174 protein-coding genes and 2 tRNA genes (2 of these 176 running past the window's edge) are annotated in these 230,686 nt (G+C 60.7%); 77 read left to right on the top strand and 99 right to left on the bottom strand.

The window, feature by feature from the left end; translation table 11 throughout:
- Positions 1 to 366: the final stretch of a glycoside hydrolase family 97 protein gene (locus tag ABD903_RS09650; RefSeq protein WP_345223665.1), read on the top strand. The gene continues 1,770 nt to the left of window position 1, outside the view; only the last 366 of its 2,136 coding nucleotides appear in the window; the start codon falls outside the window, past its left edge; it ends in the stop codon at positions 364 to 366.
- A gap of 162 nt (positions 367 to 528) precedes the next feature.
- On the opposite strand, the gene ABD903_RS09655 is transcribed toward ABD903_RS09650, so the two are convergent.
- Genes ABD903_RS09655 through ABD903_RS09665 form a run of 3 tightly spaced genes read right to left on the bottom strand, consistent with a single transcriptional unit; the run spans position 529 to position 2,362 of the window.
- Complete coding sequence (locus ABD903_RS09655; protein WP_345223667.1) at positions 529 to 1,398, bottom strand: DUF2911 domain-containing protein; 870 nt, start codon at positions 1,396 to 1,398, stop codon at positions 529 to 531.
- A gap of 22 nt (positions 1,399 to 1,420) precedes the next feature.
- Positions 1,421 to 1,969 carry a T9SS type A sorting domain-containing protein gene (locus tag ABD903_RS09660; protein ID WP_345223669.1) on the bottom strand — a complete coding sequence of 183 codons (549 nt, stop codon included), beginning with the start codon at positions 1,967 to 1,969 and terminating at the stop codon, positions 1,421 to 1,423.
- Positions 1,970 to 2,020: 51 nt separating this feature from the next.
- Positions 2,021 to 2,362: a hypothetical protein gene (locus ABD903_RS09665; RefSeq protein ID WP_345223671.1), complete on the bottom strand. Its 342-nt coding sequence runs from the start codon at positions 2,360 to 2,362 to the stop codon at positions 2,021 to 2,023.
- Between the two features lie 440 nt (positions 2,363 to 2,802).
- Here ABD903_RS09665 and ABD903_RS09670 point away from each other — a divergent pair, with 440 nt between their 5' ends.
- Together ABD903_RS09670 and lysA are read left to right on the top strand one after the other, a co-directional pair.
- The gene (locus ABD903_RS09670) at positions 2,803 to 4,134 is read left to right on the top strand and encodes an aspartate kinase (protein WP_345223673.1); all 1,332 of its coding nucleotides are present in this window, start codon (positions 2,803 to 2,805) and stop codon (positions 4,132 to 4,134) included.
- Positions 4,135 to 4,171: 37 nt separating this feature from the next.
- Positions 4,172 to 5,314: a diaminopimelate decarboxylase gene (lysA, locus tag ABD903_RS09675; protein WP_345223674.1), complete on the top strand. Its 1,143-nt coding sequence runs from the start codon at positions 4,172 to 4,174 to the stop codon at positions 5,312 to 5,314.
- Between the two features lie 173 nt (positions 5,315 to 5,487).
- Here the strand turns inward: lysA and ABD903_RS09680 are convergent, their stop codons facing one another.
- Positions 5,488 to 7,143: a glycosyltransferase family 39 protein gene (locus ABD903_RS09680; protein WP_345223676.1), complete on the bottom strand. Its 1,656-nt coding sequence runs from the start codon at positions 7,141 to 7,143 to the stop codon at positions 5,488 to 5,490.
- A 76-nt stretch (positions 7,144 to 7,219) separates the two neighbouring features.
- Positions 7,220 to 7,888, bottom strand: coding sequence for a hypothetical protein (locus tag ABD903_RS09685; protein ID WP_345223678.1), 669 nt, complete (start codon positions 7,886 to 7,888; stop codon positions 7,220 to 7,222).
- A 208-nt stretch (positions 7,889 to 8,096) separates the two neighbouring features.
- Between ABD903_RS09685 and ABD903_RS09690 the strand changes: the two genes are divergently transcribed.
- Together ABD903_RS09690 and ABD903_RS09695 are read left to right on the top strand one after the other, a co-directional pair.
- Complete coding sequence (locus ABD903_RS09690; RefSeq protein WP_345223680.1) at positions 8,097 to 9,590, top strand: SDR family oxidoreductase; 1,494 nt, start codon at positions 8,097 to 8,099, stop codon at positions 9,588 to 9,590.
- A gap of 510 nt (positions 9,591 to 10,100) precedes the next feature.
- Complete coding sequence (locus ABD903_RS09695) at positions 10,101 to 11,951, top strand: prolipoprotein diacylglyceryl transferase family protein (RefSeq protein ID WP_345223682.1); 1,851 nt, start codon at positions 10,101 to 10,103, stop codon at positions 11,949 to 11,951.
- 141 nt (positions 11,952 to 12,092) lie between these two features.
- Here ABD903_RS09695 and ABD903_RS09700 read toward each other — a convergent pair whose 3' ends face one another.
- The 5 genes from ABD903_RS09700 to ABD903_RS09720 form a co-directional block, all read right to left on the bottom strand.
- On the bottom strand, positions 12,093 to 12,317 hold the full coding sequence (locus ABD903_RS09700; protein WP_345223683.1) for a DUF2905 domain-containing protein: 225 nt from the start codon (positions 12,315 to 12,317) through the stop codon (positions 12,093 to 12,095).
- 118 nt (positions 12,318 to 12,435) lie between these two features.
- Positions 12,436 to 13,560 (bottom strand): transglutaminase domain-containing protein, encoded by a 1,125-nt coding sequence (locus ABD903_RS09705; RefSeq protein ID WP_345223685.1) that lies wholly within the window; start codon positions 13,558 to 13,560, stop codon positions 12,436 to 12,438.
- Between the two features lie 79 nt (positions 13,561 to 13,639).
- Complete coding sequence (locus tag ABD903_RS09710) at positions 13,640 to 14,632, bottom strand: hypothetical protein (protein ID WP_345223687.1); 993 nt, start codon at positions 14,630 to 14,632, stop codon at positions 13,640 to 13,642.
- A complete protein-coding gene (locus tag ABD903_RS09715; protein ID WP_345223689.1) occupies positions 14,611 to 15,516 on the bottom strand; it encodes a hypothetical protein in 906 nt (301 codons plus the stop codon). Before ABD903_RS09715 ends, ABD903_RS09710 begins: the two co-directional genes overlap by 22 nt.
- A 101-nt stretch (positions 15,517 to 15,617) precedes the next feature.
- Positions 15,618 to 18,164 carry a type IA DNA topoisomerase gene (locus ABD903_RS09720; protein ID WP_345223691.1) on the bottom strand — a complete coding sequence of 849 codons (2,547 nt, stop codon included), beginning with the start codon at positions 18,162 to 18,164 and terminating at the stop codon, positions 15,618 to 15,620.
- Between the two features lie 272 nt (positions 18,165 to 18,436).
- Between ABD903_RS09720 and ABD903_RS09725 the strand changes: the two genes are divergently transcribed.
- On the top strand, positions 18,437 to 19,234 hold the full coding sequence (locus ABD903_RS09725) for an alpha/beta fold hydrolase (protein WP_345223693.1): 798 nt from the start codon (positions 18,437 to 18,439) through the stop codon (positions 19,232 to 19,234).
- Positions 19,235 to 19,240: 6 nt separating this feature from the next.
- Here the strand turns inward: ABD903_RS09725 and ABD903_RS09730 are convergent, their stop codons facing one another.
- From ABD903_RS09730 to ABD903_RS09750, 5 genes are all read right to left on the bottom strand, one after another.
- On the bottom strand, positions 19,241 to 19,804 hold the full coding sequence (locus ABD903_RS09730; RefSeq protein WP_345223695.1) for a hypothetical protein: 564 nt from the start codon (positions 19,802 to 19,804) through the stop codon (positions 19,241 to 19,243).
- Positions 19,805 to 20,153: 349 nt separating this feature from the next.
- Positions 20,154 to 20,873: a carbonic anhydrase gene (locus ABD903_RS09735; protein WP_345223700.1), complete on the bottom strand. Its 720-nt coding sequence runs from the start codon at positions 20,871 to 20,873 to the stop codon at positions 20,154 to 20,156.
- A gap of 50 nt (positions 20,874 to 20,923) precedes the next feature.
- Positions 20,924 to 22,543: a SulP family inorganic anion transporter gene (locus tag ABD903_RS09740; RefSeq protein WP_345223703.1), complete on the bottom strand. Its 1,620-nt coding sequence runs from the start codon at positions 22,541 to 22,543 to the stop codon at positions 20,924 to 20,926.
- Between the two features lie 140 nt (positions 22,544 to 22,683).
- On the bottom strand, positions 22,684 to 24,072 hold the full coding sequence (locus ABD903_RS09745) for a sensor histidine kinase (RefSeq protein WP_345223705.1): 1,389 nt from the start codon (positions 24,070 to 24,072) through the stop codon (positions 22,684 to 22,686).
- A 95-nt stretch (positions 24,073 to 24,167) separates the two neighbouring features.
- Positions 24,168 to 24,845, bottom strand: a complete 678-nt coding sequence (locus ABD903_RS09750) for a response regulator transcription factor (RefSeq protein WP_345223707.1) — start codon at positions 24,843 to 24,845, stop codon at positions 24,168 to 24,170.
- Between the two features lie 284 nt (positions 24,846 to 25,129).
- Here ABD903_RS09750 and ABD903_RS09755 point away from each other — a divergent pair, with 284 nt between their 5' ends.
- The 19 genes from ABD903_RS09755 to ABD903_RS09845 all read left to right on the top strand — a co-directional run bounded on the left by ABD903_RS09755 (position 25,130) and on the right by ABD903_RS09845 (position 51,140).
- Positions 25,130 to 25,909, top strand: coding sequence for a polysaccharide biosynthesis/export family protein (locus ABD903_RS09755; protein WP_345223709.1), 780 nt, complete (start codon positions 25,130 to 25,132; stop codon positions 25,907 to 25,909).
- 62 nt (positions 25,910 to 25,971) lie between these two features.
- A complete protein-coding gene (locus ABD903_RS09760) occupies positions 25,972 to 28,356 on the top strand; it encodes a polysaccharide biosynthesis tyrosine autokinase (RefSeq protein ID WP_345223711.1) in 2,385 nt (794 codons plus the stop codon).
- 37 nt (positions 28,357 to 28,393) lie between these two features.
- Complete coding sequence (locus tag ABD903_RS09765) at positions 28,394 to 29,974, top strand: lipopolysaccharide biosynthesis protein (RefSeq protein WP_345223713.1); 1,581 nt, start codon at positions 28,394 to 28,396, stop codon at positions 29,972 to 29,974.
- Complete coding sequence (locus tag ABD903_RS09770) at positions 29,971 to 31,254, top strand: O-antigen ligase family protein (RefSeq protein WP_345223715.1); 1,284 nt, start codon at positions 29,971 to 29,973, stop codon at positions 31,252 to 31,254. Before ABD903_RS09765 ends, ABD903_RS09770 begins: the two co-directional genes overlap by 4 nt.
- A 28-nt stretch (positions 31,255 to 31,282) precedes the next feature.
- Positions 31,283 to 32,494 (top strand): glycosyltransferase family 4 protein, encoded by a 1,212-nt coding sequence (locus ABD903_RS09775; RefSeq protein WP_345223717.1) that lies wholly within the window; start codon positions 31,283 to 31,285, stop codon positions 32,492 to 32,494.
- An 11-nt stretch (positions 32,495 to 32,505) separates the two neighbouring features.
- On the top strand, positions 32,506 to 33,189 hold the full coding sequence (locus tag ABD903_RS09780) for an acyltransferase (protein ID WP_345223719.1): 684 nt from the start codon (positions 32,506 to 32,508) through the stop codon (positions 33,187 to 33,189).
- 110 nt (positions 33,190 to 33,299) lie between these two features.
- Entirely contained in the window at positions 33,300 to 34,340 is a 1,041-nt protein-coding gene (locus ABD903_RS09785; RefSeq protein WP_345223721.1) for a nucleotide-diphospho-sugar transferase, read from the top strand.
- Positions 34,337 to 35,635: a glycosyltransferase family 4 protein gene (locus ABD903_RS09790; RefSeq protein ID WP_345223724.1), complete on the top strand. Its 1,299-nt coding sequence runs from the start codon at positions 34,337 to 34,339 to the stop codon at positions 35,633 to 35,635. Before ABD903_RS09785 ends, ABD903_RS09790 begins: the two co-directional genes overlap by 4 nt.
- A 41-nt stretch (positions 35,636 to 35,676) precedes the next feature.
- Positions 35,677 to 36,519, top strand: coding sequence for a glycosyltransferase family 2 protein (locus ABD903_RS09795; protein ID WP_345223727.1), 843 nt, complete (start codon positions 35,677 to 35,679; stop codon positions 36,517 to 36,519).
- A gap of 142 nt (positions 36,520 to 36,661) precedes the next feature.
- Positions 36,662 to 37,495 (top strand): O-fucosyltransferase family protein, encoded by an 834-nt coding sequence (locus tag ABD903_RS09800; RefSeq protein WP_345223729.1) that lies wholly within the window; start codon positions 36,662 to 36,664, stop codon positions 37,493 to 37,495.
- Between the two features lie 17 nt (positions 37,496 to 37,512).
- Positions 37,513 to 38,706, top strand: a complete 1,194-nt coding sequence (locus ABD903_RS09805; RefSeq protein WP_345223731.1) for a right-handed parallel beta-helix repeat-containing protein — start codon at positions 37,513 to 37,515, stop codon at positions 38,704 to 38,706.
- A 965-nt stretch (positions 38,707 to 39,671) separates the two neighbouring features.
- Entirely contained in the window at positions 39,672 to 42,449 is a 2,778-nt protein-coding gene (locus tag ABD903_RS09810; RefSeq protein WP_345223733.1) for an Ig-like domain-containing protein, read from the top strand.
- A 216-nt stretch (positions 42,450 to 42,665) separates the two neighbouring features.
- Positions 42,666 to 43,778 (top strand): GDP-mannose 4,6-dehydratase, encoded by a 1,113-nt coding sequence (gmd, locus tag ABD903_RS09815; protein ID WP_345223735.1) that lies wholly within the window; start codon positions 42,666 to 42,668, stop codon positions 43,776 to 43,778.
- Positions 43,779 to 43,879: 101 nt separating this feature from the next.
- Positions 43,880 to 44,824 (top strand): GDP-L-fucose synthase family protein, encoded by a 945-nt coding sequence (locus tag ABD903_RS09820; RefSeq protein ID WP_345223737.1) that lies wholly within the window; start codon positions 43,880 to 43,882, stop codon positions 44,822 to 44,824.
- 51 nt (positions 44,825 to 44,875) lie between these two features.
- Positions 44,876 to 46,123: a glycosyltransferase family 61 protein gene (locus ABD903_RS09825; RefSeq protein WP_345223739.1), complete on the top strand. Its 1,248-nt coding sequence runs from the start codon at positions 44,876 to 44,878 to the stop codon at positions 46,121 to 46,123.
- Positions 46,124 to 46,214: 91 nt separating this feature from the next.
- On the top strand, positions 46,215 to 47,240 hold the full coding sequence (locus ABD903_RS09830; RefSeq protein WP_345223741.1) for a glycosyltransferase family 2 protein: 1,026 nt from the start codon (positions 46,215 to 46,217) through the stop codon (positions 47,238 to 47,240).
- A gap of 142 nt (positions 47,241 to 47,382) precedes the next feature.
- On the top strand, positions 47,383 to 48,696 hold the full coding sequence (locus tag ABD903_RS09835) for an NAD(P)H-dependent oxidoreductase (protein WP_345223742.1): 1,314 nt from the start codon (positions 47,383 to 47,385) through the stop codon (positions 48,694 to 48,696).
- Positions 48,697 to 48,735: 39 nt separating this feature from the next.
- Positions 48,736 to 49,854, top strand: a complete 1,119-nt coding sequence (locus tag ABD903_RS09840; RefSeq protein WP_345223744.1) for an NAD-dependent epimerase/dehydratase family protein — start codon at positions 48,736 to 48,738, stop codon at positions 49,852 to 49,854.
- Positions 49,851 to 51,140, top strand: a complete 1,290-nt coding sequence (locus ABD903_RS09845) for a UDP-glucose dehydrogenase family protein (protein ID WP_345223746.1) — start codon at positions 49,851 to 49,853, stop codon at positions 51,138 to 51,140. The genes ABD903_RS09840 and ABD903_RS09845 overlap by 4 nt, the downstream gene beginning before the upstream one ends.
- 92 nt (positions 51,141 to 51,232) lie before the next feature.
- On the opposite strand, the gene rfbC is transcribed toward ABD903_RS09845, so the two are convergent.
- The 14 genes from rfbC to ABD903_RS09915 form a co-directional block, all read right to left on the bottom strand.
- Positions 51,233 to 51,775, bottom strand: coding sequence for a dTDP-4-dehydrorhamnose 3,5-epimerase (gene rfbC, locus ABD903_RS09850; RefSeq protein WP_345223748.1), 543 nt, complete (start codon positions 51,773 to 51,775; stop codon positions 51,233 to 51,235).
- 96 nt (positions 51,776 to 51,871) lie between these two features.
- Positions 51,872 to 52,762 carry a glucose-1-phosphate cytidylyltransferase gene (gene rfbF, locus ABD903_RS09855; RefSeq protein WP_345223750.1) on the bottom strand — a complete coding sequence of 297 codons (891 nt, stop codon included), beginning with the start codon at positions 52,760 to 52,762 and terminating at the stop codon, positions 51,872 to 51,874.
- 196 nt (positions 52,763 to 52,958) lie between these two features.
- On the bottom strand, positions 52,959 to 53,714 hold the full coding sequence (locus tag ABD903_RS09860; RefSeq protein WP_345223751.1) for a WecB/TagA/CpsF family glycosyltransferase: 756 nt from the start codon (positions 53,712 to 53,714) through the stop codon (positions 52,959 to 52,961).
- Positions 53,715 to 53,940: 226 nt separating this feature from the next.
- Positions 53,941 to 55,338, bottom strand: a complete 1,398-nt coding sequence (locus ABD903_RS09865) for an undecaprenyl-phosphate glucose phosphotransferase (protein ID WP_345223754.1) — start codon at positions 55,336 to 55,338, stop codon at positions 53,941 to 53,943.
- Between the two features lie 294 nt (positions 55,339 to 55,632).
- Complete coding sequence (gene preA / locus ABD903_RS09870) at positions 55,633 to 57,042, bottom strand: NAD-dependent dihydropyrimidine dehydrogenase subunit PreA (RefSeq protein WP_345223755.1); 1,410 nt, start codon at positions 57,040 to 57,042, stop codon at positions 55,633 to 55,635.
- Positions 57,043 to 57,044: 2 nt separating this feature from the next.
- Positions 57,045 to 58,376, bottom strand: a complete 1,332-nt coding sequence (locus tag ABD903_RS09875; protein WP_345223757.1) for an FAD-dependent oxidoreductase — start codon at positions 58,374 to 58,376, stop codon at positions 57,045 to 57,047.
- A gap of 105 nt (positions 58,377 to 58,481) precedes the next feature.
- The gene (locus ABD903_RS09880) at positions 58,482 to 58,709 is read right to left on the bottom strand and encodes a hypothetical protein (RefSeq protein ID WP_345223759.1); all 228 of its coding nucleotides are present in this window, start codon (positions 58,707 to 58,709) and stop codon (positions 58,482 to 58,484) included.
- A gap of 90 nt (positions 58,710 to 58,799) precedes the next feature.
- Positions 58,800 to 59,666: a nitrilase-related carbon-nitrogen hydrolase gene (locus tag ABD903_RS09885; protein ID WP_345223761.1), complete on the bottom strand. Its 867-nt coding sequence runs from the start codon at positions 59,664 to 59,666 to the stop codon at positions 58,800 to 58,802.
- A 248-nt stretch (positions 59,667 to 59,914) separates the two neighbouring features.
- Positions 59,915 to 61,291, bottom strand: a complete 1,377-nt coding sequence (gene hydA, locus ABD903_RS09890) for a dihydropyrimidinase (RefSeq protein WP_345223763.1) — start codon at positions 61,289 to 61,291, stop codon at positions 59,915 to 59,917.
- A 158-nt stretch (positions 61,292 to 61,449) separates the two neighbouring features.
- Positions 61,450 to 63,237 carry an NCS1 family nucleobase:cation symporter-1 gene (locus tag ABD903_RS09895; RefSeq protein WP_345223765.1) on the bottom strand — a complete coding sequence of 596 codons (1,788 nt, stop codon included), beginning with the start codon at positions 63,235 to 63,237 and terminating at the stop codon, positions 61,450 to 61,452.
- 42 nt (positions 63,238 to 63,279) lie between these two features.
- Entirely contained in the window at positions 63,280 to 64,632 is a 1,353-nt protein-coding gene (locus tag ABD903_RS09900; RefSeq protein WP_345223767.1) for an aminotransferase class III-fold pyridoxal phosphate-dependent enzyme, read from the bottom strand.
- A 189-nt stretch (positions 64,633 to 64,821) separates the two neighbouring features.
- A complete protein-coding gene (locus ABD903_RS09905; RefSeq protein WP_345223769.1) occupies positions 64,822 to 66,294 on the bottom strand; it encodes a CoA-acylating methylmalonate-semialdehyde dehydrogenase in 1,473 nt (490 codons plus the stop codon).
- Positions 66,295 to 66,513: 219 nt separating this feature from the next.
- The gene (locus tag ABD903_RS09910; RefSeq protein WP_345223771.1) at positions 66,514 to 66,969 is read right to left on the bottom strand and encodes a DUF2141 domain-containing protein; all 456 of its coding nucleotides are present in this window, start codon (positions 66,967 to 66,969) and stop codon (positions 66,514 to 66,516) included.
- 629 nt (positions 66,970 to 67,598) lie between these two features.
- Complete coding sequence (locus ABD903_RS09915) at positions 67,599 to 68,798, bottom strand: XdhC family protein (protein ID WP_345223772.1); 1,200 nt, start codon at positions 68,796 to 68,798, stop codon at positions 67,599 to 67,601.
- 396 nt (positions 68,799 to 69,194) lie between these two features.
- Between ABD903_RS09915 and ABD903_RS09920 the strand changes: the two genes are divergently transcribed.
- The 4 genes from ABD903_RS09920 (at position 69,195) to ABD903_RS09935 (ending at position 73,543) form a co-directional block, all read left to right on the top strand.
- A complete protein-coding gene (locus ABD903_RS09920) occupies positions 69,195 to 70,040 on the top strand; it encodes a class I SAM-dependent methyltransferase (RefSeq protein ID WP_345223773.1) in 846 nt (281 codons plus the stop codon).
- A gap of 119 nt (positions 70,041 to 70,159) precedes the next feature.
- Entirely contained in the window at positions 70,160 to 71,863 is a 1,704-nt protein-coding gene (locus tag ABD903_RS09925) for a tetratricopeptide repeat protein (RefSeq protein ID WP_345223775.1), read from the top strand.
- 298 nt (positions 71,864 to 72,161) lie between these two features.
- The gene (locus ABD903_RS09930) at positions 72,162 to 72,785 is read left to right on the top strand and encodes a cupin domain-containing protein (RefSeq protein ID WP_345223776.1); all 624 of its coding nucleotides are present in this window, start codon (positions 72,162 to 72,164) and stop codon (positions 72,783 to 72,785) included.
- 242 nt (positions 72,786 to 73,027) lie between these two features.
- A complete protein-coding gene (locus ABD903_RS09935; protein WP_345223778.1) occupies positions 73,028 to 73,543 on the top strand; it encodes a hypothetical protein in 516 nt (171 codons plus the stop codon).
- A gap of 186 nt (positions 73,544 to 73,729) precedes the next feature.
- Here ABD903_RS09935 and ABD903_RS09940 read toward each other — a convergent pair whose 3' ends face one another.
- The 8 genes from ABD903_RS09940 to ABD903_RS09975 form a co-directional block, all read right to left on the bottom strand.
- Positions 73,730 to 75,961 carry a xanthine dehydrogenase family protein molybdopterin-binding subunit gene (locus tag ABD903_RS09940; protein ID WP_345223780.1) on the bottom strand — a complete coding sequence of 744 codons (2,232 nt, stop codon included), beginning with the start codon at positions 75,959 to 75,961 and terminating at the stop codon, positions 73,730 to 73,732.
- Complete coding sequence (locus tag ABD903_RS09945; protein ID WP_345223782.1) at positions 75,958 to 76,977, bottom strand: FAD binding domain-containing protein; 1,020 nt, start codon at positions 76,975 to 76,977, stop codon at positions 75,958 to 75,960. The genes ABD903_RS09940 and ABD903_RS09945 overlap by 4 nt, the downstream gene beginning before the upstream one ends.
- 89 nt (positions 76,978 to 77,066) lie before the next feature.
- Positions 77,067 to 77,597: a (2Fe-2S)-binding protein gene (locus ABD903_RS09950; protein WP_345223784.1), complete on the bottom strand. Its 531-nt coding sequence runs from the start codon at positions 77,595 to 77,597 to the stop codon at positions 77,067 to 77,069.
- Positions 77,598 to 77,768: 171 nt separating this feature from the next.
- A complete protein-coding gene (locus tag ABD903_RS09955) occupies positions 77,769 to 80,318 on the bottom strand; it encodes an FdhF/YdeP family oxidoreductase (protein ID WP_345223785.1) in 2,550 nt (849 codons plus the stop codon).
- 44 nt (positions 80,319 to 80,362) lie between these two features.
- The gene (locus ABD903_RS09960; protein WP_345223787.1) at positions 80,363 to 80,689 is read right to left on the bottom strand and encodes a DUF7009 family protein; all 327 of its coding nucleotides are present in this window, start codon (positions 80,687 to 80,689) and stop codon (positions 80,363 to 80,365) included.
- A gap of 180 nt (positions 80,690 to 80,869) precedes the next feature.
- The gene (gene fdhD / locus ABD903_RS09965) at positions 80,870 to 81,748 is read right to left on the bottom strand and encodes a formate dehydrogenase accessory sulfurtransferase FdhD (RefSeq protein WP_345223789.1); all 879 of its coding nucleotides are present in this window, start codon (positions 81,746 to 81,748) and stop codon (positions 80,870 to 80,872) included.
- 63 nt (positions 81,749 to 81,811) lie between these two features.
- The gene (locus tag ABD903_RS09970; RefSeq protein ID WP_345223791.1) at positions 81,812 to 81,958 is read right to left on the bottom strand and encodes an MFS transporter small subunit; all 147 of its coding nucleotides are present in this window, start codon (positions 81,956 to 81,958) and stop codon (positions 81,812 to 81,814) included.
- A gap of 30 nt (positions 81,959 to 81,988) precedes the next feature.
- Positions 81,989 to 83,413 (bottom strand): L-lactate MFS transporter, encoded by a 1,425-nt coding sequence (locus tag ABD903_RS09975; protein ID WP_345223793.1) that lies wholly within the window; start codon positions 83,411 to 83,413, stop codon positions 81,989 to 81,991.
- A 265-nt stretch (positions 83,414 to 83,678) separates the two neighbouring features.
- Here ABD903_RS09975 and moeB point away from each other — a divergent pair, with 265 nt between their 5' ends.
- From moeB to ABD903_RS09995, 4 genes are all read left to right on the top strand, one after another.
- The gene (gene moeB, locus ABD903_RS09980) at positions 83,679 to 84,761 is read left to right on the top strand and encodes a molybdopterin-synthase adenylyltransferase MoeB (RefSeq protein ID WP_345223794.1); all 1,083 of its coding nucleotides are present in this window, start codon (positions 83,679 to 83,681) and stop codon (positions 84,759 to 84,761) included.
- Between the two features lie 34 nt (positions 84,762 to 84,795).
- Complete coding sequence (locus tag ABD903_RS09985; protein ID WP_345223796.1) at positions 84,796 to 85,959, top strand: putative sulfate/molybdate transporter; 1,164 nt, start codon at positions 84,796 to 84,798, stop codon at positions 85,957 to 85,959.
- Positions 85,960 to 86,344: 385 nt separating this feature from the next.
- A complete protein-coding gene (locus ABD903_RS09990; RefSeq protein WP_345223797.1) occupies positions 86,345 to 86,872 on the top strand; it encodes an Ig-like domain-containing domain in 528 nt (175 codons plus the stop codon).
- A gap of 13 nt (positions 86,873 to 86,885) precedes the next feature.
- Positions 86,886 to 89,906, top strand: coding sequence for an FG-GAP-like repeat-containing protein (locus ABD903_RS09995; protein WP_345223798.1), 3,021 nt, complete (start codon positions 86,886 to 86,888; stop codon positions 89,904 to 89,906).
- A gap of 30 nt (positions 89,907 to 89,936) precedes the next feature.
- On the opposite strand, the gene ABD903_RS10000 is transcribed toward ABD903_RS09995, so the two are convergent.
- Both ABD903_RS10000 and moaA read right to left on the bottom strand, forming a co-directional pair.
- On the bottom strand, positions 89,937 to 90,731 hold the full coding sequence (locus tag ABD903_RS10000; protein WP_345223800.1) for an alpha/beta hydrolase: 795 nt from the start codon (positions 90,729 to 90,731) through the stop codon (positions 89,937 to 89,939).
- Between the two features lie 502 nt (positions 90,732 to 91,233).
- Complete coding sequence (moaA, locus tag ABD903_RS10005; RefSeq protein ID WP_345224179.1) at positions 91,234 to 92,220, bottom strand: GTP 3',8-cyclase MoaA; 987 nt, start codon at positions 92,218 to 92,220, stop codon at positions 91,234 to 91,236.
- Positions 92,221 to 92,362: 142 nt separating this feature from the next.
- On the opposite strand from moaA, the gene moaD reads away from it, so the two are divergent.
- Positions 92,363 to 92,605 (top strand): molybdopterin converting factor subunit 1, encoded by a 243-nt coding sequence (gene moaD / locus ABD903_RS10010; protein WP_345223801.1) that lies wholly within the window; start codon positions 92,363 to 92,365, stop codon positions 92,603 to 92,605.
- Positions 92,606 to 92,712: 107 nt separating this feature from the next.
- Positions 92,713 to 93,129, top strand: coding sequence for a molybdenum cofactor biosynthesis protein MoaE (locus tag ABD903_RS10015; protein WP_345223802.1), 417 nt, complete (start codon positions 92,713 to 92,715; stop codon positions 93,127 to 93,129).
- 134 nt (positions 93,130 to 93,263) lie between these two features.
- Here ABD903_RS10015 and ABD903_RS10020 read toward each other — a convergent pair whose 3' ends face one another.
- Together ABD903_RS10020 and moaC are read right to left on the bottom strand one after the other, a co-directional pair.
- Entirely contained in the window at positions 93,264 to 94,448 is a 1,185-nt protein-coding gene (locus tag ABD903_RS10020) for an NTP transferase domain-containing protein (protein ID WP_345223804.1), read from the bottom strand.
- Positions 94,441 to 94,938 (bottom strand): cyclic pyranopterin monophosphate synthase MoaC, encoded by a 498-nt coding sequence (gene moaC, locus ABD903_RS10025; protein ID WP_345223805.1) that lies wholly within the window; start codon positions 94,936 to 94,938, stop codon positions 94,441 to 94,443. The genes ABD903_RS10020 and moaC overlap by 8 nt, the downstream gene beginning before the upstream one ends.
- 182 nt (positions 94,939 to 95,120) lie before the next feature.
- Here moaC and ABD903_RS10030 point away from each other — a divergent pair, with 182 nt between their 5' ends.
- Positions 95,121 to 96,338, top strand: coding sequence for a molybdopterin molybdotransferase MoeA (locus ABD903_RS10030; protein WP_345223808.1), 1,218 nt, complete (start codon positions 95,121 to 95,123; stop codon positions 96,336 to 96,338).
- Between the two features lie 347 nt (positions 96,339 to 96,685).
- Here the strand turns inward: ABD903_RS10030 and dinB are convergent, their stop codons facing one another.
- The 6 genes from dinB to ABD903_RS10060 form a co-directional block, all read right to left on the bottom strand.
- Positions 96,686 to 97,768, bottom strand: a complete 1,083-nt coding sequence (gene dinB / locus ABD903_RS10035) for a DNA polymerase IV (RefSeq protein WP_345223810.1) — start codon at positions 97,766 to 97,768, stop codon at positions 96,686 to 96,688.
- 173 nt (positions 97,769 to 97,941) lie between these two features.
- Positions 97,942 to 98,835, bottom strand: coding sequence for an N-acetylglucosamine kinase (locus tag ABD903_RS10040; protein ID WP_345223811.1), 894 nt, complete (start codon positions 98,833 to 98,835; stop codon positions 97,942 to 97,944).
- 145 nt (positions 98,836 to 98,980) lie between these two features.
- Positions 98,981 to 101,794 (bottom strand): MGH1-like glycoside hydrolase domain-containing protein, encoded by a 2,814-nt coding sequence (locus tag ABD903_RS10045; RefSeq protein ID WP_345223813.1) that lies wholly within the window; start codon positions 101,792 to 101,794, stop codon positions 98,981 to 98,983.
- Positions 101,795 to 102,047: 253 nt separating this feature from the next.
- Complete coding sequence (locus ABD903_RS10050) at positions 102,048 to 102,599, bottom strand: efflux RND transporter periplasmic adaptor subunit (protein WP_345223814.1); 552 nt, start codon at positions 102,597 to 102,599, stop codon at positions 102,048 to 102,050.
- 296 nt (positions 102,600 to 102,895) lie between these two features.
- A complete protein-coding gene (locus tag ABD903_RS10055) occupies positions 102,896 to 103,273 on the bottom strand; it encodes a cupredoxin domain-containing protein (protein ID WP_345223815.1) in 378 nt (125 codons plus the stop codon).
- 12 nt (positions 103,274 to 103,285) lie between these two features.
- Positions 103,286 to 105,772, bottom strand: a complete 2,487-nt coding sequence (locus ABD903_RS10060; protein WP_345223816.1) for a heavy metal translocating P-type ATPase — start codon at positions 105,770 to 105,772, stop codon at positions 103,286 to 103,288.
- A 404-nt stretch (positions 105,773 to 106,176) separates the two neighbouring features.
- Here ABD903_RS10060 and ABD903_RS10065 point away from each other — a divergent pair, with 404 nt between their 5' ends.
- From ABD903_RS10065 to ABD903_RS10105, 9 genes are all read left to right on the top strand, one after another.
- The gene (locus ABD903_RS10065; protein WP_345223818.1) at positions 106,177 to 106,647 is read left to right on the top strand and encodes a hypothetical protein; all 471 of its coding nucleotides are present in this window, start codon (positions 106,177 to 106,179) and stop codon (positions 106,645 to 106,647) included.
- 256 nt (positions 106,648 to 106,903) lie between these two features.
- Positions 106,904 to 107,839, top strand: coding sequence for a heavy metal-binding domain-containing protein (locus ABD903_RS10070; RefSeq protein ID WP_345223820.1), 936 nt, complete (start codon positions 106,904 to 106,906; stop codon positions 107,837 to 107,839).
- Positions 107,840 to 107,862: 23 nt separating this feature from the next.
- Complete coding sequence (locus ABD903_RS10075) at positions 107,863 to 108,681, top strand: DUF305 domain-containing protein (protein WP_345223822.1); 819 nt, start codon at positions 107,863 to 107,865, stop codon at positions 108,679 to 108,681.
- A 98-nt stretch (positions 108,682 to 108,779) separates the two neighbouring features.
- The gene (locus ABD903_RS10080; protein WP_345223825.1) at positions 108,780 to 110,021 is read left to right on the top strand and encodes a TolC family protein; all 1,242 of its coding nucleotides are present in this window, start codon (positions 108,780 to 108,782) and stop codon (positions 110,019 to 110,021) included.
- A gap of 2 nt (positions 110,022 to 110,023) precedes the next feature.
- Positions 110,024 to 110,617 carry a hypothetical protein gene (locus ABD903_RS10085; protein WP_345223827.1) on the top strand — a complete coding sequence of 198 codons (594 nt, stop codon included), beginning with the start codon at positions 110,024 to 110,026 and terminating at the stop codon, positions 110,615 to 110,617.
- Complete coding sequence (locus ABD903_RS10090) at positions 110,601 to 111,749, top strand: efflux RND transporter periplasmic adaptor subunit (RefSeq protein ID WP_345223829.1); 1,149 nt, start codon at positions 110,601 to 110,603, stop codon at positions 111,747 to 111,749. Before ABD903_RS10085 ends, ABD903_RS10090 begins: the two co-directional genes overlap by 17 nt.
- Before the next feature lie 4 nt (positions 111,750 to 111,753).
- The gene (locus ABD903_RS10095) at positions 111,754 to 112,500 is read left to right on the top strand and encodes an acetolactate decarboxylase (RefSeq protein ID WP_345223831.1); all 747 of its coding nucleotides are present in this window, start codon (positions 111,754 to 111,756) and stop codon (positions 112,498 to 112,500) included.
- A gap of 27 nt (positions 112,501 to 112,527) precedes the next feature.
- Entirely contained in the window at positions 112,528 to 115,746 is a 3,219-nt protein-coding gene (locus ABD903_RS10100) for an efflux RND transporter permease subunit (RefSeq protein WP_345223832.1), read from the top strand.
- A gap of 158 nt (positions 115,747 to 115,904) precedes the next feature.
- Positions 115,905 to 116,111 carry a heavy-metal-associated domain-containing protein gene (locus tag ABD903_RS10105; protein WP_345223835.1) on the top strand — a complete coding sequence of 69 codons (207 nt, stop codon included), beginning with the start codon at positions 115,905 to 115,907 and terminating at the stop codon, positions 116,109 to 116,111.
- A 259-nt stretch (positions 116,112 to 116,370) separates the two neighbouring features.
- Here the strand turns inward: ABD903_RS10105 and ABD903_RS10110 are convergent, their stop codons facing one another.
- On the bottom strand, positions 116,371 to 117,396 hold the full coding sequence (locus ABD903_RS10110; protein ID WP_345223836.1) for a DUF1259 domain-containing protein: 1,026 nt from the start codon (positions 117,394 to 117,396) through the stop codon (positions 116,371 to 116,373).
- A gap of 209 nt (positions 117,397 to 117,605) precedes the next feature.
- Here ABD903_RS10110 and ABD903_RS10115 point away from each other — a divergent pair, with 209 nt between their 5' ends.
- The 6 genes from ABD903_RS10115 (at position 117,606) to ABD903_RS10140 (ending at position 126,653) form a co-directional block, all read left to right on the top strand.
- Positions 117,606 to 119,780, top strand: coding sequence for a bifunctional alpha,alpha-trehalose-phosphate synthase (UDP-forming)/trehalose-phosphatase (locus tag ABD903_RS10115; RefSeq protein WP_345223839.1), 2,175 nt, complete (start codon positions 117,606 to 117,608; stop codon positions 119,778 to 119,780).
- An 81-nt stretch (positions 119,781 to 119,861) separates the two neighbouring features.
- On the top strand, positions 119,862 to 120,788 hold the full coding sequence (locus tag ABD903_RS10120; RefSeq protein ID WP_345223841.1) for a mechanosensitive ion channel family protein: 927 nt from the start codon (positions 119,862 to 119,864) through the stop codon (positions 120,786 to 120,788).
- A 53-nt stretch (positions 120,789 to 120,841) separates the two neighbouring features.
- On the top strand, positions 120,842 to 122,188 hold the full coding sequence (locus ABD903_RS10125) for a DUF2254 domain-containing protein (RefSeq protein ID WP_345223842.1): 1,347 nt from the start codon (positions 120,842 to 120,844) through the stop codon (positions 122,186 to 122,188).
- 81 nt (positions 122,189 to 122,269) lie between these two features.
- Positions 122,270 to 122,566, top strand: a complete 297-nt coding sequence (locus ABD903_RS10130) for a DUF202 domain-containing protein (RefSeq protein WP_345223844.1) — start codon at positions 122,270 to 122,272, stop codon at positions 122,564 to 122,566.
- A 368-nt stretch (positions 122,567 to 122,934) separates the two neighbouring features.
- Positions 122,935 to 125,496, top strand: a complete 2,562-nt coding sequence (locus tag ABD903_RS10135) for a DUF5916 domain-containing protein (RefSeq protein WP_345223846.1) — start codon at positions 122,935 to 122,937, stop codon at positions 125,494 to 125,496.
- A gap of 320 nt (positions 125,497 to 125,816) precedes the next feature.
- Positions 125,817 to 126,653 carry a universal stress protein gene (locus ABD903_RS10140; protein WP_345223848.1) on the top strand — a complete coding sequence of 279 codons (837 nt, stop codon included), beginning with the start codon at positions 125,817 to 125,819 and terminating at the stop codon, positions 126,651 to 126,653.
- A 121-nt stretch (positions 126,654 to 126,774) separates the two neighbouring features.
- On the opposite strand, the gene ABD903_RS10145 is transcribed toward ABD903_RS10140, so the two are convergent.
- The 10 genes from ABD903_RS10145 to uxuA form a co-directional block, all read right to left on the bottom strand.
- Complete coding sequence (locus ABD903_RS10145; protein WP_345223850.1) at positions 126,775 to 129,447, bottom strand: glycosyl hydrolase 115 family protein; 2,673 nt, start codon at positions 129,445 to 129,447, stop codon at positions 126,775 to 126,777.
- 384 nt (positions 129,448 to 129,831) lie between these two features.
- On the bottom strand, positions 129,832 to 130,935 hold the full coding sequence (locus ABD903_RS10150; protein ID WP_345223851.1) for an endo-1,4-beta-xylanase: 1,104 nt from the start codon (positions 130,933 to 130,935) through the stop codon (positions 129,832 to 129,834).
- 291 nt (positions 130,936 to 131,226) lie between these two features.
- A complete protein-coding gene (locus ABD903_RS10155; RefSeq protein WP_345223853.1) occupies positions 131,227 to 133,110 on the bottom strand; it encodes an endo-1,4-beta-xylanase in 1,884 nt (627 codons plus the stop codon).
- An 88-nt stretch (positions 133,111 to 133,198) separates the two neighbouring features.
- Positions 133,199 to 135,400: a glycoside hydrolase family 3 N-terminal domain-containing protein gene (locus ABD903_RS10160; RefSeq protein ID WP_345223855.1), complete on the bottom strand. Its 2,202-nt coding sequence runs from the start codon at positions 135,398 to 135,400 to the stop codon at positions 133,199 to 133,201.
- A 355-nt stretch (positions 135,401 to 135,755) separates the two neighbouring features.
- A complete protein-coding gene (locus ABD903_RS10165; RefSeq protein WP_345223856.1) occupies positions 135,756 to 137,702 on the bottom strand; it encodes a sialate O-acetylesterase in 1,947 nt (648 codons plus the stop codon).
- A gap of 93 nt (positions 137,703 to 137,795) precedes the next feature.
- Complete coding sequence (locus tag ABD903_RS10170; protein ID WP_345223858.1) at positions 137,796 to 139,541, bottom strand: RagB/SusD family nutrient uptake outer membrane protein; 1,746 nt, start codon at positions 139,539 to 139,541, stop codon at positions 137,796 to 137,798.
- 121 nt (positions 139,542 to 139,662) lie between these two features.
- Positions 139,663 to 142,803: a SusC/RagA family TonB-linked outer membrane protein gene (locus tag ABD903_RS10175; protein ID WP_345223860.1), complete on the bottom strand. Its 3,141-nt coding sequence runs from the start codon at positions 142,801 to 142,803 to the stop codon at positions 139,663 to 139,665.
- 66 nt (positions 142,804 to 142,869) lie between these two features.
- Positions 142,870 to 143,685 (bottom strand): SDR family NAD(P)-dependent oxidoreductase, encoded by an 816-nt coding sequence (locus ABD903_RS10180; RefSeq protein WP_345223862.1) that lies wholly within the window; start codon positions 143,683 to 143,685, stop codon positions 142,870 to 142,872.
- 20 nt (positions 143,686 to 143,705) lie between these two features.
- A complete protein-coding gene (locus tag ABD903_RS10185; protein ID WP_345223864.1) occupies positions 143,706 to 145,826 on the bottom strand; it encodes an alpha-glucuronidase family glycosyl hydrolase in 2,121 nt (706 codons plus the stop codon).
- Positions 145,827 to 145,859: 33 nt separating this feature from the next.
- On the bottom strand, positions 145,860 to 147,104 hold the full coding sequence (gene uxuA / locus ABD903_RS10190) for a mannonate dehydratase (RefSeq protein WP_345223866.1): 1,245 nt from the start codon (positions 147,102 to 147,104) through the stop codon (positions 145,860 to 145,862).
- A gap of 338 nt (positions 147,105 to 147,442) precedes the next feature.
- On the opposite strand from uxuA, the gene ABD903_RS10195 reads away from it, so the two are divergent.
- Positions 147,443 to 148,621 (top strand): LacI family DNA-binding transcriptional regulator, encoded by a 1,179-nt coding sequence (locus ABD903_RS10195; protein WP_345223868.1) that lies wholly within the window; start codon positions 147,443 to 147,445, stop codon positions 148,619 to 148,621.
- Between the two features lie 53 nt (positions 148,622 to 148,674).
- Here the strand turns inward: ABD903_RS10195 and ABD903_RS10200 are convergent, their stop codons facing one another.
- The 3 genes from ABD903_RS10200 to ABD903_RS10210 all read right to left on the bottom strand — a co-directional run bounded on the left by ABD903_RS10200 (position 148,675) and on the right by ABD903_RS10210 (position 150,772).
- Complete coding sequence (locus ABD903_RS10200; protein WP_345223869.1) at positions 148,675 to 149,076, bottom strand: hypothetical protein; 402 nt, start codon at positions 149,074 to 149,076, stop codon at positions 148,675 to 148,677.
- Positions 149,077 to 149,324: 248 nt separating this feature from the next.
- The gene (locus ABD903_RS10205) at positions 149,325 to 150,416 is read right to left on the bottom strand and encodes a BamA/TamA family outer membrane protein (protein WP_345223871.1); all 1,092 of its coding nucleotides are present in this window, start codon (positions 150,414 to 150,416) and stop codon (positions 149,325 to 149,327) included.
- Entirely contained in the window at positions 150,413 to 150,772 is a 360-nt protein-coding gene (locus tag ABD903_RS10210) for a transmembrane 220 family protein (RefSeq protein WP_345223872.1), read from the bottom strand. Before ABD903_RS10210 ends, ABD903_RS10205 begins: the two co-directional genes overlap by 4 nt.
- A gap of 131 nt (positions 150,773 to 150,903) precedes the next feature.
- Here ABD903_RS10210 and ABD903_RS10215 point away from each other — a divergent pair, with 131 nt between their 5' ends.
- Together ABD903_RS10215 and ABD903_RS10220 are read left to right on the top strand one after the other, a co-directional pair.
- The gene (locus ABD903_RS10215) at positions 150,904 to 152,373 is read left to right on the top strand and encodes a PQQ-dependent sugar dehydrogenase (RefSeq protein WP_345223874.1); all 1,470 of its coding nucleotides are present in this window, start codon (positions 150,904 to 150,906) and stop codon (positions 152,371 to 152,373) included.
- Between the two features lie 5 nt (positions 152,374 to 152,378).
- A complete protein-coding gene (locus tag ABD903_RS10220; RefSeq protein ID WP_345223876.1) occupies positions 152,379 to 152,795 on the top strand; it encodes a c-type cytochrome in 417 nt (138 codons plus the stop codon).
- A gap of 16 nt (positions 152,796 to 152,811) precedes the next feature.
- On the opposite strand, the gene ABD903_RS10225 is transcribed toward ABD903_RS10220, so the two are convergent.
- The 3 genes from ABD903_RS10225 to ABD903_RS10235 form a co-directional block, all read right to left on the bottom strand.
- Positions 152,812 to 153,489, bottom strand: a complete 678-nt coding sequence (locus ABD903_RS10225) for a GAF domain-containing protein (RefSeq protein ID WP_345223878.1) — start codon at positions 153,487 to 153,489, stop codon at positions 152,812 to 152,814.
- 283 nt (positions 153,490 to 153,772) lie between these two features.
- Positions 153,773 to 154,189 carry a response regulator gene (locus ABD903_RS10230; protein ID WP_345223881.1) on the bottom strand — a complete coding sequence of 139 codons (417 nt, stop codon included), beginning with the start codon at positions 154,187 to 154,189 and terminating at the stop codon, positions 153,773 to 153,775.
- A gap of 198 nt (positions 154,190 to 154,387) precedes the next feature.
- Positions 154,388 to 154,981 carry a TlpA family protein disulfide reductase gene (locus ABD903_RS10235; RefSeq protein ID WP_345223882.1) on the bottom strand — a complete coding sequence of 198 codons (594 nt, stop codon included), beginning with the start codon at positions 154,979 to 154,981 and terminating at the stop codon, positions 154,388 to 154,390.
- A gap of 371 nt (positions 154,982 to 155,352) precedes the next feature.
- Between ABD903_RS10235 and ABD903_RS10240 the strand changes: the two genes are divergently transcribed.
- Positions 155,353 to 156,405 carry a methyltransferase domain-containing protein gene (locus ABD903_RS10240; RefSeq protein ID WP_345223884.1) on the top strand — a complete coding sequence of 351 codons (1,053 nt, stop codon included), beginning with the start codon at positions 155,353 to 155,355 and terminating at the stop codon, positions 156,403 to 156,405.
- Positions 156,406 to 156,410: 5 nt separating this feature from the next.
- On the opposite strand, the gene ABD903_RS10245 is transcribed toward ABD903_RS10240, so the two are convergent.
- The 6 genes from ABD903_RS10245 to ABD903_RS10270 all read right to left on the bottom strand — a co-directional run bounded on the left by ABD903_RS10245 (position 156,411) and on the right by ABD903_RS10270 (position 161,948).
- Positions 156,411 to 157,016, bottom strand: a complete 606-nt coding sequence (locus tag ABD903_RS10245; protein ID WP_345223886.1) for a TIGR04282 family arsenosugar biosynthesis glycosyltransferase — start codon at positions 157,014 to 157,016, stop codon at positions 156,411 to 156,413.
- A 71-nt stretch (positions 157,017 to 157,087) separates the two neighbouring features.
- A complete protein-coding gene (arsS, locus tag ABD903_RS10250) occupies positions 157,088 to 158,134 on the bottom strand; it encodes an arsenosugar biosynthesis radical SAM (seleno)protein ArsS (RefSeq protein ID WP_345224180.1) in 1,047 nt (348 codons plus the stop codon).
- A gap of 91 nt (positions 158,135 to 158,225) precedes the next feature.
- Complete coding sequence (locus tag ABD903_RS10255; protein WP_345223888.1) at positions 158,226 to 159,113, bottom strand: SDR family oxidoreductase; 888 nt, start codon at positions 159,111 to 159,113, stop codon at positions 158,226 to 158,228.
- Positions 159,106 to 160,110: an NAD-dependent epimerase/dehydratase family protein gene (locus tag ABD903_RS10260; protein ID WP_345223890.1), complete on the bottom strand. Its 1,005-nt coding sequence runs from the start codon at positions 160,108 to 160,110 to the stop codon at positions 159,106 to 159,108. The genes ABD903_RS10255 and ABD903_RS10260 overlap by 8 nt, the downstream gene beginning before the upstream one ends.
- The gene (locus ABD903_RS10265) at positions 160,110 to 160,802 is read right to left on the bottom strand and encodes a TIGR04283 family arsenosugar biosynthesis glycosyltransferase (protein ID WP_345223892.1); all 693 of its coding nucleotides are present in this window, start codon (positions 160,800 to 160,802) and stop codon (positions 160,110 to 160,112) included. The genes ABD903_RS10260 and ABD903_RS10265 overlap by 1 nt, the downstream gene beginning before the upstream one ends.
- A 51-nt stretch (positions 160,803 to 160,853) precedes the next feature.
- Positions 160,854 to 161,948, bottom strand: a complete 1,095-nt coding sequence (locus ABD903_RS10270; protein ID WP_345223894.1) for a BamA/TamA family outer membrane protein — start codon at positions 161,946 to 161,948, stop codon at positions 160,854 to 160,856.
- 96 nt (positions 161,949 to 162,044) lie between these two features.
- Between ABD903_RS10270 and ABD903_RS10275 the strand changes: the two genes are divergently transcribed.
- Both ABD903_RS10275 and ABD903_RS10280 read left to right on the top strand, forming a co-directional pair.
- Positions 162,045 to 162,866, top strand: coding sequence for a DUF547 domain-containing protein (locus tag ABD903_RS10275; protein ID WP_345223896.1), 822 nt, complete (start codon positions 162,045 to 162,047; stop codon positions 162,864 to 162,866).
- Positions 162,867 to 162,911: 45 nt separating this feature from the next.
- Positions 162,912 to 163,547, top strand: a complete 636-nt coding sequence (locus ABD903_RS10280; RefSeq protein WP_345223898.1) for a DUF6134 family protein — start codon at positions 162,912 to 162,914, stop codon at positions 163,545 to 163,547.
- Between the two features lie 248 nt (positions 163,548 to 163,795).
- Here ABD903_RS10280 and ABD903_RS10285 read toward each other — a convergent pair.
- A tRNA-Ile gene (locus tag ABD903_RS10285) sits at positions 163,796 to 163,869 on the bottom strand.
- An 89-nt stretch (positions 163,870 to 163,958) separates the two neighbouring features.
- Here ABD903_RS10285 and ABD903_RS10290 point away from each other — a divergent pair.
- The 3 genes from ABD903_RS10290 to ABD903_RS10300 are packed head-to-tail and all read left to right on the top strand — an operon-like array spanning position 163,959 to position 166,224.
- Positions 163,959 to 164,627 carry an HAD family hydrolase gene (locus tag ABD903_RS10290; RefSeq protein WP_345223899.1) on the top strand — a complete coding sequence of 223 codons (669 nt, stop codon included), beginning with the start codon at positions 163,959 to 163,961 and terminating at the stop codon, positions 164,625 to 164,627.
- On the top strand, positions 164,599 to 165,816 hold the full coding sequence (locus ABD903_RS10295; RefSeq protein WP_345223901.1) for a site-2 protease family protein: 1,218 nt from the start codon (positions 164,599 to 164,601) through the stop codon (positions 165,814 to 165,816). Before ABD903_RS10290 ends, ABD903_RS10295 begins: the two co-directional genes overlap by 29 nt.
- 15 nt (positions 165,817 to 165,831) lie before the next feature.
- Positions 165,832 to 166,224 (top strand): hypothetical protein, encoded by a 393-nt coding sequence (locus tag ABD903_RS10300; protein ID WP_345223903.1) that lies wholly within the window; start codon positions 165,832 to 165,834, stop codon positions 166,222 to 166,224.
- Positions 166,225 to 166,296: 72 nt separating this feature from the next.
- Here the strand turns inward: ABD903_RS10300 and ABD903_RS10305 are convergent, their stop codons facing one another.
- Positions 166,297 to 167,484 (bottom strand): phosphoglycerate kinase, encoded by a 1,188-nt coding sequence (locus tag ABD903_RS10305; RefSeq protein WP_345223904.1) that lies wholly within the window; start codon positions 167,482 to 167,484, stop codon positions 166,297 to 166,299.
- 266 nt (positions 167,485 to 167,750) lie between these two features.
- Between ABD903_RS10305 and ABD903_RS10310 the strand changes: the two genes are divergently transcribed.
- From ABD903_RS10310 to ABD903_RS10325, 4 genes are all read left to right on the top strand, one after another.
- Positions 167,751 to 170,441, top strand: a complete 2,691-nt coding sequence (locus ABD903_RS10310) for a D-alanine--D-alanine ligase family protein (RefSeq protein WP_345223906.1) — start codon at positions 167,751 to 167,753, stop codon at positions 170,439 to 170,441.
- 64 nt (positions 170,442 to 170,505) lie between these two features.
- Positions 170,506 to 171,288, top strand: a complete 783-nt coding sequence (locus tag ABD903_RS10315) for a PASTA domain-containing protein (protein ID WP_345223908.1) — start codon at positions 170,506 to 170,508, stop codon at positions 171,286 to 171,288.
- A 155-nt stretch (positions 171,289 to 171,443) separates the two neighbouring features.
- Positions 171,444 to 173,318 carry a T9SS type A sorting domain-containing protein gene (locus tag ABD903_RS10320; protein ID WP_345223910.1) on the top strand — a complete coding sequence of 625 codons (1,875 nt, stop codon included), beginning with the start codon at positions 171,444 to 171,446 and terminating at the stop codon, positions 173,316 to 173,318.
- A 94-nt stretch (positions 173,319 to 173,412) separates the two neighbouring features.
- Positions 173,413 to 173,712: a rhodanese-like domain-containing protein gene (locus ABD903_RS10325; RefSeq protein WP_345223912.1), complete on the top strand. Its 300-nt coding sequence runs from the start codon at positions 173,413 to 173,415 to the stop codon at positions 173,710 to 173,712.
- 219 nt (positions 173,713 to 173,931) lie between these two features.
- Here the strand turns inward: ABD903_RS10325 and ABD903_RS10330 are convergent, their stop codons facing one another.
- The 3 genes from ABD903_RS10330 to ABD903_RS10340 all read right to left on the bottom strand — a co-directional run bounded on the left by ABD903_RS10330 (position 173,932) and on the right by ABD903_RS10340 (position 177,764).
- Complete coding sequence (locus ABD903_RS10330) at positions 173,932 to 175,857, bottom strand: RecQ family ATP-dependent DNA helicase (protein ID WP_345223914.1); 1,926 nt, start codon at positions 175,855 to 175,857, stop codon at positions 173,932 to 173,934.
- Between the two features lie 159 nt (positions 175,858 to 176,016).
- Positions 176,017 to 176,796 carry a hypothetical protein gene (locus ABD903_RS10335; RefSeq protein ID WP_345223915.1) on the bottom strand — a complete coding sequence of 260 codons (780 nt, stop codon included), beginning with the start codon at positions 176,794 to 176,796 and terminating at the stop codon, positions 176,017 to 176,019.
- Between the two features lie 305 nt (positions 176,797 to 177,101).
- Positions 177,102 to 177,764 carry an ABC transporter ATP-binding protein gene (locus ABD903_RS10340; protein WP_345223917.1) on the bottom strand — a complete coding sequence of 221 codons (663 nt, stop codon included), beginning with the start codon at positions 177,762 to 177,764 and terminating at the stop codon, positions 177,102 to 177,104.
- Positions 177,765 to 177,873: 109 nt separating this feature from the next.
- On the opposite strand from ABD903_RS10340, the gene ABD903_RS10345 reads away from it, so the two are divergent.
- From ABD903_RS10345 to ABD903_RS10355, 3 genes are all read left to right on the top strand, one after another.
- Positions 177,874 to 178,932: a glycoside hydrolase family 113 gene (locus tag ABD903_RS10345; protein ID WP_345223919.1), complete on the top strand. Its 1,059-nt coding sequence runs from the start codon at positions 177,874 to 177,876 to the stop codon at positions 178,930 to 178,932.
- Between the two features lie 205 nt (positions 178,933 to 179,137).
- Positions 179,138 to 180,346: an ADP-forming succinate--CoA ligase subunit beta gene (gene sucC / locus ABD903_RS10350; RefSeq protein ID WP_345223921.1), complete on the top strand. Its 1,209-nt coding sequence runs from the start codon at positions 179,138 to 179,140 to the stop codon at positions 180,344 to 180,346.
- 531 nt (positions 180,347 to 180,877) lie between these two features.
- Complete coding sequence (locus ABD903_RS10355) at positions 180,878 to 181,753, top strand: transglutaminase-like domain-containing protein (RefSeq protein WP_345223923.1); 876 nt, start codon at positions 180,878 to 180,880, stop codon at positions 181,751 to 181,753.
- Positions 181,754 to 181,829: 76 nt separating this feature from the next.
- On the opposite strand, the gene ABD903_RS10360 is transcribed toward ABD903_RS10355, so the two are convergent.
- Positions 181,830 to 182,273 (bottom strand): organic hydroperoxide resistance protein, encoded by a 444-nt coding sequence (locus ABD903_RS10360; protein WP_345223925.1) that lies wholly within the window; start codon positions 182,271 to 182,273, stop codon positions 181,830 to 181,832.
- 264 nt (positions 182,274 to 182,537) lie between these two features.
- On the opposite strand from ABD903_RS10360, the gene ABD903_RS10365 reads away from it, so the two are divergent.
- A tRNA-Arg gene (locus ABD903_RS10365) sits at positions 182,538 to 182,609 on the top strand.
- Between the two features lie 276 nt (positions 182,610 to 182,885).
- Here ABD903_RS10365 and ABD903_RS10370 read toward each other — a convergent pair.
- The 16 genes from ABD903_RS10370 to kduD all read right to left on the bottom strand — a co-directional run bounded on the left by ABD903_RS10370 (position 182,886) and on the right by kduD (position 204,189).
- On the bottom strand, positions 182,886 to 183,281 hold the full coding sequence (locus ABD903_RS10370; RefSeq protein ID WP_345223926.1) for a hypothetical protein: 396 nt from the start codon (positions 183,279 to 183,281) through the stop codon (positions 182,886 to 182,888).
- A 260-nt stretch (positions 183,282 to 183,541) separates the two neighbouring features.
- Positions 183,542 to 185,086, bottom strand: coding sequence for an aldehyde dehydrogenase family protein (locus tag ABD903_RS10375; protein ID WP_345223927.1), 1,545 nt, complete (start codon positions 185,084 to 185,086; stop codon positions 183,542 to 183,544).
- A gap of 109 nt (positions 185,087 to 185,195) precedes the next feature.
- The gene (fbp, locus tag ABD903_RS10380) at positions 185,196 to 186,215 is read right to left on the bottom strand and encodes a class 1 fructose-bisphosphatase (RefSeq protein WP_345223929.1); all 1,020 of its coding nucleotides are present in this window, start codon (positions 186,213 to 186,215) and stop codon (positions 185,196 to 185,198) included.
- A gap of 157 nt (positions 186,216 to 186,372) precedes the next feature.
- On the bottom strand, positions 186,373 to 186,861 hold the full coding sequence (locus ABD903_RS10385) for a nuclear transport factor 2 family protein (protein ID WP_345223930.1): 489 nt from the start codon (positions 186,859 to 186,861) through the stop codon (positions 186,373 to 186,375).
- A 99-nt stretch (positions 186,862 to 186,960) separates the two neighbouring features.
- The gene (locus tag ABD903_RS10390) at positions 186,961 to 188,319 is read right to left on the bottom strand and encodes an MFS transporter (RefSeq protein WP_345223932.1); all 1,359 of its coding nucleotides are present in this window, start codon (positions 188,317 to 188,319) and stop codon (positions 186,961 to 186,963) included.
- Positions 188,320 to 188,324: 5 nt separating this feature from the next.
- The gene (locus ABD903_RS10395; protein WP_345223935.1) at positions 188,325 to 189,002 is read right to left on the bottom strand and encodes a beta/alpha barrel domain-containing protein; all 678 of its coding nucleotides are present in this window, start codon (positions 189,000 to 189,002) and stop codon (positions 188,325 to 188,327) included.
- 24 nt (positions 189,003 to 189,026) lie between these two features.
- A complete protein-coding gene (locus tag ABD903_RS10400) occupies positions 189,027 to 190,040 on the bottom strand; it encodes a PfkB family carbohydrate kinase (protein ID WP_345223937.1) in 1,014 nt (337 codons plus the stop codon).
- A gap of 155 nt (positions 190,041 to 190,195) precedes the next feature.
- Positions 190,196 to 191,635 (bottom strand): glucuronate isomerase, encoded by a 1,440-nt coding sequence (gene uxaC / locus ABD903_RS10405; protein ID WP_345223939.1) that lies wholly within the window; start codon positions 191,633 to 191,635, stop codon positions 190,196 to 190,198.
- A gap of 169 nt (positions 191,636 to 191,804) precedes the next feature.
- On the bottom strand, positions 191,805 to 193,457 hold the full coding sequence (locus tag ABD903_RS10410; protein WP_345223941.1) for a UxaA family hydrolase: 1,653 nt from the start codon (positions 193,455 to 193,457) through the stop codon (positions 191,805 to 191,807).
- Positions 193,454 to 194,926, bottom strand: coding sequence for a tagaturonate reductase (locus ABD903_RS10415; protein WP_345223943.1), 1,473 nt, complete (start codon positions 194,924 to 194,926; stop codon positions 193,454 to 193,456). Before ABD903_RS10415 ends, ABD903_RS10410 begins: the two co-directional genes overlap by 4 nt.
- Before the next feature lie 64 nt (positions 194,927 to 194,990).
- Positions 194,991 to 197,039: a pectate lyase gene (gene pelA, locus ABD903_RS10420; protein WP_345223945.1), complete on the bottom strand. Its 2,049-nt coding sequence runs from the start codon at positions 197,037 to 197,039 to the stop codon at positions 194,991 to 194,993.
- 20 nt (positions 197,040 to 197,059) lie between these two features.
- Entirely contained in the window at positions 197,060 to 197,410 is a 351-nt protein-coding gene (locus tag ABD903_RS10425; RefSeq protein WP_345223947.1) for a cupin domain-containing protein, read from the bottom strand.
- A gap of 1 nt (position 197,411) precedes the next feature.
- Positions 197,412 to 199,169: a RagB/SusD family nutrient uptake outer membrane protein gene (locus ABD903_RS10430; protein ID WP_345223948.1), complete on the bottom strand. Its 1,758-nt coding sequence runs from the start codon at positions 199,167 to 199,169 to the stop codon at positions 197,412 to 197,414.
- Positions 199,170 to 199,192: 23 nt separating this feature from the next.
- Positions 199,193 to 202,495, bottom strand: coding sequence for a SusC/RagA family TonB-linked outer membrane protein (locus ABD903_RS10435; protein ID WP_345223950.1), 3,303 nt, complete (start codon positions 202,493 to 202,495; stop codon positions 199,193 to 199,195).
- Between the two features lie 31 nt (positions 202,496 to 202,526).
- A complete protein-coding gene (gene kduI, locus ABD903_RS10440) occupies positions 202,527 to 203,357 on the bottom strand; it encodes a 5-dehydro-4-deoxy-D-glucuronate isomerase (protein ID WP_345223953.1) in 831 nt (276 codons plus the stop codon).
- Between the two features lie 61 nt (positions 203,358 to 203,418).
- Entirely contained in the window at positions 203,419 to 204,189 is a 771-nt protein-coding gene (gene kduD / locus ABD903_RS10445; protein ID WP_345223955.1) for a 2-dehydro-3-deoxy-D-gluconate 5-dehydrogenase KduD, read from the bottom strand.
- Between the two features lie 282 nt (positions 204,190 to 204,471).
- Between kduD and ABD903_RS10450 the strand changes: the two genes are divergently transcribed.
- Positions 204,472 to 205,491 carry a LacI family DNA-binding transcriptional regulator gene (locus tag ABD903_RS10450; protein ID WP_345223957.1) on the top strand — a complete coding sequence of 340 codons (1,020 nt, stop codon included), beginning with the start codon at positions 204,472 to 204,474 and terminating at the stop codon, positions 205,489 to 205,491.
- 137 nt (positions 205,492 to 205,628) lie between these two features.
- On the opposite strand, the gene ABD903_RS10455 is transcribed toward ABD903_RS10450, so the two are convergent.
- From ABD903_RS10455 to ABD903_RS10475, 5 genes are all read right to left on the bottom strand, one after another.
- The gene (locus ABD903_RS10455; RefSeq protein WP_345223959.1) at positions 205,629 to 206,693 is read right to left on the bottom strand and encodes a T9SS type A sorting domain-containing protein; all 1,065 of its coding nucleotides are present in this window, start codon (positions 206,691 to 206,693) and stop codon (positions 205,629 to 205,631) included.
- 174 nt (positions 206,694 to 206,867) lie between these two features.
- Positions 206,868 to 208,055 carry a pectate lyase family protein gene (locus ABD903_RS10460; RefSeq protein ID WP_345223960.1) on the bottom strand — a complete coding sequence of 396 codons (1,188 nt, stop codon included), beginning with the start codon at positions 208,053 to 208,055 and terminating at the stop codon, positions 206,868 to 206,870.
- 91 nt (positions 208,056 to 208,146) lie between these two features.
- Positions 208,147 to 209,772: a glycoside hydrolase family 43 protein gene (locus ABD903_RS10465; RefSeq protein ID WP_345223961.1), complete on the bottom strand. Its 1,626-nt coding sequence runs from the start codon at positions 209,770 to 209,772 to the stop codon at positions 208,147 to 208,149.
- A gap of 119 nt (positions 209,773 to 209,891) precedes the next feature.
- Positions 209,892 to 211,823, bottom strand: coding sequence for a glycoside hydrolase family 88 protein (locus ABD903_RS10470; protein ID WP_345223962.1), 1,932 nt, complete (start codon positions 211,821 to 211,823; stop codon positions 209,892 to 209,894).
- 193 nt (positions 211,824 to 212,016) lie between these two features.
- Positions 212,017 to 213,675 carry a glycoside hydrolase family 28 protein gene (locus ABD903_RS10475; protein ID WP_345223963.1) on the bottom strand — a complete coding sequence of 553 codons (1,659 nt, stop codon included), beginning with the start codon at positions 213,673 to 213,675 and terminating at the stop codon, positions 212,017 to 212,019.
- A 684-nt stretch (positions 213,676 to 214,359) separates the two neighbouring features.
- Between ABD903_RS10475 and ABD903_RS10480 the strand changes: the two genes are divergently transcribed.
- The 4 genes from ABD903_RS10480 (at position 214,360) to ABD903_RS10495 (ending at position 222,111) form a co-directional block, all read left to right on the top strand.
- Positions 214,360 to 214,869: a fasciclin domain-containing protein gene (locus ABD903_RS10480; protein WP_345224183.1), complete on the top strand. Its 510-nt coding sequence runs from the start codon at positions 214,360 to 214,362 to the stop codon at positions 214,867 to 214,869.
- Positions 214,870 to 215,052: 183 nt separating this feature from the next.
- Positions 215,053 to 215,793, top strand: coding sequence for a hypothetical protein (locus ABD903_RS10485; protein ID WP_345223965.1), 741 nt, complete (start codon positions 215,053 to 215,055; stop codon positions 215,791 to 215,793).
- A 161-nt stretch (positions 215,794 to 215,954) separates the two neighbouring features.
- Positions 215,955 to 218,279: an endonuclease gene (locus ABD903_RS10490; protein ID WP_345223966.1), complete on the top strand. Its 2,325-nt coding sequence runs from the start codon at positions 215,955 to 215,957 to the stop codon at positions 218,277 to 218,279.
- A 172-nt stretch (positions 218,280 to 218,451) separates the two neighbouring features.
- The gene (locus ABD903_RS10495) at positions 218,452 to 222,111 is read left to right on the top strand and encodes an alpha-amylase domain-containing protein (RefSeq protein ID WP_345223968.1); all 3,660 of its coding nucleotides are present in this window, start codon (positions 218,452 to 218,454) and stop codon (positions 222,109 to 222,111) included.
- 118 nt (positions 222,112 to 222,229) lie between these two features.
- Here ABD903_RS10495 and ABD903_RS10500 read toward each other — a convergent pair whose 3' ends face one another.
- On the bottom strand, positions 222,230 to 222,508 hold the full coding sequence (locus tag ABD903_RS10500) for a GNAT family N-acetyltransferase (RefSeq protein WP_345223970.1): 279 nt from the start codon (positions 222,506 to 222,508) through the stop codon (positions 222,230 to 222,232).
- Between the two features lie 130 nt (positions 222,509 to 222,638).
- Here ABD903_RS10500 and ABD903_RS10505 point away from each other — a divergent pair, with 130 nt between their 5' ends.
- The 3 genes from ABD903_RS10505 to ABD903_RS10515 all read left to right on the top strand — a co-directional run bounded on the left by ABD903_RS10505 (position 222,639) and on the right by ABD903_RS10515 (position 225,211).
- Positions 222,639 to 222,833 carry a hypothetical protein gene (locus ABD903_RS10505; protein ID WP_345223972.1) on the top strand — a complete coding sequence of 65 codons (195 nt, stop codon included), beginning with the start codon at positions 222,639 to 222,641 and terminating at the stop codon, positions 222,831 to 222,833.
- A 207-nt stretch (positions 222,834 to 223,040) separates the two neighbouring features.
- Positions 223,041 to 223,841 carry a phosphatase PAP2 family protein gene (locus ABD903_RS10510; RefSeq protein ID WP_345223974.1) on the top strand — a complete coding sequence of 267 codons (801 nt, stop codon included), beginning with the start codon at positions 223,041 to 223,043 and terminating at the stop codon, positions 223,839 to 223,841.
- A gap of 218 nt (positions 223,842 to 224,059) precedes the next feature.
- Entirely contained in the window at positions 224,060 to 225,211 is a 1,152-nt protein-coding gene (locus ABD903_RS10515) for a Gfo/Idh/MocA family protein (protein WP_345223975.1), read from the top strand.
- A 98-nt stretch (positions 225,212 to 225,309) separates the two neighbouring features.
- Here ABD903_RS10515 and ABD903_RS10520 read toward each other — a convergent pair whose 3' ends face one another.
- Positions 225,310 to 227,469, bottom strand: a complete 2,160-nt coding sequence (locus ABD903_RS10520; RefSeq protein ID WP_345223977.1) for a TonB-dependent receptor family protein — start codon at positions 227,467 to 227,469, stop codon at positions 225,310 to 225,312.
- A gap of 1,264 nt (positions 227,470 to 228,733) precedes the next feature.
- On the opposite strand from ABD903_RS10520, the gene ABD903_RS10525 reads away from it, so the two are divergent.
- On the top strand, positions 228,734 to 230,686 hold the 5' portion of the coding sequence (locus ABD903_RS10525; protein ID WP_345223978.1) for a T9SS type A sorting domain-containing protein. Its footprint extends 522 nt past the window's final position; 1,953 of the gene's 2,475 nt are visible here — the first part of the coding sequence; it begins with the start codon at positions 228,734 to 228,736; its stop codon lies off the right edge, out of view.

A 230,686-nucleotide genomic window follows, 5' to 3' on the forward strand; every position in this document is an offset into this window, starting at 1 on the left:
GACGCCTTCCAGTTCATCAAGGACGTGCCGGTGGATTGGGACGACACCCAGGTGTTGGAAGCCGAGCCCGGCGACTACATCACCACCGCCCGCAAAGCCAAAGGCAAGGACGAGTGGTACCTCGGCGCCATAACCGATGAGCAAGCCCGCCAGTCAAGGGTGCCGCTCACGTTTCTCACACCCGGCCAGAAATACGTGGCCACCGTGTACGCCGATGGCAAAACTGCCGATTGGGAAAAGAACCCCATGAGCTACCAGATTCGCCGGATGACGGTGGACAGCAAATCGGTGCTAAAGCTGCAACTGGCCCCCGGCGGTGGCACGGCAGTGAGTTTTAAACCAACAAAGGCAGCAGGGTTTAGGTAACTGAAACAGCGCCCACATTTGCTGAAACAGAAAAACCGGCCAACTGGCCGGTTTTTCTGTTTGATAGTAGTGATTAGGAGTTCATTCCGAAAGCCTAACAATCCCTTAAACGTTCTGCATCGGCTCCGTTCAGCAGCACGTTTAAGGCTTACTGACAAATTGTTATTTCTTCCCCACTTCGGCCAGCAGCTGCTGGTTCAGGCGAACATACTCTTCGCGGAGCGGGGTGCTTTTCTCGGCCTTTACCAGTTCCAGTGACTTGCGGGCGGCTTCGGCTGCTTCGGCGTTGCGTTTGGCTTTTTGCAGCATTTTGCCCTTCCAGTAGCTGAAGTAGTAGCTGTCGGGCTGCTGCTTGAGGGCCTCGTCCATCCACTTCACGGCCTGGCCAAGGTCTTTATCGGTGTTGTAGTAATACTGCGCGGCGTTGAAGTACGGTCGTTTGTCGCCCTTCATGGCCTCCTGAATCTGGCTCATCACGCGGGCGTCGGCATCGGCGACAATAGGCACGCTCAGCTGGGTTTTGTCCCAGCGCATGACCAAATCGGCGGCTTCGGGCTGCAGGTTCTCCAGCATCAGCGAGAAGGTCTCGGCCGGGGCCGTTAAAACGGTGGGTTTCACCTTCACGCGCAGTAAGTCAAGGTCTGGCTTGTAATCGTAGGCGCCCCACTGCGAGGTGTCTTTATTCAGGATTACGGTCCATTCCTTGGGGTCGGGAATGGTGAACAGGGCGTAGGTGCCGGCGGGTACAATCTGGCCCGCAAACTTCACCTCTTCGCCAAACTTGATGCGTGTGGAGGAGTTGGCCCCGGTGCGCCACACTTTGCCGTAGGGTTCCAGCTTGCCAAATACCTCGCGGCCGCGTTTCGACGGGCGCGAGTATTTCAGATCGATGAAGGTGGTGGAAAAGGCCTGACGCACGTGTACGGCGGGGCTCATAACGGGCAAGCTCAGCTGCTGCTGGGCTTGGGCGGGCAAGGCGGCCGTACCGACGAAGCCGCCGATAAGCACAAGAATGGTGGAGAAACGCTTCATGCGGGCAGAAAACGGGAGCAAGTTAGTAGCGGGCAACACGCCGCACCAGCTGTTTGTTGCCTCCCGCAAGCCTAATGCCAAGTATATAAACCCCGCTGGGCAGTTCCGCTAAACTCAGGCGCTGCGTGCCGGGCACCGCGCCAGTTTGCAGACACCGGCCGGTAAGGTCGTGTAGCGTGTAGGAAGCCCCCGCGGGGCCGGCTGGCTGGCGAAATTCTAGTGGACCATCGGTAGGATTGGGATACGCCTCAAAGTCGTACCGGGTGGTTTGTTGGCCCACCGATGATAAAATGGTGGTGCAGCTTTGCCTGACGTTAGCGGGCGGATAATACGTGGCTTGCCCCGTGGCACGGAAGCACAACAAGCTGCCCATGTAACCAGGGTCGGTGCCACCGCAGTAGTAGCCGCTGGTCTGCAGGTAGCGCCCTACTGCCCCAATTCCTTCGTAAATGCGGCCGGGCCAGGGCCGGTTAAACGTCGGCTGGTTTCCCGGCAGGTTTTCCTGGTGTACGCGCAGCCACCGCAGGTTACGCCCGTTCACCGTCTGCCGTCCTACGCTGTCGACTATCATTCGCACGGGAAATTGCGAGCAAGTCCCGCTCGGACTTACTTCGAAGGTAATCTAGGAGGCGCCGGGCAGGGCCGCGAAATCGTACAAGGTGGTGAACTGCCCGTTGCCCAGAACCTCCACGCGGTCGGCCGTAGCGCGGGTAATCAGGTCGGGAATGCGGTAAGGCGGCCCCATTATTCCGCCGGGGTAGCTAACGGTCCGCAACTCCCGGTGCAGTACTTGAGCGGTTTGGCCGTTTATAAGTGTGTCGCGCTGGTAGCGTATCACCAAGTCGCCGCGCTCAAACATGTCTACGAAGTCGTACGTCCAGGTGGCCCCGGGCGGGCACCAGGTTTGGGCCGAAGCCGCTGGCAGCAAGCCCAGCGCCAACACTAAGAGTAGCAGCTTTTTCATGAATACAATACGCAGTAAGATTAATCGACTGTAAGCTATTCTTTTAACGGTTCACCCGTCGCGTTCGGAAGCAGTATTTTTGCTGCGGCGCGCTGGAATTTGCCGGATTAAGTTCGTACTTGCGGCCGCAAACGACGGCGCCCGTTCGGTGTTCCATCCGTTTCCATTGCTATGACGGCTCCTGCTTTTCTCTTTTTCTCGGGTTTTGCTGCCTCGGCGGCCGTGAGCTGTTCGGCTCCGGTGGGCGTAGCGTGCGAGTTGGGCAAAAAGGGTAAGTGTGCGAAACGGGCTAAACGTACCCGCTCCTGACCGTCGCTATTCCTTGTTTACTCTGCCTCAGAATAACCAGCGCCGGTCCTCCAACCGGCGCTTTTTTCTTGCGTTTCACTTGAGCAACCCACTCCGCGGTTAAGCCCATGTCACTTCCCTCCTTCGCTTCCATGAAAGTTCTCAAATTCGGCGGCACGTCCGTTGGTTCTGCCGCGCGCATGCGGGCCGTGGCCGAATTGATTCGCTCTAACGAGCCGCGCATCGTGGTGCTGTCGGCCATGTCCGGCACCACCAACTCGCTGGTCGATATTGCGCAGCTGCTGTACGCCGGCGAAGTGACGGCCGCCTCAGCGCGTATCGAAATTCTGCGTCAGCAATACCACATGGTAGCCCGCGAGCTGCTGCCCGAGCCGGAAGTGGCCGCCGAAGCTATTAAGGTGCTCGACGAAAATTTCAAAACCATTTTCGGCCTCACGCGCCAGCCCCTGTCGGGAAGTGGCGAGCGGGTGATATTGGCACAAGGCGAGTTGCTGAGCACGCTGCTGTTTCACCGCTACATTACGGCCGTGGAAGGCCAGGAAGCAGCCTTGCTACCCGCCCTGGACTTCATGCGCCTCGATGCCGACGACGAGCCGGACGCGGCTTACATTCGGGAACACCTGACCGCGCAGCTGGCCCAGTACCCCAATACCCGCCTGTTTATCACGCAGGGCTACATCTGCCGCAACGCCCAGGGCCAGATTGACAACCTGAAGCGTGGCGGCTCCGACTACTCCGCTTCGCTGATGGGTGCAGCGGCCGGTGTGGAGGAAATCCAGATTTGGACCGACATTGACGGGCTGCACAACAACGACCCGCGCGTGGTGGAAGGCACCTACCCTATTCGGGAGCTGTCGTTCGACGAAGCTGCCGAGCTAGCGTACTTCGGCGCGAAGATTCTGCACCCCAGCTCGGTACTGCCGGCCCGGGAGCACGGCATTCCGGTGCGCCTGCTGAACACCATGCAGCCCGAGGCGCCGGGCACGCTTATTTCGGCCCGCACCGGCCAGGAGGCCATCAAAGCCGTGGCTGCCAAGGATGGGCTGACGGCCATTAAAGTAAAATCGAGCCGGATGCTGCTGGCGCACGGTTTTCTGCGGTCCTTGTTCGAGGTGTTCGAGCGGCACCGCACGTCCATCGACATGGTTACGACCTCGGAAGTAGCCGTGTCGTTGACCATCGACGACGCCACGCACCTGCCCGAAATTGTGGCCGAGCTGCAACGTTTTGGCTCGGTGGAGGTCGATGAAAACCAAACCATCATTTGCCTCGTGGGCAACCTCATTCAGAATAGCCACGGCGCTGCCAGCCAAGTATTTGAATCGTTGCAGAATATTCCGTTGCGCATGATCAGCTACGGCGGCTCGCCCAACAACATCAGCCTGCTGGTAAACACCGCCGACAAAACCCGCACCCTGAAAGCGCTGAACGCCGGCCTATTTGCCCGTACCGCCGTGGCCTAACCCGGGCATTGCGACCCGCTCCTTTACTTCTCTCCCAATGCCATTGCAACTGCCGCCGGACTTCGCCACCCGGCCCACTCCTTTTTATCTCTACGACCTCGACCTGCTGCGTCGCACCCTGCGGGCCGCGCAACAAGCCGCGCAGCCCCGCGACATTCACGTGCATTACGCCCTGAAAGCCAATGCCAACGAGCCCGTACTGGCGCTGGTGCGTGAGCACGGCTTTGGGGCCGACTGCGTGAGCGGCAACGAAGTGCAACGCGCCCTGGAAGCCGGTTTCGCACCCGAACACGTGGTGTTTGCCGGCGTCGGTAAATCGGATGCCGAAATCAACCGCGCCCTGGCCGCCGACATTTGGTGCTTCAATGTGGAATCGGGTGAGGAGCTGGTGGTGCTCAACGAGCTGGCCGGTGCACAGAACCGCAAAGCTCGCGTGGCCCTGCGCCTAAACCCGAACGTGGACGCCCGCACCCACCACTACATTACCACCGGACTGTCGGCCAATAAATTCGGCATTGGCATGCCCGAGCTGGCTGCCGTTACCGATTTACTGCCCGCGCTGCCGCACGTGGAATTGGTGGGCCTGCACGTGCACATTGGTTCGCAAATCACCGATCTGGCCGTGTTCGAAACCTTGTGCCACCGCGTAAACGAACTGCAGCTGTGGTTTGAACACCGCGGTTTCGTGCTGCCCCACCTGAACGTGGGCGGCGGCTTGGGCGTGAACTACCAGCAACCCGATGAGCAGCTAATTCCCGATTTCGAGGCGTACTTCAGCATATTCGAACGCTTGCTGAAGCGCCGCCTCGGCCAACAAGTGCATGTGGAGCTGGGTCGCTCTTTGGTGGCGCAGTGCGGCACGCTGGTGAGCCGGGTGCTGTACCTAAAGGAGAGCCAGCAGACGCGCTTCGCCATTCTGGACGCCGGGCTTACCGAGCTCATCCGGCCGGCGCTGTACCAGAGTTTTCACCTCATCGAGAACCTCAGCAGCCAAGGCCCCGAGCAGCTGTACGATGTAGTGGGGCCTATCTGCGAGTCGTCGGACACGTTTGGGCGGCAGGTGCCGCTGCCCGAAACCAAGCGCGGCGACTTGGTGGTGCTGCGTACGGCCGGTGCTTACGGCGAGGTAATGGCCTCGCGCTACAACCTTCGCGATTTAGCGCCGGCAGTGTACGTGTAATTTTGCTTCATAAGCCGCACGTTATTGGTCGTGAGGCAGAGGTATTGCACGCGGCGCGAGCGGCGCGGAACCGGGCGTGGCCGGCAAGCTAAGCTTGCCGGCCACGCGTCGTTGAACGGAATCGTTGCCACAGTTAGGCCTCGTGGTTGAGCAGCCTGCACAGAACGCAGCTACTACCAGCCGCTGTAGTAAATCTTCCATTTGCCCACGTGCTCGTGCGAAGGCAGCCCCTCAACCAGCCATTGGCGGTCGGGTGGCAACTCTCCGCGCACCAAGACCACGGCGTGCTGCCGTCTGATGGGACGCAGAAGGGCAGTATCGGCCGGATTGCTCAGGTCGACCAAGTGACTGCGCCAGGCTTCGGAACGCTCAAATTGGGTTTCGCGGCGTAGGTTGTGGTTGCCGTCGTAGAGCGACACGGGCAGGCGCTGCTGCTCAAAAGCCAGGGACGGCAGCAGCTGATCATACACCAGAACCGGCCGGCTAGCCAAGCCCAACTCCTTTAACCGAGTGGCCACGGGGCGGGTACCGTTGGCGGCCACCTCAAGCTGCCCGAGCATGGGTTTGGCGCTGAGCAGCAGGGCGGCGGTAAACACCACGGTAAGCACCAGCAGCCGGGGGGCAATGCGCACTTCGTCCCAGAAAATGTGCGTGAGAATGAGCACCACAATGCCCGCCGCCGGCCAAATAATGGTAATGGGGCTGATGTCGAGCCCGTAAGGGGTTCCGTAGATGGGCAACAAACACAAGGCCCCCAACACCAAGCCAAACACCGCCACAAAACCCACGTACCAGCGCAGCAGCACGGCATCGGTGCGGCGGCCCAGCAGTTCCACGGTCAGGAGCGCGACGCCGGGGAAAATGGGCAGCACGTAAAGCAGCAGCTTCGATTTCGAGAGCGAAAAAAAGAGCAGCGGCACCAATACCCACCACAGCAGCATCATTTGCCAGCGCCGGCCCAGTGCGCGCCAGCCGGTGCGCCCTAGCTCCACCGCCAGCGCCGCCGACCACGGCAAAGCACCCAAAGGAGCCAGCACGAGATAAAACCACCATGGCTTGCTGCGGTTGAAGGCCGCCGCGTTGGAAAACCGTTCCACGGTGTGTTCCAGCACGAAGTAGCGCAGAAACTCAGGGTTATCGGCCACCAGCAGCAAATACCAGCTCAGGCCCAGCAGCGCAAACACTGCTCCGGTCAATATGTGTTGTGGGCTCCAGCGCCGCCGCGGTGCTTCGGGCGTTAGGTGCAGGCTGATTACGGCCATGGAGGGCAACATTGCCGCCACCGGCCCCTTGGTAAGAAAACCCAATCCGAGGGCTACCCAACCCAGGTACAGCCACCGTGCGGCCGGTTGCTCGGCCGGCGTGGCGTGGTAACGGACGAAAGCATAAGTAGCCAACAGCTCGAGCGTGGCCAGGTACACGTCGGTAGTCACGTTCAGGGCCGAAACCAGTACCACGGGCAACGTACCGTACACCACAGCCGTGGCCAGGGCCCGGCGCGCATCGCCCCGGAATACCAGCCTGGCCAGAGCGTACACCAGTCCCACCTGCGCCAACACGGCCAGCACAGGCAACACCCGCACGGCGCCCGCGCTGCCGCCAAAAAGGGCCAGCCCGGCCGCCGTGAGCCAATACGTAAGGGGCGGCTTATGAAAATGCTGAATGCCCAGCAGGCGCGGCCGCAGCCAGTCGCCGGACGTCAGCATTTCGCGTCCGATTTCGGCGTAGCGGGCTTCGCTGGTTTCCAGCACGCCCCACGCGTTCAGGTTAATGAGAAAAGCTGCCCCCAACACCGCCACAAACAGCCATAACCATACTCGGGAAGACATTGGGGCGGAAAACAGCATAGAGCAGGCAGACGAAGAACGGCGGCAAAAGTAAAGCAAATGACGCCTCCGGCCGCTGCTACGGCAACCGGTCCCACACGTCGCCGTTCCGCTCAATGAGGCGCACCACGCCGTACCGCTGATCGTAGTACAGCTTATGGAAAGGAATGCCGCCGGGGATGAAGCAGGTGCTGCACTGTCCGTCGGAGGTTACTTCCAGCACGTTTTCGTAGCGGCGGTTGCGCACCGTAAGCTGCTGAAACCGGCTGCTCATTTCTTCCACGGCCGGCAGATTCAGCTCGCCGGGCCTTTCCCGCGACGGGTTGCCGATGTACCCATCCCAGTGCGCCTTAATGTGGAACTGCCCGTTGTCTTTTGGCGCGTTCTTGTACGTAGTGCCGGTGGGCAAGTCGCGCTTGAATTCGAAATGGCTCAAGTTGGACAGGACCGTATCCAGGCGAAACATGGCAACGGAATAACGGTCGTGGTGGTACTGATCCTCCATTTTGAACGTGCCGGGTTCGGTAACCGTCGCTTTTTCTTCCCGCACGTTGTGAAGCTGAAAGCGCATGCGCTTGCCCTGCGCATTTTCGAAAGCCCATACGTCGCCGTTTTTGGCGGTCAGCCATTTCCGGTCTTCCGCGGTAAACTGGTAGTACGGGAGGGTCTTGTCCTTCGAGCAGCTCACAGCGGTTAGGAGCAAGCCAAGCAGCAGCTGCGAAGGAAGTAAGCGTAAGTAGGTTTTCATGCGAAAGTGAGGGTACGGGAGCAAATGAATACCGGTTAGAGTTGCCTGCGCGGCGAAAGGTTGCACGGCAACGGCTGGAGCCTTCTATCAGTACTTCAGGACACAAAAGCCCCGCTACCTAGGAGTACTTCCCAGCCGTTTACGTTACCGATTCTGAACCTCTGCCCCAGGCCCTGGTTCTAGCTTAGCACCACACCCCAAACCCGTTATGCGCATTTTGCTCACCGGTGCCACCGGCTACATAGGCCAACGCCTGCTGCCGCTGCTGGTGGAAGCGGGCCATCAGGTAACCTGCCTCGTGCGCGACCCGCGCCGCTTCGAGCTGCCGCCGCCCTTGCAGGAGCGGGTGCAGGTAGCCCGCGCCGATTTGCGCCAGCCCGATACCCTGCGCCAACTGCCCACCGACTTCGATGCGGCGTACTACCTGGTGCACTCCATGAGCACCAACGGTAAGGACTTTTACCGGGCCGAGCAGCAGTCGGCCCGCAACTTCGTGCGCTACCTCGATACCACCACGGTGCGGCAGGTCATTTACCTCTCGGGCATTGTGAACGACCACCACCTCTCCACACACCTCCGGTCGCGGCAGGACGTGGAGCGGACGCTGCAGGGCGCTGCCCGGGCCCAGGCCACGGTTTTGCGGGCCAGCATCATCATCGGCTCGGGCTCGGCGTCGTTCGAGATTATTCGCGACCTAGTGGAAAAACTGCCCGTGATGGTGGGGCCGCGCTGGCTCAACTCGCGCTGCCAGCCCATTGGCGTGCGCGACGTAATGCACTACCTCACCGCGGTGCTCGGCAACCCCGCTTGCCTGGGCAAGGCCTTCGATATTGGCGGGCCAGATGTGCTGACCTACAAACAGATGCTGCTGGGTTTTGCTGAGCAACGCGGGTTTCGGCGGCCCATTGTTACGGTGCCAGTGCTTACCCCGCGGCTTTCGTCGTGGTGGCTGTTCCTGGTAACCAGTACCTCGTTCTCCCTGGCGCGCAGCCTCGTCGATTCTCTGCGCAACGATACCGTAGCCGACCCGCGGTGCAGCATCAGCCAGGCCGTGCCGCACGTGTGCATGAGCTACGCAACCGCCCTGCAGCTGGCTTTTCAGCGCATCGAGCAAAACGAAGTGGTGAGCAGCTGGACCGATGCCGTGAGCAGCGGCGTGGCCGACAAAAACTACATGGACTACGTGCAGATTCCGCAGCACGGCATGTTCTTCGACCGCCAAACCCTGGCCTTCAGCCGACCGCCCGAAGAAGTACTCAACAACGTGTGGCGCATTGGGGGCAAGCGCGGCTGGTACAAAACCGATTGGCTTTGGCGCGTGCGCGGCCTGCTCGATAAACTGGCAGGCGGCGTGGGCCTGCGCCGCGGCCGCCGCTCCCCCACCGACCTCCGCCCCGGCGACCCGCTAGATTTCTGGCGCGTGCTGGTAGCCGACCGCGCGGCTGGGCGCCTGCTGCTCTACGCCGAAATGAAGCTACCCGGCGAGGCGTGGCTGCAGTTCCGCATTCTGCCCAACGACGACGGCACCCACACGCTGGAGCAGCTGGCGGCGTTCCGTCCCCGCGGCCTGGCCGGGCGCCTCTACTGGTATTCGCTGGTGCCTTTCCACTTCGTTATTTTTAAAGGAATGATTGAGAATATCGTGCACTACGGCCAAAGGCCGCAGGCTACTGCCGCCAAGCCAGTTACGGCGAGGGTGTAATCGATTAAATACTTACAACGCCGCAGCAGAATCTTCCGGGTCACGGGCAACTTTAGCGCTGGCCCGTCGGAGCGCTACCTTGCTACGGTCCAGCGCCTTAACGTCATACAATGCGCGTGTTGGGTACCATCGACTGTGCGGGACCAAGACCTCGGCGATACTGATTTTGCATTGGTCGTTATAGTACAGAACATTTCAAAAGCCCGGCGCAGAAGACTCAGGCTGCACGTCTTACTTATCAGCCAGTCCGCCGGGCGTAATCGGCGTGAATTAAAAGTCCGATTGCAACCTAAGTAGCACTTTGTTCATCAAGGCATTAACCATTAAACAGCATTGTCCAGCAAGTCTGAAATCCTGTAAGTTTGGTTTGGTTCAGGTTAGAATTTGCTGAACATTACCTTCACATAAGGCACCCAGGAGCCGGTGCATTTCGCCGGGTTTCGCTCGGCGGCAATCAGGCTACATAGCAGGGCGGTAGTCGTGTGCAAGCTGTTATAATTTCCTTCGCGTATGCTTCCACTCGCCGCTATTCTGATTCCTTCTGCCGTTGATCAGCATTATTACAGCACGTTTTACCTGCTGGCGTTCCTGCTCAACCAGGGCTTGCTGTTGTGGGAAGGCCAGCGGCGCGGCTACCCGCTGCGCCCCTGGCTGCTGCTAACTACTGGCGCCACGCTGGCTTTTATCGTAGGCACTAAGCTCATTGCCATTCCCGCCGCCGAGTGGGCGGCGCTCTGGCAGCACGGGGAGTGGCCGAGCACCACGGCCCGCTCGGTACTGGGCGGGGCCATTGGCGGTACCTTGGGCGTGCTGGTGCTACGGCGCTGGCTGGGTTTCCGCTGGCACGTCGTCGATGCCTTTGCCCTGCCCATGTGCGCCGCATACGCGCTACAATGCGTGGGTTGCCTGCTCACTGGCTGCTGTTTCGGGCACCTTGCTCCGGCCGGCTGGGGCGTGCTTTACGCACCCGATACGCTGCCTTTTCTGGTGCAGGTAGAGCGCGGCCTTATTTTGCCCACTGCGCTGCACTCGTTGCCGGTGCTGCCCACCCAGCTTTTTACCCTGGCTCTGTGCCTGATTACGCTAGCCGTGCTGTGGTCGACGCGGCACCGGACCTGGCCGGGCGGCAGTTGGCGTTTACTGCAACTGGCCCTACTGCTGAGCGGGCGTTTCATCATTGAGTTTGCCCGCGACCCAGCCGGCGAGCAGGTGGGCGCGGCCCTGAGCACCGTGGCGGGCGTTTCGCTGAAACAGGTGCAATGGACTTTGCTGCCGCTCCTGCTGCTGAGTTGGGGCTGGTGGTGGCAACGCACCCGGGCGGCGCAGGCACTTGCCCCCGATGTGCAGCCTCCGGCACGCCCGATGCGCAACCTGCTGACCGTGGCCGGGCTGCTGGCGGTTACGGCTCTGCTGGGCCCCGGCGCCCTCACGCTGCCCGAAATGCTGATCGTGAAGGCGGGGCTTACGGTGGTACTGGTGCTGGAAGTGCTGGCCCTGCTGCATTACGGCGCTGCCCGCCCGCGGCAGATGGGGCTGCCGTTGGGTTTGGCCTCCATGGTGCTGCTTTTCACCAACCAGGCTCCCGCCCCCTCCGATTCTTCGGCGGTGCGCCGCTACCTTACTTTGGGTGTGGGCGCCGGCAACGGTCGCTACGACGAGGATATAGTAGACCGGGGCGGTTGCGGCAGCAGCGCAACCCGCACCGCGTATTACCACCGCTACCAGGTGGCAGGAGGCTCTGTGGCGTACAGCACCGTGCGGCCATCGGGTAACGTTACCACGTTGGGGTTGGGCGTATGGCGCGGAGCCGAGCGCATCGGTATTCAAAGCCTGGACCCGAATGGGCCGTTTATAACAACGGGCGAGGACACACGCATAACCAAGCAGCTTTGGGACGTTAACCCCTATGTGGAGTCCCGCTTCGGCGATGGTGGGCATTGGGAAGTCGGCTACCGGTTGGGGCTGCACATCGGGCAACTGGGTTTTCCCTCCCGGCGCCTACGCCGCGAGTTGTCCGGCAATACGCTCGGATATCAGCTGGCACCCGATATGATGATTTGGACCGGGGTGCGCAAAACGCTTTTCATGCAGTCGGATATTGGCGCCGGGCCTATTGCACTGGGCAACAACGCCATTCGCCTGGGGTTGGGCTCCGGCTTCGGCAAAACCGACGGTAGCTACCTGCTCGGTGGCGTAGCCTGGGCTCGGCACCATCCGCAGGGCACCATGGGCTTTCTGAGCGGGCAGATCAGCGTGGCCGGCAATAGCCTGCTGCTGGAGCCCTACGCTGCCACCGATTTTCAGCGGCATTACCAGTTGCGGGCCCAGCTGCGCTACCGAATTCCGCTGGCAAAGAAGTAAACGCCAGCTAACCGCTATTCGCACCATTCCTTGCAACAGCCGACGGCCGCAGACAAACGGACCAGTAACCGGCCAATTCAACTCAGGGAATTAACGGCCGTTACATGGCTTTCTGGCTTCACCAAACCATGCTTTGCCGCGTTACAAGCGCCGCCACAACCACAGTACGGCGCTCAGCAGCAAACTGATAAGCAGCATGGAAACCAGCGGCGCGTAAAACCGAAAGCCCGGCCGCTCGATGCGGATGTCGCCGGGCAAGCGGCCAAACCAGCTAAACAAGCTACCTCCGCCCAACCAGATAATGCCACCCAGCAGGGCCAGGCCAAGGCCGAGGAGAACGAGGAGTTTACCGAGTTGGGGAGGCATTGGACATCGTTTGGGTGCGTATCTATTCGTAAACGTAGATACGCACCCAACGACTGCTTAACCAAAACGGTTAGCAACTTCCTGGGCTTCCGGCGTCGCGAAAACAGACAGCGTAGACTTACTCCGGCTTGGCGTAGAAAGCCGCCACCGAGCGGGTGTAAACGCAGTGTTTAATGGGGCTCTTGATTTGGAAAACCGTTGGCTCCTTGGCTCCTACGGGCACCAGCATCAGTCCGGACTTGCCATCGAGCTTGGTGCGCTCCAGCCCGAGGCCTTCGCGGTTGTCGAACTTCACGTCCATGTAGTACAGGTACGGGTAGATCCAGTTTACGTAGGCCATTTTGCTAACGCCAGGCCCCGACAAGCTGCGCAGCTCCAGGTCTTTGTAGTTCTTGGCAATGGCTTGCTGAAACTCCACTGCGTTCAGCGGCTTGCCGCGCAACATGGGCATTACGTCCCACTGCCCGTCGAGAATGGCCCACTTCTGCAGGTCGGGCAACCAGGTTTCCAGCAGCACGTGACCGGCGCCGCTTTCAGTGGTTTCTACGTCCTTGGTTTTCAGGCCCAACACTCTCGATTTCAGTCCGTAGGCGTTCAGACACGAAGTAGCCACGATACCGTACTCCACGCAGCGGAACTGCTTGCCTTGCTTGGCCTCTTCCAGAATGGACAGCGCATCCCGTTTCTGGGGCTCGTTTTCGCCGTTGTGGTCCCACTGCTTGTGCACCCAGTGCAATAGACGCTGGGCCCGCTCGGTGTCGTTGCGGGCACCTTGCACCACGGCATCCAGGTTGTACTGCTGCCTTAATTGGGTGAGGTAGGCATTGTTTACGCCGGGCTCGTAGCGAAACGGGTAAGCGGCGGCCTGGGCTGGTGCCTGGGTGTCGAAGCGCAGCGGCTCGGCCTTGAAAGCGGTGGAGCGTACTTCCGTTAGCGCGTACCGGCCGTCGGCGAGCTGCACGTAAAAACGCTGCGTGCTGCCGGGCGTCAGCTGGTAGCGAATGGAGTCCCGATCGGTACGAAACACGAAGGTTTCCTTGCTCTTGTGCAAAGCCAGGAGTAGCACGTCGGGGCTGGTTTCCGGGGCAATACTCCAGTTGCCCTTAACCCATTCCCGACCCATGCGGTAGTCGGCCCGCGGCTGCTGCGCCTTAATGACCGGCAAGCCCTGGTAGGTAGCAGATTGGGCAAACGTTGCCGCACCGGGCAGCAACAGAACGACGGAAAGAAGTAAGCGTTTCATAGCCAAACGGGAAAGTGTTAGTGTTTGGCAGGAAGATGTTACCGACTTTATTACCGTTGCCTGCTCATCATCAATTTATTCACCGATTGGTACCAGGCTGCCACGATTTCGTGTAGCGCAATTGTTCGAGGTAGCGGTACAACCATCTGAGGCCAGCCGTTCCGTCGCCGTTGGGGTCGTATATGGTTTTGAGGCGCCCTCCGTCGTAGGCAACTGTAAGCTCCACGATGGGCCGGTGGTTCAGCCCGAATTTCTTATACCGGCTACGCCTTTGCCTGAACCGAACGTAATTCAGCAACGCCGTAAGCTCCGCTTGGGTGGCCGCATCCAGGTTCGTTACCAGATTTTGGCGTGTGGTTACATGCGGTGCATCGTAAGAAGTACTTTCAATACGTAATGAGGCCTGTCCGTCCGGATCGATAAGCAAATCGAGCGTGGTGGCGGTTTTGTAGCCGAAAAACGAATGGTAGCGCACCGTATCAATGCGATACTGCGTGGGGCGGCGCTCGTAAGGGATGAACCCTCCCTGCCGGAAAGCCAGCAGCTGGGTTCTCCGCTGCCGAGGCTTACCATTCCCACCGAGCCGTCGGGCAAAATCGGTGTACTGCAACAGGGCTTGGCCCTGGCGATGCACTACCCGCGCATTAGGCAGCCGACGCCGACCTGAATCGTAAAAATTGCGCACCACCCGGAGCCTGTTCTGCCCGGAATCGAGGACGCAGAACACCAGCGGAATGCCTTTGCGCCGGGCCAAGACCAGTAAGTCCAGATGGCCGTTGCCGTCGAAATCGGCTTTAAACCAGGTTTGGGCGCCGCGTACGGCAAAGCGTGTGCCTTGATAAGACTCGTAAGCCCGTACGGCTGAGTCTCCTGATATGGCCTCGGCGTATTCCCAACCCAGGGGGCGAATCAGCCCCAGCACATCGGCATTGGTCTGAATGGCAGCAATGCGACTGGGCTCAGTTGCCAGTTGGGCGTGGGCATTCAACGGCATTCCAAGGCCAACTGCCAAAACGAGGGGCACCCATAGCAGCCACTGAAACCAAGAAATCAACGCTGGAGAGGCTGCCATTGCTGGGTTTCGCGCAGGTTGCTTAGCAATTCGTATATGCGCATGAGTCCAAACGTACCTTTCTCTCCGTCGTCATACACTCTAATGCGGCGTCCGCGGTACGCAAGCGTCAAGGTAGCAGCTGGAACGTGGTTAATGAACGCCCGGTAGCGCGGCTGAAGCTGATCGGCATCCAGATAATTTACCAGTTCCATGAGTTCGTTTAGCTGCACGGGCGCAACGGTAGCAGTAAGCTGCTCACAGATTGTGGGGCCTCTTTCCTTCAACACCGGTCCTTTGCACGCACTATAGGTTGCCGTGCCCGCTGCGTTCAGCACCAGCTTGGAGGTATTGAAGTCATTGTAGGCGAAATCGTGCTTGTAGCTGAGGCTGTCAAACGGCCCGTGCAGACCGGGCCTAGGATTGTATTCGATAAAGCCCCCAAAGCGGTACGTGAGCAGGAATGCTTGGGCATCCCGCAGGCTATCAACCTGTAAAATCGGCGGAGCAAAATCCTGATAACTTAACAACGGCCGTCCCTGCTGGTATACGATGCGGGCTACCGGACCATAACGCTCGTAGCGGCGACCTAGGTCGTCGAGTACCAGCGAGTCGCCCATGTCCAGCAAGCACACCACCGCGCTGGTTTGCGGATAAGGCGCGCCATGTTCAAGCAGGCCGGTCACCACCAGGTCAGGGCGGCCGTTGCCATCCAGATCAGCCCGTTCCCACGCCCGCACGCCCGCCTCACGGTAGCGCCAGGCCACCCGCGGGTCGGGCACGCGCAAGGCTGTATCAATGGTAAAATGGTCGTAGGCTGCGTCCACTGATGCCAGCAGCTGCAGTACCTCAGCGGCCGTTCGTACGGAAGCTATGGTTGGCAGCGGCGGCTGTTTGGCAAGCACGGGGGCGGAGCCTGCTTCGGCGGCAGTTGGTTCGTCTAGCAATGCAGTGTCCGGTCGGCAAGCGCCCACGAACAACAAGTACGCAAGCACGCTCAGTAGCCTTATGCCTTCTTCTCAAACACGAACTTCACCTCTCCCTCGGCACTGATTTCCAGCGCGGCCTCAAACTTCTGCCCCGTGCGCTGCGAGGTGAAGCCGCGAATCACGTCGGATTTGCCGCGGCGCAACAGCTTGGCTACTTGCGGATCAGTGAGTTGGCGGCCGCAAAGCTCCATGGGCACGCGGAACTGGCAGTCTTCGCGGAAACGCGAGCAGCCCCAGGCGGTTTTGCCTTTCAGCATGGTACCCAGGCGGCACATGGGACAGGGAATCTGCTGGGGTTTGTCCTCGGAAGCCGGCTTGCTTTCGGCGGCGCGCAATAACTCGGGCAGGTGCTGGGCATTCAGGCCGATGGCGGCATCGAATTTGGCGCCAAGGTCGTCGATGAAGCCTTTCATAACCGGCGTGCGGCCTTTGCTGAGCAGGGCTTTCAGTTGTGGGTCGGTGAGCTTTTTGCCCTCTACTACCGGTGCGAGGCGGAAGCCGCAGCCGTCTTTCCAGCGGGAGCAGCCGAAGGCAGTTTTACCGCGCAGCACGTGCCCCTGCTTGCAGGCAGGGCAAGTACCCAAGGCCCCATCGGGCAGCGGGCCGGCCGCCGTGGCGGGCTTGGGCGGCACAGGTTTGCTGCCGCCGTTCTTACCGGCGGTGGCCGCTACTTCCGAAGTGGTGGGCGGCGGCGCCATCATGCGCGAGCGGTCCTGCTTTACCTCCAGCACCATTTCGCGCACCAAGCCTTTTAGCTCGTCCAGGAACACGTCGGGCTCCAGGTTGCCGCCCTCAATCTGGCGCAGCTTCCGCTCCCACTGCCCCGTTAGCTCCGCCGATTTCAGCGTGGGGTTCCGAATCAGGCCAATAAGCTCGACGCCGGTGGGCGTGGGAATAATGCGCTTTTTCTCACGCTGAATATAGCCGCGCTTGAATAGGGTTTCGATGATAGCGGCGCGCGTGGAAGGCCGACCGATGCCGTTTTCCTTCATGGCCTGGCGCAGCTCTTCGTCGTCGACGTTGCGGCCGGCCGTTTCCATGCCGCGCAACAACATGGCCTCGGTGTACTCGCGGGGCGGCTGGGTTACTTTCTGGTCGAGCCGGGGTTTGTGGGGGCCGCTTTCGCCCTTGGCGAAGGCGGGCAGCACGGTATTAACCACGTCGTCGTCGCCTTCGCCGGGTTTGGCGGTGCTGGGCGCCTGCTGCTGGGTGGGGTCGCCGTACACGATGCGCCAGCCGGGGCTCAGAATCTGGCGGCCGCGCACGCGGAAGGGGTGCCCGGCAGCTTCAGCCGTCACCGTCGTATTCGAGACTTCACAGTCGGGGTAGAACGCGGCCAGGAAGCGGCGCACGATGATGTCGTACACCGCGTGCTCGGTACCGCCCAGGCCTTGGGCCGCCGCGCCCGTCGGGATGATGGCGTGGTGGTCGGTGACTTTGTTGTTATTGAAGACCTTCGCCGACTTCTTGATTTTGGCGGCCAGCAGCGGCTGCGTGAGGCTGTGGTAGGCCCCGAGGCCCTGCAGAATGCCGGGAATCTTGGGGTACTGGTCGTCGGGCAGGAAGGTGGTGTCTACGCGTGGATAGCTCACTACTTTCTTTTCGTACAAACCCTGCACGGTTTTGAGCGTGTCTTCGGCCGAAAGGCCCAGTTGGTTATTGCACTGTACCTGCAGGGAGGTCAGGTCGAATAACGAGGGCGGCGACTCCAGCGCCTTCTTGATTTCGACCCCGGTTACGGTAAGCGGCGCGTCTTTCACGGCTGCCATGGCCGCATCGGCTTCTTCCTGGCTCACGAAGTAGCCGCGGGCTTTCAGGCGGGCCTTCTCGTCGGGCTCGTCGTCTTCGGCTTTGCCTTTTTTGGGCGGGGCCACGTGGCTGAACATGGTGCCGCGGTACTCGGTGCGCAGCACCCAGTAGGGCTCGGGCTTGAAGTTTTGAATTTCGTGGTAGCGGTCGACGAGCAAGGCCAGCGTGGGCGTTTGCACGCGGCCCAGGCTCAACACCTGGCCCCTACCCGAGGCGTATTTGAGTGTGAAGAGGCGCGTGGCGTTCAAACCCAGCAGCCAGTCGCCGATGGCGCGGCTCTTGCCGGCCATGTACAGGCGGTCGAACTCGCTGCCCTCGCGCAGGTTCTGGAAGCCCTGCCGGATGGCCTCTTCGGTGAGCGACGAAATCCAGAGGCGCTTGAAGGGCTTGCGGTATTTGGCCTCGGTGAGTACCCAGCGTTGAATCACCTCCCCTTCCTGCCCGGCGTCGCCGCAGTTGATAACCTCGTCGGCCTCGGCTAGCAGGCGTTTGATGGTGTTGAACTGCTTTTTCACGCCGTCGTCTTGCATCAGCTTAATGCCGAAGTTCTCGGGCAGCATGGGCAAGTCGTGAATGCTCCAGCGTTTCCACTCGGGCTGGTAGTCTTGGGGTTCCTTCAGGGTGCAAAAGTGCCCGAAAGTCCAGGTAACCTGGTAGCCGTTGCCCTCGAAGTAGCCGTCCATGCGCAGGCGGGCGCCAAGCACGTTGGCAATTTCACGTGCGACACTGGGTTTTTCGGCAATGCAGACTTTCACGGGCGCGGGGTTCTGATTCGTGCTGCTAACGGAGGCATCAGCGGCATGGAATCAACAAAGATAACGCGAGAAAAAGTCGGGGCAGAACCACTTATCAAGCGGCTTGCAGGAAGCAGTTGCTTGCCATAAGGCTGATCTAAACCCACTTCAACTTTTAACGGTCGCCCTAGCCTACCGTTTTTTCGAAAGCAAATGTTTATGCGGGAACTAGCTTCTCATAATTAAGCATTATATTAATACAATATATAACGCTATTTAGACACATAGGTAGAATGGATGTTCTGGAACGCAACAATGTCAAGGTCATCGGCCAGGGCGACCAAGCCATGATTTTCGGCCACGGGTTTGGTTGCGACCAGAACGTGTGGCGCTACATCACCCCTGGTTTTCTGGCCACCCACCGCGTGGTGCTTTACGACCATGTGGGCGCCGGCGACTCCAACCTGGCCGCCTACAGTCCTGTTAAGTACAGCCAACTGGAAGGTTACGCCGACGACCTACTGGAAATATGCCGCCGCCTCAACCTAACCAACAGCATCTTCGTGGGCCATTCCGTGGGTGCCATGATTGGCATGCTGGCCGCCATGCAGGAGCCGGACCGGTTTGCGCAGCTCGTACTCATCACCCCTTCTCCGTGCTACATTAACGGCCCCGGCTACGTGGGTGGTTTCGAGCGGCAGGACCTGGAGGAGCTGTTGGCACTCATGGACGCCGATTACCTCTACTGGGCACAAACGGTAGCCCCTCTCATCATGGGCAACCCCGAAGAACCGTCGTTGGGGGCCGAGCTGGCCGAGAGCTTCTGCCGCACCAACCCCGACATAGCCCGGCAGTTTGCCCGCGTCACCTTTCTATCCGATAACCGCAGCGACCTGCCCCGGCTGCGCACGCCCTCGCTTATTATGCAGTGCCACAGCGACATGATTGCCCCACCTGAGGTGGGCGAATACCTGCGTCAGAATCTGCACGATGCCACCCTGGTAACGCTGAGTGCCTCGGGCCACTGCCCCAACCTAAGCGCCCCGCTGGAAACCGTGGCCGCCATTGAGCAGTACCTGATGGCCTCATGAAGCGCGTTACCGCTGGGGTACGGCGGCCGCTTCGCCCGCGGCCAACTCGTGCCGCAGCACGGTCAGGTCCTCAATAACCGGAGTAAACTGATCGGCGCAGAAGCGGCGGCAATACTGCTCGTACTGGCGCAGGAGCCGGTCGAGCACGTGGAGGGTTTCGGCGCCGTAGCCCTGCTTTTTCACGCACAGCAGCGCATCGAACAGCAAGGCGCGAATGTAATCGGCGGGCTGTACCGACCACGCCAAACACAGGGCCGTTATTACTTCGCGCCGAAAGCTGGGGTGCCGACGCATGCGCTGTTTCCACTCGTTATGCTGCACCTGGTGCGTCATGTACACCACGGCGTCGTTGTCGCCCTGGAATGCCTTGTTCAGGGTACCCTGGGCCGTACGCCAGTCTTTGTACTGCGAGGTTAAGTAAGCCGCCAGCGGTATGAGGAAGGCCAGAAATGGGGCGTAATTGCGCAGCAGCTGCAACCCGGTGGCAGGTTCGTCCAATGGCGCGGCGGCGGCCTGCCCCAAGCTCTCGGAGGCGGAAAAGAGCAAGAGTAGCAGCAATAATGGTTTCATAACAACGAGCCAAAAAGCCCTATAAACGTGGCTGGCAAGCCTGCCACACAATTAAAGGATGGAAGATATAACCTAACAGCTATTGCCCCATACCATCAGCGCATTTTGTTTGACGAGCGTGCCTTGGTTTCGGCCCGTACAAGGGTCGGTGGATCGAGCTTTAATCAAGGGGTGGTAGAGCGGCCTTCGCACCCACTTCCCTACTCCTTTTAAAACAAGAAAAAACCTCCGCGCCGAAGGCAGCGGAGGTTTTTCAAGATACCGTCAAGCTTACAGCCGCCTTGACACCAAGTGGCATTCAGAGCCAACCCGTGTTACAGTGTGTTACTGTTTCGGATGGCTATGAAGCTTACTTTGCCGGCTGTTTTTCATTGTGGGACGCAGCACTGCTTTTCAGAGCCTGCTCTGCATCGGCAATGGCTTCTTTGGAGACCTTGGCACGCTCGGGCGCGTTCATGGCGTAAATGTGCCGGAGTTCTTCCAGGTCCTCCGTCTGCACGTCCAGGTCTTTCAGCAGGCCTTCCTTCAGGTCGTATACCATGCCGTGCAGCATGGGCGGGTTTGGCCCGCGGCGGGCGTTCTGAATGATGTTGGTTTTGGCCAGGTTGCGCACTTGCTCAATCACGTTCAGCTCCACCAGGCGGCGCATCCGCTGATCTAAGTCGGAGATGCGCAGCAGCTCGGTTTCGTGCAGCCGAATAACGTCCTTGATGTTGGTCAACCAGTTGTCGATGAGGCCAAACTGCTTGTCGGAGGCCGCTGCGGCTACGCCGCCGCAGCCGTAGTGTCCCACCACCAGCACCACTTCCACCTTTAGCACTTCCACGGCGTATTGCAGCACCGAAAGCATGTTCAGGTCGGTGTGCACCACCAGGTTGGCGATGTTGCGGTGGGTGAACATTTCGCCGGGCGCAGTGCCGGTAATGCCACTGCCGGGTACGCGGGAGTCAGAGCAGCCGATGAACAAGTAGCGGGGTTTCTGACCCACGGCCAGTTTTTCAAAGTATTGGGGGTCTTTGGCAAGCTGCTCTTTTACCCAGCGGCGGTTGCCATCCAGAATTCGTTGCATAACTAGAGAAGGAGAAAGGAATGGGGAATGATTTGGGAGTACCCGGCGGCTTAGTGGCCGAGTACTTCTACCTGCGGAATGTTGCGCAATTCCAGTTGAACACCACGTTCGTGCGCAATCTGGCGGAAATTTTCAATGGTCTCGAGCACATCGTAGTCGATGGATACCGTGTCGGTACCGTCGAGAATAACGTGGGAGCCGGGTTTAAACCGTTCGAGGGTAGTGGCAATGGCCGCTTTGTTAAGGAATGATACGTGTTCGGAGAGCCTAAGGTGAATGGTACCGGGCTCAAAGCTGGGCTCGTGATGAAAAAAGAACGCCGATTCGGCATTGGCCTTCAGGATGTAGAACATGGCCAGCACCAGGCCCACGCCCACGCCCTTCAGCAGGTCGGTGAAGAGAATAACCCCCACCGTTACCACAAAAGGCACAAACTGCGGCCAACCCAGCTTCCACTGGGTTAGGTACAAAGCAGGCTTGGTAAGCTTGTAACCGACCATCAGCAACACCGCCGCCAGGGCCGAAAGGGGAATCAGGTTCAGGATTGGGCCCAGAAACAGCACAGCGGCCAGCAGCAGCAAACCGTGGAAAAATGCCGACATTTTGGTTTGACCGCCGGAGTTAATATTAGCCGATGAACGCACGATTACCGCCGTTACCGGCAAGCCGCCCAACAAACCCGATATCATGTTACCGGTGCCCTGAGCCATCAACTCACGGTTTGGGGGGGTGTTTCGCTTGTGCGGGTCGAGCTTATCCACGGCCTCCACGCTCAGCAGCGACTCCAACGAGGCTACAATGGCAATGGTAAGGGCCAGGAAGTACACCTTGGAACCCGTGAGTACCGACCAGTCGGGGAACGTGAGCAGGCCGAAAACATCCTGCATGTTGCTGATAGGCGGCAGGCTCACCAGGTGCGAGTTGGCAATGATCCACTCGGGGCGGGTGCTGCGGAACAGGCTGTTCAACAGAATAGCCACTACCACCACTATCAGGGCGCCGGGAACCAGCTTCAGAATGCGGTTACGCTGAATGAACTTACGCTCCCAGAGCAGCAGAATGGCCAACGAAACCACGCCAATTACCAGGGCGCCGGGCTGCAGCTGGGTCATGGAGCGCCCGATTTCGCTGAACGTATTCAGGCCATCGGACTGAAAGAAATTCAGATCTTCGAAAAAGTCGGAGTCGCCGCCCAGGAAGTGCGGAATCTGCTTCAGGATGAGAATGAGGCCAATAGCTGCCAGCATGCCCCGGATAACCGAGGTGGGAAAGTACATGCCAATAACGCCGGCCTTGAGTACGCCCATAATTGCCTGAAGGGCACCCGCTAACACCACGGCCACCAAAAAGCCCTGGTAAGTTCCCATGGTGCTGATGCCTCCCAGCACAATGGTAGTGAGGCCTGCGGCCGGGCCGCTAACGCTCAGCGAGGAGCCACTAACCAAGCTTACCACCACACCGCCCACAATACCGGCAATGAGGCCCGCAAGCAGCGGCGCACCCGAGGCCAGGGAAATGCCCAAACATAACGGCAGCGCTACCAGAAATACCACCAAACCGGCTGGTAAGTCTTTAGATAACGAGTTGCCGAACGAAGGTTGAGGGTCGGATGTACTCGGGGGCCCGCTTTTGGGCGCAGGAGGCGAAGTAAGAACGGAAGCTGAAGCCATATACAACGGTAGATTGAAACCCAGAGGTAAAGCTGGCTACGATTAGCCAGCCCATAGAAAGGGATTCTACGCTGTAAAGGTTAACAAGGGGTCTTAATAAGGCATTAAATTTGCATTAAAACGATATTAAAACGCTTTTGCTACGACGAGCGGGGTATTTCCAGCTCTACCTGCGTGCCTTCTCCCAAAGCGCTTTGCAAGCGTATGGCTCCGCTGTGCAGGTCCATAATCTTGCTGGCCAGGGGCAGCCCAATGCCGTGACCGGGAACTCCGCGGGCATTGTCGGCTCGGAAAAAGGGCACAAACACTTGCAGGCGGTCGGCCTCGGCCATGCCCACTCCCCAGTCGCGCACTTCCAGGCACACACGGTGCGCAGTGGTACTGAGGGTGGCCAGCACCGGGCGGCTGGCACCCGTCGAAAATTTGCAGGCGTTTTCAAGCACGTTTAGCACCGCCGACAGCAGCAGGGCCTCGTTGCCGTGCACGATGGGTTCGGCGTCCGTAGCAATCTGGAAGTCCAGATCGATTCGGCACTTGGGATGCCGGCGCTGCACCTCTTCGTGGGCCTGCAGCAACAGCTCGTCGAAACGCAAGTGAGTAAGCGGCACCTGCGAGGGGTCGTCGGAGGCACGGGCAATCTGCAGGAGCCCGTTGGTAAGGTCTTTCAGTAGCCGAGACGCATCCAGGGTGCTTTGCAGCACGCGGTGGTACTCGGCGGTGCTGCGGGTTTGTAACAGCGCCACTTCCAGCTCGCCAATAAGCACGGTTAGGGGCGTACGCAACTCGTGCGAGGCGTCGCGCACGAAGGTTCGCTGCCCCACAAACGCGGTTTCGAGGCGGTCGAGCAGGCGGTTAAACGTGTGGGCCAACTGCGACACTTCATCCGAGCCATCGGCGCGGGAAAGGCGGCGGTGCAAATCGGAAGCCGAGATGCTGCTCACTTCGCGCACAATCTGGCGCATGGGGCTGAGGGCCTGGCCCGCGAATACCCACCCTCCGGCGCCGGCCAGCAAGAGAGAAGCCAGGAGCCCGAGCACCAGTATGCTGCGCAGGCTTCCCAGCTTTTGGTCGCTGTCGGCATCCACCGACCACGCTGTTACCAGGAACTTGCCCTTGTCGGGCACGTTGTACCGCAAGCCTACGGTATAGGTCCAGTTGGGCTGCCGATCCACGAGGTCTTCGTCGGGGCTGGCGTGCAGCCAGCCTTCGGGCAGCGGGCGGGAAGTGTTAATGCCTTCCCGAAACACCACCTGGCCCTTCACATTGTAAATCCGCACTTCTTCATCGGGCAGGGTGCGGTAAAACTGGCGCAGGTACCGCCGGTATGCGGCGCGGTGCCGCTCGTCGGCCTGCGGGCGGTCGGCATCGAAATACACGTGAGCAACTACCAGCGCGCGGTTGCGCAGGCTGCGCTCAAAAAACTCACTGCGCGAGCGGGCCGTGAAATAGTAGATCAGCAGCGAGAACAGCAGCAGCGTAACGGCTACGATGGCCGCGAACTGCAACGCCAACCGCAAGCGAATAGACATGGAAAGCGAAGTCAGGTAAAGGATGGAAAAACCGTGCGAAAGGCACTGGGGGCACCCAGGTGAACCAGCTTGGCCCCAGGCAGAAGTCCTGCCGGCTATTCTTCCTTCATCACGTAACCCATGCCCACCAAGGTATGAATTAACTTGGGACTGAAGTCTTTATCAATCTTTTTGCGCAGGAAGTTGATGTATACGTCGATAACATTCGACCCTGTGTCGAAGCTGGTTTCCCAGACGTGTTCCAGAATATCGACGCGCGACACCACGCGGCCCTGGTTGCGCAGCAGGTAGTTAAGCAAAGCAAACTCGCGGGCCGTGAGCTGAATGTTCTGGCCCGCCCGCGTTACCGATTTGCTGGAGGGGTCGAGGGCGAGGTCGGCGAGGCGCAGCGCGGGCTGCGAGTTGGGGTTTTCGGAGCGGCGGCGGGCCAGCGCCCGAATACGTGCCAGGAGTTCCTGAAAAGCGAACGGCTTCACCAGGTAGTCATCGGCGCCGGCATCAAGACCACGGATTTTATCGTCGGTTTCGCCCAAGGCCGTAAGCATGAGAATGGGCACTGCGGCATCGTGGGCACGCACTTCCCGGCACACGTCCAGCCCGCTCATGCCCGGTAGCAGCTGGTCGAGAATGATGAGGTCGTAGAAGTTCGAAAGCGCCAACCGGCGTCCCAACAGCCCATCGGGTGCTAGGTCTACGGTGTGGGTTTGTTCGGTGAGGCCTTTGTGCAAGAAGGCCGCCACCTTGGGTTCGTCTTCTACCAGGAGAATCTTCATATGAGCCGAGGTTGAGCCCTCTAAGGTAGTTACCCATACGGAGGTGGAATCTTTTCGGGGGCTTGAAACCCGAAATGGACGCAACCGTACTCCCAAATACATTACAAATTATTATAAGAATAATTTTAATTTAGCTTGACTTTAAAAAACAGGTCCTATATTTTTAGAGAAAAATTCTATCACCATATTTTCGGCTCTCCTCTTACGCTTGCTTGTTCGCCATTGTCCACGCCACAGACCTCGGCTTGCCTGCAACGCGGTTACGCTTCATCCCCTCCACCATCATGATGACGTTTCTGTTGCCACGCTTGCGCCTGTTATGGGCAGGCTTGCTGCTGACCGGTTGTATCTCCCAGCGGCAGCTGCCTTACCTCCAAGGGGCCGATTATTCGACCCAAACTGCTGTAGCCGTTGCCAATGTGCCTACGCCCTATCTTCTCCAACCCAACGACGTTTTGTCGGTACGGGTGCAGAGCGCTCAACCAGCGCTGAACGAGATATTTAACGTAACCGACACCCGGGCCATATTTGGTGGTGACCCGGGTAACATGTTTTTAGCCGGCTACAACGTAGATGCGGCGGGCACCGTGAACCTGCCTACCGTAGGACCGGTGAAAGTAGCGGGCCTGACCACCGACCAAGCTCAGGCCACCATTCAGCAACAGGTAAACCGCTTTGTGCGCGATGCCAACGTGCTAGTAAAGCTCCTCTCTTTTAAGGTAACGGTGCTGGGCGAGGTGCGAAACCCCGGTCGGTACTTTGTGTACAACGCCCAAGCCAATGTGTTAGAAGCACTTGGCCTGGCCGGCGACCTTACTGAGTTTGGCAACCGCAGGAACGTAAAACTGATTCGGCAGACGGCCAAGGGCTCGGAGGTTATCCTGCTCGACCTCACCGACGCGAAGCTCCTGGCTTCTCCTTCTTACTACCTGCTCCCCAACGACGCACTGTACGTGGAGCCGGTGAAAGCCCGCGCAACCCGCGGCAATGCCACCAACCTCGGGTTGGTCTTTGGCGGCGTCTCAGCCCTCGTGCTTCTGCTCAATTACATCAAGCTGCAATAGCTCCCCGAGCCGCTCCGGTCTGCCTTTGCCTATCCTTTCCAGTTCCTCTAATCCCGCTCGGCATGGAACCACGCACCACCACCGCCCCCGACGAACTCGACTTAAATGAGTTGTTTTTCCGGTTGAAAAACCGTTGGCCCCTGTTTTTGGTGGGTTTGCTGGTGGCTGGGGCCGCCGCTTATCTCTACCTGCAGGTAAAGGCCCCGGTATACGACTTCCGGTCTACCATGCTGCTGGGCAACCAGAGCAGCGGCTCGAAACGGGCGCAGGAACTGCTTCAGCTGCTGGAAGTAAAGGACCGCGGCGTGAAGATGGAAGACGAAATTGGCCTGATCAGCTCGGCCGGGATGGTGCGCGAAGCCTTGCTCCGCCTGCCCGAGTTTCAGGTAAGCTACTTTGTGGCACCCAACACGTGGCTTAACAAGCTGCGTGACCTGCAAGTACGCGAGCTGCCCGTGGGGACGGTGCCGTTCCGCGTTGTGCCCGACCCCGCGGCACCGCAGCTTAGCGGCACTCGCGTGGCCGTGCAAATACTGCCCAACGGCCAATACCGCCTGCAAGCCAAAGCCGACCGCGCTGCGCTTAGCAGCCTGCCGACCGGGGAGTTGGTGCGCCAGGTGCTTGACCTGGAACTGGACGAAGTGGTGAAGGCCGGCCAACCGCTGCGTCACCCGTTGCTCAGCATAACCATTCAGCCCGTGCCGGGTGTGCCGAGTACCGCAAACGAGCGGTATAGCTTCCAGCTGAACGACCTTACCAGCCTAGCCGAGGGCTACGCCGGCAGATTGGTTGTGCGTAACCTGGACCACGAGTCGCGCATTATCGAGCTAACGACCAAAGGCACGGTGCCCGTAAAGGAAAAGCAGTTTCTGGACACGCTCATGAGCGTTTTCATTGCCGCCGACTTGCACGAGAAAAACCAAACGGGCCGCAAAACCCTGGATTTCCTCGACAACGAAATTGCCAAGCTCAGCCAGTCCCGCTCGCAGTCGGCCTCGGCACTGAGCTCGTTCCGGGCCTCCCGGGGCGTGGTCGATGTGTCGGCGCAATCCAATTCCGGCATTCAGCAGCTTTCAAATCTGGAGCTGGAACGCTCGCGGGTGGAGTCGCAGCGTAAGTTCTACGAAAACCTGCTCCACACCGTGCGTTTCAGCCAGGATATGTCGGCCTTATCGGCTGCGGGCGTCACCGATCCGGTGCTTAACAGCCTGATTCTGCAGCTCGCCGATTTATCGACCCAGAAAGCGGGCCTGGTGGTAAACGCCAGCGACCGGAACCCTCTGGTGGCCGTGCTCGATGAAAAGATCAAGGGCCTGAAAGCGTCGCTGGAGCAAAACCTGAACAGTTCCATCCGCTCGTCGAACTACCAGCTTTCGGACCTGAACAAGCAACTGAGCCGCGTGCGCGGCGACATGGACCGCCTGCCCGAAAACGAGCGGCAGTTGGCCGTGCTTAAAAACAAGTCGGACTTCAACGACAAAAACTACAACTTCCTGGTGGAGAAGCGCGCGGAGGCGTCCATTGCCTTGGCTACCAACGCCACCGACAAGAAAGTAATTGACGCGGCCACCATGGCCGGAGACGGGCCCTCGGCCCCGCGGCCCATGTTTGTGGGGCTCATTGCGCTGCTGGCCGGCCTGCTTACGCCCCTGGGCGCGGCCCTGCTACTTGACAAAACCAACCGGCGCATTCAAAGCAAGGAAGACTTAGCAGAGGTAACCAAAATTCCGATGCTGGGCGTGGTAGCTCACGGCACGCACGCCGACCGTGAGGAAATGCTCACGACCCCCAAAGGCCCCATTGCGGAGTCGTTCCGCTCTATTCGGGTTAACCTGCAATACCTCTCGGCGGGCCTCGATAAGAAGGTACTCGGCGTTACCTCGTCGGTGCCGGGCGAAGGCAAAACCTTCTGCGCCGTGAACCTGGCGGCCGAGTTGGCGCAGTCGGGCAGGCGCGTGGTGCTGCTGGAAACCGACTTGCGCCGCCCCACCGTGGCGAGCTACTTCAACCTCGACCCGGATTCCCCCGGCCTTTCCAACTACCTGGCCGACCTGAACCCGCTGGAAGAATGCCTCCGCCCCACCGGCCTGAAGCGCTTCGACGTGATTACCTGCGGCGAAATTCCACCCAACCCCACCGAGCTGCTGGAAACCGACCGCATGGGGGCCCTCATTGAGCACCTGCGCGCAGAGTACGATTACGTGCTGCTCGATACGCCACCGGTGGGCTACGTGTCGGAGTACTTCGTGCTGCTGCGCCACCTCGATGCGAACGTGTACGTGGTGCGCCAGAACTACACCGACCGCTCCCTGGTGAACCAGATTGATGAGCTGTACCGCGAGCAGAAAATCAAGCACGTGTACATCATCATTAACGACGTGCACTTCACCAAGACCTACGAGTACCGCTACAAACAGAAAGCCTACGCTTACGGCGGATACAACTAAGCCGCTGCCTCCTTCTCCACTGATTTCTCCACCCCGCATGTCCACTGCTGCTGCTTCTGCTCCCGCTTCCGGCCTGGCTGCCGCAGCTGTTCACGGGGTAAAGTGGACCACGGCGGCTACGCTCACCACGTCGCTGCTTCAGATTGGCTATACGGCCGTAATGGCCCGGCTGCTCACTCCCGAGGCATTCGGCTTGGTGGCGCTGGCGGGCATTACCATTCGGTTCGGCTCTTACTTCGCGCAAATGGGCATGGAGCTGGCCATCATTCAGAAGGCCGAGTTAACCGAGCGCGACATCCGGGCGGCGTTTACGTCTTCCATTGGCCTGGCGCTGCTGTTCAGTAGTTTGCTACTGCTGCTGGCCCCGGTTGCGGGAAGCGTTTTCGCGCAACCCGAAGTGGTGCCGGTGGTGCAGGTGTTGGCTGTGGGGCTGCTGCTTACGGGCGGCTCGGCCACGGCCGTGAGCCTGCTGCGTCGGTGCATGCGGTTTCGCACGTTGGCCATTGCCGAGGTTAGCGCCTTTGTGCTGGGTTACGCGGGCGTGGGTGTGGGCATGGCGTGGCTCGGGTACGGCGTGTGGAGTTTGGTGGGTGCCCAACTCACCCAGGCCGCCGTGCTGGCGGTGCTGACTTACGGGGCCACCCGGCACGCGGTTAAACCCCTGTTTAACTGGGAAACCTACCGCCCCCTGGTGCAGTACGGCGGTTGGTCGTCGGTCATCAGCTTCTGCGAGTACATTACCGGCGAGCTGGACAAAATGAGCATCAGCCGCCTGTGGGGCGCGGCGGCGTTGGGCATGTACTCCCGCGCCTGGATGCTCATTGGCTTGCCCATTTACACGTTGTCATCGAGCGTGGCGCGGGTGGCCCTGCCTTCTTTCAGCCAGGTGCAGCACGACCGGCCCCGCCTGAAGGCCGCTTACCTGCGCAGCATTGTGCTTATGGGAGCCATTATTACGCCCATTTGCCTGGGCGCAGCCGTGGCCGCGCCGGAAGTAGTGCGCGTGATGCTGGGCGAGAAATGGATGAATACGGTTCCCGTTTTCCGGCTGATCTGCGGGGTGTTTGCCCTGAGCATGATGAACATGTTTGCGGCCACCGTGGCCGATGCCACTGCCTCCCTGGTGCGCAAGTTTTGGCTGACGCTGGCCCACGCCGGGGCCCTTCTGGCGCTGTTTGCGCTGCTGCGGCCGTTGGGGCTGCTGGGGGTAGCGGTGGGCGTGTTGCTGGGCGAGGGGATTCGCACCGTTTTCTACACCCTGCTCATGCGCCGCGTGCTGGATGTGTCAGCGCTGGAAGTGCTGCGCTGTTACGGACCAGCCGTGCTGTTGGGCAGCGGGGTAGCTGCCGCCATTGCGGCCGTAGCCTGGTTACTGCGCGGTGCTAACATGCCGCTGGCCGTGGTGTTTACCGGCGAACTTCTGGCTGGCGCCGTGGCCTTGGCGGGTTTGCTGTTGCTGCTGCCGCTCCGCAGTCTGCAGGCCGAAATAGGCACCCAACTTGGTCACCTCGCGGTGCCCGGCCTCGGCTGGCTGCGGGCGTGGCTGCTACGTCATCAACCGGCCCCTGCCGCCGCTGTGCTGGCCGGCGCCGACGCTCAGCAACCCGTACGTGTATGAAGGTTAACCTACGATTTCTGCTCCTCACCGTGTTTGTGCTGGTGCTGGTCACGGACCCCGCCTTCACCCAGCTCGTGTTCGGGCCCATAGAGGACCCCATTATGGGCAAGTACCACTACATGCTGGTGGGCATTTCGGCGGTACTTGGCGTGGTGAACATCCGGTACATGAGCTCCATTATGCGGGCGTGGTTTCTGGTGGTGTTGCTTAGCCTGGGGGCCCTGGCGCTGGAATCGTACAACGGTTGGGGGCGCTGGATGGTGTACCCTCACGTTTTCGGCAAGCTAACGGTCATGCTGTCGTTGTTCGCGGTGTACGGCTACCATTGCCGCAAGGGCCTGCCGCCTTTCCGCCCGCTGGCGCGCTTCATTTTGGTGGGGCTACTGCTTAACCTGGCTTTGGTCAACCAGAATGCGCTGTCGGTTAGTGCGTTTCTCGATAACGAACGGGGCTTTGCTGTAACCTCGGCCTACCTGTTTCTGGTAGTGGCGCTGTTTTGCCTGAACTGGTTCCTGACCCGCGGCGGCACGCTAAACGTGGTGGTGTTTTTCCTCTGCATGGGCATGATCGTGTTCCTGCAGCACCGCACCGTGTGGGTATCGGCGGCGGTGTCGCTGCCGCTGAACATCCTGCTGCTGCGTCGGGTGCCCGGCGTACGCTTTACCATGAATCGGATTCTGCTGCTCACGCTGCTGCCTTTTTTGGTGGGCTCGGTGGGCGGCATTGCCACGGTGCTCGAAAACCCGGCCGTGCTCAAAAAGCTCGAAAGCAGCATCGACGACATTCAGAACCCCGACAAGCAGGGCACCGGCAACTGGCGCATGAAACAGTACGAATCGTACAAGCCCTTTATTGCCGAACGCCCCGTGCTGGGCTGGCGCATCGAAGGCTTTGAGCTGCCCGTGCAGTTTTACAGCACCGATACCGACGCCCCCATTTGGGAGAATTTCACCGGCCACCATTTCCACAGCTTCTACCTCGACCGCCTGTTTTACTTCGGTGTGTTTGGGGTGCTGCTGGTGGTGCTGGTGCCCATTATTGTGGTGGTGCAGCGCCTGTTACAGCCCGGGCCGCTACCGCCCGAAACCGCCGCGCTCATCGCCTGCGGCGCAAACCTGCTGGTGTATTCCATTTCCTACGACTGGTCGCCTTACCAGTTTGCGCTGGTGGGCCTGGTGCTGGCCGCCGTGCAAGCCTCGGCTCCGGTGCCGATATCCGCCCGGGCGGTTACGGCGCCGCTTCCGGCGCCACCCGCCGCCGAGCCCGTGCTTTCCTACTGACCTCCCGCTCCCCTACCCACCCTCCGCTATGAAAATTCTTTGGCTAGCCCCGTTTCCGCACCCGCGGCACCCGGCCCAACACCCGGCCCCCTGGCTCACCACCCTCGCCCAAGCCCTGGCGCAGCAACCCGGCCTCGAGCTGACGGTGCTCAACTGGGAATCGGGTTTGGATGCCCCGGTGGAAAACTTTGAGCGCGACGGAATACGGTTCGTGTTTCTGCGCGTTCCGGCGTCCCGGGCCGATATTCTTTCTCTTTATACCCGCCGGGTGGGCATTATTCGCGAGTACCTGCGCCGCCACCATCACCGCTATAACCTTATTCACGTGCACGGCTCGGAAATGCAGTTCCAGGCGGCCGTGGCCGGGCTGGAGGTTCCGGTGCTGCTGTCGGTACAGGGGCTGATATCGGAATGCGTGAAGGCCCTGCCCGATACCGTGTCGGTGCGGCGGGCGCTGTGGTCGTTGGCCAGCTACTACGAGCTAAAGTACCTGCCGCAGGTGCGGGAGTTTTTGTGCCGCACCCACTGGGACAAGGCCCACATTGCGCGCCTGAGTCCGGGGGCCCGTATTCACCACAACTGGGAAATGCTACGGCCCGAGTTTTTTGGGGCGGCGCCCCGGGCGGGCATGCCGGCGGCCGTTCCGCAGGTACTGTTTATGGGCGGCACCCAAGTCATGAAGGGCTTCCACGAAACCATGCAGGCCTTTAACCTCATTCGGCAGGAAACGCCCGCCCGCTTGGTGCTGGTGGGCGACACTTACGCCGAGGAGTTGGTCCGCTACATCCGCAAGGCCGGGCTGCGCCACATCGAGCCCGGCGACGTGGACTGCCGCCGGTTCCAGAGCAGCGCCCAGCTGATCGAGCTGTTCCGCCAGTCGTTGTGCCTGCTCCACCCCTCTTACATCGACAACAGCCCCAACAGCGTGTGCGAGGCCCAAGTGGCCGGCCTACCGGTGGTGGCCTCCAACGTGGGTGGCGTCAGCTCGCTCATCGACGATGGACAAACCGGCCTGCTTTCCGACTTAACCCCTCGCAACCTGGCCGCCGCTGTGCTGCGCCTGCACCACGACCCCGGTTTTGCCCGCCGCCTTGCCGTTCAAGCCCACCAGGTAGCCCGCCTCCGCCACGATCCGGCTACCATTCTGCAGCGCACCCTGGATACTTACCGGGGCATTCTGCAAATACCGGTGCCGTTTTCCGTGGCGGCCCCTTCCACCGCCATGGCCGAAACGGCCTAACCTGCTCCGCCATGAATTTTCTATACCGCATCTGGGGAATTCGCAAAGCCACGCATCTACTATTAAACGCTTGGTTTAATAGCTTGTACGCTGCCCGCCTCGGCAACCGCGTTCAGGTTTTTGGCCTGCCACTGCTGCAAGTACCCAACTGGCGCAACGTTCGGTTTGGGCGCGGCGCCTGGCTTATTTCCGACTCGTTTTTCAGCGAGCCGGGCGTAAGCCACCCCGTCCTGATTCGGCTGCTGAACCCGGAAGCCAAACTGACGGTGGGCGACGATTTTGGCATTAGCGGCGGCGGCATTTGCGTGCAAACCGAAGTGCGCATCGGAAACGGTGTTATGCTGGGGGCCAACGCCTTCGTGACCGACACGGATTTTCACCCGCTGGGCACCGAAAACCGCCGCTTCAACTTCGAGAACGTGCGCACGAAGCCGGTGGTGATTGACGACAACGTGTTCATTGGCATGAACAGCATCATCCTGAAGGGGGTCCACATCGGCCGAAACGCCGTTATCGGGGCCGGCAGTGTGGTTTCGCGCGACGTACCGGCCAACGAAATATGGGCCGGCAACCCGGCCCGCTTCGTGCGTCGCATTGCCGACGATGCGGCCCCGGCTGATCCCCAAACTACTGACCAGCTTCTGCCCGTTGCGGCGCCCGCCACCAAGCCAGTGCCGCTGGTGGCTGCTGAGTAGTTCGTTGTCAGTTGTCAGTTGTCAGTTGTCAGGATACGAGAACGAACTGGCAACTCACAACGAGCAACTGACAACCTAAAATTTTTGCTCCGCCAACCTGCTCCTGCATTATGCCTTCTCTTCAGCCAAACGCAACCGAAACAGCGGTTCTGCTGCTTGTTTTCAACCGGCCGGGCACCACTCGCCACGTACTGGAAGCAATTCGGGCGGCCCAGCCGAAGCGCCTTTACGTAGCCGCCGACGGCCCCCGCCCCGGCCGTCCCGCCGACGAAGCCCTGTGCGCCGAAACCCGCCAGCTGGTTACCGACCTCGTGGACTGGCCCTGCGAGCTACACACGCAGTTTCGCAGCACCAACCTGAACTGCGGGTTGGGCCCGGCCACGGCCATCGACTGGTTTTTCAGCCACGAATCGGAGGGCATTATCCTGGAGGATGATTGCGTGCCCACGCCCGCTTTTTTCCGCTTTTGCCACGAGCTGCTGGCGCGCTACCGCACCGATGAGCGAGTTATGCACATTGGCGGCAACAACTTTGCCCGGGAAGCCCAGCGCCCACCGCAGCCCGGCACCGATTCCTACTTTTTCTCGCAGCAGGTTAACAGCTGGGGCTGGGCCACGTGGCGCCGGGCCTGGCACTTGTATGACTTTCAGCTGAAACTGCTGCCCGAACTGCGTCGCCGCGGCCTGCTGGGGGGCCTTTACCCTTCGGCTTTGCAGCGCCGATACTGGCTGTCGAAGTTCGAACAGGTGCGGGCTACACCGGGCACGCCCGATATATGGGACTACCAATGGCATTTTGCCGTAGCCGCTAACGGCGGCCTAACTGTGGTGCCGCAGGTGAACCTGGTGCGCAACATTGGTTTTGGCGCCGACGCTACCCACACCTTCGACAGCGACGACGACTGTGCCAACGTGCCCGCTACCGAGCTGGCCTTTCCGCTGCAACACCCGCCCGTGGTGCTGCGCGACGCCCGGCGCGACGCCCACCGGTTCCGCGAGTTTCTGCTGAGCCGCCTATCGGGCAAACTGCAGCGGTTACTCTCCCGCCTCGTGCCGTTATCGGGAGCCGACCCGGCGGTACCGCCGCGCTCCACTACGCCCGTTCCGGCCCTGGAGCCGGTATTCTCCACCGCTAATCAGCCCTCGGTATGAACGTGCTCCTTTCCGCATACGGCTGTAACCCCCGCCAAGGCGGCGAAAACGGCAACGGATTTCACTGGGCCTGGCAAACGGCTGTTCGTGGCCACCGGGTGTGGTGTCTGACGACGACCGACGGCCGCGCCGGCATCGAAGAATACCTGCTGGAACACGCCGCCGAGCCCGCGGCCACGCGTTTGCAGATGGTGTATGTTGACGTGCCTGCGTGGGTGGAATTTCTCTTTCGCTGGCAGTTTGGAGTGTACTTCAACTACATGGTGTGGCAGTACCAAGCCTGGCGCAAAGCCAAGGAGCTGGACCAAACCGTCGACTTTAACTTGGTACACCACGCCACGTTTGGGAGCCTGCAATTTGCTTCCTGGCTCTGGCGCCTGAAGAAACCCTTCATTTTTGGGCCCGTGGGCGGCGGCCAGCAGGCCCCCGTGGCTTTCAAGCGCTACCTGCCGGGCTGGTTTAAAACTGAAACCATGCGCAACGCCATCAGTTGGCTGCTGCTGACCTTCGATCCGAACGTGCGCCAAACGGTGCGCCACGCGAGCGTGGTGCTGGCCGGCAACCGCGAAACCGCCCGGTTGGCCGAGTCACTCGGTGCCCAGCGGGTAGAGCTGTTTCTGGACACCGGCCTGCCAGAAACGTTTTTTCCGGAGCAGGTGTCGGTGCGTGCTCCGCACCCCGAGCTGCGGCTACTCTGGTTGGCCCGGCTTTATCCCCGCAAAGCCTTACCCATGGTGCTCGAAGCCCTGGCCCAGGTTCACCCACGGGTGCGCTTTCACCTAACTATTATTGGTGATGGTCCGCTGGGGCCCCTGGTGCCCAGCTGGCTGGCGCAATACGGCCTGCAGGAGCGGGCCACTTGGCACGGTGCCGTGTCCTGGGCCGAAGCGCGTGAGGCCCTGGCTGCGCACGACGTATTCCTGTTCGGCAGCCTGCGCGACTCCTTCGCCTCCCAGTTTTTGGAGGCCATGGCCATGGGGTTGCCCATTATAACCCTTAACCACCAGGGGGCCCGCGACTTTATTCCCGCCGAAGCCGCCATTAAAGTACCCGTAACCACCCCCACCGAAACCACTGCCGCGCTGGCCCGGGCCGTTGAGCGGCTGTACGACCACCCCGAGTTGCTTCCGGCCATGGGTGCGGCCGGATTTGCCTTTGCCCGTACCCAAGCCTGGCCCGCACGCGCGGCGCGCATGGCGCAGCTAGAGGAACAGTTGGTTGGCCTTGCATCCCCCCAGAATCAGCCCCTGGCCCCAGCCGCCCGAACCCAGACTGAACCCGTTCCCGCGGCCTGAGCCAGCGGGTACCGATACTCTATTTACTTGTCCCTACGCGTATGCTGTACATTGTTATTCCCGTTCACAACCGCTTGGCGTACACCCGCGCCTGCTTGCAGTCCTTGCGCGAGCAAACTACCTCGAACTTCCGCGTAATCGTGGTCGATGACGGCTCGACCGATGGCACCAGCGCCGCGCTGGCCGCCGAGTTCCGGGAAGTAGAAGTGCTAACCGGCAATGGAAACCTGTTTTGGACCGCCGGCGTGAACGTGGGAATTCGGCGGGCCCTGGAGCGCGGTGCCGACCGCGTGATGACGCTCAACAACGATGTGCTGGCCGCCCCCACGTTTGTGGCCCGTATGCTGTACTGGTCTAATCGGTACCCCAATGCCCTGCTGGGGGCGCTGGAACAGGACGCCAATACGCACGAGCCCATTTACGGTGGCGAAGTGTTTAACTGGGTGACGCACCGCCGCCGCGAGCTGCTGCGCGAATTAACCCCTGAGCAGCAACGCGGCCTGCACGCCGTAACCTATTTGCCAGGCCGGGGTCTGCTCATCCCGGCCCAAGTATTTGCAGCTGTGGGCCTGTTCGATGAAGCGCGTTTGCCCCACTACCTCGCCGATTACGACTACACCAGCGTGGCCCGCCGGCACGGCTTTCCGGTGTATGTGAACTACGATGCGCACCTGCTCACTTACCCCGACGAGAGCGGCCAGGAGCAAACCCGCCGCCAGCGCAGCGTGAAAGGGTATTACGAGCACCTGTTTGGCATTCGGGGCGGCGGCAACCTGCGCAACTTCACCCATTTCACCCTTAAAAACTGTCCGCCACCCTTGGTGCCGGTTTCCTTACTGAACGGCTACGCCCGCCGTTTGGTGGGGTATTTCCTGCACAAGTAAAGCTGCTTGCACGGCTGTATTCGCGGTTCCGCACCTGTTTACCGGCCCTCTTTCACAAACGATTTAACACACTGGCTCAGTGGTTATTCTAGTCAAACGTTTTGGTCAGCTCGGCAATCGGCTGTTTCTTTTTGCCCACCTCGTGGCCAATGCTACCGAGCACTGCTATGCCCTGGCCAACCCCAGTTTCGGCAATTACGCCGTGTACTTCGAAGCCACGGCCTCGAACAACTTCGGCGGCCTGCCGGTGCAGGTGCACGTACTGGCCCGCCCGGCCCTCGACCGCTACCTGGCCAAGCTGCTGAGCATGGTGCAGCACCCGAAGGTGTTTGGCTGGCTGCAACGCCTACAAGGCTGGCTGCCCGGCCGGCGGCGTTTGCCTCAGCTTATGTACCTCGACGACGCGCAAACCTTCGACCTCAACGAGCACGGCTACCTGCGCGCTGCCCGGGAACGGGTGGTGCTGCTGCACGGCTGGTGTTTTCGCGACCGAACCAACATTAGCAAGCACGCGCCCCTCATTCGTGACCTGTTCCGCCTCGTGGAGCCGCACCGGCAGGCCGTAGATGCGCTGGTGCAAAAGTGCCGTGCCCACGCCGATGTGCTGGTGGGCGTGCACCTGCGCCGCGGCGACTACGCCACCTTCAACAACGGCAAGTACTACTACGACAATGCCACGTACGCCCGCGTAATGCGCGAGCTGCAGGCACAGTTCCCCCAGCCCGAACGCGTGGCTTTTGTCCTATGCTCCGATGAGCCCCTTGACCTGAGCGCCTTTGCGGGCTTGCCGGTTCACCTGGCTAACAACCATGTAGTGGAAGACCTCTATACCCTCGCTGCCTCCGACTACGTGGTGGGCCCGCCCAGTTCCTATTCCATGTGGGCTTCCTTTTACGGGCAGGTACCCTTGCTGCACCTGGAAACTGCCGAGCAGCCGGTGCCGCTGGCGCAGTTCCGGGTTTTCACCGACGAGTAACTTTTCAGCCCTCTGCCATGGCCCCCGCAATTTCTCACTCGGCCGCCGCCCTGCTTCCGTATTTGTGCCTGCTGCTTACCGGTTCTCAGTCGGGCAACACCCTGGAACCCGGCGTGCTGGTAATCCGACGCGGGGGTACTTACTCGGGCACGTTCAGCAGCCTTAACTCGTCGGTGCCGTGCGTGCGCATTAAAACCACCGAGCCCGTGGTGTTGAACAATTGCGTGCTAAAGGGAGCCGGCGACTTGATTGTGGCGGAAAGCGGCGCCGACTTGGTGGTGCGCAATTGCCGGGCTTACGGCCTGGTGCCATCCGAAGACAACCGGGCCCGCGGCCGATTCCTTTCGATTGTAGACGCCCGCCGGCTGCTGATTGAGCGCAACTACCTCGACCACACCACGGGCATTGTGGTGTACCGCTGGAGCGGCGACGGCTCGGCCCGCCAAACCCTCACCGTGCGCCACAACCAGGTGCGCAACATCGACGGGCGGCACCGCAACGGCGGGGCTGATGCCACCCCCAGCTTTCTGGGTTTGAACCAGGTACGCGGCGTTGCCAACATCGACATTAGCTACAACGAGGTGGTGAACGAGCCCAACCAGTGCAGCACCGGCGACGTGGTGAACTTCTACAACTCCTCCGGCACGGCCCAAAGCCCCATGCGCTTCCATAACAACTACGTGCAGGGAGCCTACCCCTACCCGGCCAACGGCCCCCGCTACACCGGCTCCGGCATGACCACCGACGGCGACGGGGAATCGGCCCTTACCACCACCGCTTACCTCGATGCGTATCAGAACCAGTTTGTGAGCACCTGCAACGCCGCCATGAACATTGCCGCTGGGCACCACATTCGGTACCACCACAACCGCATGGTAACCAGCGCCCTGCTGCCCGATGGAACCCCGCTGAAAGCCGTGTACGCGGCCACTTCCATTTTCAACTTCTATAAAAAGCCCTCCACGGTGTTCTTTGCCAACCGCATCGACCATAACGTTATCGGGTACCGCAACCCGGGCTACCAGCTGCCCCTGCCCGAGCGCCACGACCTGAGCTTCGAGAACTGCACGCCCTGCGAAGAGAATACCCACCTCCCCAATCCCATTACCCTGGACACGGAACGTGCCGAGTGGGTGATGTGGCAACGGAAGCTGCAGCGCAAAGCCCTGCAGGTAGGCCCCGATACCACGCACGATATAGTGCGGTACTAACTACAGTCTAGGCAGGATCGGCAGGCCGCTTTTAGCCGCAAAAAGGCGGGGCACACCCGTGCCAGTACTGACGTACCAGCACTGAGCATTAAATGTAATTTTTCCTGATTCAACCAAATGAAGCAGCAATGGATACAGGAGGCATTACCTGGAACCTAGCGTCTTGCACCAGCCTTTGATAGGTACTATTATCCTTATGGATTTTGATGTAGATTACTACGGCTGTAGCCAAGCTTTCGTGCTATTAACTTTGACCTCTTCAGGCTGCCTTGCGCAAATTAGCAGGCGTTTTCAATGCCCTTAAAAACGAAAAGCAACAGCCTTGTTTTACAACCTCTTCATTTTCAGCGCCCCACAAGGGCGCTTTTTTTATTCTTTTTTTTTTCGAAGTCCGGCCCTAAATGAGGCAATCAAAAAGCCGCCTCAGGTTTAGCCAGCGCCGTATGCGCAGAAATAGCAAAAACTCTACTAGGAAACGTCATATTTAAAAAAAATTTGCGCACCCATTGCATCTTCTCATTTTTTTATACATTTGTAACGAACCCTCGGTACTGATTTAGGATTATTTACATAAACCAATCAGTTACTTTTTTCTAAAAATGCCCTGAATAGTCGGCTTGCCGCGTTTTGGATTGCATCCTTAGAAGAGAGAGTGAGCCAGGTGCCTCAGCACCGTACGCTCCGTGATGTTGGCACGTGTAGTTGAGTAAAAACCTTGTTTTCTGCCTTCAACGCCCAATCCTACCGCTTGCTTGTTGCAGTACCCTCACAAACCCGGGTGTGAGACCAACTGCCAAACAGCCGCAGCTTGCGGGCGTTGTGCTGCCACTGAATGCAGCAACAGAGCATAGAGGCTGAAATCAGCTGATTGCACAAAAAGAACTTGCTCGGTCGGTAATAATAGACTTATCGGCAGGAGCATCCGCAACCAACCCTAGATAGGGCTCTTTTCACAAACAAACAGAATGCAAAAAACCTCTGGAATCCTCCGGCCGCGGTTCGACCGTGAAACCTCTGGTACACGCTTTCTGCCGTTGATGGCGCAAGTGCTGTTGGTAGTAGTAAGCTTGTTTTCCACCCCGCTTAGTGCGTGGGCGCAACAAGTTCCTAATGTAACGTTTCAGGGCCCCATCACGATTACCCAAGGCGGTACGTATTCGGGCAATTATCGCAGCAACGACACCAATGTACCGGCTATTCGCATTGCCACTACGCAGCCGGTTATCATTCAAAACAGCATCATTGCCAGCGCCGGCGACCTTATTTCGGGCGGTAGCGGCGCCGACCTTACCGTGCGCAACACCCAGGGCTACGGCCTGACGCCCACGGTTGACAACCGCCACCGGGGTCGTTTCATTGCCATGAACGACGGCCGTCGCTTAACGGCCGAGTATAACTACATGGAGCACACCTGCGGCATTGTGGTGTACCGCTGGACCGGCGACGGTTCGGCCAACCAAACCGTGACGGTTCGTTACAACAAAGCCAAGAACATCGACGGCCGCTTCCGCAACCAAATCGGCGGCACGGCGCAGGAATACAACGGCAGCTTCATCGGATTTAACACGGTGCAGGGCATTGCCAACATCGTCGTGGCCTTCAACGAAGTGATTAACACCCCGAACGAATCGGCAACGGGTGACATCATCAACTTCTGGAATTCCTCGGGTACCGCTACCAGCCCGGCGCGGGTGCACGACAACTTTATTAAAGGCGCATACCCCTACCCGGCTACCATGAACAGCTACTCGGGTACGGGCATTACCACCGACGGCGACGGCTCGACGCCCGCTACCACCACCGCATTTCTGCACGCCTACAACAACCAGTTTGTGGCTACGTCGAACGCCTCGATGAACATTGCCGCGGGCCACGACGTGTATTATCACCACAACCGCATGGTGACCAGCGCCCTGTTCCCCGATGGCTCGCCCATGCGGGCAGTGTACGCGGCTACGTCCATCTTTAACGCGTACCAGAAGCCCAGCACGGTTTTCTTTAACAACCGCGTGGAGCACAACACCATCGGCTTCCGTAACCCCGGCTACACGGTACCCTTCCCCGACCGCCACGACCTGAGCTACGGCAACTGCACGCCCTGCACCAACACCACCCACCTGCCCAACCCCATTACGCTTCAGACCGAAGCCAATGAATTCACCCTGTGGCAGCAAAAATTGCAGCAGAACGGCATTACGGTGGGCGCTAACGGTTCGGGCACGGCCCCAACCGTTCCCACCAACCAGGCGCCCACGGTTAGCCTCACGAGCCCGGCCGCCAGCACGGTAACAATTGGCCAGGCCCTGGCGCTAGCGGCTACGGCTGCCGATGCCGATGGCACGGTTGCCCGCGTGGAGTTCTTTAACGGTGCTACCAAGCTGGGCGAAGACACCTCTGCGCCTTACACCCTGAGCTACGCCACCGTAGCGGCTGGTACGCTAAGCCTCACGGCCAAAGCCACCGACAACGCCGGAGCTTCTACTTCCTCAGCGCCGGTGACGGTAACGGTACAAACGGCTGTTACCCCGCCCCCTACCTCGGGCAGCTCCACGCTTTACCGCGCCATAAACGTAAACGGCCCGGCCATTACCCTCGACGGAAACACTTGGGAAGCAGGCGCTACGGCCGCTAACGTGCAGATCAGCGGCACCGCTTTGGTGAACCCCAACGTGGCCCTTGTGCCTTCTACCGACGCGACCCGTTCGGGCATGATTCGCTCTTTCATTTACGATGCTCCGTTGCGCGCCACCATTGGAAGCGTTCCGAACGGTACGTACAGCGTGTTCCTGCACGTGTTCGAAGACAACAGCCCCGAAACGTTCAGCATTGCCATTGGCGGACAAACGGTACTCAGCAACTACAACAGCGGTTCCGCTGGCACGTGGCGGCGGCTGGGTCCCTTCGCGGCCAACGTAACCGATGGCAACCTGCGCATCACCACATCGGGTGGCCATGTGAACCTTTCGGGCCTGGAAATTTTCCGCAGCAGCACGACTACCGCGCCCACTACCCCCACCACGCCCACCACTACCCGCTCGCTCTACCGTGCCATTAACGTGAACGGCGCGGCTACCACCATCGACGGCATCAGCTACGAAGCCGGCACTGCGCCCGCGAACGTAACGGTTCAAGGCTCCCGCCTGACGGCGCCAAGTGTAACGCTGGTGCCCGCCACCGACGCCGCCCGCACCGAAATGATTCGCTCGTTTGTGTGGAGCAACCGCCTGAACTACACCCTGACCAACGTACCGGCCGGTACCTACGAGGTGTCGTTCTATGCCTGGGAAGACAATAACGCCGAAACCTTTAGCGTGAGCCTGAACGGCCAGACCGTAGTGAGCAACCACAACAGCGGCTCGGCCGGTAGCTGGAGAAAGTTCGGGCCGTTTGCCACCACGGTATCCAACGGCACTATTTCACTGCTAAGCAGCGGCGGCGCCATGAACCTGTCGGGCATTGAGGTGTTCCGCACCACGGCCGTTACCATTTCCAGTGCCACGGTGCAGGCTTACCCTAACCCGTTCGTGGATCAGCTGAACGTAATGCTCACGCTGGCCCAAGCCGAAACCGTAACCCTGGCACTCTACAACGGCTCGGGCATTGAGGTGCAGCGCAGCAACGTAGCGGCCTCGGCTGGCAGCAGTACGGCTACGCTTAACGTTACCGCCTTGCCCACTGGCCTTTACGTTCTGCGCATTCTTACAGGCTCGCTCAGCGGCCAAACCATTCAGTTGCGGAAGTAAACCTTCCGTCAGACCGTCCTCCACCACGGTCTACCAGACCCGGTTGCGCAAGCGGCCGGGTCTTTTTTTGTGCTTTATCTTAATAATATAACTATTGAAATAATTTATTTAAATTAATCGGACACTACTATTGGAATTACAGTTATAAATACAATTATTTGATGGCAAAGTTCTAAGAAAGCCAATTTCGCCATCTTCCACTACTCCACCACTCGTATGAAGCGCGCACTCATTACCGGTATAACCGGGCAAGACGGGGCCTACCTGGCCGAACTGCTGCTGAGCAAGGGCTACGAGGTGCACGGCATCAAGCGCCGCAGCTCCCTGCTCAACACCGACCGCATCGACCACCTCTACCAGGACCCGCACGAGCCGGACATCCGTTTTGTGCTGCACTACGGCGACCTGTCGGACGCCACCAACCTGATCCGCATCGTGCAGGAAGTGCAGCCCGACGAGATTTACAACCTCGGGGCCATGTCGCACGTGAAGGTGTCCTTTGACACGCCCGAGTACACGGCCGACGTGGACGGGGTGGGCACGCTGCGCCTGCTCGAGGCCATTCGCATTCTGGGCCTTACCCACAAAACGCGCATTTATCAGGCCTCCACCTCCGAGCTGTACGGGCTGGTGCAGCAGGTCCCGCAGAGCGAGGCCACGCCCTTTTACCCGCGCAGCCCGTACGCCGTGGCCAAGCTCTACGCCTACTGGATTACGGTGAACTACCGCGAGGCCTACGGCATGTACGCCTGCAACGGCATCCTGTTCAACCACGAAAGCCCGCGCCGCGGCGAAACGTTTGTGACGCGCAAAATCACGCGGGCCGCCGCCCGCATTGCCCTGGGCCTGCAGGACAAGCTGTACCTGGGCAACCTGGACGCCAAGCGCGACTGGGGCCACGCCAAGGACTACGTGGAGGCCATGTGGCGCATGCTGCAGCAGGACCAGCCCGAGGACTTCGTTATTGCCACCGGCGTCACCACCACCGTGCGCGACTTCGTGCGCCAGGCCTTCCGCGAGCTGGGCATTGAGCTGACGTTTTTTGGCGAAGGCGCCGACGAAACAGGCCACGTAGTAGCTTGCCACAACCCCGAGTTTCAGCTGCCGCTGGGCCAGGAGGTGGTGGCCGTGGACGCCGCCTACTTCCGCCCCACCGAAGTGGAGCTGCTCATCGGCGACCCCACCAAGGCGCACGAAAAGCTGGGCTGGAAACCGCGCTACGACCTCGGGGCGCTGGTGGCCGACATGGTACAGGCCGATTTGGAGCTCTTCCGCCGCGACGCCACCCTGCGGGAAGCCGGTCACCAGGTACTGAATTACTACGAATAGGGCACGCCTACTTTCTGCGGCCAGGTCATACGGTGACTGCACTGCCAAGTAGCAACTACCGCCTGTGCGGCTTTTCAGCCTCTCCACCTCATCGTTCTCCAATGGATCTTACCGCCCGAATTTACATCGCCGGCCACCGCGGCATGGTGGGCTCGGCTTTGGTGCGCCGTTTGCGCGCCGCCGGCTACACCAACCTGTTGCTGCGCACCTCTCAGGAACTGGACTTGCGCAACCAAGCCGCCGTGGAGCAGTTTTTTGCCGCCGAGCAGCCCGAGTACGTGCTGCTGGCGGCCGCCAAAGTGGGCGGCATTCAGGCTAACAACGTCTACCGCGCCGACTTTCTGCAGGACAACTTGCTGATTCAGTGCAACGTGATTGGGGCCAGCCACCGCCACGGCGTGCGCAAGCTGTTGTTCCTGGGGTCTTCGTGCATTTACCCCAAGCTGGCGCCCCAGCCCATTAAGGAGGAATACCTCTTAACGGGGCCGCTGGAGCCCACCAACGAACCGTACGCCCTGGCCAAAATAGCGGGCCTGAAGCTCTGCGAGGCCTACCGCGACCAGCACGGCAGCTCGTTCATCACGGCCATGCCCACCAACCTCTACGGCCCGAACGACAACTACGACCTGCACAGCTCCCACGTATTGCCGGCCCTGCTGCGCAAGTTCACCGAGGCCGTGCAACTGGGCATGCCGCAGGTGGAAGTGTGGGGCTCGGGCACGCCGCGCCGCGAGTTTTTGCACGTCGACGACCTAGCCGACGCTTGCCTGCACCTGCTGCTGCACTACGACGGCCGCGAACCGGTGAACGTGGGCACCGGCCAGGACCTCACCATCCGGGAGCTGGCCGAGCTGGTGGCGCAGCTCACCGGCTTTACCGGGCGCCTGGTGTTCGACCCGAGCAAACCCGACGGCACCCCGCGCAAGCTCCTGGATGTAAGCAAACTCCACGCTTTGGGCTGGAAGCACCGCATTGAGCTTACCGAGGGTGTGCGCCAGGTACTGGCCGAGGCCACCTCGCTGGCCAATGCGCCTGTGCTGTCATAATACCCGGTTAGCCCGACGTATTAGTTTCCCGTCCACTTCCCTTTCTGAGCTATGCACCACGTACTACACCGCGCGCAACGCCGAGCCGGGCGTATCCTTCGCGAACTGGTTCCCTATAACCGGCGGTACCGCCCTGTGGGTGTGCACTCCAGCAGCCGCCAGCTGGCCACGCTGCCCAACAGCGGCGCTAGCTATTATGAGGTAATACCGGCGCACACCTCGTATCTGAATATGCCCGACGCTTTTTATGAGCAGGCCTCCACGTACGGCGGCAGCCTGCACAGCAAGCCCAATCGTCAGGAAGCAGTTCCCGCGGCGTTTGTGCTGGAATTACGCCAAGGCCGCGTGTATGCCGATAACAACGACAGCGTGGCGGTTATATCGGCCGATAACAAGCTGGTGGGCGACGCCTCGTTTCAATACACGAACAAGACCTGGGACACCATTCAGCCCGAAGACAACAACATTTTTCGGCAGAGCTACTTCCTGGAGCCCGAGCGCATAAATGGCACCGTGTGCAGCCTGCTGTCGGGCGGCGGTGCGGCCATTGGCAACTACTACCACTGGATGATTGACTCGGTACCGCGGCTGCATTTGCTGAAAGAAACCGGCCAGCTGAAAAGCGTCGATTACTTTCTGGTGTACGACCGGCAGCTTCGCTTCGTGCAGGAAACGCTGGTGGCGCTGGGCATCCGCCCCGAACAGCTTATCGATGTTGCCACGCACCGCCACGTGCAGGCCGATCGACTGCTGGTAACCTCGCCGGTACGCGGAAACGGCGCCCACACCCCCAGCTGGGCCTGCGACTTTCTGAAAGCAGCTTACCAGCCGGCTCCTTTGCCCTTGGGGCAGGAGCGCAAGTTCAGTCCGCTGGTGTACATCAGTCGGCGCGACGCCGATACCCGTCAGGTACTGAATAAGGACGCTGTGGAGGATTTGCTGAGCCAGTACGGCTTCGAAACCTACGTGCTCAGCCCCATGAGTTTTGCCGATAAGGTAGAGCTGTTTGCCGGCGCCCGGGCCATTGTGTCTACGGTAGGCGCGGGCATGACCAACCTGGTATTCTGCGCCCCCGGCACGCCCCTGCTAGAGCTGTTTCCGCAGGGCTTCGTAGTGCCCGATTTCCTCGAGCTTTCGTCTCGGGTAGGCCTCGATTACCACTGGATGGTGTGCCCGAACCTGCGGCCAGCCACGGATCTGGGCGACGCGCGCCGTGAAGATCTGACGGTAAACATTGAAGAGTTGCGCCGGCAGCTGGACTTGCTCCAGCTTCATGAAGCGGTAGCGGCTACGGCCTAACGAAACGGCTTTACGGCCAAGACAAGCCGTGACCCTGCCTCCCCTTTAACCCCGAGTGGAATCCTTCCTCTGCTCACAGTCCACTTCTGCCATGACTCTGCTCTCCATCGTTACCTGGAACAGCGCCGACAGCATCGAAGACTGCCTGCAGTCGGTACTGGCCCAAACTCACGCGGGCTTCACGGTATGGGTGGTCGATAACGCCTCTACCGACGATACCTGCGCCCGCGTGGCCGCCCTTGCCGCCACCGATACCCGCATTCAGCTGCACCCCTTACCCGAAAACACCGGCTTTTGCGGCGGCCATAACTACGTGCTCGACCGCACGGAATCCGATGCCGTGCTGCTGGTAAACCCCGATGTGGTGCTGCCGCCCGATTACCTGGCCCGCGCCTTGGCCGTGCTGCACTCCGATGAGCGCATCGGCACGGTGTGTGGCGTGCTGTTGCAGTCTACCGATGTCGACCCGGTCGTGGACTCGGCGGGCATGGTGGCGCTGCCCGGTGGCCGGTTTGCGTTGCGTCACCACGGCCGGCCGTTGAGCAGCGTTCGGTTTGCGGCCAAAGTGGAGGATGTGCCCGGCGCCGACGGCGCCCTACCCCTGTACCGCCGCCGCTTTATCGACGACTTACGCGTGGAAGGCGCTTTCTTCGACGCCCGCTTCTTTGCGCACAAAGAAGACTGGGACATATCCTGGCGCAGCCAACTTTACGGGTGGCGCACAGTACTGGCCACGCAGTGCCACGCCTTACACCCACGCCACTTCCGCCCTTCGGATCTGCGCCTGCGCCTGCGCCTGAACGGCGCCATGAAAGCCGACGCAGTAAAAAACCAATTGCTGTTGCTGCTAAAAAATCCCACGCCCCAGCAGCTTCCGGGCTTGTGGTTACGCGCTTTGCCGCGCCAGGTAGCTATTCTGCTGTTTGCGCTGCTGCTGGAACCTCGCTCGTTGCGAGCCTACAGCTACCTGTGGCGTAACTGGCGTGCGGCATGGAATGCCCGGCGACAGATACAGACCCGGGCGGCCCGCGGATGGCAGCCTGCTGCCTTCACTGTTCAGCCAACACTTCCGGCTGCCATTATCCAGCAACTACACACAGTGGCTGCGTCAGCGTAAAGCACGCCGGCACTGCGTTCTTATCCATATGCTGCAGCCAATTTTTAAACACCCATTTTTATCAATAATCATATTAATAATAGTACATTATCAGCCATAAGCCAGATCGACAAGAGTTCCTCCACCTCATTTTTATTTTCACATGTTCATTCTTGATACCGCGCTAAAAGCCCGGCAGCAAGCCGGTAAGCCCATTCGGGTGGGTTTGTGGGGCGCCGGCGAAATGGCCAAAGGCATGGTCAACCAAGTCATGCGCTACACGCCGGGCATGGAAGTGGCTGTTATTGCCAACCGCACCCTCAGCAAAGCCCACGAAGCCTTCGAGTATACCGGCCACACAGCGCAGGAATGCTCTGATCTAGCCTCGCTGCAAGCCTGTGTTTCCGGGGGCGGTTTTGCCGTCACCTCGAATGCCGAGCTTCTGTGCGAAGTGGAGGGCTTGGATTTGCTGGTGGAATGCACCGGCACCATTCACTACGCCGCCAACCTCATCATGAAAGCCATTGAGCACAAGCGGCACGTGCTCATGTTCAACCCCGAAGTCGACGCCACCATCGGGCCCATTTTGAAAGTGTACGCCGACAAAGCCGGCGTAATGCTCAGCGGCTGCGACGGCGACCAGCCCGGCGTTATCATGAACCTGTACCGGTTTGTGAAGGGCCTGGGGCTGACGCCGCTGCTGTGCGGCAACATCAAAGGGCTGCAGGATTTTTACCGCAACCCCACCACGCAAGCCAGTTTCGCCGCCCGCTGGCAGCTCACGCCCGAAATGGTGACCTGCTTTGCCGACGGTACCAAGATTTCCATTGAGCAGGCCTGCGTGGCCAACGCCACCGGCATGGGCGTGGCCCAGCGCGGTATGCTCGGCTACACCCACGACGGCCACATCGACGACATGGTAGACCGCTACGATGTAGACGAATTGAAGCGCCTCGGCGGCATTGTGGACTACGTGGTGGGCCCCAAGCCCGGCCCCGGCGTGTTCGTGTACGCCACCACCGACGACCCCAAAACCAAGCACTACCTCGAGTACGGCAAGCTGGGCCCCGGCCCGCTGTACAGCTTCTACACGCCCTACCACCTCATTTACGCCGAAATTCCGATGTCCATTGCCCGCATGGTGCTGTTCCAGGACATTATTATGGCGCCGCTGGGCGGACCGGTAGTGGAGGTAATTACCCTGGCCAAAACGCCGCTGCAAGCCGGACAGACACTTGATGGCTTGGGTGGCTACCACACCTACGGGCAGTGCGAAAACGCCGAAACCGCCCGCCTGGAAAACCTGCTGCCCGTGGGCCTGGCCGAAGGCTGCGTGCTCAAGCACGACCTCCCACGCGACCACGCCCTCACCTTCGACGACGTGATTCTGCCGCCCGATAACCTGGTGCAGCGCCTTTACCGCGAACAAAACGCCCTGTTTTTTCCCGAGCTGCAAGCCAAAGCAGTTTTGGCCTAACGGACGGCTACTTCCCCTCCACCTATTTGCCTTTGCGCCATGATTGAAGCCCTAGCGCCCCAGGTCGACAACCGCATTTTGCGGGAAGACATGCTGGCCATCTATGAAAACCTGAGCCCCCACGAAATCAATAAGCTGCGCAATTCTACCGTTCTGCTCACGGGCTGCGGTGGCTTTCTGGGCTACTATTTCATGCACTTTTTCGCGCATTACGCCGAGGAGCTGCATATCAAACGAATTATTGCGCTGGAAAATTTTCTAACCGGCACCAAAGACTGGCTGAACCAATTAGTTGCCAGCAACCCCGACGTAATTAAGCTCCACGAATTCAACGTTATTACAGATTCGGTAGCCGATATTCCAGGCGCTGAGAATGCCGACTTTATTATTCACATGGCGTCCATTGCGTCGCCTACGTTTTACCGCATTTACCCCCTCGAAACTGTTGACGCCAATATTACCGGCCTGCGCCGGCTGCTGGATTATTACGCCGAGAAAAAGTTGCGCGGTTTCCTGTTTTTTTCGAGCAGCGAAATCTACGGCGACCCGTTCCCCGAGTTCATTCCCACGCCCGAAACCTACCGCGGCAATGTAGCTACCATTGGCCCCCGGGCCTGCTACGACGAAGCCAAGCGCTTCGGCGAGACGCTCTGCTACCTCTTCGCCCAGAAATACGACATGGCCATTGGCATTGCGCGGCCGTTCAATAATTACGGGCCGGGCATGAATATCAACGACAAACGCCTACCTGCCGATTTCGCCAAAGCCGTGGTAGAAAGCCGGGACCTGGAAATATTATCCGACGGCACGCCCACGCGTACGTTCTGCTACATTTCCGATGCCATTACCGGCTACCTCAAAGTAATGCTGCACGGCAAATTCGACGTGTTTAATATTGGCATGGATCAGCCCGAGTTATCGGTGCGGGAATTTGCCGAAATATTTAACCGCGAAGGCAAAGAAATATTCGGTTATCAAGGCCACATTTTCTTCAGTAAATCCGCTGATCAGGAATACCTGACCGACAACCCCAACCGGCGCTGCCCCGACCTCACCAAAGCCCGCACCGTGCTCGGCTACAACCCCAGCGTACGGGTAGAAGACGGCATCCGCCGCTACCTGAATTTCCTCCACCTCACCAACGGTCAACTCGCATGATAACGGTACTCGGACTTGGCTTCGTGGGCCTCACCACAGCCCTCGGGTTCAGCAAAAAAGGATTCAAGGTGTACGGCTTTGACGTGAACGAGCCGCGGATGGCCAAGATCCGCCGCTACGAAGTGCCGTTCTACGAACCCCACCTCGACGAAGCCCTGCGCGAAGAGCTCGGCCAGAACTTCATCATCGATGCCCCGCTGGCCGAGGCGGTGAACGACAGCAAAATCATCATTGTGTGCGTGGGCACCCCCAGCAACCCCGATGGCAGCGCCAACCTCGGTTACCTGCTGGAAGCCGTGAAGCAGGTATTTGAAGCCAGCGACGGGGAATTCAAGGTTATCGTGACCAAATCAACGGTGCCGCCTTCCACGGTAGCCACCAAGGTGAAGCCTTATGTAGACGAGTTGAACCGGCAGTACCACAAGCCCATCGGCCTGGCCTCGAACCCCGAGTTTTTACGTGAGGGCTACGCCTGGGACGATTTCATGCAGCCCGACCGCGTGGTGATTGGCGTGGAAGACGAGCAGTCGAAAGAGCTATTGAGCCAGGTTTACCTGCCCTTCAACGCGCCCATTCACTACGTAAGCTACAACTCGGCAGAGTTTATCAAGTACCTCTCGAACACGCTGTTGTCGACGCTTATCAGCTTCTCGAACGAAATGGCCATGGTCGCCGACCACATCGGAAACATCGACGTGGCCGGTGCCTTCAAGATTCTGCACCAGGACAAACGCTGGACCGGCGCCCCCGCTTCCATGGCCAGCTACGTGTACCCCGGCTGTGGCTACGGCGGCTACTGCCTGCCCAAAGACACGGCAGCACTCAGCAGCATTGCCCAGGAACACGGGTTCACGCCTCACATTCTGGAAGGCAACCTCCGGATTAATGAGGAAGTGAAGGATTTCGTGGCCGACAAAATCACGGCTGCCGTTCGGCCCGAAAGCCGAATTGGTATCCTGGGCCTGGCTTTCAAAAGCGGCTCCGACGACGTGCGGCTCAGTCCCAGCAAGTTTATTATCGAGAAACTGTTGGCCAAAGGCTACACCAACATCGTGGCCTACGACCCCATGGCCAACGAGGTGTTTCAGCAGGAGTACAACCTCCCCATTGCCTATGCTAATTCCCTGGAAGACGTAGTAGCCCAAGCCGACGAGCTGGTGCTGCTCACCAGCTGGCCCGAGTTCAAGCAGAACAAGGAGCTGCTAACTACCAAACGCCTCTTCGATTTCCGCTACGTTTTTCCGGAACTGCACCGCCCTACGGTAGCCAGCACCGTGGCTTCGTAAGCCGGCACTACATCACACACCACGAAAACGCCACGTGCTGCACATAGCACGGGGCGTTTTCGTGGTGTGTGATAGTTGATATTCAGTACTTGCTAATGATGCACGAGGAGGTTGAAATTCGGGTGCCGCTGGTCTTTCTCAGAAACCAAGGTCGGCTGCAGGGGCCACTCAATCCCGAATGCGGGGTCGTTCCAGCGGATGCCGCGCTCAAAGCCGGGCGCATATTTGGCCGAGACTTGGTAAAACACGTCGGTGTCGTCTTTCAGGGTGACGAAGCCGTGGGCAAAACGTCCTGGCACCAGCAGCATGCGGAAGCTCTCGGCGGTGAGTTCTATGCCCAGCCACTGCCCGTACGTGGGTGATTCTTCACGCAAGTCAATAATGACATCGTAAATGGCGCCGCGGGTGCAGCGCACCAGCTTGGTTTCCTCATGGGGCGGCAGCTGGTAATGCATGCCGCGCAAGGTACCGCGCCGCGGGTTCGACGACAGGTTGGCTTGCAGGGGCGCGGCCGTAATACCGTAGGCGGCAAACTCATCCTGGCACCAGGAACGGGCAAAGAAACCCCGCTCATCGGCCATGCGCTCCACATCAATAATGAATGCGCCGGCCAGCTCCGTTTCAAAAAAGATCATGGCAACGAAAAGATAGACAACGAAAAAGGACGGACGAACCCGCCGCCGGAAGTTGACAGCGGGCCGTTAAGCGCCGTAGCCAATCAGCAACGGGCTTTAATCGAGCGGCATTACGGTGGGCGTGGCAACCCGTTCGCCTCTGCGGGCCTGCACTGGCGTGGCGAGAATTTCGGCCAGTACCGGGTCTTCGTGCAGGGGTTCGGGGTCGTTGCTCCACACTTTCCAGCGGGCTTTTCCTTGCTGCCAAAGGTCTTCCAGCAGGTTTCGGTCGCGGAGGGTGTCCATGGGTTGCCAGAAACCATCGTGGCGGTACGCGGCCAGCTCACCGGCTATGGCGAGGCGTTCCAGGGGGGCTTTTTCCCAAATGGTTTGATCATCTTCGAGGTAGTCGAACACACCGGGTTCCAGCACAAAAAAGCCGCCGTTAATCCAGGGTGTTTCGCCGCCTTCGGGCTTTTCGGTAAAAGAGTGAATGGCAGAATCGGTTTCGGAAAGGTTAAACACCCCGAAACGACCGGGCTGGCGCACTGCCGTGAGCGTAGCCAGTACGCCCTGCTGCCGGTGGAAACGCACGGCTTCGCGAATGTCAATATCGCCCACGCCGTCGCCGTAGGTCATGCAAAACGTTTCGTTGCCAATATGCTCACGCACGCGGCGCAAGCGGCCGCCGGTCATGGTTTCCTGGCCGGTGTCTACCAGGGTTACCCGCCACGGCTCGGCATTGGTGCGGTGCACCTGCATTTCGTTGCGGTCCATCTGGAACGTTACGTCCGCGTTGTGCAGGAAGTAATCGGCGAAGTATTGCTTGATCATGTGGCCTTTGTAGCCGCAGCACACCACAAACTCACGAATGCCGTGGTGGGCGTACAACTTCATAATGTGCCACAGAATAGGACGGCCGCCTACTTCAACCATGGGCTTGGGTCGTACCCCGCTTTCTTCGCTGATGCGGGTGCCGTAGCCGCCCGCCAGAATTACCGCTTTCATAGTTATGTAGTGGAGAGGTGGAGTAAGTCAGCTGAAATAATTGGAGTGAAGCAGCAAACCCAAGGCTTGATCTGACGACGCCGTTCAATAACTAAAGATATATTTTATTATAAAATTCTTATAAATATCTAAATAATAAATTATTTAAAGTATAAATCAACTTGTTTTCATTATATAATATAAAATACTACCGTGCTTAAGTTTTCGGATGCAGTGAGCCCATGCTGCGCAGCATCAGCCAGATAAAGCGTGAATTGGTGAGCAGATAGCGTCGCCACAACCGCCGCGGCTCCAGCCACAGCCGAAAGGCCCATTCCAGCCACAATCGGCGCGCCCATACAGGCAAGCGGCGTTCCAGGCCAGCGTAGGTAAGAAAAGCCTGGCCTACCCCAAGCATACAGGCCCGAATACGACCTTGGTGCGCCGCCATCCACTGCTCCTGGCGCGGGCAGCCTAAGGCCACAAACAGCAGATCGGGGTCGGCGGCATTGATGCGGGCTACTATCTCCGCGTCTTCGGCGTCGGAAAGAGGCCGGAAGGGCGGCGAGTAGCTGCCGGCAATGCGGAGTTGGGGTAGCTCGTGGCGGGCCCGGGCTTCCAAGGCAGCCAGCACTTCGGGCGTGGTGCCGTAGAAATAAACCGATTGGCCGCGCTCGGCGGCAGCCTCCAGCAACGCTGGAAGGGCATCCATGCCAGCCACTCGCTCTTGGCGTGGCCCGCCAAACCAGCGCACCGCGGCAGCCACGGGACTACCATCGGGAGCTACTACGGTGGCTTGGTTCACCACCCGTCCGAAATCGGGCTGGCGGTGCGCTTCCACTACCATGTGCACGTTAGCAAAACACACGTAGGCCGACGAGCGGGCGGCGCCCAGCTGCAAAACGGCGTCGACAAAGGAGGCAGGCGGACCGGTGGAAATCCAGGTGCCTAAAACTTGATGGCGGGGAAGCACGGCAAATAGGTGGAGGAGGGAACGGTAAGTGAGATGGTTGGAGAGCGAAACCCTCGACGCAGTTGCAGCCCGCTGCTCCACCAACGGCGGCTACGGTTGCGCAGCATCCCCACTCCTACAAACTGCGCCAAACAGCTTGCTATCCAGGAGAAGGTCTGCCATTCCGATGGTTTCGCTCCCCAGACCATCCCAGTATCTGAGGCCGGCGGGGAACAGGAAGGAGTACTTAATAGGCGTTTTTTTCGCCCTTTACCATGTTCCACACGGTTTGACCAATAATCTTCATATCGAGCCCGAACGACCAGTTTTCCATGTACTTCAGGTCGTATTCCACACGCTTTTCCATGGTCCCGGCCTCGCGGGTTTCGCCGCGGTAGCCGTTCACCTGGGCGTAGCCGGTAATACCGGGCGTTACGGCGTGGCGCAAGTGGTACTGGGTAATGTGCTTGGAGTATTCCTCCAACTGCGACACCATGTTGGGCCGCGGTCCGACCACCGACATATGCCCGAACAGCACGTTAAAGAACTGCGGCAGCTCGTCGAGGTTAGACTTGCGCAGAAACTTCCCAATGCGGGTAATGCGGGCGTCACCTTTGGTGGCTTGGAGCTCGGTTTTGCCGTGGTCGGTGCGCATGGTGCGCAGCTTGTAGCACGGGAACAGCTGGTTGCGCTTGCCCGGCCGCAGCTGCTTAAAGAACACCGGGCCCGGCGAGTCCAGTTTAATAAGCAAGGCCAGCAGCGGCAAAATGAACGGGAATACCGTGCAAATAACCGTAAGGGAAAAAGCCACGTCGAACACCCGCTTTAACAGCTGATTGGTACGAATTCCGAGCGGCTCGCGCCGAATGGTGAGAATGGGCAGGTGGTCGTAGAAGTACACGTTCACGTCCTTGCGCATGGTGCCGCAGAAATCGGGAACGATGCGAAACGAGAGAAAATGCTGATCGGCGAAGTGCGATAGGTCTTCGATTAGCTCCCGCTGATCGAGGGGCATGGCGAAGTAAATTTCATCGACGTGGGCTACCCGGCAAAACGCTTTCAGGTCTTCCACACGGCCTCGCACCAAAGCGCGCAGCGCGTGGGGCATGGGCTCATCGGCAAAGAAACCCACAAATTCGTTGCCCACCGGATCGTGCGAGGCGAGGAAACGGTAGAGGCTCTGGCCGCTTTCGCCGGCGCCCACAATTACGTAGCGGCTGGCGGGCCGGGCCATGTGGCGTAGGTACATGCGGTAGCTAAACGCCAGCAGAAACCGGCCGCCCACCACCGCCATGAGCGACAACGTGTAAATGGAAACCAGGAAGCGCGCCGACACCCAGTACTGCTGCAATACCACCGCGCCGATTCCCAGCAGCACGGCGTGCAGCAGAAACGTACGCATGAGGTACAGTAACTTCTCGGGGTAAGTAATCAGCCGGTCTACGCGGTAGATGTTGGCGTAATGACCCGAGAGAATCCACCACAGCAAGGCGAATACGGCGAAAAAAGCAGTGGCGAGGCCATCGAAGTACCAACTTCCGCTAACGAAATAACTCGATACACGGAATGCTCCGAAAATCAGCAGAACATCAATAAGGGGCAAGACGATGCGCGACGCGTCGGAATAGTGGCGGTAGCGTTCCATAGCAGCGGGCGGAGTGTGCGGAGTGGAATGGTGCAGCCAGTAAGGGAAAGCGGCACTGGTAAGTAGACCAAATAACGTATACAATTTACTTTAGTCAATATTTTTTATAACAAATTTTATAAAAAGTATAATACTACTTCGTTATGTGCAGTTTGTGTGTTTCCATTGACGTATTGTCGCAAGATGTTTTCAGAGTGCAACTTCCTAGTAATCAACCCAAAGCAGCATGTGTAAACAAAAAGCCTCCGACAGATTCGTCAGAGGCTTTTTGTGTAACTTTTAGCTGAGGCGAGACTACCCCGGCGTTAGTACGTCGGGAGTAGCACCTATTGCGGAGGCCGGACTGCCCATTGCCCGAGCTTTGCCGGGGAGGGTTTTGTGCCGCTCCTTGCCCAACGCTGCGGCTGGTTCGGGTACCCAATGGTGCAGCCCGCCGGCGCGTGGGTCGTTGAAGGTCACCGGAATATCGTTGGCATCGGTGCGCTCTTTCCAGGTGAGGTGCTCAGTGCCGTCGTCGCGGCGCTCCATGGTAATGCACTGCTCCACGGGGCACACCAACGAGCAGAGGTTGCAGCCCACACAGTTTTCCTGAATGATTTCGGGCACGCGGGAGTCCTCGCGCAGGGCAATGGCTTGGTGGGCGCCGTCTTCGCAAGCCGTATAGCACAGCTGGCAACCAATGCACTTGTCTTCGTTGATCTGGGCTGTGACTTTATACTTCAGGTTGAGGTCTTCCCAATGCTTTACGTTCGGCAGGGCCTTGCCCACGAAGTCGTAGATGGTGTTGAAGTTCTTCTCCACCATATACTGCTCCAGTCCGGCCGTCATTTCCCGAATAATGCCGAAGCCGAAGTGCATGGCCGCCGTGCAAACCTGCACGCTGGAAGCACCGAGCAGGATATGCTCCACGGCGTCGCGCCAGTTCTCGATGCCACCGATGCCGGAAATGGGCAGACGCACGTTGGGGTCCTGGGCGCAGTTTTTCACCATGTTCAGGGCAATGGGCTTCACAGCCGGGCCGCAGTAGCCGCCGTTTGAGCCTTTGCCATCCACAATCGGGTAAGGCGCGAACTGGTCGATATCAACACCCACAATACTTTGAATGGTATTGATGAGCGAAATGGCATCGGCGCCGCCGGCGCGGGCAGCGCGGGCTGGCTCGGTTACGTCAGAAATATTGGGCGTGAGCTTCACAATCACCGGAATGCGGGCCACTTCCATCACCCACTCCACAATGGTGCGCAGCACTTCCGGCTCCTGCCCCACCGCCGAACCCATGCCCCGCTCGCACATGCCGTGCGGGCATCCGAAGTTCAGCTCAATGCCGTCGGAGCCAGCGTTGGTTACGTCGCGCACAATGTCGTGCCACTCCTGGCGACTTTGCACCATGAGCGAGGCAATAACGGCGTGGTTGGGGAAGCGCTTTTTCACTTCCTCAATCTCGCGCAGGTTGTCGGCCAACGGGCGGTCCGAAATCAGCTCGATGTTGTTGAAACCCACCATGCGTTTGTCGCGGTAGTTCACGCTGCCGTAGCGGCTGGAAACGTTTACCACGGGCACACCCAAGGTTTTCCAGACTGCCCCGCCCCAGCCCGCGTCGAAGGCTTTCATTACCTGATAGCCCGAGTTGGTGGGCGGCGCCGAGGCCAACCAGAACGGATTCGGCGACTTAATGCCAGCAAAATTTATCGACAGATCGGGCATGGCTACAGCTGGTTGGAGAGGTACTCGTGAATGCCGCGGGCGGCTACTTTGGCTTCGGCGGCGGCATTCACTACTTCGGCACCGCCGTTCAGGGCGTCGCCGGAGGCGAAATACTGTGGGTTAGTGGTTTGACCGGTGCGGGCATCGGCCACAATGCGGCCTTTGCTGTCGGTTTGCAGGCCGGGAATCAGGCTCAGAAACTGGGTTTGCTTGGATTGGCCGGTGGCTTTAATGACCATGTCGCAGGGTTCCACAAACTCACTGCCGGGCACAATCTGCACCTGCCCTTCCTGAATAGCGGTGCGAATGAATTTCACTCCCTCCACCTTGCCGTTGCCCACAATTTCAACCGGGGCCACGTTGAATAGGCCCTTCACGCCCACGCCCTTGGCCAGGTCGTACTCGAAGTCGTAGGCGCCCATTTCCTCCTTGCCGCGGCGGTACGCCAGAATCACATCTTCGGCGCCCATTCGCGACGATTCCGAGGCGGCGTCCATGGCGGTGTTGCCGCCGCCCAGCACGATTACCTTTTTGCCCACGGCCACGTGATGATGCTGTACCCGCAGCTGCTCGATAAATTCTACGGCCCCAATGCAATTATCCCGCTCCTCCCCCGGTAGCAGCAAAGCATTGGTGCGCCCTAGCCCGATGCCGAGGAAGATGGCGTCGTACGTTTTTTCCAGCGCCTGCAGTTCCTCACGCGAGTTGATGGGCTGGTTGTAGTGCACCTTGTAGCCAAACTGCGACTCCAGGTACTCCATTTCCGCCAGCGTCTCGGCGTTGGTGATTTTGTAAGGAGCTACCCCGTACAGCGTCAGGCCGGAGGGCTGGGCTTTGGCCTCGAACACGTCCACTTCGTAGCCCAAGGCCCGCAGCTCGCAGGCTGCCGAAATACCTGCTGGCCCGGCGCCAATCACGGCCACCTTGCGCCCATTCGGTGTGCCAGGTCCGAACAGCTTTTTGCCGCTGTCGATAACCTTGCGCGTGGCGTGGCTCTGCAACCGCCCGATTTCAATGGGCTTCTGCTCGTTCAGGTTGTACACGCAGGCGCCTTCGCAGAGCACCTCGGTGGGGCACACTTTGCCACAGGCGTTGCCGAAGTAGTTGGCCTCGTAAATGGTTTTGGCCGCGCCGGTGGTATTGCCGGTATTAATCTGCCGGATGAACTGCGGAATGTCGATGCCCGAGGGACAGGCCTTGATGCAGGGCGCATCGAAGCAGAACAGGCACCGGGAGCTTTCGTACAGCGCCTCGGTGTTGCTCATCAGGGGCTTGATCTGAGCAAAATTCAGATCAAACTCCTGCTCGGTGGTGGGAGTTTGGTACTCAGCCATAAGGCGGCTTTGGTTGCAGAAAAGGAAGGAGAATATTATGCAGCACAGCCGGGATGTTCCGACTACACTGCATGATTTGTTGCTGTTAGCGCAGGTTCAAGCTGGTTAGCTGACCATCATGTAAGCAAGGCCTAATCCAACCAGTCCCAGCCCAAGGAGGATGACGCCCAAAATCAGATTGGCATAGCCGACGTCTTTCTTCTCGGTGTCGCCACTCCGTCGGGCCAGCTGGAAACCACGCCAGGTCAAGAATAAGCCGACAGCACTAAGGGGGAGCAAAAGCAGCAAGCCCAGTCGAGATACAAAAGGCACGACAAAGCCCAGCAGCAGCAAAACAAACGGCGTAGCGTAGCAGTAAGTCGCTCTTTTGTAACAGGCTATAATATCTGCTCTACTTGGTACTGCTGGCGTTTCGGGCTCCATTTACAGCTCCACCAGCTTTTCGTACGTCTCCGGGCGACGGTCGCGGAAGAACTGCCAGGTGGCGCGCACCTCGTCAATCATGTCCAGGTCGAACTCCGATACCAGCAGCTCGTCTTTGTACTCGTCGGCCTGCGCAATGATTTGGCCGCGTGGGTCCACGAAGTACGAGGTGCCGTAGAAGCGGCCCAGGTTCCAGGGTTTCTCCTCCCCCACCCGGTTGATGCAGCCCATGAAGTAGCCGTTAGCGGCCGCGTGCGCGGGTTGCTCTAGCTTCCAGAGATACTGCGAGAGGCCAGCCACCGTGGCCGAAGGATTGTACACAATTTCAGCGCCGTTTAGGCCCAGCACGCGGGCGCCATCGGGGAAGTGCCGGTCGTAACAGATGTACACGCCCACCTTGGCGTACTTGGTCTGAAACACCGGGTAGCCCAGGTTCCCGGGCTTGAAGAAGTACTTTTCCCAAAAGCCGGAAGTATGGGGAATGTGGTTCTTGCGGTACTTGCCCAGGTAGGTGCCGTCGGCGTCAATCACCGCGGCGGTGTTGTAAAGGAAACCGGCCTGCTCCTTCTCGTACACCGGCACAATAATGACCATGTTGTACTTCTTGGCGTACTCGGCCATGCGCTCCGTAGTGGGGCCCGGCACCGATTCGGCCGAAGCGTACCACGCCTTGTCCTGGCCGGGGCAGAAGTACGGGGTGTTGAAGATTTCCTGCAGGCAAAGTATCTGAACGCCTTGCCGACCGGCCTCCTCAATCAAAGGAATGTGCTTTTGCACCATGGCTTCCTTGATTTCCTCAATCGTGCCTTCGCCTTCGGTCATCGGCAAGCTCATCTGGATCAGGCCAGATTTAACAATTCTTGGCATTGTGGGTACGCGGTTATTTGGTTGGGGAAAAGAGTTTCGATGAGTGTGCTAGAAGCTAATTCTAGCTCCCCTTCTTCTTTTAAGGAGGGGTGGCCGCAGGCCGGGGTGGTGAGGCTAGGGCTAGAAGTTTAGAGCTATAAACAGTTGAGGTATCGATTAACGATTGTCAACCACCCTGCCCTTCGGGCACCCCTCCTCATCTGAGGAGGGGAACTAACTCCTAGCTTCTCACTCCTAGCTCCTATAAGTTAGTAAATCGTTGGGCCTCTTTTGATAAACTGTCCGTAACCGCGCTCCACTTTGGTTACGCCATCGTGCACGGCTACCTGGCCGCGCAGCAGCACGGTCTCTATTTTGCCTGTTAGCTCCCAGCCTTCGTAGCCCGAGTAGTCCACGTTCATGTGGTGCGTATCGGCCGAAATGGAGTGTTTTTTCACGGGGTCAAACAGCACCAGATCCGCGTCGGCACCGATGCTGATGGTGCCTTTGCGCGGAAACATGCCGAAGATTTTGGCGGCGTTGGTGCTGGTTATCTCCACGTATTTCTGCAGGCTGATGCGGCCTTTGTTCACACCCTCCGAAAATAGCAGCTCCATGCGGTGCTCTATAGCGGGGTGGCCGTTCGGAATTTTCGAGAAGTCCTCGGCGCCCATTTTCTTCTGCTCCCACATGAAGGGGCAGTGGTCGGTTCCTACCACCTGCACGAGGCCTTGATTAATACCGGCCCAAAGTGTTTCCTGGTCCTTTTTCTCCCGCAGCGGCGGCGACATCACCCATTTAGCTCCCTCAAATTCATCGCCGTACAGCGAGGCATCGAGCAACAGGTATTGAATGCAGGTTTCCACGAACACGCGCTGGTTGCGCTCGGTAGCACGGCGCACCTGGTTGAGTGCGCCCTCGCAGGTAAGGTGCACGATGTAGGCGTTAACGCCGGTGTAGTTGGCAATGTCCGCGAAACGGCCGGAGGCTTCGGCTTCGGTTACTTCGGGCTGCGAGAGGTAGTGGTAGCGCGGCGTGAGCTTGCCCGCGGCCCGGTGCTGGGCAATGAGCGTGTCAATCATGTCGCCGTTGGTAGCGTGGGCCGTTACCAAGCCGCCGTGTTTGCGCACTTCCTGCATCAGTCCCACCATTTGCGCATCGTCGATCATGAGCGCGCCCTTGTAGGCCATGAAGGTCTTGAAGGAAGTAATGCCCTCGGCCACCATGTCCTTGATTTCTTCCTTGGTACTGGGGTTGAAATCGGTCACGGCCATGTGGAAGCCGTAGTCGCCCACGGCGGTGCCGGTGGCGCGGCCTTGCCACTCGGTTAGGGCTTCGCGCAGGCTGTGTCCCTGCTTTTGCAGCACAAAATCGATGACGGTGGTGGTGCCGCCGTGCAGCGCAGCGCGGGTACCGGTTTCGTGGGTATCGGAGCTGAAAGTACCCATGAACGGCATGTCCAGGTGCACGTGCGGGTCGATGCCGCCCGGTACCACAATTTTGCCCGTGGCGTCGATGACCTGATCGGCTTGCACCGGCAAATCCCGCCCGATGGCAACGATGGTTTCGCCGTCAATCAGGATGTCGCACACGCTGTCGGAATCGGCCGTAACTACGCGGCCGTTTTTGATGAGCAAAGACGCCATTAATAGCAATTAAAAGGGGAAGCCAGACGGAAAATATAGGCATTCCAAAGACGAAATGCAACTATTAAAACCTTCCCTATCCTACTTAAATAAAAACAGCCTTAGCACCACCAGTTAATGCCGGCATTTCCAATTTCGGCCTACCGACCTTGCTGCTTTCAGAAATTAGCAGCTTCTGGAATTGCAGGCACGTTTTTTCCTTGCTTTTGTACCTGCCATCGATAAAACAGAAAATAGCTGACGTAGGCCACTGCAAACCCGGTAAACCACGACAGCGTGTACAAGAAGCCCAGTGCCGGCACCCAGTACCCAACCAAGGCGGTGCCCACGCCTAAAGCCAGGGCAGCCATAGCCGCAGGGTTGAATCCGCTGCCGCCGTAACTGTACTCCCCGTTCGGCCGGTAGAGGTCGGGCAGGTTCAGGTTGCGGCGGCGGATGGTGAAATAATCGCAGAGCAGAATGCCCAGTACTGGCCCGAGCAAGCCGCTGATGAAGGTGAGGATGCCGCTGATTTCATCCATCAGCCACCACGGGCAAATCAGGATGCCAATGATGCCGGCCAGCACACCGCCGGTTCGGAAGCTGATGCGACCGGGCAGCAGGTTGGCAAAAGCATTGGCCGGAGCAATAACGTTGGCCGCAATGTTGGTGCTAAGCGTGGCCACCAGCATTGCCAACTGCGCTACCACTACCACCCACGGGTTATCGAACCGAGCCAGAAACGACACCGGGTCCCAGGGGGCATCGGCCGCCACCAGCAAATCGGGGAACAGCAGCACGGTGGCGCAGGTCACGAAAATACCCACGAACGAGTACAGCACCATAGTGCCCGGCAGGCCTAAAAACTGCCCGGCCACCTGGTCACGCTGGCTGGCCGCGTAACGGGTAATGTCGGCAATGCTCAACGACATGGTGGCCCAAAAACCAACCATAGCCGTAAGCCAAAGCAGGTATTGCCAGAGTTTGGAGCCCAAACTAGCCTCGGTTCCGGCCACGGTTACGGCGGCTTCACTGGAAGTATAGTAACCGCCCTTAGCAGCCGGCGCGCGGTACTGCACTTTTAGGTTAGCGGCGGCAGCCAAAGTGTTTTCCGGGTTTTCACTCAGCTTTTGCAGCGGTAGTGCCTGCCCTTCCTGCACCGGCATCCAGGGTGTGGTTATGGCCTTTCCGGCACCTACGGCAGGTACAATAACCCGGTATTCGGTGGCTTTGGGCTGGCCGTCGGCGCCGTGCAAGGGCGTTGGCTGCAGCACCAACTGCCCCAATTCGGCATCGGACCTCACCACGGCAGCCGATTGGCTGAGTTGAACGCCCTGGGCCAGCACATCGGCGAAACCACCGGTGCGCGTTACGCCCCAGCCGATCAGCACAAGCCCCATCAGGATTAGAAAGGGGGCAGACAGGTTCTCCAGCCACTTAATGCTTTCGGAGCCGCTCCAGATAAAGTAGATGTTGATCAGCCAGAACACCCCGAAGCAGACGAACTTAGGTGCATCCAACTCGAACGTGGCCGATTGGCCGGTTACCGCATTCCAGATGGCGTAAATAGCCAAGCCACCAATCCAGGTTTGCACCCCAAACCAGCCGCAGGCCACCACGGCCCGCACCAGCGCGGCAATGTGAATGCCGTTCGTGCCAAACGCCGCCCGGCCTAGCACCGGAAACGGAATGCCGTATTTCACCCCGGCATGGCCGTTCAGCACCATGGGCACGGTGATGATGAGGTTGGCTACGGCAATGATTACCAGCGCCTCCAGCCAGCTTAAGCCGGCCCGAATCATGTACGAGGCCAGCAAATACGTGGGAATGCACACGGCCATACCCACCCACAGCGCTGCCAGGTGCCATTTGTTCCAGGTACGCAGGCGCGGCGGAACCGGCGCCAAATCGGCGTTGTACAACCGCGACCCGGTCACGTCTTCGTGCAGCTCAACGATGTCGGCCATGATATGCTGCGAATTAAGGCTGTGAGGAACGGGCTGCGGCTGTTAATGCACGTGCTGGTCGGCGATGCGCAGGGCCTGGGAAATAATGTCGAGGCCTTCGTCGAGTTCGTCTTTGGTAATGTTGAGCGGCGGCGCAATGAAAATGTAGTTCCAGCGCACGAAGGTGTACATGCCTAATTCCTTGATCTTGGCCGCCACTTGGTTCATGATAGCCATTTGATCGGGCGAGGCATTCCACGGAGCCATCGGTTCTTTGGTCTGGCGGTTTTTCACCAGCTCCAGGCAGCCGAACAGGCCCGTGTTGCGCCAGTCGCCGATGCTGGGGTGCTGGGCCATCATATCGCAAATGCGGGCGTCGAGGTATTTACCCAGTTCCTGCACGTTTTCCAGCATGTTTTCCTCCTCGTAAATGTCGAGCACGGCCACTGCGGCGGAGCAGGAAACGGGGTGGGCCGAGTACGTGAGGCCCAGCGGCAAAGGCCGGTCGTCGAAGTGCTGGGCAATTTTCTCGTCCACCATTACCGCGCCCAACGGCAGGTAGCCGGCCGTAATGCCCTTGGCCATGCACATCAGGTCCACTTTTACGCCGTGGTGGTCAGAGCCGAACCACTTGCCGGTGCGGCCGAAACCGCTCATTACTTCATCGGCAATGAGCAGGATGCCGTGCTTGTCGCAGATTTCGCGCACCCGCTTCCAGTAGCCGGGCGGGTACTTAATGCAGCCCGAGGTACCCGACTCGCCCTCCATAATCACGGCCGCCACGCTACCGGGGTTTTCGTAGCCGATGATGCGCTCCATGGCCGCAGAGGCTCGTTCGGCGCACTGTTCCGGGGTTTCCGAATACCAGGGGCAGCGGTAGAAATACGGGTTTTCCACGTGCACCACGTTGGGCATGGCCTGACTGTCCACGGCAAAGCGGCGCGGGTCGCCACCGGCACTCATTGCCCCGTAAGAAGCCCCGTGAAACGACTGGTACAACGTTACAATTTTGTGGCGTCCGGTGTACACCCGCGCCAGCTTAATGGCGTTTTCAATGGCCTCTGCCCCGCCCAGCGTAAAGAAGGCTTTGGTGAGGTTGAGAGCTGTTATTTCGGCCAGCCGCTTGCCCAAATCCCCTCGGGCCTTGGTAATCATACCGGGATACACGTAGCTCAACTCGCGCATTTGCGCGGCCACGGCCTCGGTTACCTTTTGGTTGCCATGGCCGATGTTCACGTTCATCAGCTGGGAGCTGAAATCGATATAGCGTTTCCCGTCCCGGTCCCAGAGGTACACCCCTTCGGCGCGCTCGGCGCTAATAGGATTTAAACCCGCCTGTTTCGACCAGGAAAATAGCGTATGGTCGAGATTATCCCGCAGGATTTGCTCCTTGTCGGTGTCGGTGTATGTTTCCATTTTTGGTTGTAGGGAAAGGGCAATTAAAAGCACGCGTTAAACGTGCTTTATCATGAAGCGAAAAATCACAAATTCAGCCAGTACTTATTGCGGAAATCAGCCGGGTACGAATGCAGGAATTAGTTGGAAAGCGAAAATTTAATTCCAGCCGCCAAGATTCGCATGACGCGCTAATTCGCGGTCTAGCTTTTAGCTCATCCAGTTGGTGCGCGACTCGGGGTTCCACTTCGTCGTCACCTTCTTGATCTGGGTCCAGAATTCGATGGAGCTTTTCCCGGTGATGTCGGCGGTACCGAACTTCGACTCGTTCCAGCCACCGAAGGAGAATGGCTCCCGCGGCACGGGCACGCCGATGTTCACGCCAATCATGCCGGCCGAGGCGTTTTCCATTACGTAGCGGGCGTGGGCGCCGCTTTGGGTAAACACGGCGGCGGCATTGCCGTAATTCGAGGCGTTTTCAATGGCCAGCGCCTCGTCGAGCGTCTTGGTGCGGATGATGGCCAGCACTGGACCGAACACCTCTTCGCGGGCAATAGCCATGTCGGGCGTTACGTAGTCGACCACGGTGGCGCCCACGTAGTAGCCGCCCTCCTGCCCTGCCACGGTGGCGCCGCGGCCGTCGAGCAGCACTTTCGCGCCGGCTTGCTCGGCTTCGGTGATGTAACGTTCGATGCGTTCCTTGGCTTCACGGCTGATAACCGAGCCGAGATTTTTACCGGGCACAATGTTGCGCGCCTCGTCCACGAGCTTCTCGATTATGTGGTCGACGGAGCCCACGGCCACCATGGCCGAGCCGGCCATGCAGCGCTGCCCCGCACAACCCGACATAGAAGCTGCCACGTTGGATGCCGTCATTTCCACGTGAGCATCGGGCAGAACCAGCAAATGGTTTTTGGCACCGCCCAGAGCCACGCAGCGCTTCAGGTTGTTGGTGGCGCGGCGGTACACCACTTTGGCAATTTTGGTAGAGCCCACGAACGACACGGCCTGAATGTCGGGATGGTCGCAGATGGCTTCTACGATTTCCTTATCGCCGTTCACCACGTTAAATACGCCGTCGGGCAGGCCGGCCTCTTTCAGCAGCTCGGCAATGCGGCCGGCGCTGATGGGCACTTGTTCCGAAGGCTTCAGGATCATGCAGTTGCCGAGGGCAATGGCGTTGGGCACCGTCCAGTGGGGCACCATGTTCGGGAAGTTGAAGGGGGCAATGCTGGCTACCACGCCCAGCGGCTTGCGTTCGGCACGGCATTCTACTCCTTTGCTTACCTCTAGCAGCTCGCCCGATACCAACTGGGGCAAGGAGCAAGCAAACTCGGTTAGTTCAATGGCTTTTTCGACTTCGGCGCGGGCCTCGTCCATGGTTTTGCCATTCTCCTCGTGCACGAGTAACGTAAGCTCCTGCATGTGCTTTTCCAGCAAGGTTTTGTAGCGGTAAAACACCTGCACGCGCTCCTTAATGGGCATGGCCGACCAGGCAGGGTACGCAGCCTTAGCAGCTTCCACGGCTTGGTTAAGGGCGTCGGTGTCGCTCATCGGGACGGTGGAAATAACCGCGCCGCTTAGCGGACTTACTACGTCCATGGAGCGGGCGGCGGCATCGGCCACAAATTGCCCGGCTACGTAGTTGCGCACGGCCGGGTACTTCAAAACTTCGACTTCCATGTTACCTTATTGTTAAGCGGTTGCAAGTAACGGCTTTGCTTCACATATGCAACTTGCCGGGCGTTTTCCAGCGTTTTTACTCGAAATCCGGCCTACTTTCTTTCAAGAAGCAGATTTTCAGGCAAAAAAAACGCGCCACTGACAAAGCAGCGGCGCGGCAAAATTTACTCGGGCGCAAAGTCAGCCTCCGGTTGGCTGCGTCTGAAAAGGTGGTTTGTGCTACTTCACCAGGTTAATGGTGACTACTTTGCCCGGACCTTCCACGATGAATTTGCAGTCGTCGAAGCCGGGGGCGCTAAACCGGGGGCGGAAGTTGTTGGAGAAGCCGTAGGGCTCGGTGGGGATGCCCACCATATTCTTGTCGAGCTTGTCGTTGTTGTTCACGTCCTGGGTAATGGCCACGGCCCATTCGCCGGGCTCCAGCTCTACGGGTATTACCACTTTGTTCTGGCCATCGGGCTGCACACGCTTGAGCATGGTGTAATGGCCAGGCTTCAGGAAGTTCTCGCGGATGTTGTAGAAATAGAGCTTCACCGTGGAAGTGGTGGAAACCAAATCGGACACGACCACTTTAACGGGAGCCTTAACAGCACCACGAACCGGATCGGGCGGCGCAGCCGCCACACACATCAGGCTGCCGGAAGCAGCCAGGAGAGCTTTGAGAAAGGCGCGCATAAGCAGAATCGAGGGCTAGGTTAGGTTGTGGGCCAAACACCAAGGTCCGTAAAATAATTTACTCCTCTTGCATTTAGCTCCGCCCCTTAGCTTACGAAAATGGTGGCCGGCGGATGCTTCTGCTCCGCTTTTTCAACTCGGTTTTGCGCTACATAAATCAAGCTGAAAGTCAAGCACCTAGCCTCAAGCACGATACCGCTACTCGCCCGGCGCTAGAGCTTTCAGCGTATTGAAATTTCAGGTTGCGGTCCTGCTGAGCGCAGGTGGACCGGGGCTGTACCGCAGACCTCACCCCCCGGCCCCCTCTCCCGTAGAGAGGGGGAGTGTATGCTATCTGGCAAATTATAGCAGTTCTCAGGTTGGTGTTTCTGGACCCCACCCCCGGCCCCTCCCCAAAAAGAGAGGGGTGCCAGACGACCTCGTTGTTTATCTGAACGCACCCCTCTCCTTTTGGGGAGGGGACGGGGGTGGGGTCGAACGGCAACGCGTCCCATACACCGACCGGAGAACCGCTGTGGCAGCGAGTGGGCTACGTCTTCCGGCGGGTCGACTACGCTCATCAGGACGGTCTGGTGGCTTTTTTGGCAAAATCCCAAACACGCTCCTTGCAGGAGTTATTACTTCCCAAGTCAGGCCGGGCAGTGGCTAATGGTGTAGCGCGGGCTCGGCTGAAGCTCGACCGTAGCGGTTCCGTCGTCGAGTGGGCGGGCGTGAATGGCCTCGTTGGTGTGGCGCAGCATGCCGCCGGCCCGTCCCTGGCGTACGGCCTGAATTTCGGCCACAATGGATAGGGCAATTTCCTCGGGCGTTTCGGCCCCCAGGTTCAGGCCCACGGGGCTGTACAGGCGGTCGTTCAGCTGGCTTTCGGCGTCGGGCATGTCCTGGCTCAGCTCTTCGAGCAGGCGGGCTGCCTTGGTGCGTGGCCCCAGCAGACCAATGTAAGGCGTGGGAGCTTCCAACAAGCGTTGGAGCACGGCCAGGTCGTAGGCGAAATTGTGACTGAGCAGTAAGGCGTAATCGGCGGTGAGTGGCAGCGCGGGCACCTCGGCCAGCGGCACAACGCGCACGCCGGCGGCTTCGGGGAAACGTTCGGGCGCAGCTTGGCGCGGGCGCCCGTCGACGACGGTTACGTGCCAGCCGAGCGAGGCGGCGAGGCGCACCAGCGGCTGGGCGTCGTTACCGGCGCCGTACACCGTTAGGCGCAGCGGCGGGCGTAGCACCTCCAGAAACACGCGTACGGTGCCGCCGCTGGCGCTCGGGTACTCGCGCAGCAGGGACTGATCCTGGGTTAGCGCCTGGGTGGCGTCGCGGCGCAGGTGGGCGGTAAGGTCGGGGTTATCGAGGGCGGAGCCGCGCACCTGGCCGTCGGGCATGAGCAGCAGGCGTTGGCCTAAGTCGGCTACGGCTTGGCCGGCGGCGCAACGGAACACGGTGGCCAGTACGGCAGGCTCGGGATGCTGAGCGAAGTCGCGCAGCAGTTCCAACGGGTTGTTGGCATCCTGAAAATCGAGCGGTTCCAAGAGAATGTGGACCACGCCCTGACAGCCGGGACCGAGGCCGTGCCGGGGGTCGTCTTCGTCGGAAGTATCGTAGGTGACGAGAGCAGGCTGGCGGCGCTGCAGGGCCTGACGGGCGCGTTGGCGGGCGTCGCCTTCGAGGCAGCCGCCGCTGATGGCCCCGGTGAGCTGGCCGTCGTCGGTAACGAGCATGCGGGCGCCGGGGCGCCGGTAAGCCGAGCCCTGCACTTCTACCACCGTAGCCAGGGCACAGGCGCGGCCGGCGGCGCGGTATTGGTCGTAGGCGGTGAGCAGGCGCTGAAGTTCGGTCATGGGGCTACGGTAGCGGCAAACAAAGAAACTGAGGCCGAAGCCGCAAGCTTTGCCAGGACAATAAGAGGCTTAGGGCAGTACGCCAAGGCCCAGCGGCCGGTTGTGCTACCGAGGGTGTGGTGAAAATGAAGGGGGCAAGCGGGGTTGGCAGCGGAAATCCATTTCCAAAAACCTATATTAACTAAAGCATTGGGCATCACTCAGGTAACAGTGAAGGGAGGCTAATGCTGGCTCCACCCAGTTCGACACCGGGCTGCGCGGGCACCATTCTTTGGCAAGGCCAATTAGGGCCGTTCAAGCGCGGAGGCTAGCCGGAGTACGGCCGGGCCTATCCCACCGCCGCTTCGCATCAGCAGACAGCAGTTCATTCACTTCTCAAAAACCCAGCTCACAACCATGGACGCGCAACTCGAACAAATCCGCGAGCAGCAAAAAACCACCTGGAACAAGTTTGCTCCCGGCTGGCGCAAGTGGGACAACTTCACCATGGACTGGATGCGGCCCATGGCCGACGAAATGATTAAGTCCCTACACATTCGGCCCACCGATGTGGTGCTGGATGTGGCCGCCGGCACCGGGGAACCGGGCCTGAGCATTGCCACGCTGGCCAAGGACGGCAAAGTGGTGATTACCGACCTGGCCGAAGGCATGCTGGACGTAGCCCGCGACAAAGCCGCCGCCAAGGGCGTTGCCAACTACGAAACCGTGGCCTGCGACGTGTGCGAGCTGCCCTTCCCCGATGCCAGCTTCGACACGGTGAGCTGCCGGTTCGGCTTCATGTTCTTCCCCGATATGCAGGTAGCCGCCCAGGAGATGCACCGCGTGCTAAAGCCCGGAGGGCGCATGGCCGCCGCCGTGTGGGGCACGCCCGATAAAAACGCCTGGATTACCACCATCATGGGCACCATCAGCCAGCACATGGCGGTGCCCACTCCCCCACCCGGCGCGCCCGGCATGTTCCGGTGCGCCAGCCCCGGCATGATGGCCGGCTTGCTGCGGCAGGCCGGTTTTCGGAACGTTACGGAAATGGAAGTAACCGGCAAGCTCCGCTGCGGCAGCAAGGACAACTACTGGCAGTTTATGAACGAGGTGGCTGCTCCGGTAGTAGCCGCCCTGAGCAACGCCGACGAAGCTACGCGGGAGAAGATCAAGCAGCAGGTTTTTGGCAAGGTTGACCAGTTGTGCAGCGACCATAGCGCGGCGCTGGACTACGGCACCGTAATCGTTTACGGCGAGAAGTAAGCGCGACTTTTCCGTCTAGCTTTCCAGAGCCCGTTCAGCGACGCACCGACTAGCTTTTATCCGTTCATTCTCCGGCCTGCCAATACCTAAATCCGAGGTCATCATACTGCTACTGTTTTATGAAAAACTTGCCCGGCGCAGCCTGCGCACTGGTTCTACTGGCTTTGCTGCCGGCATGTCGCCAAACCAGCCGCGAAACGCCTTCCGTGGCTGAAATACGCGCTATCAACCTCAAGCAAGGCAACCTCACCATGTGCGGGCCGGCCGAAAAGCAGTTGGGCTCTGCAACCTTCGAAACGTCTTGCGGCGGCGCGGTACGGGCCAATTTTAACCTGGGCCTCGCGCTGCTGCACTCGTTTGAATACGACGAAGCCGAGAAGGTTTTTGCCAGCATTATTGCCCGCCAGCCAGACTGCGCCATGGCTTATTGGGGCGTGGCCATGGCAAACTACCACCCGCTCTGGACCCCTCCTACCCCCGTTGAGCTTGCCAAGGGTGCCAAAGCGGCGGCGCTGGCCCAGCGGCTGCCGCAGCAATCGGCCAAGGAAACCGCGTTTATTGAGGCCATTGCAGCTTTCTACACCAACTGGGAACAGGCTGACCATCGGAGCCGCAGCATTCGGTTCGAAAAAGCCATGGAGCACGTTTACGCCAATTTTCCGTCGGACAAGGAGGCCGCCGTTTTCTATGCGCTGGCGCTGAATGCCTCCGCCGCCCCCACCGACAAATCCTTCCGCCAGCAGCGTAAAGCCGGTGCCATTCTGGCCGGCCTATACCCCAACGAGCCGAACCACCCGGGCATCGTGCACTACCTCATTCACACCTACGACTACCCCGAGCTGGCCGCGCTGGGGTTGCCGGCGGCGCGCAAGTACGCGGCTGTGGCGCCGTCGTCGGCGCATGCGCTGCACATGCCCTCCCACATTTTCACCCGGCTGGGGCTGTGGAACGACTGCATCGAGTCTAACCTGGCCGCTACGGCCTCGGCCCGCTGCTACGCCGAAACGGCGGGCATTAAAGGCCATTGGGACGAGGAGCTGCACGGCCTCGATTACCTGGCTTACGCTTACCTGCAACAGGGCAACAACCGGCAGGCCCTGGCGCAGTGGCGTTACCTCGACACCATGCAACGGGTGTCGCCGGTGAACTTCAAGGTGGCCTATGCGTTTGCCGCCGTTCCAGCGCGCTACGTGCTCGAAAACAAGCAATGGGCCCAGGCGGCCCAACTGCCGCTGCGCTCCAAGCACCTCAATTGGGAGCAATACCCCTGGCAGGCCGCCATCGTCCGGTTCGCCCGCTCCCTCGGCTTCTCCCACCTCGGCCACCCCGATTCGGCCCGGCGCGAGCTAGCCGAACTGCGCCGTCTGCACGCCGCCCTGCTCGCGCAGAAAGACACGTACAAGGCCAACCAAGTGCAGATCCAGCTGCACGCCGCCACGGCCTGGCTGCGCTTCGCCGAGGGCAAACCCGCCGACGCCCTGCCCCTGATGCAGCAAGCCGCCGCCTTAGAAGCTGGCACGGAAAAGCACCCCGTAACACCCTGCGAGGTGCTGCCCGCCCAGGAGCTACTGGCCGATATGCTGCTGGCGCTGAAGCGGCCCGCCCCCGCCCTGCAAGCCTACGAAGCCGACCTGCAGCAGCACCCCAACCGCTTCAACGGCCTCTACGGGGCGGCCCTTGCAGCAGAACAGGCCGGCAACCTGGAAAAGGCGCGCAGGTATTACCAGCAGCTATTGGATGTAGCCCGTGCCCCCGGCGCCAACCGCCCGGAACTGGCCGCGGCGCGAGCTTTTCTGGCGCAGCAGAGGACGCAGGCAATTTGAATGCAACTTGCTTTTTACTCAAACAGAACCGGCCCGCTCCGAGGCTTAGCGAATGTCCTGCTGTCCACCAGGAACTTCAAACTCAAACGGGTCGACTGAGCACACGCAGACGGATTCCATATCGAAAGCTTAACGCTGAATGGCTTGCCGAACCAAGCTGGTTCTTTCGTTGCTCAACGGCGTGGGCTACGGAGGCAACGCAGTTAAATTTGATAGATTGACTCGGATCAGCAGTTGGGGCAGGTTCCTGAACTTAACATTGGGCTGAAATCTGAGCCGCAGGTAATCGAATGCAATTATGGACAATCGACAGTTAAGTAGGCGGAGCGTCATGCAAATGCTAGCAACAACGATGCTGGGCGGCTCTTTGCTTCCGTTAAACGCCTTTGCAAGGGCCGGGGTAATTAATCCGTCTTTCAACCCTGCTGACGCCCCGAAACCCGTGTATATACCACCCGGTGGAGGGCAGAAGGCTAATATTTCGGTCAACGAAATTGTCTTCAAGCTCAATAAGACGCAGACCTCGGGCAATTTGGGCAGTGCAGAAACCATCCTGCACCCTGGCTTTATGGGCGCGGTACCCCACCGGCACAAGAATTTCGACGAAGTGTGCCGAGTGTTGGAAGGCACCCTTACCATTATGGTGGGCGAAGAAATATTCACGCTCCAACCCGGTGCCTGGCATTTGAGGCCCCGAGGCATTGTGCACAGCTTTTGGAACAGCGGCAAAGTGCCGGCCAAGTTTATTGAGCTCTACATCCCGGGCGGTCATGAAGCCTACATGCAGGAGCTAACCACGCTGTTTGCTGGCGGAAAAACACCCAAGCCCGAGGAATTAGACGCCGTTGCTAAAAAGCACGACATCGAGTTTTTCTGGGACCAATTACCTGCACTTTTAAAGAAGTACAAAGTGCATTTGTAGATCATCCGCATTCATTTATTACTTACACGACCGCCTTGAACTAGCCGCGGCGCGGGCGTTTCTGGCGCAGCATCGGATGCAGACAATTTGAATGGATTCTGAAGTGAGCAGCAACTTCATATCTTTCGGAAAGCATGCCGAATCGGCATGCTTTCCGAAAGTCAGTTTCGCTTTTAAGACCGGTTTACGAAACTCGGTATAGAAGGCACTTTCGTAAACCCAGATGTTGTGCGTAATGTATCATGCCAGAAATTTCAGAATTGACATATCAAGTAGTAGCTTATACTGAAGTACCCAACTTCGACACTGACATTTGTGTTGACTGGGCTTTTGATATGGTATTTCTCGGCTTTGACACTCCGACTCTTCTAGTGTTAGCAGGTCTTGATAAGCCAACAAATTACTTTCAGACAATTGAGTATCTGAAAGCTGCTTTAAGGGAATTGAAAATAAAACAGAAGTTCGGAGACGAAGCAGTTATTTCCTACAGTAGCTTTTTTATTGCACAAATAGCGAAAGAGCAAAACATAAAAGAAAATTTAAAACAAGTATATAATTTTTGCCAAGCCAAGAACTACGAAGGGCTGATTTATGATTTCTATCTGCTTTACTGGGCTTGGGGCGACTTAGATTATGGTCAGGAAATGCAACATCACTGGGACGGAGCCACTAACGACAACATAGAAGCAATTGTAGTGGATACGGCTGAACAGTGGTTAAAAGCAAATGCGGAACAGTACGCACAACATCAGCTTTAAAAAATAAGGGCTGAAGATTAATTTCTGAACCAAGAAACTTTATTGAACAGCAGGAAGGAAATGAGCAACAGAACATCAAATGCCCTTACTTCTTAAAGCTGTTAAACGTTGAGGTAAAGAACAACAGCAACGCCCCGAAACCACTTCGGTTCCGGGGCGTTGCTGTTGCAGCTCCTGCCACTGCAGTTACAGCAGTTTATCGAGGTAAATAGGGAGCTGGCGGATGCGCTTGCCGGTGGCGTGGTACACGGCGTTGGTAACGGCGGCGGCCACGCCCAGCAGACCCACCTCGCCGATGCCTTTTACGCCCAGCGGGTTCACGTGCGGGTCTTCTTCCTCCACAAACACCACCTCCAGGTTGCGGATGTCGGCGTTTACGGGCACGTGGTACTCGGCGTAGTTGTGGTTCATGTAGCGCCCGAAGCGGTGGTCCATCACGGTTTCCTCCATCAGGGCCATGCTGAGGCCCCACACAATGGAGCCGAGCACCTGCGAGCGGGCGGTTTTTTGGTTGAGGATGCGGCCTGCGGCCACCACGTTCAGCACCCGCGACACGTGCACGGTGCCCAGTTCTTCATCTACCTTCACCTCCACGAACACCACGTTGTGGGAGTGCATGGAAAACTGCTGCATATTCACCGGGTTGGGCATTGCCGATGATTCGGCCGCTATTTCCCGCTCGCCGCTGGTTTGCAGCACGTCGCGCAGCACCACCGACTGCTCCGGCGCCAGTCGCAACCGAATCTGGCCGTTCACAAACTCCACGTCGTCGAAGGCGGCGTCTTTGAGCGGCGAGTCGGTCATCTTTTTGGCCAGCTTCAGCAGCTTTTCGCCCAGGGCTTCGCAGGCGTTTTTCACGGCGGTGCCCACCGAGGCGGCCGTCCAGGAGCCGCCCTGCACCGGGGCTTCGGGCTGGTTGGTGTCGCCCAGGCGGAAGGTTACGGCTTCCAGGGGCAGGCCCAGGGTTTCGGCCGCAATCTGCGTCATGATGGTATAAGTGCCGGTGCCGTTTTCGCCGGCGGCGCTGGCCACCGTGAGGCGGCCGTCGGCGGTAATGCTGGCTTTGGCGGCGGCTTTCTGCATAGAAGCATCCCACACGCCCCCGGCCACACCCCAGCCCACCAGCATATTTCCCTCGCGCATGGAGCGCGGCGCCATGGGGCGCTGGTCCCAGCCGAAACGGCGGGCGCCCTCGTCGTAGGCCTCGCGCAGCTTCTTGCTGCTGAAGGGCGCCTTCTTGTTCTGGTCGTGGTCGGCGTAGTTGCGGCGGCGGAATTCCAGCGGGTCGAGGCCGGCTTCGTAGGCCATTTCGTCCATGGCTACTTCCAGGGCAAACGAGCCGGTGGCGGCCCCGGGCGCGCGCATATCCAGGGGCGTGTATACGTCAAGCGGGGCCACTTGGTAGCTCAAATGCACATCGGGGCACTGGTAAAGCATGCCCGACCAGTTCACCACGTTTTCGGTGTATTCCTCGAAGCGCGAGGTTTCGTGGAGGGCGTAGTGCTTCAGGCCCAGCAGGGCGCCGTCGGGGCCGGTGCCCAGTTCCAGGGTTTGCAGCGTGTGCGGGCGGTGGCCGAAGCTGAACATTTGCTGGCGCGTGAGCGAGAGGCGCACCGAGCGTTTCAGCTCCAGCGCGGCCAACACGCTTAGAAACAGCTCGTACTGCGGCCGCAAACCCGCGCCAAAGCCGCCACCCATAAACAGGTTCACCACGCGGGCCTGGTCCTTGCTCAGCCCGAACACCTTGGTAACGTACTGCTGGCAGTTGTACACGCCCTGGGTTTTGTCGTAGATGGTCAGCTTGCCGTCGGGGTGGTAGTGCACGGTGGCCCCGAACATTTCCATGGGGTTGTGGTGCTGCGCGCCGTGGATGTACTCCTCCCGAATGCGGTGCTCGGCTTTGCTGAGGCCGTCGTTGGCGTTGCCGCGGCGTACGGGCGGCTGGTAGCCGGTTTTGCCGCGGCCGGGCTCGTGGCCGTCGTCGCGCTTCTGCTCGATATCGGTTTCGTGCTTGGTTTCCGCGTACTCAATTTCCAGGATGCTGGCGGCGTAGCGAGCCAGCTCGAAGGTATCGGCCACTACCAGCGCCACGGGCTGCATGCTGAACTTCACCTCGGCGTCGTGCAGCGGGCGGAACGGCGAGCCGCCGGGGGCCACGTCGTCTTTGTAGTTGCGGTCGAACCACGCCAGGGAAGGCACGTTTTCGTGCGAGAAAACGTGAATAACGCCCGGCAGCGCCAGTACCTTGTCGGCGTGGATTTTGGTGATTTTGCCCTTGGCAATGGGGCTGCTGACCACGTAGCCGTACACGAGGTCGGGCACGTTAAACTCGGCCGCGTACTTGGCGGCGCCTGTTACCTTGGCCGATCCGTCTACGCGGCTGGTGGCTTTTCCGATGTGGTTGGTGGTGCTGCTCATGGGTTGGAATTCAAAAAGACATCGGATGCTTTGCCGCCTTCGGTGGCTTGTTTGAGGGCGCGCACCACGGCGCGTTTGGCCAACTCAATCTTGAAGTCGTTGCTCCCCTGCCCTACCGCGCCTTCCACCACGGCCGCGGCAGCTTTTCTGAAAGTGGCCTCGGTGGCGGGCTGGCCCTTGAGCAGCTGCTCGGCGGCTTGGCTGCGCCAGGGCTTGTGGGCCACGCCGCCCAGCGCCAGCCGGGCTTCCGTAATGGTGTTACCATCCAGCTCCAGCGCCGCCGCTACCGATACCACCGCGAAGGCGTAGCTGGTCCGGTCGCGCAGCTTCAGGTAGCTGAAGTGCTTCTCGAAACCTTGCTTGGGCAGCTCCAGAGCCACAATCAGCTCCCCGGTTTTCAGGGTGTTGTCGCGCTCGGGCGCGTCGCCGGGCAGGCGGTGAAAGTCCTCGAATTGGATGACCCGCTCGCCAGTCGGCCCCTGCACGCGCACCTCGGCCGCCAATGCCGCCAAGGCAACGCACATATCCGAGGGGTGCGTGGCAATGCACTGCTCGCTTGCGCCCAGAATGGCGTGGATGCGGTTGTAGCCCCCAATGGCCGAGCAACCCGAGCCGGGCTCCCGCTTGTTGCAGGGGGTGGCCAGGTCGTAGAAATAGTAGCAGCGGGTGCGCTGCATGAGGTTGCCGCCGTTGGTAGCCATGTTGCGCAGCTGCGGCGAGGCTCCGGCCAGAATGGCCTGGCTCAGCAGCGGGTAACGCTTTTGCACCTCGGGGTGCCAGGCGGTATCGGCGTTGGTGGCGGTGGCGCCCAGGCGCAGGCCGCCGTTGGCCGTGGCTTCAATGGCGGTGAGCGGCAGCTTGTTCAGCCCGACGAGGTGGGTGGGCCGGGCCACGCTTTCCTTCATCAGGTCCAGAATATTGGTGCCGCCGCCAATGTAGGCCGCGCCGGTGTGGCCGGCGAAGTCGCGCACGGCCTCGTCGGGCGAGGCGGCGCGGGTGAGGGTAAACGGGTTCATGCTTCCAATTAAAAATTGTGAATTAAAAATTAAGAATTGGGCCAAAGCCCTTGACCGCCGCGGCAGGCACGACAAGCCATTTTTAATTCTTAACTCTTCATTTTTAATTCCTTGTCTACTACTTCCTTCACGGCCGCCAGAATGCCCACGTAAGCGCCGCAGCGGCAGAGGTTGCCGCTCATCAGCTCCCGAATTTCGTCTTCGGTGTGCGCCTTGCCTTCGTTGATGAGGCCCTGCGCCGAGCAAATCTGGCCGGGTGTGCAGTAGCCGCACTGGAACGCGTCGTGGTCGACAAAAGCTTGCTGCAGCGGGTGCAGGTTGTCTTCGGTGCCCAGGCCTTCGATGGTAGTTATTTCGGCGCCTTCCTGCAGCACGGCCAAAGTCAGGCAGGAGTTAATGCGCTTGCCGTCGACGAGCACGGTGCAGGCACCGCACTGGCCATGGTCGCAGCCCTTCTTGGTGCCGGTGAGGCCGGCGTACTCGCGCAGGGCGTCGAGCAGGGAGGTCCAGGGCGCGAGCTGCAGCTGGGTGGCCTTGCCGTTTATGTGCAGCGTAACCGGGCCGGGAAGCGGAATAGCAGGCCGGTCACCCAGCGCTGGTTGGGTTGAATTTCCACTCATGGTGAAGGGAGGGTGAATTGGTTGCAAATGCGGCGGAGCAGCGAACGACGAGGCCAGGCTTCGTGCGTCCGTTTTTTCCTTACGCCCGGTTTGAATCAGTTGTTGAGCTTGAAGCAAAAAAAAGCGCGCAGCCATTGCCGGCTGCGCGCTTCGCTGTGTACCTGATGCCGCTTACGCTTCGGCCGCCACGCGCTGGGTGGTAGTTTCTACCGCTTTTTCCGCGGCTACCACCGTTACCACCACGTACTTGGAAGTGGGTGTGTTGCTGACTTTGGCCACGCTGGAAACGGGTACCAATGGGTTGGCCTCGGGGAAATACGCAGCCACGTTGCCGCGCGGAATATCATAGGGCACGGCCACAAACTTCTCCACGGTGCGCTGCTGGCCCTCGAAATGGCTGGTAATGTCGATGAGGTCCTTGGCGCGCAGGCCACGGTCGGCCATGTCCTGCTGGTTCATGAACAGCACGCGCCGCTCGCCGTGAATGCCGCGGTACCGGTCGTTGTAGTCGTAAATGGTGGTGTTAAACTGGTCGTGGCTGCGCACGGTCATGAGCACCAGCTGGCCGGGCTCCAGGGTGTGCTTCTCCAGCTCGGTGGTGGTGAAGTTGGCCTTGCCGTTTTTGGTGGTGAATTTCCGTTCGCGCGGGCCGTTGGGCAGGTAAAAGCCGCCGGGCTCGCGCAGCTTCTGGTTGAAGTCCTCGAAGCCGGGAATCACGCGGCTGATGTGGTCCCGAATGACGTCGTAGTTCTCCGTCATGGCCACCCAGTCGGCAATGTTGGTGCGTTCGGGGCCCAGCGTGGCAATGGCCATGCCGCTGATGATGGCTACTTCGCTCATCATTTCGCCGGCCAGCGGCACCAGCACGCCCTTGTTCTGGCTGACGACGCCCATGGAGTTTTCGCAGGAGGTCATTTGGTGCCCCGATTTCTGCATGTCGATGTCGGCGTGCGTGAAACAGGGCAAGAGCAGGCTGGTTTCGCCGGTGGTGAGGTGGCCGCGGTTGAGCTTGGTGCCCACAAACACCGTGAGCTTCTGCTTGCGCATGCCTTCGGCAATAACCTCGGTATCGGGCCCGGCACCCAGCAAATTGCCGCCCAGGCTGAAGAACACCTTGGTTTTGCCCTGGTACATGGCCTTGATGCTCTCCACCGTATCCAGGCCGTGCTCCTGGGGCGGCGTAAAGTTGAACTCCTTCGCCAGCGCATCCAGAAACACCTTGGTGGGCTGCTCCCAAATGCCCATGGTTCGGTCGCCCTGCACGTTCGAGTGGCCGCGCACCGGGCAAGTGCCCGCGCCGGGCTTGCCAATGGCACCTTTCAGCAGCTGCAGGTTCACGATTTCCTGAATGGTTTGCACGCCCTGCCGCTGCTGCGTTACGCCCATGGCCCAGCAGGTAATAATCTTCTGCTTGGTGGCCAGCATATTGGCCGCTTCCAGCAGCTGCGCCCGGCTAATGCCGCTTTCAGACTCAATATCGTCCCAAGACGTGTTCCGGATGTTCTCGCGGTACGACTCGAACCCAGTGGTGTGCGCGGCAATAAACGCGTGGTCAACTACCTGGCCGGGGTTCAGTTCCTCGGCCTCGAACAGGTGCTTGGCAATACCGCGCAGCAGGGCCATGTCGCCGTCCACGCGCACTTGCAGGTAGAGGTCGGTAATCGGCGTGCCGTCGCCCATCAGGGCACCCAAAGCCCGCAGCGGATTCATGAAGTCCTGCGGATTTTTGAAGTTCTGCAGGCCGGCTTCAATCAGTGGGTTGATGCTGATAATTTTAGCGCCGTTGCGCTTGGCCTTTTGCAGCGCCGAGAGCATGCGCGGGTGGTTGGTGCCGGGGTTCTGCCCGATGATAAGAATGACCTCGGCCTCGTGCAGGTCGTTGAGCGTAACGGAGCCTTTGCCCAGGCCCAGCGTGGGGCTGAGGGCAGCGCCGCTGCTCTCGTGGCACATGTTGGAGCAGTCGGGCAGATTGTTGGTGCCGAACTGCCGTACGAACAGCTGGAACAGGAACGCGGGCTCGTTCGGCACCTTACCGGAGGTGTAGAACACGGCCTCATCGGGCGAGTCCAGCGCGTTCAGGTTGTCGGCAATGAGCTGGAAGGCATCGGGCCACTGAATGGGCTCGTAGTGGGTGCCGCCGGGGCGCTTTACCAGCGGGTGCGTGAGGCGGCCGGCGTTGTTCTGGTCGCGGTCGGTCATGCGCGAGAGTTCGGCCAGGCTGTGCCGGGCGAAAAACGCCGGGCCGGCGGCTTGGTCGTCGGCGTCGGAGGCGGTGGCTTTGGCGCCGTTTTCGCAGAATTCGGCCACGGAGCGGTGGTCGTCGGGGTCGGGCCAGGCGCAGCTGGAGCAGTCGAAACCGTCCTTCTGGTTCATTTTCAACAGGCCCTTGGTGCCGCGCGTCAGGCCGCCTTCGCCCCAGCTGAATTGCATGGACTTGATAACGGCGGTAACGCCGGCGGCTACTTCGGCGCGGGGTTCCAGCCGCAGACCCGTCAGGGCTTCGGGCGGCTGGGCGAGAATGTCGTGGTGGTGTTTGGCGTTGGCCACGTCGGGGGCAGGTATGGTGGATTGGTCCCGCTCGGCTTGCGGATCGGGGCGGTAATGGTCGGGGGCGGGGGCCAGGCCTTGGTCGGGGCGCTGGCCGCTTTGGGGCGCATTCTTGGCTTTTTGTTCCTGCTCGTGGCCGGCTTTGCCGGGGTCTGCAACGGGTGAATCTTCCATGAGGCAGTAGGTGTAGAAGGTAAATTCCGTGGAAACGAAACGCGTTAATGTTTGCAGCCCAGGTCTTTTTCAACCAGAATGTGCAGCACTTGGTTGTCGGCTACAGCGGTGGTGCCGCGCAGGCTTACTTCTTCGGTCGACGTCCAGCCGTCGGCTACGGCGGCCGGGAGCAGCACGCGGATGCGGCCGGTTTCGTGGCGCACCGTTACGGCCGAAGCGTCAGCGTCGCGCTCCAGGGTATACGAGAGTTGATCGGCGGCAGCCAAACCCAGCGGCACCACAGTTTCCAGGCGGCCGTGCGCGGCAAAGGCCGTGACTTCCGGTGGGTCGAGGCGCAGGCGCAGGGTGTTGTCTTCGAGGCGGAGTTTCATGCAAAAAAGCTGTTTTCCAGACTTAAGCTCCTCTTCTTGTTTCAACCGAAGGCCGGCGTAGTCAAGGAAGGGTGGCCGCAGGCCGGGTTGGTTGAAAAGCTATCAGCTGACAGCTATAAGCCATTGGCTTAAGAAGTCAACCACCCCTAACTTCTCCTCAGCTGAGGAGGGGAACTAGCTCTAGCTCTGGGTTAGGGCGGTAATGCGCCAGGGGTGGCTGTAGATGTTAAACCGATCCTGGCGCACGAAGCCGCAGAGCGTCATGCCAAAATCCTGGGCGGCAGACACGGCCAGGGAGCTGGGGGCACCCACAGCAGCCAGCACCGGAATGCCTGCCACGACCGCTTTTTGCACGAGCTCAAACGAAGCCCGGCCACTGACCAACAGCACCGCATGGTGCAGCGGCAGCTGCTCCTGCAGCAGCGCGGCGCCAATGACTTTATCGAGGGCGTTGTGGCGGCCCACGTCTTCGCGCAGCAGCAGCAGCTCCCCTTCGGGTGAAAACAGCGCGGCGGCGTGCAGCCCCCCGGTTTGTTCAAACAAAGCCTGGGCAGCGCGCTGGCGCTCCGGCAACTGGTGAATAACTGCGGCCGCTACGTGGGGGCCTTCGGCGGGTAACACGGGGCAGGCGGCGGCGTGCACTGCGGCAATGCTGGTTTTGCCGCACACGCCGCAGCTGCTGCTGGTGTAAAAGTGGCGTTCCAGGCGCGGCAGTTCGGGCGCGGCGGCGGGAGCCAGTTCGGCGCGCACCACGTTTTCGCGCTCTTCTTCCTTGGCCACATCCGGGCAGTACAGCACGCCCTGCAAGTCCTGGCGGCTGGCAATCAGGCCTTCGGTGAGCAAAAAGCCGGCGGCCAGCTCAAAATCGTGGCCGGGCGTGCGCATGGTGATGCTAAGCGTGCGGTGCTCCCGCTGCCCGGCCGGCCCATAGCCCACCCGTATTTCCAGCGGCTCCTCGGCGGCCAGCACGTCGGAGGCGGCAGCTATGGCGCTGCCCTGCACCTTGTGCACGGTTACATAGTCGTAGCTGGTGGGGGGCAGAAAAACGGAGGCGTTCATGGCGGGCATACCGGCATCAACTCCGGCCGGTACCCGAAGGTTGCCGGCCGGAGCAATGGCAGATTATTGGAACAGGGCCAAAGCCTTGATGAACGTTTGCGAAACGCCCCACAGCAGGGGAACTCCCACGAATAGCCAAGCCAGCACCAGAGAGGCTGTGGAGCTCGGCTGGGTTTCGGCCGGACGAGCGGAATTGGGTTGTGTATCCATATCGATGTCAGAGAAAAACGGAGGAAGAAATTAGCGCACCCCGGCGGCTACCGGCACCGGTGCAGGTGCGGGCTGGTCGGCGGTTTTGGCGTGGTACCGCTCGTTCACGGCCGTTACCAGCAGGTTGGCAATGAGGCCCACCACCAGCAGGCCAGCCATGGTGTAAAACACGGTTTGGTAGGCGGCCGCGCCCGTAATATTCTGAGCCTTCTGACTGTCGCGCAGGTAGTTCACCAGCAACGGCCCCAAAACACCCGCCGTGCTCCAGGCCGTGAGCAGACGGCCGTGAATGGCCCCTACCTGCATGGTACCAAACAAGTCGCGCAGGTAAGCCGGAATGGTGGCGAAACCACCGCCGTACATGCTCATAATCACACAGCTGGCCACCACAAACAAGGTGAGCGAAGCGCTGCCTGCCAGCGTGGGCACCAGGGCGTACAGGGCAATGCCCAACCCGAAGTAGATCATATACGTCGGCTTGCGGCCCAGCTTATCCGAAGCCGACGACCAGAAGAAGCGCCCGAGCAGGTTAAACAAGCTCAGTAAGCCCACAAAGCCCGCTGCCGCCGCGGCGGTTACTCCCTTGCCCGCGCCCATGGCCGAATCAGAAAAGGAATCCTGAATCAGGGGCGACGCCGACTCCAGCACGCCAATGCCGGCCGTTACGTTCATGCACAGCACCACCCACAGCAGCCAGAACTGTGGAGTTTTGATGGCGTTGTCGGCATCCACGTTGGCGGTGGTAATGAGGGCGCTTTGCTGGGCATTGGGCACGTAGCCTTCGGGTTTCCAGCCCTCGGCCGGTACCCGGATGGTAAACACGCCAAACATCATGAACAGCAGGTACACCAGGCCCATGGTGATGAACGTGGGCGCCACACCCATAGGCGCCGAGTCCTTGAAGTACGCCATGAGAGCCACGGCCAGCGGCGAGCCAATCATGGCGCCACCGCCAAAGCCCATAATGGCCATGCCCGTAGCCACGCCGGGCCGGTCGGGGAACCACTTGATGAGCGTGCTAACCGGCGAAATGTACCCGATGCCCAGCCCAATACCACCCACAAACCCGTAGCCGAAATACACCAGCCAGATGTTGTGCAAGTGTACGCCCAGGGAAGCAATGAGGAAGCCGCCGCCAAAACACAGCGCCGAAGCCAGCATGGCCTTGCGCGGCCCCACCCGTTCCAGCCACTTGCCAAACACGGCCGCCGAGAGGCCCAGCAGCACAATGGCAATGGAGAAAATAACGGCCAGCTGCCCCGGCGTCCAGTCCAGGGCGTCGGGCTGGTCCACGTTGCCGCTGATGAGGGCGCCCATGGGCTTCTTGAACACACTGAACGCGTAAGCCTGCCCAATAGCCAGGTGAATGGCCAAGGCGGCCGGCGGCACCAGCCAACGGTTGTAGCCCGGTCCGGCTACGGTGCGGCTGCGGTCGAGTAAAGAGGTTTCTGCCATGCGTGAAAAGAAAGGAGGTGTGATTGGTTGGAAAAGGACCGGGCCGGAGGGGTGCATGGAGGGGAGCCCGTAGGGAATGTACAGCCTTTAACCTGCTTCATAACCAAAAGGATAAAACAAAATTGCTAATCTGATATAGCTCTTTCTGCCCATCGTGGGCGGCTAAGTTTTGCTGCGGTCCTTAACTTTCTGCCGAAACCGGGAGTTAGCACTTCAGCCCGGCCTGCCGCGGTAAAAACCCCTTTTTCCGGCTTACTCCTCCCCTATGCTCACTCCCAACGAACGACACCGCTACCGGCGCCACGTGCAGCTTGCCGAAATAGGCGAAGCGGGGCAGCTGCGGCTGCGCGCCGCCCGGGTGCTGGTGGTGGGCGCGGGCGGATTGGGCTGTCCGGTGCTCCAGTACCTGGCCGCCGCCGGTGTGGGCACCCTGGGCATTGCCGACGCCGATGCGGTGGAAATGAGCAACCTGCAGCGCCAGATTCTCTACGGCCCCGCCGACCTCGGCCAGCCCAAAGCGGCTACCGCCGCCCGCGCCGTGCAGCGCCTGAACCCGCTGGTAACCTGCGAGGTGCACGCAGTGCGCGTGAATGCGGGCAACGTGCGCGAGCTGGTGGCAGCCTACGACGTGGTGGTGGACGGCTCCGACAACTTCGCCACCCGATACCTGCTCAACGACGCCTGCGTGAGCCTGCACAAACCACTGATTTCGGGCGCCATTTACAAGTTTGAAGGGCAAGTTTCGGTGTTCAATTACCGCGGCGGCCCCTCCTACCGCTGCCTGTTCCCCGAGCCGCCCGGCCCCGCCGAGGCGCCGAACTGCGACACCACCGGCGTACTGGGCGTGCTGCCCGGCTTGGTGGGCACCGCGCAGGCCACCGAAACCCTGAAAGTCATTCTTGACCTCGGCGAAGTGCTCAGTGGCCGCCTGTGGGTCATCGATGCGCTAACCTTCCAAACCCGCACCTTGCGCTTCCCGCGTCACCCCGAGCGCAGCCGCATCAACCTTGAATCGGCCAACCCTGCCGACTACCACGACGCCAGTTGCGCCCCTCCGGCCGGCATCAGCGCGCAAGAGTTGCAGCCGCTTTTGGCCTCCGCGGCTCCGCCTTTCCTGCTCGATGTGCGTGAACCCGACGAATACGCCGCCGGCCACTTGCCGGGAGCCACGCTGTTGCCGCTGCGCCAGCTGGCCGAGGACTTGGCAATCATTCCGCGGCAACGGCCGGTGGTGGTGTACTGCCGTTCCGGGGCCCGCAGCGCCCGTGCCATTGCCCGGCTCCAAAGCGAGTTTGGATTCACCAACCTGCAGAACCTAACGGGCGGTTTCGAAGCCTGGCCGCAGTAACGAAAGGCGCTTTTTACCGTTCCTTTGCTTTCTCATGCCGCTTACTGCCCCGTCTCCGCTTCGTCCGCGCCTGCGCTTTAACCGTCACGAGTTGGCCGGCGCGTTCGGCGACTTGGGCACCGATTTGCCGCTGCTCATCGGTGTTATTGCGGCTTCGGGCGTCGACAGCGCGAGCGTGCTGGTTATGTTTGGGCTGATGCAGCTGTTCTCGGGCCTGTGGTACGGCATGCCCATGCCGGTGCAGCCGCTCAAGGCCTTTGCGGCGCTGGTTATTGCCCAGAAAATCCCCGGGCGCATCATTTTTGGTGGTGGCTTAGCTATTGGGGTTACCATGCTGCTGCTCACGCTCACGGGCCTCATCGATGCCCTGGCGCGGGTGGTGCCCAAACCCGTGGTGCGCGGCATTCAGCTAGGCTTGGCGCTGCAATTGACTACGCTGGCCCTAAAAGAATACGTACCCGCCGATGGCCTGCCCGGTTACGCCCTAGCCGCGGCGGCCTTTCTTATTACCGTGGTGCTGCTTGGGCACCGACGCTGGCCGGCCGCGCTGGTCGTCATTGCGCTGGGCATTACCTACGCCCTCCTTTTCAAGCTCGACCTGGGGGAAGCCCAACGAGCCTTAGGCCTGCACCTGCCCAGCTGGTTCGTACCCTCGCGGGCCGATATCCTGACCGGTGCTGTGCTGCTGGCCCTGCCCCAAATTCCGTTGTCGCTCGGCAACTCTGTGCTGGCCACGCGCCAGGTAGCACAGGACTATTTCCCCGAGCGCGGCCTCACGGTGCGCAAAATCAGCTTTACCTATGCCCTCATGAACCTGGTCAGCCCGTTTTTTGGGGGCTTTCCGGTGTGCCATGGTTCGGGCGGTATGGTAGGGCACTACGCCTTTGGAGCGCGTACGGGCGGTTCGGTGGTGCTGTACGGGGCTTTGTTTCTGGTGCTGGGGCTGTTCTTCAGCCAAGGGTTTGCGCAGGTGGTGCAAATTTTTCCGCTGCCGGTGCTGGGCATTCTGCTGCTGTTCGAAGCCCTTACGCTCGCCACGCTTCTGCGCGACGTGGCCGATTCGCGTGCCGACCTGCTGGTGGCTTTGCTGGTGGGCCTATTGTGCTGGGGGCTCCCCTACGGCTACCTCATAGGGATGAGCGTGGGCACCGCTACCTACTACGCCATGCAACGCGGGTGGATTGGGCTGGGCAAATAGCCGTACGACTAAACCCGTTAATTGATTACCCTCAGTTGCTGTTCAACTTTGCTTGCGAGGCAAACGCAAAGGGCATCCCAGTAAGCCTTGCTCGCATTATTATAATTATACCAAATATTTAATTGACTATTCTAGGAAAATTCGATTAATTCTACAACTTTACTCTTTCTCAGAGTCTTGGCTTTCAGCTTCTCTTCAAGCGTGTCAGCCGGTGTTTCGCGGCTGTCTGCACCGTTCCGCTGTTCCTCCGCCGAGCCATTGGCCGGAAGTTGAAAAGTGCGTTACTCCTGCGCCCCACAGATGTTTCGGGGCGGTACTTCTGTGTGCTCCATACGCCCTTACCTGCCCCGCTATGCCTTCAGCCTTACTCCCCCGAACTGCCGTAATGCCTGCAGCATTTTTCTGGGTTCGGACTTGCCTGGTGACGGTACTGATTCCAGGAATAACGCCTCTAGCGCAAGCTCAATCGACAAGGCAACCCGTTATCAAGCCTGCTGACCATAAAGAGGCCAGCCTCTCCCGGCCTGACATTCGAACCCGGCGCGAACGGGCCGCGCCTGCCCTCACGGCCCTTTCACCCGCGCCCAACCAGCCCAACGCCCCGCGCACCAGCAATGTAGCGGCTACGTTTTCGGAACCCCTGAGCAATACCGCTGCCACCCGCAACGCCTTGGTCGTGTTCAGCGCCCAGCGTGGTGGCAAGCTCAGCGGCACAGCGGCGGTAAGTGGCAGCACCCTAACCTTCGACCCCGCCACCGATTTTCGGGCGGGCGAAACCGTTTCGGCTACCATTACCACGGCCGTACAGGGCACCTCCGGCGACGTGCTACCCCGGTCCCAGGTGTTTCAGTTTAAAGCGGCGGTGAGCGGCGGTGAGCGGCGGCAGCGGCGCCTTCGGGTTGCCGGCCCTTAACCCAGAAGTTAGCGTGGATCCCAATCCACTGAATCCCGTTTTGGGCGACATCGACGGCGACGGCGACCTGGATATGCTGGTGCCTTCTACCGGTAGTGATGTGGTAAGTGTGCGGCTGAACAGCGGGTTGAACTCGGCCGGTTTTGTGGTGCCCGCCGCTAACGCCGCGGTAAGTGTGGCCGGCACACCCCGCACCGCGGTGCTGGGCGATGTGGACGGCGACGGCGACCTGGACCTGATTGCAACTCAGAATTTTTCGGGCAGCACAGTGAGCCTGCGCCTTAACAACGGCAGCGGCGTGTTTGCGCCCCCCGCCCTTAACCCCGAAATAAGCGCGGGCAGCAACCCCCTGAACGCAGCGCTGGGCGACGTAGACGGCGACGGCGACCTGGATTTACTGATCCTGAACAACGCCGACAACACCGCCAGCATACGACTGAATAGCGGGCTGAACTCGGCCAACTTCGTGGCCCCGGCTGCTAATGCGGAAGTTGGCGTGGGGGTGGCGCCGCTGGGGCTTGCGCTGGGCGATGTGGACGGCGACGGCGACCTGGATTTACTCACGGCCAGCAACGCCAACGGCTCGGGCAACACCGTGAGCGTGCGACTTAACAACGGCAGCGGCGCGTTTGCAGCTCCCGCCCTTAATCCCGAGGTAAGCGTGGGCTTGGGCCCCGTAACGGTGGCCTTGGGCGACCTGGACGGCGACGGCGACCTGGACCTGGTAACCAACAACTTCAACGCCAACACCGCCAGCATTCGGGTAAACAGCGGGCTGAACTCGGCCAACTTTGTAGCCCCGGCCGCTAATCCGGAGGTTGGCACCGGCCTTCGGCCCCAGAGCGCGGCCTTGGGCGATGTAGACGGCGACGGCGACCTGGACTTGCTAACCGCTAACGTGGGCAGCAACGCCGTGAGCGTGCGCCTCAATAACGGCAGCGCAAACTTTACGCCCCCCGCCGTCAATGCCGAAATTCCCGTGGGCAACAACCCCACCGGACTGGCCTTAGGCGACCTGGACAACGACGGCGACCTGGATTTTGCAGCTTCCAACTTCGGCCCGGGTACCGTGAGCGTCCGTCTGAATGAAAACGCCACCGACCTGATTGTTTCCTCGCCCCAGAACGTGAGCGGCAGCTACAACAACGTTACCGTTACGGCTACCGGCGTGGCTACGCTTACGGGTGCGCTTACGGTGGCCACCAGCTTTACCGTGCAAACCGGCGGCACGCTAAACACGGCCTGCCAACCGCTGACCGGTGCCGGCGCCTTCACCCTGGCCGACGGTGCCGTACTAGTTATCTGCGACCCTGCCGGCATCAGCTTAACGGGCGCTACGGGCGCGGTGCAGCTAACCGGTACGCGCAGCTTCAGCCCCAATGCCACTTACGTTTACAACGGCTCCACGGCGCAAGTAACCGGCACCGGTTTGCCCTCACAGGTCCGTAACCTGCGGTCCGAAAACCCGGTTGCGCTTACCCTGAGCGGGCCCACCAGCATAGCGCAGGTACTGACGGTAGCTGGCGCGGGCAACGTGTTGCTGAACGGGCAGGAACTGATGCTGCTCTCGGGCTCCGGTGGTACGGCCTTGGTGGTGAACAGCAGCACCGGCGTGGTGAGCGGCAGCACCGGGGTGATGCAGCGCGCTATTGAGGGCAGCGGCAACCCGGCCGGCATTGGCTACCGGCATTACAGCTCCCCCGTAACCGGCAGCACCGTAGCCGATCTGGCCGCACATGGCTTTGCGCCTACGGTGAACTCAGCGTATAACTCGGCCACTGAGCCCCTGGCTGTCAACCCTTTCCCCAACGTGTTCGGGTACGACCAGAACCGCCTAGCCCTGCCCCTAACCGGCATTACCGATTTCGATAAAGGCTGGTTTTCCCCCACTTCGCTCACCGATCCGCTGGTGGTGGGCCGGGGCTATACCGTTAACATTCCCAATTCGGCCGTGGTCGATTTTCGGGGCAGCTTTAACCAGGGCACCGTAACCATTGGCGGCCTAAACCGCTTGGCACCAGTGCCCACGGCGTCTGCCGATCAAACCGGCTGGCACTTGGTGGGTAACCCCTACCCTTCGCCGCTCGACTGGGGCACCGTGCCCGATGCCAACCGTCCGAATGTAGACGCGGCGGTGTACGTGTTCCAGAGCACCAGCCAGTACGGCGGCATATACCGGTCGTTTGTGAACGGCACCGGGGCCGGCTCTGGGCTGATTGCCGCTGGTCAGGGCTTTTTTGTGCGGGCCAGCACCAGTGGCGCAACCGGCAGCATAACCCTCACCAATGCCAACCGCAGCACCACGTACGCCAGTCAACCCGTTTTTCAGCGCCCGGTAAGTAACCGCCCGCAGGTACAGCTTACGTTGCGCAACGCCGCCGGCTCCCTCTCCGACGACGTGTACGTGTACGCCCAAGCCGGTGCCTCCCCAGCCTTCGACGGCCGCTTTGATGCGTACAAGCTTTTCAACAGCACCGGCCTTAACGTGGCCGCCGTGGGCAGCAACCGCGAAACATTATCGGTGCAGGGCCTGGCCCCGTTAACGGGCGCCGAGGTGGTAGTGCCGCTGCACGTGGGCGTACCCGTGGCTGGCACCTATTCGCTCCACGCGGCCCAGTTGGCCCTGTTGCCCGCCGGCACCCGCGCCTACCTGCGCGATGCCCAGAACGGCCGCGTAATCGATTTTCACCAGCAAGCCACGTACACTTTTACTACCAGCCCCACAGCCCCGGTGGGTCGCTTCGCGCTGCTGCTGAGCCCGAGCCGCGCGCTGGCCGCCTCTTCCCCAGCCCTCGGCCAGCAGATAACCTTCTACCCCAACCCAGCACACGATGCAGTAACCGTTGAGTTACCGGCCGCGCTGCGCCAGCAAGTAACCACCGTTACCCTGATGAGTGCGTTGGGGCAACTGGTTCGCACGTTCGAGCTTGCTGGCGCGGGCCCGTTGCCGCTGACGGGGCTGGCACCGGGCATATACACCCTGCGCTTCGTCACGCCGGCCGGCACGGTAGCCAAACGATTGGTGATTGAGTAACCCCAACTGTCAGTTGCTCAGCCTGCATTGCTACAGAAACTTCGCCAGTGCAAGTTGGTACACGGGGTTTTCGGTCATGCCGTTGTGGCCAGCTCCGCGCAGCGTAATAAGCTGATCCTGGGGTTTGAGCAGCGGTTTAAGCTTCAGCGACGAGCCGTAGTACACCACTTCGTCCTGGTCGCCGTGGAAGACGACGACGGGGGCGGCCACGCGGGATAGCACCTCGTGGGTGCGCAGGGGGTAGCGCACCAATTGGCTGGGCACCCAGGGGTAATGATAGGCCGCCACGTCCTGCATGCTGTAATAGGGTGCCTGCAGCACGAGTAGCCGGGGCTGATGCCGGGCGGCCAGCCACGCTGCTACGCCCGTACCCAGGGAGTAGCCCAGCACCACAACTTTATTTTCGGGATACTCGGTAAGCAGGTGGCGGTAAGCAGCTTCTGCATCATTTAAAAGCTGTTCCTGGGTGCTGATGCGGCCTTCGCTTTTGCCGTAACCGCGGTAATCGAGCAGGAAAACGTCATAGCCTAAGCGGGTATACACCGGAGCCACGCTGCCCCAAGCATCGAGGGCACCACCGTTGCCGTGTAGATAAAACACCAGCCCTTTGGGCGCGGTGGTGCGAAAGAGCAGGCCGTGCAGGCGGGTACCATCGGCGACGGTTACCCAACGTTCCTCAAACGGCTCGGGAAAGGAGAAGCGGTAGTCGGCAGGCAGTTTATTGGGAAAGAACAGCAGCTTTTCCTGAGCCATGTACAGGAGGGCGCAAACCACCAGGTACAGGCTTAGTGCCAAGCCCAGCAGCACAGCTAATATTTTCAACATTGGCATCAAAAGACTGGAGAAGGTAACCTATCAAGCGTACGTGCCGCTTATGGCAATTGGATGACCGGCTGTTCCTGAACTTCATCGTATGCAATTACTGCTGCACAAGTAGCAATTGTTTTACTTACAACAGATTACAGTAAAACCGCGTCATCTGGCAAATCACACAGCTTGGTGCGAGAGCGGCCCAACTACGTATTGTTGTTAAGTATTTTTTGGGCGACAAAACCGTTTTTGTGCCCTTGCAAGGACTTTTCACGCTGTGCTACTTCGTAGCATGCAGATTACATCTCCACCCCTCGATATAGCAGAACGCCGACGCATGGTGGCTTGGGCGTTGCGATTAACCAAGCATACTTATCTGGCCCCAACCCGTTACGAACGGAAGCTCCTGGGACGCTTCGTGGCAGGCGCCCTTACGATTGACGAAGTGATAAAGCGCTTGGAGTCACCCCCGTTTTGATAACGATGCGCTGGCCCTGGCTAGTTTGCGGCCTCCTGCTCAGCCGCCAATGGTCGACATCGACTCAAAACTGAGCTGGTGCACGGGGCGGCGTTGTTCGGCCTCGAACCCGTTAGCGGCGCGGTAGCGAAACGCCTGCGTGAGGGCCGTGCGCAGTTCTTCGTCGGTAGCACCGCCGCGCAACAGGGCCCGCACGTCGAGCACGCCTTGGTCGTAGAGGCAGGTTTTCAAGCCGCCTTCGGCCGTAATTCTAATTCGGTTGCAGGTGCCGCAGAACGTACGCGAGTACGCTGCAATGATGCCTATGTGACCTGCATGGCCAGTCACGGCATAGTCGGTAGCGGTGGCGCCGGGGGCCGTGGGCACGGGCAGCAGCGGGCCGAAGTGCTGCTCCAGGTGCTGCCGAATGCGCACGTGGTTCCAGGGCAGCATGGCAGCGTGGCTACCTCCGTTAAAGGGCATTTCCTCAATAAAACGCACGCTCACGGGCAACTCGCGGGTTAACTCGGCCAGCGGCACCAGGTCTTCGATGTTCTGGCCATCCATCACCACCGCATTCAGCTTTACCCGAATGCCAGCATCGAGCAGGGCGTAAAAGGTGTCGAGCACCTGGGGAAGCTCGTCGCGGCGGGTAATGCGCAGGAACCGGGCGCGGTCGAGGGTATCGAGGCTGAGGTTTACCGAGCGCACGCCCAGGCGCACGAGCTCTGGCACGTGTGGGGCCGTAAGCACGCCGTTTGTAGTTAGGCTGATGTCGTGGATGCCCGGTATTTGGCCGAGGCGCTCGATGAAAGGCAGCAAGCCACGCCGCACGAATGGTTCGCCGCCGGTGAGGCGCACTTTGCGCACGCCCAAACCGGCCAATACGCTCACCACGCGCTCCATTTCCTCGTAGCTCAGCAATTCCTGGCGGGGCACGTAGGTTATGCCTTCCTCGGGCATGCAGTAAAAGCAGCGCAGGTTGCAGCGGTCCGTAACGGCCAGGCGCACGTATTCGAGCGGGCGACCGTGGGAATCGTACAACACAGATGGGGGGTCGACGGACATGTTTTAGGGATACGACAACTCGCGAACCAAAGCGTGGCAACGGCGTGTACCGAACAAAGAACGCCGAACGGGCTTTTGTGTTCAATTTTACGTAATAAACCGCCGCCTTACCTTCCCGCCCATGAACCTAGCCATTGCTCTTTTCGGCATTACCCGTGAAATTGTGGGCAGCTCCACGCTACAGCTCGATGTACCAGCCGGGCAATCGGTAGCCGAGCTACTGGCCCAGCTCCAGCGCACCTACCCGGCCCTTGGCCAGCTCAGCAGCCTGGCCGTGGCCGTAAACAATGAGTACGCCCAACCCGATGCCCGCCTGCACGAACGCGATGAAATTGCGCTGATTCCGCCCGTAAGCGGCGGGTAGAATCAATTAAAAAATTGAAAATGAAGAATTAAAAATTGGCACATAACGGCAGGACCAGGTTCCCAGACGGCCCTCCAGCTCCTCATTTCTATTTTTAATCGCCGAAAATGCTCATAGACCTCACCGACCAGCCCATTGACGTTGCCGCGGCCTTGCAAGCGGTGCAAGCCGATGGTGCCGGCGCCGTTAACGCCTTCATCGGTACCATTCGCAACCAAAGCACCGGCCGGCGCGTGGTGCGCCTGCATTACGAGGCCTACGATGCCATGGCCCTGCACCAATTGCGCCGGGTGGCCGAGCAGGCCCAGGAGAAATGGCCCATGCTGCAAGAGGTAGCCGTGGTACACCGTAAAGGCACGCTGGAAATCGGCGACGTGGCTGTGGTAGTGGCCGTTTCCACCCCGCACCGCGCCGAGTCGTTTGCCGCGTGCCAGTACATTATCGACACGCTGAAACAGGTAGTGCCCATTTGGAAGAAGGAAGAATACGAGGACGGTACGGTGTGGGTGGCGGCGCATCCGTAGGGCCTCACCCCCCCACCCCCCTCTCCAAAAGAGAGGGGGAGCCAGAAGTCAGCAACGATTCCGTTCAACGACGCGGGGCCGGCAAGCTTAGCTTGCCGGCCCCGCCCGGTTCCGCGCATTTCGTGCCCCTTGGTTTAGATACCGGATTCTAGCTCTTGCTGCGCGGCGTCGCGCTCTTCGGGCGTATTTACGTTGCGCAGCTCCCGGGGTGCGGGCGGCAGCAGCACTTCCACATCGGAGTTGATGAGAGCCTTGCGGGGACAGGAGTAGCCGGCGGCCAGAAACTGCAGCAGCACCCCGTAGCTGCGCGGCTCCCAAATGGTTATCAGCGGCTCGGGGAACTCGTTTGCAGGGCTTTGAAAAGCGGTGGCTACGCGGTCGGCGCGGCGTTGCTCTACCAAATGACGCAGCGTGGTTTCGGAAAGGAAAGGCAGGTCGCAGGCCACCACCAGCCACGCGGCGTTGGGGTCGTGGCGGAAAGCCGTGAGGATGCCGCTCATTGGGCCGAGGTCAAGAAACTGATCGGGCAGGGCGGTAAGGCCGGCCGGTACCGTAGCCACTTGATCGGGGCGGCAGGAAATGAGCACGTCTTGGCAAAATGGCGCTAGTAGGGCGGCGGCGTGGGCTTGCTGCTCGTGCTGGTGGTAGCGCAGGCGGCTTTTGTCCTGCTGCATGCGCTGGCTGTGGCCGCCGGTTAGCACCAGGCCGCGCAAGGGCGGCAGGTTCTGCTGCCACCACTGTTGCACCCAGGCGGCAATGGCATTGGTATCGGCCAAACGCAGCACGGTCACCGCTTCGGGCGCGGGCAAATGAGCCCGGAGGTAGGCGGGCAGCTCGGCTTGGTCGTCGGCAAGCAGGATGAGCTGCACGTCGGTGAGGCGGTCCAGCTTTTTTTCGAGCGGCTTTTGGGCGCTGATGATGGCCACTTGCTGGCGGGCACGAAAATGGTTGCCGTTTACTAGTACCAAACTCTGGTCGGCCAGCCACTGCTGCTGAGCGAACTTGTCCATGCCGCGCCGCACATCGAGGCGGCGAAACTGAATTTTATCGGTCAGTTCCGCCGACGCGCCGTGTTCCAGCATAGATTCAGTCGCACCGTTACCGGCTTCGGCCGCGTCGCCAAAAGCGTGGTCGGCATCCACGTAAGCCACGCGCAGCTGCGGCGTAAGCAAGGGCAGCAGTCGCGCTGCCAAGTTTTTGATAACGCCGCAAGGCGCACCCAAAATGGCCAGCTCGTGCCGGCCAAACTCGCCCGCCACCGACCGGACCAGGGCGGCGTGCTTTTGGTGGGTTTTCGGGGTTGAAGCTTCGTTAGGCATCGGCGTGGTGAAAGTCGCGCTTACCGCCGGTTTTGCTGATCAGGCGCGTTTCCTGAATCAGAATGTCGTGCGACAACGCTTTGCACATATCGTAAATGGTGAGGGCCGCCACCGAAGCGCCGGTCAGGGCTTCCATTTCCACGCCGGTTTTGCCCGTTACCGAGGCCATGCACTCAATTATTACGGCATCGGGCAGCGCTACAGTAATGGTTACCTGGCAGTCGTCGAGGCCGAGTGGGTGGCAAAGTGGAATTAGCTCGGAGGTGCGTTTTGCGCCCATAATGCCGGCTAAAATGGCGGTTTGAAACACCGGGCCTTTGCGCGTGGGCAGGTCGCCGTGCTGCACCAGGGCCAGAATTTCGGCCCCGAGCACCACCCGACTGCGGGCCCGGGCCACCCGGCGGGTGGCGGTTTTTTCGCCCACATCAACCATTGTAGGCTGCCCGGCGGCGTTCAGGTGGGTCAGTTTGGGAGAATCGTAATCAGACATGAAGGAAGCGAAAGACCATAATCGGCAGGCAGCTAAACGGACGACCTATTCAGGCGGACACCGCCACCGGAGCGGCTTGTGTATGTTGCCGACCTGAAACAAACTACACTTGCCAGCAAACGTTTGCCCGTACGCGTAGTTTTCCAGCTGTAGCACCTTTCCGCCCGCAAAGTACCGCATTCATGATTTCAGTTGCCGAAGCCACCCGCCTCGTGTGGTCTACCCTACGCGTGCTGCCCCCCGAAACCCTACCGCTGGCCGCTGCCTTGGGCCGGGTGCTGCGCGAGCCGCTGCACGCCGACCGCGACTTTCCGCCCTTCGACCGCGTGGCCATGGACGGCATAGCTGTGGCCTACAACGCCCTGGCAGCCGGGCAACGGGAATTTCCGCTGGAACGCACACAACTGGCCGGGCAAGCCCCGCTAACGCTGAAAAATCCGCAAGCCGCCATCGAAATCATGACCGGCGCCGCCCTGCCGCCCGGCACCGACACCGTAATTCGCTACGAGGACTTGTTGATTAGCGACGAAGCCTCCCAGCGGGTAGCCGCTGTGCAAGTCGTTCCGCCCACTGCCGGCCATAACGTGCACCGCCGCGCCGCCGACCGCCGCCAAGGCGACCTGCTGCTGCCCGTGGGCACGGTTATGGGTCCGGCACAGCTAGCCGTGGCTGCTACCGTGGGGGCCGCCCAAGTGCAGGTTACCCGGCGTCCGCGGGTGGCCGTGGTAAGTACCGGCGACGAGCTGGTTGCCATCGACCAAACCCCGCTGCCGCACCAGATTCGGCGCTCCAACGGGCTCATGCTACAGGCCGCGGCCCAGCAAGCCGGCGCCGAAACGGCCGCGTTCCATTTCAACGACGACCCTGAGGTGCTGCGCGTTGGCCTGCCGCCGTTGCTGCGCGACTTCGACGTGGTGCTGTTGAGCGGCGGCGTATCGAAAGGGAAGGCCGATTACCTGCCCCAGGCGTTGCAGGAAGCCGGCGCCGAGCAGCTGTTTCACGAGGTGCAGCAGCGGCCCGGCAAGCCGTTTTGGTTTGGGCGGCACCCGCAAGGCGCGGTGGTATTCGCGCTGCCCGGCAACCCCGTCTCCACCTTTTTGAATTACTTCCGCTACGCCCAGCCCTGGCTGCTGGCGGCGCAACAACCGCACCCTAGCCCCGCTCCCACCGCTTACGCAACTCTGGCTACCGATTTCGTCTTCAAGCCCAGCTTAACGCACTTCCTACTCGTCAAAATCAGCAATACCCCAGATGGCCGCCTGTGGGCCCATCCTCTCGACCGCACCCAAAATTCCGGCGACCTGGCCAGCCTGCTGCACGCCGATGCTTTCGTGGAGCTGCCCGCCGACCGCGTCGAGTTTGCTGCTGGAGAAGGCCTGCCGCTGTGGCGGTTAGCGTAGCGTTCAGCGCAAATTCCCGCAAGTGAGATATTATGAACCTAATTTCGCAGAAAGACCCGGCCGTCCGGGATTTGATTGACCATTTCATGTCCTTGTTTGGCCCAGGCAGCTTTACTCTCCGGGACTATTGGGACGGTGATGCATGTGCTATCGGTTTTGAAAGCTTAAATCAAAGGCAACTTATTTATGTGAATTCATTTAATCGAAGGCCGTTCCATTATTATGTGGACTTGGAAGATGTAAGTAACTCCCACAGCTATTCCGTGATTCAGAACATTGAAAATGCCAGCATAGCCCAAGTTGAGGAATTGATGCGGCGTTACATTATCGAACACTGAACCGTAGAACTAAAACGGCAACGCCAGCTGCCGGCCTACGGAATCTTCGCTGGCTTCCAGGTTTGAGAGCGAAACGCCCAACAAACGCACGCCTTTGGGAAGCGGATACAGCGCGGTTAGCAGCTCGCGGCTTACGCGTTCGAGCAGCTGCTTATCGGTGAACAGGCCGAGGCTGGAGCGGCTGCGGGTGAGCTGCTGAAAGTCGGCATACTTCACCTTTACCGTTACGGTGCGGCCCAGCACGCCGGTGCGCTGGCAATATTCCCACACCGAATCGAGGGAGGGTTGCAGGCCTTCCAGCAGCTCTTCGTCGGTGGTCAGGTCCTGCTCGAAGGTGGTTTCGGAGCCTACGGATTTGCGGACGCGGTCGGCCACCACGGGGCGGTGGTCGATGGCGCGGGCAATGGCGTAGTAATAGCCGCCAGCCTTGCCGAAATGCTGGCGCAGAAACGCTTCGGGCAACTCCCGTAAATCGGCGCCGGTGAAAATGCCCAGCTGGTTCATTTTAGCGGCCGTTACCGGTCCGATGCCGTGAAAGTCGCCCACCTTCAGCGGCTCCACGAAGGCCAGCCCTTCCTCGGGTTTGATGACGTGCAGGCCGTGGGGTTTGCGGTAATCGGAGGCCAGCTTCGCCAGAAACTTATTGTACGAGACGCCTGCCGAAGCTGTGAGCTGCGTTTCGGCCAGAATTTTAGCCTGGATTTGCTGCGCAATGCGCGTGGCCGAAGCCATCTGCTTCAGGTTCTCCGTTACGTCCAGGTACGCTTCGTCGAGCGACACGGGCTCGATGAGCGGCGTGTATTCGGCAAAAATGGCCCGGATTTGTCGCGACACCGCCTTGTACACCTCGAAGCGCGGCTTCACGAACACCAGATCGGGGCACTGGCGCTGCGCCACCGTGGAGGGCATGGCCGAGCGCACCCCAAACTGCCGCGCCTCGTAGCTGGCCGCGGCCACCACGCCGCGCTGCCGCGAGCCACCTACGGCCACGGGCCGGCCGCGCAGCTCGGGGTTGTCGCGCTGCTCCACCGAGGCATAGAACGCGTCCATGTCGAGGTGAATGATCTTACGTTGGGTTTCCTGCTGCTCCACCGGCTCGTTTCTGGCTCCACGAAGATACGGCGCCGCGCACCGCCTGCCAGCGCCCGAACCGGCTACTTGAACGACCCAAAACGGATGTCAAACGGCAGCTATGAACAAGCAAGAAGCGCCCGCAACCTTTCGGTGCGGGCGCTTCTGTTTAGTGCTTCAGATACTAAAAACTCCTACCCTTTCAGCACGGGCGTGGCGGTAAAGTCGATGCCGTCGCGCAGGGCTTCCACGTGGTAGTCCACGAGGTCGTCGATGGGCGAACGAATGATTTTGCCCACCTGCATGCCGTGGGTGCGGGCTACCTGGGCCAGCGCATCGCGGAAGTTGTAGCCTACCGAGCCCACGCAGTTAAAGCTCAGGCCCTGGTAGCCGGGGTATTGCGTCACGAGGTTCTTGAAGAAAGCCTCAAAGCCTTCCACCACGATGTCGCGGCAGTAGCTCACGTTGTTGTGGTCGTAGGCAAACTTGCTGAAGGAGGCCAGAAAGCGGTTCGGCAGCGGCTTGTTGTACACGCGGTCGAAGATTTCCTCGTTGTCGAAGCCGTACTGCTCTTTGAAGGCGGCTTGCAGGCCGTCGGGCAGCAGGCCGCGCATATAGTCGCGCAGCAGGCGCTTGCCAATCCAGGAACCCGAGCCTTCGTCGCCGAGGAAGTAGCCGAGCGAATCGATGTTGTGGGCCACCTGCTGGCCGTTGTAAATGCAGGAGTTGGTGCCAGTGCCCAGAATGGCGGCAAACCCGCTGTTGCGACCCAGCAAGGCGCGGGCAGCGGCCAGCAAATCGTGGCTCACGTACACCTTGGCCTTCGGGAAAATCTGGCGCATGGCCCTCACCACAATTTCCACGTTGGCGGGCGTGGAGCAACCGGCGCCGTAGTAGCTCACGTCGGTCACCTGCTCGCGCGGCAGGGTGTCGGGCAGGTTGGCATCGAGCGAGGCAGCAATGCCTTCGGTGCTGATAAAGTACGGGTTGTAGCCCTCGGTGCTGAAGTGGACGCGCTGGTCGGTGTCGGCAGAATCGAGCTGACACCACGTGGTTTTGGTGGAGCCGCCGTCGGCAATCAGTATCATGGCGGGGTGCTTTAAGGGAGAGAAAACGAAGGATTTTGCGGAACCGGGAAACCCGAACCGGGAAATGCGGGCCGGAAAATACGGGTTTCATCCACGTTTCGCTGAATTTCTTCCGGCTCCGGGCCTGCACAACGGCTGCGGGCGGCTACTGCACCCGCGTAAAGCGCAGGTAGTCGAGCATGGCCTGGTTCACTTCGCCGTTCATGTTTTCGTTGGCGGGTTCAAAGGCCAGCACCAGCGTGTGCTGGCCTTTTTTCAGTTGAATTAGCACCGGGTTTGAATATCCCCAGTCCGACCATTCCTCTACCCCGCGCTGCGGAAAGACCACCGTACCCGCCAGTTGCGAGCTAAGGCGCAGCGTGCGCATTGCGCATTTGTTGCTGGTGTTAATGGGTCCGTTGCCGTTCGCGTAGCGAAACTCCACGGCGTACAGCCCGTCGGCCGGAACCGTCACGGGTACTGCGAGTCGGCGGTTCAGACTGCGGCTAATTTCCACGAACCCCTTGCCCGAGTAGCCTTTGTAGGGTCGGTTGGCTTTGCCCGTAGTCGCTTCCAGCTCCACCACGGTGCGGTAGCGTTCGGCGGCTACCGGCAGCGGCTCGCTGGCGAAACTCTCGAACCCAGCCGCGTCCACGGCCAGCACTTGGTATTCGGTGTAAGCCGTCGGCGCGGTCACCGCAAACTCGGTATCGGTGGTGCGGGCCGCAAATTGGCCGTTGCGTAGCACTTGGTAAGCGGTGGCTCCTTCCACCGGCGCCCAGCGCAAGCGGCCGGTTTGGTAGCGCACGGCTGGCGTCATGGGGGCTACGTGGTGCGGCACTTTGTTTTGCGTAGCTGCAGGCGGTGCTTCGTTGCTTAGCTCGATGCGGATGCGGTGCGTGCCACTGAGGCTGGCCGGCACGGCGGCATTTGGTAACGGCTGGCCATCAAGTGTAATGCTGCGGATGCTGCGGCCGTACCCACTCATTTCAATATCGAGCTTGGCTTGGCGGTACGTAAAGTTGCTCAAGCGCCGGGTGCCTTGGAGCGCCTGCGGCACAAACGGCCGGAACACCAGCCCATCGGGTTGAAAGTCCATACCGAACAGGCCTTTGTACACCAGTCCGAGCGAGCCAGACAAACTCCAGAGCATCACGCTGCTGTTTACTTGCGTGCCCGCAAAGTCGCCGTTCGAGGCCACGAAGTTCTCCTTGTTGGTGAGGAACAGCGCCGCCGGGCGGGAAACCGCGGCAATGCTTTCCATGAAGGCCGTTTCGTTGCCGGCTTTGGCGGCGGCCAGGCCCCAAAAGCTCTGCACAAAGGGCCACACGGCGTTGTTGTGGTAGGGCGGAATACCCGCAATCTGCGGGTAAATGCACGGAATGCCGTAATCCATGACGGGCGTGCGGGCCACCACAGATTGGCCCCGCGCCTCTTCTGCCACGCCAAAGAGCACGCACAGTGCCTCGCCCAGAGTTTCTGATTTGGGCGACAACGTCAGGTAGTTACGGCCGTAGCGGTACTGGCCGTAGTAGCCGTAATCTGCCAGCCATAATTGGTTGATGCCGGATTTAATATGTTCGGCAGTTGCGCTGTGGGCTTGCGCCACTTCCTCTTGCCCCAAGCGTTGGGCCATTTTAGCCAGCACTACGTTGGCCTGGTAATGCACCGCGTTGGTGCCCAGGTTTTCGCTCTGGTAAATGTCGGTTGGCTGCATCCAGCGTGGGTATGTTTGCTCGCGCCAGTCTAGAAACGAAGACTCGCCGCGCACCAGAAAGGTCAGGCTGCCCGGCGGATTAAGGGGGATGATATCCTCCGGCTTCAGGTAGGAAGGATTTCTCCACAACAGCTCGCTGTTTGGGTCGTAGGCGTTCTGTACGTCGTCTTCAATAGACTTTTTGATGATCGGGTACACCTTGCGCAGCCAGGCTTCGTCGCCGGTGGTGAGGTAGATTTCCCAGGCGGCCACTGCCCAGATCATGCGGTCGGTGGAAACGGGGTAAGCGCCGCCGGTGCCGGTGTCCTGAATGATGCGGCCGTCGTCGGTAACTTTGCGCAGCAGGCTGGTTTTGGCTACTTCGGGCTGCAGAGCCGCTTGGGCCAGAATAATGGAGTAGCTGATGTCGCGGGTCCAGACGCCGGCCCACTCCTGCCCGGTTCGGAACGTACCGTCGGGCTCCACGGCGCGCCTGGCTTCTTCCAGCGCCAGGTTGTAGAGCGCGTCGAATAGCGGGTAATCCGATTGGTATTGCGGGAAGGCCGACACGTCGAGGCTTTGTTTCCAGGCGCTGGCGGTGGTTTTTGCGTCGGAGTGGGCGTTGAGCGTAACGGTGGTTTCGTAGATACCGTCGCCCTCGGGGTCCTTCAGCTCCAACTGGGGCTTGTTGATGAGGTTGTCGAAGTCCCAGCTCAGCGGCGTGGTGTTGCCGGCCACGTGCACGTGCTTGAAATCGGCCTGGTATAGCTTCTGACCGTTGTAAAGCTGATAATACCCTTGCTGCTTGAACGCCGCCAGCACCGGGCGCAGATCCAGCCGAATTTTCAGCGGCGTGTTGGGTGCCAGGTAGGTGTTAACCGGCACCGGCGTGCGGTCCACGTACTGCTGCCCGAACACAATGAGTGGGGTTTCTAGCAACGCCCCGTCGGCTTTCGGCAGGGCTACGAACACGTGGTCCTGGCCGGGTTGCATCTCGTTGTCCTTGCCATTCAGGCTAAACTTAAAGCTCACCTGGGGGCTCTGAAACGCATTGGCCGGGCTGCGGTAATTCGAGGTCAGTTCCTGGCGCGAAAGGGCGCGGGCCGTGTGCGGCCCCTGCACTACGGCGTCGCGGTAAATGGTGTAGGCGTCGGATTGCCACACGGGCGCGGGCGCCGTTGGCTCCGGGGCCGGCGTTGCGGCCGGATTGGAAGTAGTCGTTTGCTGCATTTTGCAGGCGCCAAACGTCAGCAGCAGGCCCGCCGACAGGGGTAGATACTTCATGCAAGCAGGAAAAAGTCGAACGCGGGCGTTTCGGAGCGGGTTTCGCAAAGCCCGGCCCAGAGTGGCAATCAGCCCACGGGGAGGCCGCGAACAACGTTGCGCTGCCTGAACCGTGGGTCGAAAGTGACCCTAAAGTAAGAACCGCTGTCCGATGCTGCTCCTCAAGCAGGAGCCTTCTGCTGGCTCGTTCCTTTCAAAACCTGCTGCTTTTAACCGTTGGCCAGAAGGAAAACCAGCGCCTGATCCTGGTGGATTAGTTAGCGGTGAGGGCCGCCGTGGGCACCACGTTGGGCTGGGCCAGCACGGCCACAGCGGTGGTATCAGATACGCGGGTGCCGGCTGCTACCGGCTGGCCCACAATAATGCCGTCGGCGGGGGCCTGCACGAAGGCAAAGGTCACTTGCTTGGGCGTGCCCGCCAGGCGGGCGCCGGCCTCGGTTACACGCTGCTGGGCCTGGGCCACCAGGGCGGCATCGGGGTTAGCAGTAGCAGCCAGGGCTGTAAGCTGCTGCTGGGCTTTGGCTACGTTGGCCTGGGCCTGCTGCCGCGCTACGGTGTTCAGCGGTACGGCCAGCTTGGCCAGCACTTGGCCGCGGGTCACGTGGCTGCCCTCCTGCACGTACACCTCCCACACGTGCGCGGCGGTAGCGGCGTGCAGGCGGTGCAGGGTAACGTCGGTGTTTTCGGGCGCGGTTAACGAGGTTAACGACACTTCGACCGGGGCATGCGCCTTGTTATTACGGGGACAAAAAGCGGCGGCCGTAAGGGCCAGCGCGAGAACTAGAAAAACAGTCAGGGTTTTCATTACAGAATTGGGAAAGCAACCGCTTTAGGGCTGCAAAGCCGGCAAGCGCCGGCTCACTATCGGATAGACGCACAAGGGCCCTAAAACCCTTACGCCCGCGCAATTATTTTTTGAGCTTTACCCATTGGGTATACTCTTAAACTAACAACTCGGCCCGATGGTGTCTGCTTTAATTACAATTATTTCCAAAAGGTCTGCTACAACAGCTGAGCAGGCCTTTTGCTGAAACTCGTTCGGAAATCAGCTTAGGGGGTAAAGCGCGGCCGCCGGCTAAGGAGCCGTGTGCGGGCTACGGCTTACTTCACCACCAGCCGGCCGCGCAGCATATTCATGCCGCAGGTAAACTCGAAGGAACCGGGCTGCTGCGGCAGAAATTCCACGGTGGTGGTTTGAAAAGCGGGCAGCTCGCGCCTAATCTGGAAGTCGGGCATCAGCAGCTCTTCGGAGCAGGTGGCTTCTTCGTCGCGGTAAAAGTTGAGTTGCACGGGTTTGCCGGCCGCCACCTCAATCACGTCGGGCGAGTAGCCGCCCTTTACCGTGATGTCCACCTCCTGCACGCCGCTCGACGACGACACGGCGCTTACGGCTTCGTGCGGCGAAAAGAAAAAGTACCAAAGCACGAACCCGATTAAGCCTATGCCAGCGGTTGTAACTACGATTTCAGAAAAGTCCATAGCAAACAAGGTTTAACGGCTGCTGAAAGCGCGCAAGCGCAGCGAGTTGGTAAGCACCGAAACAGAACTCAGGGCCATGGCCGCGGCCGCCAGCATGGGCGAAAGCAACCAGCCGAACACGGGGTACAGCAAACCAGCGGCAACGGGAATGCCCAGCACGTTGTAGATGAAAGCAAAAAACAGGTTTTGCCGGATGATGCGGATGGTTTGCCGCGACAGCGCAATGGCCGTAACCACGCCTTGCAAATCGGAGCGCATGAGGGTGATGCCGGCGGCTTCCATGGCCACGTCGGTGCCGCCACCCATGGCCAGGCCAATGTCGGCCTGGGCCAGCGCGGGCGCGTCGTTAATACCGTCGCCCACCATAGCCACGGTGCGGCCTTCGGCCTGCAGTTCCTTCACTTTGCCGGCTTTGTCCTGGGGCAGCACCTCGGCGAAATACCGTTTAATACCCACTTGCGAGGCCACTTTAGCAGCCGTTTGCGGATTGTCGCCGGTCATCATCACCACTTCAATGCCCAGGCTTTGCAGCTGCTGGATGGCCGTTGCCGACGACTCGCGCACGGTATCGGCCACGCCAATAAGGCCCGCGGCTTGGTTGTTCACGGCCACGTAGAGCACCGTTTTGGCTTGGTTCAGTAGCTCGTCGGCTTGCTGCCGGAAGGCCGGTTCGAGCATCACGCCAGCTTCTTCCAGCAAACGGGCATTGCCAATCAGCACCGCTTGCCCATCCACGGTAGCCGCTGCCCCTTTCCCTTCCACGGCCCGGAAGCCAGTTGCGGGAAGCTGTCCGGCGCCTTGCGCATCGGCGTAGCGCACCACGGCCTCGGCCAGCGGGTGTTCCGATTGCCGCTCCAGCGCGGCCGTTAGCTGCAGGAGGCGCGCGGCATCCTGGCCGGCAGCGGGCACGAAATCGGTAACGCTGGGCTCCCCGCGGGTAATGGTACCGGTTTTGTCGAGCAGCACGGTGGTAACCTGGTAGGCCTTTTCCAGCGCCTCAGCGTTGCGAATGAGCACGCCCTGCTCGGCGCCTTTGCCGGTACTGACCATAATGGCCGTGGGTGTGGCCAAACCCAAGGCGCAAGGGCAGGCAATGATGAGCACGGCTACAAAATTAACCAGCGCCAACGGCAGGCGGGTTTCGGGCGGGGTCAGATCAAACCAGAGCACGAAGGTGAGAATGGCAATGCAGACCACCGTGGGCACAAAAATGGCGCTGACTTTATCGGCCAGCCGCTGAATGGGCGCGCGGCTGCCTTGGGCGTCTTCTACCAGTTTCACAATCTGGGCCAGCATGGTATCGGCGCCCACTTTGGTAACGCGGAAACGGAACGAGCCGGTTTTGTTGAGCGTGGCGCCGAACACCGGGTCGCCCTCCGTTTTCTCCACCGGCAGGCTTTCGCCCGTTAGCATGGCCTCGTCGACGGCCGAGTGCCCCGCCAGCACGACGCCGTCGGTGGCTACTTTCTCGCCGGGGCGCACCAGCACCACGTCGCCGAGCTGCACCTGCTCGATGGGCAGGTCGATTTCCTGCTCGCCGCGCAGCACGCGGGCCGTTTTGGCCTGCAGGCCCATCAAGGATTTGATGGCGGCCGAGGTCTGGGTTTTGGCGCGTAGCTCCAGCACCTTGCCCACCAGAATGAGGGCAATGATGGTGGCGGTGGTATCGTAATACACCTCGGGCATGAGGCCGCTGCGCATGAAGAAGTGCGGTACCACGGTGGCGGCCAAGCTGTACAAAAATGCCGCGCCGGTGCCCACGGCAATGAGCGTATCCATGTTGGCGGCGCGGTGCTTGAAAGCATTCCAGGCCGAGGTGTAAAACTCGCGGCCGCTGTAAAGCAGCACCGGCAGCGTGAGAACCAGCAGCAGGTAATTCAGCCACTGCATGTTAATGCGCGCCATCAGCGCCGGCCACAGCATGACCATCGACAGCGGCATGATAACGGCCGCCAGGCCGGCCGCCACCCACAGGCGGCGCTTCAGGCTGAGGTAGGCGGCGGCTTTCTGGCGGTCCAGCTCGGCCTGGCGGTCGGCGGCGCTGGTGTCGGGCGGCGGAGGTGCGGCCACACCGTAACCGGCTTTAACCACGGCGGCCTTCAGCGTATCGGGCGAGGCTTCGTGGGGCAGGTATTCCACGGTGGCCCGCTCGGTGGCGAAGTTCACCATGGCATTGTGCACGCCGGGCGTACGCTTGAGCGACTTTTCCACGAACGAGGCGCAGGAGGCGCAGGTCATGCCCTCGATATCGAGGGTGGCCGTGGCGGTTTGGGCAACTGACGGCGCTGCCGTTACCGCGGCAGCAGCGTGTTTCTGGTGCGCCAAATGCGCGGCGGCCGTTTCCACCGGCTCTGCCGACGCGTACTGTTCCGGCTCGGCATCAAACCGGCTTTTGCAGCTGGCCGAGCAGAACACGTACTCTTTATTCTGGTAGCGGGACCGGTGCGCGGCGGTGGCCGCGTCTACCATCATGCCGCATACTACATCACGTTGGTTCATAGCAGGTAAGCAGGCTTTACACCCACGAGTATTTTCTACTGCAAAGCAACAGCCGCCGGAGCCCGTTGGCGGTACGGGATTCGGCCCAGCAGTTGCAGAATTCGGTTGCGGTGGCGCTTGGCCCGAAGTACGGGCGGTGTCAGGGCGGCTGTTCGCTTCCGAGCCTAAGCCTGAGCCACTGCCCTGTATACGTTCCGGGGGAGCCGAGCAGACCAACATAATTTCCGCCCGGACTTACAGAATTTGTGCCTCGTTGGCCTAGCCATTCGCTGAAAACACCCTTGGTTGCTCTGCAAGTAGGTTCTTGCGTGTTCAAAGCAACTTGACGCTGGCTTGAGGAACACCACCGGACTTGCATAAGGAAACGCTGCAGCTACTTTTGTCGTTGATAGTGCACTTCGGCTATGTTCACACTCTCTGTTCTTACGCGACGCTACACGGCGGTGACCTTCCTGGTCATCTTCCTGCACGTGCTCGTGGGTCAGTGCGTGTGCGCCGCCATGGGTCCGCGCCAAGCTGCGCAGGAGCAGTCGGCAATGCCGATGCCGGCCGGTGGCAAGCATGCGGCCTGCCACGCGGCGGCTCAGGCGGCCAAGCGGCACAACCGGCAAGTGCCGGCTGGTTCGCACGGCTCTTCGCAGCACGAGTGCTGCAAGGCCAAGCTGACGGCGGTGCTGGCCGGCCTTCAGGCGCCTACCGACGTGAAGGCCGAAATTCCCGCGCCGCTGTGGCTGGCTCTGCCGCCCACGCTTGATTTCACGTTTGCCCGCTTTACCAGCTGGAACCGGGCCGAAAAAGTGTTGCTGGTGCCTCCACAGCACCTCAAGCCCAAAATCCCCGACATCCGGATTTTCATTCAGTCCCTCACGGTCTGAGTTGACGCGCGCCCCAGGCTCGTGCCGGCATAGCCTTGCTATGCCCGGCCGGGCCTTTTTGTTTGCGCGCTCCTATGCGGGTTCCGCGGCCATTATCGGCCGTAACGCCTTCCCTTTCTCTGCTGATTTACCCGTGGCTGGGCGGCCCTGTTTCCGCTACGCCAACGCGACCCAGCGTGCGTTTTTGCCGTTGCCCCATTGCATCGGGTCAGCCGAACCGCACCACCCTCCCTCTCCTATTTCATTCCTGTTTCCAATGAAACGCATCGTTTTTTCGCTGCTTGCAGCCACCACTTTGTTTGCCGTGGGCTGCTCTTCCGATAGCGCCTCCAGCAGCTCCACCAATACCGTGGAAGACGCCAGTGCCGAACACGCCGGCGGCCACACCTACTCCTGCCCCATGCACCCGGAGGTAACCAGCACCAAGGCTGGCGAAACCTGCCCCAAGTGCGGCATGAAGCTGGAGCACACCGATTTGCCGGCCAACGGCAAAACCTACCAGATGAAGCTGGAAACAGCGCCCGAGCAGTTCAAAGCGGGCCAGGTGGTGCCGTTGGCTTTCCGCCCGCAGGAAGCCGGCAACGAAGCCGCGCCGGTGCCGCTGGCCGTGGTGCACGAGAAGAAGATTCACCTCATCATCGTCTCCAAAGACCTCTCGCAGTTTTACCACGAGCACCCCGAGTACACCGCCCAGGGCAACTACGTGGTTAACTACACCTTCCCGAAAGGCGGCGAGTACGTACTGTTTCAGGACTACACGCCCGATGGCGCCGGCCACCAGCTGGGCCGCCAGGCCGTTACGGTGCAGGGCCCGGCCGCCGCGCCGGTGAAGTTCTCGAACGACGACATGCAGTGGGCGCAGGACGGCTACCAGGCCACGCTTTCGTTTGATAAGCCCCTGCAAACTGGCACGTTGCTGGGCATGAACATCACCATCAGCAAAGACGGCCAGCCCGTAACCAACCTCGAAAACTACCTCGGCGCCCTGGGCCACGTGGTGGTCATTAGCGAAGACACCGAGAAGTACCTGCACGTACACCCCGAAGATCAGGCCGACAAAGGCCCGCGCATTGCGTTCAATACCAACTTCGAGGCCGCCGGCCGCTACCGCGTGTTCCTGCAGTTTAATCACGGCGGGCGCATTCACACCGGCGACTTCACCATTAACGTACCGGCTCAGCCCGCTTCGTAAACCCTCTTTTTCAAAACGGAATCATGAAAACGACCTCTTTCCTGTTCGCCCTTGCCACTGCTGCTTCCCTGGTTTTGAGCGGCTGCAGCAACCAGTCCGAAACCACCGAAGCCAGCACGGCCACTACCGATGAGCACGCCGGCCACGACCACGCCAGCTCCGACGCGGGCGGCATGAACCACGACGCGGCCGGGGCCGGCTCGGGCATGATGGCCGCCATGCACGCCAACATGCAGGCCATGGAAGCCGAAAAGCCGGCCGGCAACACCGACCACGACTTCGCCCACCTGATGATGGCCCACCACCAGGGGGCCGTGGCCATGGCCGACCTGCAATTGAAGAACGGCAAAGACGCCACCCTGCGGCAAATGGCGGAGAAAATTAAAGCCGATCAGCAGCGGGAAATAGCCGAGCTGGAGCGCGTGGCCACCCGCCTCGACGGGGCACCTTCCAACTACAACCCCAACAACCCGGCCGACCCCTTCACCCAGAAAATGAAGGCTTCCATGGACCTGATGATGGCCGACATGCCCCGCGAAACCGGCAACACCGACGTCGATTTTGCTGCCCTCATGATTCCGCACCACCAAAGCGCCCTCGCCATGATTCAGGCCGAGCTGGACCACGGCCGCGACACCAAGCTCAAGGAAATGGCGCAGAAAATGATGGCTGAACAAAAAAAGGAAATTGAGCAGCTGAAAGCTTGGCAGGCCAAAAACGGCGGCGCCACCGCCAAGCCCACGGCCGCTGTGTACGAGTGCACAATGGGTTGCGAAGGCAGCACCAGCAACAAGCCCGGCAAGTGCCCCAAATGCGGCATGGACCTGGTGAAGAAAGCCTAACCGGTGCCGGGCCGCCCCAATTGCCGGCGGCTCTGCCCTGCTGCCTTCCTACCAGCCGGCCTGCCGCCCGCAGAAACCTGGCTGAATACTCCTTCACAATGCATTCGAGAATTCTGAGACGCCTGATTTTCCAGCTGACTGCCTCGCTGCTCCTGCTTAGCGGCGGCGAGGCAGCGGCGCAAACGGCTGCCCTTCCGCTGGACAGCGCCGAGGCCCAGGCCCTGCGCCGGCACCCGCGGCTGCGGCAGTCGGCGCAGGAAATTGAGGAGCAGCGCGCCCTGAAACGCGGCAGCTTCTCGCCGCCCAACCCCGACTTTCTGTTCGCGGCGCCCACCGGCGAAATGTGGGCGCCGGGCGTGGTGCAAACCATTGAGTCGCCGGCGGTGTACCGGCGGCAGGCGCGGGTGGCGCAGGCCGGCATTACGCTGGCCGAGCGCAACCAGGACGTAAACCGCGCCACCGTACTGCGCGACGTACGCCTGGCCTACCTCAGCCTGCAGTTTGCCGAGGCCCAGCTGCGTCAGCTCAGCTACCAGGACAGTTTGTTCCGCACCTTGGAGCAGGCCACCGAGCGGCTGTTCGCGGCCGGCGAAATAACCTCGCTGCAGCGCATTAGCACGGTGGCCGAAGCCCGGCAGGTTCGCAATCTGCGCGAGCAGGCTTTGGTGGACTTACGCTCGGCTCAGCGCCGGCTGGGCTTGCTGCTTGGCAGGCCCGAGGCGCCGCTGGCTACCAGCACCGACCTGCGCGCCACCGGTCCGCAGGTAGCCCAAACCAGTGCCGCATTGCTGGGCTCATTGCCCGAAGCCGACAGCTCGGCCCTTACGCTCAGCCCCACGCTGGCGTACTACCGGCAAAACGTGGCGCTCAGCCAGCAGGGCATTAGCTTGGTGCGGGCGCGGCGGGCGCCGGCCCTCACGCTGGGTTATCAGAATCAGGGGTTTGAAAACTCGCCGATGCGCTACCGCTTTCAGTTTGGCGTGTCGGTGCCCATTTGGTTCTGGACTTACCGCTCGCAGCTGCAAGCGGCCACAGCGCGGGAACGGGCGGCTACCTACCAGCTGCAGGCGCAGCAGCTCGACCTGAGCACGCAGTACCAACAAGCCCTGGCCGACACGCGCAAGCTGGCGTCGTCGCTTACGTACTACCAGCAAACGGCGGTGCCGCAGGCGGGCAGCATCATCAGCCAGTCGCAGCGCCTGTTCCGGGCCGGCGAAATCAGCTACCTGGTGCTTATCCAGAGCCTGAACCAAGCCTTTACCATTCAGAACACTTACCTGAGCACCATCCGCGACTACCGACAGGCCGTGGTGGAGCTCAACTTCCTGCGGGGCGAATAACGATGAAACACCTGCTTGCATTCTTACTCGGCCTGCTGCTCAGCACGGCGGCCCTCGCCCACGGCGGCGAAGACCACGGCGAAGGCAAAGCGGCCACGGCGGCCGGCGCCACCTCGTTTTCGGTGGCGGCCATGTCGGAGCAATTCGAAGTACTGCTGCGCTACGAGCCGCTGGAAAAAGGCCAGCCGGCCCACCTGCGCCTGTTCCTTTCCGACTACGCCACCAACGTGCCCATTAAAGGCGCCAAGCTGACGCTGACCACGCCCGAAGACGCGGCCCTGAAGTGGACCGTGCAGGAAGAAGAACCCGGTATTTACCTGGTAGAAGGTCAGTTTCCGGCCAACAAGCCCTACAGCTTAGCTGTGAACGTGGTGGCCGGCAACCGCGCCGATTTGCTCCTGCTCCGCGGCATCGACGTTGGCAAAAAGCTGCCCGTGGCCGAGCACGAAGACGCACCGGGCCTGCAAACCTGGCAGCTTGTGCTGCTGCTCGTCGGCGCCTTCCTGGCCGGCATTCTGCTGACTGCGCTACTGCTCCGCCGCCGGCGCAACACTCCCACCACCCCCACGCCGCTCGTGTATGAAAACCAAGCATAAAATTCTGACGGCAGCCGCGGTGGCCACCGTGGCGCTCAGCGTTTTCCTGCCGCCGCCCGCGCCGCTGCAGGCGCACGACGGCGAGGACCACGGCTCGGCCGCCCAGCCCAGCGCCGGCGTAGCCCTCACCGACGAAGTGCTGCTGCCCAAGGAAAGCCAGTTCCTGTTTGAGGTGCGTACCTCCCTGGCCGCGTACTCCGACACCTACAACCGCCTGACGCTGTTCGGCAACGTAACCTCGGCCGCCGGCGGCGAGGGCCGCATTGTAGTGCCGCAAACCGGCCGCATTGTGGCCCTTTCGGCGCAGGTGGGGCAGCCCGTGCGGGCCGGGCAAACGTTGGCGGTAATCGAGCAAACCCTTGATGCCACTCAGCAAATAGGCCTGGCCACGGAACGCGCCAACGCCCAAGCCGAGCTGCGCGCCGCCCAGCAGGATTACGCCCGCCTGCAAAGCATTGCCGACATAGCCGCCCGCAAAGATGTGGTAGCCGCCGAGCTACGCCTGCGCCAAGCCCGCCAGAACGCTGCTATTCTGAATGGTCAGGCCAGCCAGCGCCGCACCACCATTACCTCCCCCATCGGCGGCACCGTGGATAACTTCACGCTGGCCGTGGGCCAGCAGGTAAACCAGGGCGACGAGCTGTTTAGGGTGCTGAACCCGGGCAAGCTGAAGGTGGAAGCCCAGGTGTTCGGGAAAGACCTCGATAAGATTACGCCCGGCGCCAGGTTTCAGGTAGAAGGCTTGCAGGGCCAGCCTGCCGTGCCGGCCCGCATGCTGGTGTTCAGCAACGCCGTGAACCCCGTAAACCAGGCCCGTCAGCTGATTCTGGAACTCGACGAAACCGCCGCCAGCCAGTACCGCGCCGGCCAGGGCGTGAATGTGCAGGTGGTGGGCCAAAGCAACGCCGGCGGCCCCAAGCAACTGGTAGTGCCCACCTCCGCCGTGACGGATTTGAACGGCAAGCCGGTGGTGTTTGTGCACACCCAGCCCGAGCGGTTCAAGATTCGCTACGTGCAGCCCGGCGCGGCCAACGGCCAGCAAACGGTAATCCTGCAAGGCGACGTGAACGAAAACGACCGGGTGGTTACGCAGGGCACCTACCAGCTCAAGTCCATCTTCCTCAACCAGTAAGCTGATGCGAAAAAGTCTTTTCATCGGCTTGTTCTCACTGACGGGCTTGCTGCTAGCCGGCTGCCAGTCCGCGCCCGTTTCGGAGCCGCCGGCTACGCACACCGTGCGACACTACGGCGCCATGCGCACCTTCATGATGAAGGGCGACCTGAGCGGCCAGGTACAGCTTGATACCCTGCCGCGGACGAACCTCTACGGCCTGGGTGTGGCCGAAGGCCTGCGCGGCGAATTGCTGATTTGGAACGGCAAGGCCGCGCACACCCGCGTAGCCGCTGGCAACAGCACCGCCACCGATACAGCCTGGACCGGCCGCGCGGCCCTGCTGGTCACCAGCCGCGTGCCGCAGTGGCAACCCGCCGAACCCGTGCCCGCCGCCGTTGCCGATTACGCCGCGCTGCAACAACACATTGAAAATCGCGCTGCCGCGCAGGGCCTCGATACCAGCCGGGCGTTTGCCTTTCGCCTGAGCGGGCAACCCGAGCAGGTGCAGTGGCACGTGATGGACTGGCCTGCCACCGCCGGCCCACACACCATGGAAGGTCATAAAAAGTACGCCACCACCGGCCGTTTCCGGCAGCAACAAGTGGAGCTGCTGGGCTTCTTTTCGCGCCGCCACCAAGCCGTTTTCACCCACCACACCACCTTCATGCACCTGCACGTGCGGCCTGCCAATGAGGCGTTTGCGGCCCACGTCGACAGCCTGCGCTGGCTGCCCGGCCAGCTTCTTCTGCACCTGCCGGCAGCGCAGTAGCGGCCGGTTTCTTTTGCTTTTCCTCCGATGCTCGATAACATCATTCGCTTTGCCCTGCAGAACCGGCTGCTGATGCTGGCCTTTGCCGTGGGCCTGCTGGTGGCCGGCTCGTACACCGCGCAGCAACTGCCGGTAGATGTACTCCCCGACCTCGACCGCCCGCGCGTAACCGTGTTCTTGGAAGCGCCCGGCATGGCCCCCGAGGAAGTAGAGGCCCTGGTCACGCTGCCCGTGGAAACCTCGCTTAACGGGGCCACGGGCGTGTCGGCGGTGCGCTCCAATTCGGCTATTGGCTTGGGCATGGTGTTCGTGGAGTTCGAGTACGGCACCGACATTTTCACTGCCCGCCAGATTGTGTCGGAGAAAATGCAGACCGTGAGCGGGCAGCTGCCGGAAGGCATTACGCCGGTGCTGGGACCCATTTCTTCGGTTATGGGCCAGATTATGCTGGTGGGCATGACCGGCGACACCACCTCGGCCGCCGACCTGCGCACCCTAGCTAATTACACCGTGCGCCAGCGCCTGCTCAGCATTCCGGGCGTGGCGCAGGTTATTCCCATCGGTGGCGACAACCTACAGTACCAGGTGCTGCTGGACATGCCTCGCCTGAACGCCACCGGCATTACCGTAAACCAGGTGGAAGACGCGCTGCGTCGCTCCAACCTGAACACCACCGGCAACTTCTTCGACCGCAACGGCTCCGAGGTGCTCATTCGCAACCTGGGCCGGCTGCGGTCGGTGGCCGATATCGAGAACATCATTGTGGGCTACCGCGACCAGTCGCCGGTGCGCGTGGCCGATGTGGCGCGGGTGGATTTCGGGGCCCGTTTCAAGCGCGGCGACGGCAGCGTAAACGGCCGGCCCGCCGTGATTCTGAGCATCGAAAAGCAGCCCGGCGCGGCCACGGTGGGCCTGACGGCGGCCGTGGAAAAAGCCCTGGTGGAGCTTAAGCCTTCGTTGCCGAAAGACGTGCAGCTGAACACGCGCTTGTTCAAGCAGTCGGAGTTCATTGAGTCGTCGATTAGCAACGTGGAGGAAGCCCTGCGCGACGGTGCCATTCTGGTGGTGATTGTGCTGTTCGCTTTCCTGCTGAACGTGCGCACCACGTTTATTTCGCTAGTGGCCATTCCGTTGTCGTTGCTGGTTACGGCGCTGGTGTTCCGCTTTGCCGGCATCAGCATTAACACCATGACTTTGGGCGGCCTGGCCATTGCCATCGGCGAACTGGTGGACGACGCCATTGTGGACGTGGAAAACGTGTACCGGCGCCTGCGCGAAAACCGCCTGCTGGCCCAGCCCAAACCGGTGCTGCAGGTGATTTACGCGGCCTCCTCGGAGGTGCGTAACTCCATTGTGTACGCCACCATTATTGTGGTGCTGGTGTTTCTGCCGCTGTTTGCGCTGGAAGGCATGGAGGGCCGCATTTTCGCCCCGCTGGGCATTGCCTATATCACCAGCATTGTGGCGTCGTTGTTTGTGTCGCTCACCATTACGCCGGTGCTGTGCTACTACCTGCTGCCCAAGATGAAGGCCATCGGCCACGCCGAAACCGACGGGCCGCTGGTACGCTGGCTCAAGCGCAAAGACACGCGCCTGCTAAACTGGGGTCTGGCCCACCCGCGGCCGGTGCTGGGCTTCACGGCCGCCCTGTTTCTGCTGGCCGCCGCCATGATTCCCTTCTTCGGCACCGAGTTTCTGCCGCCTTTTAACGAAGGCTCCCTCACAGTAAACTTTTCGGCCCCGGCCGGCACGTCGCTGGCCGAATCCAACCGCCTGGGTACGTTGGGCGAGCAGCAGATGCTCAAGATTCCCGAGGTGGCCTACACCGCCCGCCGCACCGGCCGCGCCGAGCTGGACGAGCACGCGGAATCGGTGAACAATTCGGAAATTGAGGTGGCGTTCAAGACTGAAGAAGAGCTGGAAAAACAGGGCCTTGAAATGCGCAGCCGCGACGAAATCCTGGCCGACATGCGCGACAAGCTCGGCCTGATTACGGGCGTGAACGTGAACATCGGCCAGCCCATTTCCCACCGCCTCGACCACCTGCTTTCCGGCGTGCGGGCGCAGGTGGCCATTAAGGTGTTCGGCAACGACTTGCTGGAGCTGCGCCGCTACGCCAACGAGATTCGCGAAGCCGCGGCCACCGTGCCCGGCGTGGTGGATTTGCAGGTGGAAAAACAGGTACAGATTCCGCAGCTGCTCATCCGGCCCCGCGAACAGGCGCTGCGCGCCTACGGCATGGAGCGCGGTGAAGTGGTGCAGGACCTGGAAACGCTGTTCCAGGGCTCGGTGGTGTCGCAGATGCTCGATGGGCAACGGCGCTTCGACCTGATTGTGAAGCTGCCCGAAGCCGAGCGCAACAACATCGAAGCCATTGGCAACACCCGCATTGAAACGCCCACCGGCGCCCTCATTCCGGTAAGCCAGGTAGCCGACATTGTGTACGAGCCGGGCCCGAACACCATCAACCACGAAAACACCCAGCGGCGCATCACCATCTCGCTGAACGTAGCCGGGCGGGATTTGGGCTCTACAGTGAAGGAAATCCAGCAGCGCGTAAGCCAGCAGGTGCAGTTGCCGTCGGGTTATTACCTCACGTACGGCGGGCAGTTTGAGAGCCAGCAGTCGGCTTCACAGAAGATTCTGTGGCTGAGCTTGTTTTCGCTGGCCGGCATTTTCCTGGTGCTGTACTCGCACTTCAAGTCCACCTACATGGTGTTGCAAATCATGCTCAACATTCCGCTGGCCCTCATTGGGTCGGTGGCGGCGGTGCTGCTCACGGGCGGCACGTTTAGCATTGCCTCGCTCGTGGGTTTTATCACGCTTACCGGCATTGCCTCGCGCAACGGTATCATGATGATTTCGCATTATATCCACCTCGTGGAGCACGAGGGCGAAAAGTTCGGCTTGCCCATGATTGTGCGCGGCTCCCTGGAGCGCCTGGTGCCGGTGCTGATGACGGCCCTGGTGGCGGCGCTGGCCCTGGTGCCGCTCACGCTGGCGAAGGACGCGCCGGGCAAGGAAATTCTGTACCCGGTTGCCACCGTTATTCTCGGCGGCCTGCTCTCCTCCACTTTCCTCGACATCATTGTAACGCCCGTGGTGTTCTGGCTGGTGGGCGAAAAAGCGCTGGCCCAGTACTTCGCCAACCACCGCGCCACCGGCCTGGAGCCCCAGCAGCGGGAGCTGGACGCGCAGCCGCTCACGCCGCTTTCCGACCAGAACCCGGTGCTGCCGGCGCACTAGCCGCTAGGCTTCGAAACCGGTTTGCCTCGTCCGAATTTTGCAAATGCGCGGCGGAATTCTGTGGCAGGAACGGACTCCTTCGGTGCGAGCTTTGCATGCGTAAAGCAGTGCGGCACTGCGCCGTTGACCTTCTTGCTTTAACTCTCATTTCCAAGCCGATGAAAACCCTGCAATTCAAAACCAACATCAACTGCGGCAACTGCCTGCGCGCCGTAACACCCACCCTCAACGACGAAAAAGCCATTGAAAACTGGCAGGTGGACACCACCACCCCCGACAAAATCCTGACCGTTTCCGGCGACGTAACCGCCGACCAGGTTGTGGCGCTGGTGGAAGAAGCCGGCTTCGAAGCCCAGCCTATTTAAGAGCTCAATAATTGAAAACCGTGCGGCACAGACGTTGACGCTAATAAGAACGTCATGTCGGGCGCAGCCGAGACATCTCGCGGGCTGACGTCCGATACTATTCTTCTCGTTCAACGAGGACTTTACTATCCGGCGAGATGTCTCGGCTGCGCTCGACATGACGGCCTATTAGCAGGGCGGTTTCGGCGCTCGACATGACCGGCTTTAATAGCGTCAACGTCTCGGCTGCACACTTTTTTACGGCCTCACTTCACCGCCGTCAATGCTTCATGGGCATGCGGCTTTTGTTCTTGCCCAGCTCGTTTAGTGCGGCCCGAAAACCGGTAGCCAGCTGCGCGGCGGGGCCGCGGCCGTAGTAGTGCAGAAACATCATGCGGGGCTGATCAAAAAGCATGTGGTTGTGCACGGCTACCACTTCCAGGTTGTGGGTGCGCAGGGCTTTAATGACGGGGTTTACCTCGTGCTCCAGCATGGCTATGTCGCCGGCAATGTGGGCGTCGGTTTGCTTGCCGGCAAAGGCGGCCCAGGAGTTCAGGCCGATGGCGGCCGTCATTTCCACGCCCATGTCGAGCACCGTTAAGTCGGCGCGGCCGATGGTGTACTTGTAGGTGGGGCCGTTCACGTTGCCCTGGTAGCCCACAATTTTATCCAGCGCGGGCACATCGAACAACTCTTTACCGGTGGGCGCGGCCGAGGCGGCCGGCGTGACATTATTGCCCGCCGGGGCCGATGTGGCTGCTGCGCTGGACGGCTGGTTGGCGGGCAGTAGCTTGGAGTTCTTGAGCGTGGCCGCAAACTTTTGGGCCAGCTCGGCGGGCGTGCCCATGCCGTGAATGTGCATGTAAAAGATGCGCGGCTCCTCGTAGAAAAAGTGGTTGTGCACCGCCCCTACTTCCAGCCCGTTGGCCAGCGCCGCCGACATCAGCGGGTTTACCTCTTCCTGCAGCAGCACCGTGTCGCTCATCAGCATGGCCGATTTGCCGTCGGTGGTTTTCTTGATGGCCACCCAACCGCCAAAGCCAAACGCAATGGGCACCGGCTCGCCCTTAATCGTCACTTTTAAATCGTTGCGCGGCAAGGAAGTGGTGTGCGTGGCCTGGGCTTCCACGTAGGTGCCCTTCTTGCCCAGGGCCGCCTCAATGGCGGCCTGCTCGGCGGCCGAAAGCGGCGGTGTTTTACCGGGGGCCGAGGCGCCCAGACCGGGCCGCGCGCCCAGCAACAGCGGCGTGGCAGCCAAGGCAGTCGTGCGAAGCCAGTCGCGGCGGGAAAAGTGGAAATCGGCCATGTGAACCAAACAAAATCGGGTGAGTAAGGGCCGTTTATACGGCGCAAAGCAGTGCGCGGCTGCTCCGCGAATTTCCCGCCCGCAGCACTTGCCGGAACGGTGCGCCGTGGGTTGAACGACGGCATCTGCGTGTTGGCTTTAGGCCTGAAAAATCGACCAAAACCGATTTTAAGCCGTACCCAAGGGTATTGTTCACCTGATTCTACCCGATGACCCGAACCATTATCGTCTCCAACCGCCTCCCTACCAAGGTACTCCGAACCGATGACGGCCTCGCCTTTAAACCGAGCGAAGGCGGCCTGGCCACCGGATTGGGCTCCATTTACAAGGCAGAAGGAAACGTTTGGGTGGGGTGGCCGGGCATGTTTGTAGAAGACGCGGCGGAGCAGGAATTCGTGACCGAGCAGCTGCGCGCCGACAGCATGGCCCCGGTGTTCCTCACCGAGTCGGAAATACGCGACTACTACGAGGGCTTCAGCAACGAAACCCTGTGGCCCACTTTCCACTACTTCAGCCAGTACGCCGTGTACGACGCCGCCACCTGGGAGGCGTACGTGGCCGTGAACGAGAAATTCTGCCAGGCCGTGCTGGCCCAATCGGGCCCCGACGATACCATTTGGGTACACGATTACCAGTTGCTGCTGCTGCCCCAAATGCTGCGCAAAGCGCGGCCCCAGGCCACCATAGGCTTCTTTCTGCACATCCCGTTTCCTTCGTACGAAATGGTGCGGGCGCTGCCGTGGCGCACGCAGCTGCTGGAGGGCATGCTCGGGGCCGACCTCATCGGCTTCCACACCTTCAGCTACATGCGGCACTTCCTTAGCTCGGTGTCGCAGCTGCTGGGCTTGCCTACGGTGAACGGGCAGATTGACACGCCCACGCGCTCGGTACAGGTGGATGCTTTTCCAATGGGCATTGACTACCAGCGTTTTGCCGATGCCGCCGCCTCCGAGGCCGCGCAGCAGCACGAGCAAGTGTATCGCGAGGCCCTGCACGGCGCCCGCATCGTGCTCAGCATCGACCGGCTCGACTACACTAAGGGCATTGCCGAGCGCCTGCGGGCGTTTGAGCTGCTGCTGCAACGCTTTCCCGAATGGCGCGGGCAGGTAAGCCTGATTATGGTGGTGGTGCCCTCGCGCGACCAGGTGGCGCAGTATCAGGCGCTAAAAGAGGAAATCGACGAGCTGGTGGGCCGCATTAACGCCCAGTACCGCACCATTGCCTGGAGCCCCATCCAGTATTTCTACCGCTCGTTTCCGCTGGAAGAGCTGGCCGCGCTGTACCGCATGGCCGATGTGGGTTTGGTTACGCCCATTCGCGACGGCATGAACCTGGTAGCCAAAGAATTCATTGCCAGCAAGCTGGATCGGCGCGGCGTGCTTATTCTGAGCGAGCGGGCCGGCGCCGCCCGCGAGCTGTCCGACGCCCTGCTCATCAACCCCTCCGATACCGATCAGCTGGTGCAAACCCTGCACGACGCCCTGGTAATGCCCGAGGAAGAGCAAACGCAGCGCATGGCCGAAATGCAGGCCCTGGTGCGCCGCTACGACGTGTTTGCCTGGACGCAGCTGTTCATGAGTCAGCTAACCGAGGCCAAGGCCCGCCAGCGCAACCTGGCCACGGTGCCCCTCGCGCCCACCGTGCGCGAGCAGCTAGTAGAAGACTACAACGAAGCTTCTCACCGCCTGCTGCTGCTCGATTACGACGGCTCCCTGATGCCCTTTCACAGCAACCCCCAGCGCGCCAAGCCCGACCCGGAGTTGCGCCTGCTCCTGCGCGCCCTCACCGATATTCCCCAGAACCGGGTGGTCATCATCAGCGGCCGTAACCGCGATACGCTGCAGGACTGGCTGGGCCACTTGCCGCTCGATATCATTGCCGAGCACGGCGTGTGGCTGCGCGCCGCCGGCGACGACTGGAGCCTGTTTCAGGAGCTGCGCGCCGACTGGAAGCAGCGTATCGGGCCGGTGCTGGAGCTGTACGTGAGCCGCACGGCCGGCTCGTTCATTGAGGAGAAGGATTTCTCCCTGGTGTGGCACTACCGCCGCGCCGACGCCGAGCTGGGCAGCCTGCGCGCCCGCGAGCTAACGCGCCACCTGAGCTTTCTTTCGGCCAACACCGACTTGCAGGTACTGGAGGGCGACAAGGTGGTGGAAATCAAGCACGCGGGCGTAAACAAAGGCACCGCCGCCGCCCGCTGGCTGAACACCTACCAGCCCGATTTTATCCTGGCCCTGGGCGACGACCGCACCGACGAAGACACCTTCCAGGCCATGCCGCCCTCGGCGTACACCGTGAAGGTGGGCCCGGCGCCCCGCTCGCAGGCCCGTTTCCACGTGCCCCGCACGGCCGACGTGCGCGACCTGCTGCGCAAGCTGCTGTAGGCCGGTGCGCGGGTTCAGGGCCAACCCTCACCGCCTTCAGCCGTTGGGTTAAGAGTCCTTTTTCACCAAACGCTCCCGCTTATGTTTGAGGAAATTACCACGGTAATCAATTCGTATTGGCGGCAGTTCCTGTTTGCGCTGCCCCGTTTGCTGGCGGCCGCGGTGCTGCTGGCGGTGGTCTGGATTGGCGCCGCGCGCCTGCGTACCTGGCTGGCCGCCCGCCTCCGCCAGCACTCCGACGACCCGCTGCTCACCGATTTCCTCACCCAGGTGGGCCGCTGGCTGCTCATGGGCTTGGGGCTGATGCTGGCCCTGAACATTCTGGGGTTGTCGGGCGTGGTGGGCGGCTTGCTGGCCGGCGCGGGCATTTCGGCCTTCATCGTGGGCTTTGCTTTCAAGGACATTGCCGAGAACTTCCTGGCCGGTATTCTGCTCGCTTTCAACCGCCCGTTTCGGGTAAACGACACCATTCAGATCAAGGACCTGTTCGGCCGCGTTACCAAGCTCAACCTGCGCTCCACCGACATCCTGACCTTCGACGGCCGCGACATTTCCATTCCCAACGCCATTGTGCTGAAGGAACCGCTGATCAACTTTACCCGCAACGGCTTTATCCGGCAGGATTTTACGGTGGGCGTGGACTACGACGACGATGCCGAAGCCGCCATTGCGCTGCTGCTGGAACAGGTGCGGCAGGAGCCGGAAGTCAGCCAGCAAAAAGGCCGGGAGCCGTTCGCCGTTATCGACGAGCTGGCGGCCAGCACCGTGAACGTAAAGGTGTTTTTCTGGACCGATACGAGCGACTACCGCCGCGGCGTGCTGGAGCTGCGCAGCCGCGTAATGAACCGCGTGAAAAGCGTGCTGCTGGCCGAGGGCTACGCCCTGCCGCCCGATATTCTGGAATTGCGCCTGCCGCCCAAAATGCCTCCCGTGCCCGTGCAGGTGGCCCTTTCCCCGAACGGCAGCCCGCCGGCCCCGCCGGATAGTCCACGCCACGCCACGCACTAAGCAGTACGCTCCCATTCTCATCAACCCCAGCCCGCGCCCTAATTCCCGAACCCATGAACCGACTCAAGCGCTGGTGGCTGGATTTGAACGCGAGCCTGTGGTTTCTGCCCGCGCTGATGGTGGCCGGGGCCATTGTGCTGGCCTTTGCGCTGGTGCTGGTGGATGCGCGCATCGGCCACGATTGGGTGGAAGACTACCCGCTGCTTTTCGGGGCCGGGGCCGACGGCGCCCGCGGTATGCTGGCGGCCATTGCCGGCTCCATGATTACCGTGGCGGCCCTCATTTTCTCGCTCACGGTGAGCACCCTGGCCCAGGTTTCCAGCCAGTACACCCCGCGCGTGCTGCGCAATTTCATGGGCGACCGGGCCAACCAACTGGTACTTGGCTTCTTCGTGAGCATTTTCGTGTACTGCCTGATTGTGCTGCGCACCATTCGGGGCGGCGATGAAGGCCGGTTTATTCCGTCGCTGGCGGCCCTCTTCGGGCTGGTGCTGGCGCTGGTAAGCATTGGGGTGCTCATTTTCTTCATTCACCACATTGCGTCCTCCATTCAGGCCTCGAACATTGTACGCAACGCCACCGACGAAACCGAGGCCGCCATCGAGCGGCTGTTTCCGCAGGAAATGGGCCAGGCCGCCAGCCCCACCGAAGCCCGCACCCTGCACCACGAAGCCCCGGACTTGCGGTGGCTGCCCGTGCGGGCCAACCGCACCGGCTACGTGCAGAGCATCGACGAAGACGGCTTGCTGAACCTTGCCCGCCGGCAGGATTCGGTGGTGCACCTGGCGCTGGGCATCGGCAGTTTTGTGGCCAAGGGCTCGGTGCTGCTGGAAGTAGCCCGCTACGGCCCCGCCACTCCGCTGCCCTCCGAAACCACAAGGGAATTGCGCGCCACGTTCAGCATCGGCAGCCAGCGCACCATTGAGCAGGACGCGGGTTTTGGGCTGCGCCAGATCGTGGATATTGCCCTCAAGGCTCTTTCGCCGGGCGTAAACGACACCACCACGGCCGTTATCTGCATCGACCACCTGGGCGCGCTGCTGGCGCTGTTGGCCACCCGGCAGTTTCCCGATTCCCTGCGCTCCGACACCGATACCAACCGGGTGCGGGTAGTGGCCCGGCAGCCCTCGTTTGCCGATTACGTGAGCACGGCCTTCGACCAGATCCTCACCAGCGGCCTGCAGAACGTGGCAGTATTGCTGCGGCTGCTCTCGGCCCTGAAAACCATTGCCGAGCGCACCTCCCGCCCCGAACGGCTGCAGGTATTGCGCCAGCAGAGCGAGCTGATTGCGGCGGCCGAGCAGCGCCTGACTTCCCCGCACGAATGGGAGCTGGTGCGGCAGCGGCTGTCCGAGCTGGAGCCGCTGCTCCGGCCCGTGCCGGCTGGCCAATCGGCTTAATCGAAACATCTTCCGGCCGGTAGGCGCGTAAAGCCCCCGAGCGTAATTCGCTTTCTGCCCCACGTTATTGCTTTGGCCCGCATGTACCCCACTTCCCCGCTAAACCCCACCCTGCCGCTGGACCTGCGCGACCAACTGGCGCTGGAACGCACCAAGCTGGCTAACGAACGGACGCTGCTGGCGTATTTGCGCTCGGCCCTTACGCTGGTCGTGGCCGGTTTTTCGCTGATGCAGTTTTTCCGCGGGCATTTGTACGTGTGGGTGGGCGCCGTGCTGGTGCCTGTGGGAGTGGCCGTGGCCGTGGCCGGCTGGCTGCGCTTTCGCTCGAAGCAAACCCGCATTCGGGCCGCGGCCCAGGCTGCCACAAAAGCGCAGTAACCATCTGTATACCAAGGCATAGCCTAGCCACAATAGCAGCAGGCGGCTTCACCTGCGAAATTATTTTTACCAAGCTTGTAACCTTCTCGGTTTAGTGCGGTGTCCACAGCCGAAAATTCCCAACTCCCCTTTTCGTTGGATTCGCTGACGCCCTTCTCCTGCTTACCGCAAATGCCCCTTTCCCGCCGGCTTAGCATGGGCTAAGCGCCCGGCTTGCCCGGCAACGCGGCGCCTACCTGTTCTGCATCCTCTCTACCGCCCGATTTCGGCGCCGGCTGCCCCGTTGTGCCCTTGCCGGCCGCGAACCTCTAGGCAGCCGGCACGGCCTGTCGCCTTCTCCAAAACCCTCTCTTTCAATTGCATTCGTTATGTCCGCTACCCTTACGCTACGTCTTGTTTCGCTGCTGATTGCCTTCGGAGCTGGCCTGGGGCTGGCCGCCGGCCAAACGCCCACCGTTACCGCGAAACCCGAAGCCGCGCTGGCGCCGAAAAAGCAGCTGGCGGCGGTGCGCATCAGCGGGGGCATCAAGCTCGACGGGGTGCTGGACGAGGCGGCCTGGCAGCAGGCGGGCGCGGCCACCGATTTTATTCAGAACCGGCCCAACCCCGGCCCGCCCGAGCGGCACAAAACGGAAGTGCGCATCCTCTACGACGACGCCAATCTGTACGTGGGCGCCATTATGCACGACGTGAGCCCCGACTCGATTTTGCGCGAATTCACGGCCCGCGACAACTTCGGCAACACCGATTTTATCGGCATTTTCCTCGACACGTACGCCGACAAGCTCAACGGCTACGGCTTTTTCGTGACCACAGGCGGGGTGCAGATGGACGCGCGCTACTCGCCCGCCGGCGGGGAGGACTTTAACTGGAACGCCGTGTGGGACTCCAGAACCAGCCTGCAAGGCACCGACTGGGTAGCCGAGCTGCGCATACCGTATTCGGCCATCCGCTTCAGCAACCAGCCCGAGCAGCGCTGGGGCTTGAACTTCATGCGCCAGCGAAAAAAGGAAAACCAAGCCTTCTTCTGGAACGAGGTGAAGCCCGAAGTAAATGGTTTCGTAAACCAGTGGGGTGAGCTGACGGGCGTGCGCGACATCACCCCGCCGCTGCGCCTCTCGCTCACGCCCTACGTTTCCAGCTACGTAAACGACGATCCGCTGCACAAAGAAGGCACCCGACGCACCACCACCAGCTTTAACGGCGGGGCCGATGTGAAGTGGGGTATCAACGAGAGCTTCACCTTGGACGCCACGCTCGTACCCGACTTCGGGCAAGTACAGAGCGACAACCAGGTACTCAACCTTTCGCCTTTCGAGGTGCAGTTCAACGAGAACCGGCAGTTTTTCACCGAGGGCACGGAGCTCTTCAACAAGGGCAACCTATTCTACTCCCGCCGCGTGGGCGCCACCCCCATTGGTTACTACGGCCTCTCCGATACCGACTCCACCAAAGTGGTGCGCAACCCGGCCGAAACGCGCCTGCTGAATGCCACCAAAGTATCGGGCCGTACCAGCAAGGGCTTGGGCATTGGCGTGTTTAACGCGCTCAGCAACGACGTGTACGCCACCGTGCGGCACAAGGAAAGCGGCGAAGAACGCGAGGTACTGACCCAGCCGTTCTCGAACTACAGCATTGCGGTGCTCGACCAGAGCCTGAAAAACAACTCCTACGTTTCGCTCGTCAACACCAACGTTACGCGGTGGGGCCGCACCTACGACGCCAACGTGACCGGCGGCCTGTTCCGCTTCGCTAACAAAAAGAACACCTACGCCGTGGATGGCAGCGTGGTGTACTCGCGCCGCCGCGGCACGGCCTTCAATTCCGAGCAGGAAATCAACGACCAGGACGGCTACAAATACACCATTGGGGTGGGCAAAACCAGCGGCAAATTCACCTGGGGCCTGAACCACCGCATCGAGTCGGATACCTACAACCCGAACGATTTGGGCATTCTGTTCGGCAACAACAACATCTCGCAGTCGATGTACGCGGCGTACCGGATTTACAAGCCGTTTTGGAAGGTCAACAACCTGAACATGTTCGGCGAGCTGAACCATAGCCTGCTCTACAAGCCCACACGCTACCAGAACATGGGCTACTACCTGGGCGCCAACACCACCTTTACCAAAAGCTTCCTACAAATGGGGTTCGACTTTAACGTGGACCCCAGGAACCATGATTTTTACGAGCCCCGCCAGTACCCACTGGGCGAGTATTACGTGCGCGTGCCCGGCAGCACGAGCTTGGTGTATTTCATCAACATGGACCCGCGCAAGAAATTTCAGCTGAACTGGAACGTGGGCGCCCGCGTGTACGGCCTCGACGAACGGCTGCCCCGCGAACGGCGCACGCGCTACAGCTTCGGGGCCTACCCCCGCTACCGCGTGAACGACCACCTCACGTTCCGTTACAACATCGACTGGAGCCTGCAAAACAACCAGATTGGCTACGTGAACGGCGGCATGAGCAGCACCGAGTCGCTCGATGAGCCTTTCCGGGGCCAGGTGGTGCTGGGCCGTCGCGACGTGGCCACGGTCTCGAACGTGCTGTCGGTGGCCTACACGTTCACCAACCGCATGTCGTTTACGCTGCGGGCGCGGCACTACACCAGCAACGTGCGCTACGCCGATTTTGCGCGCCTCACGCCCGGCGGCTACGAAGAGCTGATCGACTACCGCCGCAACCGCGACAACACCTACAACGCCTTCAACGTGGACGCGGTGTACTCGTGGTGGTTTGCGCCCGGCTCGCAGGTGAGTATCGTCTGGAAAAACGCGGGTTCCACGTATTTACTGGCCGAAGAAGCCACGCCGCAGTACTTCAACAATTTCAACAACACCATAAACACGCCGCACAACAACTCCCTGTCGGTGAAGGTGCTGTACTACCTCGATTACCTGGACCTGCGCCGCAAGCGCACCCGCTAAACCGCACTCCCCGCAGGTTGCCCAAACCGCTACCCAGGCGCTACCCACATTCGCCCGGCCGGCCTCCGCACTTTGTGCGCGGGGCCGGCCGGGCTTTTTAGCGCCGACGGCCGCCACGGCCCGGCAAAGACCTGACGTTTATTGGGTAGCCAGATGATATAAATCATTCCTTTCGCCTCGCCCATCCGCCATTTTTGCTTCAGAAACGGGCCTGCCGACGCCGAAGCCAGTGGCCGGCCACGCTCCCGAATTCAAGCCTCCTCCACTCAGCTCCTTACCTTAAAACGTCAACCGCCATGTCGCTCAATCTGGTCCAATCCATGCCTTCGTCCGTACCCGCCGCCGACAAGCCCGTCCTGTCCCTGATTGTACTGACCAACTTTTTCCCGGCGGCCCGCCAAGCCATTCGGTACGCGGCCGAGTTAGCTGCGCCCCTGGGGGCCCAGCTGGTGCTGCTGCACGTGCGCAACGTATCGGAGCTGGAAGGGGAATTGCTGACGGAAGACGAACGCGAAGGCGACCTGCTGGTGGCCGTGCAGGCCCTGGCCGATGAAGTGTACGTGCCCACCAGCGTGGAGCTGGCCCCGGATCTGCAGCTGAGCACCGCCGCCGAGCTGGCCGCCCGCTACGCCCCGGCCGTGTTCGTGCTGGGCCGCTCCAACGAATCTACGGAGAATGAGGGCGTAGCCGATGCTGTGCTGGACGTGCTCCGCAGCGCGCACTTCCCCCTGATTCTGGTCCCCGAAACCTACCACGGCCCCGTTACGCCCACCCAGGTAATGGTGGCTGCCGACGGCGAACCGTTCACGCTCGATAAGCCCGCTGCCGCCCTGCAACTCCTGGCCGAAGCCGAGCCCCGCATGACGGTGGTAACGGTATCGGCCAGCGAAGCCGACCGCGGACTTACCGCGGCGCTGCACCAGGTAAAAGCCAGCGGCCTGGCCAATACCGCCCGCCACACCACCCTGGAAGCCATTCACGACGCTTACCCGGTACAGGGCCTGCTGAAAGCCGTAACCCTTACGGCGGCCAACATGGTAGTTCTGGTGGCCCGGCGCCGGAGTTTCCTGAGCGAAATGTTCCACCGCAGCGTCACAAACCGCATGCTGCGCGCCTGCCCGGTACCCATGCTGGTGCTGCCCGCCATCGACGAATAACCTAACCCGAACAGCACCGGCGGCTAATGTGGCCGCCGGTGCTGTTTTCGCCTGTAATTAACTGGGCCGTGCGCCCGCTTCCCGTATCCTGCGGCCCGGAGCAGGCGCGGGCGCGGGCTTTTTAACGCTGCCCCACGCTTCCCTTGCTTTCAATGACCTTGGGCGAGGCCGCGCCGCGGGGGCTTTCCGGCGGCCCCAGGTAGCTGGGCTTCAGCCCGCCACAATCAATAACGAGTTTCTGCAGCACCACGCCGGGGTCGACGAGCCAGAACTTGAGCGTATGCTCGCCGGGCTTGCTGAGCCGATGCTGTGAGGTTTTGATAATGATGTTCTGGGCCACGGCCTGCTCCCAGGGGCGGTTGCCGTTGTCGGCCACCATACCGGTGTGCAGGTTGATGAGCTGCGGCGCTTCGTCGTCGAAGCTTACGGCGTAGCGCAGGCCGCCCTGGTTTTTGAAGTCCAGCGTTGGGGAGAAATACGCCTGCACGGTCAGGGGCGCAGTGGTGCTGAGCTGCACGCGGTATTCCAGGTGGGGCGTGTTGCCGCCCGGCGTCGGGCTGCCCACCATGGGGGGCATTACGGTTACGCCGGAAAGCGTACGGCCCAGGTCGGGAATAACCTGCCAGGTGGCCCCGCCGCCGTTTACCGCCTTGTCGTAATGCTCGGCCTCGATGCTCACGTAGCCATCGGTTTCTAGGAAGCCGCTGCCCGCAGCGGGCAGCTTGCCACCCGGCTTGGTTACGGCGGCCGAAACGGTGGGCTCCACCAGTGCCTTGATTTTATCGGGCGGCAGCGTCACCACCTCCGGCATCTTATCCACGGGCGGCTGCTGCCAATACGTGTAGCCGATGTGCGTCTGGTCCATCATGTGGTTCCACTTGCCGCCGGCCAGGGCGTGGTAGCGCTGCTTGATTTCGGCGTCCTTGGCAAACAGCGCCTTCGCCTTTTCAGCCATTGCATTGGTATTGGCCTGACCCTTTTTAGCGGCATCGTGGTTCAGGGCCACCGTGTAGTACAGCTCGTTGAGGTTAGCGCCGGCCAGCACCGGGTGCAGCACCAGCTGAAAGTAGGCGTCGCGGTACTGCGCGGGCAGCTGCTGGTTTATCTGCTCGGCCTGGATCAGGAGCTGTTGCCAGTCGGCCACCACGGTGGGCCACTCGTTGTAGTTGGTCAGGCTGAAAGTATTTTGGTCCAGCAGCTCAGGTTTTCGGCGCGCGTTGTACTTGGCGTATTTAGCCAGGATGTCGGCAATGCCGGCGGCGTGCTTAGCGCCAAACTGCGCGGCGGCCCACTCGCGGTGGTAGCGCTCCAGGCTGCTGGCGGGCCACTTGTCGGGGTTCCAGGCGTAATCGAGGAAGAAGCTGATGGGAAACTCCATAGGCTTCAGGTCGCCCACGTTCACAATCCAGATGCGGTCGGCGCCGTAAGCGTGGGCCAGGTGCATCTGCTCCCAGATGCGCGGCAGCGGGTTCGTGTTCAGCCACTTGTAGTTGCGCGGGCCGCCCACGTAGTCGAAGTGGTAGTAGATGCCGTAGCCGCCGGCGCGGGGCTTCTCTCCCAGCTTGGGTAGCTTGCGGATGTTGCCCCAGTTGTCGTCGCAAAGCAGTAGGGTCACGTCGTCGGGTACGCGCATGCCGCGGTCGTAGTAGTCCTGCACTTCCTTGTAGAGCGCCCAAAGCTGAGGCGTTTGCTCGGCGGGTTTGCCGGTGGTTTCGGCGATGATGCGGCGCTGGTCGGTCACAATGCGTTCCAGCAGAGCAATGTTGCTTTCCTCGCTCATGGGCTCGTCGCCGTCGCCGCGCATGCCAATGCTCACGATGTTTTCGCGCTGGCCCATGCGCTCCATGCCGCCGCGCCAAAACGCGCGCAGCGCCTCGGCGTTGGTTTGGTAGTTCCAAGGGCCTTTGCCGAAGCGGCGCCACTCGTCGTGGGCGCGGGTAAGCGGCTCGTGGTGGGAGGTGCCCATTACAATGCCGTATTCGTCGGCCAGTGCGGGGTTTTGCGGGTCGTCGGCGCTGAAGGCGTTGCCCCACATGGCGGGCCAGAGATAGTTTCCCTTGAGGCGCAAAATCAGCTCGAACATGTGGGCGTACATCTTTGAGTTGACGCCGCCGAACTTCTCCTGCGCCCAGCCCTGCAGGGCGGGAGCTTCGTCGTTAATAAAAATTCCGCGGTACTTTACTTTCGGCTCGCCCAGGGTGTGGCGGCCGGGCAGCACGTACAGCGACTTTTGCGGTGCCACCGGCACATCAGCCCACCAGTACCACGGCGACACCCCCATTTGCTGCGAGAGGTCGTAGAGGCCGTAAATGGTGCCGCGTTTGTCGCTGCCGGCCACCACCAGGGCACGGTCTACGCCGGCCATGGGTTTCTTAATGGCTTGCACCACAAAGGTTTCCCACTTCCCGGCCAGCCCGGTAGCGTCCAGCTTTTGGTCGCGGATCAGCTGATCGATAAGCGGGCTTTTGCCCACGGTACCGATAATGACCACCTGCTTGCCGGCTGGCGCCTGGTCGGTCGTTAAGGCCGGCTGCCTTTGGGTCACGCGGTTGATATCGGCCTGCAGGTCGCGGGCGGCGCGCAGCACGCCGGGCCAGTCCTGAGCGCTGGCAAACAGCGGCGCGGCCTTGCCGCCGGCCACCAGCGGAAAACGGCCTTTGCCCTTCTCCGACGAAACGTAAGCCTCCGAACCGGGTACGGTGGGCAGGGCCAGCAGCGGCAGGCTACTGAGCAGCAGAAGCAGCAGCGGCAGCCAGCGCAATAACGAAGTGGCAGAAAGACGAGGCAAGGGCATGGAAATGCAAGGTAAACGGACGGAATCCTATTATTAGAACTAACTCCCCTCCTCAGCTGACGCCCGAACGCGTGAGCGTGAAGGGGCGAGTGTAGCTCTGGGTTGGTGGTGGTTGATTTCTCTAGAACAAGGGGAAAGAACGTCTTGTCGAGCTTGTCGAGGCATCTCGCGTGCTGATGCCAGATAGCACACCCAATCGAGAGAGATACTATCGGGCGAGATGTCTCGACAAGCTCGACATGACCGTTCAGACATCATTCAACCACCCCTAGCCCAGAGCTACGCTCGCCCCCTTCACGCTCACGCGTTCGGGCGTCAGCTGAGGAGGGGAACTAGTACTAGCTGCTTAGTGCGCTCCTAGCTTCAAACTCCTAGCTTCTCAAATCAAAACGTCACCACTTCCTGAAAAGCCTTTTTGGGCTTCATGTTCTGATCGAAGAGCAGGGGGTAGTTTTTGCGGCCGGCCACCGGGTAGGTATCCAGCCAGGAATATTTGTCCGACACGTTCCAGAACGTGACGCCGGTGAGCACCTGCTTGTAGTCGCGGAACACGCGAAAAAACATCTTGTACTGCGCGGCCTGCTGCTGTTCCAGCGCCGGCGTGTACGCATCCGACTCGCCCGGACGCTTGGCGCGGCGCGCCTTTTCCCAGGGGTAGATGGACACGTCGAGCTCGGTTATCTGCACTTGCAGGCCCAGCGAAGCGTATTGCTCAATGGCCTTGCGCAGCTCAGCTTCCGTGGGTTCCTGCAACGACCAGTGCCCCTGCAGCCCCACGCCGTGCACGGGCACCTTGGCGTCTTTGAGTTTCTTGAGCAGGCGGTAAATACGCTCCCGCTTTTCGGGGCGCTCGGTGTTGTAGTCGTTGTAAAAAAGCACGGCTTGCGGGTCGGCGGCGTGGGCGTACTCGAAGGCTTTTACCAGGAAATCTTCGCCGCAGATGCGGTACCACTCCGTGTCGCGCAGAAACTCCTGGGGGTTGTCGGCAATGGCTTCGTTCACCACATCCCAGGCGTACACCTTGCCTTTGTAACGATTCACCACGGTGGTGATGTGGTCTTGCAGGCGCTTGAGCAGCACTTCCTTCGATACCGGCTTGCCCTGCGCGTCTTTGAACAGCCAAGCCGGGGTTTGCTCGTGCCAAAGCAGCGCATGACCGCGCACCCGCAGCTTGTTGGCCTGTGCAAAGTTCACGATGGCGTCGGCATCCTGCCAGTAGTAGCGGTTTTCCTCCGGGTGAATGGGCCCCATTTTCATGGCGTTTTCCGGCGTCACGCTGCTGAATTGAGCCTTAATCAGCGCGGCCTCCTCCCCTTGCAGGCTCTGCGGCCCCACGGCCACGCCCACCGGGAAGTAGTCCCGATAATAGTCCTTCAGGCCTTTATCGGGGGCGGGGCGCTGGCTGCTGAGCAGCGTGGTGCTGCCAATGAGCAAGCCGCCCAATAACGCACGGTGGGCGGTTTGTTTAAGTATGCGAGTCGATTTCATATTCGTTTCAAAGCCAACGCTGCCGCGTTACCCCACGGCCGACGCAAACCGGGCACCTCCACCACTTTCTCTTCCGATGCTTTTCACTCACCAAATGCATCTTTTTTAAGCAGAGGTTCCCGGCTTACGCGGCCCGTTTCCCACAGGGCATTTCGGGTGGCGGGCGGTTAACCGCCCTTCGGTTGGTTTATCACTTCCCGCTTTTCGTCAGCCGCTTTTGCGGTAAGCGCTTCATGTTAAGAGGGGAGCCTGGCTCCGGCCCAGATTAACCAGAACCGGCACCAAAAAGGGTTATTCCACCAGCAGCTTACTGGTAATCAGGCCGCCATTTTGCTCGGTGAGCTGCACCACGTAGAGGCCGGCGGCCAACTTCAGGAGCAGGTCCACGCTGGGCTGCCGATGCAGTACCTGCTCGTGCACCACGCGGCCGCGCAGGTCGGTGATACGCAGGCGCGTCAGGTCGGCGGTGCCGGTAAAGCTCACGCGGCCGTTGGCGGCGGGGTTCGGGAACATGCGCACGGCCGTTTCAGCCAGCTGCCGGGTGCCGAGTACGGTGGTGCGCACGTAGTTTTTCAGCCACACCAGCGCCGCGCGTTCGGTGTTGTCGGCATTGGCCAGGTAGGCCACCTGGGTGGTGCGCCAGTGGCCGGGGCGGTAGCCCCAAAGCGTGATGCCCCGCACGGCCGGATGCTCCCAAAGCGTGGGGAAAATGCGCTGGTACTCGGTCAGTTGCACCGCGTCGTCGAGCTGGCCCGCGCTGTTCACCCCGTCAATATCCAGCTCGGTAATGTAGAGCGGCTTGCCAGCCGAGGCCAACAAGGTGAGGTTGCTGGCCAGCGTGGCCGCGGGCACGCCGCGGGTGGAAAAAGCATGGCCCTGAATGCCCACGGCATCCACCAGATTGCGCTGCACCAGCAGGTTCACGATGCCCAGGTAGCGCTGCGCGTTGGCCTGGGTGTTGATAACGCTGTAGTCGTTGATCATCAGCTGGGAGTTCGGGAAATACTGGCGCGCCAGTTGAAACGAGGTAATTACCCAGTCCCAGCCCGTGGTGCCGGCCCCGCCCAAGGCGTTGTAGTAGTTGCCGGCGCCCCCGCCGGGGTTGTTCGGGCCGTTGTTGCCGGTCGAGCCGTTGAGCGGCAAATCGTTTGTGGGCTCGTTTACCACCTCAATCTGGTCGATGTTGGGGTAGCGCTGGGCCACGGCGGCAAACCACTCGTTTATTTCCGCCAGCTGGTCGGCCGGCGAGAGGGTTTCAATCCAGATGGGCTGCTGCTGGCCCCAGATCAGGGTGTGCATTTTAAACGGGAAGCCGTTGCGCCGGGCCAGATTGTAAGCCGAGTCCAGCTCGGCCCAGTTCATCTGGTTGCGGGTAGCTTCCACCGAGCCCCACTTGCCCGCGTTTTCGGGCGTTACCTGGTTGAAGTAGCGGTTGAAAAACGGCTTCTGCGAAGTGCTGTACACGCCGCCCAAGAACTTGCTCTTGCCCTGGGCCATGGGCGGCCCGCTGGGCGTGAACGTTACGGGCGGGGTGCTGCTGCCCTGCTGGTTGTTGTCGAACTGATCGGGGGTAAAATACAGCCCGGTCTGGCCGAAAACCAGCTTGTCGATGTCCAGGCCGTCTTCGCGGGCCCCAATCTGAAAGGTCTGGGCGAGGCCGCCGGCCGCCACGGTAAAGCTGATGGGGACTTCGCCGCCGTTAAAGCGCGACAGGTTGATCCACTTCCACACGCCCGTGCCGGCGCCGCCGGCGCCTTCCACCGCCACGTTGCCGCTGCCGCTGGCGTAGCCCACCGCGTTCAGCTGATTCACGGTAATCCAGGCGTTGTCGTCGGCGGGAGCCTTGGTGCCGAAGCCGTTGCCGTAGTAGAAGCTGTCGTCGTTGGCCCCGCCGGCGTTTACCCGCACGCGGGCGTACAGGTCGTAAGAGCCGGCGCCAGGGAACGTAACCGCGTAGCTGATGACGCGGGCGGCCGTGCCCGGGTTCTGGGCGTTAATGGTGGCGGTGGGTGTTATGGTTACGTACTGCACACCGGCCTGGGCGGGCGGCGTGGTCCAGTCGGCGCCCAGCGTGCCGCTTTCGGCCTGCTGTAGCACGGGTGCGTTCTGCGCCGCCGCGCTGCCGATGCTCAGGAGTCCGAGCAGGGCCAGGCAAAGAGTAGTGGTGTTGTTCATGGATTGTGGAAATGGGTGCGAGGAGCGGCAAGGCCCCGGTGGTTGAATGGGGTTCTGAAAAGCATGCGGATGATGAGCTGCGAAAGGCCTACCTCACCGTGAGCTGAGCCGTGGCGGCCCGACTGATGCCCAATGCCTGACTGCGGGCCGTGGGCAGGGCGCCACCCACGGCCACCGTAACCGGACCGGCCGGGGCCACGGCCTGGCCCTGCGCGTTAATGCGGGCCAGCTGCGCGGGCGTGAGCGTAAACTTTACCGTTTGGCTGGCGCCCGGGGCCAGCTGCACCCGGCGGAAGCTTTTCAGGGAGTACAGCGGCGTTTGGCTGCCCTTGGGCGCGGTGTGCGTTAGGTAGAGCTGCACCACTTCTTCGCCCGCCACCTTGCCGGTGTTGGTCACGCTGACTTCCACTTCCACCGGTTTGTTTTTGGCCGCTTTCCGGGGCAGCTTCAGCGCGCCGTACTCGAAGCGGGCGTAGCTGAGTCCGTAGCCGAAGGGATACATCGGTTCGGCGGCCTGGTAGCGGTACGTACGCCCCTGCATGCCGTATGCCTCGTAGGCCGGCAGCTGCTCAAGCGACATGGGGAACGTGATGGGCAGCTTGCCCGAGGGCGAGGCTTTGCCGAAGACGATGTCGGCTACGGCGCTGCCGCCCTCCTCGCCGGGGTACCAGGCCAGCAGCACCGCGTCGGCCAGCTCGTGCACCTCCTGCAGGTTCATGGGCGAGCCGCCGGTAACCACCGCAATAATGGGCTTGTCGTTGCCCTTGCGCAGGCGGCGCAGAAAATCGAGCTGGTTGGCGGGCAGGTTGTAGTCGAGCCGGTCGCCGGCGTGGGGCGAGGCAATGGACTCGCCCTCCTCCCCTTCAATCATACCGGTGATGCCCAGCACCACGATGGTCGCGTCCGATTTCTTCGCGTCGCCGGTGGTCCAGTCGATGGGGTTCACGTTGGGCCGGTCCAGCAAAATGCCGGGCTTGTACTGCATTTGGCTGCCGGGCTGAATACCGGCCACCAGCCCTTCCAGAATGGTGGTCATGCGCGGGTTCACGCCGTAGTAGTTGCCGATGAGCGCGTCGAGGCTGCTGGCGTTGGGGCCGCACACGTAGTACTTGGGCAGGTCGTTGCGCAGGGGCAGCGCGCCGTTGTTTTTGAGCAGCACCATTGATTTCAGCGCCACTTCCTTCGCCAGCGCCCGGTGCGCCTCGCTGTTAATTACTGAGGCGGGAATGTTATCGTAGGGCGACGCGCCTTTGGGGTCGAACAGGCCCAGCTTGAAGCGGGTGCGCAACAGGATGGCCAGCGCGCTGTCTACCTGCGCTTCGGTAACCAGGCCCTGCTGCACGGCGGCGGGCAAGGTTTTGTACTCGCTGCCGCAGTTTAAACTCACTCCGCTTTTCACGGCCATGGCCGAGGCTTCGGCGGCGTTTTTGGCCACTTTGTGCCCGGATGCTGCAAAGTAGTCTTCCAGGGCTCCGCAGTCGGTTACTACGTGGCCGCGGAAGCCCCACTCCTTGCGCAGCACATCCTGCAACAGGTACTTATTCGAGCAGCACGGCTCGCCGTTGGTGGCGTTGTAGGCGCACATCACGGCTTCCACGTTGGCCTCCTGCACCAGCGCCTGAAAGGCGGGCAAATAGGTTTCCCGCAGGTCCTGCGGAGAAGCCAGGGCGTTAAACTCGTGGCGCAGTTTCTCGGGGCCGCTGTGCACGGCGTAGTGCTTGGCGCAGGCTGCCACTTTCAGGTGCTTGGGGTCGTTGCCCTGCAGCCCGCGCACGAAAGCCACGCCGAGGCGCGAAGTCAGGTACGGGTCTTCGCCGTAGGTTTCCTGCCCACGGCCCCAGCGCGGGTCGCGGAAGATATTCACATTGGGTGTCCAGAACGAAAGCCCGCCGTATTTCAGGCGGTAATCCTTGGCCGAAGCGGCATTGTACATGGCCCGGGCCTCGTCGGATATGGCCGTGGACATGCGCAGGGCCAGGTCTTCGTCAAAGGTGGCGCCCAGGGCAATGGCCTGCGGAAACACCGTGGCCGTGCCCGAGCGGCCCACGCCGTGCAGGGCCTCGTTCCACCAGTTGTATGTAGGTACGCCCAGGCGCGGAATGGCCGCGCTGTAGTCCATCATCTGGCTGGCCTTTTCCTCCAGCGTCAGCTGGGCCATGAAATCCCGCACGCGGGCGTTCAGCGACTTACTGGGGTCGAGGTACAGCGGCGCCACGGTGGCCGGGGCCTGCGCAAATGCCACTACCTGGCCCACCGCAAACACCGCACAGAGAATGGTTTTTCGGGTCATGGGAGACGGAAAAATGAAACGTGAGGGCCGATAAAGCCAGCACCTGAACGGGAGCAGACTGGCAAGGCCGGCAGCCCCCGGAAACCGGGCAAACCCGACTTCCGAAGACTACCAGCTACCAGCGCGGCTTCCCCAAACCGGCCTGGCAACAACCTACGCCGGGGGCAGCCGAGCCCGGTGGCCGAAGAACCCTTCCCACGGCCACCGGACCTCGCGTGCCCATGGCGGGCACGCTTGCCGGTTGCTCGGCACTGGGCGTGTTCCCTCGCACGCCCTCGGCTGTACTCCCCTTAAGCGGAGGCCACTGGCTGGCACCTTGCGGGCCAGTTACTTGTCGCGCCCGGGAGCGGCGCGTTTATTTGTCGGTGCGAAAAGGCGAAGCCGGCAGGCCCGCCCGGTTGTAGAGGTTGGCCCCCTGGGGGTTATCGGCCCAGGCGTAGCGCACGGCTACGGGGCTGGTAACCTGCTCGTTCCATACCACCACTTGGTCGCCTTCGATGCGAGCCTGCGCCCACACCCATTGCTGATCGGGTCCGGCAATGGCGAAGTGCCGCAGCTCGCCGCCTTTGGCCGTTAGGCCGCCGCCGGTGTTGCTGAAGCTGAGCGTGACTTTATTGCCGTTCACTTTCATGCCCTGGTAGAGCGGCCCGGAGGCTGCTACGTCGGTTTCGCCGTAGGCTTCGCGCCGGGCAGCCAGCGCCAGGCGCTGCCCCACGGTGACTTTGTCGAGCGGGTGAATGTCGTTCCACTCGCCCGCATCGATGGCCACGGCCATGGCCGTGTGCGGCACGGCAGCCAGGGTACGGCGCTGCTGGTCGCGCAGCTCGGCCCAGCTGCTTTCGGCGGGCTGCTCTTTGGCCTCCATAAAATTGGCCAGCTGCACGTACAGAAAGGGCAGGTTGGGCTGCTGCCAGGCGCGGCGCCAGTCCGTTATCAAGGCCGAAAACAGCTGCTGGTACTCGCGGGGCTGTTTGGTGTTCGACTCGCCCTGGTACCAGATAACGCCCTTCACGGTGTACGGCGCGATGGGCGCCACCATGCCGTTGTAAAGCACGCCGGGCTGCCACTGAAAAAAGGTGGACGAAGCCAACGGCTCGGCCCTGGCGCCCAGCTTGTACTGCCACGGACCGCGCAAATTCAGCGTTTGGCCGCCGGCGCGCAGCTCGTAGGGCTTATCCAAGGTGAAGCCGCCGCGCCCGCTGCTGTTGATGACGCGCACCACCAGCACGTTTTTACCCGGCTTCAGAACGCCTGCGGGCAAATCGTACTTGCGCGGCGGGTACTGGTACGAAGTCGTGCCCACAAACTGCCCGTTCAGGTACACCGAGTCGGCATCGACGATGGTGCCCAGCTCCAGCCGGGCCGGCTGCCCGGCCATGGCGGCCGGTACTTCCACTTCCTTGCGGAACCACACCACACCGTTCACCGGCCCCAAGCCCTGATCGGCCCAGTAACCGGGAATATTAATCGTTTTCCAGTCGGCGGCGTTATGGCTGGGCGAAGTCCAGGGCGTTTGGCCTTTGGCAAAGCCCTGGTCCTGCTGCCGTAGCTGGCGGTACCAGGCGTTGCTGGTGGCCTGCTCCTGCTGCTGCACGCGGGCCACGTTGGTGAGACTGTCCTTGAGCTGCAGGGCGCGCTGCTGATACGCCGGAAAAGCCTTTAGGGCCTCCGGGCTCAGCCAGGACTCGGCCGGGGAACCACCCACCGCGGCCCGAATCAGCCCGATGGGCACTTTGTATTTGGCGTGCAGCTCACGGGCGAAGAAGTAGCCCACGGCCGTAAACTGCAGCACCGATTGCGGCGTGGCCGCGGTCCAGCGGCCCGAGGGCAAATCTGCCTGCGGACCGCTCACGGCGTAGCGCGTGGGCGCATCGAACTGACGAATTTGCGGGTTGGTGGCCTGGGCTACCACGTCGGGGTACTTGTCGCGCACCCGCGCCATGGGCAGCTCCATGTTCGACTGCCCCGAGCATACCCACACGTCGCCCACCAGAATATCGCGCAGCGTGAGCTGGTTGCTGCCTTTCAGCGTCATTTCGTAGGGGCCACCGGCTTTTAGGGCGGGCAACTGCACGCGCCATTTGCCATCGGGACCGGCAGTGGCGCGGTAGGTTTTGCCCTGAAAGCTCACGGCTACCGCCTCGCCCTTATCGGCCCAACCCCACACCTGCACCGGCGTACCGCGCTGCAGCACCATGCCGTCGCCGATGAGGCGGGGCAGCCGGATGGCCGCCTGCGCGGGCCGCAACGGCAGCACCAGGCAACTTAAGGTTAGCAGAAACAGGTAAGGGTTGGCTTTCATTGGTTGGTGCACTGGATAGTAAGCGGCTACATTGGCTGGCAGCGCTGCCGCAAACTGGTGGTGAAACAACCAGACTGCGGCAGTACGCCGCGCTTAGTAGCAGCCGTTCTGCTGTTGGATGAGGCCGCTGGTGCGGTCGATTTCCTGTTGCGGAATGGGGCGCAGAATGTAGCAGGCCTGGATGTTAGCTCCGGCCGCCGAGCCGTAGGTGCCGCCCGGCACGGTTTGCACGCGCGGCACTTTGGTTACGTCCTGCACGCGCTCCACCAACTTGCCGGTACGCACCAGGTCCAGCCAGCGCGTGTGCTCCCCGGCCAACTCGCGGGTACGCTCATCCAGAATGAAGTCGATGTTCAGCTGGCTGGCGGTGATGCGCATCTGGGCCTGGCGCCCCGGGGCGGCGGCCCGCTCGCGCACCGTGTTGATGTGGGCCACGGCCTGGGGCAGATTGCCCAGGTACATGTTGGCCTCGGCCGCAATGAGGTAGGTTTCGGCCAGGCGGTACACGATGAAGGGCCGCGTGGAAGGGTTGTTCACGCCGCCGCGGCGGGTGTCGTCGTATTTGTTCAGCACCGGGTAATACTCGGTGGTGTACTGGCTGGGCTGAATTACACGGTACGGGGCGGGCGTGCGGCCGGCAATGCGCGCTAGGCGGGCAGCCGAGAGCTGGTAGCCAGGGTACCACAGGGCCGTGTCGCCGCGCACGGCTGCGGCATTGCCGCCGTTATTGCCGGGCGAGTTTACGCGCCAGAGCGTGGTAAACCACTTGTTGTAGCGCGTATCGGTGGTGCGCAGCGTGGGGCCGCTTTCGCCGGGCAGCACGTAGGTGCTGAACAGGTAAGGCGTGGGTACGAAACGGGAGAAGGGGCGGCCGTTGGGAATATCGCGCACCATGTTGCCCACCAGGTCGTAGCGGCTGCGGAACAGGAAGGTCGACACGTTGGCGCCGGTGGCGTTAAAGGGGTCGGTCTGCGAGAAGGTGGCGTCGGCGTTGTACTGCACGTTAAAGAGTATCTCCTTGCCGTTCTCGTTGCCTTCGGCAAATACCTGGGCCGGGTCGGCTTCCAGGTCGCGGGCGTACCGGGCGCGGTTGGTAATCAGGTCCTCCGAGTACTGCTTGGCCTTGGCGTAGTCATCGGCCTGGCGGGCCGAGGAGGTGGCGCGGGTCAGGTGCACTTTGGCCAGCAGGTGCAGGGCCGTGGCGCGGGTTACGCGGCCGGTATTGGGCACGCCCGCAAAGCCGGCGGTCTGGTCGGGCAGGCCGGCGAGGGCGTCGTTCAGGTCCTGCACGATGGCATTGTACACGTCGGCAATGGGGGCGCGGCTGATTGCCTTGGTGGGCGTTTCCACAAAGCTGAGCATCAGCGGCACATCGCCCCAGTAGCGCACCAGCAGGAAGTAGTATTGGGCGCGCAGCAGTTTGGTTTCGGCCACAATCTGCTGCAGGCGGGCCGGTGCCATGCCTTGCACCGAGGCCGAATACTTCAGCACGCCGTTAGCGTCGTTGATGTAGCGGTAGATGATGTTCCACTGGTTCGTGAACACGCCCGAGGCCGGCCCGAAGCCGCCGCCGCGGTTGTACTCGTCGAGGCCGTCCTGCGTGGCAATGCCGCGCATATACTCATCGGTACCGGTAACGGCCATGAACATGCCCTGCTCGTTGCCGTAAATGTTGCGCATGCCGGAGTACACCCCGGTCAGGCCCGCCTCAATGCCCTGGGGCGTGCCCAGGAACGAAGGAACCAGTACGGAGCGCGGATCTTCTTCCAGGATGTCTTTGCAACCGGAAGACGACAGCAACAGGCCCACGCCCATTAGTGCCAGAAAAGACTTTTTCATATCGAAAGTGCCCACAGGCACTGGATTTTAATGAGGAATTTGGAGTCAGTAGCCCGCAGGCAGGAGGAAGCCGGGCGGGTATGCGCGGCACTTCCTCCCTGCTTGCGGCGGCTGGCAGGTTTTAGAAGCCCAGGTTCACACCCACGATAAAGGAGCGCAGCGCCGGCGACGACACCCCCCGCCCGGCCAGGCCGGGGCTGTTGGTGTTGGGGTTGCCGTCGGTAAACTCGATGCCGTTGGCGGCCCCGCCCGAAGCGTTAAAGCGCGAAGAGTACGAGAGGGCATCGGGGTCGATGGCCTTGTTCTTTTTGTACACATCCACCGGCGACCAAATCAGCGGGTTCTGCACCTGCACGTAAAGGCGGGCCGTGCTTATTTTGGCTTTGCTAACCACGCTGGTTGGCAGCGTGTAGCCCAAATCGATGCTGCGGACCTTGATGAAGGTGCCGCTCACGTAGCCCAGCACGCGGCTGTCGGGCGGAAAGTCGCCGTTGCCCTGGCGCGGCTGCGGGAAGTTGTTGGTTGGGTTTTGCGGGGTCCAGTAATCGAGGTTGATCTGGTTGCGGCGGCCTTCAAAGGTGGTGAAGTACGAGGGGCCGAACAGCAGCGGATCGACGATGGTGGCGCCCACGCGGGTGAGGGCCACGGCCGTCAGGTCGAAGCCTTTGAAGCGGAAGCGGTTGGTGAGGCCGGCCTCAAACTTGGGCTGGCGCGTGCCCAGAATCTGCCGGTCGGCGGCGTCAATCTTGCCGTCGTTGTTCACGTCTTCAAACCGGATTTGGCCGGGCCGCACGCCGTAGCGCGCCGCTTCCGACTCTTCGCCCAGCTGCCAGATGCCGATTTTCTTGAAGTCGTACAACACGTACAGCGGCTGCCCGATAAAGCGCTGGTTGCCGATGTCGTCGCGCTTGTTGCCCTGCTCGTCGCGCAGGTTCAGGTCCAGAATCTTCTCCCGGTTCACCGTGAAATTCCAGTCCGTAATCCACTCAAAGCCGCCTTCTGAGCGCAGGTTGGTGGTCGACAGGGTTAATTCCACGCCGCGGTTCTGGGTTTGGCCGGCGTTTACCACCACCGAGGTAAAGCCGCTGGCGCCGGGCAGGGCGTCGGGCAGAAGCAGGTCGTTGGTGCGCTGCCGGTAGAGCTCCACCGAACCGTTCACACGGTTGTCGAAGAAGCCGAAGTCCAGGCCAAAGTTGATGGTGGTGGTGTACTCCCACTTCAGGTCTGGGTTCGGAATGGAGCCGGGTACCACGCCCACAGCCCCGGTGGCGCCGTAGTTGTAATAACCATTGCCCAGGCTCGACTGCAAAGAGCCCAGCGTTTGGTAGGGATTAATGGCGGTACTGCCGGTGCGGCCAATGCTGCCGCGCAGCTTCAGTTGGTTGATCCAGCTGCGGTCCAGCATAAACGACTCGTTGGCCACATTCCAGGCCACGGCCGCCGACGGAAAATTGTCGCCCTGGCCGCCCAAGCGCGAGGAGTAGTCGCGGCGAATGGTGAGCGTGGCGGAGTAGCGGTTGTCGTAAGCGTAGTTGAGGCGGCCCATCAGCGAGGTAATGTCCCAGCGCTGAAAATTGCTGCTGGTGGCTACCGGTTTGCCCGCGCCCAGGTTGTTGTAAAGCTGGTAAGCGGCGGGCAGGTCCTGCGCCGTCGTCGAGAAGTTATCGGTGCGGAAACCCTGCCAGCTGTAGAGGCCGGTAAAGTTAATGGCGTGCTTTTCGGCAATGGTGTGGTTGTAAATCAGCAGGTTTTCCGCCAGCAGGTTAAACGCGTTGGTGTTGTTGCGCTGGGCCTGGTTTACGGCCAGGGTACGGGCCGGGGTGTTAGAGGCGTAGAAGTTGCCGTAGTTTTCGGAGCGGGCATCTAGGCCTAGGTTCAGGCGGTAATCCAGTCCTTTCAGGATGTTCACCTGTCCGTACAGGCTGTTGAAGCTGCGCAGGCGGCGGCTCTGCTCCTTGTGCGCGTTTTCGGTGTAGTAGGTCAGCGGGTTGGGCAGAGCGGTATCGGTATTGGGGTACAGCACCGGAAGGCCGTCGGCATCATAAGGCGAGGCCAGCGGGCTGGCCGTCAGAATGTTATTCATGATGTTGAGCGTCGGATCATCCTGCTGGGTGAAGCTATTGAGCGTGTTCAGCCCCACCTTGATGCGCGTGCCCACTTGCTGGTCTAAGGTGCCGCGCAGGGAATAGCGCTGCAACTGCTGCACCGGCACCACGCCGGTTTCGTCATAGTAGCCCAGCGAAGCGGAATACTGCGTTTGCTCCGTGCCGCCCGAAAGGCCCAGGGCGTGGTTCTGGATGCGGCCGTCCTGAAACAGCAAATCCTGGAAATCGAAGCTGCGGCCGGCGGCGTAGTTGTCGCGCTCCTGCTGGGTTAGGAAGCTGGCCGTTCCTTCGGGGTTGGAGTTGCCCCCAGCCAGAAAAGCCTGACGCCGGAACTGGTAGTACTCCTGGCCGTTCTGCAAATCAAAACGTTGGGCGCGGCGGGTACCGTAGTAGCCGCTGTACGTGGCGCGGGTGGCGCCGGCTTTCCCACGCCGAGTGCTGATAAGAATAACACCGTTGGCGCCGCGGGCCCCGTAAATGGCCGTTGAGGAAGCATCTTTCAGCACTTCCAGCGACACGATGTCGTCCGGGTTCAGGTCGTTCAGGTTGCCATCGTAAGGCACGCCGTCCACCACCAGCAGCGGGTCGTTGCTGGCCACAATGGATCGGTTGCCGCGGATGCGGATAACCGGGTTCTGGCCGGGGGCGTTGCTGCTGCTGGAAATGTTTACGCCCGCCGCGCGCCCCTGCAGGGCCTGGCCTATGTTGGCCACCGGCACGTCGCGCAGGGCCTGCTCATCAACCGACGAAATAGCGCCCGTTACCTGGCTTTTGCGCTGGGTACCGTAGCCCACCACCACCACTTCCTCCAGGGCTTTGGTGTCTTCGCTCAGCCGAATATTAAGCGTGGTTTGGCTGCCCACTACCACCTCCTGGGCTGTGTAGCCCACCGAGGAAAACGTGAGCGTGGCGCCAGCCGGTACGTTAATGGAAAACGAGCCGTCAACGGCCGTGTTGGTGCCCTGGGTAGTGCCTTTCACCACAACCGTAACCCCAGGCAGGCCGCTGTTGTCGGGACCGGTCACGCGGCCCGATACCGTTTGGGTGGTTTGGGCCATCACCTGAAGGGGCGCCACCGAAGCCAGCGCCAAAGGCGCGGCAACCGTGAGCAGCGGCCACCCCAGGCGCAGGGCCGAGTTAGATAAAGGTATTCTCATGGCTGTGGGAAAGTTGTAAGAGAGGAAAAGTTGAGAGGAGTTCAGGGTTGCGGCCGCCGAAAAGCGTCAGAAGCCGATGGAATTGCCGCCGTCGACGGGCAGCGAGGCGCCCGTGATGTAGCGGGCCGCCTCCGAGGCCAGGAACACGGCGGCGTGGCCGATGTCCTGGGGCTGACCAAACTTGCCCATGGGCGTGCGCCGCATGGCCCGGTCGCGGCGGTCCGGGTCGCTGTTCATGGCGGTGCGGCTCATCTCGGTTTCAATGAAGCCCGGCGCAATGGCGTTAACCCGCACGTTGTACTTGGAGAATTCGGAAGCCAGCACCTTTACCATGCCTTCCACCGCCGACTTGGAGGCCGCGTACGCCACCACCCGATCGATGCCGTAGTAGGCGGCCATGGACGAAATCATGAGGATGCAGCCGCGGCGGCGCTCCACCATGCGGGCGGCGCAGGCCCGCGTGAGCGAAAACACGGCGTTCAGGTTGGTGTGAATAATGCGGCTAAATTCTTCGTCGGTGACTTCCAAAGCGGGCTTTTTCATGTTCACGCCGGCGTTGTTCACCAAGATGTCCAGCGGCCCGAAGGTGGCTTCGATGTGTTCCACCAGGCCGTCCAGCCGGTCCAGCTCGCAAATGTCGTTGGTGAGGTAGTGCACCGATTCGCCCAGTTCGGCTACGGCGTCCTGCAGCACGGTTTCGCGGCGGCCGGTAATAACCACGGTGGCGCCGGCTACGCTCATGCAGCGGGCTATTTCCAGCCCAATGCCGCTGCCCCCGCCGGTAACCAGGGCTAGTTTGCCCTCCAATGAAAACGGGTTGGGCTGGTGCTGCCCGTTTGCCTGCGGGAGCGGTGACGTAAGATGTTTGATATGGGGTGCCATGCGGGAGTAATGCAAGGGGGTTAGCGCAGCTGGTAGAGGTCCACGAGCTGCTTTACATCGGCCAGGGTGCGTTGCGGGGGCGTAAAAGGGGCCGGTATGGGCCGGCGCGACCAGGTTTGGAAGTACAGCACGCAGGCGTCGCGCCACCACAGGGCTTCCTTGTGCTGGGTTTGCAGGCGGGCGGCCACGTCGGCGTGCAGGGCGGCGTCCAGCTGCGGCCGCACGCTGGCCCACTGCTGCTGCAGCCACTGTACCGAGTCGGCGCCGGTGTAGTAGCGGGTGCACAGCTCGTCCCAAAGCGTGCGGCCGGTGCTTAGCGGCTGGCTCCAAGGCACATGGTGAAACCAGAGCAGGTAGTCGGGCGCAATCGTTTGCGGATTACCCCAAAGTTGTTGCACGGCGGGCTGGTATAGTTTCAGCGCGTTCGAGCCCGTGGCGGTGCGGTCGAAGCCCAGGCCCTCGGAATCGGCGCGGTGGTAGTACACCGACGTCCAGTCGGGCCGGTCGCTCTGGGCCAGCCAGGGCTCGGGGCCGTAATGAATGCTCTGCCCCATAATGTGGTGCAGGCCCAGCGGCGTGGTATAGCGCACGTAAATGCTGCGCGTTTGCTGCATCAGGCCCGCCACGGTGGCCACGGCCCGGGGCTCGGTGGTGAGGGTTTGCCGCGTCCACTCCTCGGCAATGGCCTGCGAAGTGAGCGTGTGGTCCCAGGCCAAGCGGCCGTAGGCGTACCAGTTGGCCTGACCCAGCGGGTGCCCGGTCCAGTTGCGGTCGGCGCCAATGTTGGCCACGCCCGCAATGCCGCTCACGGCGTGCTGGTCCACGGAGCCGTCCACTACCCGGGCTACCGTAGAAGCTGGGCCCTTGGCGTGGGTGTCGGCATCGAGGCATTCTTTGATGAGCGGAGCCAGGTACACGGCGTGGGTAGCAAAGCCCAGGTATTCCTGGGTGAGCTGCACTTCCAGCACCAACGGCGTGCGCGGCATGGCCCCAAACAGCGGATGAAAAGGCTCCCGGGCCTGAAAATCGATGGGGCCGTTCTTTACCTGCACCAGCACTTTCGGCGCAAACTTACCGTCGAGGGGCAGAAACTCCTGGCTGGCGGCTTTAAACCGGTCGCCCTTGGCGTCGGCTTTGTACACGAAGGCGCGCCACATCACCAGCCCGTCGTGCTGGCCCAGGGCGGCGGCCAGCATGTTGGCCCCGTCGGCGTGGTGGCGGCCGTAATCCTGCGGGCCGGGCTCCCCCTCGGAGTTGGCCTTTACCAGAAAGCCGCCGAAATCGGGAATGGCGCGGTAAATTTCGTCGGTTTTGCTTGTCCACCACTGCCGCACCTTCTGGTCGAGCGGATCGGCGGTGGGCAGGCCACCGATGGTTTTGGGCGCGGCCCAGAACACCGACAAATACACCCGAATGCCATACGGGCGCAGCACGCCGGCCACGGCAGCCACCTTTTGCAGGTATTCGGCGGTGAGGTAGCGGGCCGAGGCATTCACGTTATTCAGCACCACGCCGTTAATGCCCACCGAGGCGTTGGCGCGGGCATAGTCGCGGTAGCGCGGATCAATGACCTCGGGCAGCTCGTACCACTTCCAGATGGAGGAACCCGCGTAGCCGCGCTCCACGGTGCCGTTGGGATTGTCCCAGTGGTTGAGCAGGCGGTGCTGAATCTTGGGTGTGCTGGTTAGCGCGAGGTTTGTCAGTGGCTGGCGCGTTTGCAGCTGCCGCAGCAGCGCGAAGCTGCCGTAGAGTACAGCCGCATCGGTGCGGCCAGTAATTACGATGTTCTGCTTGTCGGTGAAAACGCGGTAGCCTTCGGGACCCAGCGGGGCGTTTTTGGCCGCAGCGGCGTCGGTTCGTAAAATGATGCCGCCTTTCCGGCCCTTCTCCTCCCCCACCATCGGCACCGCTTTGCCCAGCATACCTTGCAACCCTTGCTGCAGCTCCTCGGCCGCCGTTTTCAGCGTAGCCGATTCACCGCCGGCCACGATAAACTGCGCCGCCCGCTGGTACTCCTTGCGCAGGGCGGCATCGGCCACCACGTCGTACTTCAGCCACAGCCGGTACCCGTCGTCGGCCACGCAGAACGGCGCGGCGGCTAGCAGAGTGAACAGCAGGGGAACAAGCGAGCGAAGCAGCATAACGGGAAGGCAAGGCAGAAGCGGAACGGGTAGTTAAGCGAGGGTGCGGGCGGTTTCGGTGGTAAGGATGCTGGCTGCCTCGGCTTCCAGGGAGCGGCGAATGCCCAACTCCAGGCCCCGCAGCTCGGCCAGCCCCCGCAGGCGGCCAATGGCAGAGTAGCCGGGGTAGGTTTTCTTGTGAAGGTCGTCGAGCATTTGGTGGCCGTGGTCGGGGCGCATGGGCAGGGCGGGCTGCGCAAACCCGCGCCGTTCGCGGCGCTGCTCCTGCAGTACCAGCTCGCGCACCACGGCGTACATGTCCACGTCGCCGGTCAGGTGGTCGGCTTCGTGGAAGTTGCGCGGGTTTTCTTCGCGCTTGGTGGCGCGCAAATGCACGAAGTGGATGCGGTGGCCGTGCCGCTGCACAATGCCGGGCAGGTCGTTATCGGGGCGCACGCCCAAGGAACCGGTGCAGTAGGTGAGGCCGTTGGCGGGGTGGTCGAAAGCCGCAAACAGGGCCGCAATGTCGGCTTCGGTGCTCATCACGCGCGGCAGGCCCAGCAGCGGAAACGGCGGATCGTCGGGGTGAATGCAGAGGTTCACGCCGGCTTCGGCCGCCACGGGCCCCACCTGGCGCATAAAGTAGTGCAGGTTTTCGCGCAACTCGTCGGCCCCAATGGCCGCGTACTCGTCGAGCAGAGCCTGAAAGCCGGCCAGCTCGAAGGCTTCTTCCGAGCCGGGCAAACCCAGCAGCACCGTGTTGCTCAGCTGCTGCCGCTCCTCGGGGCTCATGCGGCCAAACTGCTCGTGGGCGGCGGCCGTTACGGCGGGCTCGTAATCGACGTGGGCCCCAGGCCGCTTCAAAATGCAGAGGTCGAACACGGCGAAGTCCTGCCACACAAAACGCAGGGCGCGCGAGCCGTCGGGCATTTCGTAGCTGAGGTTGGTGCGCGACCAGTCCAGCACCGGCATAAAGTTGTAGCACACCGTGCGCAGGCCGCAAGCCGCCAGGTTGCGCAGGCTTTGCTGGTAATTCTCGATGTAGCGCTTCCGCGTGGGCAGGCCTTTCTTGATGTCCTCGTGTACGGGCAGGCTTTCCACCACCAGCCAGTGCAGCGGCGCGTACGCCGCGTTATCAGCCTCAATGAGCTGCTGCCGGGCCCGAATGTCCTCCACCGTCCACACCTCGCCCACGGGCACCTGGTGCAGGGCGGTTACCACACCGGCACAGCCTGCCTGGCGGATAGCAAACAACGAAACCGGGTCGGATGGACCGAACCAGCGCATGGAGGGGATCATACGCGCGCTTGGCAAAAAGTACAATTAGCAGAGCTACCTATCCTGTTCAGCAACGCGACAATGGGGGAAAAGCAGCGGGGCCCGACAGGTGTTCTTGCCGTCGAAGATATAGGGACGAATGGACGCCGCGCTACTCGCAAAACGCCCAAAACACCCTGATTTCGAAATAAAACTATCGGAAACGTTTTCGAAAACGGTTACGATAGGTAACTTTCTGATCCGATGGAATAATTTTTTTTCCTCAGATTATCTTCAAATAATCAAACGCTACCCAGCGGCTCCGCTTCTCCCCTCGCCCACGGGATTTTTCTAAAATCCCATTTCCCCCTCGTTCACCCATGATGAAATGCAGCAAATGCAGCTCGCCCGACGGGGTGCAGCGCGCGGGCTTTATTCGCGGCCGGCAACGGTTCTTCTGCAAGCTCTGCGACTACCATTTCATCGACCACCAAGTGCCCCGCGCACCCGAGCGCAAACGCCACCAAACCACCATCAGCGACGTGGCCAAGGTGCTGGGCGTGGCGCCTTCCACGGTATCGAGGGCCCTGAACGGCCACTCCGACATTAACAGCAATACCCGCGAGGCCATTATTGCAGTGGCCCGGCAGCTCGACTACCAGCCGAACCTGCTGGCTCAAAGCCTGAAAAGCAGCGCCACGCACACCATTGGGGTGGTGATTCCCGACATCGAACGGCCGTTTTTTGCCACCTGCGTGAGCGGCATTCAGGAGGTGGCCGCCGAAGCTGGCTACCGCGTCATGATATGCCAGTCGAAGGAGTCGTACGACATGGAGGTGAGCAACGTGCAGGCCCTGCTGGCCAGCCGCGTAGACGGCCTGCTGATTTGCCACTCCCGCGACACCCAAAACTTCGACCACGTGATGCAGCACGCCAGCAAGGGCGTGCCTATCGTGCACTTCGACCGCGTGTGCAACGAGGTGGACAGCGCCCAGGTGGTGCTCGACGACTGGGGCGGCGCCTACGCCGTTACCGAGCATCTTATTCAGGAAGGCTGCCAGCGCATTGCCATTCTGGCCGGCCCCGAAACGCTGCTTATCAGCAAGCAGCGCATCAGCGGCTACCAGAATGCGCTGCGGCGCTACCGCATGCCGGTGCGGCCTGAATACGAGGTGCATAGCAACTTCCAGCCCGACTCGGCCCTGGCGGCGCTGGATGCCTGGATGGCCCTGCCCGAGCCCCCCGACGCCATTTTTGCCATCAGCTACCGCAACGCCTTCGATATTATGCTGGCCCTGAAACAGCGCGGCCTGCGCATTCCGCAGGACGTGGCCGTGGCCGGTTTTGGCGACGAGTTTCTGGCCGCGCTGGTGGAGCCTGGCCTGACCACGGTGAACCTGCACCCGCACCGACTGGGCCAGCAAGCCGCCCGGCTCTTCCTCGACCAGGTGCGCCAAAAGGAGGATTTCAAGCCACGCACTTTCGTTATTTCCGGCGACCTGGTCATTCGGCAGTCTTCGCTGAAAGGCCGGGGAGGGTATTTTAAACTGGAAATCTAATCTACCCCCAGCGGCTTGGCGCATGTACCCGCAGCGTACTGCGGGAAATGGGCTCAGCCCAAGGCCCAGCGCCGTGCGTCGGTTAAATTGGCAAAGCGCCGCAGCTCCACTTGTGCGGCAGGGAAACTGGCATCGATAGAGTCGTTGATCAGCAGCCTGTTGGTTGGGGTTACAGCTTCCACCATGGCAATGCGCTGCAAACCGGTGGCAATAATAGCGGGCATCATTACGGATGCCGTCCAGCTCAGATCCTCCGCCGATATGGGACCGATGAGACGGTCGTCGGCTATCCAGGCAATGGCGCGGTGCTTTTCTACTTGCGCTATGCCCTCGGTTAAGGCCTTGCGCAGCCACCCGCTGCTGGTGTAGCCAAGCCACTCGGCTTCGATGGCGCAGCGGTTGCTGGCTTGGAGCAGGTAAAGGCGCAGGAAGGGGTAAGACGCAAGTAACTGCATGGGAAAAGCTGAGGGCCCTGGCCGGAAGGCAGGCAAACTGTGTATGCGCCGGGGGTGCTGGCTTCTCGCCGCATTCCGGCTCCGGTTTTCAGTACCGAAATCGGCAACCGTTGCCGCCGCTTAATTTATGCAACGAATTCAAAATAATGCCTACCCGTCTGGTTCGCTGAACAGGGCTTAGCATTTCCGCAGTATTAACGCGTTTACACCTGAACCCAGCTGCCTGGCAAACGCCCCGGCCTCAATGGTTAAAAAGCCTCGCCAAACGCCACGTAGAAGCCCGAGTTGCCCTGTTGGCCCACCCCGTAGTCGAAGCGGAGGTTCACGTTTTCGCGCTTGTCCACCAAAAAACGCAGGCCTACCCCGGCGCTGGGTTTTAAATCGTGTAGCCCAAAGCCTCCCAGATTCCTGGCAACCTGCCCGGCACCGCCAAACGCCACCGCGCCCACCCGCCAAAACAAAGGCACGCGCAGCTCGGCCTGGGCCGCAGCATACTGCCGGTCCCGGAACCGGCCGCGGTAATAGCCGCGCATGTCGGCATCGGAACCCAGCAGGGCTAGCATGCGGAACGGCGGCTGCCCACTGTGTAGCGTGGCCGTTAGCTGGCCCGCCAGCACCACTTTGCGGCCAAGGCGGCGGTAACGCCGGGCATCAAGCTCGTAGCGGGTGAAACGGAAGTCGGAGCCCAGCCAGCCGCCGAAATAGGTTTGGGCAAGGCGCACGTAACCACGCCGCTGCGGGTTCAGCAGGTTGTCGCGGCCGTCGTATACCACTTCGTAGCCGGCGCCGCTGCTGGTACCGCCGCCGCTGCCCGGCACCTGGCCACGCTCCAGCAGTCCGCCGGCAGCCGGGCGCAGATCGTAGAGGTGCTGGAGCTGCACCCGGGGCCCGGCAAACACAAACGGCCGCAGCTGGCGCAAAAACGTGGCGCGCAACTCTACCCTACGGCTATCGAGCAGCTCTTTGGCCGATTCGGGCGCGTCGTTTCCTACGCCCCAGAAATACTCGGGGAAACGCTGATAGGAAACCAGACCTTGGCTCAGGTACTGCTCGCGGCGGAGCAGCAGCGTCCATTCGGCGTTAAAAATGCGCTGCCGGTTTCGGGTGAAGTTCACCTCCACCTTGGCGTTTGAGGTGCGCGTGGCCGTGTCGTGCGGGTATAGGCGCAGGGTGAGCAGGGCCACGGCCCCCACGTACCCGCGGGTTTCGGGCGAGTACCCAATGGCAGGCACGGGCAACACCCCCACCCGGCGCAGCTTGGTGGAATCGGGCAGGGCTGCGCCGTGGGCCGAAGTGAGCAGCGCCAGTAATGCGGCGCTAAGTACCAACAACTGCCTCATGCCGATGCCGGAGCGGAGCGGCTACTGCTTCCCAGCCAGGCAGCCACCAAGAGGGCCGTAGCGCAAATCAGGAGCCCGAGTGCCTCCCGCCCCTCTTCCACCGTGGTGCCCGGACTCATGGCGCCCGTCAACCCATCGAACCGCGCGGGCCACCACCACACCGCCAGGCCGGCATACACCACGGCCAGCAGCAGCGGTAACCAGCGGGGCAAGGGCCGAAGCGCAGCCCAGGCCATTACAGCAGCGGGCAGCAGGTATAGCGTTACCCACAGATGCGGATCGGGGTCGTTGTATTGCAGAGCAGCGAAGAGCCCGAACATCAGGCTCAAAGACCAGAACAGGTAGCGGTGGCGCATACACGAGGGAATGGTACAGCCCCACTACGCGCAGCAGGCGGCGGAAGATGCAGTGGCCGAAACCCCTTTAAACAGGGCGCAGTATACGAGGTAGTTGTCGAGAACCGCTCTTCCTCCCAAGCCCGTTTGCTATGGCCCATTTTACCCGCGCAAGTCGTTTTACGCTGTCGTCTGCTTTGCTGCTGACCGTGGCCTTGAGTAGCTGCTACAAGCTGCGCGGCCATTACGGTGGCCCTCAAACCTTTGAGCCGCTGACCCGCACCGTGAAAACCGAGGACGTAGCCGTTCCGGCCGGCTACCGCGTGGAAGTCGTGGCTCAGGGCCTTACCTACCCCACCGGCGTGGCTTTCGACGAGCAGGACACACCCTATATTCTGGAAGCCGGGTACTCCTACGGCGAAGTATGGACGGCCCCGCGCCTGCTGCGCCTGGGCGCGGGCGGCAGCGTGCAGGAGGTGTACGTGGGCGGCAAAAACGGACCTTGGACCGGCCTCACTTACCACCAGGGCGCTTTTTACGTTTCGGAAGGCGGGCAGCTGGAGGGCGGACGCATTTTGCGCATTACCCCGCAGGGCCAGATGTCGGTGGTGGTCGACGGGCTGCCGAGCTACGGCGACCATCATACCAACGGCCCCGTGGTAGGCCCCGACGGCTACCTGTATTTCGGGCAGGGAACCGCCACCAACTCCGGCGTGGTGGGCCCCGATAACGCCGATTTCGGCTGGCTTACACGCCGCGCCGATTTCCACGACGTGCCCTGCCGCGACATCACCCTCACGGGCCAGAATTTCACCTCCGATAACCCGCTTACCGAGGCCAAGGACGACAAGGCCACCACAGGAGCTTACGTTCCGTTTGGTACCGCCACTACTAAGGGGCAGGTAATAAAGGGTCGTTTGCCCTGCACCGGGGCCATTATGCGCGTGCCCCTGCGCGGCGGACCACCCGAGCTGGTAGCCTGGGGCCTGCGTAATCCCTTCGGCCTCGCCTTCGCTCCAAATGGCAAGCTTTACACCACCGAAAACGCCTACGATACCCGCGGCTCCCGGCCCAGCTACGGCGCCGGCGACGTGCTGTGGGAGGTGCAACCGGGCGCCTGGTACGGCTTCCCCGATTTCTCGGCCGGGCAACCCATGAACACCTCCGACTACGAAACCCCTAAAAAAGCCGACCCCTCATTTTTACTGGCTACGCACCCGCAACAGCCTCCTAAGCCGGCCGCCATTTTGGGGGTGCATTCCTCTTCCAATGGCTTCGATTTCTCCCGGTCCGCCACCTTCGGCCACACGGGCGAAGCGTTTGTGGCTCAATTCGGCGATATGGCCCCGGAGGTAGGCCGCGTGTACGGCCCCGTGGGGTACAAAGTAGTGCGGGTGAACGTGCAAACCGGCTCCATTGAAGATTTTGTGGTAAACAAGGGCCGCACGAACGGGCCCGGCTCCGAAATCGGAACAGCTGGCTTGGAGCGGCCCGTGGCTGCGCGGTTCACGCCCAACGGCGAGGCGCTGTACGTGGTTGATTTTGGCATGATGCCCATGACGGAACAGGGACCAAGCCCGCGCAAGCAAACGGGCGTGGTCTGGAAAATCACCAAACAATGAAAGCCATGACCTCTTCTTTCACCCGCTCGGGGCGCCTGGCCTTGTGCAGCAGCTTGCTGGGCTTAGCGCTGGCAGCAGTGGCCTGCACCACCGCCCGGCGCGGCGAGCCGCTGGCCGGCTCCCTCGACTATAGCAGCGACCAAATTCAGCGCGGCCATTTGGTGTATATGGCCAACTGCCAGAAATGCCACCCCGGTGGCGAGGCAGGCGCTGGGCCATCGGTGAACAACGTGCCTTTGCCGGGGGTGGCGTTGCGGTTTCGGGTTCGGAGCCGCGCTTTCTTTGCCGGAGTAGGCCGTATGCCTTCCTTTAAAAAGCATGAGATTTCGCCCGAGCAGCTCGACGACTTGGTTTCTTACCTGAAAGCCCTGCGCCGAAGCGAGCCAGACCGGGCTTTAACGCGCGGCCCCGTTCGCCAGTAACCGGTCCAGCGCGGCCCTAACTTAGCTTTTGGCTGGTTTCGGCGATAATGCCCAGTACCGTTTGCCAGAGCTGTTCGCGGGCAATCCGGGATTCGGTGCGCCGCAAACGGTTGGTAACGATAAGCAGCTGCCGCAGGGGTTGGGTTGTCACTTGCTCAACGGTTCGCCAGTAAGCCGGCGCCATCCCGGCCTCTATGGCCGACGCCCGCAGCTCAATCAGCAGCGTTACGAGCTGCGCGAGTTGGGCTAAAACCGCCCGTTCCGGCGCCGGTAAGGTGCGCGGGGTGTGGTCGATAATGCACAATGCACCGATGTTGTGGCCATCCGACGTGGTCAGGCTTTGCGCGGCGTAAAAGCGCAGGTTCAACTGTTCGGCTACCTCGGAATTTACCAGCTCGCAGGGGTGCCGCTGCAAATCCTCGAAAATGGTGAGGTGGTCGTTGAGGATGGCCGCCGAGCACAGGCTGTTCTGGCGGGGTAGCCGGTCTACGTCGGTTAATCCTTGGGCGGCCTTAAACCACACTTCCTTTTCTTCTACCAACGAAACCAGGGCCAGGGGCGTTTGAAACAGACGAGCCGTAATCAGGGCTACCTGATCGAAAAGCTTTTCGCGGGCAGTGCCCACAATGCGGTAGCCGCGCAACGCCAGTAACCGTTCGGCCTCGTTTGCCGGCAGCAGTAAAGGATTTACCATGAACGTTTGTATCAAAAAAACCACCCGGCTAAAGCAGTAGCCGCGGTACCCTCCCTCCGATAAATATTTCAGGAATAAGTGAATATTCTTACGCCTTTAATAAGTATTCGACTATTTTTCTGTTAATTTCCGTGTTATTACGGAGCATTCGGGTACTAATACGCAAGCCCCGGTTTTAGCTGAGTTTGTTGCGCATACTCACCGGGCCGGGCTTATTTGCTCTTCCATACTACTCGTTAGCAGTAGCCTATTAGGAGTTTGACGGTGAAGCTTTTGGCGCCATTCACACCGGCAGTTCCTGGTTGAAATGTTCCTGGAACAAAGCCTCTACTTTTTGCCGGGTAAGAGGCTTGTTCAGGAAACCCTTCAGGGGCATGTGCTGCAACCGATTAATGTCGCGGGGGTTTAGGGAGGTGGTTAGCATCACGATAATCACCGAGGGCTTGCCGGCAAACGCCAGGTCGTTGTAAGCCTCCAGAAACTCGAAGCCGTTGAGAACGGGCATGTTGATATCCAACAGAATCAGCGCCGGGCACTTGCTTGCATCGTTGCCGTACTGGCGCAGGTAGCGCAAGGCATCTTGGCCGTTTTCGGCTATCAGCACCTGGTAAGCTACCTGCAGGCCCTCCAGCAGGAGGCGGTTCAGGTAATTGGTGGTAGGGTCGTCGTCGACTAGCAGGATGCAGGGCAGCTTTGCCATTCGGAGCGCGGAATCGGGGTGGACAATACCGGTTACCTCCTGAACGATTGGCGGCGGAAATGGATGCAAAAAGTGGCGTTTGCGCCCCCTTGCAGCGTTCCACAAGGTAGAACACCAGTATTTCCGCCTTCACGTTCAATTGGTTAAACCAGTTTACCCAAACACAGCATTGCGTTAACAAACCGGTTTGGTAAGCGGCTAATTACTGGCCAGCCTTTCCAGCGCAGCTTTGAATTCAGGGGTGTCGTAGTCGGCCATGCCGTCGTGGCGAGCGGCCAGCTGCCCATCGGGGCCGAGGATAACGGTAGACGGAATGGACTGCGAGTTAAACGGCGCCGCCAGTGGCCCGGTGGGGAAATACACCGGAAATGTATAGCCCTGCCGCTTGAGCAGTGCCTGGGCTTTCGCGGGGTTTTCGTCGAGAGAAACCATCACAAAGGCCACCTTGGACTTGTCGGTTTTCTGGTACAAGGCCTGAATGCCCGGCATTTCGGCCACGCAGGGTGGGCACCAGCTGGCCCACAGGTTCACAAACACCACTTTGCCCTTAAGCTCGCTCAGGTTCAGTCGCTTACCCTCGGGCGAAACCAAGGGCAGGTTGTGCGGGTAAACCGCGCTGCTGGTTGGCACCACCGGAACGGCAGCGGTTTGGGGCGGAATTTCAGCTTTCCAGAGGCCCGTGGCCAGCAAGGCCCGCTGCATGCCGCCCAGCACCACGGGGCGCAGGTCGGTGAGCATGACCACGGCAAACGCAACCAGAGGCAACCATTGAAGCAGATTTTTACGATTCATGCGGAAGGGTTCGAACGGCAACAACGCACAAATGAACGACATGCCTGCTGGTAATACCGCAAACACCCGAGAAAAGCTCCATTTTCGAACGGCAGTGGTTACCGGCTACCCACAGGTGGCTGTTTGTACCGCACCTCTCCCCTACGTTTCCGTAGCCGAGGAAAGTGCCAACGAGCAAGAAAGCCATCGATGGGGAGCGGGCTGGCACTTGGGCGCGGCTAAAGACAGGAAGTAACTTTCCACGTACAACTTTGCCGCAGCCGCGCCGGTTAACGTCCCGGCAGCCGCCGACAATCCGCTTCGCACGGCAATGTCGTATGCTTGCGCGGGCTTAACAGCGCCCTTTTTCTCTCTACATCCAACGTTTCTCCATGGAAACCACCGTTCAGCAGCAAGTACAGGACTACTACGGCACCGAGCTGCGCACCAGTCAGGACCTGAAAACCAACGCCTGCTGCACCGACGACATTCCGGCCGCCCACAAACGCATTCTGGCCCAACTGGAGTCGGAGGTGCTGGAGAAGTACTACGGCTGCGGCGTGTGTGTGCCCTCGGCAGTGGAAGGCCTCACCGTGCTCGACTTGGGCTCGGGCTCGGGTCGCGACGTGTATTTGCTGTCCAAGCTGGTGGGTGAACACGGCCGCGTTATTGGGGTGGATATGACCGAGGAGCAGCTGGCCGTGGCCAACCGGCACGTGCAGGCGCACACCGAGCGGTTTGGCTACGCCCGGCCCAACGTAGAATTCCGCCACGGCTACATCGAAGATCTGGCTTCGGCCGGGCTGGCCGATAACTCCGTGGACCTAGTGGTATCCAACTGCGTGCTAAACCTAAGCACCGACAAAGCCGCCACGTACCGCGAAATTTTCCGGGTGCTGAAGCCCGGCGGCGAAATGTTTATTGCCGATGTGTTTTCCGACCGCCGCATTCCCGAGACGCTGCGCCAGGACCCAGTGCTGTACGGCGAATGCCTGAGCGGCGCGCTCTACATCGAAGACTTCCGCCGCCTGCTGCGCGAGTTGGGCATTCGGGACTACCGCCTCACCGCCCAGCGCCGCCTCAGCATCAACAACGCCGACATCGAGCGGCAGGTGGGCAACATCAAATTCTACTCGATGACCATTCGGGCTTTTAAGCTCGACCTGGAGGACCAGTGCGAAGACTACGGGCAAGTGGCCACTTACCTCGGCACCGCGCCCGACGAGCCCCACGGCTTTACCCTCGACGACCACCACTTCTTCGAAACCGGCCGCCCCGTGCTGGTGTGCGGCAACACCGCCGACATGCTTACCCAAACTCGCTTTGCGCCTCACTTCCGCGTGCTCGGCGACAAAACCCAACACTTCGGCTTATTTCCCTGCGGCCCAGCCGCCACCTCCCCCGTTTCAGCTGCGGCCGATGCGCCAGCCGCTAGCTGCTGCTAAGGGTTTTACTTGCTCGTGCGGCTCTGCCACGCGAGCAGGTCGCTGGCCGTGTCCACGTCGCTAAGCGGGGGTAGTTGCGCCACGTGCAAACCCAAACGGGCGGCATCCACCAAGGTGGCCTCGAAAACGGTATCGGTGCTCCAGGTTTTGCCGTGAAAAAAATCGGGAATCAGCCGCCGCATGCCCAGTAGGTAGTATCCGCCGTCCAGCGCCGGGCCCAGCACCACGTCGTGGGTGGTTAGCTGCTCGAAGGCGTCCCGCAGCAACTCACCGGACAGTTCCGGGCAATCGGTACCGATGATAACAGCGGCTGTGGCACCGTTTTCGAATGCGGCGGTGAAGGCGTGCTGCATCCGCTCGCCTAATTCGCCAGCGGGCTGCGGCAGCTGGGCAAAGTCGTGCCAGGTGTCAAACTCCGACCCAGCGGCCGTTGGCTCGCCGGCCAGCCACAGGGTTTTGATAGCTTCCACGTTTCGGGCCGCGGTGTGTGTATGGGCCAGCAAGTCGCGGTAAACGCGCAGGGCTTCTGCATCGCCGATGGTGTGGGCGAGACGGGTTTTTACCTGACCGAGGGCCGGGTGACGGGCAAAAATGAGCAGATGATCTGCCATTGGGTAATGCAGAGGAGGTCGAGAGAAAGCAGCCGCAACAGCGCAGCCTAAATCGGTGGTGCCGAATAGGCTTACGCCACCGTACCGCCGCAGCTAGAGCCGGCACCGGCCGTGCAGCCGTAGCAGTGCTGGTTTACCACAATGGCCCGCTTGCCCAGCGCAGCGGCGTCAAAGTCGCGGATGTGCTGCACGGGACTGGCCACGTACAGGTCCAGCATCTGGTTAAAGTCGCAGTCGTAGAGGCCGCCGTCCCAGCCCACCGAAATGGTGTTGCGGCACATCACGCCGGCGGCGGCGGCGGGGTTAAAGGCCGTCACCAGCTTCTCCATGTAGCCCGCGTAGTTGCCCGACTCAATCAGGTAATCGAGGTAGCGGCTGACGGGGATGTTGGTAATGGCGTACAGCTCGTTGAACACGATGCCGTGGTCTTTCAACAGCACCCGCTTAAACTGGTCCTGCAAGCCCTTTTGGCCGCCCGGCAGGAACGCCCCGGCGGGGTTGTACACCAGGTTCAACACAAGCCCGGAATCCTCGTGGCCGTAGCCCACAGCATTCAGCATTTTCAGGGCCCGAATAGAATCCTCAAATACCCCGTCGCCGCGCTGGCTGTCGGTTTTGGCTGCGCTATAAAAGGGTAGCGAGCTTACCACTTCCACCCGGTGCTGCTTGAAAAACTCGGGCAGGTCGTGGTACTTCTTGTTGGCGACGATGATGGTGAGGTTGCAGCGCACCAGCACCTTACGGCCCAGCTTGCTAATTTCTTCCACAAACCAGCGGAAATCCGGGTTCATCTCGGGTGCGCCGCCCGTCAGGTCCACCGTCTGAATATCTGTTTGCGCCAGCGCATCCAGGCAGTACTGCATGGTTTCGCGGGTCATGATTTCCTTGCGGTCGGGTCCGGCGTCTACGTGGCAGTGCTTGCACACCTGGTTGCACATCTTGCCCACGTTAATCTGCAACACACTGGGGGCTACCGGCGTGAGCGGAAACAGATCGGCGTCCGCCAGCTTCTGATGAAACAACGGCAAGTGCAGCGTTTCGGCTACTTCGCGGCGCAGCACCGTCAGCTGGAAGGCCGAGTCAGCTAATTGATTACCCGTAGATTTTAAAGACTTAATCATTATCGAAGTGAGAAGGCGGCCTCAGGAAGTGTGGTGGGCAACCAGTGAGATGTACGAGAAGCAGCGGCAAGCCGATTTACCCGGCCCATCATTCGTAGAAATGCCGGAGCCGGCGAGTGGTGGTCAGCACAATCCAGTCGCCAAGCCGGGGCAGGTAAGTATGCACCAGCACAATAAGCAACCCCAAGGCGGAAATGACGGTTCGTTGCCGCCGCCGGCGAATGTGCCCGAGAATAATAGCCGCCACTTCGGCCTGGCTTTTCTGCCAGCGCGGCGGGCGGTGAGCAATAGGTACCGGCTGCCCGGCCGCGTCCAGCACCCGCTTGTCCGGGTCGTTCTGGGTAAAGCCGATGTGCACCACCCCAAAATGCACACCGGTGTCGGCCAGTTCCAGGCGCAGCGTGTGCGCAAGGTTCGACACGGCCGCTTTACCGGCGCAATAAGCCGAGCCGGAAGGCATACCGTTCAGGGCTGAAATGGAGGAAATGAACGTGACGCTGCCCTTGGTGCGAATCAGCGCTGGCAGGGCCGCTTTGAGCGGGTACACGGTTCCGTATACATTGCTGTCGAGCACCTGCTTAAACACCTCGGGCTGCATATCGGCGAAATAGGCCCGCTGGGAAATGCTGGCGTTGGTTACCAATATATCCAGCCGCCCGAACGTGAGCACCGCCGTTTCCACCAGGGCTTCACAGGCGGCGTAATCGGTTACGTCGGCCACGTAGCTCGTCACGGCAAAACCCGCCGATTCCAGCTCCCGAAGGGTATGGGCCAGCCGCTCGGGGCAACGGCCATTAAGCACCACGGCCGCGCCCTGCTGGCACAAAGCCCGCGCCGTTTCGCGCCCGATGCCGGATTCGGAGCCGGTAACAATGGCCACTTTGCCCGCAAACACGCCCTGGCCGGGCGTAAGCGGCACCGCTGCTACCCGCTGTGGTGCTTGCTCCGCAGCTATGCCGGGTTGAGCATCAAGCATAGTGGTGGGCTTTAAACCAGTGAAAGGCTTCGGCAATGGCTTGTTCGAGGCTGGTTTGCCGCAGGTTCAGCTCCCGTCGGGCCTTCTCCACGCTGAAGTAATGCCCGTCGCCCGCTACGGCGGCCATGGCGGAGTTCAGCTGCGCCGGCCGCCGGGTTAGCCGGGCTTTTGCGTCGCAGGCGGCGCCGTAGAGGCGGGCCAGGGGCGTAGGCACGGCGAAGCGCGGCGGGCGTACGCCCATTGTATCGGCCATCAGCGCAAAAGCCTCCTGGTAGCTTAAGTTTTGATTGCCGAGAATGTAGGACTCGCCGATGCGCCCCTGGCTGAGGGCGTTAACCGTTGCGGCGGCTACGTCGTGCACGTGCACGTAGTTTTTACCGCCAGCCGGGTAGCCCGGCAGCTGGCCGCGGTAGAGTTCCAGCAGCAAGGCATTGGAGGTAGGTTTAGCGTCGCCGGGGCCGAGCATAAAGGTTGGGTGCACCAGCACGGCCGGTAGCTGCCACTCCCGCACGGCCCGCAGTACCCGCTCGGTGGCGGCCCGCTTGCTGTCCATGTAATCGAGGCCGTAGCGCTGGCCGGCGTAAGGCCGGGTTTCGTCGCCGGGTTGCTGCCGGCTGCCGAAGCCGAAAACGTTGGCCGTGCCCACGTACACGAAGCGGCTGACCTGTGCCTGCCGGGCCAGCTCCAGTACCGTGGCGGTTCCGCCGTCGTTCACGGCCCACACGGCCGGGTTACGGGCCGGATTTACCTGCGCCAGCGCGGCGGCGTGAATAACGGCCGCGCAGCCCTCGGCCAGCCCCGCTACCGACGCCGGCTGGCTCAGGTCGCCTTCGCGCACGTCGATGGGCAACGAAGTGAGGGGCGGCAAGGGTGACTTACCGGTTACGCGGGCCGGACGCACCAGGGCGCGCACGTGGTAGCCGCGCGCCAGCAACTCCTGCACAAGGTGGCGGCCCAGAAAGCCGCCGGCACCGGTAACGAGTACGGTTGGCGGCATCAGCGGTAATTAAGCAGGGCTTTGTACGTGCGGGCAATGCGGCTGGGCCGCACTTTCAGGAAGAACAGCGAGAAGGCCGTGAGGTTGGCAAGCTGCACGCGCAGCCAGCTGTTGGTTTCGTATTTGCGCGCCGATACCACCACGTCGTGGGGTACAATCAGGAAGCGGGCCTCGCGCCGGATGCGCCGGATGATGTCGAAATCCTCCATAATGCAGTAGTACTCATCGAAACCACCGAGGCGCTGAAACAGGTCGCGGGTGATGAACAGGGTTTGGTCGCCGCCGCGGCTCATAATGCCCTCGAAACGGGTACCGTAGCTGTTGATTCGCAGTAACGGGTGGCGCGAGTCGAACCGAAACCGGTAGCAGCCCGCCGCGTAGCCTTCGCGCACCGCCCGCCGAATGGTAGTAACGTAGCCCGGGTGAATGCCCACGTCGGCGTGAACAAAGTACAGGATGTCGCCGGTGGCGTGCTGGGCGCCGTAGTTCATCTGACTCGCTCGGCCCGGCTTGGGGGAGCACAGCACCGTGGCGCCGGCCTGGTGCGCTACCGCTGCCGTGCCATCGGTGCTGTCCGCATCTACCACAATAATTTCCACGTCGTGCGTGGGGTCGTGTTGGCGCAGCTGCTGCACGAGGCGGCCAATATTGCCGGCTTCGTTGCAGGTGGGGATGATAACGCTTATGTTCATAGAGTAAGAAAGAAAGGCGGAAGCAGCAGATTTTGGAGTCAAATGTCAGGGTCAAAAGGCCTCACCCAAGGTTAAGTAAAAGCCCGAGGATTCCCGCCCCAGGCCGTAGTCGAGCCGCAGATTCAGGTGGTCGCGGCGGTTCAGGGTAAAGCGCAGGCCGCCGCCGTAAGCCGTTTTGGGGCGGTCCAGGCGCAGCAGCTGTTGCTCGTTGCCAAGCGCGCCCACGCCGCCAAACACCACCGCGCCGAGGCGGCGGTACACATCGAAGCGCACCTCGCCCTGAAGCAAAGCCGCGTTTCGGTCGCGGTAACGGCCTTCGTAATAACCACGCAAACGCCTGGTGCCGCCGAGCGAAGACAAGGCATTGAACGGTGCCGAACCGTTAGTGAAGCTAGCCAGGTAATTAACGGCCAGCACCGCGTGCTTGTGCAGCCGGTGGTACGACGATACATCCACCGCGTACCGATCGAAGTGCGTGGTACGGGGCGTGGGGCCTGTTTCGGCGGCCCGGTTGCGCACGAGCAAGCTCAGGTCGGCCACCACCCCTTTGGTGGGGAAGAAAACGTTGTCGCGTGAGTCGAAAAACACGCCCAACCCGCCCCCGGCCACGCGGCTGCCGCGGCCACCCGGCACCGCGCCGCTTTCCAGCAAGCCACCGGATTCTACGCTTGTCACGTCGTAGTCTTCCCACTGGTAGCGCAGGCCGGCGTACAGCTTGCCCCGCACCCAGCCGGGCACTACCCGCCGAAAGGCATTGAGCCGAATTCGGGGGAAATTAACGCCGTACAGCTCCCGCGGGCCTTGGTTTTCGCCCACGCCGTAGAAATAGTAGTTGTAGCGGTAGTAGCCCAGCTCGCCGTAAGCGTAGTAGTTGTTGCGGTCGTAAAACAGCTGAAACGGCAGGTACAGCAGCAATTGCTTGTTCTGGGTGTAGGCAACGCCGAAGGTCAGCTGCGAGGGGCGGGCATCGGGGTAGGCCGCGTCGCGCCGGAAACGCACGGTGGCCGCCAGGGCCGCGCCGTAGGCCAGCCGGGTTTCGGGCGTGTAATACACCAGCGGCAGCGGAATCAGGGCCACGCGTTTGGGCACGCTGTCGGGCGGCAGCGCCAGCCTGGTTAAGCCCAGCAGGGTGGTCAGAAGCAGCATCGGGCAGAGGAGTTCTGAAGCCTTACGAAAACACCGGGGCGGGAAGTTTGCGGGGTCGTAAATCTTTTGCGCGCCCGAGGCACGTATATCCAGCGCATGAACCTCCCGCTGATTTCCTCTTCTGCTTTCGGACCCCGCGTGCTGGGGGCCGCTGCCCTTGTGGTGCTAAGCGCTTTTAGCGCTCCGTCGGCGCATAATGCGGCGCCGGTTCGCACAGCGGCCATTGCCAGGGCCGCGGCACCCGTCGACCACAGCGCCTTCGATCAGCTGCTGAAGAAGCACGTGAACGAAAAAGGGCTGGTTAACTACAAGGCCTGGAAAGCCGATCAGGCCGCGTTCAACCAATACCTGCAGCTGCTGAGCAAGAATCCGCCGGCGGCTGGTTGGAGCAAGGCCGAGCAAATGGCTTTCTGGATTAACGCCTATAACGCCTACACCATTCGGCTTATTCTGGATCATTATCCGCTGGAAAGCATCAAGGACATCGGCTCCAAAATTCAGATTCCGTTTGTGACGACGCCCTGGGCCGCCAAGTTCTTCTCTATCGGGGGCGAAAAAACGAGCCTCGACAACATCGAGCACAGCATCTTGCGCAAGAAGTACGACGACCCGCGCATTCACTTTGCCCTGGTGTGCGCCTCCATCAGCTGCCCGCGGCTGCGCAACGAAGCCTACACTGCCGCCAAGCTCAACAGCCAGCTCGATGACCAGGGCCGCGACTTCCTGAACGACCCCACCAAAAACAAGCCCGGCAAAGCCACGGCTCAGCTTTCCAAGTACTTCGACTGGTACAAGGGCGACTGGGAAAAGAACGGACAATCGGTGGTAAAATGGGTAAACAAGTACGCCGCGACCAAGATGAACACCGACGCCAAAGTGACTTACCTGGACTACAACTGGAAACTTAATGCGCAGTAGGTCCGTGGCTCGTACGGCCATCATATGCTTAGGTCCTGGTAGGCAATGAGAAGCTTTTTGGGCTTGGTGGCGTGTGTTACCGGCGTGGCTGGCGCAGCCATGGGCCAGGATCAGAAACCACAGTCCTCGTCGGCGGAAATCCGCCGCTACGCCATTGAAGTGGCCGGCGTGCGGGTGGGCACCATGACGGCCACGCGCCAGCCGCCGTCGGCCGACGGCGAGGTGGTGTCGACGCTGGTGAGCGACGTGCAGGTAAACTTTCTGGTGTACCGCCTGAAGGTGTATTACCGGGTCACCAACCGTTTTCGAAACGGGCAACTGCGGCTTTCCACCGTGGAAGCGCACACCAACCAAGGCAACTTTGCGTCGCGGGCCGAGTGGAAAGGCGACCATTACGACATCGTGGCCGACCAGTACAAGCACCGGTACCGCGCTCAGGAAAAGCAGCCGATTACGTACGCCGTTACCGATCTGTTTTTCGGGCCGCCCGGCCGCCGCACATCGGCTTACGCGGAATACTTCGGCGACTATTTCGCCCTTTCCCAAACCTCGCCCACCACCTACCGGGCATTGCGCGAGGGCCGCGAAGACGAGTACCAGTACGCCAACGGTCAGTTGGTCACCATCGTTAAAAAGAACCCGTTCAAAAACTTCATCATCCGCCTACTGCCCGCATCCTAGCTCGAAAGCCGGCCACGCGGCGCAATAGTTGGTTAATGCCACGCGCTAAACCGTAGCTTCGGCCGGCTACTCCGTGGATACGCGGCAACAGCTTACCATGCCAATGCCAGCCCAAACAACAACCAAGGCACTGAGCAAGCTGCATCTAAACAGTTATCTACAAGACAACAAGGCTGTTACACGGATAAGGACTTGCGCTAAAAAAGCCGGGCCAACCACTTCAAAACAAGTGGTTGGCCCGGCTTACGTGGGCCCAGCTGGAATCGAACCAGCGACCTACTGATTATGAGTCAGTTGCTCTAACCGATTGAGCTATAGGCCCGGCCTGAAACGGATACTGACCTAAGTCGGAATTGGTTTCGGCAGTGCAAACTTCGAATTTCGCGGCTGCAATTCCAAGCTTTTCCGTGTATGCCTGCTTCGCGTCGCCTGCCTAACCTGCTGTTTGATTTCGGTGGGGTTATCATTAACATCGATTACCAACGCACCCTGGAGGCCATGCGCGCCCTGAGCCCAGCCGGTTCTACCATCGAATTTACCCAGCAGGCCCAGGCTCAGCTGTTCGACGATATGGAGACGGGTCGCCTCTCCGCTGCCGACTTTCGCCACGGCCTGCGCCAGCACTATAACCTGCACGCCGCCTCCGATGAGCAGTTGGATGCCGCCTGGAATGCCATGCTGCTGGATGTGCCGCTGGAACGCCTGGAGCTCATTCGGGAGTTGCGGGCGCAGGGCCACCAAACGGCGCTGCTCTCGAACACCAACGCCATCCACATCGGCACCATAAACGCCGCCCTGAAAACGCAGTATGGTTTCCAGCACGGCATTGCCGATGTGCTCGACCGTGTGTTTTACTCGCAGGAAGTGGGCTTTCGTAAGCCGGGCGAGGAGATATTCCGGCATGCATTGCAGGAAATGAACTGGCTTCCGGAGGAAACTCTTTTTATCGAGGACAGTTTTCAGCACATTGAGACGGCCCAGCGGCTGGGGCTGCACACGCTGTTCCTCGCCCCGCCGCTCACCCTCACCGACGCCCTGCCCGACGCCATCCGTGCCTTTCCCCACCCTGCTGCCTCCTGACGGTTCGCCCCGCCCCCCGGCGCGCCTGCTTCGTCCTTTTGCCCGCTGGCAACGCTTCGAGCGGCCCGAGCCCCCGCTCTGGCGCACGGTGTTGCTCCACGTGGGCTTGTTCATTATCACGCTCATTACCACCACGCTGGCCGGAGTAACGCTCACCCGCGGCGCCCTTGATTTGCTCGCGCTGGATGTGTTTACCATGCCGGCACCCGAGCGGTGGGTCGAACTACGCCGCGGCCTGCTCTTCTCGCTGCCGTTTCTGGGCGTGCTCACAGTACACGAGTTTGGCCATTACTTCATGGCCCGCCGCCACGGCATCCGTACCTCGCTGCCGTACTTTATTCCGATGCCTTTGGGGATAGGCACCTTCGGAGCGGTTATTCGCATCAAGGAGAAGATTTTTTCGCGGCGCGAGTTTTTCGATGTGGGCATTGCCGGCCCGCTGGCAGGTTTTCTGGTGGCGGTGCCGCTGCTGATTTACGGCTTCTCTCATCTGCCGCCACCCGAGCACATTTTCCAGATGCATCCCGAATACGCTCGTTTCGGCCGGAACTACGCGCAGTTTGTGTATCCGCCCGGTAACGAAGCCTTTACGTTGAGCAAGCCGCTGCTCTATCAGCTGCTGGAAAACTGGTTTGCCGATCCGGCACGCGTGCCCCACCCCAACGAACTGCTGCATTACCCGCTGTTGGTGGCCGGGTTGCTGTCGTTGTTTTTCACCGCCTTGAACCTACTGCCCATTGGTCAGCTCGACGGCGGGCATATTCTCTACGGCTTGCTGGGTTTCCGGCGCTTCAACCGTATATCGGCCGCGCTGTTTCTGGCCTTTATATTCTACGCTGGCCTGGGCTTGTTCACGCTGCAGTCGTCGCGGGAGGCGTGGATGTACGCGCCGGTGTACCTGCTCTACCTCTACATTGTGCTGGGGCGCGTGTTGCCGGGGCGGCGTCGAACCCTGCTGCTGGTAGGCAGTATGGTTATGGCCCAGTTGGCCGTAACGTTGGCCCTTCCGGCCCTCAAAGGCAACCCCGGCTGGCTTGTGTTCGGCTTGCTGCTGGGCCGATTGGCCGGTATTTATCATCCGCCTGCCCCCGATGAGCGGCCGCTTACCCCCGGCCGCCAAGTGCTGGGCTGGCTGATGGTTGTCGTGTTTGTGCTCTGCTTTACGCCTTCGCCGTTTCAAATCGGATAGGCTACTGGCAGCGTTGTGGCTCGACAACGCCGCAACAGCTACGCCGTTGGGCGCGTACCTACGGCCATGCCCACCACCGACCGCAACGCCCCCGAATACCGCTGGAGCCTGGCCGAACGCATTGCCGGCCGCATGCTGGAAGCCGGCCTCAGCCACCGCGACGTGCACGAATCCACTTCGCCCGACGACCTCATCGACCACGGCGCCTTGCCCAAGCCCGAAGCCAGCTACATCCGCAGCCTCTCGCACCTGCCCGACCACGAAGCCCGCGACCTATTCGTGAAGCACGCCAAGGGCACGAACTGCGCCGACGACCCCGACTGCGCCAAGACCTTTAACTACTTCCGCCAGCTGGTGTGGATTAACCTCTACAGCCGCCCCGAAGAGGAAGAAGTAGTTCCGGGCTGATATTTCGCCAAACACAAAAACGCCCCGCTGGCTACGTAGCCAGCGGGGCGTTTTTGTGTCCATAACGCTAGGCTAGCCCAGCGCCTCTACGCCCGGCAGGGTTTTGCCTTCCATGTACTCCAGCAAAGCGCCGCCACCTGTAGAGATGTAAGACACACGGTCGGAGAAGCCAAGTTGGTTGACGGCCGCGGCCGAGTCGCCGCCGCCGATGAGGCTGAAGGCGCCGTTGGCGGTGGCATCGGCAATGGCTTTGGCCACGTCTTCGGTGCCGGCCGCGAAGCTGCTCATCTCGAACACGCCCATGGGACCGTTCCACAGAATGGTTTTGCTCTGGCGGATAATGTCGGCAAACTTCTGACGGGCATCGGGGCCGATGTCGAGGCCCATCCAGCCGTAGGGAATCTGGTCGTTCGTGGCCACCTTGGTTTGTGCGTCGTTGGCGAATTTGTCGGCAATAACGCTGTCGGTTGGCAGCACTAGGTTCACGCCTTTCTCCTTGGCCATGTTGATCAGGCGAAGGGCCAAATCCATTTTATCGGCCTCCAGCAACGACGAGCCGATGTTGCCGCCCTGGGCCTTGGCAAAGGTGTACGCCATGCCACCGCCGATGAGCAGGTTGTCTACTTTGTCGAGCAGCTGCTCGATGATGAGAATTTTGTCGGAAATCTTGGCACCGCCCATAATGGCGGTGAAGGGCCGCTCGGCCTCTTCCAGCACTTTCTTGGCGTTGTCGATTTCGCCTTGCAGCACGTAGCCAGCCACGCGGTCCTGCGGGAACGACTCGGCTACCACGGCCGTGGAGGCGTGGCGGCGGTGGGCCGTACCAAAGGCGTCGTTCACGTACACGTCGCCGAGGCGGGCCAGCTTTTGAGAGAAACCGGCGTCACCTTTTTCCTCTTCGGCGTGGAAGCGCAGGTTTTCGAGCAGCAATACTTCGCCGGGCTGCAGGCCTTGGGCCAGTTGCAGGGCTTCGTCGCCCACGGCATCGGGAGCAAACTTCACCGGCACGCCGTACTCGTCGCTGAGGCGCTGTACCAAATGGCGCAAGGAGTATTTCTCCTCGGGTCCGCCCTTGGGCCGGCCCAGGTGCGACATCAGTACCACCGAGCCGCCGTCGGCCAGAATCTTCTTCACCGTGGGCGTGGCCGCCCGGATACGGGTGTCGTCGGTAATGCGGTATTCCTTGTCGAGGGGCACGTTGAAATCGACGCGCACGAGGGCTTTTTTGCCGGCGAAGTGGTACTGGTCGAGGGTTTGCATGGGCTGGGGAATGGGTGAAACTCTGGGCAGCGAAGGTAGCACAAGCAGCCATTTAGGCCAGAAAATAGCCGATATCCTTGATGATGCCCGCTAGAAACTCGTTCCGGGCGCATTGAATAACTGAAGAGAACAATTCCTATCCCAGGCGCAGTTGGGCTACCTCTTCAAAGGCAAATCGTAACGTTTCGGTCGGTGGCGGTGTTAGGCGCCGAAGCGGCCAGCCGGGTGTGCCGAGCCGCTTGAAATCTGCCTACCTTTGCCCCAGTATGAGAATTGGCATTTTCTTCGGCGGACCGTCGCGTGAGCGGGAAATTTCCTTTGCTGGCGGCCGCACGGTTTACGATAACCTCGATAAGTCGCTGTTCCAGGCCGTTCCGGTCTTCGTGGATAGCCACGGTAACTTCGTTCTGCTCGACTGGCAGTACCTCTACAAGGGTACCATCCGCGACTTTTACCCGCCCGTGTCGGCCCTGCCCGACTCCGAGCACAAGCTGCAGGTGTATCTGGAAAGCCTCGGTGAGCTAAGCCAGCCGGAGCAGGACCGCATCATAGGGGAAGTGGGCCGCCGCCTGCGCCCCGACGAGCTAGCCGGCCTCATGGACTTCGCGTTCCTGGCCCTGCACGGCCCCGCGGGCGAAGACGGCGCCATTCAGGGTTTGCTCGAATGGTACGGCATCCCGTACTCCGGCTCGGGCATTCTGCCGTCGGCGTTCGGCATCGACAAGATTGCGCAGAAAACCCTCATTCACGCCCTTGGGCTGCCTTCGCCGGCCTTCCGCGTGCTCACGGCCGACGAATTTGACGCCGCCGACCCGGCTGCGCTGCTAGCCTATTTGCAGAAAGAGCTGGGCCTGCCGCTGGTGTTGAAAGCGCCGCGCCAAGGTTCGAGCATCGGCGTAAGCATTTTGCGCGAAGCCGACCCCGCTAAGTTTGCCACTGCCGTAGAGCGCAGCCTGTTCCGCCGAACCCTCACCAAAGACGAGTGGCAGCGCCTCGGCCCGCAAGACCGCGTGGCCTGGGCCCAGCACCTGACCGACATTCGCGACGGTATCGGCCTGCCCGTCATCCTCGACTCCGACGACGAGAAAATCTACTACCACCCCGACGAGCTGCTGCGGGCGCTGGATCAGAAACTGCTGATTCAGGATTCCGTGCGCCTGACTAACACTCAGGGCGAGCAGCAGGTGCTGGTGGAAGCCTTCGTGCAGGGCCGCGAGTTTTCCTGCATTGTGGTGGAAGACGTGGACGGCCGCCCGCTGGCTTTGCCGCCCACCGAGATTGTGAAGGGCGAGGAAATGTTCGACTACCGCTCGAAGTACCTGCCCGGCCTCTCGCGCAAAATCACGCCCATCGACCTGCCCGAAGCCGAAATTCAGCGCATTCGGGAGCAGTGCGAGCAGCTGTTTCGCACCTTCGGCTTTCAGGTATACGCCCGCCTGGATGGCTTCCTGACGGCCAACGGTGAGATATTTCTGAACGACCCGAACACCACCTCGGGCATGCTGCCGGCCTCGTTCTTCTTCCACCAAGCCGCCGAAATCGGGCTAAACCCTTCGCAGTTCCTCACCTACCTCATTCGCACCTCGCTAGCGGCGCGCCGCCGCGCGGGTTTGCAGCCAGTGAAGCTGGGCCGTAAGCTCAAGCAGCTGGACGAGGCTGTGGCCGGACGCCAGCACGAGCAGAAGCCGCGCACCAAAGTGGCCGTTATTATGGGCGGCTACTCCTCGGAGCGACACATTTCGGTGGAAAGCGGCCGTAACATTTACGAGAAGCTTTCGTCGTCGGCCAAGTACCAGCCGGTGCCGGTGTTCCTGTCGGGTTCCAGCGAAAATTACCAGCTGCACGTGCTGCCGGTGAATGTGATGCTGAAGGATAATGCCGACGACATTCGCGACAAAATTCAGCATTACCAGGCGGGCCACGGTCCGCACCCGGTGCTGGAGCGCATCCGCCACGAGGCTACCCAAATTACCAGCACCTACGCGGCCGAATCGGTGGCGGTGCCCGAGCAGCTGACGTTTGAGCAGTTAGCCGAGCGCGTAGACGCCGTGTTTATTGCCCTGCACGGCCGCCCCGGCGAAGACGGTGCCCTGCAGCAGCAGCTGGAGCGCGTGGGCCTGCCCTACAACGGCTCGGGCGTGCAGTCGAGCAGCATTACCATCAACAAGTTCGAGACCAACAAGCGCCTGCGCGATGCCGGCCTGCGCGTGGCTGAACACCGGCTGGCCGCCCGCCTGGAGTGGGAAGCCGACGCCGAGCAGTTTTACCAGAACCTGGAGGCGCAGTTCCCCTACCCCTTCATTGCCAAGCCCGCCGACGACGGCTGCTCTTCGGCCGTAAAGAAGCTCAAGACCCGCGCCGAACTGGAAGCTTTCAGCCGCCTGATTTTCCGCGACCAGGAAGATTTGATGGAGGATGCGGCCCGCACCCTCAGCTTAGGTTTCAAGGAGGAATTCCCCCGCAAGGAGGTATTTCTGGTGGAAACCCTGATTTCGCGCGAAGGCGCCCGGCACTTCCTGGAAGTTACCGGTGGCCTGCTCACCCACCGCCGCTCCGACGGCGGCCGCGACATCGAAGTATTTGAAGCTTCCGAAGCTCTGGCCACCGGCGAAGTACTGAGTCTGGAGGAGAAATTCCTGGCTGGCGAAGGGCAGAACATCACCCCCGCCCGCTACGCTCCGGATGCCGCCGAACGCCAGCGCATTTCCGACGAAGTGAAGAAGGAACTGCACCGCGTGGCCAAGGTGCTAAACATCGAAGGTTACGCCCGCATCGACGCGTTTGTGCGCGTGCGCGACAACGGCGCCGTGGAGGTTATCATCATTGAGGTTAACTCCTTGCCCGGCATGACGCCCGCCACCTGTATCTTCCACCAAACGGCCCTGGCCGGCTACACGCCCTACGATTTTATTGACCGGATTCTGGAGTACGGCAAGAGTCGGGTAGCGAAGCAATAAGCCGGCCGATAGTAGGTCCTTGCTTCCTTACTTTTACCTTCCCTCCTAGTACCAGCACTTTATAATGGCTTTTCTAAAATCTGACACCTGGCTCGACTTGCTGAAACACCTGGTGGTGATTGGCGTGGTGTCGCTGCTGCTGCTCTTCGGCTTCTTCTTCGTGTACCTGCCCCTCACCACCAACCACGGCGAAACCATTCCGGTGCCCAAGGTGACGGGCATGCAAATGGACGATCTGGAAGATTACCTCGAGGAGCGTGACCTCGCGTACTTCGTGGACGACAGCAGTTATTCGGCTACTATTCGGCCCGGCACGGTGCTTACCCAGGACCCGCGCCCCGGCGAAAAGGTGAAGGAGGGTCGGAAGATTTACATCTCGGTGGCCATGAAAAACCCGCCCGTCATCAAAATGCCCAAGCTGACGGATGGTTCGGTAAAAAACGCCCAGATGATTCTCAACAGCTACGACCTGGTGGTGGGTACCATAACGCTGGTGCCCAACCTGGCCCAGAACGCGGTGCTGAAGCAGATGGTGAATGGCAAGGAAATAGCACCCGGCGCCCCCATTGCCAAAGGAACCCGCGTGGACTTGGAAGTGGGCGACGGCCTGGGCAACCAGGAATTCCCGGTCCCCAGCCTCGTGGGCATGCCCGCCGACGAAGCAACCACGCTGCTGGCTGGCCAACGCCTGCAGCTGGGCGAAATCTTCTACCAGCCCACGGAAGAAGGCCAGACTGCCGGCACCGTGGTGAAACAGCGGCCCGAAGCCACGCAGGGTGCTACCATCCGCAGCGGCCAGTTGGTGGATTTGTGGGTAGCCGGCGACGAGCCGCTAAAAACACCGTAACAGGCTCTGTGCTGTATTTTTATCCAAAACGCCCGGCGCCTTCCGGGCGTTTTGCATTTTCCGCGCTTTAGTTATCAGAATGAGCTCGGCAAATTTCGGGGCATGGTAAAATCTTTTGGCGCGGCGGCTCGTTTGGGGTACGTAACTTTCCGGCAATGACATATCGGCTACTTTTCCTTGCGTTTGTTTTCACTCTAATCGGCTGCCAGCCGCTGCTCGCGCAGCAATCCGGCCTGGCCCCCTTGCCTGCCGACCCGGCCCGCGCCCGGAACGAAACGTCGCGTAATGCAGCCACACGACCGTCGCTGTTGTCGCTGCCGTTTTTCGACGACTTCGCCGGCCAGCGCGAAGGAGCTCCTTCCGTCGACCGGTGGGAAACGCGTGGCGGCGCCCTCGTTAACAACCGCTTTCCTGTGGCACCGCCCACAAAAGGCGTAGCCACCCTCGACGGGCTAGACGCCAACGGCAACGCCTACGGCAGCGCGTCTACTTTCGGCATTACCGACTCGTTAACGTCGCAGCCCATTGACCTGAGCGGGCTGCAGCCGGGCAGCAGCACGTACCTGAGCTTTTTCTGGCAGGCGGGTACAATTGTGAGTTCCACGAACGACAACTCCAGCAGTCAGCCGGTATTCCTGCAGCTCGATTTCCTCGACAACACCGGCAGCTGGGTACGGGTGTGGCGCCGAACCAGTCCGGGCCAGGCTAACGGCCAGGCTTCAGCTTTTCAGCAGCGTTTTATTGCCGTTAACGACGCCCGCTACTTCCACGCCGGCTTCCGTTTCCGCTTCCGCACCTCGGGCCGCCGAGCCACCACCCAAGACGCCTGGAGCGTGGACTACGTGCTCCTCGACCGCAGCCGCGACACCACCAACACCGCTTACCGCGACGTTGCCCTGGGCCAGCCGCTGAACTCGCTTTTTGAGCGCTATTCCTCGTTGCCGGTGTGGCAGTACCAGGCATCGGCCAATCCTGCCCAGGAGCTCAACGACAGCATCCAGACTACCCTCAATAACCTCGATGCGGGCCTGGCACCCACGCCGGTGCGCTGGGCTGGCACGGTGCAGCCGCTTTCCGGCGGCTCGGCTCTACCCCTCGCCTTCTCGCCCGACCGCGGCGCCATTAACCGCCTCACGCTGGGCCTACCGCTGGTGGGCTCGGCGCGGAATGCAACGCTTCCAGCCTCGGGCACTGCCCAACGCTTTCGGTACAACATTTTCCTGACCACCGACGGCACACCGCCGCCGCCCCGCACGCTGCTTAATGATACAATTACGCGCGTTGCCGAGCTGGCCAATTACTACGCGTTCGACGACGGCAGCCCCGAGGCAGTGGACGGCATTGCCGAAACCACCGGGCCAGTCTCCTACCGCGCATACCGCTTGGTGCTGAACCGGGCCGATCAGGTTACCGCCCTTCGTATTTACCTGACGCAGCCGTTAGCCGCCGGCTTCAGCCTTACTGCCGCCGTGTGGGACGACCAAAACGGCCGCCCCGGCGACACTCCCAAAGCCACCAAAACCTTCCAGCTACCCAGCAGCGTGCCGGCCGGCCAATGGCTGGATGTTCGGTTCGATCAGCCGGTACCGGTGAGCGGCGTCTGCTACTTCGGGTACGGGCAAAGCGCTACGTTCCAGTTCATTCGCTTCGGCCTCGACCTGAACTCCAAGGTGCCGGCCGGCTTTTTCTGGCACAAAATCCAGAACATCTGGCAACCATTCCAAACCCTGCGCGGGGCCCCCATGCTACGGGCCGTGATGAGCGGCGTGGTTACCACCACCCGCCGCGCCGCCGCTGCCGCTGCGCCTCAGGTGTACCCCAACCCCAGCAAGGGCGCGCTGCAGATTGACGGTCGTTACCACCAAGCCCGAGTGCTCGACGCCCTGGGGCGCGTGGTGTGGCAACAGCCTGTAAGCCAGGCCGGACAGCCCACACTCGATTTGGGCCAGCTGGCGCCCGGCGTGTACTTGCTGCAGCTCACACTACCCGATGCTACAATAAGCACCCACCGCGTACTGTTGGAAAAATAAACTTCTGGCTGGTTGTGTAGCCGCAATTTGCGTTCTTCACTCCGCCGCTGCGCTTGCACCGGCTTACCCGAACTGTCATCCTCGCTACGTTTCCATGAACGACATCACCCCTTCCGAGCTGAAAGAACGTCAGCAGCAGCAACAAGCCCCCATTATTATTGACGTGCGCGAAACGTGGGAGCACGAAGAAGCCCGCATCGACGGCAGCCGCAACATTCCGTTGGGCGAGCTGCCCGGCAAGCTGGAAGAACTAGAAGACCTCAAGCACACCGAAGTGGTAGTGCACTGCAAAGGCGGCGGCCGTTCGGCCACGGCCAAGGCGCTTATGCAGCAGCACGGTTTCCAGAACGTGCGCAATCTGTTGGGCGGCATTAATGCTTACAACGCGCAGTAAAAAAGCTTAAGCCCTTCCAGCACAACGCCCGGCCCCGAAAAGCCGGGCGTTCTATTGGGCGACATTTCGAATTTCTCGTTTGTCATCCTGAGAAGGGCAAAGGACCTTTTCACCGCGGGGCATGTTGTTACGTCAGTCGTTTACACGCCAGAGGGTCCTTCACTCGGCTCAGGATGACAGTTAAAAGGCGTGAGCTTTCCGTGAACTTCTGTACTGCCCTCAGGCTACTGCTAATTGCCCATTTTCGCGGTAACGCAGCGCGCCGGTGTCCACTAAATCCCGCACCAGCGCGGTTAGTGTGTCGGCTTGGCCAGGCGCAAAGCCTGCCAGTAGTTCTCGGGGTGTGCGCGGCGTAGCGCGTAGGACCTCCAGCACCTGAGTTCGTAAATCCGTACCGGCTTCGGCTAGCTTTTGCTGCCGTTTTGCGGCCAAGCACGGGTCGCAGATGCGGCAAGGTGGGCTATCCAGTTCCCCGAAATACTCCAGTAGCAACTGTTGGCGGCAGCGGCTGCCCGTGGCGTAGCTAATAACCGACTCCGTTTTGCGCACCGCCCGCTCCCGGGCCGCTTCCAGCGCCGGCACATTCAGGGGCAGGCGGTCGGCGTCCTTGCGAGGCGTGGTAAACATGGCCTGCGGCGACTCGTGCCGCGGCTGAAACTGCACGATGCCCGAGCGGTGCAGAAATTCTAGCGTCTTCCGCACCTCCGTGGTGCTCCAGCGCAAATGCTGCGACAGAGCGCCTTCCGAAATGCTTTGGAACGAGCTGAATACTTCGCCGCCGTATAGCCGCATAATGGCCTTGATAAGCTGGTCGTGCCGCGGGTTATCTACCTGAAACCGGTACAAGTCGCGGGCGTCGATGGGGATGAAAACCTTGGCGGGGTTGAATACGGCTTCGTTCAGCTGCACCAGTCCTTCGCGTTCCAGGGTACGCATGGCGTTGTGCACATCCAGCGGTTTTAGGCGGTAGGTTTGCGCAAACTGCTGCAAATCGAAATCGAAAGCCACCATTTCGCCGCCGCCGGTGGCCGTGCCGGAGTAGTTGGCCAAGGCTTGGTACACACGCTTCACCACATCCAGCGGCGGGTGGGCCTGTAGAGTGCGGCGACGCATTTCGTCGGCATCGTTCGGGGCCCACAGCAGCACGGCAAAGGCATATTGCTCATCCCGACCGGCGCGGCCGGCTTCCTGGTAGTAGGCCTCCAGGGAATCGGGGGCATCGAGGTGCACCACACAGCGCACATCAGGCTTGTCGATTCCCATTCCAAAGGCATTGGTAGCTACTACAATACGGGTTTTGTTCTGGGTCCATTCTTGCTGCACGCGGGTGCGCTGCTCGGGCGGCAAACCGGCGTGGTAGGCCGCCGCGTTCAGGCCGTGCTGCTGCAGCCAGTTGGCGGCGTCTTCGGTGTGCTTGCGGGTGCGCGCGTACACCACGGCGGTTTTATCGGGCCCTACCCCGCGCAGTACTTCCACCAAGCGGCGCAGCTTGTCCTCGGTGTTCTGCACCGAATACGAGAGGTTAGGCCGGAGGAAGCTCTTTTGAAACGTCTGCCCGGTTTCGCCAAAGCGCAGCTTTTCGCGGATGTCGCGGCGTACTTCCTCGGTGGCGGTGGCTGTAAGGGCCAAAACGGGCACACCCGGCAGCAGTTCGCGCAAAGCACCAAGCTGCAAATATGGCGGTCGGAAATCGTAGCCCCATTGGGAAAGGCAATGTGCTTCGTCGACGGCAATGAGCTGCACGCGCATCCGGCCTACGCGGGCCCGAAACATTTCCGTCAGCAGGCGTTCCGGCGACACGTACAGGAACTTCACAGGACCGTACACGCAGTTGTCCAGCGTCTGGTCGATGTCGCGGTGGCTCATGCCGGCGTACACGGCTTCGGCTTTGATGCCGCGCTTGCGTAGGTTTTCCACCTGGTCCTTCATCAAGGCAATCAGCGGCGAAACGACGAGGCACAGTCCGTCGCGGCTGAGGGCCGGGACCTGAAAGCAGACGGATTTGCCGCCCCCTGTGGGCAGCAGTGCCAGTGCATCGTGCCCCGCCAGCACGGCCCGAATGATGTCCTCCTGTCCCGGTCTAAACGCACCGTGGCCCCAATGCTGGCGCAGAACGGAGAGTATGTCGTCGGTAGGTGCAGGCACGATGGATAAATCGGGTTAAGAATGGGCTAACGAAGTTACCGAACGAGCTTGTCATTGCCGCGCTTTGCTTGCTTTGACAAGCTCGTTCGCGGCCACCCAAACGCAAAAAAGCCCGGTTCCAAAACGGAACCGGGCTTTTGAAAACGAAGACCAAGACGTTTAGGCAGCAGCCTGGTCGCCTTCGCGGCCTTCAATGGTTTTCTTCAGGTTGGCAATGGCCGAATTGGCCCGCTCCTGGTCAAGTTTATTAATGTTAAGCAGCATCTTGGTCTTCTCCTGACGGGTAATGACCGGATGGTTCAGCAGACGAATGATTTCTTCCTTCTGCGGCGCCGTGGCGTAAGCTGCGGCCGGAGCCAGCGGCTCGGCAACTGCCGGGGCAGGTTGCTCAGCCGGAATGGCTTTCATAGGCGCCGTTTCTACCACAACCGAAGCCTTGGTTTCAGGCGTGTTGCCGCCGTACTCCATTTCTTCGGCCGGCGTGGGCTCGTAACCAGCAGCGCGGATAATCCAAGCCAGAATGTTACGGTACGCTTTGCCAATGGCGCGGGTCTGGGCCATAGAAGCAATGGCAAATTCCTGGTAGAATTTCTTGCCCTGCTCCTTGTTTGAGCAGATAGCAAAACCGGCGCCCACGGTGTGCTGGCTGCGCATGTCAAACAGCGTCACCTTGGCCTGGTACTTAATTTCGGTATCGGTGCTCATGTTAATGACGTGGTCGACGATGGGCACAATGCCCAAGCGCGAGCCGGCATACTGCCAGCCTTCCACGTTCACAAACTCCTTGCCTTGCACGGCCGTGGTGAGCTTGTTTTCCTTGATGAAGTTCGCCAGATCCTTAGCCAAGGACAGCGTCTCGTCCGAACGCGAGATGTCATAGCTCTCGGGCTTCAGCTTGCGAATCGGTGCTTTGGTGTTGTCTTTTTGTGCCTCAGTCATGGCTTTGTTCTTTAGTCCCTGTAGTACGTTCTGTGTTACGTGAAGATAACGCATCGACCCGGGCAAAGGTGCAAAAATGAGCCCATTTTTTAGTAAATTTTCCTACTGATTGTCAATGCTTTACAATCAATATTCAAATTTAAAATAACTAACCTGGTTAGCCAAACACTTTTAGCAGCCCTTGCTAGGCTAATTCTTTGCGTTAAAAGGAGCAAATCAGCTTTCAAATGAAGCTTTGTACGCAAAAAAAGCCGCCGCGTCTGGCCAGACGCGGCGGCTTTTTTTGCGTGGTTGGAAAAGGTGCTTTAGCGGCCGTTTTCTACGATGTAACCGTCTTTCATCACCACCTTGCGGTCGGCCATTTCGGCCAGTTGGTCGTTGTGGGTTACGATGACGAAGGTCTGACCCAATTCCTTGCGCAGCAGAAAGAAAATCTGGTGCAGGTCCTGCGCGTTTTGCGAGTCGAGGTTGCCCGAGGGCTCGTCGGCGAAAATGATTTCGGGTGAGTTGATGAGGGCGCGGGCCACGGCCGTACGCTGCTGCTCACCGCCCGACATTTCCGAGGGCTTGTGGTCGGCGCGGCGGTCGAGGTTCAGCATGCCGAGCAATTCGCGTGCCCGTACGCGGGTTTCGGTCTCCGAGCGGCCGGCCAGGTAAGCCGGCAGGCACACGTTTTCGAGGGCCGTGAATTCGGGCAGCAGGTTGTGAAACTGGAACACAAAGCCGATGTGCCGGTTGCGGAAACGTGCCATGTCAGCCCGTTTCAACGAGGAAATACTCTCGCCCTCGTACAGTACTTCGCCGGCATCAGGGTCGTCGAGGGTGCCTAAAATATGCAGCAACGTGCTTTTGCCGGCGCCCGAGGAGCCAACGATGGACACGATTTCGGATTTCTCGATGGTCAGGTCGATGCCCTTGAGCACTTCCAGCGAACCGTAGCGTTTGCGGATGTTAACGGCCTGCAACAAACTGAATAAGCGTTAAAAGGCGAAAGAAAGAGCAAGCAAAGCTACGCAGAAAGCCGGGATGCCAATTGCCCCGTATCTTGGCTGTATGCGAAAGTCGGGGCTTATACGGATGCTACGCCAAAGCGGCTTACTGCTCACCTTGCTAAGCCTGCTGGCCAACCGCTGCAACCCGCCTGCCGAAGCCGTTACGCCCGCCGCCAGCGTTAGTCCGGCCGAACGCCTGCGCGGCGTGAGCTGGGTAGCCTCCGACTCCACTACCGAAGCGCAGATTCTGGAGTTGAAGCGCTGTAACGTTACCTGGATAACCCAAACTCCCTTCGGCTGGCAAACCGATTCGGCCTCGCCCGAGGTAATCCTGAGCACTGGCCGCCGACGGGCGTATTGGGGCGAAGCTGACAGCGGCTTGGTACACACGGCCCGGCTGGCACGACAGCACGGCATCAGTACCATGCTCAAACCGCATATCTGGCTGCGCACCCGCGGGCAATGGCCGGGGCAAATTCAGATGCGCACACCCGCCGAATGGCAGCAATGGTTTGCCAGCTACACGGCTTTTATTCTGCATTACGCCAAGCTGGCCGAGCAAAACCGCATGGAAGCCCTGTGCATCGGCACCGAACTCCGGCATACCTCTGTGGGGCACGAGCAGCAGTGGCGGCAGCTAATTAAGCAAGTGCGGCAGGTGTACCGCGGCAAGCTTACCTACGCCGCTAACTGGCACGACGAGTACGAGCTGATTCAGTTCTGGGACGCGCTCGACTACATCGGCATCCAGGCCTACTTCCCGCTGAGCAAGGCCGCCAACCCCGATACGGCCACGCTGCGCCGCGCTTGGCAACCGTATGTGCAGGAAATTGCCGGGGTACAGCGGCGTTTTAATCGGCCAGTGATTTTCACCGAAGCCGGTTACCGCGCCATTCCTGCCGCCGCTGCGGCTCCGTGGGAGTGGCCAAACGCGCGTCAGCCCGCCCCTATCGACACTGCAGCACAAGCCGCTTGCTACGAGGCCATGTTCCGGGCAAGCTGGCAGCAACCCTGGTTTGCGGGCGTGTTCATCTGGAAGTGGTTCCCCGGCTTGCGCCCTGATAGCCCGCCGCGCCGCCGTGCCGATTTCACGCCCCAGCACCAGCCGGCCGAACAGGTAATGGCCCGTTGGTACGGTCGGTAAGGACTTACCGGAGTGTTCCGGTCCTTGAGCCTTTTCGACGTTTGCATAGCTATAATTAACAAGCTGCACGGTAAAATGGCGCGCCGCTGTGCATTCGTTTGCACTGCCAGCCAATGAGTTCCGCTTCCGGTTTCCGCGCTGGCTGCATTTTGCCTACTTTCGCGGGCAGATTACCGGAACCCGAAACCCACCTCCAGTCCCCAGTATGAACATTCACGAATATCAGGGCAAAGACATTCTGAAGCGCTACGGCGTGCGTGTGCAGGAAGGCATCGTGGCCGAAACGGCCGACGAGGCTGTAGAAGCCGCCAAGAAGCTCACCGAACAAACCGGCACCAGCTGGCACGTGATTAAAGCCCAGATTCACGCTGGGGGCCGCGGCAAAGGGGGTGGGGTGAAACTCGCCAAAAACCTGGAGCAGGTGAAAGACATTGCCGGCCAAATCATTGGCATGCAGCTGGTAACCAAGCAAACCGGCGCCGAAGGCCGCAAAGTGCACAAGGTACTGGTAGCGCAGGACGTGTACTACCCCGGCGACTCCGAGCCGAAGGAATACTACATGAGCGTATTGCTGGACCGCGCTACCGGCAAGAACGTTATCATTTACACCACCGAGGGTGGTATGGACATTGAGGAGGTTGCCGAAGCGCACCCCGAGAAAATCCACCGCGAGCATGTAGACCCGCGTGTGGGCCTGCGCCCCTTCCAGGCCGCTAAAATTGCCTACAACCTCGGCCTGAGCGGCGACGCCCAGAAAGAGATGGTGAAGTTCGTAACGGCCCTGTATAAGGCCTACGACGACACCGATTCGGCCATGTTCGAAATCAACCCCGTGTTGAAGACCTCGGACAACAAGATCCTGGCCGTTGACGCCAAAGTAACCCTTGACGAAAACGCCCTGTACCGCCACAAGGACTTCGTAGAGCTGCGCGACACCAACGAAGAAGACCCGCTGGAAGTAGAAGCGTCGGCCTCGAACCTGAACTACGTGAAGCTCGACGGCAACGTGGGCTGCATGGTAAACGGTGCTGGTCTGGCCATGGCTACCATGGACATCATCAAGCTGAGCGGCGGCGAGCCGGCCAACTTCCTTGACGTAGGAGGTGGAGCCAACGCCCAGACCGTGGAAGCTGGTTTCCGCATCATTCTGAAGGATCCGAACGTGCAGGCCATCCTAATCAACATCTTCGGTGGTATCGTGCGTTGCGACCGGGTTGCCAACGGCGTGGTTGAAGCCTACAAAAATATCGGCGACATCCGCGTGCCCATCATCGTTCGCCTGCAAGGCACGAATGCTGAGGAGGGCGCCCGCATCATCGACGAGTCGGGCCTGAAGGTATACTCGGCCGTGTTGCTGAAAGATGCCGCTCAAAAAGTGAAAGAAGTACTGGCTATGACGGGCGCTAACGCCTAATTTCAAGCCTTACCACTCCCTGAAAGCCCCGCCGGTATCATACCGGCGGGGCTTTTTGTTGTGCTTGCCAGCCGTCGATTCTTGTGCGCTTTACTGTTCCGCTGCCAGCATTGTAGACGCGCTTTTGGCAAGGTTCCGTAAGCGGTGACGCTGTCCCCGGCACCGTTAACGCAGGTAACGCGTGCGTACCAAACCACGACCTCCCCTAATTTGGGTGATAAGGTCCACCAACCTGATTGACTACTTCCAGCCTACACGTTCCAGTCAGACAACTGACTCACGTTAGCTGTTTGTTTCAGCCTTGGCTCCATGCAAAATAATCTATGTATTTTCAATAGCATATATTTTTATTTACAATATATATTTGACGAATTACATTTGCAGCCTCTTGTAGTCAACGTTTGGCTACGGCCATAGCGGGTTGGCCTGGTTGGGCCGAAGTAGTAATAGTTCCACTATATATGGTTTTTGCCCTAACCTATAAGGGAATTACCACGTTTGTCCATGCGCACCCGCGTAACTCCACCCACGATGCGTAAACTCTTTACTGGAATTTTTGTCGCGCTAAGCTGCTCGCTTGGCGGCGCCGTGCAAGCCCAATCGGGGCCTTCTGTAAGCAAGCCACTTCCCTACACGGCCACTACCGATGCATCGGCTCACACATTTCAGTACGGCAGCCCTACAGATGCATACCTGGAAACCATGCGCGACCGTTACGGCCTTGACCGTGTGGTAGCTGGTAAAACCACAGATTTAGCCAAGGCCCAAGCTATTTGCGCCTGGGTGCACGGCCGCCTTAACCACAACGGGCACATTCCCACCAAGAAAACCGACCCCATGGGCATTCTGCAGGATGCCCAGGCCGAGCAGGAAGTGCAATGCGTGGGCTTTGGTATTGTGCTGGCCGCGGCTTTACAGGCCGTGGGCATACCGGCCCGTCCGCTGTACCTAAAAACCGCCGACTCGGAAACCCGCGGTTCGGCGGCCGGCCACGCGGCCACCGAAGCTTGGCTCAGCGAGCAGCAAAAATGGGTGTTGGTAGATGCCCAATGGGACGTGATACCCACGCTGGGCGGCACGCCATTAAACGCTGTGGAACTGCAGCAGGCTCTGGCCACGGGCAACGAGGATCTGCGCGGCCTGACCACCACCAATGCCAAGTGGAAGTTTTACTTCAAGTGGCTGAAAGACTACCTGTACTATCTCGATACGCCGCTCGATAACCGCTTCGGCGCGAAAATGTCTACGGCCGGTCTTATGCTGGTGCCCGAAGGCGCCAAGAAGCCCGTGGTATTCCAGCGCACCACTCGCCTCCATAATCTGCGCTACACCCACTCGCCTACCACCTTTTACGCCAACCCCAACGAAACCTACCAGGCCCAGGAACCCCAGCGTACGGATGACTGAGCCGTTGGTAAGCGCCCCAAACGACAGCGCGCCGCCGGAGCAATGCTCCGGCGGCGCGCTGTCGTTTGGGGCTTTCTTAAGCCTTATCGGTTTCGGCTACTTTGGCGGGTTGGCCGTTCACGAGCAGCGCCACGTCAATGTTGCCGCGGGTACCTACCGAATACGGGCAAATGCGGTGGGCTTCGTGCACCATGCGGTCGGCATCGGTGGTACCGGGCAGGTTCACGTCGAGCGTTACGTCCAGCCCGTACGCTTCCCCTTCCTGGGTGAGCGACACCGCGCATTTTACCGTCGATTGTGGGTCCAGCTTTTGGTTGCTGCGTTGGGCTACCACCAGCAAGGCTTGCTGGAAACACGAGGCATAGCCAGCAGCGAACAGCTGCTCGGGGTTGGTGGCGCCGTTCTTGCCGCCTAGGCCTTGCGGCACCGACATATCCATGTCGATAATGCCATCGGAGGAACGAATATGGCCGCTGCGGCCGCCGGTGGCCGTAGCTTCGGCCGTGTATAGGGTCTTCATGGTAAAAGGCGTTTGGGTTGTGGTAGAAACTGGAATGTTTGCAAGAGTTAACTCGCTTTGATCGGATTAGGTTATTGCCTTTGGGCAACATCATCTGAAGCTAAGCTGGTTAGCTCCCGTATTTCCGCAGGTTTGTGCACGTGGGGTAAACTGTACTGCCAGCCGATTCCAACTAGAAACCTCATCATCGAGCACTGCTGGCAGAAAGCCGCTTTTTTATATTGTGAGGCCCATTTTTTCTCTCTACTTTTGCCGCCCACTACCGGCCGCGTAGTACAACGGATAGTATAGGAGTCTCCGAAGCTCTTGATCCAGGTTCGATTCCTGGCGCGGCCACTAAAAACCCCTCACACGTGACGTATGAGGGGTTTTGTTGTTTTATGGCGTGGCCGTTTCGGAGGCTATTTAGCTCGCGGAACAATACCCCAATTATGATTGCGTGAGGTCCAGAAGCTGAAACCGGCTTCTCACCGGTTTTTTCTATGCTTTCAAGCCGGCCACCCATAAAAAAAGCCCCGGCCGGTGGCACGGGGCTTTGGAAGTGGAGTAGCCACAATCGGCAATGGGCAAGGCAGGTTTCCATTGTAGCGGTGCTACTGGAAAGGGCCCGTTCTAGCGGATGCTCGAAACCACCGCCGGAGCAATCCGCTCTTGGGGCTGCTGGGTGCGCATGGTCAGCAAAGCACTCAATTGGGAAGCCGTTAGGCAGGGCTGTACGTGAGCAACAAAATCCTCCTCAATCTGGTGAAGGCTGGCGGCGCTTACCACGCCGTGGAGTTGTAACGAGTCCATCGCCTGAACCTGCTGCAACGTGGCCCGAAATACGGGTTTGTACTGATGAGGCTGGAGGCGTAAGCTGTGATTGTAGTACCGGGCCAAGCTGGTAGCCCGACCGGCCGCAGAGCCCGGATCCGGCAAAGACTGGGCGCGGGCCGGCCCCGAAAGTTGCAGCATGGTAATCAGCAGAACAAGCAGGAAGGCAGCTAGGTGGAAGCGGGTAACTTTCATGGTCTGGTTGGCAGTGTATGACATTACAAACGTAAATGCCTCTCCTCGCCAATACCGCTTTTTTGGCCCAACGCCTCCATTGCCGCTGTCAAAAGCTAACTTCTGTGGCTGAATTTTCTTGGGCTGCTGGGTGAGCCGTTCCCACAGCCTTTTCGTTAGCTGAACTTCCACCGCATTGAAATGATAATCTTATTATGAAAGCACAGCGGTGCTGCAACCCGAGAGTCGCAGCACCGCTGTCTTTTATTACGGTTAGAATATTAAATCTTCTCCGGCAGCAGTGTGGCGTCCTGGTAGTTTCCGAGCACGGGCTGCGTTGGTTCGCCCTGGGTCACGGCTTCTACCAGCAGCTTACCGCCCACGAAAGCGCCTTTCCACGACTCGCCCAAACCGCCGAACACTTCTTCTCGGTCGCCGCGCGAGCGGAGCTTGTTGATGCCCACTTTAAAAGCACGGACTTCCCGGGCGGTGCGCTCAGCCCACTTCTGGTCGTCGGAGGCTACGGCCGCTACCAAGGCACCGTTCGAAATGTTCATTTCCCCTACCAGTTCCTCTACGCGGTCAACAAGCACGATGGAATCGATGGGGCCGAAGGGCTCCTTGAAGTACAGCTCGCTCTGGCGCGGCAGGTTTACCAAAGCACGCGGGGCGCGGTAGGCGCTCATGTCCTGGTTGGGCAGGAACAGGCTGCTGTCCAGCTTGCCTTCGAAAATGGGCGTAGCACCGGTTTTCAGCGCGTCGGCGTAGAGGCGGTCGAGGTCTTCGGCCTGGGCTTTGTTGATAACGGGACCGAAAGCCAGTTCGGGCAGCTTGTCGTCGGCGTTGTCAACCAGCGTGGGGTTGCCTACCTTCAGGCTGCGGGCTGCCTCCCAGTAGGTCTCGAGGAACTGCGGAAATAGGCTGCGCTGCACCACAAAGCGCACGTAAGCCGTGCAGCGCTGCTTGCCGTAGTCGTAGCCCTTCTTAAGCTGGTCGGCGAGGCTGGTCCAGTCGCTGTAGTTCCAGATGCCGTACGTGTTTACGCCTTCCATTTCCAGCATATAGCGCTTGTCGTGCGCGGCCAGGGCGTCGGCGATGTTGCGGCCGTTGTAGCGGCCACCCACGAAGCTCAGGCAGTCGATGGCTTCGTTCTTTACCAGCACGTCGCTCAGTTCGCCGCCAGCCCCACTCACAAGCGTTACCGGCAGGCCGCAGCGGCGGGCAATGGCAAAGGTGAAGCTCAGCGAGATAAAGCCACCGTCGGTAGGGGTTTTGGCAATAACCGCGTTACCGCACAAAGCCTGCGTAAGCACTGCGTGCAGCAGCACCGACATGGGGTAGTTCCAGGAGGCAATGTTGCTCACCAAACCCAGCGGCTTGCGCGTGCCCAGCATGGGCTCGATGTTGTCGACGTACCACTGCACGCCGTCGATGGCGCGGTCGATGTCGGTGAAACCGAGCTTATAGGTTTTGCCGATTTCCCAGATGAGCAGCTTGCCCGTTAGCTCCACGTGCTGGCGCAGCTGGTTGAGGCAGTCCTGCACGCGGCGGCGGCGTTCGTCAAGGTCGACTTTGGCCCATTCCCCGGCTTCTTGTTTGGCGGCGCGCACGGCCCGCAGAGCGGTTTCGCGGTCGAGCATGGGCAAGGCGCCGAGCGACGAACCGTCGACGGGCGACGTGAAGTCGCGCGGGGTGCCGGGCTCCTGCCAGCGGCCTTCCATGAGGTTCAGGAATTTGCCGTCCGAGGTTAGAATTTCGGGCGTAATCTGCTGCACTTGGGCCATGAGGCCGCTGAACTCGACTTGGGGCGAAACGATTTTAGGCATGGGTTCAAAGTAAGGGGGCGAAATAGCAAGCCCCCGCAAGTAGAACAAAGTGGACCGACACCGCTGCGGCAAGCTAGGCTTTTACCGCGACCGGCTTGAGAAGGAGAACTTAGGCCGACACCTCAGCGGCAGCGCAAACCAAGTACTCGTTCACCAACTCGGCGGACCCAATGATTAGCGGGCAGCGCTGGTGGTAATGCTCGGGCGTTACGTCCAGCACGGCTTCGGTGCCGGTAGATGCCGCGCCGCCGGCCTGCTCGATCAGGAAAGCCAGCGGGTAGCACTCGTAAAGCAACCGCAGCTTGCCATCGAGGTTTTTGCCGGTGGGCGGGTACAGGTAAATACCGCCCGTGAGCAGGTTGCGGTGGTAGTCGGCCACCAACGAACCGATGTAGCGGCCGTTCATGCGGCTGCGCTTGCAGTTCTCGAGGTAGGTGCGCACGTAGGCCGGGTATTCAAACCAGTAGCCTTCATTGCAGGAGAAGGTGGTGCCGGTGGCCGGAATGCGAAGATCGGGGTGCGAGAGGAAAAACTCGCCCAACGACGGCTCGTAGGTGAAGCCCGCCACGCCGTGCCCGGTGGTGTACACGAGCATGGTGCTGGAACCGTAAAGCACATAGCCAGCGGCTACCTGTTTGCGGCCGCCCTGCAGGAAATCGGTTTCGTTGGCCTTGGAGCCCACGGGCGTTACCCGGCTGTAAATGGAAAACAGCGTACCGATGGGCACGTTCACATCGATGTTCGAGGAACCATCCAAGGGGTCCATGGCCACCACGTATTTCGCTTGGTCGTTGCCGGTGTAAATGATGGCCTCCTCTTCTTCCGACAGCACCGCGCAGGCCTGGCCGCCGTTGCGCAGGGCCCGCACGAAGCGAATGTGCGCGGCCATGTCGAGGCGTTGCTGCTGCTCGCCCTGCACGTTTTCGCGGCCGTACGCCCCGGTTACATCCGAAAGGCCGGCGCGGTTTACTTCGCGGTTGATGATTTTGCCGGCCAAGGCAATGTCGCGTAGCAGCTGGGACAGTTCACCGGTGGCAAACGGAAATTCGGCCTGTTTGCGCATGATGTAGCGCTCCAGCGTCGTACCGACGGGGGTGGCAATCAGGTCTTCGTCGGGCGCGGTCATCATGAGTACGGAGAGTAGTGGGAGTGGCTTGTAGCGGAGCCATTTCGGAGGCTCCGCGAAGGAAAGGTAAGGGTAGCTGATAAACCGGCGTTTCCTGCCGGTTCCAGTTGTCGTTCAAAGGCTGGTCAGCCCCCTACCCTTTCCAATGCTGGCGTAAAATTTAGCTTTTCGCGTCGGGTTGCTTTTGGCTTTGCCACAGCACCACCTGCCAACCTTTCTGCTTGTCCTTTACCTGCACCACCACGTACTTGATGTGCGCAATGTTGGGGGTGCCGTCGGGCTTGTTGGGCTGCGTGATGGTGATGGTGCCGTTCACTACGGCTGCTTGGCCGTTGTTGTAGGCACGCACATTCAGGGCTTCCACGTCAATCTTATCGTACACGCTCTTGCCGTCTTTGATCGACTGAATGTAATCCGGCTTGCCGTTCTGCTTGCCGTTGGAGTGCGTGTAGACCAAGTCGTCGGCAAAAACGCGCTCCAGGAAAGCATAGTCCTTCTTCACTTGGGCCTCGAAGCGTTGCCGCTCCAGGGCTTCCACTTCCTTCTGAGCCTCAGCGTTTTTCTTATTCGTTTTGAGCTGCGCTTTTAGCTGCACGGAAGCAGCCAGCGCCAGCAGCAGCAGCGCGGTGAGGGTGACCAGTCGTTTCATTTTTGTTGGTTGTCAGTTGTGGGTTGCCAGTTGTCAGCTCGTTCTGGATAAGCAGCCGACAGAGCAACCCTGACAACTGACAACTGACAACTTAAAACCCTAATCCAGGGCAATTTGCTTCATGCGTGGGGCCAGGAAGTGCATGAGCACCCAAGCCAGCAAGTACGCGCCGCCGCAAATCAGGAACATGATGAAGTAGGCCGTTTCCAGCTGCCCAATGCTTTCGTAGTACACGAACATGCGCTTCTGCACCAGGGCCGAAAGCAGAATGCCGCCCATACCGCCGGCCATGCCGCCGATGCCCGTAACCGAAGCCACGGCCCGCTTCGGGAACATGTCTGATACAGTGGTGAAGATGTTCGCGCTCCAGGCTTGGTGCGCCGCCGCCGCAATACCGATTACCAGCACCGCCAGCCACATATTCACTTGCCCCAGGTACTGCGCAAACACGATGGGAAACACGCACAGCGCAATCAGCAGCATAGAAAGTTTACGGGCCTTGAAGGCCGCCATGCCGTTGCGGATGAAGTTGAGCGGAATCCAGCCGCCGCCCACGCTACCCACGGTCGAGAGCATGTACACGGCTGCCACGGGCAGGGCCACGTCGGTGCCTTTCAGCCCGTACTGCTTGTTCAGGAAGTCGGGCAACCAGAACAGGTAGAACCACCAGATGGGGTCGGTCAGGAACTTGCCCAGCACGAAGGCCCAGGTTTGACGGAACGTCAACAGCTTAAACCACGACACCTTGGGCTGCGTGGTGATGGAAGCGGCCGCCAAATCGTCCACGTCGCTGTGGATGTAGTCGAATTCAGCTTTGGTTAGGCGGGCCTGCTTGGCGGGCACTTCGTAGTAAATGAACCACAGCACCAGCCACACGAAACCCAGGGCACCGGTGATGATGAAGGCCCACTTCCACCCGATGGTTTCGGCAATGAGCGGCACGGTGAGCGGCGCAATAATAGCGCCCACGTTCGAGCCGGAGTTGAAGATGCCGGTGGCCAAGGCCCGCTCGCGCTGCGGAAACCACTCGGCGGTGGTTTTGATGGCGGCCGGGAAGTTGCCGGCTTCGGTTACGCCCAAAAAGGCACGAGCCACGCTAAAGCCGAAGGTGCTGCTCACAAACGCGTGACCAATGGCGGCCAAGCTCCACAAGAACGTGGACAGCGCATAGCCGATTTTGGTGCCGAGCTTATCGATGATCCGGCCCACGCCCAGCATACCCAGCGAGTAAGCCAGCTTGAACGCTATTTCGATGTCGGCGTAGTCGCCGGCGTTCCACTTAAACTCGGTTTCGAGGTAGGGCTTGAGCAGCGAAATAACGGCGCGGTCGAGGTAATTGACCGTGGTGGCGAAGAACACCAGGGAGCAAATGGTCCACCGGTACTTGCCAATGGATTCGTTGCTGAGCAGCGCCGGCCCTGTGTTGCGCTCCACCGAAGTGGGAGTAGTCGTTGGCATGGCGGTTAGGGCTTAACGGTTTCTACAAAGGCCAGCAGCTCGGCAATGCGGGCCGATAACGCGTCAGTATCGTCGGCGTTCTTGAAGAGCTGGGAACCCATGCCCACGCAGTTCACGCCGGCCCCAAACCACTCGCGCAGGCTCTCCACGGTAGGCTCTACCCCGCCTGTTACCATAATTTTCACGTTCGGCATGGGGCCGCGCACGGCCTTCACGTAATCGGGTCCGACCACGTTGCCAGGGAAAATTTTCACGATGGCCGCGCCGAGGCGGGTGGCGTGGAAAATCTCGTTGAGCGTCATCACGCCGGGCACCCAAGCCACGTCGTGGTGGCGGCAAATGGCGGCCACGTCGGCGGTGGTAATGGGCTGCACCACAAAATCGGCGCCGGCCAGAATGAAGGCTTCCGCGTCTTTGGCGTTGTAAATGGTGCCAATGCCCAGCAGCATATCGGGGCAGTTGTCGCGCACGTACTGGCGCAGCTTGCTGAACACCTCAAAGGCATTGGCCCCGCGGTTCGTGAATTCAAACACCCGAATACCGCCCGCGTAGCAAGCACTTAGCATGCGTTGGGCGTGGTCGATGTCGGCGTGGAAAAACACCGGAATTACCGGCGAGTCGAGGACGCGGGCCAGCACGTCGGCGGAGGAAACCGGGGGCGTGTAAGAGGAAGTAGCGAGCATGGCGGAGGAAACTGAGGGTAAAAACTAGCGGAGCAGGCGGCCGGTGGTGTTGCCGGCCACTATGTGCTCCACTTCGGCCGCGGTAACGAGGTTCACGTCGCCGTGAATGGTGTGCTTGAGGGCCGAAGCGGCCGTGGCAAAAAGCAGCGCATCGTCGGCGTTGCGGCCGTTGATCTGGCCGTACACGAAGCCGGCAATAAAGGCGTCGCCACCGCCAATGCGGTCGACCACGGGCGTGATGTCGAAGTAGGCCGTTTCGCGGTAGCCCTCGGTGGTGCACAGCATGCCTTTGATGCGCTCGTGTGAGGCGCTTTGGGTTTTGCGCTTGGTGGCAATAACCTGCTTGATTTGTGGAAAGCGCCGCATCAGCTTTTCCGCCATCGAGGCAAAGCCATTGTCTGCATTTTCATCGGCTGTAATGCCGAACAAGTCCTCGGCGTCGCCGGGCGAGCAAACCACCACGTCGCAGCCTTCCACCAAGCCGGGCATTACGTCCTGCGCCTTTTGGCCGTACTGCCACAGGTTGCGGCGGTAGTTTACGTCGGCCGAAACGGTGATGCCCATGCGGCGCGCTACGGCAATGGCCTGGCGGGTGGCCTCGGCCGCCGAAGCCGAAATGGCGGCGGTAATGCCGGTCCAGTGCAGCCACTGGGCGTCCTTCAAGATTTCTTCCCAGTTGAACGCGGCCGGATCGAGCTTGGCAAAGGCCGAATCGTACCGGTCGTACACAATGGAGCTGGCGCGCAGCGAGGCACCCACTTCCAGGAAGTAGAGGCCCAGGCGGCCGTCGGGGCGGTACACGGTGTGCTGCATGTTTACGCCCAGGCGGCGGAACTGCTGCGTGGCGGCACGGCCCAACTGGTTGTCGGGGAAGCAGGTGACGTGCGCGGCGGGCAGGCCCAGGCAAGCCAGGGAAGCGGCCACGTTGGCGTCGCCGCCGCCGTAGGTGACTTCCAGTTCCGAGGCTTGCTCCAAGCGGTAGTTCAGGGGCGGCGAGAGCCGCATCATGATTTCGCCGAACGTGACAATCTGCTTCATTCCAGGTGAAAAAAGCGCCGTGAATTAGCTTGGCGCCGGAAGTTTTCGAAAAGGGTCTGCCAACAAAGTCGGCAGGAAAAACGGCCCAACAATCGTTAGGGCGGTACAAAAACTCCGGCAACGTTAGCGGGAACGTTGCCGGAGCTTGTGGGGGGCTACGCTTCGGCGGCTACTGAGGCCGGCTGGCTCACCGTTTGAAAGCCGAAGTACTCTTTGGCGTTGCCGTAGCAGATCTGCTTAACCAAGTGACCAATCCATTCGAGGTTGTCGGGCAGCTCGCCGTTCTCGATGTCGTTGCCGAAGATGTTGCACAGAATGCGGCGGAAGTACTCGTGGCGCGGGTACGACAGGAAGGAGCGCGAATCGGTGAGCATGCCCACAAAACGGCTCAGCAAACCCATATTCGACAGCGCGTTGATTTGCTTTTCCATGCCGTCTTTCTGGTCCAGGAACCACCAGCCCGAACCGAACTGCAGCTTGCCCGCCACGGTGCCGTCCTGGAAGTTGCCAATCATGGTGGCGAACAGCTCGTTGTCGGCGGGGTTCAGGTTGTAGAGGATGGTTTTGGCGAGCTTGTCCTGGCCGTCGAGGCGGTCGAGGAAGCGCGACAGGGCCTGCCCCTGCGTGAAGTCGCCGATGGAGTCCCAACCGGTATCGGGGCCGAGCTGACGCAGCTGGCGGGCGTTGTTGTTGCGCAGCGCGCCCAGGTGGTACTGCTGGGTCCAGCCTTTCTCCCAGTCCATTTCGGCCAGCAGCACCAGCATAGCCGACTTAAACTGCACGATTTCGCCGCCGAACAGCGTGCGGCCGCTGCGCACCTTGTCGAAGATGGCGTTGATTTCCGCGTCGGTGTAGTCGGCCGAATACATTTGCTCCAAACCGTGGTCCGACAACCGGCAGCCCAAGGCCGCAAAGTAGTCGTGGCGCACGCGAAGGGCGGTTTCCAGGTCGTAGAAGCTGTTGATATCCACGCAGGCGGCCGCGCCCAGCTTGTCGAGGTAGGCGTTGTAGGCGGCGGGGTCTTCCGGCGACATGGCCTTGTCGGCGCGGAAGGTGGGCAGCACCTGCACGCCAAACGGATTGGCGGCAATGGCGCGGTGGTGCTCCAGGTTGTCCGCCGGGTCGTCCGTCGTGCACACCGTCTGCACGTTCATCTTCCGCAGCAGGTTGCGCACCGAGTACTCCGGCGTACGCAGCAGGGCCGAGCAGTGGTCGTAGATGCGGCGGGCGCTGTCCTTGCTCAGCAGCTCCGTTACCCCGAAGTAGCGCTGCAGCTCCAGGTGGGTCCAGTGGTAGAGCGGGTTGCGCACGGTGTAAGGCACCGTTTCGGCCCACTTCTCAAACTTCTCCCAGTCGGAAGCGTCGCCGGTGATGTACCGCTCGTCCACGCCGTTCGTGCGCATGGCGCGCCACTTGTAATGGTCGCCGTACAGCCAGATCTGCGTCAGGTTGTCGAACTGCTTGTCTTCGGCAATCTGATCGGGCAGCAGGTGGTTATGATAATCGATGATGGGCATCTGCTTCGCATACTCGTGGTAGAGTGTGCGCGCCGTAGCGGTTTGCAGCAGAAAATCGTCGTTCAGAAATGGCTTCATAGTCAACTGAAATTGTTGGCAGCCCCCTCAGAAGCGGGTGTCGGTGATGGGTAAAGGTATTCGGATGAGGGCAGCTAACAGCCCGTTTTTAGCCTTCGTTCGCGACTTTATCTACGGAAACGATTACGGTAGGCGGCGCACGGCTTGCGCCGCCTCGGGCCTGGTTTTGTTACAGCGAAACGCCGCGTTTCCATGGAATGAAATCAGTCTGGCCGTGGCGCACGGCGGCCACTTCCTCGCCGCTGGCCACGCGAATGACGTAGTCCAGAATCCGCTCCCCGGCCTGCTCAATGGTTTCCTCGCCGTCAATCACGGTGCCTGTGTTCAAGTCGATGATGTCGGGCATGCGCTTAGCCAAAGCCGTATTGGTGGAAATCTTGACCACGGGTGCAATAGGGTTACCGGTAGGCGTGCCCAGGCCGGTGGTGAAGAGCACCACGTTGGCGCCGGAACCTACTTCCGCCGTGGTCGATTCCACGTCGTTGCCGGGGGTGCAGAGCAGGTTCAGGCCTGGCTTGGTTACCAGCTCGGGGTAATCCAGCACCGCCACTACCGGCGACGAACCGCCCTTGCGGGCTGCACCAGCCGATTTCATGGCGTCGGTAATCAAACCGTCGCGGATGTTGCCGGGCGAAGGGTTCATGTCGAAGCCCGAGCCCACGGCCACGGCCGAGTCGCCGTAGGCTTTCATCAAGGAACTGAAGCGTTGGGCCGTTTCCTGGTCTACCGAACGGTCGACCAACTCCTGCTCTACGCCGCACAGCTCTGGAAATTCGGCCAGAATAACCGAGCCGCCCAGAGCTACCACGAGGTCGGACACGTGACCCACGGCCGGGTTAGCCGAAATGCCCGAGAAGCCATCGGAGCCGCCGCACTCCAGGCCAATGCACAGCTTGCTGAGCGGCGCCGGCTCGCGGTGCTGGGCGTTGGCTTGCATCAAACCGGCAAACGTTTGGCGCAGGGCGGTGCTGATGAGGGCTTCCTCGGTTCCAATTTTCTGCTGCTCCAGAATGTAGATCGGCTTGTAGAACTGCGGGCTGCGCTTGTTTATTTCGTCCTGCAACATGCTCACCTGCGCGTTCTGGCAGCCCAGGCTGAGCACGGTAGCCCCGGCCACGTTGGGGTGCGTGATGTAGCCGGCCAGCAAACCGCACAGCGTTTGGGCATCCTGACGAATGCCGCCGCAGCCGCCTTCGTGGGTCAGGAACCGTACGCCGTCCACGTTCGGGAACAGGCGCGGCTTGGCTTGGCCGTCGAGCGAGGTTTGCAGGTCGGTTTGCAGAATTTCCTCCACCGATTTACCGGCCTTCATCAGCTGAATCAACTCCTGGGTTTGGGGCTGGTAGCTTTTACGGCGGCCGTAGCCGAGGTCGTCCACCAGGGCTTCTTCCAGCACCTGAATGTTGCGGTTTTCGCAGAACACCAGCGGAATAACCAGCCAGTAGTTGGCGGTGCCCACGCGGCCGTCGGGGCGGTGAAAGCCCATGAAGGTGCGCTCCTGCCATTTGGTTACATCGGGCCGGGGCCACTCCTGCCGCTTCACCGCGTTCTGGTCGAAGGAATCGGTAGCGTGCTGGATATTGGACGTAGTGAGCAGACCACCGAGCGGAATACGTTCGCGGACCTTGCCCACCAGTACGCCGTACATGTGTACCAGGTCGCCGGGCTCAAAGTTCTGGGTGGCCACTTTGTGCTTAGCGGGAATGGCTTGGGTAGTGGTAACCATTCCGTCTTTCCAGGGCACGGGCGTGCCGGCGGGCAAATCCGTCAGCGCCACCAGTACATTATCCTGGGGGTGAATCTGGGCTACTAAATGTTTCATTTCTCGAGGGAGACCTTTTCGGTGAGGGCAGCGGCCACGGTGGCGGATACACCCTGGGCCAGCATCTGCTGCAGGTTAGCAGCTACTTGTTGCGCGAAACCGGGCAACTGGGTGAGGTCGTGGCCCCACAGCGCATGACTGTGCAGGACGGTTTGGGTGAGTTCGGTAGGCTCTAGGCGGTTCCACAAATCGGCGAAGTAGCCGGCTTTGTCGTCCTGAATGGGGTACGCCTCGCTACCAGTGCTGCCGTACCACGTGCCGTTTTCTTCGTGCACGCCGCGCATGAACAGCAGGTAGGCCGCAAAACCCAGGCTGAAGTACTGCGGCACGGCGCCGTGTTGCTGGTAGTAATGCAGCAGCGTGGGCACGTTGCGCATCTGCATCTTGGCCGAGTAGTTCATGGTAATCGACAACCAGCGGTGGTCGATGTAGGGGTTGCGGAACCGGTCGAGGACCTGCGTGCCGAAGCGCTGGGCGCGGGCCTGGTCCACGGGGTACGGAATGCCGGGCAGCAAATCGTGCAGCATCAGGTTGCTGATGAAAGCCGCCGTGGTGTCGTCCTCCATGGCACTGCGCACGGTCTCAAAGCCGCTCAGGTAGGCCAGGCCGCAGCTGAGTGTGTGCGTGCCGTTGAGCAACCGCAGCTTGATTTCGCGGAACTCGTTGATGTCGGGCTGAATGATAACGCCCTCATCGACCTGCGCGAACGACAGCACCTCGCGCACGTGCGCGTCGCCTTCGATGGCCCAGAGGCGGAAGCACTCCGAAATGGTGAGCAGCTCGTCTTCGTAACCTAATTCTTCGGTCAGGGCGTTGTAGGTGCCCGTGTCGGGGCGACCCGGCACGATGCGGTCCACGAGGGAATTGCAGCAGCGGTTGGCCGATTCCAGCCACTCCAGAAAGTCGGCTTCGAGGCCGTTGCGGTGGGCCAGCTCCAGCAGAATACCTTCGAGCTTGGTGCCGTTTTCGGAAATCAGTTCGGTGGGCACAATCACGAGGCCCTTGGTTTTGTCGCCGCCGAAAGCCTGGTAGCGGGCGTACAAAAACGCCAGCAGCTTGCCCGGAAACGACACCGGCGGATTCTGCCGAATGTCGTCGGACACCAGCTGAATACCCACTTCGGTGGTGTTCGAAACCACTACGGTCAGCTCAGAGTTTGCGGCGCACTTCATTACCTCGGCCCACTGGCTTTTGGCCGAAAGCACCCGGCTAATGGCCGAGCTAACCACGTTTTCTTCCACCGTGCGGCCATCCTCAATGCCGCGGATGCAAAGCGTATAGAGGCCGTCTTGCCGGTCGAAGGCGGTAATATCGCCGCCGTCGGTGCTTTTCACCACCACAATGCGGCCGTTGAAAATACCTTGGCGGTTGGCTTTGTCAATCAGATAATCGGGCAGGCCGCGCAGCAGCACACCGGTACCAAACTGTAATACTTTTTCGGGCAGCGCCAGCAGGGCTGCGTCGGGCATAGTCACGACCGGGTTGGGTTCGGCCAATGCGATGGGGCGAGACAAGTATCTCATGGTCGTCATCTTATAATCCGCTCTTTCCGTTCTCCCACTTTTTTTGCCACTTGGGATACTCCGTGGCTAGTAGTTTGGCGGGCCAGTTGCTGGCGTACACGTAGCCGGCCCGTCGTTCATTCTCGATGTCGGCTAGCTGGGCGTGTTTCACGCCGTCGCGCCCTACGTAAATGGGCTTGTTGGTTTCGAGGTCGTAGAAACGCGCCCACAAGGTGGAACCCGCTTCCGGCACAACTATCCTGTCCCGTCCTGTAGGCTGGGCAGGGTCCTCAATATTTTTCATGGCGTAGCCCGGCATCTTCACCGCGTCCAGCCACGCCACGCCCGCCTCAATGGCCCGCTTGATTTCGGGCGTGGGGTTTTCCACGGCCATCAGAAACTCCAGAATCCCCACCGTTTCCATGCCGCTGAGCGAGGCCACCTCGAACGCGCGGGCCTTAATGGGTTGCAGCGTGCGACGGTCGTGTTGGGCACACCAAGCGGTAAGCTTGCCGTTCTGCACGTACTGGGTTTTCAGGATGCAGCCGATGCCGCGCTGCACGGCGGCCTTGGCTTGCGGCACCAAGGCAAAGTCAATTAATGCGTAGTCCTTTTCCTGCTCGGCCACGGCTTTCAGCAACCACAGGGCGCGCACCATGGCGTTGTCGTTGTAGGTAATCTGACCGCGGTAATTGCTGCTGTCGGGGTAAAACTGCGGGAAGCCGCCGCTCTTGAGCTGCATTTTCAATAGGTACCGAATGCCGTTTTCGGCGGCGGTGCGGTAGGCCGGGTTGTTGGTGCGCTTGAAAGCCGAAATCAGGTACTTGATTTCGCGAGTGGTGGCGTTGTTATCAATGGTCGCGTCTTTGCGGTTGGCGTCGGCGAGTGTGCTGGCACGTTTCGCGGCGGTTAGCTTGGCATCGTAATCCACCTTCACCTCCCCTACTGCCTTGGGCCAGCCACCAATGCTGCGCTGGTACACTAGCATTTTCTCGGCAATGGAATCGGTAACCACCGGCGCTTTGGTCGCTACTGCCGAGCCTTTGCCTTCGGGGTTCCAGCGGCCGCCGAACGTCCAGGCGGCGGTGATTTGCTTGGCTGTGGGCGCACCTTCGGCCGAAGCCAGGTTGTCCTTCATCCAGGCAAAATTTCCGCCCTTGCGCTGGCTCCCGCTGTAGTACACGCGGCGGCCCCAGGCGGGCGTGCCGGGGCCCGAGGTGGCGTGGTAGATGTCGGCATCGGCCATGTTCTGCGGGAACTTGCAGCCGATGAGGTAGAACTGCGACTCGCGGTGGTAACGGCCCAGCTTAAATTGGTCGTCGCCCTCGAAGGAGCAGTTCTTGAGTACCGTTTTAGAGTCCTTGTTGCCCGAGCCATCGTGCCAAATGGCGGCCGACTTGTTGTGGCAAATGAAGCGCACGTTTTCGGCGTAAGCCCAGCCGCGCGGACAATAAAAGTCCACGCCACCTTCCATGGTGCAGTCCTTGAAGTAGTACATGCCTGCTTCGGTATCCCAAGGACTAACGGTGTCGCCACCCAAAGCCCGGAAGGTGCACTTGCGGGCAATAATGCGCGTGGCCCCGGGAAAGGTGCGCAGCGCCATTTGGTGCCCGGTTTTGCTGATGGTTTTCTTGCCAGTTGCTTCCGTTGGGCAGTCGATGGTAACGTCGCCCTGCGCATCGAAGCCGTAGCTGTTAACGATGGTCAGGTTCTCGAGCGTGATGTCGGGCGAGTTGCGCAGGTTTAGCGTGGCCACGCCCCAGTCGTCGGTGTTGCCGGCGCAGCGGTAGGCGTCGCGGGCCAGGGCGAAGGTTAGCACGGTGCCTTTTTCGCTTTGGCCGCGCAGGGTAATGTGGTCCTTGCCGTCGATGAATACTTGCTCGCGGTAGGTGCCGTTTTTAATGGTGATGACGCGCTGTTGCGCGGCGTGGTCGGGCAGGCTGGCAATAGCGGCTTGGATGGTCCGGAACTGTCCCGAACCATCCGCCGCTACACTCACTTGCTGTGCATTCGCGAAGGAAGCATTTCCCCAAATCCCCACCGCGAGCAAGAGAGTCACCTTCTCAAACCACTTCATCATTCTCATCTAGTTGAAAGCCCTTAGGCTTCTTTCACAAAGTCTTCCCGCATGGGGTTGAAAGCATCGAGCAGCACGCCAGCTTGCAGACACGTTACTCCATGCAGCGTATGGCCTGGCACGAAGCAACTGTCGCCGGTGCGCAGCACGCGTGTTTCGCCGGCAATGGTGTAAGCAAACTCGCCGCTCTCCACGTAGCTGATTTGCGTGTGCGGGTGCTGGTGCTCGGCCCCTATACCACCGGTTTCGAAGGCCACTTTTACCAGCATCAGCTCCGGCCCGTAGGCCAGCACCTGGCGTTTTACGCCTTCGCCCACTTCTACCCAGCGCACATCGGCGCTGGGCACAAAGAGTTGGGTTGCGGAGTCCGGCATGTTAGTAGCTCGGGTTCTGCGTCAGCCTGTTGTTGGTGTTGCGGGCTTCGGCCGGAATGGGAAGCAGTTGCCGGGCTTCGGCAAAGCCGGAAGCAATGTCAGCAATGCGGGCCTCGGTGATGCTGGCGCGCCAGTTCACGCGCGTGGTGCCGGCCGGCTGCGTAGCGGGGGCCGGACCATAGTAGGAGTTGACGGGCGGGAACGTGGGTCCGTTGGTGGTGTAGTACAGGTACTGCGGAACGTTCTCGTTGGGGGTGGCATCAATCCAGTCGCGCAGCGTGGCTTTGATTTGCGCGAACTTGGTGCCCAGCATGTTCCACCGAATCAAGTCGTATTTGCGGATACCTTCACCACCAAACTCCAGGTTTCGCTCGTCCATGATGGCCTGCTGAAACGCGGTGTAGCCGGCGGGCGGGGTGGGCAAAGTGCCGGTATAAGCGCGGCGGCGTACTTCCAACAGGGCCGATTGTGCAGCGGGCGAAGGACCGTTCAACGACTCGTTTTCGGCTTCGGCAAACATCAGCAGCACATCGGAGAAACGAATAAGCGGCCAGTTAAACTGCAGACTTTGCGAAGCCCCTGCCTTCAGCGAAGTATTGTTGCTCCATTCGCGGCGGAACTTGCCGTCGTAGGCGCTGATGATGGTGGTGGGAATGCGCCGGGCTGCCGCGTCGATGGAATACGGCGCGATGGTTACGTCGCGGCGGGTATCGTTGGGCGCAAAAGCGTAGAAGTACGTGGGCTGCAGCACGATGGCGCCCTGGGTAGTGGTACCGAAGGTGCTAGAAGTAGCCGTTACCCGCGGACCGTTGAAGTACCCCAATTTGCTGTCGGTGAAGGAGCTGTTGCCGCCCATGCCCACCTGGAAGATAATCTCGTTGGCTGCGTCGCGGCGGTACTCACCAATGGCGCGGAAAGGCTCTTCGAAGGAGGCGTTCAGGTTATGCTCGCTGCGCAGGGCCATCAGTTCGCGGCATTCTACGCGCACAGTGTCGTAGAATTTCTTGTAATCCGTGGCCCGTTCCATGCGCGAGGTTTTCGGATCGAAATAGAAACTAGCGCGGTACAGCGCAAGACGGGCGCGCAGGGCCTTCACGGCACCTTTGGTAATGCGCTCATCCTGGGCTACCGTCGAACGCCACGGCACCAGCTTTTCGGCCACGTCCAAGTCGCTGATCATGCGGTCGAGAATCGCGTTGCGGTCCACGCGCTCTAGGTTAAAGTCCTGGCCGGTCACAGTGGGCTCGTAGGGCGCGGGCACGTCGCCCCAGTTGCGAATCAGCTCAAAGTAGTACTGGGCGCGCAGCGTGAGGGCTTCGCCGTGCAGGCGTCGTACCACGGCCAAGTCGGGGCCGCCTTGGTACTGCGCCATCGTCGGAATGTACTTGATGCAGATGTTAGCGCGCTCAATGCCGCGGTACATTGCGTTCCAGGCGTTGCGCACGTCGGCGTTGTCCACGGCCGTGTTGTAGCGGGCAATACCGCGGCGGCCGGCGCCGGCGTCGTCGCCAGTGGGCGAGTTCAGGAAATCCTCCGAGTCGTACGGGAAATAGCCGCTGATGCGGTTGCCGTAAGCCACGTCCCCGGTCATCGGAGCGTAGGCCCCGATAACGGCGTTGTAGGCCCCGTTAACGGTACTAAACACCGCTTCGGCCGTTTCTACGGACGTGGGTTCCACGTCGAGAAAGCTGCACGACATGATGCTCGTCAGGCCGACGATGCCCAAGGCGGCAAGGGTTGAACGGAATATGCGCTTCATGGGAAATGCTCGGTAGGGAGGTATTAGAAAGTCAGGTTCACACCGGCCAAGAAGGCCTTGCTGCGCGGGTAGGCTGCGTAGTCCACGCCGGGCGTCAGCGGCGACGAGCGGCGGGTGTTCACCTCGGGGTCGAAGCCGCTGTACTTGGTGAACGTGTAGAGGTTGTTGGCCGTCACGTAGAAACGGGCTTGGCTCAGGCGGGCGTACTGCGTTATGGATTTGGGCAGCGTGTAGCCTAGGGTAATGTTGTTGATGCGCAGGAACGAGCCGTCTTCGATGGCCTCCGAGTGCGGGAAGAGCACCCGGGTAGGCGACCAGATTTGAGCGTTCTGATTCACGCGGCGCGAGGTTTCCAGGTCGGTGATGATGGCGCCGTTCTCGTCGATGGTGCGGTACCGGTCTTTCATGATGGCCAACCCGTTGCTGAGTTGGGTGTTGGTCAGGTAAGACGTCAGCTCAATCTTGTTGGCGTTGTACACATCGTTGCCGTACACCCAGTTCAGGAAGATACTGGCGTCGAAGTTCTTGTAGGCAAACTGCTGGTTGAGGCCGCCCGTAAACTTGGGGTTGGCGTTGCCAATGATGGTGCGGTCGGCGGTGGTTACTTCGCCGTCGCCGTTCACGTCCTTCAGCTTGATGGTGCCCGGCGTTACCTGCTCGTTCACACCGCTAAAGCCCGTTACGCTGCGGTCGGAAACCACGCCCTGCTTCAGCACCCAACGGCCGTTCACGTAGCCCGAGAAGTCGTCGGCGGTGTAAAAGCCCTTGCTGCCGTTCTCCATGTCCACCACGTACCCGTACATCAGGCCCACTGGCTGGCCTACCCGCACGAGGTAATCGGCGGCAATGGCCGTACTAGCCCAGCCCGAGTACACGGGGTTCAGCTGCGAAACGCCGCCTAGGTCTTCTACCCGGCCACGGTTAAAGGACGTGTTAGCGTTAGCCGTCCAGGTGAAATCCGGCGTTTGCAGCACCGTGCCCGACAGTTGCAGTTCCAAGCCGCGGTTTGAGGTAGAACCGATGTTGATTTGTTGGGTGGCGTAGCCGCTGGTAGCCGGAATGGACAGGTCCACCAGCAGGTCGCGGGTTTTGTTGTAGTATACGTCGGCCGTGAACTGCACCCGGTTGTTAAACAAGCCCACATCCAGGCCCACGTTGCTCGACGCCGTGGTTTCCCACTTCAGCTTGTCGTTTGCCAACGACGTAGCGGCAATGCCCGGCACGAGCACCCCGTTCAGATCGTAGTAGGAATTGATGACGTTGTTGGTTCCCGGCTGATTCCCGATCAGAATACCAAACACGGGGTCGTAGAGGAAATCCTTGATGCGGTTGTTGCCGGTCAGGCCGTAGCTTAGGCGCAGCTTCAGGTCCGATATCGTGGCTTCGTAGGGCTGCATGAACGACTCCCGCGAAATGCGCCACGCGGCCGAAGCAGCGGGGAAGTAACCTACTTGGTTGCCCTTTTTGAACTTCGACGAGCCGTCGGCACGCATGGTCAGCGTGAGCAGGTATTTGTCGTCGTAAGCGTAATTAAGGCGACCAAAGCCCGACAGCAAACGCGAATTTTCCTCCAGACCGGTGCGCGGCGCCGGTTGCGGCGTGCTAGGAGCCGACAAGTCACGTTGGGCAATGTTATCGATGGCCTGCTCTGCCGAAACCCCCAGCGGCAGGTAGTAGCTCGTAACGTCGAGGAAGGGGTTGCGGCGGGTATATATTTCCTGGCCCAGCAGTGCATCAAACGTGTGCTTATCCCGCTTCAGCGCGTAGCTAAGCACGTTCGAGTTATTGAACGTGACGTTCTGGCTGGTATTAAGAACGACATATGGCAGGTTGCCGAAGTTGCGAATGGCGGGCGAGTAACGGCCGTAGAACGTGTCGACGCGACGGTTGGTGTTGTCGAAGCCTACCGTGGTGCGCAGGGCCAGTTCCTTGGTGAAGTTGTAGCTGGCCGAGCCGCTCAGGTTAAACACCCGACGCCGGTCGCGGCGGTATTCGTTGTTTACCGTCAGCACCGGGTTCGAGAGGTTGCCCGAGGCGTTGAAGAAGTCGTCGTCGGGGTTTTCGTCGAGGTTAATGCCGGCAGTGCTCTGGCTGGCTGTTTCCAGCGGCTGGTACACAATGGCGTTACGCAAGCGGGTGTTGGTTGTAGAGCCCGAACCTTGGTTGGACGTACCAGACCCGTTGCTCACTTGGTCGGTGAGGCGGGTGCTAAAACCGAAGCGGAATTTCTCGTTGGCTTTGTGGTCGAAGCGGAAGTTGAGCAGGTTGCGCGAGAAGCCCGAGTTAATCTGGATGCCGTCCTCGTCGTTGCGCGTCAGGCTCAAGGAATACGTTGTGCCCTTCGAGCCGCCCGCCACTTGCAGGTTGTGCGTCTGCTGGAAAGCATCGCGGCCAAATACCTTGTCCTGCCAGTCGATGAACTCCGCGTTGCGCACCTGGTTGAGGGTGTCGCTGTTGAAATTGATGGAACCGAAGCGGCTCTTGATGGATTGAAACGCCGAACCGCCCGCAATACGGCCCCGCTCGTAGGCGTAGTCCACGTAATCGGCAGGCTGGAGCACGTCCAGGGTTTTCGTGATGCGGCGGAAACCGGCAAAGCCGTTGTAGCTCACCGTGGTTTTGCCCTCGCGGCCGCCTTTGGTGGTGATAATTACCACGCCGTTAGCACCGCGGGCCCCGTAGATAGCGGTTGCCGCTGCGTCCTTCAGCACGTCAACCGACTGAATATCCTGCGGCGAAAGCACCGACAGGGCGTTTTCCAGCTGTACCCCGTCCACCACGTACAGCGGCGAGTTGTCCTGGGTAATGGAGCCTCCGCCGCGCACCCGAATCTGAAAATCGGAGCCTGGCTGGCCTTCCGAAGCCGTCAGCTGTACGCCGGCCAAACGGCCCGTCAGCGCTTCGGCCGTGGAGTTAACCGGAATGTCTTTGATTTGGGCGGCACTCACCGACGATACCGAACCCGTAACGTCGCGCCGGTTAACTTCCTGGTAGCCAATAACCACCACATCGTCGAGCACCTTCTGATCTTCCTTCAGGCTCACCGTCAGCTCGCTGCGACCGTTCAGGGCCACGTCTTGCGGTTCGAAACCAATGAAGCTGAAACGCAGCGTAACGTCGCCGGTGCTGGGTACGCTCAACGTAAACTTACCGTCGGGGTCGGTGGTGGCCCCAATGGTAGTGCCTTTCACCACCACGGTTACGCCGGGCAGTGCTTCCGATTTATCGGCGGAGCGGACCGTGCCTTGTACCCGGCGCTGCTCCTGCGCTGCGGCTACAAGCGACACTCCGAGAAGCGGCGCCAGCAGTAATAAATTTCGTTTCATGGGAAGTAGAAGAGGGAAAACGAAGGGAAAACTATTGGAGCTCGTGCAGCGCCACGGCGTCCATGTCGGTGTATTCGCGGTTCTCGCCGGCCATGCCCCAGATGAAGGCGTAGGCCGCCGTGCCGCAGCCGGTGTGCACCGACCAGGGCGGGGAAATAATGGCTTGCTCGTTGCTCACCCACAGCGGGCGGGTGGCCGTGGGCTCGCCCATGAGGTGCAGCACGCGCTGGCCCTCGGGCAGGTTGAAGTAGAGGTAAGCCTCCATGCGCCGGTCGTGGGTGTGGGCGGGCATGGTGTTCCACACGCTGCCGGGCTGCAGCTGCGTGAGGCCCATCACCAACTGGCAGCTCGGGATGCCCTCGGCGTAGATGTATTTGTAAACGGTGCGGCGGTTGGCCGTTTCCAGCGCGCCCATCTCCACCGGCGTGGCCTCGGCCCGGGTGCGGCGCGCGGTGGGGTGCACCGCGTGGGCCGGCGCCGAGAGTAAGTAGAACTTAGCCGGCTGCCCGGCGTCCTGGCTGCGGAACACCACCGCCCGCGACGCCTTGCCCACGTAGAGGCAATCCTGGGGGCCCAGCGCGTACGCGGTGCCGTCCACGGTTACCTGGCCCGCGCCGCCTACGTTCAAGATGCCCAGCTCGCGGCGCTCCAGGAAATACTCGGCTTTCAGGCTCGCGGGGTTGGGCAAGGCCAGCGCCTCGGCCGTGGGCATGGCGCCGCCGATAATCATCCGGTCGTAGTGCGAGTACACCAGCTCGATCCGGCCCGGCGTGAACACCCGCTCAATGAGAAAGTCAGACCGCAGTTGGTCGGTCGTCAGGGCGGCGGTTTCGCGCGGGCTGCTGGCGTGGCGTTGGAGCATGTGGTTCGGGTAGCGAGGTTGAGGTAGTGGGTTGGAAGAATGGCGGGCGGAAGCGGCAGAGTTACCGTCCCATCCAGCCACCGTCGACGGTGAGGATGGTGCCGTGCACGTAATCGGCGGCCTGGGAGGCCAGGAACACGGCCGGGCCCTTGAAGTCCTCGGGGCGACCCCAGCGGCCGGCCGGAATGCGGCTTAGGATGCTCTGGGAGCGGTCGGGGTCGTTGCGCAGGGCCTCGGTGTTGTCGGTGGCGATGTAACCCGGCGCAATGGCGTTAACGTTCACGCCGCGGCCGGCCCATTCGTTGGCCAGGGCTTTTACCAGGCTACCAATGGCCCCTTTGCTGGCGGCATAGCCCGGTACCGTTACACCGCCCTGAAACGTAAGCAGCGAAGCCGTGAAGATGATTTTGCCACTCCCCTGCTCCAGCATGCGGCGCCCGATTTCGCGGGCCAGCCGGAACGGAGTGTCGAGGTTAATGGTCAGCACTTCGTCCCAAAATTCGTCGGAATGCTCGGCCGCCGGTTGGCGCCGAATGGTGCCGGCGTTGTTGATCAGGATGTCGATGCGCGGAAAGTCCTGCTGCACCTTCGCGATAAACGCGTCTACCTGCTCGCGCTGGCCGAAATCGGCTCGGTAGGCGTAAAACTTACGGCCGAGGGCCTGCACCTGCTGCTCCGTTTCGCTGCCGCTCAGGGCCAATGAGGCCGACACCCCGATGATGTCAGCGCCGGCTTCGGCCAGGCCCAGGGCTATTGCCTGACCAATGCCTTTATTGCAGCCCGTAACCAAAGCTACTTTGCCCGCTAAACTGAACCAGGGTGCGTTACTCATTCGACGAATTGGGAAATGCGTTTGGTACCTTTCCGGTGCATCCGGATACTTGCGGAGCACATAGCATGTGGCCCGGTTTGTTAATTTTCATAGCTTACCCCACAAAAGGAAGCCCCCCGCAACCTTTATTTGCGCAATCGTTATCGGGAACGTTGCCATTTCGTTCAGCAACTTAATTTCCGCAAATTCCTCCGCCTCCCTTCCGCCCAATTCGTTTTCCGCTACCACCCGAAAGCAGTTTGCCTAACGCCTCGGCATATTGCACTTTAACAAGCCAAGCCCTTGGACACGATTACCATCAAAGACATAGCCCGCGCCCTTAACCTGTCGACCTCCACGGTGTCGCGGGCATTGCGGGGGAGCTACGAAATTAACCCCGAAACCAAGCGCCTGGTGATGGAGTACGCCGAGCGGCTGAATTACCGCCCGAACCCCATTGCCCTCAGCCTAAAGGGCAGCAGCTCCCGCGCCATTGGTGTAATTGTGCCGCAAATAGCCAACTACTACTTCTCGCAGGCCATTAACGGCATCGAGGCCATTGCCTACAACCGCGGTTACCACGTTATCATCTTTCAAACCCACGAGTCGTACGAGCGGGAAGTGGCCAACGTGCAGGCAGCCGTATCACGCAAGGTGGATGGGTTGCTGATTTCGCTCTCGAGCGAGACGGCCGACATTTCCCACATCAAGGACCTGCAGCAGCGCAACATGCCCATCGTGCTATTCGACCGCGTGTCGAACGACATTGAGGCCACGCAGGTGGTAGCCGACAACTTCGGCGGGGCGTTTGCCGCCACCGAGCACCTCATTGAGTCGGGCCGCCGGCGCATTGCCCACCTCACCATTCCGCCCTGGCTGAGCATTACCCAGGAGCGTTTGGCCGGCTACCGGGCCGCGCTGGAAAAACACGGCATTCCGTTCGACGAAAACCTGGTGCGCTACGGCACCTTCGGGCCCGATGAAGCCGGCCAGATGGTAGACGAGCTGATGGCCCTGGAACCGCGCCCCGACGCCTTTTTTACGGCTTCCGACCGCCTCGCTCTGGGCTGCCTGGCGGCACTACGCCAGCGCAAAATGGCCATTCCAGAGGAAGTGTCGCTTATTGGATTTACGAACCTGAACGTGGCCGATTTACTTTCTCCCTCGCTGAGTACGGTGGTGCAACCGGCGCAGGAAATTGGGCAGGTGGCCGCCGAGCGCCTGATCGAGCTGATTGAACGTAAGCAGCGCGCCACGCCCGTGGGCACGGTAAAAATTCCCACCGAACTCATCGTGCGCGAGTCGTCGCGGCCGGCGCAGTAAGCGTTGTTAGTTGTCAGGTCGGCTTAAGAATTTACCTGGCAACTAACAACGAAAAACGAGCAACCCATTTACTTTTGATTTATAAAAAAAAGCGCCGCTGGATAGCTCCAGCGGCGCTTTTTAATGCTCTGTTTGAATTACTCCTTGATCAGGCGCGAGGTAATGCGGGCATTGTCGCTGGCGTACTCCACCACGTACACACCCTGCGTCAGGCCAGCCGCCGATACGCTGGTTTGGTTGGTGTTGGGCTTAGCCACAAACGAAGCCACTTGCTGACCGGTAACCGAGTACACGTTGATGCGGGCTTCGTTGCGCAGGGAAGCGTGGTTCACCACAAACTTGTCCTGGGCCGGGTTCGGGAATACTTCCAGACCGGCTACGGCCTTCGAGCTGCCTTTGCTGCTGGCTACCACCGGCTGCAGGCTCTTTACCAATACATCTTTCAGCAACGCGTAGCGCGCAACCCCCGTGGAGCTGCAGCTGAAGTACATGCGAATGGTAAGGGTTTGGCCAGCGTTGATGGTAACGCCGCTAGCACCCGCCAGGGCCAGGCGGTAAGTGCTGACGTTACCCGTAGTGGTGTTAACTTGGGTCAGCGGAATGGGAGCCGGACCATCGGCGGGCAGCGTGGCGGTAGCCGGAAAACCGCCGCCAACCGGGCCCAGCGGGCCTTTGCCGCCGGTAATTACCGTGGAGTCGCTAGCGAAATTGGAGCGCGAGTAGGCCACCGCCAGGTTAGCGCCCGAGCTGGTGAGCATGAACGAGGAAGTGGCAATCAGCGAGTCTACCCGCACCGTGGCACCGGTAGCAGCCGTTACCGTGAACTGCTCGTAAAACGTGCGGCGCACCGTGCCACCGGGCCCACCGGCTGCCGTACCCCAGCCCGAGCCGTTGGGCAAGGGGGCAAAAGCCTGGCCGAACTTAGCCGAATACGGAGGCACAGCCGCCCGGAGCGTGGCTCCGTCCTGAATGGGCTGGTTGTCCGACACCACAAAACGCTTCAGCGTAACGGGGCTGGCGGTAACGTTTGCCGAACGCACGGCGGCGCTGTCCTGGGCGTTAACGCGCAACGACCACAGCTTGTAAACCGGCGTAGGGGTTTGAGCATGCGCCTGGGTGCCGAAGCACAGGCCGGAAACCACAGCGGCGGCAAAAGCCACGCTAAACTGACGGCCCAACCGGGAGAGTACAAATTGATTCATAAGAAGAGGGAAATGAAAGGAAACGAGCAGCTTGACTGCATTTCGTAAGTAAGTTGCATCAGTTCCCACCCACCTGATGCAAGGCCGGGTTTGATAATTTATGCAAACGATGCCGGGAACGTTACCAGTGATTTTCCGCAATCATCAGAAGCTTTTCACCTCCGCTAGAAGTCCTTATTTTGGCTGGTCCAGCTTGCCGATTCCGGCGCTTTCCATCACCACTTTTTTCACCTCGGCAGCCGGGGTCAGGGCCTCTGCGTACGCGTAGGTCAGCTTCAGCGGCGTGGGGCAGGTAACGGTGGTGGGCTGGCTGCCCGAGCAGTTGTTGTACACGTTGTCTGACGCATCCCAATAGCCGGGGGCCGGGCTGTTCTTCGTTACCACCGGGTCGCGCACATCTTCGAAGTAATTTTTCTCCACGCGCAGGCAAGCACCCATGCGGCTGTTTACGCCGGAGCCGCGCACGTGCTGGTAGTAGTTGTTAAACACGTGGCCGGTGCCAAACCGGAAGCTGGGCACGCGCTCCTTAATGTTGCGGTAGTAGTTGTGGTGGAAAGTGATTTTGCGGTCCTGGTTCTGGGTTTCCTTGTCAGATGAGCCCACCAGGTGGCACTTGTGGTGGTCGTGGAAATAACTCCACGATACGGTGATGTACGCCGCGTCGTCCTTGGCATCCACCAAGCCGTCGTACAAATCCTGGTTGGGTTGGGTGGCGGGGTCAGCGTTGTAGAACTCGCAATGGTCCACCCACACGTTCTGGCTGCCGTTTTGGATGGTCACACAGTCGCCGTCGTTAGCGGCTACCTGCGCCCGTTTTTCGCTGTTGATGTACGTTTTGGTGACGGTGGCCATCGTGAACTTCAGGTTCTGAATAATCACGTTGCGGTACCCGCTGATGTTCAGCCCTACGCCTTCCAAAAAGCCGGCTGTACCCACCCCACGCAGGGTTTTATTCGATTTCACTTTCACCGCCGCTCCTTCGGCGCCACCCGAAATGGTACGGTCGATTAGGATGATGAGCGGCTCGTTGCTGGCGGCCAGAGCAGTCAGTTCCGCCAACGTAGTGGCCGTAACAGTGCGGCCCCCAGCGCCGCCGCTGGTGCCGCCGTTTTCACTGGCAAACCCGATTGGGCCGCTAATGATGACTTGCGGTGCCGAGCTTACGGGGGGCGTTACAGGCTCGGCCGGTTGCGTGGGGATACTTTGCGCGGCAGGTTCCGCAGTGGCAGCCGTGCTTTTCTGTACGCTGGAGCAGGAAAGGCCTGTCAGCAGCAGCCCCCCAGCGGCCAGGGTGCCCGCGCTAGCTGAAATGGTGCGGCGCAGTGCCCGCGAGGAGCACCAAAAAGTAGTTTGCTTATGCATGGCAGGAGTTGCTTGGGTGGATGGCATGCATCTTGGCGCACGCCTGGGGTATGCGAGACAGAGCGCGACTTAAAGACAGTGCCGATGGCTCTTACTCGACGCGGAACCAGTCCACGTCGGTGTTGCCGGAGTCGTTGAACTTGCTGTTGCGGGAGCAAAAAAGGCCCATTTTGGCACCAATCCACTTGCCTTCGCGGGCCTGGAATTCTGTGCCCAATGGTTGGTACGTTTGCCCGTCGTAGCTGTAGCTGAACTGGCACTTGGCGCCGGCTTTTACGGCTACGCGCAGGTACAGTGGCTGCGTGGCTTGGGTGGCGGGCACTTCCACCGAAGCGTTGGTGGTTTCGGCGGTGAGTTTGTCGGCGCTCTGGCAAACCGTTTGGCTGAGCTGCAGCTTGCCGCCCTGGTTGGTTACCGAGAGGTATGCGTAATCCAGGCCCATCATCATCAGCCCAACCTTTTCTCCTTCCACCCGCGGCGAGAAGGTAAGTTTGGTGGTTGCTGTAAACGCCTCAGCGGGCAGTTTTTGCAGCAGCAAATTGGGTACTTGCCAGTAGTTTTTGAAGCCCGCCGGCAGCGGCACCGAGTAGAGGCGCAAGTAACCCTGCGGCCCGTTCAAATATGCCCAGTAATCCTGCGCGTTGGCGTGCCATTGCCACTGCAGGCCCAGCGTGTTGCTCTCGAAATCATCGGAAGTTGCGGGCGTGGCCAGCGGCTGCGTCTTACCCTTGATGCCGGGCTTGCGGTAGGTCATTACGGGCTGGCCCTTGCCGTCGCCGTCGGGGTCTTCGCCGATAACGGGCCAGTCGTTTTTCCACGTCATGGGCTGTAAATGCACCACGCGGCCGTACGCGCCCTGGTCCTGAAAATGCAGGAACCAGTCTTCGCCCGAAGGCGTGTCGACCCAGGCGCCTTGGTGCGGGCCGTTTACGGTGGTTTTGCCCTGGTCCATCACAATGCGGTCTTCGTAAGGGCCGAACACGTTTTTGGAACGCAGCACGGTTTGCCAGCCGGTGGAAACACCGCCGCCGGGTGCAAAAATGTAGTAGTAGCCGTTTCGCTTGTAAAACTTCGGGCCTTCAATGGTGGGGTGCTTGGCGTGGCCATCGAACACCAGGGCATCGTCGCCAATCAGGCGCAGGCCATCGGGACTCATCCGGCTCACGGCAATGATACTTTTGATGCCAGCGCGGGAGCCCGCAAAACCGTGCACCAAATAGGCTTGGCCGTCGGCGTCCCAGAGCGGGCACGGGTCAATCCAGCCCTTGGCCTCCTTCACGCACACCGGTGCCGACCACGGCCCGGCCGGGTTCTTGGCCGTCGTCACGAAAATACCCAGATCGGGGTCGGGATAGTAGATGTAGAACAGGCCTTTGTGGTGCCGAATGGCGGGGGCCCACACGCCGTTGCCGTGCTGCATTTCGGCGTAGCGGGCCAGCGGGGGCTGCTTCTGGAATACAGCCCCGATAATGCGCCAGTTTACCAGGTCGCGGGAGTGCAGAATCTGCAGGCCCGGCACGGCGTTAAAGCTCGACGAGGTGAGGTAGTAATCCTGACCAACGCGTACCACGTCGGGGTCGGAATAATCGGCGTAGAGGACCGGGTTTTTGTAGGTACCGTTGCCGAGGTCGGGCACCCATACGTTCGAAAGCGACGACGATTGCGCGGCGCTTAGCAAGGGCAGCAACGTGAGCAGCAAACACAGGAGTCGGGGCATGCGAGAAAGAAAAGTAGTAGCGCAGGCGTTCGGCTCGATTTGTACTCGCGTTACCGTCCATGTCGGTTCCAGGCGTACATCACTCACCACAGTTACGAGCGTTCGGCCCGCACCACGTATTACTTGCCCGCCTGCTGAAGCAGCCAGGTGGCGAGGTCGTTGCCCGCCTGAAAATTCTGGTACTCGGCCGGAATCTTGCGGCCGTCGTTGTATTCGTTGTACAGCCATGGGTCGCCCACGGCCAGCACGGTGCCTTTGCCCAGCTGGGCAGTAGCAATTATCACATGCTCGCCTTGCTTCACGAGCGGCTTGGCCGGACCGGTTAATGCCAGCGTCGACAGCTCTTTCACATAGGCCGTTTTGGCAGTTTTAAACACGCTGTTACCGCCGGTTAAATCCACTTTACCTTGCTCGAATTGGTCCTTCTTTACCATGTTCAGCGAGGTATCGGTGAAACGGATGCCGAAGGACTGCGCCAGCTGATTGAAGTGCTTGATGTCGCAGTTCGAGGTGTCGTTGGCCATTAGCATCAGCACGCCGCCTTCTTTCACCCATTCGGTGAGGGCGCGCACGTCGGCGGCCTGCACGAAGTTGGGCTTGGCGGTTTCCTTCTTGCTGTCCGGATCCACGATGATGAACACGTCGATGCTTTTCAACGAAGCCTTGGTGGGCGCTACGGGTACCGAAACAGTTTTGGCGCCGAAGTCCCGAAACTGCTGGCCCCACAGCTGAAAACCGCCGTGGCTGCGGTCTTCCCAAGTGTAGTGGAAGCGTTCCTGCTCGCCGGTAATAGGGCTCTTGCGGTACTCGTTGTTGAAGTAGTAATCGAGGCCCACGGTTTTGCCCGCGCCGGGCTTGAGGCCGTTGGCCAACTCCATTTCCAGGCTGGCCAGAATGAACGGCCCTACGCCTTTCAGGTCGTTTTTGCGCAGCGGCTCGCTTAGGTAGTACTCGAAGCTGCCGTCGCGGTAAGGCTTGCCGCCGAGGCCGCCCACGCTAACCGTGCCGTTGAAGGCCAAGGCACCGTCGGCTTCGGTGGCTACAAACTGCTTCAGCAGGCCGTCGTAGCCTTTTTGAGCTATCGGAGCGTACTTCTTATCCAAGTAGCCCATGCGCACGCCCTTGGCCAGCATGTACACGAACATGCTGCTGCCGGAAGCTTCGGCGTAGTTGCCTTTGCGCGCGGCTTGATCTACTACCAACGACCACGTGCCGGTTTTGGCATCCTGGTACTTGGCCAGCACGGGCGCTAGGCGCTGTACGTACTTAATCAGCTCTTTACGCTGCGGGTGGTTTTGGGGGAAGTAATCGAGCACGTCCACGAGGGCCATGGCATACCAGCCCATGCCTCGGTCCCAGAAGTTGGGCGACTGGCCGGTTTGCTTGTTAGCCCACTGCTGCTCGCGGCTTTCGTCGTAGCCGTGGTACATGAGGCCCGTTTTGGGGTCGACCAGGTTCTTCTCAATCAGCGCGAACTGCTTGGCCACGTCGTCGAAGCCGGCGGGCTGGTTGAACAGCTGGCTGTACTCGGCGTAAAACGGCTCGGCCATGTACAGGCCGTCGAGCCACATCTGGTTCGGGTAAATCTTCTTGTGCCAGAAGCCACCGGCTTTGGTGCGCGGCTGGCCATCGAGCTGCTTGCGCAAGAGCTGCGCGGCCTTGATGTACTTCTCCGGTTTCGGCACCGACGTTTGGCTGAGCGTGAGCAGCGTGTGGCCGGTGGTGAGGTTATCGAGGTTGTAGTCTTCCAGCTTGTAGGTACGGATGGTACCGTCCTCGCGCACAAACTGGTCGATGTCGTTCTTGATGTAAGTGAAGTAGCGGGCGTCGCCGGTGCGCTGCCACACGCGTTCCATGGCCTTCAGCATCAGGCCCTGCTCGTAGTCCCAGCGGGCCGTTTTGCGGTTGCCGATCAGGATGGAATCGGGGTGCCAGGAAATAAAGGCATCGGTCATGCGCTGCGACATGGGCTTGGCGGCCGGAGCCGTTTGCGCCTGGGCAGTGGAGCCGAGCAGCGTGAGACCGAGCAGTAAACCGGAGAGTTGAATCATCATTCGGAGAGAAGGAATTTCGAACGAAACTCCCCTCCTCAGCTGAGGAGGGGTGCCCGAAGGGCGGGGTGGTTGATAATCGTTGGGCAGCTTGCGCAACGATTGAGTTTACTATCCGGCGCCGGTCAACCACCCCGGCGTCGGCTAAAGCCGCCGCGTCCCCTCCTCGTCTGAGGAGGGGAGTTTCGTGCGTCTAGCGTTGGGAAACCGTCACCGTTTTCTTCGACACTTTGTCGCCGAACTCGATGCTCTTTTTGGCTTGCTTGGTGTCAGTATTCACCAGCTTCACGTCTTTGGAACGGTCGCCGGTTACGCGCATCAGCAGCTCGGCACCGGGGGCGTACTTGATGCCGTCGAGGGTAATGTTCTTGCTGTTCTGCACCTCCATAACGGGCATGGTTTGCTTGGTGAGCAGCGTCACGTTTTTCAGCTTGATGCCGTCGGCCTCTATGCACACCAAACCCTTCTGGCTTTGCAACACGGCGTTTTCGATGCTGATGTTTTTGATGGCCATTTCGGGCAGACCGCGCACCAGAATGGCTGTTTCGGCGCCGTCGCAGGTTACGTTCTTGATCTGAATGTTGCGGAATTGCGGTGTGCCTTCGTTCAACGGCTTGGCCTCTATGACGGGCGGCGCTGCAGACTCACCCACGAGCGGCACGGGGTCTTTGGCCATGTAGTACATGTCGAAAATGATGGCTTGGCCGGGAATGTCCTTCATACTCACGTTCTCGATGAAGATGTTCTCAACCACGCCGCCGCGGCCGCGTGTAGTTTTAAAGCGCAGGCCCACGTCGGTGCCGATGAAGTTCAGGTTAGAAACGTAGATGTTGCGCGCTCCGCCCGACATTTCCGAACCGATGACGAAGCCGCCGTGGGCGTGGTACACCGTGGTGTTGCGGATGATGAAGTTTTCGGTGGGCATCCCCCGTTCGCGGCCCTGCTCGTCGCGGCCCGACTTAATGCAGATGGCGTCGTCGCCCACGTCAAACGTGCAGTCTTCCACGATGCCGTTTTTGCACGACTCCAGGTCCAGGGCGTCGGTGTTCTGGCCGTACTCGGGGCTCAGGGCCGTTACGCCGCGCACAATAATGTCTTCCGACATGAGCGGGTGAATGGTCCAGGCCGGGGAGTTCTGAAACGTAACGCCCTCCAGCAAAATGCGCTTGGAGCGGGCAAACACCAGCATGTCGGGCCGCAGGAAATCCTTGATGTCCTCGTAGTCCTTCACCTCTTTGCCGGGCTTCAGGTAGAAGGCCTCGGGAATGGTGGATCCTTTCAGCGACGAAGCCGACGGGTACCAAGTGTCTTTCTTATCGTTGGTTACGCCGCCGCTGGACACTAGGCGTTTCCACTCGGTTTCGGTGAGCTTGCTCTTTTTCACCATGCGCCAAGTGTGGCCGTTGCCATCGAAAATGCCTTTGCCGGTAATAGCAATGTTTTCGAGGTCCTGGCCGTAAATCTGGGCTTGGTTGCGCACGGCGGCCACACCTTCCCAGCTGGTTTTGATGAGCTTGTAGTCGGTGTGGTTGTCGGTGAACTGCACGAACGCGCCCAAGGCGAGGTGCAAGTTCACGTTCGAGCGCATTTCAATAGGGCCAGTGCGCCAATGGCCGCGCGGCACCAGCACCACGCCCCCGCCCTTCTGGCTAACGGCGTCGATGGCTTTCTGGAAGGCGGCGGTGTTTACGGTCAGGCCATCGGCAACGGCGCCTTGGGTAGCAATGGAAACGGTGTCGGCCTTAAAGCTGGTGGTTTTAACCTTGGGTAAACTGGAAACCTGGGCGCTGGAAGCAGGGCCGGTGAGCAGGGCTCCAACGGTTAAGGCAACAATCGGAAACAGAGTTTTCATAAGCGGGGAATGACTGAACCAAGAGCCGGAACGGTACCTGGCGGAAGCGTACAAACCTTGCTGCCGGCCGGGCGCCCCAGGGTACAAGGAGCCGGTGAAGAGAGGCAGCAATGCCTGTTTCAGGGGTAAGCCGATTTGCCCATTACCAAGAATGACCTTTCTGGGCGGGGGCTTTTCTCATTGGTAAGTTTGAGGTAAACCCGGCATTTCCACCGAATTGGACATTATTATTTGCGCAAACGTTATCGGGAACGTTGCCAAAAACCGGACCGGGACGCGGGTTATTGAATATTGTGGCGCTACTACCTCCCCCACGCCACTGCTAGTCCCCCAAGCTGGCGCCGCTGCCGCTGCGGTTTATTGAACTCTGCCAAGTACAACCGCTCGCGAGCAGCAAGCGTTTTTTCTAGTCTTCCAAAACCAGTTTGCCGGTGGCCTGTTAACTGACTTAATTCTACGGCAGCCGATACCTGGCAACAGCTAAAAGCGGTATTATTTTGACAATCAGCTAGATAATACCGGTTACTGGGTACATACCGTAGAGCTTGTTGTTTCACACCTAAACCCATTTCCATGCTTAAGCACTTGTGCACCGCCGCCACGCTGGCTCTGGCCCTCACGGTAGGCTTCGCTGCCGAAGCCACGGCCCAAACCAAGACCAAAGTAAAAGGCAAGGACCGCCCCATGAAAAGCGGGGCCGGCAAGAGCAACGCCAGCAATGGCGCGGCCGGAGGCATAATGGTGGGCGGCGCCATGATGACGCCCGACAAAGACATTGTGACCAACGCCATAGCCTCTAACGACCACACCACGCTGGTAGCCGCCGTGAAAGCCGCCGATCTGGTGGCAACGCTGCAAGGCCCTGGTCCTTTCACCGTGTTTGCGCCCACCAACGCGGCTTTTAACAAGCTGCCCGCTGGCACGGTGGAAACCCTGGTGAAGCCCGAAAACAAGGCCACTCTTACCAAAATCCTGACTTACCACGTGGTGCCCGGCCGCGTGCTAGCCATGGAGCTGAAAGACGGCCAAACCCTGACTACGGTGCAGGGCGAAACGCTGACCGTGGTAAAAAAAGGCAACAGCGTAATGCTGCGCGACGCCAAAGGCGGCACGAGCACGGTTACCATTCCGAACGTGGTTTCCAGCAATGGCGTCACCCACGTAATTGACACGGTGCTGATGCCGGCCCAATAAGGCAGCTTTAATTTAGGCTTTGCGGGCCGCTTTCACCTGAGGGTGAGGGCGGCCCGCTCTGCGTTTGGGCCTTGCCCGGAGCACAGCCAGGCTTGTTTCTGCGGTTGCGGTATCCTCCGTTGTGAATTGCGCGTATACGCCCCACACTCACTCTTTATAATTCCATTTCAACCCCTCCCTACCATGACTAAGCACTTGATTTCTTCCCTGACCCTGGCGCTGGCAATTTGTTGCGCCGCTTCCGTTGCCGAAGCCCAAACCACCCAAACTTCCTCGGATGGCACCAAGACCAAGACGAAGGAGATGGACGGCAAAATGAAAGTGAAGAACGACGACAACGGCAACGTTAAAATGAAGGGCAAATCGGCCGAAGGCGACAAGATGAAGTCCAAGGTGATGCCAGCTGGTAGCGACATGGGTACGTCGGGCACTACGGGCGGCTCCATGAACTCGTCGGGCAGCATGAGCGGCTCGGGCACTTCCGGCACCACCGATGGCACCTCCACCAGTGGCTCGTCTACGGGCACCATGAGCACCGGCACTTCGGGCAGCATGAATTCTTCGTCGGGCACGATGAACTCCTCGGGCACTTCTACCGGAACCGGCACCATGAGCACGGGCGCCGTACCTTCTACCGGTACCCCCGCCGGTACGGCTGGCACGGGTGTTAACCCCGCCACCGGCACCACCAGCGTAGGTTCTACCGAAGCCGGCAAGCCCAACACTTCGGGCACGGTTAACACGCCGGGCGCCAGCGGCACCTCGGGCAGCATGAGCGGCTCGGGTACCATGAGCACTTCGGGCACTACCGATGGCACCATGAACTCGACCACCACTGCCCCCGCTGACGACATGCGCGTAGGTCGCCGCATGAAGCCCAGCAAGGCCGAGAAGAAAACGAACAAGGAAAACAAGAAGATGTAAGCTACCCTGGCAGCCAGCTTTCTTGTTCAGAACACATTAGCGGCGGACCGCGACGAAAAATCGTCATGGTCCGCCGCTCTTTTTTGGCCCTCCTCGTGCGCCAAGCCAATGATTTTTTGGACCTTTGAAGTCCGTTTTCTCATTCCCTACGGTTCTTTCCTATGAAACACTTCTTCGCTGCATTGCTAGCCTTGGGCCTGAGCCTAGAGCTGGCGTTGGCGCAAACCTTCCCGGCGGTGCCAGCCGCGCCGCCGGCCAGCCTGCAGGACCAAGCGCTGCGTACGTGGCTCACGCAAAACTGGTACGACGGCAAACGCACTGTGCTGAGCTATTCGGCAGCCCGGGCCAAGATGTACAACTACGCCGACAACTTTAATAACACCGTCACGTGCGTGTACTCGGGCTACTCGGTGGCCCGGCCCCTCAACTTCAACAACTCCAGCACGAGCATCACCAACATCAACTGCGAGCATACCGTACCGCAGTCGTGGTTCGATGAGGCGGTGCGCATGCAATCCGACATGCACCACCTGTTCCCGACGGTTATCCAGTGGAACTCGGACCGCGGCTCCGACCCGTTCGCGGAAATTCCCGATGCACAAACGCAGAAATGGATCCGGTTCCTCACCAGCCAATCGACCATTCCCTCGGCCAACATCGACGAATACAGCGAAGACACGAACACGCAGTTCGAGCCGCGCGAAGACCACAAAGGCAACCTGGCCCGGGCCGTGTTCTACTTCTACACCGTGCACGCCGGCCAAACGTTTGATACCGGCAAAGGCATGCTTTCGGCCGTGGGTAACCCGGCCACGCTCTACCAGTGGCACCTGCAGGACCCTGTGGACGCCCGCGAGCAGGAGCGCAACCGCCGCGTAGCCGCCAGCCAGGGCAACTACAACCCCTACATCAACGACCCCTCCCTCGTGGCCCGCGCTTGGGGCTTCCAGCCGGCTGGCCCGGCAGTGAGCTTCGCCGCTGCTTCGGGTAGCATTGCCGAAGGCAACGCCGGCACCACTACATATACGTTTACCCTGACCGCAAACCCGGCTCCCACGGCCGCAGGCACGGTACAAGTAGCCGTAGACCCCATGGCTACCACGGCAACCTCCCCCGCCGACTACACCTTCAGCACCCAAACGGTAACCTTCGCGGCTGGTCAGACTACCCAAACGGTAACCCTGGCCGTGAATGGCGACACCCAGCCCGAAGCCGATGAAACGGTACGCTTAGTGCTGCAGAATGCCACGAGTGGCCTTACCGCCGGTTCGCCAGCTTCTCACGATTTCACCATTACCAACGACGACGGTGCCCCGGCTACGGTGAGCTTTGCCGCTGCGTCGGGTAGCATTACCGAAGGCAACACCGGCACGGTTACTTACACTACCAACGTAACGTTAACGGGCACGGTACCGTCGGCTGGTTTCACGGTTCCGGTTTCGGTGGTTAGCACCAGCTCCACGGCCGGCGCCGCCGACTTTACCCTGAACACCACGCTGCTCACGTTTGCTGCCTCTACCACACCGCAAACGCTGCCCGTAACCGTTACCGTAACGGCCGACGCACTGGCCGAAGGCGACGAGTTGGTAGTGCTGCGCCTGGGCCAACCCAGCAATGCGGTGGTGCTGCTGAGCACCAACCCCGAGCACACCCTCACCATTACCGACGACGACCTGCCGCCCTTGGGCACGCCCTGCACGCGGCCGTTCTTCTCGCAGTACATCGAGGGCGCCGTGGGCAACACCAAGGCCATCGAAATCTTTAACCCGGCTCCGTACGCCATTAACCTGAACGGCTTGCGCGTGCAAACCTTCACCAACGGCGCCAATACCCCGCTGTATACCCTGAACCTCACGGGGATGCTGGCTTCGGGTGAAACCTATGTTATTGCCAATGCTCAGTCGGAGCAAATCGTTATCGACGAGTCGGACATCACCTCCGACGTTACCTTCTTTAACGGCGACGACGCTATTGCTTTGTTCCAGGGCACCGATACGCTCGACGTTATCGGTCGCATTGGACAGGACCCCGGCACCAACTGGCCCATTCCCAGCGGCGGTTCCACGCTCGATAACACCCTTGTTCGTCGGCCCAACGTTAGCCGCGGACAGCCCCGTTGGAACCTAGCCGCCGCCGAGTGGCAGGCCGTGGGCGTGGGCAACTACCAGGGCATGGGCAGCCACACCTCCACGGCTTGCGTTACTACAAGCACGCGTGCGCTGCAAACCGTGCGCGGTGGCTTGTACGTGTACCCAAACCCGGCTTCGGGCCGCGTGCAGGTGCAAGTACCCGGCCTTTCGGCCCGTGCCAGCGCCCATATTCTGCTCGTAGACGCACTGGGCCGTCCGGTTCGACAGCTCACCCAAACCCTGGGCGCCGCCGATATAGCCTCGCTGGAATTGCGCGGCCTTTCGGCCGGGCTCTACCAGGTGGTAGTGGAAGTTGGCTCGAAGCGCTACACCAGCCGTGTGGTGGTGCAGCCCTAATCCAGCTTGATTTTTGGTTAAACCGGCCCCGCTGCAGCATTGCAGCGGGGCCGGTTTTTTTATTAAATAATCAACGCAACTAATAGCGCACTTTGCAATTCTAAACCTCACACTAACTTCGTGGTTACCAACTACCCAACCGACCACCGCCTACTGTTTACTCGCACTGCGAATGAAAAAACTTTACCCTTTCCGTTTGCTGGTTTTGTGGTTTTTATTGCTGACGGCCTGGCCGGTGGCGGGACAAACCACCTCCAAAAAAGTAGTGCTGCAGGCTTTCTGGTGGGACTATTACAACGACACCTACCGCTTTAAGTGGGCCGATTACATTACGGAGTTGGCCCCGCGCCTGAAGAGCATGGGCATTGATGCGGTCTGGATTCCGCCCACGCCCAAAAACAAGAACGCCACCAACGACGTGGGCTACTCCCCCTTCGACCACTACGACCTCGGCGACAAGTACCAGAAAGGCGACACCCGCACCCGCTTCGGCTCGAAAGACGAGTTTTTGCGCATGGTGGCCGTGCTGCACGCCAACGGCATTGAGGTAATTCAGGATGTGGTGATGAACCACGTGGACGGCGCCGGCGGCACCAACGGCTACGGCGGCCTCGACCCCGACGCCTACTCCACCCAAAGCAACGGCGGCTACAAAAGCTTCCGCTACGCTTCCTTTGGCACGCCGGCTCCGCAAGTAGAGTCGGCCACCGAAAGCCAGATTGCCGCCGAGTACCTGAGCCGGCGGGGTAGGTGGTCGAAAAACTACCCCAACTTTCACCCCCACCTGGGCCACAACTCCACCAGCGGGGTTTTCGCCGAGCCCATGTTTGGTCCCGATTTCTGCTTCGGCGACGACGGCGGGGGCAACGGTTACGGCGGCCTGAGTGCCGCCATTACCAGCCAGTTTCCGAACGCCTACGACCCCGTTCAGGGCCCCGGCTACTCGCGCAACGAAGCCCGCAACTGGATGGTGTGGATGAAAAAGCAAACCGGCGTCGACGGTTTCCGCTGGGATGCCGTGAAGCACTTCAGCTACGCCGTGCAGCAGGACTTGAGCTTTAACGTGAAATACAACGCCGGCTGGGCCAACGGCGGCGAAACCATGTTTAACGTGGGCGAGTACGTGGGCGGCAAAGCCGAGCTTGACGGCTACACCAACAGCGTAAACGCGCAGAACGGCGGCTCCGATTTTCTTCTCGGCACCTTCGACTTCGGGCTGCGTGAAGGCATTTACAGCATGGTGTACGGCAACGGCGGCTTCGACATGGGCAACCTGCCCAGCCGGCAACAAGACCGACGCGTGCAGTATTACGCCGGCTCGAACACCTTTGTGCACCGCACCGTGCCCTTCGTGAACAATCACGATACATTCCGGCCGCAGCTCACCAACGGCAACTACTCGGGCTGGAACACCAGCCAAGAGCTGGCCCCGCACATCGACCCGTTCGAGCCGCGCCTGTCGGCCGCTTACGCCGTGGCCCTGGCCGTGGACGGCTCCCCGCAAATCTTCTTCGAAGACCTGTTCAACATTGGCAGCACGGGCAAACGCTTCAACCACGAAGCCACCAGCACCACCGACCTGCCCGTACGCAGCGACTTGGCCAACCTGATCTGGTGCCACCAGAACTTGGAGTTCAAGAACGGCGCCTACAAGGTGCGGTGGCAGGGCCAGGACCTTCTCGTGATTGAGCGCGGCGCCAGAGCCCTCATCGGCATCAACGACAACTGGAACACGTGGCAGGATCAGACGGTGCAGACCGACTTTGCACCGGGCACTAGGTTAAAAGATTACTCCGGCGCAAATGGCACGTCCGAGCGCACTGTTGATGGTACTGGCCGCGTTTACATTAGCGTACCGCCCTGCGACGGCACCGCCCTGCAAGGCCGCCGCGGCTACTCGGTGTGGGCACCGGTGGGCCAAGACAACGACGTGTACCAGCCGCAGCGCGCCGCGGTGACCACCCAGGAATGGGAAATGGCCGACGACCTCGGCGACCTGCATTGCAGCAGCCTCGGGCAGGGCGGCGCTCTGCCCGACAACTCCACCAACCTGCGGGTGGTGGGCAAGATTTACGCGCAGGCCGGACAAGCCATTGGGTACGAGCTGTATCCCAGCATTACCAACAACCCGCACAGCATCACCATCGGGCTCTACGATTTGCAGGGCAACCTGCTTGGCAGCGCCAGCGGCACGGCTTCGGCCATTGGCTCGTTCACATCCACGGTTACGGGCTGGTACGTGCTGAAAGTGCGCAACACGGCGGCCAACACCCCCGGCCAACGCTGCTTCGTGAAGGCCAGCTACACCGCTCCGGCCACGCTCAACACCCGCACGGCCCCGCAGCCCCGCAACGAAGCCGCCATTTGGACCGGCAACAACAACTCCGCCGACCCCGCCGACTGCCGCAACTGGGAAAACGGCGTAGAGCCCACGGCCGCTACCAACGTCCGCATTCCGGCGGGCAGCACGTTTATGCCCGCCCTGAACAGCGGCGTGGTGCAGGCCCGCAACCTTACCCTGGAGCCCGGCGCCACGCTCACGCTGGCTGCGGGCACCACGCTGCGCATCACTGGTAACTTCGACAACCGCGGCACTCTGCTGGGCGAAGGCACCGTGGAGCTGGCCGGTACCACCGCCCAAACCATCAGCGGCAACGCCAGCACCTTCGTTAACCTTACGCTGAACAACCCCGCCGATGTAAGCCTGCTCGCGCCCGTAACCATTACCGGCACGCTCAGCTTTACTAGCGGCCGCCTGGCCCTCGGCAACCAAAACCTGACCCTGGGCCCTGCCGCCAGCATTACGGGCGCTACCGACACCCGCTACCTCGTTACCAACGACCTGGCTGCAGGCGCCGGCTTTCTGATACGCTCCGTGCCGGCCACCAACGTTAGCGTGAGCTACCCGGTGGGCACGGCATCCAGCTACACGCCGCTCAGCATCAGCAACACGGGCGCCGCCGCCAATTTTCGGGTGCGCACGTTTACGGGCCTGTTTCAGCAGGGCAACACCGGCGCGCCCTACGCGCAGGCGCAGCAGTTTGTAAACCGCACCTGGGAAATTGCGCCCAGTGGCAGCGGCGTGTTGGCCAGCGTGACGTTCCAGTGGAATGCCGCCGATGAAAACGCCAGCTTCCGCCGCATGACGGTAGCGGGTTACCGCAACAATGGCAGCAGCTGGCAGCGCCTGAACATGGGGCCGGTAGGCGGCACGGGGCCGTTTACGTTCACGGTCACCGACGTTAGCGCGGCTGGCCGTTTTGCCATCGGCAACGCGGTAAACCCGCTGCCGGTGAGCCTGGCTGAATTCACGGCGCAGCGCCAAGGCAGCGGGGTTCTGCTGACTTGGGCTACGGTCGCCGAGAAAAACAACGCCGGCTTTGAAGTAGAGAAGTCCGCCGATGGGCGCGCCTTCCGCCGCATTGGCCAGGTATCGGGTCAGGGCACCACTGCCGCCCGCCAGCAATACCGTTTCCTCGACGCCGATGCCGCACCGGCCGCCTACTACCGCCTACGCCAGCTGGATACCGACGGCACGGCCACCTTCAGCGCCCCGGTTTTTGTACCATCAAGTGCTGATAGAGCCGTTGCCACCCTGTTCCCAAACCCGACCACCGGCGACGTCACGCTGACTGGCCTGCCTGCGGAAGCGCGCATTAGCGCCACGCTCCGCAGTGCGCACGGCCGCACGTTGCTGGCTTCGGAAACTGCTTCGGCAGCCGAAACCAGCGCCCGGTTGAGCGCGTTCCTGCGCCGCGCGGCGCCAGGCGTGTACCTGCTGTCGGTGGAAGGCACAGGGCCACGACAGGTACTGAAGGTGGTAAAGCAGTAAGCTCCATTTTCCGCATGGAGCCCAGGCACAAGCTGGCCCTGATCTGTACCGTGTTAACGGTGCGGGTCCGGGCCAGCTTGCGTTTCATTTGACTTGCAGTCAGTTGTTTTACAGACTACTAGCCGTCCAGCAAATCTTCGTATTGGGCTTTGTGCCGACTGACGTAAGCGGCCATAAAGCGGCAACTGGTGCGTACGCGCAACTGCTCGTGGCGCGCCCATTCCAGGGCCTGCTTGGCCAGCTGGTCGCCTATGCCCTGGCCGCGCAGGCTCTCGTCGACGTAGGTGTGCTGAAAATCGACGACACCGCTTTCGGGGCGGGCGTAGGTAAGCTCGGCGTCCTGGCCCACTACGGTGAACGTCTGCTCGGCGGGTTCGTGGGTGATACTGATGTTCATGGAATATACAGTAAGAGGCTGCGGTACGGGAGCCTGTTCGGTTATGGCCCACACGTGTCAATCATTTTCAAGAAGCTTACGTAGAAACCTTACGCGGCGCTGCCGCTTGCTCCTATTTCCCCTCGCTCCTATGAAACCCAACACCGACTCCTACTCACAGGCCGCTTCGTCGGCTTCGCTCCCGCCACCGGGCCCGTTCCCCACGCCTCCGGCGGCTTCGCTGGAAGAAATGGATGCGGCCCAGCCCGCTCCGCGCCCAGCCCCGCGTTTTCTGTACTGGGAAACCGTCGATCCGGCCAGCAACAGCCTCTATCCCGTCGATTAATTTCCGCATACCACTCTCGTATTGCAAAGCCCGGCTGTAGTCCGCTACGGCCGGGCTTTTGCGTGCAGGTGCCCGATTTACGGCAGCCGTTAACTGCTTAGGGCAGCCTGATTGGGCGCTCTGGCTGGCTATTCCGCCCGGCGCCGTAATTTCAGCCGATTTTCTTTCACTCTTATGCGTGCTTCGCGTGCGGCGAGGCACTTGCTCATGCGTTTTCCTGCTTCCCTCCTGTTCCTGTTGTGGCTGACTCCGGCCGCGCTGCACGCCCAAACCACGCCCCCAGCTCCCGTTCAGCCCGACACCATTCGCAAGTACGAAAACCCCGGCGGTGTGTCGGCGGCCGTGCCCAAGCCGTGGTACAAGGGCAAGCTGGTGAAGGCCACCATTGTGCCGGCCCTGCTTATTGGCTACGGCGCCAGCACCATTAACGGCAATGGCCTCTACAGCAGCTACGACGCCCGCCGCGACATTCAACGCCAGTTCCCCAACTTCCGGACTCGCATCGACGATTACCTGATTTTCGCCCCCTACTTGGAGTTGGGCGCCGTGGCGCTGGCCGGGGTAGAGTCGCGGCACGACAGGCTGAACACGCTGCTGGTCATCGTTAAATCGGAGCTGATTTACGGGGCCTTGACCTACACCATCAAGAACACCACCAAAATCCGGCGGCCCGATGGCACCACGCGCGACGCTTTCCCGTCGGGCCACACGGCGCAGGCGTTTCTGGCGGCCAGCATTGTGCACACCGAGTTTCGGGAAAAGAGCCAGTGGTACGGCGTGGGCGCGTACGCCATTGCCACGAGCGTGGGTGCCCTGCGCATGCTCAACAACCGTCACTGGCAATCCGATGTGGTAGCGGGTGCCGGCGTTGGCATTCTGTCGGCTCACTTGGGCTACCTCACGCACCGCAACCGGTGGGGACGCAAGCCGAAGCTGGACGGATTGGGGTTTTCTCCTATGTACCAAGACGGCGCCACCGGTTTTGCCCTGGTGTGGCGCCCGCAGTAGCGGCCATGTTTCGGCACCTGACCGGGGTAAGCCCAGTCTGAAGTCAGCAACGATTTCGTTCAACGACGGCGGGTCGGGCAAGCTAAGCTTGCCCGACCCGCTGCGGTTTTGCGCGGGCTGGGTCTAATGACTTTTAGCGCCTTCGGGTGCAGCTGAGTTCCGATGCAACCCCGTCCGGAAACCCCTCGTTAGCCAGGGCTATACTTTCTGTATTGTTGATGAACTCCACCGAATCGCGCCGGCAATTCCTGCGCCAGGCCGGACTGAGCGCCGCCGTAGCCGCGTTGGCCGGGCCGGGTGCGGTAGCGGCCGTGGCCTCACCCCTTACCAACACCATGCAAAACGACGATAAAAAGAAGCTCGGCTGGGCCGTTGTGGGCCTGGGCAAATTCGCCACCGAGCAAATCATGCCCAACTTCAAAGACTGCAAGCACTCCAAGTTGGTAGCCTTGGTAAGCGGCACGCCCGATAAGGCCAAGAAGCTGGCCAAGGAGTACGGCATCGACGAAAAGAGCGTGTACGACTACCAGAACTTCGACAGCATCAAGGACAACCCGGCCGTCGACATCGTGTACATTATCCTGCCGAACTCCATGCACGCCGAGTACACCATTCGTGCGGCGCAGGCCGGCAAGCATGTGCTCTGCGAAAAGCCCATGGCTACGTCGGAGGAAGACTGCAAGAAGATGATTGACGCCTGTAACAAGGCCGGCAAAAAGCTCATGATTGCCTACCGGGCGCAGTACGAGCCCTACAACCTCGACGCCATTGCGCGCATCAAAAAGGGCGAGTTGGGCAAGATCAAGTTTATTACCGCCGACCACGGCCGCCACGTGAAGCCCACCGAAGACAAGGCTGATGTGTGGCGCGTGCAGAAAAAGCTGGCCGGCGGCGGCTCGCTCATGGACATCGGCATTTACTCTCTGAACGCCGCACGCTACCTCACCGGCGAAGAGCCTGTGGAAGTTACCGCCCAGATTTACTCCGACCCCAACGACCCGCGTTTCAAGGAAGTAGAAGACAACGTGGCCTTTACGCTACGTTTTCCCAGTGGCGCGCTGGCTTGCTGCACCAGTTCATACAGCTACCAAAGTGTGAAGCGCGGCCGCATTTTCGGCGAAAAAGCCTGGCTCGACCTCGACCCGATTTCCGACTACTACGAGCACAACATGAAGATCGGGAAGGAAGACGGCGAGATGGAGCCTAAGATTCAGGAAGGCAACCAGTTTGCTGCCGAAATGGACCACATGTCGGAATCGGTAATGCAGAACAAAACGCCCCGCACGCCCGGCGAAGAAGGCCTACGCGACGTACGCTACATGATGGCTATTTACGAAGCCGCAAAAAAGGGCAAGTCGGTAAAAGTATAATCCGCGATTCTGGCACAATTTCTGAACCGTGTCATTCGAGCAAGAAGCCTGCGCCCGTGCGTGGGCTTTTTGCTTTTATCTAATTGACCATTCAGACATTACCAACGCCAGCCCAGCGTGAGGCCGCCGTAGTAGTTGCGCCCCGGCGCAGGCTGAAAATAACGGCTCCCAAACGCGTTCAGATCGTTGCCGAGGCTGTAGCGGCGGTCGGTGGCGTTTTCGATGCCTGCGTACACGTCCACGGCAAGCCGCTCGCGCAAGAGGTTATGGCGCCAGCCCGTGCGGGCCGCAAACGTCCAGTAGCCCGGGGCGTACTCGGTGTTGGCGTCGTTGAGGGGCAGGCGGGCTTGGTGGCTGAGCGTGGGCGTAAGGTAAAAGCCGAGCAGGCCCACGTTGGCGCCAGCGGTGAGCGTGTGGGGTGCGGCTCCGGTTAAGCGGTTGCCGCTGAAATTGTTACCGCCAGATTCATAGCGGCCGAAGAGGTAGTTATTGTAGGCGTAGCTGGCCCACACGCGCAGGCCTTCGTTTTCGCGCAGTTGCATTGGCAGGTCAAAGGTGGGGTCATCAATGACGTTTTCCGAAGGCCGCCACACCCGCCACAGCCAGCCGCTGAGGGCCACCTCGGCCCCACGCTGCCGCGTGTTGCCGGCGTTGGCAAACAGCACCGCGCCCTGCTCGGTGGTACGCGTTACAATGGTCTGGCGCAAGCGGAAATCGTACAGGGCTACATCGAAGGTAACCAGGTCATCCAGCAGCTTGCCGCGGGCGCCTACCTCGTAGCTGGTGCCACGCTCGGCCTGCAGGCTACTGTTTAGGCTGGCATCCGATGGCCGGATTTCCTCTTCCGAAGGCGGCGAGAAGCCCGTACTCACGCTGCCGTACACCGACAGCCGCTGTCCAAACTCGCGCAGTAACGCCACCCGCGGCGACACCTCGGGCCGGAAGTTGCGGGTAATGTTGTAGCTGGTGTTGGGCTGCACGGTGGCGTCTAGCACCCGGTAAATGCGGTAGCGCAGGCGGTTGTAGCTGGCGCCCACGGTCAGCAGAAAATTGGCGGGCAATTCCCAATCGGCTTGGCTGAACGCGAAGCCGGTGGCCGTGCGTACTTCGTCGTCGTAGCGCAGCGGGCCAGGCGTGCCGCCGCGGTTCTGGTAGTTGCGGGCGTTTTCGAAGCCGTTCTGCACCTCGCCCCCAGCCTGCACGCGCAGCGGCCGGCCCAGCAGCAACGTGCGGTAGTTAAACACGGTGCGGCCACCCAAGCCCACCTGCGTGTTCCGCTCAAAATCAACCAGAAACGGCGTGCGAATTACGGCGGCCGTGGTGTAGAGCGTGGTGGTATTCGAGAGGCCCGCCGTGAAACGGTATTCGTGGGTAGCGCCTAGTAAAGCTGTGCGGCTACGGTAGTCGGCGCGCTGCTCCACGGTACCGGGCTGGGTGGCGGTGCTGGGTCGGGCCTGGCGCGGGTTCTGGTAAAACTGGGCGCGGGTGAGGCTGCCCGGTAGTTGGTAAAACAGATCGGAATACAGAACGTGTACGCCTACGGTTTGCTTGTCTGAAATTGCCCACTCGCCGTCCAGCGTCAGCACGTCGCGGCGCTGGGCGCTGTTTTGGCGGTAGCCGTCGAGGGTTTGGCGGGCGTATTGGGCGCGCAGGCTATGGGTGCTGTCGGCGGTTTCGGCGGTGGCAGTATAGCGGCGCAGGCCAAAACTGCCCGCCGTAAAGCCCACCCCGGTGCGGGTGGAGTTGGGCCACGGACGGCGGTTGCTGAGCAGCACCGCGCCGCCCGTGCCGGCCCCGTACACGCTGGCGGCCGGTCCTTTTATAACCTCAATACGCCCAAGTGTACCGGCATCCAGAATATTAAGCGGAGTGCTGCCGCTGGCTTCGGTAAACGGAATGCCCTCGTAGTACACCTTTACATTACGCACGCCAAAAGGCGAGCGAAGCGTACTGCCGCGCACGCTCAGGCGGTAACTGGCGGTGGCCCGTTCTTCCAGCCGCACCCCGGGCAGCGTGTTTACCGCCTGCGTGAGCGAGGCTTCGCTGAACCGCTCGATGGTGCTGGCCCCCACTACCCCCACGGCCGCGGCGGTGCGGCGCAACGGCAGGTTTTGGCCGTAGCCCACCACCGTAGCTTCGGAAAGCCGCACGCCTTGCACAACGGGTTTAGCCACGGTATCGGGCGGGGCAGGCGACTGGGCCAAGGCAGCCGAAACGGGCAGAAACAGCAGGGCCAGCAGCCGGTAAGCAGAACTCATAGGGGAAGGATGGGTGGGGCTTCCCAAACGCGAAAGCCCCGCCCGATGTTTGGGCAGGGCTTTCAGGAGGTACCGTCGCGGAGGGATGCGCGCCCTCATTTCTTTATTCCGAATGTCATTCACTCACCAAAGAAAACTCACTCGGGCAGGACGCGCATCCCTTCGGGACTTGTTATAAAGTACTCGGTAAAAGAGTTTAAGGTTGTACTGCCACGAAAAAAAATCAAGCCGACCTCAACGGTTCTGATGCCGTCAAAAGAAACCGGTCAGGAAGTGTACGCGTCTGGATGGAGGCCGCTTTCAGCAGCCACCATCGATTGGGCTTAGGCAGACAATACCTGCGAAGCCTTTTACACAACTCCATGCGCTGACACATACACTCACTCGCGCATTACTACTTAAACTATTTTAATATTTTTTATTGAAATTTTAACAAAAAGTTTGATTTCAAACGCGCTATTTTATTACATTCAAGTATCGTAATGGTCCTTTGGAAAGCCCCACACCGGCCCTGGCCACGCCATAGGGGCGCATTGCTGAGCACACTAGCTATTGCATCGGGAAGAGCGTTGAACAAAACTGAACTCGTTCACAAAACAACCCCAGGAACCAGCGTACCGCATTTCCCGAAGGCAACCTGCTGGGACCCAACACTGCCAGCCCGACCACGAAACGCGGCGCTTACCCGCTTTTTCCGGGTAACCCGAGTGCAGTGGACCATTTTCTACACCACACTGTTTTTCAGCCGCTTAACCAACCTTGCCAGCCTGCTGATTTCGCTTGCCGCGCCTGTTGCTTTTCTTACGGGCAACCGTTCCCCCTCGCTTTACTGATCCGGTTTAGCCCCCTGAACCAGCTATTTGCTTGTTGGCGCGGCTCTGCCGGTTGAGCCGCCGAGCCCATTCCTGAACTACACCTTTTACCATGGAACACTTTACACGCTGCCCGGCGGGTACAAACGACAGAAAAACATAACCAAGCTACGCCGGGCGTGGCACCACGTTCTGCTGCCATGCGCCGCGTTTTCGCTCAATCCCACTGCTTCACTGCCATCGTTTGCCCAAAAGCCTTGTATAACTGCCCATTATACAAGGGCATAGCCTGCCGTGCACCTGGCTATGCGTTTCCTTCAGTGCCTTTAGCGGGCTGGTATCAGCCGCCTCCACTTTTCCTATGCCTCCTGCCTGCGCCTTCCTGGCTCGGGGCATGCTTTCTATGCTGCCACACCTCCACCATCGCCTTTTGTTTCGCACACCTAAGCGCCATGGACCAACCTGTCTACATCACCCAAAATTTGAACGCCTCTGATTTCGGTGACAAACGAACACACTTACTTTGGCAACAGCTACGGGCCCTGCCCGCAATCTGGCGTCCTTTACTACTGATTACAAGCCTATTTTATCTTAGCCACTCAAGCCTTGCGCAGGACCCGGGCCGGGGCGGCACCGCCGCGGGCTTTGAGGTAGACGCCGATTTTGAGGCCGGCTTTATCCCGCCTTTCTGGACCAACGCCAACTACTCGCCCAACCGCAGCGCAACGGCCGCCGACTGGTCGAAGAACCGCGACGGCAGCGGCACGGCCGTGCTCAAGCAAATAGGCGGCGTATCCGCCGTCGGCCGCTCCGACGACGGGCGCGCCCTTTGGCAGGTCGACGGCAACTGGGGCACGCAGTCGGCCGTGGTGGAGCTATCGACCTTTTCGGGCTCCTCCAACAAAAACGGCGACGCCATCGGTCCGGGCCAAAGCCCTTACTCCGTGCAGCTGGGTGGCGGCGGCCCGCAGAAAAACGACATCACCAACACCTTTCTGCACGCGCGGGTGGTTAACGGGCAAACCTGGCTTTTCTTCGGCGCCGAAACCCGCGCCGTGAACGGGGCCAGCTACCTCGATTTCGAGTACAACCAAGCGGGCTTGCGCATAGTGGGCAACCAGCTTGTGGGCGTGGCGAACAGTAATGCCGTGAGTCCGGCCCGGATTAACGGGCGCACCGTCAACGACTTCCTGCTCGTTATCAACTATACCGGGGGAGGCAACCGCCCGGAGGTGGGCGTGCGCACCTGGCAAGCCAATGGTACCTGGTCCAACGAGCAGCCGCTGGCCACCGGCAACGCCTTCATGACCACCAACCCGGCCGATGTGCGCCCCGTTGCCCCCAATAAATCATTCACCGGCGAGGGGGCCTATGCCAACGTTACGGGCGCGCTGCAGTTCGTGGAAGGAGCGGTTAACATCTCGGCGGTGCCCGGCCTTGCGGCTCTCAACCAATGTTCGCCGCTGGCCACCGTTACGGTCAAAACCCGCTCCTCCCCTTCCTACACTTCCGAGCTCAAGGACTTCGACATCCTGACCTTCTCGCTGGCGCCCACCCCCACGGCAGCCGTGACCACGGCCGCGCCTCAGTGCTTGCCGGCTGGTGGATCGGCCGTTTTCCAGGTTAGCGGTACTTACACCGGCGGCACCCCCGCCTGGAGCGCGAGCGGCGGTACGCTTTCCAATGAGCAGTACAGCAATGGCACGGCCACGGCCACGGTTACCGTTGCCGGGGCCACTACGGCCACGGTTACACTTACCACTACTACCAGCGTGGGCGGCGCCACTTGTTCCTCTGCCGCCGACACCGAAAACCTGGTGGTTAAGCCCACGCCAGGTGTAGATCCTGTAACCCCGCGCATTCACTGCGCCGGTGATGCTGGCTCAGCCATAAATTTTACCAGCTCTGTTAACGGCGCAACGTTTAGCTGGACTTCGTCGGTGGATGTGGGCTTTGGCACCAGCGGCTCGGGCGCCATTAGCGCTTATACCGCCGCTAATGCCACCACGGCTCCGGTGGCAACCACGGTAACGGTAACCGCAACGGCCGATGGCTGCCAAGGCCCGCCGAGCACTTTCACGGTTACGGTAAACCCGCGGCCCGCTACCAACGCCATCGGTAACCGCAACCATTGCACGGGTGAGAGCGGGGCCGCTGTTACGTTCAGCAGCCCCGTGGCTGGCGCCACCTTCGGCTGGACATCGTCGGTAGATGTGGGCTTTGGCACCAGCGGCTCGGGCAACATTGGCGCTTATACCGCCGCTAATGCCACTGCGGCGCCGTTGGTGGCCACGGTAACGGTGACGGCAACCGCTGCCGGCTGCCAGGGCCCGGCCCGTACGTTCACCGTAACGGTAAACCCGGTGGCTGCGGCGCCCAGCGTTACTTATAACGCGCCGGCCTGC

It is taken from the genome of Hymenobacter koreensis (assembly GCF_039541855.1).
Taxonomy (GTDB): Bacteria; Bacteroidota; Bacteroidia; order Cytophagales; family Hymenobacteraceae; genus Solirubrum; species Solirubrum koreensis.

What these genes read in the sequence shown, in the direction of transcription:
- ABD903_RS10290 (WP_345223899.1), top strand. Translation starts at nt 163,959, where the DNA reads ATGCCTGCTTCGCGTCGCCTGCCTAACCTGCTGTTTGATTTCGGTGGG.
- ABD903_RS09685 (WP_345223678.1), bottom strand. Translation starts at nt 7,888, where the DNA reads ATGAAAACCTACTTACGCTTACTTCCTTCGCAGCTGCTGCTTGGCTTG.
- ABD903_RS10395 (WP_345223935.1), bottom strand. Translation starts at nt 189,002, where the DNA reads ATGCTCGCTACTTCCTCTTACACGCCCCCGGTTTCCTCCGCCGACGTG.
- ABD903_RS10465 (WP_345223961.1), bottom strand. Translation starts at nt 209,772, where the DNA reads ATGCCCCGACTCCTGTGTTTGCTGCTCACGTTGCTGCCCTTGCTAAGC.
- ABD903_RS09695 (WP_345223682.1), top strand. Translation starts at nt 10,101, where the DNA reads ATGCTTCCACTCGCCGCTATTCTGATTCCTTCTGCCGTTGATCAGCAT.
- ABD903_RS10475 (WP_345223963.1), bottom strand. Translation starts at nt 213,675, where the DNA reads ATGAAAACTCTGTTTCCGATTGTTGCCTTAACCGTTGGAGCCCTGCTC.
- ABD903_RS10325 (WP_345223912.1), top strand. Translation starts at nt 173,413, where the DNA reads ATGAACGACATCACCCCTTCCGAGCTGAAAGAACGTCAGCAGCAGCAA.
- ABD903_RS09805 (WP_345223731.1), top strand. Translation starts at nt 37,513, where the DNA reads ATGGCCCCCGCAATTTCTCACTCGGCCGCCGCCCTGCTTCCGTATTTG.
- ABD903_RS09915 (WP_345223772.1), bottom strand. Translation starts at nt 68,798, where the DNA reads ATGACCGAACTTCAGCGCCTGCTCACCGCCTACGACCAATACCGCGCC.
- ABD903_RS10320 (WP_345223910.1), top strand. Translation starts at nt 171,444, where the DNA reads ATGACATATCGGCTACTTTTCCTTGCGTTTGTTTTCACTCTAATCGGC.
- ABD903_RS10195 (WP_345223868.1), top strand. Translation starts at nt 147,443, where the DNA reads ATGATGAAATGCAGCAAATGCAGCTCGCCCGACGGGGTGCAGCGCGCG.
- ABD903_RS10060 (WP_345223816.1), bottom strand. Translation starts at nt 105,772, where the DNA reads ATGAACCAACGTGATGTAGTATGCGGCATGATGGTAGACGCGGCCACC.
- ABD903_RS10400 (WP_345223937.1), bottom strand. Translation starts at nt 190,040, where the DNA reads ATGAAGCAGATTGTCACGTTCGGCGAAATCATGATGCGGCTCTCGCCG.
- ABD903_RS10165 (WP_345223856.1), bottom strand. Translation starts at nt 137,702, where the DNA reads ATGAAAGCCAACCCTTACCTGTTTCTGCTAACCTTAAGTTGCCTGGTG.
- ABD903_RS09835 (WP_345223742.1), top strand. Translation starts at nt 47,383, where the DNA reads ATGTTCATTCTTGATACCGCGCTAAAAGCCCGGCAGCAAGCCGGTAAG.
- ABD903_RS10145 (WP_345223850.1), bottom strand. Translation starts at nt 129,447, where the DNA reads ATGCCCTTGCCTCGTCTTTCTGCCACTTCGTTATTGCGCTGGCTGCCG.
- ABD903_RS09975 (WP_345223793.1), bottom strand. Translation starts at nt 83,413, where the DNA reads ATGGCAGAAACCTCTTTACTCGACCGCAGCCGCACCGTAGCCGGACCG.
- ABD903_RS09740 (WP_345223703.1), bottom strand. Translation starts at nt 22,543, where the DNA reads ATGGCTTCAGCTTCCGTTCTTACTTCGCCTCCTGCGCCCAAAAGCGGG.
- ABD903_RS10075 (WP_345223822.1), top strand. Translation starts at nt 107,863, where the DNA reads ATGAAAACGACCTCTTTCCTGTTCGCCCTTGCCACTGCTGCTTCCCTG.
- ABD903_RS10245 (WP_345223886.1), bottom strand. Translation starts at nt 157,016, where the DNA reads ATGGCAGATCATCTGCTCATTTTTGCCCGTCACCCGGCCCTCGGTCAG.
- ABD903_RS10120 (WP_345223841.1), top strand. Translation starts at nt 119,862, where the DNA reads ATGTTTGAGGAAATTACCACGGTAATCAATTCGTATTGGCGGCAGTTC.
- ABD903_RS10105 (WP_345223835.1), top strand. Translation starts at nt 115,905, where the DNA reads ATGAAAACCCTGCAATTCAAAACCAACATCAACTGCGGCAACTGCCTG.
- ABD903_RS10345 (WP_345223919.1), top strand. Translation starts at nt 177,874, where the DNA reads ATGCTACGCCAAAGCGGCTTACTGCTCACCTTGCTAAGCCTGCTGGCC.
- ABD903_RS09680 (WP_345223676.1), bottom strand. Translation starts at nt 7,143, where the DNA reads ATGTCTTCCCGAGTATGGTTATGGCTGTTTGTGGCGGTGTTGGGGGCA.
- ABD903_RS10275 (WP_345223896.1), top strand. Translation starts at nt 162,045, where the DNA reads ATGAACCTCCCGCTGATTTCCTCTTCTGCTTTCGGACCCCGCGTGCTG.
- ABD903_RS09960 (WP_345223787.1), bottom strand. Translation starts at nt 80,689, where the DNA reads ATGAAACTCCGCCTCGAAGACAACACCCTGCGCCTGCGCCTCGACCCA.
- ABD903_RS09655 (WP_345223667.1), bottom strand. Translation starts at nt 1,398, where the DNA reads ATGAAGCGTTTCTCCACCATTCTTGTGCTTATCGGCGGCTTCGTCGGT.
- ABD903_RS09795 (WP_345223727.1), top strand. Translation starts at nt 35,677, where the DNA reads ATGCTGTACATTGTTATTCCCGTTCACAACCGCTTGGCGTACACCCGC.
- ABD903_RS09785 (WP_345223721.1), top strand. Translation starts at nt 33,300, where the DNA reads ATGCCTTCTCTTCAGCCAAACGCAACCGAAACAGCGGTTCTGCTGCTT.
- ABD903_RS10410 (WP_345223941.1), bottom strand. Translation starts at nt 193,457, where the DNA reads ATGAAACATTTAGTAGCCCAGATTCACCCCCAGGATAATGTACTGGTG.
- ABD903_RS10170 (WP_345223858.1), bottom strand. Translation starts at nt 139,541, where the DNA reads ATGAAAAAGTCTTTTCTGGCACTAATGGGCGTGGGCCTGTTGCTGTCG.
- ABD903_RS10435 (WP_345223950.1), bottom strand. Translation starts at nt 202,495, where the DNA reads ATGAAACGAAATTTATTACTGCTGGCGCCGCTTCTCGGAGTGTCGCTT.
- ABD903_RS10085 (WP_345223827.1), top strand. Translation starts at nt 110,024, where the DNA reads ATGAAACACCTGCTTGCATTCTTACTCGGCCTGCTGCTCAGCACGGCG.
- ABD903_RS10185 (WP_345223864.1), bottom strand. Translation starts at nt 145,826, where the DNA reads ATGCTGCTTCGCTCGCTTGTTCCCCTGCTGTTCACTCTGCTAGCCGCC.
- ABD903_RS09910 (WP_345223771.1), bottom strand. Translation starts at nt 66,969, where the DNA reads ATGCGCGCCTTTCTCAAAGCTCTCCTGGCTGCTTCCGGCAGCCTGATG.
- uxaC (WP_345223939.1), bottom strand. Translation starts at nt 191,635, where the DNA reads ATGAAGCCATTTCTGAACGACGATTTTCTGCTGCAAACCGCTACGGCG.
- ABD903_RS09900 (WP_345223767.1), bottom strand. Translation starts at nt 64,632, where the DNA reads ATGGAAACATACACCGACACCGACAAGGAGCAAATCCTGCGGGATAAT.
- ABD903_RS10205 (WP_345223871.1), bottom strand. Translation starts at nt 150,416, where the DNA reads ATGAGGCAGTTGTTGGTACTTAGCGCCGCATTACTGGCGCTGCTCACT.
- ABD903_RS10040 (WP_345223811.1), bottom strand. Translation starts at nt 98,835, where the DNA reads ATGATACTGATTGCCGACGGCGGCTCCACCAAAACCACGTGGTGTCAG.
- ABD903_RS10505 (WP_345223972.1), top strand. Translation starts at nt 222,639, where the DNA reads ATGAAACCCAACACCGACTCCTACTCACAGGCCGCTTCGTCGGCTTCG.
- ABD903_RS09825 (WP_345223739.1), top strand. Translation starts at nt 44,876, where the DNA reads ATGCACCACGTACTACACCGCGCGCAACGCCGAGCCGGGCGTATCCTT.
- ABD903_RS09940 (WP_345223780.1), bottom strand. Translation starts at nt 75,961, where the DNA reads ATGAGCAGCACCACCAACCACATCGGAAAAGCCACCAGCCGCGTAGAC.
- ABD903_RS09925 (WP_345223775.1), top strand. Translation starts at nt 70,160, where the DNA reads ATGAAAAACTTGCCCGGCGCAGCCTGCGCACTGGTTCTACTGGCTTTG.
- ABD903_RS10460 (WP_345223960.1), bottom strand. Translation starts at nt 208,055, where the DNA reads ATGCATAAGCAAACTACTTTTTGGTGCTCCTCGCGGGCACTGCGCCGC.
- ABD903_RS10370 (WP_345223926.1), bottom strand. Translation starts at nt 183,281, where the DNA reads ATGAAAGTTACCCGCTTCCACCTAGCTGCCTTCCTGCTTGTTCTGCTG.
- ABD903_RS10100 (WP_345223832.1), top strand. Translation starts at nt 112,528, where the DNA reads ATGCTCGATAACATCATTCGCTTTGCCCTGCAGAACCGGCTGCTGATG.
- ABD903_RS09875 (WP_345223757.1), bottom strand. Translation starts at nt 58,376, where the DNA reads ATGGCTGAGTACCAAACTCCCACCACCGAGCAGGAGTTTGATCTGAAT.
- ABD903_RS10280 (WP_345223898.1), top strand. Translation starts at nt 162,912, where the DNA reads ATGAGAAGCTTTTTGGGCTTGGTGGCGTGTGTTACCGGCGTGGCTGGC.
- ABD903_RS10265 (WP_345223892.1), bottom strand. Translation starts at nt 160,802, where the DNA reads ATGAACATAAGCGTTATCATCCCCACCTGCAACGAAGCCGGCAATATT.
- ABD903_RS10515 (WP_345223975.1), top strand. Translation starts at nt 224,060, where the DNA reads ATGAACTCCACCGAATCGCGCCGGCAATTCCTGCGCCAGGCCGGACTG.
- ABD903_RS09770 (WP_345223715.1), top strand. Translation starts at nt 29,971, where the DNA reads ATGAAGGTTAACCTACGATTTCTGCTCCTCACCGTGTTTGTGCTGGTG.
- ABD903_RS10135 (WP_345223846.1), top strand. Translation starts at nt 122,935, where the DNA reads ATGTCCGCTACCCTTACGCTACGTCTTGTTTCGCTGCTGATTGCCTTC.
- ABD903_RS09765 (WP_345223713.1), top strand. Translation starts at nt 28,394, where the DNA reads ATGTCCACTGCTGCTGCTTCTGCTCCCGCTTCCGGCCTGGCTGCCGCA.
- ABD903_RS10255 (WP_345223888.1), bottom strand. Translation starts at nt 159,113, where the DNA reads ATGCTTGATGCTCAACCCGGCATAGCTGCGGAGCAAGCACCACAGCGG.
- gmd (WP_345223735.1), top strand. Translation starts at nt 42,666, where the DNA reads ATGAAGCGCGCACTCATTACCGGTATAACCGGGCAAGACGGGGCCTAC.
- ABD903_RS10455 (WP_345223959.1), bottom strand. Translation starts at nt 206,693, where the DNA reads ATGAATCAATTTGTACTCTCCCGGTTGGGCCGTCAGTTTAGCGTGGCT.
- fdhD (WP_345223789.1), bottom strand. Translation starts at nt 81,748, where the DNA reads ATGAACGCCTCCGTTTTTCTGCCCCCCACCAGCTACGACTATGTAACC.
- ABD903_RS10315 (WP_345223908.1), top strand. Translation starts at nt 170,506, where the DNA reads ATGGCTTTTCTAAAATCTGACACCTGGCTCGACTTGCTGAAACACCTG.
- ABD903_RS09935 (WP_345223778.1), top strand. Translation starts at nt 73,028, where the DNA reads ATGCCAGAAATTTCAGAATTGACATATCAAGTAGTAGCTTATACTGAA.
- ABD903_RS10500 (WP_345223970.1), bottom strand. Translation starts at nt 222,508, where the DNA reads ATGAACATCAGTATCACCCACGAACCCGCCGAGCAGACGTTCACCGTA.
- ABD903_RS09755 (WP_345223709.1), top strand. Translation starts at nt 25,130, where the DNA reads ATGATGACGTTTCTGTTGCCACGCTTGCGCCTGTTATGGGCAGGCTTG.
- ABD903_RS09830 (WP_345223741.1), top strand. Translation starts at nt 46,215, where the DNA reads ATGACTCTGCTCTCCATCGTTACCTGGAACAGCGCCGACAGCATCGAA.
- ABD903_RS10485 (WP_345223965.1), top strand. Translation starts at nt 215,053, where the DNA reads ATGACTAAGCACTTGATTTCTTCCCTGACCCTGGCGCTGGCAATTTGT.
- ABD903_RS10180 (WP_345223862.1), bottom strand. Translation starts at nt 143,685, where the DNA reads ATGGCACCCCATATCAAACATCTTACGTCACCGCTCCCGCAGGCAAAC.
- ABD903_RS10495 (WP_345223968.1), top strand. Translation starts at nt 218,452, where the DNA reads ATGAAAAAACTTTACCCTTTCCGTTTGCTGGTTTTGTGGTTTTTATTG.
- ABD903_RS10175 (WP_345223860.1), bottom strand. Translation starts at nt 142,803, where the DNA reads ATGAGAATACCTTTATCTAACTCGGCCCTGCGCCTGGGGTGGCCGCTG.
- ABD903_RS09670 (WP_345223673.1), top strand. Translation starts at nt 2,803, where the DNA reads ATGAAAGTTCTCAAATTCGGCGGCACGTCCGTTGGTTCTGCCGCGCGC.
- ABD903_RS10470 (WP_345223962.1), bottom strand. Translation starts at nt 211,823, where the DNA reads ATGATTCAACTCTCCGGTTTACTGCTCGGTCTCACGCTGCTCGGCTCC.
- ABD903_RS10385 (WP_345223930.1), bottom strand. Translation starts at nt 186,861, where the DNA reads ATGAAACGACTGGTCACCCTCACCGCGCTGCTGCTGCTGGCGCTGGCT.
- ABD903_RS10490 (WP_345223966.1), top strand. Translation starts at nt 215,955, where the DNA reads ATGAAACACTTCTTCGCTGCATTGCTAGCCTTGGGCCTGAGCCTAGAG.
- rfbF (WP_345223750.1), bottom strand. Translation starts at nt 52,762, where the DNA reads ATGAAAGCGGTAATTCTGGCGGGCGGCTACGGCACCCGCATCAGCGAA.
- ABD903_RS10235 (WP_345223882.1), bottom strand. Translation starts at nt 154,981, where the DNA reads ATGAATCGTAAAAATCTGCTTCAATGGTTGCCTCTGGTTGCGTTTGCC.
- ABD903_RS10305 (WP_345223904.1), bottom strand. Translation starts at nt 167,484, where the DNA reads ATGCAAACCCTCGACCAGTACCACTTCGCCGGCAAAAAAGCCCTCGTG.
- moaD (WP_345223801.1), top strand. Translation starts at nt 92,363, where the DNA reads ATGAACCTAGCCATTGCTCTTTTCGGCATTACCCGTGAAATTGTGGGC.
- ABD903_RS09950 (WP_345223784.1), bottom strand. Translation starts at nt 77,597, where the DNA reads ATGAGTGGAAATTCAACCCAACCAGCGCTGGGTGACCGGCCTGCTATT.
- kduD (WP_345223955.1), bottom strand. Translation starts at nt 204,189, where the DNA reads ATGAGTAACGCACCCTGGTTCAGTTTAGCGGGCAAAGTAGCTTTGGTT.
- ABD903_RS09790 (WP_345223724.1), top strand. Translation starts at nt 34,337, where the DNA reads ATGAACGTGCTCCTTTCCGCATACGGCTGTAACCCCCGCCAAGGCGGC.
- moeB (WP_345223794.1), top strand. Translation starts at nt 83,679, where the DNA reads ATGCTCACTCCCAACGAACGACACCGCTACCGGCGCCACGTGCAGCTT.
- ABD903_RS10210 (WP_345223872.1), bottom strand. Translation starts at nt 150,772, where the DNA reads ATGCGCCACCGCTACCTGTTCTGGTCTTTGAGCCTGATGTTCGGGCTC.
- ABD903_RS09865 (WP_345223754.1), bottom strand. Translation starts at nt 55,338, where the DNA reads ATGGAACGCTACCGCCACTATTCCGACGCGTCGCGCATCGTCTTGCCC.
- ABD903_RS10510 (WP_345223974.1), top strand. Translation starts at nt 223,041, where the DNA reads ATGCGTTTTCCTGCTTCCCTCCTGTTCCTGTTGTGGCTGACTCCGGCC.
- ABD903_RS10425 (WP_345223947.1), bottom strand. Translation starts at nt 197,410, where the DNA reads ATGCCGGACTCCGCAACCCAACTCTTTGTGCCCAGCGCCGATGTGCGC.
- ABD903_RS10240 (WP_345223884.1), top strand. Translation starts at nt 155,353, where the DNA reads ATGGAAACCACCGTTCAGCAGCAAGTACAGGACTACTACGGCACCGAG.
- ABD903_RS09955 (WP_345223785.1), bottom strand. Translation starts at nt 80,318, where the DNA reads ATGGAAGATTCACCCGTTGCAGACCCCGGCAAAGCCGGCCACGAGCAG.
- kduI (WP_345223953.1), bottom strand. Translation starts at nt 203,357, where the DNA reads ATGCTCCAACGCCACGCCAGCAGCCCGCGCGAAACCGCCGCCCTGACG.
- ABD903_RS10310 (WP_345223906.1), top strand. Translation starts at nt 167,751, where the DNA reads ATGAGAATTGGCATTTTCTTCGGCGGACCGTCGCGTGAGCGGGAAATT.
- ABD903_RS09760 (WP_345223711.1), top strand. Translation starts at nt 25,972, where the DNA reads ATGGAACCACGCACCACCACCGCCCCCGACGAACTCGACTTAAATGAG.
- ABD903_RS09710 (WP_345223687.1), bottom strand. Translation starts at nt 14,632, where the DNA reads ATGGCAGCCTCTCCAGCGTTGATTTCTTGGTTTCAGTGGCTGCTATGG.
- ABD903_RS10415 (WP_345223943.1), bottom strand. Translation starts at nt 194,926, where the DNA reads ATGCCCGACGCAGCCCTGCTGGCGCTGCCCGAAAAAGTATTACAGTTT.
- ABD903_RS10055 (WP_345223815.1), bottom strand. Translation starts at nt 103,273, where the DNA reads ATGGACTTTTCTGAAATCGTAGTTACAACCGCTGGCATAGGCTTAATC.
- ABD903_RS09885 (WP_345223761.1), bottom strand. Translation starts at nt 59,666, where the DNA reads ATGCCAAGAATTGTTAAATCTGGCCTGATCCAGATGAGCTTGCCGATG.
- ABD903_RS09745 (WP_345223705.1), bottom strand. Translation starts at nt 24,072, where the DNA reads ATGTCTATTCGCTTGCGGTTGGCGTTGCAGTTCGCGGCCATCGTAGCC.
- ABD903_RS09895 (WP_345223765.1), bottom strand. Translation starts at nt 63,237, where the DNA reads ATGGCCGACATCGTTGAGCTGCACGAAGACGTGACCGGGTCGCGGTTG.
- lysA (WP_345223674.1), top strand. Translation starts at nt 4,172, where the DNA reads ATGCCATTGCAACTGCCGCCGGACTTCGCCACCCGGCCCACTCCTTTT.
- ABD903_RS10160 (WP_345223855.1), bottom strand. Translation starts at nt 135,400, where the DNA reads ATGACCCGAAAAACCATTCTCTGTGCGGTGTTTGCGGTGGGCCAGGTA.
- ABD903_RS10000 (WP_345223800.1), bottom strand. Translation starts at nt 90,731, where the DNA reads ATGTTGAAAATATTAGCTGTGCTGCTGGGCTTGGCACTAAGCCTGTAC.
- ABD903_RS09750 (WP_345223707.1), bottom strand. Translation starts at nt 24,845, where the DNA reads ATGAAGATTCTCCTGGTAGAAGACGAACCCAAGGTGGCGGCCTTCTTG.
- ABD903_RS09665 (WP_345223671.1), bottom strand. Translation starts at nt 2,362, where the DNA reads ATGAAAAAGCTGCTACTCTTAGTGTTGGCGCTGGGCTTGCTGCCAGCG.
- preA (WP_345223755.1), bottom strand. Translation starts at nt 57,042, where the DNA reads ATGCCCGATCTGTCGATAAATTTTGCTGGCATTAAGTCGCCGAATCCG.
- ABD903_RS09690 (WP_345223680.1), top strand. Translation starts at nt 8,097, where the DNA reads ATGCGCATTTTGCTCACCGGTGCCACCGGCTACATAGGCCAACGCCTG.
- ABD903_RS09920 (WP_345223773.1), top strand. Translation starts at nt 69,195, where the DNA reads ATGGACGCGCAACTCGAACAAATCCGCGAGCAGCAAAAAACCACCTGG.
- ABD903_RS09700 (WP_345223683.1), bottom strand. Translation starts at nt 12,317, where the DNA reads ATGCCTCCCCAACTCGGTAAACTCCTCGTTCTCCTCGGCCTTGGCCTG.
- fbp (WP_345223929.1), bottom strand. Translation starts at nt 186,215, where the DNA reads ATGATGACCGCGCCCGACGAAGACCTGATTGCCACCCCCGTCGGTACG.
- ABD903_RS10200 (WP_345223869.1), bottom strand. Translation starts at nt 149,076, where the DNA reads ATGCAGTTACTTGCGTCTTACCCCTTCCTGCGCCTTTACCTGCTCCAA.
- ABD903_RS10080 (WP_345223825.1), top strand. Translation starts at nt 108,780, where the DNA reads ATGCATTCGAGAATTCTGAGACGCCTGATTTTCCAGCTGACTGCCTCG.
- ABD903_RS09725 (WP_345223693.1), top strand. Translation starts at nt 18,437, where the DNA reads ATGGATGTTCTGGAACGCAACAATGTCAAGGTCATCGGCCAGGGCGAC.
- ABD903_RS10230 (WP_345223881.1), bottom strand. Translation starts at nt 154,189, where the DNA reads ATGGCAAAGCTGCCCTGCATCCTGCTAGTCGACGACGACCCTACCACC.
- ABD903_RS10225 (WP_345223878.1), bottom strand. Translation starts at nt 153,489, where the DNA reads ATGGTAAATCCTTTACTGCTGCCGGCAAACGAGGCCGAACGGTTACTG.
- ABD903_RS10480 (WP_345224183.1), top strand. Translation starts at nt 214,360, where the DNA reads ATGAAAAGCGGGGCCGGCAAGAGCAACGCCAGCAATGGCGCGGCCGGA.
- ABD903_RS10150 (WP_345223851.1), bottom strand. Translation starts at nt 130,935, where the DNA reads ATGAAATCGACTCGCATACTTAAACAAACCGCCCACCGTGCGTTATTG.
- ABD903_RS10050 (WP_345223814.1), bottom strand. Translation starts at nt 102,599, where the DNA reads ATGAAAACCCTGACTGTTTTTCTAGTTCTCGCGCTGGCCCTTACGGCC.
- pelA (WP_345223945.1), bottom strand. Translation starts at nt 197,039, where the DNA reads ATGATGAAGTGGTTTGAGAAGGTGACTCTCTTGCTCGCGGTGGGGATT.
- rfbC (WP_345223748.1), bottom strand. Translation starts at nt 51,775, where the DNA reads ATGATCTTTTTTGAAACGGAGCTGGCCGGCGCATTCATTATTGATGTG.
- ABD903_RS09780 (WP_345223719.1), top strand. Translation starts at nt 32,506, where the DNA reads ATGAATTTTCTATACCGCATCTGGGGAATTCGCAAAGCCACGCATCTA.
- ABD903_RS10140 (WP_345223848.1), top strand. Translation starts at nt 125,817, where the DNA reads ATGCCTTCGTCCGTACCCGCCGCCGACAAGCCCGTCCTGTCCCTGATT.
- ABD903_RS10095 (WP_345223831.1), top strand. Translation starts at nt 111,754, where the DNA reads ATGCGAAAAAGTCTTTTCATCGGCTTGTTCTCACTGACGGGCTTGCTG.
- ABD903_RS10270 (WP_345223894.1), bottom strand. Translation starts at nt 161,948, where the DNA reads ATGCTGCTTCTGACCACCCTGCTGGGCTTAACCAGGCTGGCGCTGCCG.
- ABD903_RS09660 (WP_345223669.1), bottom strand. Translation starts at nt 1,969, where the DNA reads ATGATAGTCGACAGCGTAGGACGGCAGACGGTGAACGGGCGTAACCTG.
- ABD903_RS10065 (WP_345223818.1), top strand. Translation starts at nt 106,177, where the DNA reads ATGTTCACACTCTCTGTTCTTACGCGACGCTACACGGCGGTGACCTTC.
- sucC (WP_345223921.1), top strand. Translation starts at nt 179,138, where the DNA reads ATGAACATTCACGAATATCAGGGCAAAGACATTCTGAAGCGCTACGGC.
- ABD903_RS10020 (WP_345223804.1), bottom strand. Translation starts at nt 94,448, where the DNA reads ATGCCTAACGAAGCTTCAACCCCGAAAACCCACCAAAAGCACGCCGCC.
- ABD903_RS09730 (WP_345223695.1), bottom strand. Translation starts at nt 19,804, where the DNA reads ATGAAACCATTATTGCTGCTACTCTTGCTCTTTTCCGCCTCCGAGAGC.
- ABD903_RS10115 (WP_345223839.1), top strand. Translation starts at nt 117,606, where the DNA reads ATGACCCGAACCATTATCGTCTCCAACCGCCTCCCTACCAAGGTACTC.
- ABD903_RS10110 (WP_345223836.1), bottom strand. Translation starts at nt 117,396, where the DNA reads ATGGCCGATTTCCACTTTTCCCGCCGCGACTGGCTTCGCACGACTGCC.
- ABD903_RS09810 (WP_345223733.1), top strand. Translation starts at nt 39,672, where the DNA reads ATGCAAAAAACCTCTGGAATCCTCCGGCCGCGGTTCGACCGTGAAACC.
- ABD903_RS09970 (WP_345223791.1), bottom strand. Translation starts at nt 81,958, where the DNA reads ATGGATACACAACCCAATTCCGCTCGTCCGGCCGAAACCCAGCCGAGC.
- ABD903_RS10335 (WP_345223915.1), bottom strand. Translation starts at nt 176,796, where the DNA reads ATGACTGAGGCACAAAAAGACAACACCAAAGCACCGATTCGCAAGCTG.
- ABD903_RS10520 (WP_345223977.1), bottom strand. Translation starts at nt 227,469, where the DNA reads ATGAGTTCTGCTTACCGGCTGCTGGCCCTGCTGTTTCTGCCCGTTTCG.
- ABD903_RS10260 (WP_345223890.1), bottom strand. Translation starts at nt 160,110, where the DNA reads ATGCCGCCAACCGTACTCGTTACCGGTGCCGGCGGCTTTCTGGGCCGC.
- ABD903_RS09840 (WP_345223744.1), top strand. Translation starts at nt 48,736, where the DNA reads ATGATTGAAGCCCTAGCGCCCCAGGTCGACAACCGCATTTTGCGGGAA.
- ABD903_RS09905 (WP_345223769.1), bottom strand. Translation starts at nt 66,294, where the DNA reads ATGGAAGTCGAAGTTTTGAAGTACCCGGCCGTGCGCAACTACGTAGCC.
- ABD903_RS09845 (WP_345223746.1), top strand. Translation starts at nt 49,851, where the DNA reads ATGATAACGGTACTCGGACTTGGCTTCGTGGGCCTCACCACAGCCCTC.
- ABD903_RS09945 (WP_345223782.1), bottom strand. Translation starts at nt 76,977, where the DNA reads ATGAACCCGTTTACCCTCACCCGCGCCGCCTCGCCCGACGAGGCCGTG.
- ABD903_RS09930 (WP_345223776.1), top strand. Translation starts at nt 72,162, where the DNA reads ATGGACAATCGACAGTTAAGTAGGCGGAGCGTCATGCAAATGCTAGCA.
- hydA (WP_345223763.1), bottom strand. Translation starts at nt 61,291, where the DNA reads ATGGCGTCTTTGCTCATCAAAAACGGCCGCGTAGTTACGGCCGATTCC.
- ABD903_RS10390 (WP_345223932.1), bottom strand. Translation starts at nt 188,319, where the DNA reads ATGCCAACGACTACTCCCACTTCGGTGGAGCGCAACACAGGGCCGGCG.
- ABD903_RS10090 (WP_345223829.1), top strand. Translation starts at nt 110,601, where the DNA reads ATGAAAACCAAGCATAAAATTCTGACGGCAGCCGCGGTGGCCACCGTG.
- ABD903_RS09990 (WP_345223797.1), top strand. Translation starts at nt 86,345, where the DNA reads ATGCCTGCAGCATTTTTCTGGGTTCGGACTTGCCTGGTGACGGTACTG.
- ABD903_RS10015 (WP_345223802.1), top strand. Translation starts at nt 92,713, where the DNA reads ATGCTCATAGACCTCACCGACCAGCCCATTGACGTTGCCGCGGCCTTG.
- ABD903_RS10355 (WP_345223923.1), top strand. Translation starts at nt 180,878, where the DNA reads ATGCGTAAACTCTTTACTGGAATTTTTGTCGCGCTAAGCTGCTCGCTT.
- ABD903_RS10130 (WP_345223844.1), top strand. Translation starts at nt 122,270, where the DNA reads ATGTACCCCACTTCCCCGCTAAACCCCACCCTGCCGCTGGACCTGCGC.
- ABD903_RS09985 (WP_345223796.1), top strand. Translation starts at nt 84,796, where the DNA reads ATGCCGCTTACTGCCCCGTCTCCGCTTCGTCCGCGCCTGCGCTTTAAC.
- ABD903_RS09735 (WP_345223700.1), bottom strand. Translation starts at nt 20,873, where the DNA reads ATGCAACGAATTCTGGATGGCAACCGCCGCTGGGTAAAAGAGCAGCTT.
- ABD903_RS09705 (WP_345223685.1), bottom strand. Translation starts at nt 13,560, where the DNA reads ATGAAACGCTTACTTCTTTCCGTCGTTCTGTTGCTGCCCGGTGCGGCA.
- ABD903_RS09820 (WP_345223737.1), top strand. Translation starts at nt 43,880, where the DNA reads ATGGATCTTACCGCCCGAATTTACATCGCCGGCCACCGCGGCATGGTG.
- ABD903_RS10220 (WP_345223876.1), top strand. Translation starts at nt 152,379, where the DNA reads ATGACCTCTTCTTTCACCCGCTCGGGGCGCCTGGCCTTGTGCAGCAGC.
- ABD903_RS10030 (WP_345223808.1), top strand. Translation starts at nt 95,121, where the DNA reads ATGATTTCAGTTGCCGAAGCCACCCGCCTCGTGTGGTCTACCCTACGC.
- uxuA (WP_345223866.1), bottom strand. Translation starts at nt 147,104, where the DNA reads ATGATCCCCTCCATGCGCTGGTTCGGTCCATCCGACCCGGTTTCGTTG.
- moaC (WP_345223805.1), bottom strand. Translation starts at nt 94,938, where the DNA reads ATGTCTGATTACGATTCTCCCAAACTGACCCACCTGAACGCCGCCGGG.
- ABD903_RS10215 (WP_345223874.1), top strand. Translation starts at nt 150,904, where the DNA reads ATGGCCCATTTTACCCGCGCAAGTCGTTTTACGCTGTCGTCTGCTTTG.
- ABD903_RS10155 (WP_345223853.1), bottom strand. Translation starts at nt 133,110, where the DNA reads ATGAACAACACCACTACTCTTTGCCTGGCCCTGCTCGGACTCCTGAGC.
- ABD903_RS10430 (WP_345223948.1), bottom strand. Translation starts at nt 199,169, where the DNA reads ATGAAGCGCATATTCCGTTCAACCCTTGCCGCCTTGGGCATCGTCGGC.
- ABD903_RS09775 (WP_345223717.1), top strand. Translation starts at nt 31,283, where the DNA reads ATGAAAATTCTTTGGCTAGCCCCGTTTCCGCACCCGCGGCACCCGGCC.
- ABD903_RS10125 (WP_345223842.1), top strand. Translation starts at nt 120,842, where the DNA reads ATGAACCGACTCAAGCGCTGGTGGCTGGATTTGAACGCGAGCCTGTGG.
- ABD903_RS10070 (WP_345223820.1), top strand. Translation starts at nt 106,904, where the DNA reads ATGAAACGCATCGTTTTTTCGCTGCTTGCAGCCACCACTTTGTTTGCC.
- ABD903_RS10375 (WP_345223927.1), bottom strand. Translation starts at nt 185,086, where the DNA reads ATGCCTAAAATCGTTTCGCCCCAAGTCGAGTTCAGCGGCCTCATGGCC.
- ABD903_RS10360 (WP_345223925.1), bottom strand. Translation starts at nt 182,273, where the DNA reads ATGAAGACCCTATACACGGCCGAAGCTACGGCCACCGGCGGCCGCAGC.
- ABD903_RS10045 (WP_345223813.1), bottom strand. Translation starts at nt 101,794, where the DNA reads ATGAAGTATCTACCCCTGTCGGCGGGCCTGCTGCTGACGTTTGGCGCC.